174 protein-coding genes, 3 tRNA genes and 16 pseudogenes are annotated in these 200016 nt (G+C 61.1%); 76 read left to right on the forward strand and 117 right to left on the reverse strand.

Translation table 11 applies throughout. From position 1 onward, the window contains the following. Window positions 1–70 precede the first annotated feature (70 nt). The 7 genes and pseudogenes from X771_RS1000000167040 (at window position 71) to X771_RS143840 (ending at window position 6161) form a co-directional block, all read left to right on the forward strand. Window positions 71–437 (forward strand): annotated as a pseudogene (locus X771_RS1000000167040) (FixH family protein). Then, window positions 434–2798, forward strand: a pseudogene (locus X771_RS01000000165220) (cation-translocating P-type ATPase). Before X771_RS1000000167040 ends, X771_RS01000000165220 begins: the two co-directional pseudogenes overlap by 4 nt. Continuing rightward, window positions 2795–2947, forward strand: a complete 153-nt coding sequence (gene ccoS / locus X771_RS1000000169775; RefSeq protein WP_023689266.1) for a cbb3-type cytochrome oxidase assembly protein CcoS — start codon at window positions 2795–2797, stop codon at window positions 2945–2947. Before X771_RS01000000165220 ends, ccoS (X771_RS1000000169775) begins: the two are co-directional and overlap by 4 nt. Beyond that, a pseudogene (gene ccoS / locus X771_RS1000000169780) lies at window positions 2932–3039 on the forward strand (cbb3-type cytochrome oxidase assembly protein CcoS); the annotation flags it as partial. The gene ccoS (X771_RS1000000169775) and the pseudogene ccoS (X771_RS1000000169780), both read left to right, overlap by 16 nt. Before the next feature lie 66 nt (window positions 3040–3105). Continuing rightward, window positions 3106–3804 carry a CBS domain-containing protein gene (locus tag X771_RS143850; protein ID WP_023689267.1) on the forward strand — a complete coding sequence of 233 codons (699 nt, stop codon included), beginning with the start codon at window positions 3106–3108 and terminating at the stop codon, window positions 3802–3804. Window positions 3805–4132: 328 nt separating this feature from the next. Then, entirely contained in the window at window positions 4133–5239 is a 1107-nt protein-coding gene (gene nirK, locus X771_RS143845; RefSeq protein WP_023689268.1) for a copper-containing nitrite reductase, read from the forward strand. Window positions 5240–5291: 52 nt separating this feature from the next. Beyond that, window positions 5292–6161 (forward strand): SUMF1/EgtB/PvdO family nonheme iron enzyme, encoded by an 870-nt coding sequence (locus X771_RS143840; RefSeq protein ID WP_023689269.1) that lies wholly within the window; start codon window positions 5292–5294, stop codon window positions 6159–6161. A 49-nt stretch (window positions 6162–6210) separates the two neighbouring features. Here the strand turns inward: X771_RS143840 and X771_RS143835 are convergent, their stop codons facing one another. Beyond that, a complete protein-coding gene (locus X771_RS143835; RefSeq protein ID WP_023689270.1) occupies window positions 6211–7386 on the reverse strand; it encodes an NnrS family protein in 1176 nt (391 codons plus the stop codon). A gap of 101 nt (window positions 7387–7487) precedes the next feature. Then, complete coding sequence (locus X771_RS143830; RefSeq protein WP_023689271.1) at window positions 7488–7925, reverse strand: pseudoazurin; 438 nt, start codon at window positions 7923–7925, stop codon at window positions 7488–7490. A gap of 150 nt (window positions 7926–8075) precedes the next feature. On the opposite strand from X771_RS143830, the gene X771_RS143825 reads away from it, so the two are divergent. Next, window positions 8076–8777 (forward strand): Crp/Fnr family transcriptional regulator, encoded by a 702-nt coding sequence (locus X771_RS143825; protein WP_023689272.1) that lies wholly within the window; start codon window positions 8076–8078, stop codon window positions 8775–8777. 3 nt (window positions 8778–8780) lie between these two features. Here X771_RS143825 and X771_RS143820 read toward each other — a convergent pair whose 3' ends face one another. Further along, entirely contained in the window at window positions 8781–8996 is a 216-nt protein-coding gene (locus X771_RS143820) for a DUF1858 domain-containing protein (protein ID WP_023689273.1), read from the reverse strand. Window positions 8997–9144: 148 nt separating this feature from the next. Here X771_RS143820 and X771_RS143815 point away from each other — a divergent pair, with 148 nt between their 5' ends. After that, window positions 9145–9843: a CBS domain-containing protein gene (locus X771_RS143815; protein ID WP_023689274.1), complete on the forward strand. Its 699-nt coding sequence runs from the start codon at window positions 9145–9147 to the stop codon at window positions 9841–9843. A gap of 72 nt (window positions 9844–9915) precedes the next feature. Here X771_RS143815 and X771_RS143810 read toward each other — a convergent pair whose 3' ends face one another. From X771_RS143810 to X771_RS143800, 3 genes are all read right to left on the reverse strand, one after another. Continuing rightward, the gene (locus tag X771_RS143810) at window positions 9916–10464 is read right to left on the reverse strand and encodes a hypothetical protein (RefSeq protein ID WP_023689275.1); all 549 of its coding nucleotides are present in this window, start codon (window positions 10462–10464) and stop codon (window positions 9916–9918) included. A 112-nt stretch (window positions 10465–10576) separates the two neighbouring features. After that, a complete protein-coding gene (locus X771_RS143805; protein WP_023689276.1) occupies window positions 10577–10846 on the reverse strand; it encodes a DUF6455 family protein in 270 nt (89 codons plus the stop codon). A gap of 353 nt (window positions 10847–11199) precedes the next feature. Beyond that, window positions 11200–12012: a universal stress protein gene (locus tag X771_RS143800; protein WP_023689277.1), complete on the reverse strand. Its 813-nt coding sequence runs from the start codon at window positions 12010–12012 to the stop codon at window positions 11200–11202. Between the two features lie 199 nt (window positions 12013–12211). Between X771_RS143800 and X771_RS143795 the strand changes: the two genes are divergently transcribed. Then, window positions 12212–13765, forward strand: coding sequence for a PAS domain S-box protein (locus X771_RS143795; RefSeq protein WP_023689278.1), 1554 nt, complete (start codon window positions 12212–12214; stop codon window positions 13763–13765). Next, complete coding sequence (fixJ, locus tag X771_RS143790) at window positions 13755–14369, forward strand: response regulator FixJ (protein WP_023689279.1); 615 nt, start codon at window positions 13755–13757, stop codon at window positions 14367–14369. Before X771_RS143795 ends, fixJ begins: the two co-directional genes overlap by 11 nt. On the opposite strand, the gene X771_RS143785 is transcribed toward fixJ, so the two are convergent. Further along, complete coding sequence (locus tag X771_RS143785) at window positions 14366–14638, reverse strand: hypothetical protein (RefSeq protein ID WP_348524400.1); 273 nt, start codon at window positions 14636–14638, stop codon at window positions 14366–14368. The two genes, fixJ and X771_RS143785, sit on opposite strands and share 4 nt — an antisense overlap. A 135-nt stretch (window positions 14639–14773) precedes the next feature. On the opposite strand from X771_RS143785, the gene X771_RS143780 reads away from it, so the two are divergent. Further along, the gene (locus X771_RS143780; protein WP_023689281.1) at window positions 14774–15220 is read left to right on the forward strand and encodes a pyridoxamine 5'-phosphate oxidase family protein; all 447 of its coding nucleotides are present in this window, start codon (window positions 14774–14776) and stop codon (window positions 15218–15220) included. A gap of 147 nt (window positions 15221–15367) precedes the next feature. After that, window positions 15368–16015: a helix-turn-helix domain-containing protein gene (locus X771_RS143775; RefSeq protein ID WP_023689282.1), complete on the forward strand. Its 648-nt coding sequence runs from the start codon at window positions 15368–15370 to the stop codon at window positions 16013–16015. Here X771_RS143775 and X771_RS143770 read toward each other — a convergent pair. Further along, window positions 15997–16308 carry a TOBE domain-containing protein gene (locus X771_RS143770; RefSeq protein WP_156935593.1) on the reverse strand — a complete coding sequence of 104 codons (312 nt, stop codon included), beginning with the start codon at window positions 16306–16308 and terminating at the stop codon, window positions 15997–15999. The two genes, X771_RS143775 and X771_RS143770, sit on opposite strands and share 19 nt — an antisense overlap. Before the next feature lie 56 nt (window positions 16309–16364). Here X771_RS143770 and X771_RS1000000168265 point away from each other — a divergent pair. Then, window positions 16365–16472, forward strand: a pseudogene (locus X771_RS1000000168265) (SDR family NAD(P)-dependent oxidoreductase); the annotation flags it as partial. A gap of 97 nt (window positions 16473–16569) precedes the next feature. Here the strand turns inward: X771_RS1000000168265 and X771_RS143765 are convergent. From X771_RS143765 to X771_RS143740, 6 genes are all read right to left on the reverse strand, one after another. Continuing rightward, the gene (locus tag X771_RS143765) at window positions 16570–17328 is read right to left on the reverse strand and encodes an SDR family NAD(P)-dependent oxidoreductase (RefSeq protein ID WP_023689284.1); all 759 of its coding nucleotides are present in this window, start codon (window positions 17326–17328) and stop codon (window positions 16570–16572) included. A gap of 113 nt (window positions 17329–17441) precedes the next feature. After that, on the reverse strand, window positions 17442–19034 hold the full coding sequence (gene ggt, locus X771_RS143760; RefSeq protein WP_023689285.1) for a gamma-glutamyltransferase: 1593 nt from the start codon (window positions 19032–19034) through the stop codon (window positions 17442–17444). 43 nt (window positions 19035–19077) lie between these two features. Beyond that, the gene (locus tag X771_RS143755; protein WP_031202912.1) at window positions 19078–19791 is read right to left on the reverse strand and encodes an ABC transporter permease; all 714 of its coding nucleotides are present in this window, start codon (window positions 19789–19791) and stop codon (window positions 19078–19080) included. Then, a complete protein-coding gene (locus tag X771_RS143750; RefSeq protein ID WP_023689287.1) occupies window positions 19791–20504 on the reverse strand; it encodes an ABC transporter permease subunit in 714 nt (237 codons plus the stop codon). The genes X771_RS143755 and X771_RS143750 overlap by 1 nt, the downstream gene beginning before the upstream one ends. Before the next feature lie 29 nt (window positions 20505–20533). Beyond that, window positions 20534–21382 carry a transporter substrate-binding domain-containing protein gene (locus X771_RS143745; protein ID WP_023689288.1) on the reverse strand — a complete coding sequence of 283 codons (849 nt, stop codon included), beginning with the start codon at window positions 21380–21382 and terminating at the stop codon, window positions 20534–20536. A 73-nt stretch (window positions 21383–21455) separates the two neighbouring features. Continuing rightward, complete coding sequence (locus X771_RS143740) at window positions 21456–22130, reverse strand: GntR family transcriptional regulator (RefSeq protein WP_023689289.1); 675 nt, start codon at window positions 22128–22130, stop codon at window positions 21456–21458. 13 nt (window positions 22131–22143) lie between these two features. On the opposite strand from X771_RS143740, the gene X771_RS1000000168850 reads away from it, so the two are divergent. Then, window positions 22144–22431: a hypothetical protein gene (locus X771_RS1000000168850; protein ID WP_198025850.1), complete on the forward strand. Its 288-nt coding sequence runs from the start codon at window positions 22144–22146 to the stop codon at window positions 22429–22431. Here the strand turns inward: X771_RS1000000168850 and X771_RS143735 are convergent. The 9 genes and pseudogenes from X771_RS143735 to choX form a co-directional block, all read right to left on the reverse strand. Further along, entirely contained in the window at window positions 22428–24569 is a 2142-nt protein-coding gene (locus X771_RS143735; protein WP_023689291.1) for a beta-galactosidase, read from the reverse strand. The two genes, X771_RS1000000168850 and X771_RS143735, sit on opposite strands and share 4 nt — an antisense overlap. Before the next feature lie 24 nt (window positions 24570–24593). After that, complete coding sequence (locus X771_RS143730) at window positions 24594–25496, reverse strand: carbohydrate ABC transporter permease (RefSeq protein ID WP_023735739.1); 903 nt, start codon at window positions 25494–25496, stop codon at window positions 24594–24596. After that, entirely contained in the window at window positions 25496–26323 is an 828-nt protein-coding gene (locus X771_RS143725; RefSeq protein WP_050587467.1) for a sugar ABC transporter permease, read from the reverse strand. The genes X771_RS143730 and X771_RS143725 overlap by 1 nt, the downstream gene beginning before the upstream one ends. A gap of 170 nt (window positions 26324–26493) precedes the next feature. Beyond that, a complete protein-coding gene (locus tag X771_RS143720) occupies window positions 26494–27804 on the reverse strand; it encodes a substrate-binding domain-containing protein (RefSeq protein ID WP_023689294.1) in 1311 nt (436 codons plus the stop codon). A gap of 111 nt (window positions 27805–27915) precedes the next feature. Beyond that, on the reverse strand, window positions 27916–29100 hold the full coding sequence (locus tag X771_RS143715; protein ID WP_023689295.1) for an ROK family transcriptional regulator: 1185 nt from the start codon (window positions 29098–29100) through the stop codon (window positions 27916–27918). Between the two features lie 251 nt (window positions 29101–29351). Next, window positions 29352–29656: pseudogene (locus X771_RS1000000167050) on the reverse strand (IS30 family transposase); the annotation flags it as partial. Between the two features lie 621 nt (window positions 29657–30277). Next, the gene (locus tag X771_RS1000000169295) at window positions 30278–30427 is read right to left on the reverse strand and encodes a hypothetical protein (RefSeq protein WP_023669333.1); all 150 of its coding nucleotides are present in this window, start codon (window positions 30425–30427) and stop codon (window positions 30278–30280) included. 52 nt (window positions 30428–30479) lie between these two features. Continuing rightward, window positions 30480–31313, reverse strand: a complete 834-nt coding sequence (locus tag X771_RS143710) for an alpha/beta hydrolase (RefSeq protein ID WP_023713756.1) — start codon at window positions 31311–31313, stop codon at window positions 30480–30482. Next, window positions 31310–32248, reverse strand: a complete 939-nt coding sequence (choX, locus tag X771_RS143705) for a choline ABC transporter substrate-binding protein (protein WP_023689297.1) — start codon at window positions 32246–32248, stop codon at window positions 31310–31312. The genes X771_RS143710 and choX overlap by 4 nt, the downstream gene beginning before the upstream one ends. A gap of 80 nt (window positions 32249–32328) precedes the next feature. On the opposite strand from choX, the pseudogene X771_RS01000000165225 reads away from it, so the two are divergent. After that, window positions 32329–33023: pseudogene (locus X771_RS01000000165225) on the forward strand (TetR family transcriptional regulator C-terminal domain-containing protein). A 54-nt stretch (window positions 33024–33077) separates the two neighbouring features. Continuing rightward, the gene (locus X771_RS1000000168275; RefSeq protein WP_023689298.1) at window positions 33078–33374 is read left to right on the forward strand and encodes a hypothetical protein; all 297 of its coding nucleotides are present in this window, start codon (window positions 33078–33080) and stop codon (window positions 33372–33374) included. A gap of 1397 nt (window positions 33375–34771) precedes the next feature. On the opposite strand, the pseudogene X771_RS1000000169895 reads toward X771_RS1000000168275, so the two are convergent. Continuing rightward, a pseudogene (locus X771_RS1000000169895) lies at window positions 34772–35077 on the reverse strand (MobA/MobL family protein); the annotation flags it as partial. 154 nt (window positions 35078–35231) lie between these two features. Here X771_RS1000000169895 and X771_RS1000000167070 point away from each other — a divergent pair. The 4 genes and pseudogenes from X771_RS1000000167070 to X771_RS143690 all read left to right on the forward strand — a co-directional run bounded on the left by X771_RS1000000167070 (window position 35232) and on the right by X771_RS143690 (window position 37030). After that, window positions 35232–35556 (forward strand): annotated as a pseudogene (locus tag X771_RS1000000167070) (conjugal transfer protein TraD). A 1-nt stretch (window position 35557) separates the two neighbouring features. After that, window positions 35558–35805: pseudogene (locus X771_RS1000000167075) on the forward strand (conjugal transfer protein TraD). A gap of 327 nt (window positions 35806–36132) precedes the next feature. Further along, entirely contained in the window at window positions 36133–36369 is a 237-nt protein-coding gene (locus X771_RS143695) for a hypothetical protein (RefSeq protein WP_023689300.1), read from the forward strand. Window positions 36370–36490: 121 nt separating this feature from the next. Beyond that, on the forward strand, window positions 36491–37030 hold the full coding sequence (locus tag X771_RS143690; protein ID WP_023689301.1) for a hypothetical protein: 540 nt from the start codon (window positions 36491–36493) through the stop codon (window positions 37028–37030). Window positions 37031–37052: 22 nt separating this feature from the next. On the opposite strand, the gene X771_RS143685 is transcribed toward X771_RS143690, so the two are convergent. The 11 genes from X771_RS143685 to X771_RS143640 all read right to left on the reverse strand — a co-directional run bounded on the left by X771_RS143685 (window position 37053) and on the right by X771_RS143640 (window position 45475). Beyond that, window positions 37053–37646 (reverse strand): hypothetical protein, encoded by a 594-nt coding sequence (locus tag X771_RS143685; RefSeq protein ID WP_023689302.1) that lies wholly within the window; start codon window positions 37644–37646, stop codon window positions 37053–37055. Continuing rightward, window positions 37643–38230 carry a L,D-transpeptidase gene (locus X771_RS143680; RefSeq protein ID WP_023689303.1) on the reverse strand — a complete coding sequence of 196 codons (588 nt, stop codon included), beginning with the start codon at window positions 38228–38230 and terminating at the stop codon, window positions 37643–37645. The genes X771_RS143685 and X771_RS143680 overlap by 4 nt, the downstream gene beginning before the upstream one ends. Then, entirely contained in the window at window positions 38211–39377 is a 1167-nt protein-coding gene (locus X771_RS143675; protein WP_023689304.1) for an AAA family ATPase, read from the reverse strand. The genes X771_RS143680 and X771_RS143675 overlap by 20 nt, the downstream gene beginning before the upstream one ends. Beyond that, on the reverse strand, window positions 39374–40009 hold the full coding sequence (locus X771_RS143670) for a TadE/TadG family type IV pilus assembly protein (RefSeq protein WP_023689305.1): 636 nt from the start codon (window positions 40007–40009) through the stop codon (window positions 39374–39376). Before X771_RS143670 ends, X771_RS143675 begins: the two co-directional genes overlap by 4 nt. A 2-nt stretch (window positions 40010–40011) precedes the next feature. Next, window positions 40012–40536: a TadE/TadG family type IV pilus assembly protein gene (locus tag X771_RS143665; protein ID WP_245260226.1), complete on the reverse strand. Its 525-nt coding sequence runs from the start codon at window positions 40534–40536 to the stop codon at window positions 40012–40014. 5 nt (window positions 40537–40541) lie between these two features. Continuing rightward, on the reverse strand, window positions 40542–41996 hold the full coding sequence (locus X771_RS143660; RefSeq protein WP_023689306.1) for a pilus assembly protein TadG-related protein: 1455 nt from the start codon (window positions 41994–41996) through the stop codon (window positions 40542–40544). Between the two features lie 72 nt (window positions 41997–42068). Then, window positions 42069–42347, reverse strand: a complete 279-nt coding sequence (locus X771_RS143655; protein ID WP_245262707.1) for a hypothetical protein — start codon at window positions 42345–42347, stop codon at window positions 42069–42071. Between the two features lie 4 nt (window positions 42348–42351). Continuing rightward, window positions 42352–43797, reverse strand: coding sequence for a type II and III secretion system protein family protein (locus tag X771_RS143650; RefSeq protein ID WP_023689308.1), 1446 nt, complete (start codon window positions 43795–43797; stop codon window positions 42352–42354). Between the two features lie 55 nt (window positions 43798–43852). Then, complete coding sequence (gene cpaB, locus X771_RS143645; RefSeq protein ID WP_023689309.1) at window positions 43853–44908, reverse strand: Flp pilus assembly protein CpaB; 1056 nt, start codon at window positions 44906–44908, stop codon at window positions 43853–43855. Window positions 44909–44978: 70 nt separating this feature from the next. Then, entirely contained in the window at window positions 44979–45152 is a 174-nt protein-coding gene (locus X771_RS0134535) for a Flp family type IVb pilin (RefSeq protein WP_031202918.1), read from the reverse strand. Between the two features lie 143 nt (window positions 45153–45295). Next, window positions 45296–45475: a Flp family type IVb pilin gene (locus tag X771_RS143640; RefSeq protein WP_023689311.1), complete on the reverse strand. Its 180-nt coding sequence runs from the start codon at window positions 45473–45475 to the stop codon at window positions 45296–45298. A gap of 527 nt (window positions 45476–46002) precedes the next feature. On the opposite strand from X771_RS143640, the gene X771_RS143635 reads away from it, so the two are divergent. From X771_RS143635 to X771_RS143615, 5 genes are read left to right on the forward strand one after another with little or no spacing between them, the layout of a single operon-like run. Next, a complete protein-coding gene (locus X771_RS143635; RefSeq protein WP_023689312.1) occupies window positions 46003–47391 on the forward strand; it encodes a CpaF family protein in 1389 nt (462 codons plus the stop codon). Beyond that, window positions 47391–48362, forward strand: coding sequence for a type II secretion system F family protein (locus X771_RS143630; protein ID WP_023689313.1), 972 nt, complete (start codon window positions 47391–47393; stop codon window positions 48360–48362). Before X771_RS143635 ends, X771_RS143630 begins: the two co-directional genes overlap by 1 nt. A gap of 40 nt (window positions 48363–48402) precedes the next feature. After that, a complete protein-coding gene (locus X771_RS143625) occupies window positions 48403–49332 on the forward strand; it encodes a type II secretion system F family protein (RefSeq protein WP_023681000.1) in 930 nt (309 codons plus the stop codon). 52 nt (window positions 49333–49384) lie between these two features. Beyond that, window positions 49385–49939, forward strand: coding sequence for a tetratricopeptide repeat protein (locus X771_RS143620; RefSeq protein WP_023689314.1), 555 nt, complete (start codon window positions 49385–49387; stop codon window positions 49937–49939). A gap of 2 nt (window positions 49940–49941) precedes the next feature. Then, window positions 49942–50466, forward strand: a complete 525-nt coding sequence (locus X771_RS143615) for a prepilin peptidase (protein WP_023680998.1) — start codon at window positions 49942–49944, stop codon at window positions 50464–50466. 96 nt (window positions 50467–50562) lie between these two features. Here the strand turns inward: X771_RS143615 and X771_RS143610 are convergent, their stop codons facing one another. Then, window positions 50563–51378 carry a sterol desaturase family protein gene (locus X771_RS143610; RefSeq protein ID WP_023689315.1) on the reverse strand — a complete coding sequence of 272 codons (816 nt, stop codon included), beginning with the start codon at window positions 51376–51378 and terminating at the stop codon, window positions 50563–50565. 166 nt (window positions 51379–51544) lie between these two features. Here X771_RS143610 and X771_RS143605 point away from each other — a divergent pair, with 166 nt between their 5' ends. Then, window positions 51545–52213: an isoprenylcysteine carboxylmethyltransferase family protein gene (locus tag X771_RS143605; protein WP_023689316.1), complete on the forward strand. Its 669-nt coding sequence runs from the start codon at window positions 51545–51547 to the stop codon at window positions 52211–52213. 513 nt (window positions 52214–52726) lie between these two features. On the opposite strand, the gene X771_RS1000000169305 is transcribed toward X771_RS143605, so the two are convergent. The 5 genes and pseudogenes from X771_RS1000000169305 to X771_RS143595 form a co-directional block, all read right to left on the reverse strand. Continuing rightward, window positions 52727–53560 (reverse strand): hypothetical protein, encoded by an 834-nt coding sequence (locus X771_RS1000000169305; RefSeq protein WP_245262709.1) that lies wholly within the window; start codon window positions 53558–53560, stop codon window positions 52727–52729. A gap of 106 nt (window positions 53561–53666) precedes the next feature. Continuing rightward, complete coding sequence (locus X771_RS1000000169310; protein ID WP_245260229.1) at window positions 53667–53873, reverse strand: hypothetical protein; 207 nt, start codon at window positions 53871–53873, stop codon at window positions 53667–53669. Between the two features lie 60 nt (window positions 53874–53933). Then, window positions 53934–54008, reverse strand: a pseudogene (locus tag X771_RS1000000169900) (hypothetical protein); the annotation flags it as partial. Window positions 54009–54215: 207 nt separating this feature from the next. Beyond that, window positions 54216–54292: transfer RNA gene (locus X771_RS143600), tRNA-His, on the reverse strand. 347 nt (window positions 54293–54639) lie between these two features. Beyond that, window positions 54640–55098, reverse strand: a complete 459-nt coding sequence (locus X771_RS143595) for a phasin (RefSeq protein WP_023669330.1) — start codon at window positions 55096–55098, stop codon at window positions 54640–54642. A 323-nt stretch (window positions 55099–55421) separates the two neighbouring features. On the opposite strand from X771_RS143595, the gene X771_RS143590 reads away from it, so the two are divergent. Beyond that, window positions 55422–59426, forward strand: a complete 4005-nt coding sequence (locus tag X771_RS143590) for a PAS domain S-box protein (protein ID WP_023689317.1) — start codon at window positions 55422–55424, stop codon at window positions 59424–59426. Between the two features lie 263 nt (window positions 59427–59689). On the opposite strand, the gene X771_RS143585 is transcribed toward X771_RS143590, so the two are convergent. Further along, on the reverse strand, window positions 59690–61654 hold the full coding sequence (locus tag X771_RS143585) for an acetoacetate--CoA ligase (protein WP_023689318.1): 1965 nt from the start codon (window positions 61652–61654) through the stop codon (window positions 59690–59692). A 368-nt stretch (window positions 61655–62022) separates the two neighbouring features. Between X771_RS143585 and X771_RS143580 the strand changes: the two genes are divergently transcribed. Continuing rightward, window positions 62023–63876 carry an AsmA family protein gene (locus tag X771_RS143580; protein WP_023689319.1) on the forward strand — a complete coding sequence of 618 codons (1854 nt, stop codon included), beginning with the start codon at window positions 62023–62025 and terminating at the stop codon, window positions 63874–63876. Between the two features lie 42 nt (window positions 63877–63918). On the opposite strand, the gene X771_RS143575 is transcribed toward X771_RS143580, so the two are convergent. From X771_RS143575 to X771_RS143545, 7 genes are all read right to left on the reverse strand, one after another. Continuing rightward, on the reverse strand, window positions 63919–64737 hold the full coding sequence (locus tag X771_RS143575) for an ABC transporter permease subunit (RefSeq protein ID WP_023689320.1): 819 nt from the start codon (window positions 64735–64737) through the stop codon (window positions 63919–63921). Further along, complete coding sequence (locus tag X771_RS143570) at window positions 64734–65699, reverse strand: ABC transporter permease subunit (protein ID WP_031199416.1); 966 nt, start codon at window positions 65697–65699, stop codon at window positions 64734–64736. The genes X771_RS143575 and X771_RS143570 overlap by 4 nt, the downstream gene beginning before the upstream one ends. Window positions 65700–65708: 9 nt before the next feature. After that, window positions 65709–66848 (reverse strand): ABC transporter ATP-binding protein, encoded by a 1140-nt coding sequence (locus X771_RS143565; protein WP_023689322.1) that lies wholly within the window; start codon window positions 66846–66848, stop codon window positions 65709–65711. Window positions 66849–66931: 83 nt separating this feature from the next. Then, entirely contained in the window at window positions 66932–68029 is a 1098-nt protein-coding gene (locus X771_RS143560) for a polyamine ABC transporter substrate-binding protein (RefSeq protein WP_023689323.1), read from the reverse strand. A 426-nt stretch (window positions 68030–68455) separates the two neighbouring features. Then, the gene (locus tag X771_RS143555; RefSeq protein ID WP_023689324.1) at window positions 68456–69409 is read right to left on the reverse strand and encodes a DMT family transporter; all 954 of its coding nucleotides are present in this window, start codon (window positions 69407–69409) and stop codon (window positions 68456–68458) included. Between the two features lie 161 nt (window positions 69410–69570). Then, window positions 69571–70470, reverse strand: a complete 900-nt coding sequence (locus tag X771_RS143550; RefSeq protein ID WP_084566804.1) for a DUF2167 domain-containing protein — start codon at window positions 70468–70470, stop codon at window positions 69571–69573. Between the two features lie 149 nt (window positions 70471–70619). Continuing rightward, window positions 70620–72047, reverse strand: coding sequence for a short-chain fatty acyl-CoA regulator family protein (locus X771_RS143545; RefSeq protein WP_023689326.1), 1428 nt, complete (start codon window positions 72045–72047; stop codon window positions 70620–70622). 249 nt (window positions 72048–72296) lie between these two features. Between X771_RS143545 and aceA the strand changes: the two genes are divergently transcribed. From aceA to X771_RS143530, 3 genes are all read left to right on the forward strand, one after another. Further along, window positions 72297–73586, forward strand: coding sequence for an isocitrate lyase (gene aceA / locus X771_RS143540; protein WP_023689327.1), 1290 nt, complete (start codon window positions 72297–72299; stop codon window positions 73584–73586). 52 nt (window positions 73587–73638) lie between these two features. Beyond that, entirely contained in the window at window positions 73639–73881 is a 243-nt protein-coding gene (locus tag X771_RS143535; protein WP_023669318.1) for a hypothetical protein, read from the forward strand. 277 nt (window positions 73882–74158) lie between these two features. Further along, the gene (locus tag X771_RS143530) at window positions 74159–74620 is read left to right on the forward strand and encodes a response regulator (RefSeq protein ID WP_023669317.1); all 462 of its coding nucleotides are present in this window, start codon (window positions 74159–74161) and stop codon (window positions 74618–74620) included. 30 nt (window positions 74621–74650) lie between these two features. Here the strand turns inward: X771_RS143530 and X771_RS143525 are convergent, their stop codons facing one another. Further along, on the reverse strand, window positions 74651–75358 hold the full coding sequence (locus tag X771_RS143525; RefSeq protein WP_023689328.1) for an HAD family hydrolase: 708 nt from the start codon (window positions 75356–75358) through the stop codon (window positions 74651–74653). 147 nt (window positions 75359–75505) lie between these two features. On the opposite strand from X771_RS143525, the gene X771_RS143520 reads away from it, so the two are divergent. The 3 genes from X771_RS143520 (at window position 75506) to X771_RS143510 (ending at window position 79471) form a co-directional block, all read left to right on the forward strand. Continuing rightward, the gene (locus X771_RS143520) at window positions 75506–76942 is read left to right on the forward strand and encodes a glutamine synthetase family protein (RefSeq protein WP_023689329.1); all 1437 of its coding nucleotides are present in this window, start codon (window positions 75506–75508) and stop codon (window positions 76940–76942) included. Window positions 76943–77062: 120 nt separating this feature from the next. Then, complete coding sequence (locus tag X771_RS143515) at window positions 77063–78349, forward strand: FAD-binding oxidoreductase (RefSeq protein ID WP_023689330.1); 1287 nt, start codon at window positions 77063–77065, stop codon at window positions 78347–78349. Between the two features lie 276 nt (window positions 78350–78625). Further along, window positions 78626–79471 (forward strand): SH3 domain-containing protein, encoded by an 846-nt coding sequence (locus X771_RS143510; protein ID WP_023689331.1) that lies wholly within the window; start codon window positions 78626–78628, stop codon window positions 79469–79471. A gap of 21 nt (window positions 79472–79492) precedes the next feature. On the opposite strand, the gene X771_RS143505 is transcribed toward X771_RS143510, so the two are convergent. From X771_RS143505 to X771_RS143495, 3 genes are all read right to left on the reverse strand, one after another. Next, window positions 79493–80788 carry a Mur ligase family protein gene (locus X771_RS143505; protein WP_023689332.1) on the reverse strand — a complete coding sequence of 432 codons (1296 nt, stop codon included), beginning with the start codon at window positions 80786–80788 and terminating at the stop codon, window positions 79493–79495. An 85-nt stretch (window positions 80789–80873) separates the two neighbouring features. Next, the gene (locus X771_RS143500; protein ID WP_023689333.1) at window positions 80874–82169 is read right to left on the reverse strand and encodes a Mur ligase family protein; all 1296 of its coding nucleotides are present in this window, start codon (window positions 82167–82169) and stop codon (window positions 80874–80876) included. Window positions 82170–82349: 180 nt separating this feature from the next. Continuing rightward, the gene (locus X771_RS143495) at window positions 82350–83096 is read right to left on the reverse strand and encodes an SDR family oxidoreductase (RefSeq protein WP_031202922.1); all 747 of its coding nucleotides are present in this window, start codon (window positions 83094–83096) and stop codon (window positions 82350–82352) included. 321 nt (window positions 83097–83417) lie between these two features. On the opposite strand from X771_RS143495, the gene zwf reads away from it, so the two are divergent. From zwf to edd, 3 genes are all read left to right on the forward strand, one after another. Further along, window positions 83418–84887 (forward strand): glucose-6-phosphate dehydrogenase, encoded by a 1470-nt coding sequence (gene zwf / locus X771_RS143490; RefSeq protein ID WP_023669307.1) that lies wholly within the window; start codon window positions 83418–83420, stop codon window positions 84885–84887. Further along, window positions 84869–85585: a 6-phosphogluconolactonase gene (pgl, locus tag X771_RS143485; protein WP_023689334.1), complete on the forward strand. Its 717-nt coding sequence runs from the start codon at window positions 84869–84871 to the stop codon at window positions 85583–85585. The genes zwf and pgl overlap by 19 nt, the downstream gene beginning before the upstream one ends. A gap of 64 nt (window positions 85586–85649) precedes the next feature. Beyond that, complete coding sequence (edd, locus tag X771_RS143480) at window positions 85650–87473, forward strand: phosphogluconate dehydratase (RefSeq protein ID WP_023689335.1); 1824 nt, start codon at window positions 85650–85652, stop codon at window positions 87471–87473. A gap of 77 nt (window positions 87474–87550) precedes the next feature. On the opposite strand, the gene X771_RS143475 is transcribed toward edd, so the two are convergent. From X771_RS143475 to X771_RS143460, 4 genes are all read right to left on the reverse strand, one after another. Further along, a complete protein-coding gene (locus tag X771_RS143475; protein ID WP_023689336.1) occupies window positions 87551–89221 on the reverse strand; it encodes a VWA domain-containing protein in 1671 nt (556 codons plus the stop codon). A 149-nt stretch (window positions 89222–89370) separates the two neighbouring features. Further along, window positions 89371–90369 (reverse strand): GlxA family transcriptional regulator, encoded by a 999-nt coding sequence (locus X771_RS143470; protein WP_032891834.1) that lies wholly within the window; start codon window positions 90367–90369, stop codon window positions 89371–89373. 17 nt (window positions 90370–90386) lie between these two features. Then, window positions 90387–91286 carry a bifunctional methylenetetrahydrofolate dehydrogenase/methenyltetrahydrofolate cyclohydrolase FolD gene (gene folD / locus X771_RS143465; protein WP_023669302.1) on the reverse strand — a complete coding sequence of 300 codons (900 nt, stop codon included), beginning with the start codon at window positions 91284–91286 and terminating at the stop codon, window positions 90387–90389. 356 nt (window positions 91287–91642) lie between these two features. Further along, window positions 91643–93913 (reverse strand): GumC family protein, encoded by a 2271-nt coding sequence (locus X771_RS143460; protein WP_023689337.1) that lies wholly within the window; start codon window positions 93911–93913, stop codon window positions 91643–91645. A 199-nt stretch (window positions 93914–94112) separates the two neighbouring features. Between X771_RS143460 and X771_RS143455 the strand changes: the two genes are divergently transcribed. Continuing rightward, window positions 94113–95408 carry a lipopolysaccharide biosynthesis protein gene (locus tag X771_RS143455; protein WP_023689338.1) on the forward strand — a complete coding sequence of 432 codons (1296 nt, stop codon included), beginning with the start codon at window positions 94113–94115 and terminating at the stop codon, window positions 95406–95408. On the opposite strand, the gene X771_RS143450 is transcribed toward X771_RS143455, so the two are convergent. Genes X771_RS143450 through X771_RS143440 form a run of 3 tightly spaced genes read right to left on the reverse strand, consistent with a single transcriptional unit; the run spans window position 95405 to window position 98288 of the window. After that, entirely contained in the window at window positions 95405–96328 is a 924-nt protein-coding gene (locus X771_RS143450; RefSeq protein ID WP_023689339.1) for a DUF6492 family protein, read from the reverse strand. The genes X771_RS143455 and X771_RS143450 overlap by 4 nt on opposite strands. Continuing rightward, window positions 96325–97119, reverse strand: coding sequence for a WecB/TagA/CpsF family glycosyltransferase (locus tag X771_RS143445; protein WP_023669298.1), 795 nt, complete (start codon window positions 97117–97119; stop codon window positions 96325–96327). Before X771_RS143445 ends, X771_RS143450 begins: the two co-directional genes overlap by 4 nt. Next, window positions 97116–98288 carry a glycosyltransferase family 4 protein gene (locus X771_RS143440; RefSeq protein WP_023689340.1) on the reverse strand — a complete coding sequence of 391 codons (1173 nt, stop codon included), beginning with the start codon at window positions 98286–98288 and terminating at the stop codon, window positions 97116–97118. Before X771_RS143440 ends, X771_RS143445 begins: the two co-directional genes overlap by 4 nt. A gap of 172 nt (window positions 98289–98460) precedes the next feature. Here X771_RS143440 and X771_RS143435 point away from each other — a divergent pair, with 172 nt between their 5' ends. The 3 genes from X771_RS143435 (at window position 98461) to proC (ending at window position 101650) form a co-directional block, all read left to right on the forward strand. Further along, window positions 98461–99459, forward strand: coding sequence for a glycosyltransferase (locus tag X771_RS143435; protein WP_023689341.1), 999 nt, complete (start codon window positions 98461–98463; stop codon window positions 99457–99459). Continuing rightward, window positions 99428–100747, forward strand: coding sequence for an O-antigen ligase (locus X771_RS143430; protein WP_023689342.1), 1320 nt, complete (start codon window positions 99428–99430; stop codon window positions 100745–100747). The genes X771_RS143435 and X771_RS143430 overlap by 32 nt, the downstream gene beginning before the upstream one ends. Before the next feature lie 87 nt (window positions 100748–100834). Next, window positions 100835–101650, forward strand: a complete 816-nt coding sequence (gene proC, locus X771_RS143425) for a pyrroline-5-carboxylate reductase (RefSeq protein ID WP_023689343.1) — start codon at window positions 100835–100837, stop codon at window positions 101648–101650. 67 nt (window positions 101651–101717) lie between these two features. Here the strand turns inward: proC and X771_RS143420 are convergent, their stop codons facing one another. The 7 genes from X771_RS143420 to X771_RS143395 form a co-directional block, all read right to left on the reverse strand. After that, window positions 101718–102617 (reverse strand): MBL fold metallo-hydrolase, encoded by a 900-nt coding sequence (locus X771_RS143420; RefSeq protein ID WP_023689344.1) that lies wholly within the window; start codon window positions 102615–102617, stop codon window positions 101718–101720. Window positions 102618–102880: 263 nt separating this feature from the next. Beyond that, window positions 102881–103273 (reverse strand): type II toxin-antitoxin system VapC family toxin, encoded by a 393-nt coding sequence (locus X771_RS143415; RefSeq protein WP_023689346.1) that lies wholly within the window; start codon window positions 103271–103273, stop codon window positions 102881–102883. Then, on the reverse strand, window positions 103273–103515 hold the full coding sequence (locus X771_RS143410) for a type II toxin-antitoxin system VapB family antitoxin (protein WP_023689347.1): 243 nt from the start codon (window positions 103513–103515) through the stop codon (window positions 103273–103275). Before X771_RS143410 ends, X771_RS143415 begins: the two co-directional genes overlap by 1 nt. A 71-nt stretch (window positions 103516–103586) precedes the next feature. After that, the gene (locus X771_RS143405) at window positions 103587–104909 is read right to left on the reverse strand and encodes an NAD(P)H-dependent oxidoreductase (RefSeq protein ID WP_023689348.1); all 1323 of its coding nucleotides are present in this window, start codon (window positions 104907–104909) and stop codon (window positions 103587–103589) included. Window positions 104910–105061: 152 nt separating this feature from the next. Then, complete coding sequence (locus X771_RS143400; protein ID WP_023689349.1) at window positions 105062–106456, reverse strand: multicopper oxidase family protein; 1395 nt, start codon at window positions 106454–106456, stop codon at window positions 105062–105064. A 396-nt stretch (window positions 106457–106852) separates the two neighbouring features. Beyond that, window positions 106853–110692 (reverse strand): caspase family protein, encoded by a 3840-nt coding sequence (locus tag X771_RS0134545; protein WP_198025851.1) that lies wholly within the window; start codon window positions 110690–110692, stop codon window positions 106853–106855. Between the two features lie 400 nt (window positions 110693–111092). Beyond that, window positions 111093–111167 (reverse strand) — tRNA-Thr (locus tag X771_RS143395). A gap of 148 nt (window positions 111168–111315) precedes the next feature. Between X771_RS143395 and X771_RS143390 the strand changes: the two genes are divergently transcribed. The 11 genes and pseudogenes from X771_RS143390 (at window position 111316) to X771_RS143345 (ending at window position 119065) form a co-directional block, all read left to right on the forward strand. Continuing rightward, a complete protein-coding gene (locus tag X771_RS143390; RefSeq protein ID WP_023689351.1) occupies window positions 111316–111510 on the forward strand; it encodes a hypothetical protein in 195 nt (64 codons plus the stop codon). 681 nt (window positions 111511–112191) lie between these two features. Beyond that, a pseudogene (locus X771_RS1000000169790) lies at window positions 112192–113040 on the forward strand (UDP-N-acetylglucosamine 1-carboxyvinyltransferase); the annotation flags it as partial. Window positions 113041–113207: 167 nt separating this feature from the next. Beyond that, window positions 113208–113642 carry a DUF2948 family protein gene (locus X771_RS143385; RefSeq protein ID WP_023669285.1) on the forward strand — a complete coding sequence of 145 codons (435 nt, stop codon included), beginning with the start codon at window positions 113208–113210 and terminating at the stop codon, window positions 113640–113642. A gap of 134 nt (window positions 113643–113776) precedes the next feature. Next, complete coding sequence (gene hisD, locus X771_RS143380; protein ID WP_023689352.1) at window positions 113777–115069, forward strand: histidinol dehydrogenase; 1293 nt, start codon at window positions 113777–113779, stop codon at window positions 115067–115069. A 6-nt stretch (window positions 115070–115075) separates the two neighbouring features. Beyond that, on the forward strand, window positions 115076–115561 hold the full coding sequence (locus X771_RS143375) for a UPF0262 family protein (RefSeq protein WP_023669283.1): 486 nt from the start codon (window positions 115076–115078) through the stop codon (window positions 115559–115561). Further along, window positions 115549–116013 carry a low molecular weight phosphatase family protein gene (locus tag X771_RS143370; RefSeq protein ID WP_081725519.1) on the forward strand — a complete coding sequence of 155 codons (465 nt, stop codon included), beginning with the start codon at window positions 115549–115551 and terminating at the stop codon, window positions 116011–116013. Before X771_RS143375 ends, X771_RS143370 begins: the two co-directional genes overlap by 13 nt. Window positions 116014–116199: 186 nt before the next feature. Next, entirely contained in the window at window positions 116200–116418 is a 219-nt protein-coding gene (gene infA / locus X771_RS143365) for a translation initiation factor IF-1 (protein WP_006200926.1), read from the forward strand. 19 nt (window positions 116419–116437) lie between these two features. Continuing rightward, window positions 116438–117064 (forward strand): Maf-like protein, encoded by a 627-nt coding sequence (locus X771_RS143360; RefSeq protein ID WP_023681911.1) that lies wholly within the window; start codon window positions 116438–116440, stop codon window positions 117062–117064. Next, the gene (gene yacG / locus X771_RS143355; protein WP_023669280.1) at window positions 117061–117252 is read left to right on the forward strand and encodes a DNA gyrase inhibitor YacG; all 192 of its coding nucleotides are present in this window, start codon (window positions 117061–117063) and stop codon (window positions 117250–117252) included. Before X771_RS143360 ends, yacG begins: the two co-directional genes overlap by 4 nt. A 214-nt stretch (window positions 117253–117466) precedes the next feature. Continuing rightward, window positions 117467–117542: transfer RNA gene (locus X771_RS143350), tRNA-Phe, on the forward strand. Window positions 117543–117754: 212 nt separating this feature from the next. After that, window positions 117755–119065 carry an integrase arm-type DNA-binding domain-containing protein gene (locus tag X771_RS143345; RefSeq protein WP_023689353.1) on the forward strand — a complete coding sequence of 437 codons (1311 nt, stop codon included), beginning with the start codon at window positions 117755–117757 and terminating at the stop codon, window positions 119063–119065. 264 nt (window positions 119066–119329) lie between these two features. On the opposite strand, the gene X771_RS143340 is transcribed toward X771_RS143345, so the two are convergent. The 17 genes from X771_RS143340 to X771_RS143265 form a co-directional block, all read right to left on the reverse strand. Further along, window positions 119330–120652, reverse strand: a complete 1323-nt coding sequence (locus X771_RS143340; RefSeq protein WP_050587469.1) for a type II toxin-antitoxin system HipA family toxin — start codon at window positions 120650–120652, stop codon at window positions 119330–119332. Then, window positions 120653–120946, reverse strand: a complete 294-nt coding sequence (locus X771_RS0134560) for a helix-turn-helix domain-containing protein (protein ID WP_023689355.1) — start codon at window positions 120944–120946, stop codon at window positions 120653–120655. Window positions 120947–121626: 680 nt separating this feature from the next. After that, window positions 121627–121905, reverse strand: coding sequence for a DUF2274 domain-containing protein (locus X771_RS143335; RefSeq protein ID WP_023689356.1), 279 nt, complete (start codon window positions 121903–121905; stop codon window positions 121627–121629). Between the two features lie 13 nt (window positions 121906–121918). Continuing rightward, complete coding sequence (locus X771_RS143330; protein ID WP_023689357.1) at window positions 121919–123136, reverse strand: TrbI/VirB10 family protein; 1218 nt, start codon at window positions 123134–123136, stop codon at window positions 121919–121921. Window positions 123137–123146: 10 nt separating this feature from the next. Next, entirely contained in the window at window positions 123147–124175 is a 1029-nt protein-coding gene (trbG, locus tag X771_RS143325; RefSeq protein ID WP_031202932.1) for a P-type conjugative transfer protein TrbG, read from the reverse strand. Then, complete coding sequence (gene trbF, locus X771_RS143320) at window positions 124165–124896, reverse strand: conjugal transfer protein TrbF (RefSeq protein ID WP_023685994.1); 732 nt, start codon at window positions 124894–124896, stop codon at window positions 124165–124167. The genes trbG and trbF overlap by 11 nt, the downstream gene beginning before the upstream one ends. After that, entirely contained in the window at window positions 124897–126216 is a 1320-nt protein-coding gene (trbL, locus tag X771_RS143315) for a P-type conjugative transfer protein TrbL (RefSeq protein ID WP_023689359.1), read from the reverse strand. Window positions 126217–126252: 36 nt separating this feature from the next. Beyond that, a complete protein-coding gene (gene trbJ, locus X771_RS143310) occupies window positions 126253–126978 on the reverse strand; it encodes a P-type conjugative transfer protein TrbJ (protein ID WP_023669263.1) in 726 nt (241 codons plus the stop codon). Then, on the reverse strand, window positions 126975–129425 hold the full coding sequence (trbE, locus tag X771_RS143305) for a conjugal transfer protein TrbE (RefSeq protein ID WP_023689360.1): 2451 nt from the start codon (window positions 129423–129425) through the stop codon (window positions 126975–126977). The genes trbJ and trbE overlap by 4 nt, the downstream gene beginning before the upstream one ends. Continuing rightward, the gene (locus X771_RS143300; protein WP_023689361.1) at window positions 129419–129691 is read right to left on the reverse strand and encodes a VirB3 family type IV secretion system protein; all 273 of its coding nucleotides are present in this window, start codon (window positions 129689–129691) and stop codon (window positions 129419–129421) included. Before X771_RS143300 ends, trbE begins: the two co-directional genes overlap by 7 nt. Then, window positions 129691–129999, reverse strand: coding sequence for a TrbC/VirB2 family protein (locus X771_RS143295; protein ID WP_023689362.1), 309 nt, complete (start codon window positions 129997–129999; stop codon window positions 129691–129693). Before X771_RS143295 ends, X771_RS143300 begins: the two co-directional genes overlap by 1 nt. An 11-nt stretch (window positions 130000–130010) precedes the next feature. Further along, window positions 130011–130979 carry a P-type conjugative transfer ATPase TrbB gene (gene trbB, locus X771_RS143290; protein WP_023689363.1) on the reverse strand — a complete coding sequence of 323 codons (969 nt, stop codon included), beginning with the start codon at window positions 130977–130979 and terminating at the stop codon, window positions 130011–130013. Continuing rightward, a complete protein-coding gene (locus X771_RS143285) occupies window positions 130976–131389 on the reverse strand; it encodes a hypothetical protein (RefSeq protein WP_023689364.1) in 414 nt (137 codons plus the stop codon). Before X771_RS143285 ends, trbB begins: the two co-directional genes overlap by 4 nt. 120 nt (window positions 131390–131509) lie before the next feature. Beyond that, a complete protein-coding gene (locus tag X771_RS143280; protein ID WP_023689365.1) occupies window positions 131510–133540 on the reverse strand; it encodes a conjugal transfer protein TraG in 2031 nt (676 codons plus the stop codon). Between the two features lie 383 nt (window positions 133541–133923). Continuing rightward, window positions 133924–135084: an ImmA/IrrE family metallo-endopeptidase gene (locus tag X771_RS143275; protein WP_023689366.1), complete on the reverse strand. Its 1161-nt coding sequence runs from the start codon at window positions 135082–135084 to the stop codon at window positions 133924–133926. Between the two features lies 1 nt (window position 135085). Continuing rightward, the gene (locus X771_RS143270; protein WP_084566807.1) at window positions 135086–135739 is read right to left on the reverse strand and encodes a hypothetical protein; all 654 of its coding nucleotides are present in this window, start codon (window positions 135737–135739) and stop codon (window positions 135086–135088) included. A gap of 964 nt (window positions 135740–136703) precedes the next feature. Then, on the reverse strand, window positions 136704–138599 hold the full coding sequence (locus X771_RS143265; RefSeq protein WP_023689368.1) for a hypothetical protein: 1896 nt from the start codon (window positions 138597–138599) through the stop codon (window positions 136704–136706). Window positions 138600–139384: 785 nt separating this feature from the next. On the opposite strand from X771_RS143265, the gene yhhB reads away from it, so the two are divergent. The 3 genes from yhhB to X771_RS1000000167080 are packed head-to-tail and all read left to right on the forward strand — an operon-like array spanning window position 139385 to window position 142987. Next, window positions 139385–141526, forward strand: coding sequence for a cyclophane-forming radical SAM/SPASM peptide maturase YhhB (yhhB, locus tag X771_RS143260; RefSeq protein ID WP_031202935.1), 2142 nt, complete (start codon window positions 139385–139387; stop codon window positions 141524–141526). Window positions 141527–141534: 8 nt separating this feature from the next. Then, a complete protein-coding gene (locus X771_RS143255) occupies window positions 141535–142527 on the forward strand; it encodes a hypothetical protein (RefSeq protein ID WP_031202937.1) in 993 nt (330 codons plus the stop codon). Continuing rightward, a complete protein-coding gene (locus X771_RS1000000167080; protein WP_084566806.1) occupies window positions 142517–142987 on the forward strand; it encodes a GNAT family N-acetyltransferase in 471 nt (156 codons plus the stop codon). Before X771_RS143255 ends, X771_RS1000000167080 begins: the two co-directional genes overlap by 11 nt. A gap of 179 nt (window positions 142988–143166) precedes the next feature. Here the strand turns inward: X771_RS1000000167080 and X771_RS1000000168280 are convergent, their stop codons facing one another. Continuing rightward, complete coding sequence (locus X771_RS1000000168280; protein ID WP_156933880.1) at window positions 143167–143340, reverse strand: hypothetical protein; 174 nt, start codon at window positions 143338–143340, stop codon at window positions 143167–143169. 175 nt (window positions 143341–143515) lie between these two features. Here X771_RS1000000168280 and X771_RS143250 point away from each other — a divergent pair, with 175 nt between their 5' ends. Then, window positions 143516–144610, forward strand: a complete 1095-nt coding sequence (locus tag X771_RS143250; protein ID WP_023729041.1) for a glycosyltransferase — start codon at window positions 143516–143518, stop codon at window positions 144608–144610. A 467-nt stretch (window positions 144611–145077) separates the two neighbouring features. On the opposite strand, the gene X771_RS143245 is transcribed toward X771_RS143250, so the two are convergent. Further along, a complete protein-coding gene (locus X771_RS143245; RefSeq protein WP_023689374.1) occupies window positions 145078–146115 on the reverse strand; it encodes an IS110 family transposase in 1038 nt (345 codons plus the stop codon). A gap of 439 nt (window positions 146116–146554) precedes the next feature. On the opposite strand from X771_RS143245, the gene X771_RS143240 reads away from it, so the two are divergent. Genes X771_RS143240 through X771_RS1000000168285 form a run of 3 tightly spaced genes read left to right on the forward strand, consistent with a single transcriptional unit; the run spans window position 146555 to window position 148546 of the window. After that, window positions 146555–147577, forward strand: a complete 1023-nt coding sequence (locus tag X771_RS143240; protein WP_023689375.1) for a hypothetical protein — start codon at window positions 146555–146557, stop codon at window positions 147575–147577. Next, a complete protein-coding gene (locus X771_RS1000000165960) occupies window positions 147574–148182 on the forward strand; it encodes a RelA/SpoT domain-containing protein (protein ID WP_023689376.1) in 609 nt (202 codons plus the stop codon). The genes X771_RS143240 and X771_RS1000000165960 overlap by 4 nt, the downstream gene beginning before the upstream one ends. A gap of 34 nt (window positions 148183–148216) precedes the next feature. Then, window positions 148217–148546, forward strand: a complete 330-nt coding sequence (locus X771_RS1000000168285) for a hypothetical protein (RefSeq protein WP_156933879.1) — start codon at window positions 148217–148219, stop codon at window positions 148544–148546. Between the two features lie 81 nt (window positions 148547–148627). Here X771_RS1000000168285 and X771_RS143230 read toward each other — a convergent pair whose 3' ends face one another. Further along, a complete protein-coding gene (locus X771_RS143230; protein ID WP_023689378.1) occupies window positions 148628–149401 on the reverse strand; it encodes a hypothetical protein in 774 nt (257 codons plus the stop codon). Window positions 149402–149917: 516 nt separating this feature from the next. On the opposite strand from X771_RS143230, the gene X771_RS1000000168290 reads away from it, so the two are divergent. Then, a complete protein-coding gene (locus X771_RS1000000168290; RefSeq protein ID WP_156936020.1) occupies window positions 149918–150064 on the forward strand; it encodes a hypothetical protein in 147 nt (48 codons plus the stop codon). A 35-nt stretch (window positions 150065–150099) separates the two neighbouring features. Here X771_RS1000000168290 and X771_RS1000000168295 read toward each other — a convergent pair whose 3' ends face one another. After that, window positions 150100–150525, reverse strand: a complete 426-nt coding sequence (locus X771_RS1000000168295) for a hypothetical protein (protein WP_023689379.1) — start codon at window positions 150523–150525, stop codon at window positions 150100–150102. Between X771_RS1000000168295 and X771_RS1000000169320 the strand changes: the two genes are divergently transcribed. Then, a complete protein-coding gene (locus tag X771_RS1000000169320) occupies window positions 150425–150811 on the forward strand; it encodes a ThiF family adenylyltransferase (RefSeq protein WP_245262711.1) in 387 nt (128 codons plus the stop codon). The genes X771_RS1000000168295 and X771_RS1000000169320 overlap by 101 nt on opposite strands. Window positions 150812–150827: 16 nt before the next feature. After that, window positions 150828–151373: a hypothetical protein gene (locus X771_RS1000000169325; protein ID WP_023689380.1), complete on the forward strand. Its 546-nt coding sequence runs from the start codon at window positions 150828–150830 to the stop codon at window positions 151371–151373. A gap of 374 nt (window positions 151374–151747) precedes the next feature. Here X771_RS1000000169325 and X771_RS143225 read toward each other — a convergent pair whose 3' ends face one another. Beyond that, window positions 151748–153163 (reverse strand): mannose-1-phosphate guanylyltransferase/mannose-6-phosphate isomerase, encoded by a 1416-nt coding sequence (locus X771_RS143225; RefSeq protein WP_023689381.1) that lies wholly within the window; start codon window positions 153161–153163, stop codon window positions 151748–151750. Window positions 153164–153403: 240 nt separating this feature from the next. Beyond that, window positions 153404–154390: a nodulation protein NodZ gene (locus X771_RS143220; protein ID WP_023689382.1), complete on the reverse strand. Its 987-nt coding sequence runs from the start codon at window positions 154388–154390 to the stop codon at window positions 153404–153406. 971 nt (window positions 154391–155361) lie between these two features. Here X771_RS143220 and gmd point away from each other — a divergent pair. From gmd to X771_RS143205, 3 genes are all read left to right on the forward strand, one after another. Further along, a complete protein-coding gene (gmd, locus tag X771_RS143215; RefSeq protein ID WP_023689383.1) occupies window positions 155362–156432 on the forward strand; it encodes a GDP-mannose 4,6-dehydratase in 1071 nt (356 codons plus the stop codon). Then, window positions 156432–157376 (forward strand): GDP-L-fucose synthase, encoded by a 945-nt coding sequence (locus X771_RS143210; RefSeq protein ID WP_023689384.1) that lies wholly within the window; start codon window positions 156432–156434, stop codon window positions 157374–157376. The genes gmd and X771_RS143210 overlap by 1 nt, the downstream gene beginning before the upstream one ends. A gap of 352 nt (window positions 157377–157728) precedes the next feature. Beyond that, the gene (locus tag X771_RS143205) at window positions 157729–159150 is read left to right on the forward strand and encodes a phosphomannomutase (RefSeq protein WP_023689385.1); all 1422 of its coding nucleotides are present in this window, start codon (window positions 157729–157731) and stop codon (window positions 159148–159150) included. Window positions 159151–159318: 168 nt separating this feature from the next. Here X771_RS143205 and X771_RS143200 read toward each other — a convergent pair whose 3' ends face one another. From X771_RS143200 to X771_RS143185, 4 genes are all read right to left on the reverse strand, one after another. Next, window positions 159319–161715, reverse strand: coding sequence for a transketolase (locus tag X771_RS143200; protein WP_023689386.1), 2397 nt, complete (start codon window positions 161713–161715; stop codon window positions 159319–159321). 51 nt (window positions 161716–161766) lie between these two features. Then, complete coding sequence (locus X771_RS143195) at window positions 161767–162717, reverse strand: PDR/VanB family oxidoreductase (protein ID WP_023689387.1); 951 nt, start codon at window positions 162715–162717, stop codon at window positions 161767–161769. Between the two features lie 6 nt (window positions 162718–162723). Next, window positions 162724–163215: an MOSC domain-containing protein gene (locus tag X771_RS143190; protein ID WP_023689388.1), complete on the reverse strand. Its 492-nt coding sequence runs from the start codon at window positions 163213–163215 to the stop codon at window positions 162724–162726. 159 nt (window positions 163216–163374) lie between these two features. After that, on the reverse strand, window positions 163375–164880 hold the full coding sequence (locus tag X771_RS143185; protein WP_031237899.1) for a PLP-dependent aminotransferase family protein: 1506 nt from the start codon (window positions 164878–164880) through the stop codon (window positions 163375–163377). A 74-nt stretch (window positions 164881–164954) separates the two neighbouring features. Between X771_RS143185 and X771_RS143180 the strand changes: the two genes are divergently transcribed. Both X771_RS143180 and X771_RS143175 read left to right on the forward strand, forming a co-directional pair. Further along, a complete protein-coding gene (locus X771_RS143180; RefSeq protein WP_023689390.1) occupies window positions 164955–166187 on the forward strand; it encodes a PLP-dependent aspartate aminotransferase family protein in 1233 nt (410 codons plus the stop codon). 52 nt (window positions 166188–166239) lie between these two features. After that, complete coding sequence (locus tag X771_RS143175) at window positions 166240–167142, forward strand: dihydrodipicolinate synthase family protein (protein WP_023689391.1); 903 nt, start codon at window positions 166240–166242, stop codon at window positions 167140–167142. Window positions 167143–167395: 253 nt separating this feature from the next. Here X771_RS143175 and X771_RS1000000168300 read toward each other — a convergent pair whose 3' ends face one another. Next, entirely contained in the window at window positions 167396–167536 is a 141-nt protein-coding gene (locus X771_RS1000000168300; RefSeq protein ID WP_023689392.1) for a hypothetical protein, read from the reverse strand. 3 nt (window positions 167537–167539) lie between these two features. Next, window positions 167540–167920 (reverse strand): hypothetical protein, encoded by a 381-nt coding sequence (locus tag X771_RS1000000167090; RefSeq protein ID WP_023689393.1) that lies wholly within the window; start codon window positions 167918–167920, stop codon window positions 167540–167542. 392 nt (window positions 167921–168312) lie between these two features. On the opposite strand from X771_RS1000000167090, the gene X771_RS143170 reads away from it, so the two are divergent. From X771_RS143170 to X771_RS143160, 3 genes are all read left to right on the forward strand, one after another. After that, window positions 168313–168771: a (2Fe-2S)-binding protein gene (locus X771_RS143170; protein WP_023689394.1), complete on the forward strand. Its 459-nt coding sequence runs from the start codon at window positions 168313–168315 to the stop codon at window positions 168769–168771. A 3-nt stretch (window positions 168772–168774) separates the two neighbouring features. Continuing rightward, a complete protein-coding gene (locus X771_RS143165) occupies window positions 168775–170985 on the forward strand; it encodes a xanthine dehydrogenase family protein molybdopterin-binding subunit (protein WP_023689395.1) in 2211 nt (736 codons plus the stop codon). Window positions 170986–172126: 1141 nt separating this feature from the next. Further along, window positions 172127–174190: a carbamoyltransferase gene (locus X771_RS143160; RefSeq protein ID WP_023689396.1), complete on the forward strand. Its 2064-nt coding sequence runs from the start codon at window positions 172127–172129 to the stop codon at window positions 174188–174190. A gap of 158 nt (window positions 174191–174348) precedes the next feature. Here X771_RS143160 and X771_RS01000000165250 read toward each other — a convergent pair. The 3 genes and pseudogenes from X771_RS01000000165250 to X771_RS143150 all read right to left on the reverse strand — a co-directional run. After that, window positions 174349–175000 (reverse strand): annotated as a pseudogene (locus tag X771_RS01000000165250) (transposase); the annotation flags it as partial. An 812-nt stretch (window positions 175001–175812) separates the two neighbouring features. Beyond that, window positions 175813–176451 (reverse strand): FMN-binding negative transcriptional regulator, encoded by a 639-nt coding sequence (locus tag X771_RS143155; protein WP_023689401.1) that lies wholly within the window; start codon window positions 176449–176451, stop codon window positions 175813–175815. Between the two features lie 48 nt (window positions 176452–176499). Next, the gene (locus tag X771_RS143150; RefSeq protein WP_023689402.1) at window positions 176500–177144 is read right to left on the reverse strand and encodes an XRE family transcriptional regulator; all 645 of its coding nucleotides are present in this window, start codon (window positions 177142–177144) and stop codon (window positions 176500–176502) included. An 89-nt stretch (window positions 177145–177233) separates the two neighbouring features. Here X771_RS143150 and X771_RS1000000169795 point away from each other — a divergent pair, with 89 nt between their 5' ends. The 3 genes from X771_RS1000000169795 to X771_RS143145 all read left to right on the forward strand — a co-directional run bounded on the left by X771_RS1000000169795 (window position 177234) and on the right by X771_RS143145 (window position 180556). Further along, the gene (locus tag X771_RS1000000169795) at window positions 177234–177665 is read left to right on the forward strand and encodes a PLP-dependent transferase (protein WP_198025852.1); all 432 of its coding nucleotides are present in this window, start codon (window positions 177234–177236) and stop codon (window positions 177663–177665) included. Then, window positions 177662–178363 (forward strand): PLP-dependent transferase, encoded by a 702-nt coding sequence (locus X771_RS1000000168860; protein ID WP_198025853.1) that lies wholly within the window; start codon window positions 177662–177664, stop codon window positions 178361–178363. Before X771_RS1000000169795 ends, X771_RS1000000168860 begins: the two co-directional genes overlap by 4 nt. 546 nt (window positions 178364–178909) lie before the next feature. Then, window positions 178910–180556, forward strand: coding sequence for an MFS transporter (locus X771_RS143145; protein WP_023689403.1), 1647 nt, complete (start codon window positions 178910–178912; stop codon window positions 180554–180556). A 747-nt stretch (window positions 180557–181303) separates the two neighbouring features. Here the strand turns inward: X771_RS143145 and rlxS are convergent. The 5 genes from rlxS to X771_RS1000000165970 all read right to left on the reverse strand — a co-directional run bounded on the left by rlxS (window position 181304) and on the right by X771_RS1000000165970 (window position 185444). Next, window positions 181304–183274: a relaxase/mobilization nuclease RlxS gene (gene rlxS / locus X771_RS143140; protein WP_023689404.1), complete on the reverse strand. Its 1971-nt coding sequence runs from the start codon at window positions 183272–183274 to the stop codon at window positions 181304–181306. A 186-nt stretch (window positions 183275–183460) separates the two neighbouring features. After that, on the reverse strand, window positions 183461–184147 hold the full coding sequence (locus X771_RS143135; protein ID WP_023689405.1) for a lytic transglycosylase domain-containing protein: 687 nt from the start codon (window positions 184145–184147) through the stop codon (window positions 183461–183463). After that, the gene (gene lepB / locus X771_RS143130; protein ID WP_023689406.1) at window positions 184135–184683 is read right to left on the reverse strand and encodes a signal peptidase I; all 549 of its coding nucleotides are present in this window, start codon (window positions 184681–184683) and stop codon (window positions 184135–184137) included. The genes X771_RS143135 and lepB overlap by 13 nt, the downstream gene beginning before the upstream one ends. Then, window positions 184680–184949 carry a helix-turn-helix domain-containing protein gene (locus X771_RS143125; RefSeq protein ID WP_023672373.1) on the reverse strand — a complete coding sequence of 90 codons (270 nt, stop codon included), beginning with the start codon at window positions 184947–184949 and terminating at the stop codon, window positions 184680–184682. Before X771_RS143125 ends, lepB begins: the two co-directional genes overlap by 4 nt. Window positions 184950–185120: 171 nt before the next feature. Beyond that, entirely contained in the window at window positions 185121–185444 is a 324-nt protein-coding gene (locus tag X771_RS1000000165970) for a DUF736 domain-containing protein (RefSeq protein ID WP_023672372.1), read from the reverse strand. A 1399-nt stretch (window positions 185445–186843) separates the two neighbouring features. On the opposite strand from X771_RS1000000165970, the gene X771_RS1000000169330 reads away from it, so the two are divergent. After that, a complete protein-coding gene (locus tag X771_RS1000000169330; RefSeq protein ID WP_245262710.1) occupies window positions 186844–187461 on the forward strand; it encodes a hypothetical protein in 618 nt (205 codons plus the stop codon). A 127-nt stretch (window positions 187462–187588) separates the two neighbouring features. On the opposite strand, the pseudogene X771_RS1000000167100 reads toward X771_RS1000000169330, so the two are convergent. The 3 genes and pseudogenes from X771_RS1000000167100 to X771_RS1000000167105 all read right to left on the reverse strand — a co-directional run bounded on the left by X771_RS1000000167100 (window position 187589) and on the right by X771_RS1000000167105 (window position 189993). Further along, a pseudogene (locus X771_RS1000000167100) lies at window positions 187589–188009 on the reverse strand (DUF2958 domain-containing protein). A 247-nt stretch (window positions 188010–188256) separates the two neighbouring features. Further along, complete coding sequence (locus X771_RS143115; protein ID WP_023689409.1) at window positions 188257–189219, reverse strand: zincin-like metallopeptidase domain-containing protein; 963 nt, start codon at window positions 189217–189219, stop codon at window positions 188257–188259. Window positions 189220–189759: 540 nt separating this feature from the next. Next, complete coding sequence (locus X771_RS1000000167105) at window positions 189760–189993, reverse strand: helix-turn-helix transcriptional regulator (RefSeq protein ID WP_023708050.1); 234 nt, start codon at window positions 189991–189993, stop codon at window positions 189760–189762. Between the two features lie 104 nt (window positions 189994–190097). Here X771_RS1000000167105 and X771_RS143105 point away from each other — a divergent pair, with 104 nt between their 5' ends. Next, the gene (locus X771_RS143105; protein WP_081731646.1) at window positions 190098–190379 is read left to right on the forward strand and encodes a DUF2285 domain-containing protein; all 282 of its coding nucleotides are present in this window, start codon (window positions 190098–190100) and stop codon (window positions 190377–190379) included. A gap of 94 nt (window positions 190380–190473) precedes the next feature. Here X771_RS143105 and X771_RS143100 read toward each other — a convergent pair whose 3' ends face one another. The 10 genes and pseudogenes from X771_RS143100 to X771_RS1000000169905 form a co-directional block, all read right to left on the reverse strand. Further along, window positions 190474–192381: a bifunctional diguanylate cyclase/phosphodiesterase gene (locus tag X771_RS143100; protein WP_023689412.1), complete on the reverse strand. Its 1908-nt coding sequence runs from the start codon at window positions 192379–192381 to the stop codon at window positions 190474–190476. 291 nt (window positions 192382–192672) lie between these two features. Further along, entirely contained in the window at window positions 192673–193854 is a 1182-nt protein-coding gene (ubiM, locus tag X771_RS143095; protein WP_023689413.1) for a 5-demethoxyubiquinol-8 5-hydroxylase UbiM, read from the reverse strand. A gap of 631 nt (window positions 193855–194485) precedes the next feature. Continuing rightward, window positions 194486–195370, reverse strand: a complete 885-nt coding sequence (locus X771_RS07490; protein WP_023689416.1) for a CBS domain-containing protein — start codon at window positions 195368–195370, stop codon at window positions 194486–194488. Between the two features lie 66 nt (window positions 195371–195436). Next, window positions 195437–195607 carry a cbb3-type cytochrome oxidase assembly protein CcoS gene (gene ccoS, locus X771_RS143090; RefSeq protein ID WP_023689417.1) on the reverse strand — a complete coding sequence of 57 codons (171 nt, stop codon included), beginning with the start codon at window positions 195605–195607 and terminating at the stop codon, window positions 195437–195439. Next, window positions 195604–197968: pseudogene (locus tag X771_RS01000000165265) on the reverse strand (heavy metal translocating P-type ATPase). Before X771_RS01000000165265 ends, ccoS (X771_RS143090) begins: the two are co-directional and overlap by 4 nt. Then, window positions 197965–198198 (reverse strand): annotated as a pseudogene (locus tag X771_RS143085) (FixH family protein); the annotation flags it as partial. The pseudogenes X771_RS01000000165265 and X771_RS143085, both read right to left, overlap by 4 nt. Continuing rightward, window positions 198162–198653: a FixH family protein gene (locus X771_RS143080; protein ID WP_023689419.1), complete on the reverse strand. Its 492-nt coding sequence runs from the start codon at window positions 198651–198653 to the stop codon at window positions 198162–198164. The gene X771_RS143080 and the pseudogene X771_RS143085, both read right to left, overlap by 37 nt. Then, window positions 198650–199072 (reverse strand): FixG Ig-like domain-containing protein, encoded by a 423-nt coding sequence (locus X771_RS0134610; RefSeq protein ID WP_031202947.1) that lies wholly within the window; start codon window positions 199070–199072, stop codon window positions 198650–198652. The genes X771_RS143080 and X771_RS0134610 overlap by 4 nt, the downstream gene beginning before the upstream one ends. After that, window positions 199054–199365 (reverse strand): FixG Ig-like domain-containing protein, encoded by a 312-nt coding sequence (locus X771_RS1000000169335; RefSeq protein WP_348625476.1) that lies wholly within the window; start codon window positions 199363–199365, stop codon window positions 199054–199056. The genes X771_RS0134610 and X771_RS1000000169335 overlap by 19 nt, the downstream gene beginning before the upstream one ends. Before the next feature lie 292 nt (window positions 199366–199657). Then, window positions 199658–200011: pseudogene (locus X771_RS1000000169905) on the reverse strand (4Fe-4S dicluster domain-containing protein); the annotation flags it as partial. Between the last annotated feature and the right edge of the window lie 5 nt (window positions 200012–200016).

Raw genomic sequence — 200016 nt, forward strand, 5'->3', positions numbered from 1 at the left:
GCGTCGAAGACAAGGTCAGCTTCGAGTCCAACGAATACACCGCCACCTTCAATGCGCCGGAGATCGCCAGATGAACGCCACCACGCGAAAACCCCGCGAGTTCACCGGCAGGCACATGTTGGCCACCGTCCTTGCCTTTTTCGGCGTGGTCATCGCGGTCAATCTCACGATGGCGACGCTTGCCAACACAAGCTGGACCGGCCTTGTCGTCGAAAATACCTATGTGGCGAGCCAGCAATTCAACAAGAAGGCCGAGGAAGGCCGTGCGCAGGCAGCGCTTGGCTGGACCGGCCAGTTGACCATCGCATGGGGNGTTTGCAGCACAACACGTGCCAAGGGATGGTGTCTGGATCATCGAAATAGACGCCGATGCCGGCCTGGCAAAACCTTATCGCGACGTGCGCAGGGTCATGATTTCCCAAGGGGTGCTGAAATGAGCTGCTGCGCGCCGGGCGCTGAAATGGCGCTGGATCTGGTCAGCCCCGCTTCGGTCCTGCCGTCAAGCCAGGAGGTCAGGCTGGCGAGCCGGTCGCTGGGCGATGACCTTCATCAGACCGACCTGTCGGTACCGACGGTTCACTGCGGCGCCTGCATCCAGATGATCGAGACCGCGTTGGGAAAGCTCAATCACGTCCAGGCCGCCCGCGTCAACCTTTCAACGAAGCGGGTCTCGGTCCAGTGGCGCGGCGATGAGGTTCCACCATTGGTCGCAGTGCTCGGGCGCCTGGGCTACCAGGCACATCTGTTCGAAGCCGACACCGATGCGAAGGACAGGACGTTATCGGAGCTCATCCGCGCCGTCGCCGTTGCCGGCTTTGCGGCGGGCAACATCATGCTGCTCTCGGTGTCGGTCTGGTCCGGCGCCGAGGGCGCCACCCGCGACCTGNGGCTTTGCGGCGGGCAACATCATGCTGCTCTCGGTGTCGGTCTGGTCCGGCGCCGAGGGCGCCACCCGCGACCTGTTCCACTGGGTCTCCGCGCTGATCGCCATTCCCGCCCTTGCCTTCGCCGGCGGTATCTTCTTCAAGTCGGCGTGGACTGCGCTGCGCCACGGCCGCATGAATATGGACGTGCCGATCGCTGTCGGCGTGTCGCTGGCCTACGCCATGAGCCTCTATGAGACGATCACCCATGGCGACCACGCCTATTTCGACGCGTCGGTATCGCTGCTGTTCTTCCTGTTGATCGGCCGCACGCTCGATCACGTGATGCGCGAGCGCGCCCGCACCGCGGTGAAGAGTCTGTCGCAGTTGGCCGCGCGCGGCGCCATGGTGTTGCGCGGCGACGGCGCACGCGACTATTTGCCGGTTGGCGAGATCGAACCAGGGATGCAGTTGCTTATTGCAGCCGGCGAAAGAATCCCTGTCGACGGCAGGATTGCGCGCGGGACATCCGACGTCGACTGCTCCCTGGTCTCCGGCGAGAGCACGCCCAGAAGCGTGGCGCCAGAAGATACTGTGCAGGCCGGCGTGCTCAACCTTACCGGTCCGCTGACGATCGAGGCCACAGCCGCCGCGAAGGATTCGTTCCTGGCAGAAATGGTTCGGCTGATGGAAGCCGCGGAGGGCGGTCGCGCCCACTATCGCCGGATCGCCGATCGTGTTTCAGCGCTCTATGCCCCGGTGGTTCATCTCACCGCCTTCGCGACATTCCTAGGCTGGATGGCGGTGACTGGCGACTGGCACCGGGCGATCACCATCGCTATTGCCGTTCTGATCATCACATGCCCATGTGCGCTCGGCCTCGCCGTGCCGATCGTCCAGGTGGTCGCGGCGCGGCGCCTGTTCGACCACGGCATCATGGTCAAGGATGGGTCGGCCATGGAGCGCCTGGCTACGGTCGATACGGCTGTGTTCGACAAGACCGGCACGCTCACGCTCGGACAGCCCCGGCTCGTCAACGCGGCCTCGATCGATCCGGCAATGTTGATGATTGCGGCCACCATGGCCGCACATTCGCGTCATCCGTTTTCAAAGGCCATCTCCGGTTTTGCCACTTCTAGCGGGCAACTCACATTCGATACCGTCAGCGAGCATGCAGGGTTCGGAATCGAAGCCACCCACGCCGGGACCACCTGGCGACTGGGTCGGCGCGGATGGGCGGGATGGAAAGCCCGGACCGGTGGCGAAGGCAAGCATGGCTATGGCGGAACGGTTTTGACCAGGAATGGGCTGATTGTTGCTACCGTCGCCTTCGAGGATGCGCTGCGTGCCGACGCCAGGGCTGCCGTCCAGCAATTGAACGACGCTGGAATAGCGGTGGAAATGCTGTCAGGCGATACCGCCCATGCCTGCCAGGATGTTGCGAAAATGCTGGGTGTCGGCGACTTCGTTCCGTGTCTGCTGCCATCCGGCAAGGTTGAACGCATCGAGTCCCTTAGACGCGATGGACATAAGGTCTTGATGGTCGGCGATGGCCTCAATGACACGCCGGCGCTGAGCGCGGCCCATGTCTCGATCGCACCGGCCACCGCCGCCGACATTGGCCGCAATGCAGCCGACTTCGTTTTCCTGCGCGAAAGCCTCATGGCGGTTCCGCTGGCGCTGGACGTTTCGCGCAACGCGGGAAACCTGATCCGCCAGAACATCGCGATCGCCATCGTCTACAATGCTGTCGCCGTGCCGATCGCCATTCTCGGGCACGTCACGCCATTGATAGCGGCGATTGCCATGTCGGCGTCATCGCTGCTTGTCATTGGCAATGCAATGCGTTTGCGGCGTTCCATGCCAGGTTCGCCGGCGAAAGTGGTTCGGACCTCCAGAGGATCCGGCGTCAACGAATTCTCGCGATCCTCATGACGACCCTTGCCTACCTCATCCCGGTCGCCCTCTTCCTTGGCGCGCTAGGCCTGGGCGGGTTCCTGTGGGCGTTGAGAAGCGGCCAGTACGATGATCTCGATGGCGCTGCGGAGCGCATTCTAATCGACCGCNGTTCCTGTGGGCGTTGAGAAGCGGCCAGTACGATGATCTCGATGGCGCTGCGGAGCGCATTCTAATCGACCGCGACGACGGCGCGGAGAATGCTCCTCGCTCCAAGTGACTCAGATCAAAGCGCTGCGGGTCGGGATGTCCCATCGTCGGCCGACGTAAGATCAGGAGGGTAAGGATGCTAGCCGAAGCCATCATGACGAAAGCAGTCATCACGACGGATGCGAACGCGACGATCGCCGAAGCGGCCGAGCTCATGCTTTCAAACAAAGTCAGCTGCCTCCCGGTAACCGACAGCGACGGTGCCCTCGTTGGAATTGTAAGCAAAAGCGACTTCTTGCGCCGAGAAGAACTTGGGACCCAGCGTGTGCGTCCGCGCTGGCTGGAGTTTGATCTTGGCCCGGGCACAGTCGCCGAAGACTATGCGCGCTCGAACGGACGGATCATCCATGAGGTGATGACCACAGCCGTCATTTCGGCGTCTCCAGGCGCCTCAATTGCACAGATTGTCAACTTGATGATGCAACACCGCATCAACAATGTGCCGATTGTCGATCGGGACAGGGTCGTCGGCATCATCACGCGAACTGATTTGCTGCCTGTCCTGATCCGCGCCATGCCGAAACAGGGCACCACGCCACCCGATGACGACCTGATCCGCAAGGCCGTACTTGCCGAGCTGCAGGGACAATCGTGGGGCGGCGGTGACTTGATTGATGTAAGGGTCAGCGACGGCGTCGTCGAACTGACCGGGGCGATTGTCGACGAGCGTCAACGGAAAGCCGCGATCGTTGCGGCGGAGAACGTTGCCGGCGTCGGACAAGTCAAGGACAGCCTCTTCCTCCGTACAGATCCGCTCTCGGTGATGGTTTCATAGCTGCGGAAAAAAGCGGGGACGCCAAGCAGCGTCCCTTGGGGTTCTGCTCCCTTCCCACATCACTTAGACATGAGGCTGTCGGCGAGTTCCTCCAGCGTATAGCGCCCGTCATGGTTGGCGAGCACGCTGTCGGCAGCGAAGACGCCCGTCCATCGCCAAGCTCGAAACCGAGCGGGACTTGCTCGACCATTCTTGACGCACAAGATTGCCGCAGTCGAGGCTGTTTGTTGCTCCAATTAACACTCACCAATTTGCGCCAGCGCAAAGAAACGCTGCGTCAGGTCAGTTAGCTTCTGCTCATCCGCAACGGTTGAGATAGGAGATTGATATGATCACGCGACGCGAAGCCCTCTTCGGAGCAGCGATTGGCGCTGCCGCCGTGGCGGCACTGCCCGCACTGTCGGCAACGGTGACGAAAGCAGACATTCGAGGACTTCCCCGCGACAAGGTCAAGCTCGTGGCACCGCCTTTTGTGCATCCGCACGACCAGATCGCCAAAGGCGGTCCGAAGATCGTCGAATTCACCATCACGATCGAGGAGAAACCGATGGTCATCGACGCCGACGGGACGCAGCTCAATGCAATGACTTATAACGGCTCGATCCCGGGCCCGCTGATGGTCGTCCACCAGGACGATTATGTCGAGCTGACGCTCATCAATCCCGACACCAACTCGCTAGCCCACAACATCGATTTTCACGCAGCGACGGGTGCGCTGGGCGGCGGCGCCCTCACCTTGATCAATCCCGGCGAACAGGTGACGCTGCGCTTCAAGGCAACCCGAACGGGAACTTTCGTCTATCACTGTGCTCCCGGCGGACCGATGATCCCGTGGCACGTCGTCTCCGGCATGAATGGCGCCATCATGGTGCTGCCGCGCGACGGGCTCAGGAACGACAAGGGCGAGCCGGTCAAATACGACAAGATCTTCTATATCGGCGAGAGCGACTTCTATATTCCGCGCGATGAGAAGGGCAATTACAAGAGCTATGAATCGGCAGGCGACGGCTACGACGACATCGTCAAGGTCATGCGCGGGCTGATCCCGACGCATGTGGTGTTCAACGGCAGGGCCGGTTCGCTGACCGGCGACAACGCCATGAAGGCGAAGGTCGGCGAGACCGTGTTGATCGTCCATTCGCAGGCCAACCGCGATACGCGGCCGCATCTCATCGGTGGACACGGTGACTATGTCTGGGAACAAGGAAAATTCGCCAATCCGCCGGCCAAGGATCTGGAAACCTGGTTCATCCGCGGCGGCTCGGCAGGCTCGGCGCTCTATACGTTCCTGCAGCCCGGTGTCTACGCTTACGTCAACCACAATCTGATCGAAGCTGTGGAACTCGGGGCGACCGCTCACTTCATGGTGGAGGGCGAATGGGATGACGACCTGATGACGCAGGTCGAGGCGCCTAAACCCATCGCCACCAACTGACGGCACTCCAATTTGCCCGGACAGCGTCGCTGTCCGGGCATGGACAAAAGCCATGTCACCTCTCATCGTCAAGGTTGTCTCGGTCGCCATGGCGGCTGCATCGGTTCCGATGGGCTTGTCTGCCATCGGCCGGAACGGACATCGACAGTCCTACCCTGCCGCCACGACAGTTACCCTGGTCCCCGGTTCGATCACATATCCCCTGCCGGGCGAGTTCCTGAGGAATGGGCGCCCGCAAGCAAATCCGCGGCTCAGCCGACAGTTCAATAAACCTATCGAAATCATGACCTATCAGGTCAGCGCGTCAGACTATGCGAGCTGTGTGGCGGCTGGCGGCTGTCAGCCGGCACAGGAGACGCACGCGATCGCGCCCGATGCTCCCGCTACCGGAGTGAGCTATCTCGACGCCAATGCCTACGCCCAATGGTATTCGAAGGCGATAGGCGACGACTGGCGGCTGCCATCCGATGAGGAGTGGGCGTTTGCCGCGGCCGAGCGGTTTGCAGGGGAATTTGAGGGTGTCGAAAACGATACCAACAATCCCGCCAGGCGTTGGCTCACCAGCTACAAGGCCGAGGTGGACCTCAATCGCAAACCGGACCCCTTGCCCAGGAGCCGTGGCTCCTTTGGTGTGAATTCCTTAGGCCTCGCCGACTTTTCCGGCAACGTCTGGGAGTGGACTTCGACCTGCTATGTCCGCACCACGTTGGCTGCGGACGGGACCGATGTCGTGAGTTCGGTCGACAATTGCGGCGTCCACGTCCTTGAAGGGCTTCACAGGGCGTACATGTCGAACTTCGTCGGCGACGGGAAAAGCGGTGGCTGCGCCGTTGGCACACCTCCCGACAATCTTGGATTCAGGCTGGTCCGGGACCATCGAGGATGGGCGAACCGTTTCCTCGGCTACCTCGGCATTGCCTGAAAAAACAGCAGCGTCCGCTCCATCGTGTTTCGCCTGCACTCCCGTCGCCTCACTGTGCCTTTGGCGTCATCAACGCGGTTCCGTAGATCAGGATGAAGCTTGCGAATGCCGCCACCCATGCGGTGCCGGCCATGTCGATCACCACGCCATAGGGCACAAAGGCGGCCAGGATTCTCAATGATCCCGCCAAAAGGACGGTCACGAAGATGAACGAGGCGCCTTTCCCAGCCTTGAGCTTTTGCCCGGTATGCCCAAGCGTCGCGCGGGTCATCACGGCAAGCGTCATTGAGCCCACCGCGCCAGTCCCGAGCGCGTGAAGTCCTGCCGCCGCCGGCACGGCATCGGGAAAGAAGATCGACGCCGATACCAGGGCAAGACCGATCGGCACGAAGGCGTAGGCAAGATGCAGAACCAGCACCAGCGGATCCCGCAACGTGCGTTCGCCAGCCCAACGCGACAGACGCCATGCCTGGCAGACTGCCGCGACGGCCACGAGCGTTGCCGACACTTCGTGGTCGGGAGCGAGCGTCCAAGCAGCCAGCGCAATGGCTGAGATGGCTATCGAGGCGACGTCAAAACGATCGAACGGCGCAGGCAGCCGCCCAGGATTTTCGCGGACGAGCCAGTTGCGGGTGAAGCTTGGAATGATGCGCCCCCCGATCAGCGAGATGAACATGATCGCCGCAGCCATGCCGAGCCTGCGACTGATGTCAGATGTGCCTTGAAGGTGGGCCTCGATATGGAACGCACCGTTGGCGCACGCCAGGACGGCGAGCGGCAGCAGCACCTTGAGATTGCGCCAGTTCCGCCCTGCGATGATTTCGCGTGCCGCAGCGGCTGCGACAGCAAGCAGAAATGAACCGTCGATCACGGCTGCCGCTACCCAGCCGATATCCGCCGAGACGAAGACAGCGGCACGGCCGGCAAGCCACAGGACCACCAACGCCAGCAGGGGCAGGCCTTGCACGGGCAGCCGGCCGGTCCAGTTCGGGATGGCTGTCAGCAGGAACCCGGTAACGATCGCCGGCAGATAGCCGAACAGCATCTCGTGAATGTGCCAGTCGACGGGAACGAACGCACTGTGGGCATCGAGTTCGCCGGCATACATCGGCAGCCAAAGCAGAATGGAGAGCGCAGCATACAGCGACCCGAGGAGAAAGAAGGGCCTGAACCCGTAGGAAAGAAATGCAGGCCCGGCGTAGGCCTGCAGGCGTGGAATCCCCATGACTGTATCCTCAAATGAACAGGGCCGGATGAACCGCCGCCCTCGGTCCGTCCGGCCCGTGCCCGCCCTTTTTGCGGCAGGCATGCCTGTATCGATTGCTGTCAGTTCGCAGGAACCTGGGTGAACAGGTCGGCGAACACCGTTTTTGCCTTCCCGGGATGCTTTACCGCCTTGGCGGTATCGAGATTGACCGGCTTGCCGACAACGATCAGCGCGACCATCCCCATGCCGTAGTGAGGCGCGCATTTGACGCCGTAGACACCCTCCTTTGTCAGCGTGACGGTGATTTCCTCGCTGGGCTTTCCCTTGAAAGGCTCAGCGCCATCCGGAAGCATGCCCTTGATCGACTCGGCGTCGTGGGTCTTGTCGGTCGGCACGAACTTGACGGTGTCGCCGGGCGCCGCCTTGACGAAAGCTGGCTGGAAAACCATGGCGCCTTTTTCGCCCTTGTTGAGCATTTGCACCACGTGCTCTTCCGCGCTGGCACCGCCGGCGAGCGCGAGGATCGAGATTGCGGCAGCGAGGATGGAGAGTTTCATCGGTTTGTCCTTGTTTCGTCTTCCCGGCGTTGCGCCGTTCCATGCCATTTAGCCTGATGCGGCCCAGGACAATTTGCGCTGGCGCAAACTCGGGATAAGAAAGGTCTTCCGCAAGACTGATGCGGAACCATAGAGCCGTGAGGGATCCGCTTGGCCGCGCTGGACCGATCGCTGATTTCGCCGCTGCCGCTCTTTCAGGGGCTGGCGCCGGACGAGCAGAGCGAGATCCTGCGAAATGCACGATCGTCTCGCTATGCCAAAGACTCAACGATCTTCGCGCAGGAAGCCGAAGCCCATTCCTTCTTCGTGCTGATCGCCGGGCACATACGGGTGGTCCGCACCACGCCGGATGGACAGCAGGTCATCGCCAGGTACATCAGCGAAGGCGAGATCTTTGGCGTCGCCGCAGCCCTTGGCCGGACGACCTATCCCGCCAGCGCAATCGCGGCGGTGGACTGCGTGGTACTGGCTTGGCCCAACGCCCTATGGCCTGATCTGTCGAGACGCTTCCCCGTGTTTGGGGCAGCCACCTACAGGACGGTTGGAAGCAGGCTGCAGGAGACGCAGACGCGGGTGGTGGAGATGTCCACGGAACAGGTGGAGCAGCGGGTTGCGCATGCGCTGCTGCGACTGGCTAACCAGACCGGCCGAAAGACCGACAGTGGCATAGAGATCGACTTCCCGATTTCGAGGCAGGACATTGCGGAGATGACGGGAACGACGCTGCACACCGTCAGCCGGCTCCTCAGCAAATGGGAAGAGAACGGAATAATTGTCAGCGGGCGCCAGAGAGTCACGGTCAAAGATGCGCATCGCCTTGTGGTTCTGGCCGAGAACCGGGTAAAAGACTGATCGTCATCGTTCTCCTCGAATGGCCAATTCGAGTTCGACGAGAAAGTCGCCCTCATCGACTTGATGTTCACGGCATGCCTCAGTCACCGTATGGAAAGTGCCTATCGGACAGCCGACGCAGAGCATCTTGTGTCTCAGCACCACAGCGACCGTTGCCGGCCATTTCCTCATGATTTCGTCGACGACCGTATCGGGTTTGATCGAACTGCGCTGTTTCATGATGACGTCTCCGCGATTTGCGAAGCCCTCTTCATAAATCCGGCTCGGACTGCCTTCGTTGCGCTTACGCAATTTAGAAATGATTCAGATCAAGGCACAGCTCGCGCGGCCTCGATATGGATAGGAGTAACCATATGAGGAGGTTGGCATGCAAGCCGAAGCCATTATGAGCAAGCCGGTCGTCGGCATAGACCCGACCGCATCGATCGCCGACGCTGCCTGGTTGATGCTCACCAAAAAGATTAGCGGCTTTCCCGTCATTCGCGGCGACGGCACCCTGGTCGGGATCGTCAGCGAGGGCGATTTCCTGCGTCGCGGGGAACTGGGCACGCAGCGCAAGCGCTCACGCTGGCTGCAGTTTCTGGTCAGCCCCGGAACGGCCGCCGATGAATATGTCCACGCCAATGGGCGACGGGTTGAGGAGGTGATGTCACAAGATGTCGTCACGGCATTCCCCACCGCATCGCTCGACGAGGTCGTCGAGCTCATGACGCGTCACCATGTCAAACGCATCCCTGTCATCGACACCGGGAAAGTCGTCGGCATCATCACCCGCTCTGATCTTCTGCGGGCATTGATTAGCGCCCTTCCGGCTGCAGCCGCTGCAGCCATCGATGACGAACAGATCCGGCAGAACATCATGGCCGAGCTAGGGACACAGAAATGGGCTGGCAAGGACATGGTCAACGTGACTGTGAACAATGGCATGGTGAAACTGGGCGGGGCCATCTTCGACGAACGCGCGCGCCGGGCAGCCATTGTTGCGGCCGAAAACGTCGCCGGCGTCAAAGCTGTCGAGGATGGTCTCTTCTGCGCCGATCCAGTGTCCGTCCTCCTTGTTTCGTAGCAAGCGGCCGTGCCAGCTGATTTCAAGGTTGCATCCACGATAGGCCCGCTTTTCGCCCAGGCTTCGCCGCGTTCAGATCGTGACTAGAAGTATCAATGGCCGAAGGAGCAACAGGGCGAATGCAACGAGCGCCGCGCCCGCAATTCTTTCTGTCTTTTTGTTGCCTCCGCTGAAGCGCCGGCCAAGCAAAAGCCACACCGATCCGGTGGCAGCTGTTATCACCAGAAGCACAACCCAGAAGATCCCCAGAGCGCGCGGTTCGATGTTCATCGGCACGATAGCCAGGCAATAGATAAAGGCCTTCGGGTTCAGGGCACTGGTCACCGCAACAGAAATGGCGTCGCCATTTTTGGAAACGTTGATCCGCGCGCTGGTTATCAGATGCAGTCCAAGAACTACAAGCCATCCGGCTGCTACCAGCCTAAGTATTTGAATGGCCTCGGGTGACATGAAGGGGCGCAGGGAAAACCAGCACGCGGATGAGATCCCGTATCCGCATGCCTGAGCGGCCAAAAGCTTGACCACTTTCTCTCGCTTGACCGCCCCCGCCATCAAAAGAGCGTTGGTAGGCCCTGGTGCGACAAAGAGCACAAATGCTTCGAGAAAAAGTAAGTTGTCCAAGCTGCCTGGTCCTGTGGAATGCAGACTTATCAACCGCAAAAACTTGGTTTGCGTTGGCCCTCGTCAAAACACGGACGGCACGACCTCTCGTCGAGGCTGCCTGCTCGATGCCCTAGCGTTGCCCGGCCGCATGCTGCAGTCGAGCGATCAGGTCGCTGTTGCGGCAATAGTCTGGCGGGTTCTCGGATTGCTCATGTTCGTCGAGCCAGGTTGAGCATTCATCCTGGTGCCCGCAGGAACGGCAGCGGTCCACCGCCCGATTGGTGACTGCCGCATGGTCTGCCACGACTTTCCGATGTCTGTCGACCCCGAGCGACCGCATCATTCGACCCATTAGCGCCGTTCTGGCGTCGACCGAAATCAGGTAATCGAGAAAGGTCATGTTGATCACTCCTGCCTACCGGTCATCCTTGCCGCCGTTGGCGGCGGGTGGCGTTGATCTCGATCAACAGGCGGCATCATTGCCAACCCTGGGCCGTGACGGGGAGCATGAAGCCAAACGGAATGGCAGGTGGTCGAAGACGTCCGCTGACCGGCAGGCCGGTTGCTCGGGCCAGGTCTAGATCTGGCCGTTGTTCGCTTCGGAAAACAAATGAACGCAGCCGCTGCGTCGTGGGCACCCCCACCTTGAACATGTTGCTAGCACCGTCGCGGTGTCCCGAGGCTGAGGGTCTCCAGGCGCGCCGCAGGAGGTAACCTGCTCCGGCCGAGACAGGTTGCTGGTCAACTTCTCCTTCAATACGACATGAAACGGCTGATGCCGCTCTCTTCGATGAGCGTGCGAGTGACACCGCCAAATGCCCATTCCCGCAAGCGGCTATGGCCATAGGCGCCCGAGACGATCAGGTCCGCATGGATCGAGCGCGCGAAACTCAGCAACCGGTCGCCATCAGCCTTGCAGGCGATCAGCTCGGTTCGCGCCTTGATGCCATGGTGGTCAAGGAAAACGGCGACATCGTCGAGGCTGTCTCGACTGGTTTCGTTGCGGCTGGTGTCTATCGTGGCGACGATAACGTCGCTGGCCTTTTCCAGAAAAGGCAGTGCATCGGCTACCGCACGCCGTGCCTCCCTGGTGTCCTTCCAGGCAACCAGCACGGTTTTTGCGCGGATATGTTCCATATTACCTGCCGTGACCAAGACTGGCCGGCCGGCACCGAGCGTGAGGCTGCCGATATCAACAGCACGAAAGACATTGTCTCCATCGCCGCAGCCGGTGACGATAAGGTCGGCCGCCCTGGCCACAACGCTGAGGAACCGGGTCGGACTGCAGACGGACTGTGCCCATTCGCTTGTAACGGAAACCGGCACCATTCTTTCGAACACTGCACGCAATTCGGCGAGCCGCTTTTCGATCTCAGTTCGTTGGATCTGCATGATCTCACCTTCGTAGACCATCCCTTCGCCTGTCGCGACCAAAGGTGGGACATCGGCTGCCGCCAAGCCAACAAGATGCGCTCCAAATCGCTTGGCAAGTTCGATACCCACCTGAACAATGGGCGCAGGAGCCGCATCGATGGCGAGGTTCACGATGATTGACTTGTAGGCCATTGCGGGTGCCTTTCACTGGAGCGGCGCTATGCGTGATGGGTCGCATGCGCCAGCGCCCGATGCCTTGATGCACGTCAAAGACCCGCCAATTGCGCCCGCCAACTAAATCTCTTGCGGAAACGTGTCTCGATCTGTTTTGCCTGTGCGACGAGAAGTGATAGTTAGCCCGGTAGCACCATCTCGAACCTGGGAATTTGATTTGATCAAAGACGAAGCGCTCAGCTTATCGCCCGCTGGGACGACGCTGAAAGCCCTCTTGTCGCGGATGTTCGATCAGGCTCCGGGCTTCATCGCGCTCATGCGCGAGCCGGGTCACGTTTTCGAACTGACCAATGCCGCCTACCAGCGGTTGATCGGCAACAGGCAGGTGATTGGAAAGTCAGTCAGGGAAGCCTTTGCCGAGTTCGAAGGAGATGAGTTTTTCGGACATCTGGACCAGGTCTACACGACCGGCGAGCCATACAGAGGCCAGGGCGTAAAGGTCGGCCTTCGCAACAAGGCCGACGGGCCGCTCGAAGAGCGCATCCTTGATTTCGTCTATCAGCCCATCAAGTCCGACGATGGCCGTATCACCGCGATCTTCATCGAAGGCACGGATGTCAGCGAACTCTCCTTTGCAAACGCAGCTCTTCGGCTGCGTGAGGACCATTTGCGATCGATCCTGGCAACAGTGCCGGATGCAATGGTCGTCATCGATGAGCAAGGCGGGATCCAATCCTTCAGCACAGCCGCCGAAACATTGTTTGGCTATCAGTCAGGTGAGGTCATTGGCCAAAACGTGAAAATGCTGATGCCCCCGCCCTACCGCGACGAGCATGATGCCTATCTGCTTCGCTACCTGACCACCGGAGAGCGCCGGATTATCGGGCTCGGGCGCACCGTCACCGGGATGCGCAAGGATGGTTCGACCTTCCCGATGGAGCTTTCCGTCGGCGAGATGCATCCGGGAACCGGACGCTTCTTTACCGGCTTTTGCCGCGACCTGACCGAACGCCATCGGGCAGAAGCTAGAATCCAGGAGCAGCAGCAGGAGCTTCTCCATATGGCGCGGTTTACAGCACTTGGCGAAATGGCCTCGACCCTTGCTCACGAGATCAATCAGCCGCTGACGGCCATCACCAACTATCTGAAGGGCAGTCGTCGGCTGCTCGAGAAAAGCACCGAAGAGAATGCGCCCATCCTGCGGGATGCCGTGGAAAAGGCCGCTGAGCAGGCGCTGCGGGCTGGAAACGTCATTCGCCATCTCAGAGACTTCGTTGCAAGAGGCGAAAGCGAGCGTCAGGTCGAACGGCTGCCGGCGCTCATCGAAGAGGCCTCGTCGCTGGCCCTGGTCGGGGCAAGGGAGATAAATGTCCTTGTCAGCTACAAGCTCGATCCTGCTGCCGAACTGGTGTTAACCGATCGCATCCAGATCCAGCAGGTTATGCTGAACCTGATGCGCAATGCTGTCGAAGCCATGCAAGACGCGCCGCGACGCGAACTGCTGGTCACGACTATTGCGCGCGCCGACGGGATGGCGGAGGTGAGCGTCATCGACACCGGGGCCGGTCTCGCGCCGGAGATTTCCGCCCAACTGTTCCAGCCATTCGTCACCACCAAAAAGCAGGGCATGGGCGTCGGCCTGTCTATTTGCCGCACCATAGTTGAATCGCATGGCGGTCACATATGGGCCGAGGCAATGCCGGCCGGCGGGACCGCTTTCAGGTTTACATTGCGCATCGTCGATAAGGATGAGGTCACCAATGGCCGCTAATGATCTGGTGCACGTGGTCGACGATGACCTGGACGTCCGCAAGTCGCTTGGATTTCTGTTGGGCACGGCAGACTTTGCGGTCCGCCTGTATGATTCCGCCACGGCCTTCCTGTCGACGGCGTCTGGCAGTCTCGAGGGCTGCATCGTCACCGATGTGCGCATGCCGGGCATAGACGGCATCGAGTTTCTGCGCCAGCTCAGAGCAGGCGGGCATGGAATTCCGGTCATCGTCATGACGGGCCATGCGGATGTGGCGCTAGCCGTTCAGGCAATGAAGGAAGGCGCTTGCGATTTCATCGAGAAGCCATTCGACGATGAAATGTTGATCGAGGCGATCCGCTCAGCGTTGGCCAACCGCAACCAGGTCAATGCATCCCACCCTCAGTCCGCGGATATTCGCGGGCGTCTGTCGACGTTGACAGATCGTGAGCGCCAGGTGCTGGACGGGCTTGTGTCGGGTTTGCCGAACAAGACGATCGCCTATGACCTTGGAATCAGCCCACGCACTGTTGAGATCCATCGCGCCAATGTCATGAGCAAGATGGGCGCCGGCAGTCTGTCACATCTTGTGCGCATGGCGTTGATCGTTGAATCCAAGCCCTAGGGATGGTCTCCAAAGGGATTGCCGTCGCGAGTTGGCACCCGGTGAGGCTCCCAGTCGCGCCAGTGGGTCGGACGGATGTCGACCCATGCGCCGGTGGCGACGTTCCTCCAGCCGTCCAGCTGCTTCCTGCAGGGAAACACGAGCGCATGCTCACCGTCCTCGTCGAAGACGGCCAGTTTGAGGTTGCGCCCAAACGGAGCGGTGAGGATTGGTTTCCACATCTCCTCATGATCCGCAGAAGCGCCAGCTCGCGCCTTGATCTGAATCATTTTCCGCAATTGCCGAATGCGCGAATGTGCGCTTTGCCGCCGTGAGCCAAGGCGAAAGCACCCGCATGGTCATGGTTCAACGCGGCAAGGCAAACAACACCTTGCGCTGGCTGTGAGAAATAGGAGATGGCTCCGATGATGGTCCGCACACTTTCTGCCTTGGAATGTACGAGATTGCTGACGGCCAATCGCGTTGGCCGGCTCGCATGCGCAAAGAATGGGCGGCCCTACATCGTGCCCCTGTACTACGCGCATGCGGACAATCACCTCTATGTATTTTCCATGCCGGGCAAGAAGATCGAATGGATGCGAGCCAATCCGCTGGTATCCGTCCAGGTTGATGAGCGCGGCCAAGGGCGAGGATGGCGAAGCGTTGTTGTCGATGGCCGCTATGAGGAACTGCCGGACCAACTTGGCCACAAGCGCGAGCGCGACCACGCATGGTCGGTGTTGAGCAAGCACGCTGACTGGTGGGAGCCCGGCGCCCTCAAGCCGGTCACACCTCCGGTGTCGGACAGCGCGCCCCACGTTTTCTTCCGTATCTTGATCGAGCAGGTGTCGGGCCGCGAAGCAAGTGAATAGGTGTTTTTACTGCGGCGGCCTGCGAAAGCGATGGCTGGCCCGGTGTAGGAGCAGCGGTTCTAGGTAGTTTCCCGTAGGGACATAACCGAATTTCGGCGCCGGCCGATTCACGCCATGCTGTGTAACGGATCAACCGGGAAAACAGCCATGTACGCCTACACCGCCTCCAGAATTTCGCTGCCGTCACGATCTACCCTGCCCAACCTGCCTGAGGCTTTCGAGCGCGCACCGCTGCAACCACTCAGCTTCTATTCCGCAGGTGCGGAAATCTACGCCCAGGGCGAGAAGGCCGGAGCCTTCTACCAGGTGGAGTTCGGCGCTGTCCGCGTCTATCGCCTGCTTGCTGACGGCCGCCGGCAGATCAGTGCCTTTCACCTAGCCGGAGAGACATTCGGCTTCGAAGCCGACACGACGCACCATTTCTTTGCTGAAGCCATCAACTCCACCGGTGTCCGCGTCTTCCGCCTCACTGCTGGAGCGGACATGTCCCATCAGTTGCTGCCCCTAGCGCTCCAGGGGTTGACCAGAGCCCAGGAACACCTGCTGGTCCTCGGTCGCCAGAGCGCCATCGAACGCGTCGCCGCGTTCCTGGTTGACATGGCCGAACGGCAAGGGGGGTTGCGGCAGGTCGAACTTCCGATGTCGCGCATGGACATCGGCGACTATCTCGGCCTCACCATCGAGACGGTATCGCGGATCTTCACCCGGCTGAAGGAGAAAGGCGTCATCCGCCTGGCTAGTCTGCGGTGCGTGGAAATCGTCAGGCACGACGCGCTTCAGAACATGAGCGAGTGAATGACAACATGCTCCGGGCCACGCGGAATGTAGCGCCCGCCGTCTTCGCCAAATAGCCGCGCCGATGCAGGCGCGAAATGGAACGTGATCTGATCGCCAGTCTTGGGCCGAAATGATCGCCGCTCGGCGACGATGGTCTCGCCGGTTGTCAGCGTCGAATGTACATAGGACGTAGATCCCAGCGCCTCGACGAATTCCACACTGGCCTGCATGGCAATCCCATCGCCCGCGTCGCGGTGTTCTGGCCTCAATCCAAGCTGCAGTCTGCGTCCGACCTCAAGCGGGGTGCGCACCGGGCTGAAAGTCCTGCGTTTTTGTCCATATCTCGTCGTACCAACGACAGAGATACATTGATGCCGAAATTCTTATCACCGGTGCTTCGTCGGGTTTCGGTCTCGCCACGGCAGAACTCTTCCTTGCTCGGGGTTGGGAGGTCGTCGCGACCATGCGCACCCCCACGCACACACACTTCAGCCTCGGCGAATGCGTTGGCGATGCTATTTCCAACGCTTTCCATAACCCGCGACCTGATCGTGAACGACCTCGTTTCGGATTCAGCCCTTGCGCTCCTGAAGGCTGTTGCCGCCGTCGACCACCAGCAGGGCGCCGTTGACGTAGCTCGCACTTTCCGATGCCAGGAACACCACCGCTGCGGCAACCTCGTCCGGTCGCCCGGCCCGCGCCGGTGGCGTGTGCAGGGCAGCTTGCCGCTCCATTGCGCTAGACGAGCCCGTTTCGATCCAGCCGGGGGCCACGGCATTGGCCGTGATGCCGCTTTTTGCCACTTCGAGCGCCAGCGTGCGCGTCAGGCCGACCATGCCGGCCTTGGCGGCGGAATAGGCTGCTGTGCCTTCGAAAGATACCAGCGGCCCGGTAACCGACGCCACATTGACGATGCGCCCATTGCCTGCCTCTACCATCGCCGGCAAAAACGCGCGGGTGACCAGGAATACGGTCTTCAGGCTGACGTCGATCCCTTGGTCCCAGTCTGCCTCGGTCATGGCAAGAAACGCTTTATCGGACGAGGGCGATGCCAGCGAACCCATGCCGGCATTGTTGACCAGGATGTCGACAGCGCCGACATCAGCCCGCAGCCGCGCGACTTCGGCCGCGATGGTGAGATCGGCGACCGCAGCTTTGGCATTGATGCCCTCGGCGCAAAGTTCGGCGGCGCGATCGAGTACACGCGCGCTGGCACCGTTCAGGAAAACGGCATGACCGGCAAGACCGAGCTGCCGCGCTATGGCAAAGCCGATGCCGTCGGCAGCACCCGCCCCGGTGATCAGTGCTCGCTTGATGATAGAAGAAGGCATGGTCAAATCAGACTCCGCTGGTTGCTACGAGGATGAGCCCATAGGCCCAAGTATGCGAGATGGCCGGAGAGTGGCCTCGACCTTTGTTCCTCGTCCAACACCTGTGTAGCGTTCTAAATGCCGATTGCGCAGCCGTCCTTGCGTGGGTCTGAACCGCCCTGCAGCGTTCCATTCATCCAGTCGATCATGATCGCTTGGGCGCCCCCGATCGGCTCTTCCGCCGGGACGATGCGGAATCCGCGACCGGCCAGTTCCTCCTGAACCGCGACTGGAAGCGTGCTCTCGACCTCCACGTCCATCGTGCCAGGAATTGGAAAGACGCGGGGCAGATCAATGGCTTGCTGAAGGTCGAGGCCAAAATCAAGAACTTTTGACAGGAAGTGCGCGTGACCCATGGCCTGATACGCTCCACCCATCACACCGAAAGGCATAACAACGCGCCCATCCTTCACCAGCATGCCCGGAATGATCGTGTTCAGCGGGCGCTTGCCTGGTTCGATAACGTTTGGGTGGTTGGGATCCAGCGAAAAACTTATACCGCGATTGTTGAGTATCACGCCCGAGCGCGCCGCGACGATGCCGGAGCCAAAACCATAATAGATCGAGTTGATGAAACTGACGGCGTTGCGATCCTTGTCGACGACGGAAATATAGACCGTGTCGCGATGCACCGGCATATCGAATGAAGGAAGATCCGCGCGCGCGCGGCCAAGATCAATCATCCTCGCCAGACGATCCGCCGTTGCGCTTGAAAGCAGTTGCTCGACCGGCACCGCCACCTTCGCCGGGTCGGCGAGCAAAGCATCGCGCGCTGCATAAGCAAGTCGCGTCGCCTCGATCTCGATGTGCAGCCGGTCGGCGGATTGAGGGTCACCCTTGGCCTCGAAGCGCGACAGGACATTGAGGATCATGAGCGCTATGACGCCTTGGCCATTTGGCGGACATTCGTAGACGTCGTGGCCGCGGAAACCTGTCTTTATCGGCGCCACATACTCGCCCCTGGCGACCATGAAATCATCCAGTGTGTGCAAACCGCCGAGGCTTCGCAGGCGCGAAACCATGTCCTCGGCGACCTCCCCCATGTAGAAGGCGTTGCGTCCGTCCGTCGCGATCTTGCGGAATGTTGCGGCGAGTTCTGGTTGCCGGTGCACCTCGCCGATCCTCGGCGCCCGCCCCCCAGGGAGAAAGATGCTTCTCGCGGCAGGATCGGCGGAAAGCAGCGCCGCCTCCTGTTCCCAGTCGAAATGCACGCGGGGGGAGATGGCGTAGCCGCTTTCGGCGAACTCGATCGCAGGAGCGAAAAGCTTGCCCAGCGGCAATTTTCCATGATCGGCGTTGAGCTGTGTCCAGGCGTCCACCGCTCCGGGAACCGTTACCGCATGCGGTGAGTGACGCTCGATTTCTGTGATGCCCTGAGATGCATACCAATCGGCTGTTGCGGCCGCAGGGGCACGGCCGGATCCGTTGTAGGCGATGATCTCGCTGGACCCTTCTTTCGACATTAGGACGAAACAGTCTCCGCCAATGCCGGTAGACCCCGGTTCGACCACGCACTGTACGGCGCTGGCGGCGATGGCCGCATCGAGTGCGTTGCCCCCCGCCTCCAGAATCCGAACGGCTGCAAGCGTGGCCGACGGATGGGACGTCGCAGCCATGCCATGCCGTGCGACCACGACCGAACGGCTTGGTTTCTCGAAATCTCTCATACGCGAAAAACTCCCTAGAACGATTGCAGTGAGCGCCAGCCGATCATGCTGGGATGGTCGCAAGGCCCGATGCCGGGCGCAGATGCCGTGACAGATTGTATTCGAGCCGGCCCAGTGTCCGGGTGATGATGAAATTGAGGATCAGGTAGATAGCGCCGGCGCAGATGAAAACTTCCATGGCCCGGTAGGTTTGCGAGATGATGCCCTGGGCGATGCCGGTGATTTCCATCAGCGTAACGATGGACGCCAGCGAGGTTCCCTTCACCATCAAAATGATTTCGTTGCCGTAGCTTGGCAAAGCCTGGCGCAGTGCGATCGGCAGGACGATGCGGCGCAAGGTCATCAGTCGCGTCATGCCAAAGGCCTGCGCCGCCTCAATCTGGCCGGACGGGACCGACTGCATGGCGCCGCGGAGGATTTCACTGCCATAGGCTGCGGTGTTGAGGGTTAGCGCGAGGATGGCACACCAATAAGGTTCGCGGAAAAGGCCCCACAAACCAAGTTCCTGCAATGTCGGCCGAAACTGGCCAAGGCCGTAGTAAATCAGGAATATCTGGACCAACAGGGGCGTGCCGCGAAACACCGCGACGAAGCCCTTGATTGGCCAGTCAATCAAGGGCTGGCGGAGGCGCTGGGCGAGCGCCAAAGCCAAGGCGAGGATGGCGCCGAGCAGGATGGACGTGCCGGCCAGCTCAAGCGTCAGCGGCAGGCCGGCAACCAGCTTCGGTAGTATTTCGGCGAAAAAGGCGAAATCCATCACACTCTCCGAATGCCCCGAAGCGCGCGGCGTTCAGCGCGCTTGAACAGCAACCCTGTCGCTGAGGCGATGGCCAGGTAAAGCGCGGCGGCAGCTGTGTAGAAGAGAAACGGCTCGCGAGTCGATCCGGCCCCGATCTGTGCCTGACGCATTAGTTCGACAAGCCCGATTACCGAAATCAGCGCTGAATCCTTGAGCACCAGTTGCCACACATTCCCTAGGCCCGGGATGGCGTAGCGCATAAGCTGGGGTGCGATCACCCGGCGCAACATGAGCGCAGGCGGCATGCCATAGGCGCGCGCTGCTTCGATCTGGCCGCGGTCGATGGCGATGTAGGCACCGCGAAACACCTCCGCCTGATAGGCACCCGAAATTATGCCGATTGCCGTGGTGCCTGTGGCGAAAGCCGGCAATCCAAGGAATCCTTGGGCGCCAAACCAATGGCCGACCGCAGTCAGCGCCATGCTACCGCCGAAATACAGGAGATAGATGGTCAAGAGGTCGGGAACGCCCCTGAATACCGTCGAATAGGCATCGGCGAGCAGGCGGAGGGAGCGCGACCCGCTGACCCGGGCCGCAGCTGCCAAGGCGCCGATCACCGAGCCGACCATAAATCCGGCGACCGAAAGCAGAAGCGTTACGAACGCAGCGCTGAGCAGCGCCACCGCCCAGCCGCCGTCGCCAAACCCTAGCAGACGAACGCTATCCAGCATCGGCTAGTTCGCGCTCCGGGAAGGGCTTCTCACTTGGGCGGCGTGACGTCGGCCTTCAGCCATTTCAGCGAAAGCTTTTTGATGGTGCCGTCGGCAATGGCTTCATCGATCGCCTTGTTGAACATCGCCTTGAGCACGGTATCCTGCTTGCGCAGCCCTGCCCCAGTGCCCCGTCCGAAAACCCCGCCGAGAAAGCCGGGACCAGCGACCGTGTAGCCTGAGAATTCCGGCTTGGCCAAGGTTGCCGCCAAAGCGGTCTGCTGTGCAAACAGGGCATCCACACGGCCGGCCGCGAGATCGAGGTCGTGCTGTTCCGTGGTTTTGTACTCGCGGATTTCGACGGCGCCGTCGAAATACTTTTTCAGGAACTCCAAGTTCGCCGTCGCAGCCTGGACGCCGACGATCTTGCCGGCGATCAGCGGCTTGATCTTGTCGATTGCCGCCTTGGCAGGGGCCACGTCTTCCAGTTTTATCTTCTCGGTCGAACCGGCCAACGCACCGAGCGCGCTGTCCTTCGCCACGGCGAACCCGGAAGGATCGATCGCATAGGGTTGAGTGAAGTCTATGACTTCAAGTCGTTTGTCGGTGATAAACATGCTCGCCATGATGACGTCGAACTTGCCAACTGTCAGCGCCGGGATGAGCCCATCCCAGTCCTGCGTAATGATGGTGCATTCAATTTTCATACGCTCACAGAGATTGCGCGCGAGCTCGACCTCCATGCCGTCAGGCTTTCCATCAGCGGTGGTAAAGTTCCAGGGCGCATAGGCGCCCTCCGTCGCTATGGTGATCTTCTTTGGCGCATCCTCGGCCGAAGCCGACAAAGCGGCAGCTAAGCTCAATCCGGCCGCAAGACATGCAATGGGTAATAGTTTCATGGTTCTGTTCCCCTTTTTTTCGGCCCTGCGAGGGCACTTTGTAGAAATCGAATATCCCTCTTGCCCGACTACCTCAACGTCGGCTCGGGCTCGCGAACTCGGCCAGCAGCGGCGCCGTGTCGAGAATGTGTCTGCGCATCACGGCTTCGGCAGCTTCGGCATCGCCGCCGCGTAGCGAATCGATCACTGCCGAATGCTCCTCCGCGGCGCTGAGCGGTTTTTCGACATAGTCGAACCAGATGCGCAGATAGGGTTCGATGGTCACATGCAGTGATGCGATTTGCCGAATAAGCTTCGGGCGGCCGCTTTGATTGCAAATGTAGCCGTGGAATTCCTGGTGCCGTGTCACCCAATCGGCGCCGCCGGCAGCGCCACTGCGCTCCATACGGGCCAAAAGGCGCTCAAGTTCGGCAATGGTTTCGGCGTTCATCCGAGGCATTGCCAGGCGAACGGCAAGCCCCTCAAGCACCGAGCGGATCTCGAACGACTCGTAGATCTCGTCCAGCGTCAGACCAGCGACGATACAGCCACGATTGGGGCGGATCACCACCAGCCCGTCGACTGCCAGCCGCTGGAAGGCCTCCCGCACGGGCATCCGGCTCATGCCGATCTCGGCCGCGATCTCTTCCGGGATGAGCCGGTCGCCTGCACGGTAACGCCCGAGGCGTATTGCAGATTGCAGATGCAGAAAAGCTTCCTGCTCCGCAGTGGCCGGTGTCTGGGCGTAGGGAATTGCCGAATGGCTCATCTGGGGATCTTTTTTGCTGAATTTTCTGATCAACGCAAAATTGGATTTTTGTATTCACAAATACAATAGAATTCTGTCGCGCAGTCAAGGCAAATCGCCAAGAGCCCTTAGAGGCCGGCGCGGTCCCCTGATGCCGTCTCGTATCGCGCCCGAACTTGGCGCAAACGCGGCACGGCTTCTCATCGAAAGGATCAAGGGATGTACCAAAAGCGTGTTCGTGACGGTCGCGCTGAAAGCCGTGGCACGTGGCAACACAAAGATGCCTGGAGCGTTTCCCAAGGCCTCGCGCCAATATCCCTAGTCGAGTTCGATGATGCTGCAGCCATAGGCCGGGAGCGACAGCCTACCGCCGCGTACTTTGCCATCGCCGAGCAAATCCTTGCCCGCGGGGACATTGCCGATGCTTGCCGGCTCGCCCAGCGTGTTGAGGATGAACAGCAGGCGGCGGTCCTTGCTCTCGCGAATGGTCGCTTCGACGCCGGCCGGCATGTCTGCGATGAGCGGCACGATACCGGCGGGCGCCAGCACTTGATCGGCCAGCACCTCGACCAGAGCGTCGCTGAGGTACGTGCCGAGGTAGATCACCTTGCCCTTGCCGACTTTGCGCGAAGTCATCGCGGCTTGGCCCTCGGCGAAGCGGCTGGCCCAGCTGCCGATAACCTCCGTGCCGGGCGCGACGTTAAGCAGCTCATAAAGATGCGCCGCCGTCACCTGCGCATTCCCGATCTTGAGCTCGTATTGGCGGCTCGCCGACGTCGCCGGCAGCTTCTTGCGCACCGTATTGGCGCCGAAGCGGCCGCCATGCTCGAACAGGCCCTCGCCGCCGATCGGCGTCAGCAGCCCGAACTCCTCGACCGTGATCCCGGCCAGCGCCGAGAGCGTCTTGCCCGGCGAGGTGTCGCGGATGACGTGGTTGTTAACGTCGCGTGATCCGGTGCGGCCGCCCAGGATTACCGTTCCACCCGCCTTGGCGAAGGCCTCGATCCGCGCCGTCCACGCATCGGTCCATTTCAGCCAATGCGGCACGTAGAGCGCCTTGAGCTTGCTGAGATCATCCTCGGGATGGATGAAGCCGCAGGCGAAGTTGTGGCGGTAGCAATAGCGGTGCAGCAGCGTCGCATCGTCCTGCGGGCTCGGCATGCCGATGGGGCAGGAGCGGTGCATCTCTTGATTGTCGAAATCTGATCCGGCGATGCCCAAATCCATGCGCACATGCGTGCCGAGGATCTTGTCCTTGAGCGCCGTGACCTCGCCCGCAAACTGCTTGGCCTCGTCATAGCGCCGCCGCGGGATGTCGTCGTGATCGATGATGCCCATCCAATAGATCTCGGCGCCGAAATGCGCCGGCCGCCAGCGGAAGAACATCACGCCATCGGCGCCGCGCGCCACTGACGTATAGGCCATGCGGCGCATCTCGCCGGGTTCGGGCGTCAGCGTCGAGAAGTTCGGCTGCGCACCGAAACCCGATTGCTGCTCAGGCACGATGAAGTTGCCGGTGAAGCCGCGGCAGATGTCGAGACGCAGCGCCTGTACCTCGCCGACGCTGCCGACCCGCTGCATCTCGTCATCGAGATGCGGGTAGATGTCGAAGCCGAGAAAATCGAGATCGGTCGAGAACTCGCCGCGGAAGTCGATGTCGTCGATCCGCCCCAGATTGTGGAAGACGAACCAGTCTGGATTGGTCTCGCGCAGGATCAGCACCTGATCGTGCTGGAACCGCGCCGTGACGAAGGCGAGGAAGCGGTGATAGTCGACCACATGGGTCGGCCCGACCGGGGCAGGCGCGTAGTCGAGGGGCAGCACCACTTGATCGAAATCGTCGTAGGCGGTGGCCCAGAAATGCCCGCCCCACGCATCGTTGAGCGCGGCGATGGTCTCGTACTTGTCCTTGAGGAAGGCCTGAAACTCGGCCAGCGTCACCTGACCGTAGGACAGCGATCCAGAGGTATTGAGCTCATTGTCCGTCTGCCAGCCGATGATGTGCGAATTGCCGCGATAATGCTGGGCCATCGCTTTGGTGATGCGCTTCGAATGCTCGCGGAACACTCCGCTCGCAAGATTGCTGTGCTGGCGCGAGCCATGGCTCATGGCGCGGCCATTGGCATCGACGCGCAACACTTCGGGATAACGCGCCGTCAGCCAGCGCGGCGGCGTCGCCGTCGGCGTGCACATGATGGTCTTGATGCCAGCCTTGCCCAGCACATCTATGGCGCGGTCGAACAAAACGAAGTCGAACGTCCCCTCACGCGGCTCGATAATATGCCAGGCGAATTCCGCAAGTCGCACCGCGTTGAAGCCCGCGGCTGCCATGCGGTCGGCGTCGCGCTGCCAATAGCTCTCATCGACATGCTCCGGGTAATGCGGGGTACCGACGAGGAAAGTGTCGGTCGCGATCGGCCGCCAGACAGAGAGCGGCGCGGATTTCGAGGCAGTCGTCATAGTCGGAAAACTCCAGGCGATAGTCTACTTGATGGCGCCGGCGGTGAGGCCGCCCTGCCAGAACCGCTGCAGCAGCAGGAATACCACGATGACCGGGATGATGCTGACCAGAGCGCCGGTTATGATGATCGAGAACAGCACCTGTCCTCCGCCACCGCCCTGCTGCGCGAGCTGATACCAGGTCGCAAGGCCCACCGTGATCGGCTGATATTCCGGCGTGCGCAGCACGATGAGCGGCAGGAAGTAATTGTTCCAGGTCCCGACGAATGAGAGCAGCGCCACGGTCACCATGCCCGGTGCCACCAGCCGCAGCACGATGGCGCGGAAGATCACGAACTCGCCGGCGCCATCGAGACGCGCTGCGTCGAGCAGTTCGTCGTCGACGCCCTGCTCGATATAGACGCGCATCAGATAGACGCCGATCGGCGAGATCATCGAGGGCAGGATCACGCCCAGCGGATTGTCGCTAAGTCCCGAAAGCGCCAGCAGCAGGAAGGTCGGCACGACGAGGGCCGTCTGCGGGATCATCACAGCGCCCAAGACCAGCGCAAACAGCAGATTGCGGCCGACGAATTTGAATTTGGCTAACGCATAGCCTGCCGCGGTAGCCAAGATCGCGGCACCGAGCCCGGCGACGCTCGAATAGAGCACGCTGTTGAACATCCAGCGCATGAAGACGCCGTTGTCGCGCGCCAGAAGATCGCTCAGATTCCGCCAGAGGTTGAACTCCGTGCCGAAGCCGAAGCCGAACGTGGTGAACAGGTCGCCATTCGTCTTCGTTGCCGACAGGACCAGATAGGCCAGCGGCATGAAGCTGTAGAGGAGGAACAGTGACAGCAGCAGCGTGAGCATGATCCGCGAGCGCCGCCTTTCGCCGGGCCGGCGCTTGGCAGCCTCGAAAGTGGCGATGTCGGTGGTCGCAGTCATCATTGCTCCGACCGACGGCGGTTGGCGATCAGGGTGAAGATGTAGGAGGCACCGGCGATCACGATGCCAAGCACGAACGAAACGGCGGCCGCATAGCCATACTGCTGGTTCTTAGTCGCCAGAGAATAGGCATAGAGGTTCGGCGTGTAGCTCGAATTGATGGTGTTACTGGCGAGCGCGCGCATCAAATACGGCTCATTGAACAGCTGCAGTGTGCCGTTGATCGAAAAGATGATGGTGAGCAGGATCGCCGGCCACAGCAGCGGCAGCTGGATCAGCCGGGCAAATTGCCAGGGCGAGGCGCCGTCCATCCGCGCGGCCTCGGCGAGGTCCGACGGGATCGCCTTCAGCGCGGCGTAGTAGATCACCATATTGTAGCCGACATATTCCCACGTCACGATATTGGCCAATGAGAAGATCATCGCGCCCGGCGATAGGAAGTCCGGCGGCGGCAGGTTGAACGCCTTGGCAATCTGCGTGAACGGGCCGAAGGTGGGGCCGTAGAGATAACCCCAGATGATCGTCGCGATCACGCTCGGCACAGCGTAGGGGAGGAAGAAGCCGAGCCGGAAGACGCCCTTGGCATAGACCTGGCCACGATCGAGCACGATGGCGAACAACAACGCCAGGGCCAGCATGATCGGCACCTGCACGATGCCGAACAAAACGAGGTTCCACACGCCGCCCCAGAATTTGGCGTCGTCCGCGACCTTGATGTAGCTGGCTGCACCCGCGAACTGCCGTCCGCCCACCAGCGTGTCGCGGTAGAGGCTCATGTAGAACGCATAGATCAGCGGCGCGACGATGAAGGCGATAAACAGCAGCATGAAAGGCGCCAGGAACAGATAGGGCGCCAGCTTTCGTGACGTAAAACCGCCCGATCGCGCTGGGCGCGTCGCTGCGGCTGGCGAGTTCGACAATGCCCTGGTCCCCATCCTGCAAGATAAAGAGATCGGGCGCGCCGATCAAGGCGCGCCCGGCCGGTGCCCGGGAGGAGTTAGGCCACGGTGAAGCCTTGGTCCTTCGCGTAGGTGACCACGGCATCCTGGACACGGTCGAACGCATCCGACAGCGTGCCGTTGCCGCTGATCGAAGCGCCGAATTCATCGGACATCGACTGGTAGAGGAAGCCCTGGAACGGGCTCCACTCAAACGGCGCCACGGCACTCGCTGATTTGGCAAACACTTTGTTCACCTCCTGGCCGCCGAAGAATTCCGGCTTGGCGCTCGCCCATTCCGGGCTCGACAGCAGCGCGTTGGTGCAGGGGAAGAAGTTTTGCTTGGTGGTGTAGAGCTTTGTGGCTTCGGGATTCGTATTCAGCCAGATCGCGACTTCGGCGGCCTCGGGCAGATGCTGGGTCGCTTTCATCACGGCCAGCGCTGAGCCACCCCAAGCGCCAGTCACGAACTTGCTCGCGTCCCACTGCGGCAGATCGGCGGCACGCCACTTGCCCACGCTGGTCTTGGCGACCGAGGTCAGGAACAGCGGACCCCAGCCCGCAGCGAGCCAGGTGGCATAGCGACCCGAGTCGAGGCCGCTGTACCACTCATTGTTGAAGCCCGGCTTGGTCTCGATAACACCCGCGGTGATAAGGTCCTGCCAATAGGCGGCGAAGTCCTTAGCAATCTTGTCGTTGATCCTGATCACGAGCTTGTCGCCATCGCGGCTGACCGGCTTCCAGCCCATCGGCCACAACAGACCCAAGACCCAGTCGGCGTTGGCTCCGAACGGCGCGTCGGTCATGAACACATTCGGATCGGCCGCATGGATCTTCTTGCCCGCATCGGCAAACCCGGCCCAGGTGGTGGGCGGCGTGATCCCATGCTTGTCGAAGATGTCCTTGCGATAGAGCATCGCCATCGGACCGTAATCCTGCGGCGTGGCGTTGACCACATCGCCCATGGCGACCTGCGCCCATAGGCCTTCGGGGAACTCGCCCTGATGGGCATTGGCGTACTGGCCGATGTCTGCGAGGGCGTCGACCTGGCGGAAGCTCTCAAGGTGCTGGTATTCGATCTGGGCGACGTCCGGCAGGCCGCTGCCTGCCTGCAGGCCCGCGCGGAGCGCGTTATACAACGGGTCCCCCTGGCCGGGATTCACGAGTTCGATCTGGATGCCCGGATGCGCGGCGTTGAACATGTCTACCTCAAGCTGGAGATTCGGCACCCACGACCACACAAGCACCTTGACGGGCTCGGCACCGCGAACTGCCGCAGGCAGACCCGCTACCGCAACGCTTGCACCTGCAACTTTCAAGAAGTCACGACGCTGCATCATCCGCCCAAGCGGATTGAAAATCTTCGTCATTGAAGTCCTCCCACGAAAGATACGCTCCCACACGACGCAGGACGCGGTTTTTCTTTCAGTCAGAAACTTAATGCCGACATACAGTCGCTGTCAATCGCGATCGATTGATCTTTAATCGGCCATCACCAGGCTGTCAGCAGGGTTGAGCGTCGTCGAATCGAGCACAAGGCGCACCGCTCCAAGCACTATGTCGCGGTGCCCCAGCGCGCCTATCATGAGGCGCGGCGGGTCGTACACATTGCCCTTGAGGCGATGTCGCAGCACATCGAGCACCAGATCACCACCGCCGACGACCCGGCCCGCCAGTACGATGATTTCGGGGTTCATGAAGGCAGCAACACTGCCCACCGCCATCGTCGCATAGTCCAGCAACTCGGTGACAACCGGCGCGATTTTGTCCGCCTGCCGGTCGGTGACAGCGGCCAGGGTGAGCTTTCCCGCCGCATACTGGGTGTTGGCCTCTTCGAGCATCTTGGTCGCCTGTTCGGGGATGCCGAAAAAGCGCAGCGATTGCTTGTCGCCCAGATATTCGAACGGCCGCCCGGTAAGGAGGGGGTCGTCGAGATACCAGCCGAGCTCGCCCGCCGCATGCGAATGCCCGCCATAGAGCTTGCCGTCGATCACGACGCCCGCGCCCGCGCCGGGCCCGATCGAAAGGCTCACGACGCTGTCGGCGCCACGCCCGGCCCCGAATCCCCATTCGCCCACGGCGGCGAGGTTGCGCCCGTTTTCGACGACGATAGGTATCTGAATATGCTGGCTGAGCCGCGCCCGCAACGGCATGTCGCGCCAGCCGAGCCCGAGCGTCAGCACCACTTCGCCCTCCGGCTGCCTGACGATCGAGGGCACGCCAATGCCGATGCCGCGAATAGTCTGGCCGCGCGGGCGGGGGGCCGCCATAAGCCGGCGGATCAGGCCGACCAGCTTTTCGAAATTGCGCTCGCCATCATCGTCGGCGGTCTCGTGCATTTCTGTCTGCACGACGCCTTCGAGATTGGCCACGGCGCCGTAGAACTCGCCCTTGCCGGCCTCGATGCCAATGATCGCATGCGCCGCACCGCGGAACTTGATGCGCGCCCGCGGCCGGCCCCGGACATTGGCCTCGTCAAACCCGTCATACGCAACCAAATCCTCGGCAATCAGATCCTCGATCACCCGCATCACCGTCGGCAGGCTGATGTTCAGCCGCTCGGCGAGGCTCGATGGCGAAATCACTCCTTGGGTGCGGATCAAATCCACCACGGCCGAACGATTGAGTCGGCGTAACAGGCTCGACGTCGTGGGCTGGCGCTTCATTCATGGACCAGTTGCAAAAGGCCGGCGGACCGGCAACGAGCGTCGGCATAGACCAGAACCGTGCCAGAGTCCGCCTTTTTCTGATGACGCCGAACGTCAGTTGTCGCTCGGCAGGGAAAGCTACCGCGGTAGCCCGTTCGATGATTACGGCGCTCCGTGGCGGGCGCCCAAGCCCTCTGAAGTCACTGCGCTACTTGTGCAAATAACTGACGCCGGTCGCTTCAATCGGTTAAGAGCTCGTCCGCCCAACATCAATGACCGCTTTTGGCGGCGGGTTCAACTGATCGCTCCGCTAGGGTCTGATAGAGCAAGGTCTTTCTGGGGCGTTCGTTGAGTTGCCGCGCGATGGCGCTGAGCTTTGCCTGGCTGTGCAGGGACAGGTCGGTGCCACGTGGCAGATACAGGTCGGTGCCACGTGGCAGATATTGGCGCAGCAGTCGGTTGGTGTTTCATTCGAGCCGCGCTGCCAGGGTGATCTAGGATCGCAGAAGTAGACCTCGACGTCCGTGGCCAGTGTCAATCGCTGGTGCTCGGCAAGCTCTTTGCCTCGGTCCCAGCGCTGCCATGAAAGGCGCTGTCTTTGTCCCGTGCTTTATCGATGCGTTTTATCCAGGACGGCATTGCGACGCTCGAATTGCTGGAGCGCCTGAGTCTCGACGTGGACTATCTGAAGAGCAGACCTGCTGCGGTCAGCCGATGGCCAACAGGGGCGCGCACAAGGATGCGGCAGGGGCCGAGGCGGTCTTCGTCGCCAATTTTGCCGGCTACGATTATATCGTTGGACCTTCGGCGAGCTGCATCCACCATGTCCGCTCCCAGCCAGCGTTCTGGAATCGACAGATCAGGCTCTCGCTCGCCGGAAGATTGTCGGTCCCACACACGCGTGGTGGACACGAATCCGGCGAGCCCGGCGACGTCTTTCATGGCCTGTACGAAATGCACCCCTCGAGGTGTTCGATGAGGCGGAAGACGTCCCCCTTCCCGTCCGACAGCGGATCGAACCAACGCATCGCGCCGAAATTTCATCGCTCGCGCGTGCTCTCCTTGACGTCGAGCGCGAATCCGGCGCGCTCGAGCACCGCGGCGCAGTGCACCTTGTCCTTCAGCTCTTCCAGCTCTGCTTTTTTCATCTTGCCTGCGCCTCGTCGCGCTCCCTCCCTCGATTCCGCCCCGGATTTCAGTGCAGGAACCGGATGCCGCGAAGAGCAGGGCGGGCAAGGGCGCGGCCGGCAAGCCGGCGTTTGTGCCGGGTGGCGCGAACGATGCCCATGTCGGTCATCAAGCCGCGCCCCGCCGCTTCGCCGGCATGGCGGTTGCCCGCGACCATGATTGTCAGTCCCAAAAAGCTGGCACCTAGGGCGCGGTCGCTCTTGAGATAATCATCCCGCCGGCAACATCCCTGTTATCGCCTCGGCGACAAAGGCTGGATCTTCCCAATGCGGGTTGTGGCCGCAATCCTGCGCCCACACCAGACGCGATCCGACGAGTGCATCGGTCAGTGTGCGCTGGTGCGCCGCGCCGAAAAGCGGATCGAGCCCGCCGGCGATGATCAGCGTCGGGGCCTGCACCGCCCGCGCCGCGGCGGTCAGATCGGTGCGGCGGACTTCTTCGAGAATGGCGCGCCAGCGCGCAGCCGGGATCGCGGACGCGTCCTCCGCGAGGCCGGCGAGAAAAGCCCGCGGCACGCCCGGTCGACAGCCATGCCACCAGTCGTAGAACGGATCGGACGGCGAGATCGGGTCGCGCAAGGCTGCGACGCCGTCGATCAGCTGATGATCCGATCCGAAATCGGGCTTCAGCGTGCTGGCCAGGATCACCAGCCCACCGATCAGCTCCGGACGACGCGCGGCCAGCATGATCGACACCATGCCGCCCAGCGAATGGCCGACAACGATCGGCCGGCCGAGCCGCAGGCGTTGGATCAGCCCGGCCATATCCTCGGCAAAATCGGCGGCGCGATAACCCTCGCCCGCCTGCGAACCGCCGTGGCCACGCAGGTCCGGCATGATAAGCCGGCGCCCGGTAAAATGCGGCGCCAGCAGCAAAAAACTGCGGCTGGTGTCGGTGAAGCCATGAACCAAGAGCAACGGCGGCTCCGAACCGGCGATCTCGACATAGGTAAGCTCGAGACTGCCGACATCGACGATGCGCTTACGTCCGGCCCAAGACGCCTGTTCGGCTTCCTGATCCGTCAGCTCCAAAGCCGGCCTCACAGTCCGAGCTTTTCCTTGACCGCGGCAAGGCCGGATTTGCCATCGAAGGTGGCGACGCCGGCAAGCCAGGCATCGAGCCGATCCTTGTGCAGGGCGATCGACTTCAGAGCCCCGTCCTCCGGCTTCATGCCGTCGTTAATGAGGTAGCCCATGCCGACATTTTCCATGTCGATGTCGAAGGCGAGGTTTTTCAGGAACTGCGCCACATTCGGGCATTCCTGCAGAAAACCCTTGCGAACCTGCGTGGTCACGGTGGCGGCGCCGAAATTCGGACCGAAGAACTCGTCACCGCCAGTCAGGTACTTGAAGTCGTACATCGTGTTCATCGGGTGCGGCGCCCAGCCCTGGAAGACGATGAACTGCTTCTCCTTGATCTCGTAGCCGACCTCCGAGAGCATGCCGGCCTCGCTCGATTCGACCACCTGCCAGCCGTCGAGGCCGAAATTGGGATCGGCAATGGCGTCCATCATCAGCTGATTGGATCCGGGCTCGATGCCGTACATCTTCTTGCCGAACTTGTCGGCGAATTTGTGCAGGTCCGACAGGTCCTTGACGCCGGCGTCCCAGACATAGGTCGGCACGGCAAAGGTGTATTTGGCGCCGACCAGATTGACGCGCACATTCTCGATGGAGCCGTCCTTCTTGTAGGGCTCGTAATAGGTGACCATGGCCGGATCCCAGTAGCCGAGGAACAGGTCGAGGTCTTTGTTCTTCATCCCCTCGTAGATGACGTTGATGCCGAGCACCTCGCTCTGCGGCTCGTAGCCGAGCGCCTGAAGCAATACCTTGGCCACGCCGGTGGTGAAGGCGAGATCGTTCCAGCCGGGCTCGGCCATGCGGACCGTTTTGCAGCTTTCGACCTCTGCGGCCCGGGCCGCCTGGGAAGCCAGCGTCAGGGCCGCGACACAGACGCCATTCGCAAGCATGCGCAACATTCCGGTTCTCCTCTTTCCGACTTTGACCTATTGGTCACTTTATTGTCCTGTTGGTCAATTGTTGATCTGAACGGACGAAGATGTCAATATGGATTCGCAATGGATGGGTCGACCCAGTGAAGCTCACGCGTCTCAGCGACATACGCCGCAAGGAATTGCGCCAGGCGGCGTTCGCCGTTCTGGAGCGCGAAGGCATCGCCGGTGCGACGCTGGAAAAGGTCGCGGCCCAGGCCGGCGCCTCCAAGGGCATCGTGCTGCATTATTTCCGCAACAAGCAGGAGTTGTTCGAGCACGCCATGCGCGAGGCGAACGCCGTGCTCTGCCACGCCGTGGTCGCCNGGCCGACGCGCTGCTCGCGCTGCCGCAGGCTACCGAGGCGGACGCCGTGCTCTGCCACGCCGTGGTCGCCCGGCTGCAGCGGGCGCGCACGCCGATGGAACGGCTGGACGCGGTGATCGAGGGCAATTTCGAGGAGCATCTGTTCCTGCCGCCGCTCTGCAATGCCTGGCTGTCGCTCTGCGCCGAAGTGCCCCGCGACGAGCAGCTGGCGCGCATCCAGAAGGTCATCCATGCGCGCATGCGCTCGAACCTCTTGTCCGGCCTGCGCGGCCTCGCTTCGCCGGAACTGGCCGACGAAATCGTTGTCGGCATCACCGCTTTGATCGACGGGCTATGGCTCAGGCTCGGTCTGCAGCCGGGCAGCGTCACGCGCGAGCAGGCTGTGCGCCAGGTCAAGGATTTCGTCGCGGCGCGGCTTTGCCCCGCGCCAGCCTAGGCCCGTCGGCCTTGCCTCGGTCGGATAAAATTCATAGCCGGCGAGGTCGTACCCTTGACCGCCCAATTGCGGGAGCATGGCGATGCGACTCCAACGAAGCGGGCGCTGGTCACCCGTGGGTCGGACAGCATCGGCCTGGCAATTTTTCGGAAGCTTTCGCCCGCGAAGGCGCGGATGGCTGATCGTGGGGCGCGACCCCGGCAAGCTGGAAACCTTGTGCAACACGCCGCGGTCGAAACGCTGTCGACCGATCTCGCCACCAGCGAAAAGGAGATCAAGTTCACTTATCCCTATCTGCATTTGGACAAAGTTGGGGGCACGACCACGGTAGAGAATCCTCGTTACCACTAACAGCCAGATTTCGATCCGACGCTAGTTCCCTGACAGAGGAAGCTCCGCGACGCATCAGGTCCGGCGGTAACCAACCCGGACCGTCGTTTCGAGACCGTGCCTCCTACATTGTCCAACTACAGGCTCGATCGAATGATTTCTGACGGAATCGGCAGGATCGCGATCACTCCTTGAAGCGGCAACATGAGAGTGGAATAGTCGGGACTAAAGCGGCCTGTTTGGGATTCCCCGCGCTGTTAGAGCGTGCCACACTGCGTGATGTGTCGCTCTTCGAAACGTCGCGCGAAACGTCGGCTCGATCGCGGTCCAGGACTTGCTCGCCGAAGAGCTGTCCGAGATTCTCCTGCCGCTGCTTAGGCTCGGACCCGAGAAGCTAAACCCCGAGGCATGGTCGCGAACGGCCTTTTAATCGAGATCGCTCGCCGGCACGAGCTTATTATGCCCCTATTCCACGACGTGGAGGTGCCGTCTTCAAGAGCCAGCCCAAAGAGGCGATGACGCCGATAGTCTGCGGCAAAAGCTTGAGCCGCGGCTCCGTGTAATGCGTTTTGGCGGATTGCATGATCTTCCCGTTGTTCGGTCGAGCGCGTATCGACAACTGCGAAAGCTTTCTCCATCAATCCACGGCTCTAGGACCTGCCGCGACCCCCACGCGTCCGCGTACCTCTTCTGGATGGCGAAAGCTGCCATTCAGCATACAGCCCCGGTGTTTCCGAGCGCTCAGTGTCCTCTTGCCTCGACTTTTCATCGAAAGCAGACTGGTTGCATCCCCTTTATTCGTTAGTCCAGCAATCCGAAAATGTCCGCTTTTAGGATGGCGAGAAGGTCCTTCGGACGCCCGAAATGAGGCGGTGGGTTCAACCGGTCGCCGCAACACCTTTAATCTGGGAGGATTGGGAGGTGTCGCATGGTGACGTCACGTATTTGGTTTACCCCGGAGCAGAAGGCCGAGCTTTGGGAGCGGTGGAAGCAGGGTCAGAGCATTTCATCGATCTCGCGGGCACTAGACCACCGGACCAAGGGCGGCGTTCAGCGGATCGTATCCTTACACGGCGGCATTGCTCCGTCAGCAAGGCGTAGAGCGGCCTCGGCGCTCGAGCTGGGGGAGCGCGAAGAGATCTCTCGCGGGATTGCGGCAGGTCTTGCCATCCGCGCTATTGCACGAAGTCTGGGGCGATCCCCATCAACGATCAGTCGCGAGATCTCGCGCAATGGCGGTGCCCAAGCGTATCGAGCAACCCGAGCCGACAAGCAGGCTTGGCACCGCGCGCTTCGCCCGAAGCAATGTCGCCTGGCATGCTCTGGACGGCTAAGGTGGCGGGTGGCGCAAAAGCTGGCACTGCAATGGTCGCCGGAGCAGATTGCGGGTTGGCTGAAGCGAGCGTACCCAGGCGATCCATGCCCTGGCTGACAAACTCGACTTGTACAAAGTCGCGCGCCAGTTCGATGCCTTGCGGCTGGCTGAGTTCACGCGGGAGCGCAAACTCCACCTCGCGGGCGAGCTGGGCATCCTTGCGGACCTCGAACGTTTCGACATCGTTCCACAGCCTCTCGCGGTCGCGCCAGGCCTCCGGTGCATCCTGCGGCAAGCGTTCGATGCGCTCATCGCGCAATCGCGACGCTGAACGGTAGGCGGCCGACGCGACGGCGCTTGAGCCTGCCTTGCGACCAATGACCTTGACGTGAAGATGATAGATCGCCATCGCGACCAGATCATTTGCACGTCAAAGCCTACGTCGGCACGACGTATAAGCGCGCCCTCCCTCGAAAAATTCTCGGGATGGACCAGCCCATCCCGGGCTGTCTCGGCAACGCTGAAGCCTTCTGGCGGACGCTCCACAATCAATGGAGACAGCCATGCGCAAACCACGAGACTTCGACGCGGACTCAAGACCCTGGAAGACAAGGCGCGCGAGCTCAAAACGCGAAAGGTGCAGCAGCTTGGCGAGCTGATGATCGCCACGGGGCCGATGCACTCAGCACCGACGAATTGGCCGGCGCGCTCGTCGCAATCGCCGAAACCAAAGACGCCGCGAAGCGTGAGGCATGGGCCAAGCGTGGCGTGATGTTTTTCGAGAGCCGGTCCCGGCGAACTGATCCGGCATCTCAACGCAACCCTCGCAGCGCTCCAGCGCAATCGGGCGGCCCGCAATCGCCGGCAGGCGGCACAGGCTCGCAATGACATGCGCACCTGGCAGGTCGAGCGTCGCCAGCGCACACGGCACCTCATCGAACTTGCGGTCTCGCCGTCAAGGCAGGCATTGTCGAGCTCACCAATGACGATCGCGCCACCATCTACGGCGCGCTGCTTTGGATCGCCGCCAAGCTGCAGAGCCATGAAGGCGAGCATGCGCGAAACCTATGGACCGCGAAGGGTAGGCAGGCGTTCGATGGTGAACGGCGTGAGGAGCAGATGGACCGGCGAACATAGCGATGGTTGTAAACGGCGGGCGGCGCAACAACGCAGCATATCGTGATCCATTCGCGATGCACCAACTTTCGACGCGCATTGAAAGTCATCGAATGTTTCGACCGGGGCCGTTTGCCATAAGCTGGCGTCAACAATTCGGGCGAGCATCGGCACCTTTCGCGAGTACGCGTCGTATTCTGGAAACGCGGCCAAGGACAAGACGCGTACTTCGTTCAACATCCGCCGGTATTGAATGGCAAAATTCACTGCGAGGAGCCAAGAATCGCGATCGTGTTACCCGGTGGGCACGACATTGGAACCAGCTCGCGAGTTCGGCGTTGCGAGCGGATGATCAGAAGTTTCGCTTACGCTCTTATCATCGTCCAGGTATCCATGGCGACCGCGCTGCTTACACAGGTCTTCCTTACGGCCGGTGAGGAAGCCCGTAGCTCAAAACGCTGGATTGCCTTAACGCCAAAGGACGACGAGCGATGCGCCAAGGCGATGTGGCCCAATATTCCTGAAGGATGTTTGAAACGGGTCGAGCCGAAGGTGGTGACGCTCGTGCTTAGCCAAAGCAACTAATGGCGCATGGCTCTTTCTGCTGCCATTCGCGGCTGGCCGCGCTGCCGCAGGACCAGCAAAGGTCTGTTAAGCCTCGCTCAATCTCTGCAAGCTATCTTGTTGCCAGTTTGTCGAGGGTGACATGAAGCGCAAGTCGATAATGCTCTTTGCCTTCCCAGCTCTGATCCTGCTGATCCTGGCAGGGGAGCGCATGGCGACCTTCTTGCTGGGAGCTTATCCGGCCAGTCCTACAATGTGGCGGATCTGGCTTGAACTAAGGCCACTGTCGACGATGTTCTGGCAACAGGTCGATCTCTTTGTGGGCGCCTCGATGGTCCTCGATGCCTCCGTCCTGGCTGCCGCATCAATCGTTTGCTGGACGGCGTGCCGCACAAGAAAGTCGGCTGCCTTCTTCTTCCTTGCCAACCACATCGCCCTGCTTTTTGCCGGGTTGATGATCGCCGTCACCAGCCATTCCGAAACGGCGAGCACGATCGCTTCATTCGCCGTACCCGGGGGTCTTCCATTCTCGCTAATGGTTGATTTTACCTTGAAGAACACCCTTGTGCTGTTTTTGGGTGTGACAGCATGCGCCTACTGTCATGTTGTCTTTCTCAGCGAAACCCGGCAGCGGTCCGGAGCGCTGGCCGCGAGGCTTGTTGCTTTGCAGCGAGATCTCTAAGGGTGCCCTATTTTTTCCGGCGTTAGTTGATCTTCCGGTAGTAAACCTTGCCGTCGGCCTGCTCTATGCGCTGGTAGTTGGAGCTTGGGGCAGGCGATGCGGCCGCGATCCTGTTTTTCGCTGGACGCGGCGCATCGACAACGTTGTGGTCGGTCGCGTCTTCACCATCGAGAACAGCAGGCGCCTCCGCCATGCTGCTGGTCGTGTCGACGGAAGGTTCCGCTGCGCTCGACGTGATTTCGTCATGGACAATAGGCTGGTTCTGTTCCAGCCGGGCTATGCTCCGGTTGATTTCGCCAAAGCTGCTCTGCAGTTGAGTGTCCAGTTTTTCAAATCGGCTCTGAAAACCGTTGTTGACCGTGTCCAGCCGGCCCCCGATTCGTTGTTCAAACGTCCCGAGTTGTTCCAGGCGCCCTTCCAGAAAGCGCATATCGCTGATGCCGCGGTAGAGATAAACCGCGGCTACCATATTCACCAAAGTGAGCAGGGACGTGCCGATGATGACCGCGCCGATAATGCTTTTGTCGCTCGGTTTCACAACGGCAGCTTGCTCTCCGGTGCGGGCTGCTGTCCCAATCTCGATTGCCGGCATGTCCGGTTCGCTGATCATCGTCATTGAACCACCACCTTTGCGCCGATCGCGACGCGCTTGAAGAGATCGATCACATCGGTGTTGGTAAGGCGAAAACACCCCGATGTTCCGTCGAAGCCAACACCCTTGGGATCGTTGGTTCCGTGTATCCGATAGAGCGTGTCACGCCCGTCCCGAAGCAGATAGAGCGCCCTGGCGCCGAGTGGGTTGTAGGGACCGGCAGGCACCATTTGCGGCAGGTCCGGCTGGCGGGCGCGCATTTCGCGGGGTGGGCGCCATTCCGGCCATTCGGTCTTCGCCCCCACCTTGACGACCCCGGTCCAGCCAAATCCGTCGCGTCCGACGCTGATCTGATAGCGAAGCGCCTGGCCCTGTCGGGTCACCAGGTAAAGCGCTTTCTCGCCCTTGCGGATAACGATTGTTCCGGGCTGTTCTGTCGTCTCGAAGGCAACTGTCTTGCGCAGGCTGGGGCCCATTGCCGGCAGCGGCGGCCGATCCGAAAGTGCCGATCGCGCGCTGGCAAAATCCTGGACCGACATCGCCAGCGCCATGCCCATGGCGCAGACCAACCCAAGGACGATCCGATACCTATTTGGCAGCAGCGTCATCGAGCCGCTCTTTGAACATCCGCTTCAGGTCCTTGTTGAAGCGCGCACGCCCATCCACCTCGGCAGGCAGGATAGCACGGTTCAACGCATCGGTGAGGAGCGCATTGTCCAGCGCGACCGACTTGATGTGCGGCGCCTTGAAGATCTTTTCGAGTTCGCTGCGCGAAAAATGGTTGCCGAACCATTTGCGCTTGTGCTTGTTGGCGACCAGCGTGATGCTGACAGCATTGCCGCGCAACTCACGGATCTTCTTGTAGAGCCGTTTGCCTTGCCGCAGCGAGGCGACGTTGAGTTCGAAGACGATGAATATCTCATCGCTCGTCGACAGCACGGAATTGTGCCAAGGCGTCTCGATGTTCGGCAGGTCGATGACGATGTCGTCAAACCGGTAGGCGACGAGGTCCAGCAGCCGGAAGACAAAATCACTGCCCTGCGGTTCGAAAGGCAATTGCGGCCTCTCGAAGGAATAGAGCGTCAGCCCGGACGGGCGCGAGAGCTTGATGACATCCATCAGCTCGACGTCGAGCCTCTCCGGCTGGCCGATGATGCCGCCGAGGTCGAACTGGTTGAACTGGTTGAGATAGGCGCCGCAATTGGCGCTCTGGAAATCGAGGTCGACCAGACAAGTGGAAGCCGCCCGCTCTTTCGACTTCGATGACAGGAACTCGGCCGCCGAGAGAGCAAGCGTCGTCGCGCCGGCGCCGCCGCTCGCACTGATGAAGGTGATGATACGGCTTTTGGTTCCCTGGTTGCCGGTGTCGTGGAAGGTCACCGCATTGAGCAGTTCCTTGCCGTCGAGCGGCTTGTGCAGCCAGTCCGAAGCGTTCATGCGCACCAGCACACGCGTCTGCTCCGACGACAGTTCGTCCGAGACCGCGATAAGCGGCACGGTTGCCCAAAGGGCGCGCACTTCGACGATGCCCGGCCTGCCGAGCAACTCGCCATTGCCGAGGTCGAGGATGACGATGCCGGGGCGCGTGTCCGCGGGCGGCCCTTTAAGGAAGTCACCGGTCTCGGAAATCCGGACATCATAGATCGCCAGCGCGTCGAGCCGCGTCGCCACATCGCGCTTGAAATTCGCATCCGACGAGAACAGGGCGACCTGCTTGCGTTTGGTCGGTGTAACCTTGGTGTTGATGGCGTTCATGACGCGGTACTCTTCAAGTCTTCGCCCGTGACCGTGCTCAGCATGGAGGGCATGTTGATGTCTGCGAAACCCATCAGTCCTTTCAGGAAGAAGAACTGGAAGGTCCTGTTCTGCAGGCTGACGCTGATTGTCGGCACTGGTCCGCCCAGCCGCGTCTGGAAACCGAGGCCGGTGGCGGAATAGGTGATGACAACGTTGCTGCGCAGCAGGCCCGGAAAGAAATGACACATCCCTGGCCGCTGGTTGGCGGCCAGCACGGGACAGACGTCGTCATTGGTGACAGCCGTGTCACCCCGGAAAACTCGGCTGAAATTGGCAGCGCTGAAGATGCCGCTGTTGGTGCAGGCACCGGTGGTTCCGGTATACGAGCATGCAAACGGACCATACACGCCTGAGACGACCGGAGCACCGGGCGTTGTGGTCGGTGCGGCGGCCGTCAGGTTGGTCGCAACCGGATCGGAAATTGAAGCCAACCGTGCACCGACCTGGACTGCCTTGGTTGCAGCGTTCCATTGATAAAACGCATAGCCGAAATCGACGAAGCCCAGGACAAGCGAGAACAGCAAGGTAGATACGATGGTCATTTCCACCATCGCCGCGCCGTCTTCCGATGTTGTGAAACGCCTAATCATGTTCAAAACCGGAGCAATCGCTCGTCGTGATAGCCGCGAAGCGTAATCGGCCCGATGCCGATAAACGAGAGCATCCCGACATCAGGGTACAGGTAGGTGCCGGATACACGGACGGTGCAGACCTGTGCCGTGGTCGAACGATATTTGGTAATGCCGGATTGTACGGCGTCGTAGCAGGTCGTGCTGGTCACCGTCACATTCGACGCCTGCCAATTGGCGATTCGCGGAACATCCGTCTGTGTTGCCGTCGGCTTGCCGAACACTGCTATGTTGGCCGCGATCGCGGCGCAGTCGATCGCGGCAAGCCCGGCGTCGGTATACATCTGGCTGTTGCAGCGCGCTGCATAGCGAGCCCCGTCCGAAAGCCCGGCCTCCATCAACAACTTGTCATGGATCAGATTGCCGAATTCGAACACGCCGGCCGACAAGATCAGCATCAGCGGCGTGATCAGCGTCATCTCGACGAGCACCGCGCCGCGGTGGTCGCGCCGAAATCGGTCGAGATGGCGGAGCAGCGTTTTCAGCATGGCCATCACCGGTAAAGCTGCGCTTCATCGCGGAGGAAGTTATCGAGCGTTCCCCGTCCGCCTTTGCCTGTGATATCGATCAGTTCGACGTAGATATCCTTGCTATCTTTGATAGGCTCGGTGATGAAGAAGCTCCCAAAGGCGCGCACGGGGATATTGTTGGCGCGACCGTTGAATCCGCTTATCGCGTTGCAGTCTATGATGGCCCCGAAGAGGATGCGCCGGTCCACCGTCGTGACGGGTGTCTGGCCGCAGGACGGATTACCGGTTTCTCCGCTTATCGCTGCATCCCCAGCGATGCTGTCGTTGGTCGCGGGGTTCCCGTCGGGGTTAAGCTCGTAGCGATACATTTCGTAGCGGGTGGCACCTACCAGCGATGAAGGCAAAGCGCCGCGTGTCGGATGATTGACAGTCCAATAGCGGCTGGCATTCCAATCGCCGGCGCCCATACGACCGCCCATCAGGCTGCATGTGCCGGTGATCTGGCAGGAGTCCCGTTCAAGCCCCACACCCTTTGTTGGATCGGTCTCAAAGTCAGTTTGGCCGTTGTTGCAGTTGATGTTTTTGAGCCCCATGCGGACATTGGCCGCTGGACCGGTGGACGTTCCAATGTAACTTTTGCTGATACCGAAGCGGGCATTCAGCCCGTCTTGCACGGGGCCGGTGCTCTGTCCCGGTTCGGTGTCAACGCCATCTTGAGCATAGCAGCCCACCGGCTTCACGCGGGCGAGCGACGCTTCCAAGGCGTTCGCGCCGTTGCCCTCCGGCGAAGCAAGAAAGGCGAAGTTACCAGGTTGGTAGTAGCCATTATCTCGCAGAAGGATCTGGCGACGGCGATACTGCTGCGAGTTTGCCGCCTGTTCAAGCGTTACGCCGCCTGTGAGGCTCGTATCCTCGTACGGATTACACATAAAGACCGGGGTATAGTCGCAGACGCTTGACTTGAAGCCGGCCACTGCCACCGCGCCAACATTGAAGGAATTGCTCGCGGAGTTGCCTGTCAAGAACGATGCCGGGAAGATCGCGGCAAAACCGACTGGGGTCACCGTCACCTCGACAAAGCGGGCATTTTTCGCATCGGTCACCTCATCGGTGATTACATTCGCAGCGACGATCGGCAGATTGTCGGTGGCCGGCAGGGATCGGAGATATCGTCGCGTCACGCCGGCAGCTGCTAGATCCAGGGGACTTGGCGTGGTCGTGAAATTGTACTGGTTGCGAACCAGTGTCGCCAGTGCGTAATCACCTCGCGTGATTGCGTCGGACGTGCCGTCGAGTTCTGCAGCTGTTGCGAGAGCGAATGCGTCCGCCCCCTTCTGCAAATCATTGTGCAAATTGTTGACCCGGCTCATGTCGATCACCAACAGGGAAAAGCCGATGATGGCCGGCAGCATGACGCTGACGAGTATCAGCGCTATTCCCCTTTGATCGTGCCAGAACGCGCGAATGGTTCGCAGCATGGCTTTACTCTTTGCTCCCCTGACGCCAGGTTTCCTCGTCGTGCCTGGCGCACTGAAACCGCATCCTTCTGTTCATTCCCCCGTGTTGGTTGCCGGCGTGCCGACATTGACCGTGATGGCCGGCGGAGGCGGCGGTGGGGGCGGAAATTTGTAGTTGTTTGCGATAGCGGCGGCACGCACGCCGTCACCTTCGATCCTCGTGTTCTTGGAGGCCGGATTGAGTGGATCGACGGTCTGCAGCAGCGAATTGAACTTCTGCGTGTCGCCGGCGGCCAGCGTCACCGAATCGTAGTGGTTCAGGTAATCCGCGGCGCAGCCCGAGGGCGCGCCGGCGCACAGAATAAGGATCAAGGCGCTATTTCTTGACATAGAGCATCTTGTCCTTCGATTTGAAGTCCAGCATGTGGCCATAAGGGCCGGTCACGCCATCGCCCGTTTCATATTGTCGGATCATGTCTTTGTTCACCTCGAGCTGACCGAGCACGAAGAATTCCGGATCGTTGGCCGGCCTCGTCTTGTCGAACGGCGTGGCCAGCTGTTCGCCGGGCTTCACCGGCCGCACGAGGTGCGGCGTGACGATGACGACCAGCTCGGTCTCTTCCTTCTGGTTGCTCGAATTGCGGAAAAGCGTCCCGATAACCGGCACCTGGCCGAGCCACGGCACCTGGTTCTGTAGCTTGGTGGTCTTGCTGGACAGAAGTCCGCCTACCGCGAAGCTCTGGCCGTCGCGCAACTCCACAACGGTCGATAGTTTTCGGTTGGTAAAGATCGGGTCGCCGGCGGTGGTGAAGCCGGTCAGATCGCTGACTTCCGGTGCCAGCCTCATATGAATCTTGTCGTCTTCAAGCACAACAGGTGTGAACTTTAGATTCACGCCGAATTGCTTAAAGTCGATCTGAATCTGGCCATCCTTGTCGAGGCTGCGGATGGGAACCTCACCGCCGGCATTGAAGCTGGCTTCCTCACCGGAAAGCGTGGTGAGATTGGGATTCGCGAGCGTGCGTACCACGCCCTTGGCCTCGAGCGCCTCAATGTACAAGTCGACTTTGATGTTGCTGTCGATGACGCGTGTGAGCAACGCTCCAAAGGGCGTCGAGTTGGACAGGAGGTTGCTGAGAAAACCTCCGGCGCCAAGCACCACGTCATCTTTGTCGACGGCGGTGATGCCGGTTCCGACTTTGGTCGTGCCGTCGCTGTTGTTGCCCTTGATCGACACGCCGAGATCGCGACCGGCGTTGCGCTTGGCCTCCAGCACCCGCACTTCGAGATTGACCTGCTGGCTGTCGTCGACAGTGACGGAATTGATGATGTCGTCGGGACCATATTGCTTTGCCACCTCCAGGATGGCCGCCAGAGTGGCGCCGTCCTTGACGTGGCCGCCAAGCCTGACCCTCCCATTGACCGACCCGACTTCGATGCGCGACCTTGGCGCCACCTGGCGGATCGCCTGCGCCATGTCGCTGACGTCGACGCCGACCTCGATCTGAAGGGCGCCGAGCGAACGCTTGTCGGTGGAGAACAGATTGACCGTGGTGGTGCCGGCGCCCTTGCCGATGACATAGAGCGTGCGGTCGGTCATCGGCTGGGCATCGGCGATCTTCTCATCGCCGACGACGATATCGCCCAGATTGGCGCTCACCTGGATCGTTACCGATTGCGATGCCGGCAGGAAAATACGGTGCACGCGAGGGGTCGACACGTCGATGAAGCGGTCGGCCGCAAGGGCCGCCAGGCTAGACAGAAGCAGCGCGGCCAGACAGGGCAACGCGGCCGCCGCCATCCTTAACCAAGACCCTTGCATCCCCGTATCCCCCATCGCTGCCGGTGGCAGCCCCGTTCCGTTTCGCCGCTCTTGGCTATTGTTGTCGCGGCACGTCGTAAGTCTCGAGCTTCACACCTCGGAAAACACCGACCGTCGCTCGCGTTGGTTGCTCCGGTTCTACATACTTGACCACTTCCTTGACGACCTGCTGCGGCGCGGGTGCCGCCACGATGACCGGAGCCGGCTTGACCTTGCTCAACTGGTCGATCTGGCTTCCAACCCGGTCCACCGCCCGGGCCAAACCGGCGATCTTGTCGTCCGCGCGCTGGCGCTCCGCTGCGGCCGCGGCGTCGGCTGCCGCCTGCTTGGCGAGGTCGGCTTGCCTCTTGGCGACATCGTCCGGCGTCTCGCCGGTCAAATCGGACAGCGTGACTCGTTCGGTCATCTCGCCCTTGCTCGCCGCTGCCTGGCGAAGCGCCAGTGACAATTGGCCGGCGCCTGCGGCCAAGGTCAGCTTCTGCGCATCCTTGGTGCTGACCTCGAGCGTCACCGACTTCACAACTGTCGGGCTGTCCTTGCTCTCGTCGGCGACCTGGTCGACGGCGAGCACCTTCATGCTCTGAAGCAGCACGTCGACAAAACTCTGATCCCCGCCTTCGGCATTGCGAACGGTGCGCGTCAAAAGCACGTCAACCCGATCGCCGGGATAGACAAATCCGGCAACGCCGAGCACGTCATTGACCCTGATGGAAACGGCTTTCATGCCTTCGCCGAGCACCGCCGAAAGCGTAGCGCGCTGGCCGGGGCCAGTAATTTTGGTGGCAAGGACAGGTTCGTTGACGCCGATCGACTGCAACGCCTGCTTGGTGCCGCCGCCGGCCGGGAGGTCTTTGGTAAGAAGGTCTTGTGTCGTCTTGTACGCGCCGGCCGGAACCGCACCCGACGGCCATTCGACCTCGCGCAACTTGTCGGCCGACAGGATGTCGCCGAACTTCAGCGCCACCGCGGCCACGACGACCGTGTCGCGCTGGACGTCGTCCGTACGTGCTATGGCGCTCCGCTGCCCGGCCAGCCAAATATTAGCAAGCACCACCGCGAGCACGCCGAACACGCCGGCGAGAACGATCATGATGACAGTGTTGGCGCGCATTTGCCCCCCAGATTGCTAGGCAAATCGACGTCGGGGAAAGCCCCGGCGTCGACAAACTAGGTGTCGGCGATCAAGGCAGCGTCGATGCCAAGGATGACCACCTGCCGCTGACCCAGCCGCCTACCGTAATGACGGATGCGATCACGGCGATAGTGATGATCCCGAGCAGGATCGTATATTCGACCATAGCAGCGCCGTTCTCGTCGTCGCGGAACTGCCGGGCCATCGTCGTTAGCTTCTTCACGCCAATCTCTCCCTTTGGAGTTGAACCCAGCGAGGCGAGCCAAGGTTGAAATCCATACCCAAGCATCCCCCGCCGTCTTCCAGTCGAATGCCTTACCAATCATCGACGCCGAGGATGCCCGGCGTCGATGAGAAAGATGCCGGTTATGCAGCCGGCAAGGTCGATGCTAAGGATGACCACCTGCCGCTGACCCAGCCGCCGACAGTAATGACGGATGCGATCACCGCGATAGTGATGATCCCGAGCAGGATCGTATATTCGACCATAGCAGCGCCGTTTTCGTCGTCGCGGAACTGCCGGGTCATCGTCATGAGCTTCTTCATGCCAATTTCTCCCCTTGGAGTTTTGAACCCGACGAGACAGAGCCAAGGATGAACCCCATACCCAAGCATCCCCCGTCATCTCAATCCTAGGTCGCGCCAAAAAGCAGAGTCAAACGGATTAACAGATCCTTAACCTTCCAATACCTGATCGGAAGGCATTTAAATTTAAACAAGAGCTTGATTCCACTAATTTTTCAAGCGTCTTAACCATTCGTTAACATTTGTGCGGCTGAGCTCATTAAGCGCCACCTAATTTAGGCAGATAGCATATCCTTTTATATCTAAGGGTTTATAGCCAATTGTGGAGAACGTTCCTCGTCTCGGCACCCACAAGGGGCACCGGTCCCGTAAGCTTAATGCTTCAGTCATGTATGGGAGTGCGAACGCAGGAAATAAAAACGAGATTTTTCGGGCGAACTCTTTAACTATGTTGAAAGTATCGGACGGACGTGGTGCCTTTGGCGCTTGTGCGCCGCTTGGTTAACGTTTAGTTTCCGCTGATATGGGCTAAAGGGGCATAAGGGGCTATGCTGGGTCGGTTTATCAAGGGACCAAGCGAGCAGCAGGCCGCGACAAGGGTCGAGCCGCAGACTGTGCTCCCTGCTGCTCCGGCCCTTTCGCCGGCCGCTGATATTGAATCGCACGGCGACGATTTTCTGACACTCAAGGTCGAACTTCACCGGCACCTCATTGATCGGTTCAATCTGACCGCTCTTGAAAATGCCACCAAGGACGAGATCCTGAATGAGATCCGCCCGATCGTGCGCGAGTTCGTTCGAAATCGAACCGTGCCCCTGAACGCGCGCGAGCTCGATCAGCTGACCAGCGACACCGCCGACGAGATGCTGGGGCTTGGTCCGATCGAGCCACTGCTCAAGGATGACTCGATTTCCGACATTCTGATCAACACGCACAATCGCGTTTTCGTAGAACGGCGCGGTGTGATCGAGGAGACGGCAATTCGATTCCGCGACGAGGCACACCTGCTGCGCGTCATCAACAAGATCGTCTCGGCGATCGGTCGCCGCGTTGATGAATCGGCGCCCATGGTCGACGCTCGACTAGCAGACGGCTCGCGCGTCAACATCGCGGTGCGTCCGATTTCCGTGGATGGTCCGCTAGTGTCGATCCGCAAGTTTTCGAAACATCCCTACTCGCTCGAGCGCTTGATGGCCTTCAATTCGATCCGCCAGCCGATGGTCGATTTGCTCCGGATCGCTGTGCAGGCGCGCAAATCGATCCTGGTTTCAGGCGGCACCGGCAGCGGCAAGACGACCTTGCTCAACGCTTTGTCCAGCTACATTCCGTCCAAGGAGCGCTTGGTGACGATCGAGGATGCGGCGGAGCTGCAATTGCAGCAGCCGCATGTCGGCCGTCTCGAAACGCGCCCGCCCAATGTCGAAGGCAAGGGCGAGGTGCGTCAGCGCGAATTGCTGAAGAATGCGCTTCGCATGCGGCCAGACCGCATCATCGTCGGCGAGGTTCGCGGCGAGGAAGCTTTCGACATGCTGCAGGCCATGAACACCGGCCATGAGGGTTCGATGACCACCATCCATGCCAACACGCCGCGCGACGCGATCTCGCGGCTGGAGCAGATGGTCGGCATGGCGGGCATGCCGATGACCAATGATTCCATCCGCGCGCAGATCGCTTCCGCCATAAACATCATCGTCCAGACGCAGCGCCTTTCGGACGGTGGGCGGCGAGTCGTTTCCATATCCGAACTGACAGGCATGGAAGGCAATGTGGTCCAGCTTCAGGAACTTTACCACTTCGTGCGGCGTGAAGTGACGGCGGACGGCCAGATCGTCGGAGAATTTCGCGCCACCGGCATTCGTCCACGCTTTGCCCAGGAAGCCGCGACGCTTGGCTTTCTGTTCGGCAAGGACGCATTCAATCCGCAGGTCCCGCTCTGATGCCGACTGGCCAGACTTTGCTTTACTTCATCTATGTGCTGGCGGCGGCGTCGGCTATCCTTGCGATCGAGGCTCTCTTTGTCACCTATTCCAAACGCCGCTCGCGGGTCAGCGCGATAAATCGTCGGCTGAAAAGGCTGGCTGATGAAGCTCCTGCAGAACAGACTCTGCAAGGATTGCTGCGCGAGCGTGGGCTTACCAATTCTGGCGATTTTCTTTTCAGCATGGTCGGGCTGAACAGACTGTACACCCAATCTGGCATTACCGGGAATCCGCTGTCGTTTGTTGCGATGTTCTTTCTTGCGGGATTGGCGCTGGCGCTGGTGTTTGCGTTTCTGCTGCATTTTTCCGCTATATTCGCGCTATTCGTCTTTTTGTTGATCGCCTCTATCCTGCCGCTTCTGGTTCTTCGCCGCGCCCGAGCTAAACGTATCCAGAAATTCGCCAAGCAGCTGCCGGACGCACTCGACATGATCGTTCGGTCGTTGCGTGCCGGTCATCCGACTTCTGTGGCGATCGGGCTCGTCGCCCGGGAAATGCCCGATCCGCTGGGCACCGAATTCGGTATCGTCTCCGACGAAATTACTTTTGGTCTCAGCCTCGAAAACGCGGTACGAAAACTCTCCCAACGCGTTGGTTTCGAAGGCCTTCAACTGCTGTCGGTGTCGCTGTCGATTCAAACAAAGACGGGCGGTAATCTGACCGAAATTCTGTCCAACCTTTCAGCGGTGCTGCGTGAAAGGCAAAAGCTCAGGCTGAAGATAAAGGCACTTTCCGCCGAGGGTCGAATGTCCGGATGGATCATTTCCCTGTTTCCGCTGTTCATGCTGGTTATCCTCATGACCATCACTCCAAGCTACTATGGCGATATATGGAACGACCCACTGGTCATGCCTGTGTTTACGGTCTTCGGGGTATGGGCTCTGCTTGGCGACTTCATCATGTATCGCATGGTCAATTTCGATTTCTGACTGGGAGCGAACCATAAATCTCTTTTCGAATACTCACGATGTGAGCCTCCTGATCTCCATTGCCGTTTTCCTGGCAGCGGTGGCCATTTTTCTGTTGGCTGCACTCATATTCCTGCCGGCGCTGCAGACGCGGAAGCTGGTTGCGCAAACCTTGATGGCAGAGGGCACTCCGAACCGCCGCTCGCTTGTTGGGCAGGAGGAGTTGGCAAGAATCTCTGCGCAGCAACCTGTCCAAGCATATTTTCGATCAATCGAGAAGGAACGCGACGAACCCAGTGCCCTGGACGCGAAACTCTTTCGCGCAGGCTTCTATCAGCCAAGCGCGCCGCTGATCTACACAGTATCGCGTCTGGCGGCGGTCTGTGTCGGCTTTGCTGTGACCTACGGACTCCTCTCGCGCATCTTGCCACCACAATTGCCCGGTCTTTTCGTCTTTGGAGGCTCAGCCTTGCTTGGCTTGGCATGCATTGTCATTCCAAGCATAGCGCTCGATCGCTTCGAAAACGGGCAAAAGCAGATCTATCGGCGTGGCTTTCCCGATTTCATGGACATGATGATCACCTGTGCCGACGCCGGCATGAGCCTGGAGGCGGCGGTCGAGCGTGTTGGCGCCGAACTGGCCGGCACACATAAATGGCTAGGCATCCAGCTTTCGATCATGAATCTGCAATTGCGCGCCGGCAAGCCGCTGCGGGAAGCTTTGCGCGAACTCGCCGATCGAATCGGGCTCGAGGAGGCGCGCGCTTTGGCCGTGCTGTTCCGGCAATCAGAGGAACTTGGGACGAGTCTGACGGACGCCCTGCGCGTGTATAGCGACGAAATGCGGGGACAAAGAATCTTTCGTGCCGAAGAGCGTGCCAACACTCTTCCGGTCAAGATGATGATCCCATTGGGGCTTTGCATCTTTCCAGTCGTGATGATGGTGGTCATGCTGCCCGTGATAATCCGCATGAAAGGCATTTTCTTCTGAACAGTCATATGCTTTGGTTCTAAAATAGGTCCGGGGACTTTGGGGAGACAAGATGAGAAGGCCAATGCGCCTCGCAGCCGCTGCCAGTTTGCTGGCCGTGCTGCTTGCCGGCTGCCAGACCGGGGCTGACAACACCGATGGGATCGTTCGCACCAACGAACCATCGAAAGGCGACGTGACGGCCTTTGGCGATGCTTTTGATGGTCTGAAGACGGTCGGCGATGTCGAATACTATGCCTCCGACCAAGCGGTGGCCGAAGCCACGAACCAGTTCCGTGCGGAAAACTATGGCAATGCCGGCGCGCTGTTCTACAAGGCGACGCAACTGGCTCCCAATGATGGTGGCGCCTGGATGGGCCTGGCCGCCTGCAGCGACCGCATCCACCGCTTCGATCTCGCAGATCGGGCTTACGCCCGGGCCTTCAAGCTGGTTGGCGCGTCGCCCGAATATTACAACAATGTCGGCTACTCTTACCTGCTGCGCGGCAGGCTGCAGGATGCACGCGCGAACTTCCTCAAGGCCTACGAACTGGCGCCCAACGATCCGACCGTGGTCAACAATCTGAAGCTTCTGTCATCCAGTGTGCAGAACGTCGAGCGTCAGTAGTCATGCTGCTTGCCGCATCGCTGCTGCTGAAGGTATTTGCTGTCCCTTTGCTCGCAAGGATAGCCTGGCTCGACTTCACCACCCAAAAAATATCCAACCGTGATGTGCTTCTGCTGCTGTGCCTCGGGTTGGGATCACTGCAGGCTGTATCAATTCTGGTCGGATCATGGTGGGACATGGGCCTGAGCGCGATTGCAGGCATCGTGCTGTTTCTTGCGCTCTTCCCGTTCTGGGCTCTGCGCAAGGTCGGTGCCGGCGATGTCAAGCTGATGGCAGTAATGCCATTCCTGACCGGCGGAAGCAGTCTGGCGGTGTTTTCCCTGCTGCTGCTGGTTTTTGCTCTTACCACGGCGCTGATCGTGAAAAATCCCTTCATGCTGCCGGAAGGCGCCTTCCGCCTTTATGTTCAGCATCTGGATCGCAAGGGGGTTGTTCCGTTCGGCGTGCCGATATCGATCGCGGCGATCTGCACGCTGGCGTTTCAGATCTACGCCAGCTTGATGGTTTCTGGCGGGCTATCGATCTGATGGTCGCGGGCCGTTTAGGTCCAAAACGACAACGACATGCGAAGGTGAGTGGGTGGGCTCCGAGGTGCGGAGGGGTTTCACAAACCGAGATCAGGGCTAAACATCAGGCGTCTGCTTGACCGCGCCGATCTCGACATTCCCCCGTTCTTTGGGTTTGGGCATAAACGGATATCCGAACTGGCCGAGGTAGCTTGCCGGGATAGGCTCATCGACTCCGTATTTCTCGGGCATTGCCGAGCCTGGAACGTGAAAAGTACCGAACAGCAGATCGATGATCGATAGTTGACTGGCAAAGTTCTTGTCATAGGCATCGCGATGATCGGCGTGGTGCCAATGATGGAATTGCGGGCTCGCGATCAGCCATTTCAAGGGCCCAAAATTGATCCTGACGTTGGCGTGCAGCAGTAGCGCGTGCCCGGTATAAACAAGGAAATAGATGGCGATCGCCTCTGTCGAAAAGCCAAGAAAGAACACTGGCATGAGGGAGACCGCCTTGGTGATGATCTGATCGACCGGGTGCGCTCTGAACGAGGCCACCCAGTCCAACTCTTCTATACCGTGATGAATCGAGTGAAATCGCCACAGCGCCGGAACCGCATGAAACGCGCGGTGTGCGGCGTACACCCCGAGATCGGCTAATATGATGATTTCGATTACCTGGAGCCATGTGGGCTGGCCGCCGATGGTATCCGATACGCGCTCGGGCACCAGCAATGCGGCCACGCTCATGACAATCGCTGCCATCGAGAAAATGCAAGCTCTTACAAGCGTGCCATTCAAGATTGCGTAGATGGCATCAATAGCGAGACCCTTGCGAAGAATCTTTTGAGGCGGCCGCAGGGTCAGGATTCGCTCCAGCGGGACGAAGATCAGGGCACAAATGAGCAGAGATTTCAGACCAAAGAGGTCCATTGGCCTATCCAAAAGTGGCAGTTATGGGAGGAGTGAACCACTTGCTGACCTATCAGACAAGACGATCGTTTCCGAACAGGTGGAGTAGAAGTTAACTCTTCGGAAACCATTTTCTTGCCGAGGCGCGAATGCAGTGCTTCAATGCTCCCCGAAGCGGGGAACTACAATGCTAACTGAGGATTTCCTTGGCCGAATTGCGATCGTCCTTGTTCTGACGGTCTTGGCGACGTTTGGCGTGATTTCAATTTTCGGCCATTTCAATCAGGACACTTCGGCGAGTTCGCTGGCGGTCATCACTCAGGCGGCCGCGACTGTGTTGTTGCTATTGCAGGTCGTTATGACAGTCAGCCGTCTTCCGGCTAAGGGAACGGCCCGAGGAATTGAGCCAAGGATTACCGCGTTAGTCGGATCTTTCCTTATGTTGGTGGCGATGTTTCTGACCCCGGCACTGGAAAGCGAAGCTGCGCAAATAGCGGCTCTTTGCTCAATATTCATCGGCACCGTCACTTCGATTTTTTGCCTATATTGGCTTGGCCGTTCCTTTTCCATCATGGCCACGGCTCGGCAACTTGTCGCCTCAGGCCCATATTCGCTTGTCCGGCATCCGCTGTACGTCTGTGAAGCAGTATTCGTCCTCGGGATGATCCTCTCACATCTTTCGGTATTGATGGTGATCGTCGGTGCGTTTCAGTTTCTTTTGCAGTATCGACGCGCGAGGAATGAGGAAGCCATCTTGCGGCAAACCTTTCCCGAGTATGATGAATATGCTCGGCGCGTCCCTATGTTCATACCGCGAATTTTTAGGGCAGCTATACCGTCGGTAGACAAGCCATAGCCGGCAGCCGTTTTGTACGCTGGCCATCGGCGGCATTCTGTTCCGGCTCGAAAGCCGCCTGCCACATATTTTCCCAGTCCATCATTGCCGCCACGCCGCATGACGACGATAGCAAAAGCACGTCTCCTCGATAGTGGTCTAACGAAGTAGCGGTCTCCCGCTACCAACGCCCAACGGCCGGTCCGAAAAGGCTGACAACACCGCCTATTTTGCACGCCGGGACCGCCATTTTCCGCTAAAGCCGAATGCACCCCTTCTGCACTGAAGGCCCGATTACGGCCAACGCATGCTGAGGTATCGACTTGTAGGATTCAGAAGTCGTGAAGCGGTGTTCGTTGACGTCACGTCCGGTGACCGCCGAGCGCATCGAGCGAGCGCTCGATCGCGTCGCGGAGATCATGGTGGCGCGAGGGGACCAAGGCGAGGCCTGGCTGCCGTTATATGAACATCTGGAACGTGCTCTGCGAGACCACAAGGCGAGGGAAAAGCGTATGGCGGCTGTGCGCGAGCGCGTCACACGATCGAGGGGTCAAAGGGAAGCACGATCTTCATAAGCTCTTCCTGCCACATCTTCATGTCGCCACCCTCGCCATATTTTGGCCGGTCGATCGTGTGGCCCATAAGCATACGCCGAAGTTCCTCGTCCAGCCTGCCGTTCTTCATACGGTCTTCGAACGAATGGCGCAGCGAATAGACCGTATGATCCTCGGTGGGAAACAATCCGTGGCTCTTGAAGTGCTTGTTAAGCAGGGCTGACAACGATGCCTCGCGGTCCTTGTACCGTGGGAAGCCCTTTGAATATTTCTTGAACACCTCAAGCGCCACGCCGACCAGTGGTATCTTGCGCACTGACGAGGCGGTCTTGATTTCTCGCGGATCGTCAGGGTCGTCGCGCGGTTCGACCGAGATGTGCGGGACATCGTGGTCAAGATTGATGACGCCGGCATGTAAATTCGCAAGCTCGCTCGGTCTCGCGCCTGTCTCCGCAAACGCAAGGACGATACCCCGCGCCTCCTCGTTGAGCGTTGTGAGCGCGCCCGGCGCAAAAATCTTGTCCCGGATCCAGTCGGTCGGGAATGGCGGCCGGCTGCGCTTTGACTTGTCGCTAAATGAGAGATCGGCGAAGGGGTTTTTCTGTTCGGGGAAACCGAGATGCCGGTAGTAGTCGGCGTAGAGGGTTCGCAGGTTCCCCATGTTTCGGTTGCCAGTAGACGCCGAACGGTCTGCCCTCCCTGTCTGGGGCGCGATACGATTCAGCCAGTAGTTATGCACCACTCGTGCGTCGTCGCGCGTGATCTCACCCATCGCCTTGTCGCCGACCAGGCCGATAAACACATCGACGCTCATCTCGCGTTTTGCCTTCCAGCGCTTCTTCTGATCGGGGCTTTTGGTGCGGATTTCGTCGCGGGTGATCTCGTCGAAATAAAGCTCCAGAGCCTCTGATATCTTGTCGTCAGGACGGGCAACGGTGCCGCCGACTGCGTCCACCGATGGTGATGTGGCGGGTGCTCCGATCGTGCTCTCTACTCTGCAGGATCGTGTCGAGCGGCTCGGCGACCAGAATCTCGGCAAGCGGCCGATAAACGAACCCCAACGATTCGGCGCGCTTGATCGCTTGGCGGTATCGGGCGCGCGCCGCCTGTGGATTTTCGCCCAGCATTAGTGACGCCCACAATGCATTGTCGGCTGCCTCGTGAAGATCTCTGGCTGTGCGCGCCTTTATTCGCTCAGTGGTATCGAGGGCACGGCGCACGAACTCACCCCGTTCGTCGAGGTGCCTGACCTCTTGTGGCACCCGGCGTCGGTAATGGAAGTGATCGCCCCTGAGTTGCAGGAGGCGGTCGGGATCATGCTCTTCGCGTCCTCTGCCCGCGTGTTCAACACGGCGTTTGTGTCACGATACGTATCACATTATGTATCACAAACGGCGCGAAAGCGCAACCTAGGCGAACCCTTTCGCCGAAATTTGCCAATGAATTCAAATACTTATTCGGAGGGTCGATGGTACCGTTGGCTGGGATCGAACCAGCGACCTCCGGATCCACAATCCGGCGCTCTAACCATCTGAGCTACAACGGCACGTTCGCCTGAGCCAGATCGTGGTGAAAATTCATTCTCCGAGATCCGCTCTGTCGTTCGGCGATGCGTCCAATACGGTCTATCAGAGACTAATTCAAGGCCTTTGATAAGGCAAAGCCGGTTCTGCCAACAGGCGCCGGTTTTCTTCGGCAAAAGAAAAAGGCCGGCGGGAGGAGGTGCCGGCCTTTTCCTGTTACGAGCCAGCGGGAGGAGGTGCTGGCTGGTCACCCCGGAGAGCAGAGGGAGGAGGTTCCACTCGCCGGGTATTCATTTGGACAACTCTATCGCACACCTATTTGTCTGACGAAATGCGACGTTTTGATGCATCGCAGAGTTGTGCGCAATTATTAGGCGGCCTTGATGTCCTTCAGGGCCTTCTCGAAAGCGGTCTTGACCGGCTTGGAGACGTCTTCGGCAGCCTTCGAAGCAACAGCCTGGAAGTCCTTGGCCTGCTCGACGGTGGTCTCGACGCGCTTGCGCAGGAAGGCGGTCTGCAGTTCGACCACTTCCGACAGCGACTTGGCGCCGATGAGGGCCTCGAGATGCGAGAAGCCGGCTTCGGCATTGGCGCGCAGAGCGGCGATGGTCTTGAGCGACAGGTCGCTGGAAACGGTCTTGGCAGTCTCGAAGGTCGATTCCAGGACTTTCTGGGTCTCTTCGGCGCCGGTCTTCAGCTTGGAGTAGGCTTCCTTCGACTGCTCGACCCCCTTTTCGGCGAAAGCGCGGATCTGGTCGGTTGCCTTGGAAGCGTCGAAGCTCGGGAATTCGACGTTTTCGATGGTCTCAGCGGTCTTGGCCTTGGTCATTTTCCATCCTTTCGGGGTAGCGGCTTTGACAAAAAGCCGTCTCGTTCATGTATGATGGCAATATAGCGGTTTTTTTGTGCGATGCAATATCTTTGTTGCAGTGCACCATAAATTTCTTCCCATGCGTCACCCAAGAGGTTATCCAGGGACATTCCGAGAGCTGTTAACCAAGTGGCCAGAGATTCCACCTGCTTCCCGCCATGGCTTGTGGACCTTCGCCGCGCGGGCTTTTATTAACAAAGCGTTAACTGCAAATTGCCCGCCTTGTAGGTTCGCCAAGAGGGGTTCGCCAAGAGGTTTCACCGAAAGGGTCCGCCAAGCGCATGCCTTCCGAGAACTACTCTTTCCTCGATGTCGCCGTGCTTGATGCGGTTCGCCAGCGCTTCGCCGCCGGCGACGCGATCGCGATTCTGTCGGCCGACCTCGAACAGGTGATCTGGGCCAACGGCCCGGGCGCTGCGGTGTTCGGCTATCCCGATATCGAGGCCATCATCGGCGCCTCGGCTCAGCTGCCGCTGATCGCCAGGCGCCAGATCATGGCGACCGCGGGCTTCCCGCAGATCGGCAGCGACCGCGCCATTACGGTACGGCTGGCGACCGGCATCACCAGCCGCGCCGTCGGCTTCCTGGCCAGTGCGGTGACTATGCCGGACGGCGAAAGCGCCATCATGCTGGTGGTGCCGGCAGCGCAGGCCGGCTCGCGCAGTGCTGCCGACATTGGGACCCGCGCCATCAGCGGCTTTACCGAAGACGGCCATTTCATCGCCTTTGTCGACGCCGCCGGCACTGTCGAGGCGGCTTCGGATGGCTTTGGCGCGCTCGCCATCCGGCCTGAGACGCTGGCCGCGCTTGTCGCCGACGTGGCGAGCCAGGACGACCGCATCGTCAAGCGGCTGGTCCCCGGCGGCGCCACGTCCTATCCGGCCGGCTTCGCGCGCCTGACCGAGTCCAGGCATCTGCTGGTGGTCATCGACGAGGATCAGCTCGGTGAGGAAAATCCTGTCGGCGAGCTGGATGCCGAACCTGCTGCAGCGCAGGTCGACGATGGCCCGGCGCAAGCCGCCGCGGAGAACGCGGTAACGGTGGATGCGGTGGCTGACCACCCCACCGCAAGCGGGAATCAGGGCGCCCCACTCGCGGCCGCGCCTGATGTCGGGGAGACAGGTCCGGCTGCCACCGAGCATGATGCTTCGGCGTCAACCGATACAAAGGCGGACCATCGCGAGCAGACGACCGGCCGCGAGCAGGCGGCGAATGACAGCGCGCCGGCGCAACATGATCATTGGTACTTCCATGCCGGCGAAGAGCCGCAGGCGGGCGAGCCGGACAGCCCGGCGCAGGCCGAGCCGGACTCTGTTTCCCCGGCCGAGAGTGCGCAGTTGGACAGCAGTGCCGCTGCGCCCGCCCTGCCGTCTGACGCAGCCCCACCGGCTGCGCCTCCCGCCAAACGTGAGGTCGACCGCTCGGCGCCGCCGCTGCGCTTCGTCTGGCGCACCGACGCCGACGGCAAGTTCAGCGCGCTGTCGCCGGAATTCGGCGACATTGTCGGCAAAGCCGCCGCCGACGTGATCGGCCGCCGCTTCAAGGACGTCGCGACAACTTTCGGCCTCGACGCCTCGGGCGAGATCGCGGGCCTGCTTGAACGGCGCGACACCTGGTCGGGCCGCTCGGTACTGTGGCCGGTTGCCGGCTCCGACCTGAAGATACCGGTCGATCTGGCAGCACTGCCTGTCTATGGCCGCAGCCGCGCCTTCGAAGGTTTTCGTGGTTTCGGCGTCGCCCGCGCCGGCGATGCGGTGGTCGATCCGGAAGCAATCGGCATGGCGCTGGTCCCCAATGGCGCGCCAGCGGCAGCAGCCGAGCCGGCCCCGGAACAGCCCGTGGCGGAAGCTCCCAAGGCGGCCGATCCGTTCGAGGGCGAAGTGCCGGCACTGACCATCGTGCCGAAGCAGGAACGTCGTTTTGCCGACAAGGTCATCCGGCTGGCCGAGCATCGGCAGCCCGCCAACGACAAGCAGCCGACAAGCGAGAGGGGCCTGTCGACGCTGGAGCGCAGCGCTTTCCGCGAAATCGGCGAGCGGCTGAAGAAGGACAATCCCCCGCCGGAGCAGCCGGAGACTGCCAAGCAGGCCGAACCGGCCAATCCGGATCAGGTAACGCCAGACCAGGCCAAGGCAGATGAGCCCAAGCCGGATCATGTCGAGGCGGACCAGCCTGAAACAGCCGCGCCAGCCCGACAACCCGCCGAGGTCTCGAGTCCGGACGAAGCCGGCCCGGCTGCCGTGGCTGAACCATCGGCAGCCGCACCCGAAAGCGAAACGGCTGAGGCCGAACCGCCGGAAAGCGATGCCGAGGACGAAAAGGACCTGACGCGGCTTGACGGCGAGCAGCCGGACGACGGCCTTGCGGACAGCGAAGCAGGCGAGGCGAAGGCGCCGACAGTGTCGCGCTCCCTGCTCGACTATGCCGATCCCGAACCAGGCTCCGTCACCGAAGACAGTACGGAAGCAACGTCGTCCAACGACGAACTTGCGCCGGCTTCCGAACCGGATGATACGCAAGCCCAAGAGATCGTCGAGGCCGCAGAGCCACAGCCGGTTGTTGCCGAGACGCCGGCCAATGCCGGTGAAGACGACAGCATGACGTCGGCCGACTTCCGCGATGCCGAGGACAATGAGGATTGGGCGCCGTCCGACGAGGCGACCGATTCCGCCGTGGAAGACGGGGACAAGGCCGGCGATGCGGACACAGTGCCGGCAGAACCACAGCGCCTGAAAGTGCCGCCGCTCAAGCTTGAGGGGTTCATGCCTTCGGCATTCTCGGCCGGAGATGAACACAAGGCCCCTGACACGTCGATCCTCGGCAAGCTGCCGGTGCCGCTGCTCATCCATTCGGGCGACGAGCTTCATTACGCCAATGAGGAATTCCTCGGCCTGACCGGCTATGACACGCTTGAGGACCTGAGCGACGCCGGCGGGCTCGACGCGCTGTTTGCCGATCCCTATTCAGAAATGGCCGGCGAAAGCGACCACACACTCAAACTGAAGACGCGCGAGGGCCAGGAATTTCCGATCGAAGCCATTTTGCGTTCGGTGCCGTGGCGCGCCGGCAAGGCGCTGATGCTGGTGGTGCGACGTACCGGCGATAACGAGCCGCCGATGGTTGCGCATCTCGCAGCCGAGGAGCAGACGCAGCCCGATGTCTCCGAACTCAAAGCGCGCATTGCCGAGATGCGCACCATCATCGACACCGCGACCGATGGTGTGGTGTTGATCGGCCGCGACGGCGACATCCGCTCGATCAGCCGGCCGGCCGAGGCGCTGTTCGGCTTCGACAGCGACGACGTCACCGGTAAACCGTTCGCCTCGCTGTTTGCCATCGAAAGCCAGCGCGCGGCGCGCGACTATCTGAACGGCCTGTCCGAGCCCGGCGTGGCGAGTGTGATGAACGATGGCCGCGAGGTGATCGGGCGCGAGGCGCAAGGGCGCTTCATCCCGCTGTTCATGACCATCGGCAGGCTGCCCAATGACAGCGGCTTCTGCGCCGTGGTGCGCGACATCACGCAGTGGAAGCGGGCCGAAGAGGATCTGACCCAGGCGCGCGCGGTGGCCGAGCGCGCCTCCTCGCAGAAGACCGATTTCCTCGCCCGCATCAGCCACGAGATCCGCACGCCGCTCAACGCCATTATCGGCTTTTCCGAGCTGATGGTGGACGAGAAGTTCGGCCCGGTAGCCAATGACCGCTACCGCGACTATCTCAGAGACATCAACCGCTCGGGCAACCATGTGCTCGATCTCGTCAATGACCTCCTCGACATTTCGAAGATCGAGGCCGGCCAGCAGGAAATGGACTACGAGGCGGTGTCGCTCAACGATACGCTGGCCGAGACGGTGGCGATGATGCAGCCGCAGGCCAACCGCGAGCGTGTCATCATCCGCTCCAGCTTCGCCTCGCGACTGCCGGAAGTCGTCGCCGACCTCAGAAGCGTGCGCCAGATCGCGCTCAACATCCTGTCCAATGCCATTCGCTATACGCAAGCCGGCGGACAGGTGATCGTGTCGACCGCCTATGAAACCTCCGGCGACGTTGTCATGCGGGTGCGCGATACCGGCATTGGCATGAGCCATGCCGAGATCGAGCAGGCGCTGAAGCCGTTCAAGCAGATCAATGCGCTGAAGCGCGGGCGTGGCGACGGCACCGGTCTCGGCCTGCCGCTGACCAAGGCGATGGTGGAAGCCAACCGCGCCCGCTTCACCATCACCTCGACGCCGGGCGAAGGGACGCTGGTCGAGGTCGCCTTCCCGTCGACGCGGGTGCTGGCCGAATAGGCCGGCGATTTCCGGGCGAGAATCCCGGACAAAGAAAAGGCGTCCAACAGGACGCCTTAAATGGGATTTGCTGTCACAACGGGGCTTGAGCGAATCTGATCCTCAGGGGACGAGGAACGGGATTTCTCCCTCAAGTTACGTGCGACTATCGACGCCGGGCCTTAACAACTCCTTACCGGCCGTCCAAAAAATTTACGAATGTGTACCACTCATGAAATCTAGGTAAATTCGACCGACATATCTGGTTAACCATCCCGGCCGCGTCACTCAGCCAGCTGCGGCAGGTTCCTGAACAGCTCCAGCGCCTCTGGATTGGCCAACGCTTCCTTGTTCTTGATGGCGCGGCCATGCACCACGTCGCGCACTGCAAGCTCGGTGATCTTGCCCGATTTGGTGCGCGGAATGTCGCTGACGGCGACGATCCTTGCCGGCACGTGGCGCGGGCTGGCGCCGCTGCGGATCTTGGAACGAATGCGCTTTTCCAGATCCTCGTCCAGCGTCACGCCGGCGGCCAGCCGCACGAACAGCACGACGCGGACGTCATTGTCGAAATCCTGACCGATGCACAGCGCCTCAAGGATCTCCGGCATCTGTTCGACCTGATTGTAGATCTCCGCCGTGCCGATGCGCACACCGCCCGGATTGAGCGTCGCGTCAGAACGGCCGTGGATGATCATGCCGCCATGCGCGGTCCATTCGGCGAAGTCGCCGTGGCACCAAACATTGTCGAAGCGCTCGAAATAGGCGGCCTGGTATCTCTTGCCCTCAGGATCGTTCCAGAAGCCGATCGGCATCGACGGGAACGCTTTTGTGCAGACCAGCTCACCCTTTTGCTCGCGGATCGGCTTGCCGTCATCGTCCCATACATCGACGGCAAGGCCGAGGCCGGGACCCTGGATCTCGCCGGTCCAGACCGGTTGCGTCGGTACGCCGAGCACGAAACAGGAGACGATGTCGGTGCCGCCGGAAACCGAGGCGAGATGTACGTCCTTCTTGATGCCGTCATAGACGAAGCGGAAATCCTCCGGCGACAACGGTGAGCCGGTGGAGGAAATAGCCCGCACACTCGACAGATCATGGCTGCGGATCGGCTTGAGCCCGGCCTTGCGTACGGAATCGATGAATTTGGCCGAGGTGCCGAAAAAGGTCATCTTCTCGGCATCTGCGAAGCTGAACAGCACATTGCCGTCGGGGTGGAAGGGCGAGCCGTCATAGAGCAGCAGCGTGGCGCCCGAGGCCAGGCCCGACACCAGCCAGTTCCACATCATCCAGCCGCAGGTGGTGAAGTAGAAGAAGCGGTCGCCTTCGATGAGTCCGGCATGCAGCCGGTGTTCCTTGACGTGCTGGACCAGCGTGCCGCCGGCCGAATGGACGATGCATTTGGGAATGCCGGTGGTACCTGACGAGAACAGGATGTAGAGCGGATGCGCGAACGGCAGCCGCTCGAACGTGACCGCTTTGGCGGTAAAGGGTAACAGCGCCCCTTCGAGCGCCACGGCCTTGTCGATGATCGCTGCGATATCGCGCGACGTACCGAGATAGTCGACGATCAGGACCTTGGCTACTGTTTCGAGCTTCGCTGCAACGGCAGCGATCTTGTCGGCGACCTCGATTGCCTTGCCATTGTACCAATAGCCATCCGGCGCAATGAATATGACCGGCTCGATCTGGCCGAAACGGTCGAGCACGCCCTGCTCGCCGAAATCGGGGGAACAGGACGACCAGACCGCGCCGATGGAGGCGGCCGCCAGCATGGCGGCGACGGTTTCCGGCATGTTGGGCATCATCGCCGCGATGCGGTCGCCCTTTTTCACCTTGAGCGACAGGAAAAGCTGCTGAAAGCGCGAGGTCAGCTGGTGCAGTTCGCTCCACGACAGCCGCCGCTCGATCTTGTCCTCGCCGCGAAAGACGATCGCGTCACCGGAACCGGTCTTCTTCAGCAGGTTCTCGGCGAAGTTCAGCGTCGCTTCGGGAAAGAACGATGCGCCGGGCATCTTGTCGCCATCGACGAGCACCGGCCCATCGGTCCCTTTGTCGCCGACAATGCCGCAAAAGTCCCACAGCAGGCTCCAGAAGCCTTCGCGATCCTCGACCGACCAGCGGTGCAGGTCGGCGTAGGAGGCGAAGGATGTGCCGCTTTTGGCCGCTGCTGCCTTCATGAACGCGGTCAGTGGTGCTGCGTCGATCTGGTCTTGCGTCGGGGTCCAGAGCGGTGCTTCGGCAGCCATGATCGATCCTCCTTGAAGCCCGTCGCGTCGCAAGATAGATTTGCTTTTGTTTTGATGCACGTCGTTGTCCCGGAACCGCTGCACTCTTCCGGGCGACATGCACTAGCCTCAGCTTTACAGGCGCCGCTGTCCCAAAAACGCCGCGCCTCGTAGCAGGCTGAAGCTGCATCGCTTATGCCTACCACCGTGCGGCAGAGCAAGATTTTGTTCCGCTAAAACTCGGCCATATGTTCGCAATTGCCATCGCCGGGCCATAAAGACTTGAAATGCCTCAGCCCTAAGTCGTAGTGACGACTGGAAGGCGTGGTGACAACTGACGGTTACACCCGTCAGGCGATTTTTATCGGAATGAAAGCAACCGGGGCAATATGCCATCACCTTTGATCCGGCGCGGAATATGGGCGATCGGCGTTGCCGTGCTCGTCATCGCGCTGGTCGTCGCCGCTCTGCCGCTGATTGCCTCGACCCGGATCGTGCGCGATCGCATCGCCTGGGAGATGAGCGCGTGGAGCGGATTCAGGGTCACCATCGCCGGTTCGCCGCGCATCGAGGTGTGGCCGAAGTTCCGCGCCATATTGAGCGACGTCACGCTGTCGCAGTGGACCGAGACCGACGCGCCGCCGGTGATCGAGGCCGAACGGGTCGAGGTCGACCTTTCGGCCATGGCGGCGCTGCAGGGCGATGTGGTGTTTTCGACGGCGCGGCTGGTGCGGCCGACGATCCGGGTCCAGCGCGCCGCAAACGGCATATTCCTGCCCGCCATACCAACGGGCGGACGCATCACCCGCTCCATCGACACGGCGCGCAGCGTGGTCAACGCCGATCCGACGAAGCCGGATCTGAGCAAGCTGCCCGCCGATCCGTTCGGCACCGTGGAATTCAGGGACGGCCGTATGGTCGCCTCCGTCGGCGGCAAGGACGTCGAATTGCTGACCAGCCTGTCCGGCCAGGCGAGCTGGGCAGCGATGAACAGCAACGCGACCTTGTCGGCGACCGGAATCTGGCGCGGCGAGAGCGTCACCGTCGATGCCGCCTCGCCCAAGCCGCTGGTGCTGTTTGCCGGCGGCGCCGCACCGGTCACGTTTTCGTTCAAGGCAGCGCCGGCCAGCTTCTCGTTCGACGGCACGGCCAGCATGTCGCAAAACGCCTATTTCGATGGCCAGGCGAAATTCGCCGCGCCCTCGCTGCGGCGCGTGCTGGAATGGTCGCAGGCCGGCATTGCTCCTGGTACGGCGATCGGTTCGGTCTCGATTTCGAGCAAGATCACGGCGACCGCCGGCCGCGTCAAATTCGAAAACACCGCGGTGACGCTCGACAACAACCCGGGAATGGGGGCGCTGGATTTTTCGTTCGGCGACGCCTTGCCGGTGATATCAGGCACACTCGCCTTCGATACGCTCGACCTCAGGTCGCTGTTTTCGGCCTTCACGCCGCTGGCGCCGACCGGCGAGACCGGTCCCGGCGAAATCGACACCAGCTTCGCCGACCGGATCAATCTCGATCTGAGGCTGTCAGCGGCACATGCCTCGGCCGGCGCAATCCAGCTTGCCGACGTCGCCGCCACGGCGCAGGTGAAGAACGGGCTTGCCGTCTTCGATATCTCCGATGCGTCGGCCTTTGGCGGCAACGTGCAAAGCAGCCTGCGTTTCGACCGCAAACCGGAGGGCTCGCAGGTCGAGATCCGGCTGCTCGCCTCCGACATTGACGGCGCCGCTTTCGGCACCGCGGCCGGAATGACGCGGCTGGTGCCGGCCAGCACCGGCACTGTCTCGGTCATTCTCAAAGGGCCGGGCAAATCCTGGGACTCGATCTTCGAGAACGCGGACGGCTCGGTCTCTGCGACGTTCGGGCCTGGCGCGCTGAGCGGGCTCAATTTGCCGGCATTTCTGAAGCACACGGAACAGGGCGGCTTCTTCGCGCTCGACGACGTCTCGGACGGGACACTGCCGATGGACGGCGCCGAGCTCAAGGCCACCATCTCGAAGGGTGTGGCAAGGCTGGACAAGGCCGAGGCCAATTCGGCGAAATACAAGGTCTGGCTGTCCGGCATCGCCTCTTACGGCGGACGCGGGCTGGCGCTGTCGGGCGGTGTCACCCAGGCCGACCCGGCAGCGGCACCGGTCAATGGCCAGCAGGGATCCAACCAGTCGTCATTCTTCGTCGGCGGCACCTGGAGCACGCCGTTCATCTCGCCGATCAGCCGCGGCGTCTCAGGCGAATAGCCGGACCCTTACCGGGACCGCCCTATCCCTCGTTTGACGCAATCAACCGCGCTGCGCGGCCTGTTCGTCGAGCTGGCGCTGCACCTCACGCCGCTTGTTGGCGACCGAAGCGATGATGACGCCTACCGCCACGACGGCGATCAGGATGGTGCAGGCGGCGTTGATTTCCGGCGTCACGCCGAGACGCACCTGGCTGTAGATCTTCATCGGCAGCGTGGTGGCGCCAGGCCCGGAGGTGAAGGAGGCGATGACCAGGTCGTCAAGCGACAGGGTGAAGGCCAGCATCCAGCCGGAGACGATGGCCGGCATGATGACCGGCAGCGTGATCTGAAAGAAGGTCTTTACCGGCGTTGCGCCGAGGTCCAAGGCAGCTTCTTCCAGCGAACGATCGAACGACACCAGGCGCGACTGCACGACGACAGCCACGAAGCACATGGTCAAGGTGATGTGAGCAAGCGTCACGGTCAGGAAGCCACGGTCGAGACCGACGGCAACGAACAGCAGCAACAGCGACAGGCCGGTGATGACTTCCGGCATGACCAGCGGCGCAAACACCATGCCGGAAAACAGGATGCGGCCGCGGAAGCGGGTGTAGCGGGTCAAGGTCAGTGCCGCCAGCGTGCCGAGCACGGTTGCCACAGTGGCGGAGATGAGAGCCACACGCGCGGTCACCCAGGTGGCGTCCATCAGCCCCTGATTGTGGAACAGCGAGGCATACCATTTGGTCGAGAAGCCGCCCCAGACGGTGACCAGCTTCGACTCGTTGAAGGAGAAGATGACGAGCAGCACGATGGGCAGATAGAGGAAGGCAAAGCCCAGCACGACCGAGGTGACGTTGAAGCGGCTCCAGCTGGTGTTCATTTGTCTTGCTCCTGGGCGCGCGCCTGGGCTCGCTGGAATAGCATGATCGGCACGATCAGCAGCAATAGCAGGATCACCGCCACCGACGACGATACCGGCCAGTCGCGGTTGCTGTTGAATTCGTTCCAGAGCGTCTTGCCGATCATCAGCGTCTGCGATCCGCCGAGCAGGTCGGGAATGACGAACTCGCCGACCGCGGGAATGAACACCAACAGGCAGCCGGCAATGACACCGGGCAGCGACAGCGGGAAGGTGATTTTCCAGAAGGCTGATGTCGGCGGGCAGCCGAGATCCTTGGCCGCCTCGATCAGCGAATAATCCATTTTTTCCAGCGAGGAATAGAGCGGCAGCACCATGAATGGCAGGTAGGAATAGACGATGCCGATGAAGATCGCATAGTAGGTGTTGAGAATGATCAAGCGTTCGTCGATGATGCCGGTGGCGAGCAGCAGCTGGTTGAGCAGGCCTTCAGGTTTGAGGATGCCAATCCAGGCGTAGACGCGGATCAGGAACGACGTCCAAAACGGCAGGATCACCAGCATCATCAAGGTCGGGCGGATCGTTGCCGGCGCACGCGCCATGCCATAGGCGATCGGGTAGCCGACGAGCAGCGTAAGGACCGTCGATATCGCGGCGATGATGACGCTGGTCACATAGGCTTTGAAGTAAAGCGCGTCTTGCGCCAGCAAGGTATAATTGTCGAAGTTGAGTTCGCGGAAGCCGGCGAAGAAACCGGACATGCCGTCCCTGAAATCGAGCACGGGCGTGTAGGGAGGCATGGCGATCGCCGTCTGCGACAGCGAGATCTTGAAAACGATGATGAACGGGATGAGGAAGAAGAACAGCAGCCAGAGATAGGGCACGATGATGACGAGCCGGCTGACGAAGCCGGCGCCGAGCCGTGTCAGAAACGGTTTGGCCGCTGTCGATGGGCCGGTGCCGGTGATGGCGATGTTGGACATGCCCGCCCCCTACCGCGTCAGCACGACGCCGGCATCCGGCCGGAAGGAGACCCAGGCGCGGTCGTTCCAGGTCAGCGGGTCCTCGGTGACTCGCGCCGCGTTGAGCGCGCTTGCCCTGATGATCTGGCCGTCATCCAGCCGGATGTGGTAGACGGTCATGTCGCCGAGATAGGCAACGTCGTAGACCTCGCCCTCAAGCGCATTGACGGCGTCGGCCGGTTTCGTCGACGACACCTTGATCTTCTCCGGCCTGATGGCGAAGACGATGTCGGAACCGGCCTTTGTATCGGTGCTGTTTTCGACGACGATCTGGGCCCCTGTCGCGCCGGTAATGCGCGTGGTGTTTGCCGCACGCTCGGCGACCTTGCCTTCGAACATGTTCACATTGCCGACGAAGTGGGCAACGAAGCGTGAGCTCGGCGCCTCATAGACTTCCGCCGGCGTCGCCACCTGCATCACCTCGCCCTTGTCGATGATGGCGATGCGGTCGGCCATGGTCATCGCCTCTTCCTGGTCGTGGGTGACGACGACGAAGGTAAGGCCGAGATTTTGCTGCAGGTCCATCAGCTCGAACTGCGTTTCCTCGCGCAGCTTCTTGTCGAGCGCGCCGAGCGGCTCATCGAGCAGCAAGACTTTTGGCCGCTTGGCAACCGAGCGGGCGAGCGCGACGCGCTGGCGCTGGCCGCCCGACAATTGGTGCGGCTTGCGCTTGGCGAACTGCTCTAGCTTCACCAGCTTCAGCATCTCGGCGACGCGCTTTTCGATATCCGGTCCCGGCATGCCTTCCTGCTTGAGGCCGAAGGCAATGTTCTTTTCCACGCTCATATGCGGGAACAGCGCATAGGACTGGAACATCATGTTGACCGGGCGGCGGTAGGGCGGGATGCCGCGCAAGTCCTGGCCGTCGAGAAGGATACGGCCGGCGGTGGGCTCCTCGAAGCCGGCAAGCATCCGCAGCAACGTCGACTTTCCGCAGCCCGACGCGCCGAGCAGGGCGAAGAACTCGCGCTCGAAAATGGTCAGCGACAGATTGTTGACGGCGGTGAAGTCACCGAACTTCTTGGTGACGTTCTCGAATTGGATATATGGCTTGGCGTTCGGGTCGTTCCATGGCGCGAAATCCCTGCGGATGCTGCCAAGCGATTTCATGTCCCACTCCGTCCTATTTTTTTGCTTCTTGCCCCAGAGAAGAATGGTCCCGGCAGGTGGCTGCCGGGACCATGTCGCATTGCTTACTGGCCGGTGACGATCTTGGTCCAGCTGCGCGTGATCAGGCGCTGGGTCTTGGGATCGTAGGGCTGGACCGTATAGAGCTTTTTCAAGGTCTCGGCGTCCGGATAGACCGCCGGATCATCCAGCAGCGCCTTGTCGACGAACTGCTGCGAAGCCTTGTTGCCGTTGGCATACAGCACATAGTTGGACGACTTGGCGATCACTTCCGGCTTCATCATGTAGTTGAGAAATTCGAGTGCCTCGGCGGCATGCGGCGCATCGGCGGGAATCGCCATCTGGTCGAACCACATCTGGGCGCCTTCCTTGGGCACGGAATAGCCGATCTCGACGCCTTGCTTGGCCTCGACCGCGCGGTTGCGTGCCTGGAAGACGTCACCCGACCAGCCGACCGCCAGGCAGATGTCGCCGTTGGCGAGCGCGTTGATGTATTCGGACGAATGGAATTTGCGGATATACGGCCGCACCTTCAGCAACGTCTCCTCGGCCTTTGCGATGTCGTCAGGTGAGGTGCTGTTCGGATCGAGGCCGAGATATTTGAGCGCCGCCGGGATGATGTCGGCCGGCGAGTCCAGCACATAGACGCCGCAATCCTTCAGCTTGGCCAGGCTGTCGGGATTGAAGAAAATATCCCAGCTGTCGATCTTGTCGGTGCCGAGTGCAGCCTGCACCTTCTTGATGTTGTAGCCGATGCCGACCGTGCCCCACATGTAGTTGATCGAATATTCGTTGCCCGGATCGTATTTGGCGGTGCGCTCCGAAACCGTGTCCCACATGTTGGAAATGTTGGGCAGCTTCGACTTGTCGAGCTTCTGGAACACGCCGGCCTGGATCTGGCGGGCCAGGAAGTTGCCGCTGGGCACGACGACGTCATAGCCGCTGCCGCCGGCAAGCAGCTTGGTTTCGAGGATTTCATTGGAATCGAAGGTGTCGTAGACGACCTTGATGCCGGTCTCCTTGGTGAAGTCGTCAATGATCGAACTGTCGATGTAATCCGACCAGTTGAAGACGTTGACGACGCGATCCTCGGCATGGCCGCCGACGGCGAAAAGCGTCAGAAATGCCGAGGTTGCCGAAAGCCAGAGCGCTTTGCGGATCATGCTGTTCTCCTTTGATGAGTGTTCCTTCGCCAAGTCGTCGCTGTTCGAGCGCGATTGGGCATTTGCTTCAGAGTATTGAGCTTTCCGGGCAGCCACAAGCATGAACTGCCGGCGCCATCCGGGCGGTTCGACGAGCGGCAGATGATGGCTCTGTGTGCCCGCATGGCGGGCGCGCTGACGCCGTCAGAGGCTTTCGCCGCGGCGCGGGCAGGGATACGACGCTGTGGTCCGGTCTTGGTCCGACCGGCGGGGACACTTGGCAAGATAAGCCTGTCTTGTTGTTGCCGTGCCCCCAGCCTGCCCGTGCCGCAGCAAGGTTGTCAATGGCCCGCGCGGGGAAGCTCGGTCAATAGGGCGTGCGGCTTCGCTAATTGGGGAAAGACGGGCGTAATTAGGGAAGACGGGCTCAACCAAGGGAAAGGCGGGTCAATTAGGGGATGGCAGGCCGGTGGTCCCCGGCCGTGCAGGTCTCGCCTGGCGCTTGAATTCAAGCGCGATATGGACGAGCAGCGCGGCGACCACCACCGCGCCGCCGATGATGGTGCGCACCGAGGGCACCTCGCCATGAACGAGCCAGACCCAGATCGGTCCGAGGATCGGCTCGAACGTGCCGAGGAGTGCTGCGATCGCCGCCGGAACCAGCCTCGCGCCGGTGGCGAAGAAGGCAAGGCCCAGGCCGAGATTGATGACGCCGAAGGCAAACAGGAAAGCCATGTCGTGGGCCGACGTGGCAAACTGCGTGGCTTGCGATGCGGCGAAAGCCGCTGCCAGCATCGTGCCGAGGCACGTCGCCGGCGTCATGCGCACATGGGCGAAGCGCCGGGTGATGACGGTGGCAATCGAGAACATGACGGCGATCAGCAGCGACAGCCCGTCGCCGATGGGCGATACGGCGCCGTCGAGCGATTCCGACACCATGATGGCGACGCCGGCGATGACGGCGGCGATCGCCACCCAGGTCGCGACGGCGACGCGTTCGCGAAACAGCACCCAGGCAAGCAATGCCGCCAGCAGCGGCACACCGGCCTGCATCAACAGGATATTGGCAACGGTGGTGTAGGCGAGCGCGACAACGAAGCACGTCGACGCCGTGGCGAAACAGACGGCCACGGCAAGGCCGGGCAGGCCCATGTCGCGAAACAGCCGCAACATGCCGCGCCAGCCGTCGCGCCAGGCCATGAAGCAAATCAGGAACACAGCCGCCCACAGCGAGCGCCAGAACACCACCGTCCAACTGTCAGCGGTGTCGATGAAGCGGGCGATGGTGCCGCCAAAGCTCCACATCAGCGCCGACAGGAACACCAGCAGCAAGCCGACCCGCTCTTCGCGCGGCGAGACGATCGGCGATGCGGCGATTGGAGAAGATGCGGTATCGGTCATGGGGCGCGACTGTCGGCTATCTCGGGGCGGCATGATGCACAATGGACGACAGAAACGTGCCGTATTCGCCTAGCGCATAGGCTACAGCCGGACGTGATCCAGCCCGGCATTCCCTTTGGCGCACCGCCAACCGGCAGCCATACGGGCAAACACCGCCGTTTCTAGGACATGCCCTTGTTGCCGCGGATAAAGCGCCAGAGACCGGCCAACGGTACCAGCAGCAGAATGCCGAACTTTTTCAGGGCGATGAGCGCGACTGCAATCAGGCCGGCCTTTGCCGCGAGTTTTCCGGCGATGAGGCCGCCAATGCCAACCGCGGCGACCGTGTCGGTGCCTGGCAGAAAATCGGTGTATTTCTTGCCGGTGTTGAAGTCCGCCACGCCCAGCACTTCGTCCAAGCTCTGCTTGATCTCCGGCAATTGTTCGACCGTAGCGATGTAGCTCATCACGAAGACGCCTTCCCGGCCGAGGAAACGGACGTCGTAATTGAGCGTGTGGACGGTATCGTCTCCGAACTGCAGTTCCTTGGCCCAGTGCAGCCGCTTGTGGACGAAATCATAGACCGGCGGCGAGGCCCAGCCGATCAGCTTGATCGGGGGAAAGCCGTCCTTCACCCGCTGATCGTTGGCCGACAATGTGTCCGCCTGCATGCTGCTCAGCAATTCGGTGTAGTCGATGGATGCGGCGTCGGCGTCATCGACATGGCCGATCTTTTCATAGCGCAATTCGATGCCCCAACCGTTGCCGGCGATGGGCTCGTACTTGGCCGGGAAGATCATGCCGATTGCTTCGGACGCGGTATCAGGCGGATTGCCCCAGGCCTCGGTCAGGACGGACGTCGCGTCCTTCTTGCCCAGAAAATAGAACTTGTCCTTGAGATCGAGATGGATGCCTTCGGGAAGGTCGACCGCGCCGGTCTTTGGATCGATCTTGTCCAGGAATGCCTTGCCGTCGTCACTATACTGTCGATAGTCCTTGAAGAATTCCGAGGATTTTTCTGCCAGAACAGGCCCCGCCAAAAGGGCAAGCGCCACGCCAAGCCACAAAGCTTTCCTGTTCATAAGCCGTCCCCCCTTGGCTGCCCTGCAGCTCACCTTCGATAGCGCAGCGCCGATGCTTAATCAATATTTGGTTCGGGGATGGTTCGGGCCGCGCTCTATTGCTTAGCGCAAACAGCTGCGGTCTTCCGCGACCTCCAGCCCGAGAAGCATCACTGGAAATCGAAGGCGCTCAGGCCCGTCGCCATCTCGTCCAGGCCGAGCGGACGGGTCACCGGCGGCTCGGCGCGGGCGAGGCAGCCGATGCGTTCGCACAGCCGGCAAGCGGGACCGACCGGCGTGGCGGCGCCCTGTCCGGCCTTTGCCGGCAGCCCGGCGCCATAGACGATCTCGTCGCGAAAGCCGATATCGCAGCCCAACAGCAGCGCGGTGCGGCGCGGGCGCTCGGAGAACGAACCCTGCGGCCCCTCGAGCGTGCGTGCGATGCAGAGGAACTCGGCGCCGTCGGGCATTTCCACCGCCTCGACCAGTATCTGGCCAGGCGAAGCGAAAGCGGCATGGACCGGCAGTTTCGGGCAGCCGCCGCCAAAGCGGCTTTGCGGAAAGCCCTGGCCGCCGGCCTTGCGGAAGCGGTTGCCGGCATTGTCGACCTCGAGCATGAAGAACGGCACTCCGGACAAGCCAGGACGCTGCAGCATGGTCAGGCGGTTCGCCGCCTGTTCGAAGGAGACGCCGAAACGCGAGCGCAGCACATCGATGTCGTAACGAGCCCGCACGGCGGCGGCATGAAATGCCTGATAGGGCATCATCAAGGCATTGGCGGCGTAGCGGCCGAACTCGAAGCGGGCGAGCCGACGGGCTTCGTCCGTACCGAGCTTCAGCGTCTGAATTTCGCCGGCGACAGCGACCGTCATGCGGATCAGGCAGGCCTCCATGGCGACTTCGCGCAACTGGTCGAACGGCGACAGCCGCTCCGATAGAAAAAGACGCTGCGAATGACGGTCATAACGGCGGCGCCAGTTCGGCATGGTGGCGACCGGCAGCACCTTGACGACGATGCCATACTCGCGCTTCAGCCACGCCTTCAGCGCGCCGAACAGATCGTCGCCGGGGTCGAGCACCGAGGTGAAGGCCTCGGCCTCCTCCTCGAGTGCTGCAAAATGGTTCGGCCGGCGCTCGAAAATCTCGTGCACTTCGTCGATCGGCAGCCGCGCACCGGACAGCGCCGTGGCGCGGCCCTCGCGCGCCAGAAGCTCGTTGAGATCGGACAGCCGCTCGGCCTGCTCGCGGTAAGCGCGAAACAGTTTTATCATCGCAGCCGATGCGTTGGGGGCTGCCTCGGCCAGTTCGATCAGTTCCTGGTCGCCCGGCAGCTCACCGGCAAGCAGCGGGTCGCCGAACACTTCCTTCAAGGCCGAGATCGACCCTCTCGCCTCACCCTGCAATTCATGCGGGTCGACCTTGTAGACAGAGGCCAGCTTCAGGATCAGCTGCACCGTCAGCGGCCGCTGGTTGCGCTCGATCAGGTTGAGATAGGACGGCGAGATGCCGAGCCCCTCGGCCATCGCCGTCTGGGTCAGGCCTCTGGCGATGCGGATGCGGCGGATGCGCGGCCCGGCGAATATCTTCTGGTCGGCCATCGGCTTTCCTTGACAGGAATTTACACGACTTGCGAGCGATGAACGGCGCACCATCTTTTTACAATCATGACAGATTTACAGCGGCAAGCAGTCAAACACAACACAGGTTTTCTCTTATTTTCTACCGGAAATGGCGGTTTTCCTCGCTCTCGTCGCGGCGCAATGTAAATGATGTCACACACAGACGACGCACACCATCCCAGGGCGCGGCGTTTCAAGACACTGGCATCGATTGATCTGGAGTGACCAATGACTGATTTTTACAATCTTGTCCCATCCGCGCCCGAAGGCCGCTTCGACGGCATCGAACGAGCCTATTCGCCGGACGATGTGAAGCGGCTGCGCGGGTCGGTCCAGATACGCCAGAGTCTTGCCGAAATGGGCGCCAACCGGCTGTGGAAGCTCATCCACGAGGAAGACTTCGTCAATGCACTCGGCGCCATGTCGGGCAACCAGGCGATGCAGCAGGTGCGTGCCGGGCTGAAGGCAATCTATCTTTCGGGGTGGCAGGTCGCCGCCGACGCCAACACCGCGTCGGCCATGTATCCGGACCAGTCGCTCTATCCCGCCAATGCGGCGCCCGAACTGGTCAAGCGCATCAACCGCACGCTGCAGCGCGCCGATCAGATCGAGACCTCGGAAGGCAACGGCCTGTCGGTCGACACCTGGTTCGCGCCGATCGTCGCCGATGCCGAGGCCGGCTTCGGCGGACCGCTCAACGCCTTCGAGATCATGAAGGCGTTCATCGAGGCCGGCGCTGCCGGCGTCCACTATGAGGACCAGCTGGCCTCTGAGAAGAAGTGCGGCCATCTCGGCGGCAAAGTGCTGATCCCGACCGCCGCGCATATCCGCAACCTCAACGCGGCGCGTCTGGCGGCCGACGTGATGGGGACGCCGACGCTAGTCGTGGCACGCACCGATGCGGAAGCGGCAAAGCTTCTGACCTCCGACATTGACGAGCGCGACCAGCCTTTCGTCGACTACGATGCCGGCCGCACGGTTGAAGGCTTCTACCAGGTCAGGAACGGCATCGAACCGTGCATAGCGCGCGCCGTTGCCTATGCGCCGCATGCCGACCTGATCTGGTGCGAAACATCCAAGCCCGATCTGGCGCAGGCCAAGAAATTCGCCGAAGGCGTGCGCAGGCATCATCCGGGCAAGCTGCTCGCCTATAATTGCTCGCCGTCGTTCAACTGGAAGAAGAACCTCGACGACGCGACGATCGCCAAGTTCCAGCGCGAGCTCGGCGCCATGGGCTACAAGTTCCAGTTCATCACGTTGGCCGGGTTCCACCAGCTCAATTTCGGCATGTTCGAGCTGGCCCGCGGCTACAAGGCGCGGCAGATGGCGGCCTATTCCGAGTTGCAGGAAGCCGAGTTCGCGGCCGAAGTCCACGGCTACACCGCGACCAAGCACCAGCGCGAGGTCGGCACCGGCTATTTCGACGCCGTGTCGATGGCAATCAGCGGCGGCCAGTCGTCGACCACCGCCATGCATGAATCGACCGAGCACGTCCAGTTCAAGCCGGCAGCGGAATGAACCGATCGACATAACCAACAGAGGAAACGCCCGAAGGGCAAGGGAGAAGAAAATGGCATCGATAAGCCGCGTCAAGGAACGTGCAGAAGAGCAGTCCACCACGATGAGTGTTGACCAACAGGCGACCATCCGCATGCTGGCCAACGACCTCCACCGGCTCAATCAATCGGTGATGAAGGCAGTGGAGGCCGGCGTCTCGGTGGAACTGGTGCGCTCGGCCCGGCATCATGGCGGCGACGGCAATTGGGGCGACCTGCTGATCCCGGTGATCGTCACGCAGAAGAGTCACGGCTGATCTTTCCCTTACGGAAGCTTTGTGCTTGTGGAACTTATGGGCCCCGCCGCTCACTGGCCGATTTCAACGTCACCCGCGGGTTTTCAGCACGGGTGACTTTCGCTTTTGAGCGTAAACTTAACTACAGTTCGAAAACAGACCTTGTCTCCGGGGTTTAATATTTCCGGCTATATTTCGCAGGTCCGTCATTTCAGCTTGACATGGCGGGCGATCTCACGCCAATTGACTCTCGGATTTCAACCCTGCATTGAAGCAGCGCCGAGTGCCCGCCCCGCCCATGTGCCCTGTGAACCGCGAGACCGACACCGCCAAACATCTGAATTCGTCAAGCAGGGACGCGAACTCCGAGATATCAACGGATTTCTCCCACGTGCTGGTCGTTGGAAAATCGCCGATCAACCGGGTGGTGGTGTCGAAGATCGTCGAGAAGTCCGGACTGAAGCCGATCTCCGAGTCGCCCGAAATGGCGGCCAAGACATTGCGAACCCTCATTCCGGGCGCCGTCGTTCTCGATGGCGGCCCCGACAACGAGGACTGCCGCGCGCTGATGGCGGCCATCGACGCCTTGCGGCGGACATCTGGGCGGTCGCTCCCCAAGGTGATCCTGCTTTCAACCAAGACCGGCACGCCCGACAGCCTGGGCCTGTCGAGCGTGGTCGATGTGGTGGTAACCAAGCCGATCACCACCGAAAGGCTACAGCCGGTGGTCGACCGGCTGATCAGTCTCGGGCGCGGCTGATCGCAATCCGCCCGAACGCGTGCGGGGCGGTCAGCCTTCCTTGCCGATGCTCTCGATCAAAGCCGGCAGTTCGCCAAGATCGACAATCTGGCGGAAGCGCGGTGCTGCCACCGGCGGTTCGACATGTTCGAGCACCCAGGTCAGTTCGTGCGGGATGTACACACCCCAGCTCCCGGCCTCGAGGGCCGGCACCACGTCCGACTTGAGCGAATTGCCGACCATCATGCTGGTCTGCGGGCTGCCGTGACGGCCAAAGATCCTGGCATAGGTGGCGGCGCTCTTGTCGCTGACGATCTCGACGGCATCGAACAGGTCGCCAAGGCCGGACGCCGCCAGCTTGCGCTCCTGGTCGAACAGATCGCCCTTGGTGATCAGCACCAGATGGTAGGCGCCGGCGAGCCTTTCCACGGTCTCACGCGCATGCGGCAACGCCTCGACAGGATGGCCGAGCATATCGCGGCCGGCAGCCAGGATTTCGGCGATGGTCGAGGCCGGAACGCGGCCCTCGGTCAAGTCGATCGCAGTCTCGATCATCGACAAGGTAAAGCCCTTGATGCCGAAGCCGTAGACGGCGAGGTTGCGCTTCTCGGCCTCCAGCAGCCGCGCCGAGATGTGCTCGGCCTCGCCATGGTCGGCGAGCAGGGTTGCAAAATGCTTCTCGGTCAGGCGGAAGAACTGTTCGTTCTGCCATAGGGTATCGTCGGCGTCGAAGCCGATAGTGGTCAATTTGCCTGGCATACGGTGTCTTCTGCTGCTCGATCTGCGGGAGTTTGACCCTAATCTGCGTGGCGCGATTTTCAACCGGGAAGGCGAAGACAGGCAGCTCCCCTTCCCTTCCATCACCGGCAGCAGCTATACTGTGAAAATTGCAACCCAAACTGGTGAATGATGCCGCCTGCGAAAAAGGAAGTCCGTCCGTCGACCCGCGGAGGACGCGTCCGAACGCCTGCCTTCGTGAAAAATCAACGCGGCGTGAAGAACTGGAAGGAAGTCAGCGCTTGGCTGGAATGGCGCGGCATCGAAGACATAGAATGCATCACGCCTGATCAGGCTGGCGTCGCGCGCGGCAAGATGATGCCGTCGAAGAAATTCACTTCCAACACCTCGCTGGCGCTGCCATCGGCAGTGTTCATGACGACGATTTCGGGCGGCTATCCCGAGGATGGCAACGGTTTCCACTATCCGGAGGATGATGGCGACCTAAAGCTGATGCCGGATCTGTCGACGTTGACCGTCGTGCCGTGGGAAGAAGACCCGACGGCCGCCGTCATCTGCGACCTCGTCCATCAGGATGGCCGTTCGGTCGAGTTCACGCCGCGCAACGTCCTGAAGCGCGTGGTAGCAGCCTATGACAAGCGCGGGCTGAAGCCGGTGGTGGCGCCCGAGATCGAATTCTATCTGGTGCGCAAGAACCCCGACCCGGATTATCCGCTGACCCCACCCGTCGGGCGTTCCGGACGGGCAATCGGCGGCGGCGCCGGCTATTCGATCGCCGGCGTCAACGAGTTCGACGAACTGATCGACGACATCTACCATTTCTCCGAAAGCCAGGGCCTGGAGATCGACACGCTGATCCACGAGGAAGGCGCCGGCCAGCTCGAGATCAATCTGCGTCACGGCGATCCGGTCGAGCTCGCCGACCAGGTGTTCATGTTCAAACGCACCATCCGCGAGGCAGCGCTGAAGCATGAGATCTATGCCACCTTCATGGCCAAGCCGATCCAGGGCCAGCCAGGTTCTGCCATGCACATCCACCAGTCGATCATCGACAAGAAGACCGGGCTGAATATCTTTTCGGCGAAGGACGGCTCGGAAACCGACCACTTCTTCCATTTCATCGGCGGCATGCAGAAGCATGTGCCGAACGCGCTGGTGATGTTTGCCCCTTACGTCAATTCCTACCGCCGGCTGACGCAGTCGGCCTCGGCGCCGGTCAACAACAAATGGGGCTATGACAACCGCACCACGGCGTTCCGCGTGCCGCGCTCGGATCCGGCGGCGCGGCGTGTCGAAAACCGCATCCCGTCTTCCGACGCCAACCCCTATCTGGCGCTGGCGGCCTCACTTGCCTGCGGGCTGATCGGCATCACCAACAAGATCAAGGCCGAGCCTCCGGTGCTGACCACCGCAAACGCCGATGAGATCGACCTGCCACGAGGCCTGCTCGAAGCCGTCGATCTTTTCGAAGGCGACGAGGAACTATGCGCTCTTCTGGGCAAGTCCTTCGCCGCAACCTATGCAGCGATCAAGCGGGCGGAGTTCGAGACCTTCATGGAAGTGATCAGCCCGTGGGAGCGGGAGTATCTGTTGCTCAACGTGTGAGCGGCGACTTCGTCGTGTGAATGGTGAATAGTGAATGGTGAGTAGTTTCATATTGGATGGATGAGCGCAGACGTCGTGCGTCTCGCAGCCATTCACCATTCACCATTGGCTGGTGTCCCCATGCCTTACCAATCACCTATCTCCCCCGGTCGCTCCTGGTACGAAGACACAGCCGGACCACGCCCTGAGTACCCTGCCCTGGACGGCGACCGCAGCTGCGACGTCGTCGTCGTCGGCGGTGGCTTCACCGGGCTGTCGGCGGCCGCTCATTTGGCGAAGGCGGGAGCCCACGTCGTTCTGATCGAGGCGCATCGCTTCGGCGACGGCGCTTCAGGGCGCAATGGCGGCCAGCTCGGCACGGGCCAGCGCGCCTGGGCCGAAGAGATGGAGGCCGAATACGGCTTCTCCCGCGCCAAGGCGCTGTTCGACCTTGCCGAGGAGGCGAAAGCGCACCTGCTCGAATTCGCCGCCGTCAACCAGATCGACATCGACTATATGCCCGGCCAGTTGTCCGTGGCGCACAAGCCGCGTTATCTCGACGACTACAAGGCGCATGCCGAGATCATGGCGGGCCGCTTCAATTATCCGCACATCGCCTTCATGGATGCCAGGGAAACGGCCGAACGGCTGGGCTCCACACGCTACTTCGGCGGCACCCGCGACACCGGCACCGGACACATCCACCCGATGAAGCTGGTGATCGGCACGGCAAAGGTCGCGGCAGCGGCCGGCGCGCACCTGTTCGAGCAGACACTATCGACCGGTGTTACCTCCAGCGGCGGCAAGGTCAGGGTGACGACTTCGAGAGGAACCATCACCGCCCAGAAATGCCTGATCGGTGTAAATGCCTATGGCGGCACGCTCGAGCCGGTGAGTGCCGCGCACATCATGCCCATCGGTTCCTTCATCGGCGCGACGGTGCCGCTGGGCGTCGATTCGAAAGTGCTGCCGGGCGGCGAGGCGGTCGACGATTCGCGTTTCGTCGTGCGTTATTTCCGCAAATCCAGCGATGGAAGGCTGCTGTTCGGCGGGCGCGAGGTCTATGGCGTCAACGATCCGAAGGACATCCATGTCCATATCCGCCGGCAGATAGCCGAGCTTTATCCGGAACTGAGCGATGTCGAGATCACCCATGGCTGGGGCGGCTATGTCGGCATCACCATGCCCAGGAAACCGTTCGTGCGCGAGGTGATGCCCAATGTGATCTCGGCCGGAGGCTATTCCGGCCACGGCGTGATGCTGTCGAACTTCTTCGGCAAGCTCTATGCCCAGACCGTCGCCGGCAACCGCGACAGACTGAAGCTGATCGAGGACCTGAACATCCCGGCTTTTCCCGGCGGCCGGCGATTTAGAACGCCATTATTGTTCTTGGCACTGAACTGGTTTGCCCTGAGGGACCGAATATAGGGAAAGTATCTCATATCAGCCGTGGCTGGTACTGAGCTGATTCTATTGAGCTGTTGGTTGCCGCAGCGAGACGTTGCAGAATCCTTAACAAGAGCGCACAATTCCCCTTGAGGGCGCACTGATGCCACAATCAAGGGCAAAGGATGCCGGTTCTGGGCGATTGAACGGGGACTTCTGCGGGCCTGCCCGCTTTGTTGTTGGGACCGATGCCGATCGAATGCCGGGCTGCCGGCGCCGATCGAAAGAACACCGGCTCATCTTTTGGAGGTGGCAAGAGTGAACGAGCCCTTCAGTTTCGGCGCGCCGGAACGTCGGCGCTTCGCCATGCAATTCGGTTATGACATGCGGCCCTCCTTCTGGCAGGGGGTGCGCACGAATTCGCATCTGGTGATCGCCGCGGTCGGCACCGCAGCGCTGTTTGGCGTGGCGGGCATAGCGCTTTGGCTGGCGTTGCCGGCCAGCGACCGGCAAGCGATCGCCAGCACACAGCAGAACGTTCCGACTTTTCCGGTCAAGACGACCAAGATTGCCCCGGTCGCGGCGACGGCTACCGCGGTAGCGGCGCCACAAGCCGCGCGCAAGGGCGACGCGGTTTCATCGACGGTCGCTGTGCGTGGGCCTGCGATGCCGCCGCTGTCGGCCAACGATCCGCGCTGGACTGCGGCGCAATCCAACAGCGACCCTGCCGCGACGCCATCCGATCAGGCGCCTACCGAGCAGGCTGCCGCCAAACCGTCCGATGCCGCGGCATTCGAAGAACCGGCGGCCCAAGGCGACGCCACGACGCAGTTGTCAAAGGTCGCTGCTCCCGCCAATGACGACGACGCGGAAACCGCCGCCATACCGAGGCCAAAACCGCAACTTCCAGACGAGCAATCTTCCGCCGCAACGAACGATACCCAGGCCAAGGCCAAGCCACAGAAGGTGGCTGCTGCCGCCGGCACCGGACGCATCCTCAGGGCGGTGACAATGCGCAGCGGTCCGCAGAAAAACGCCGCCGCCATGGGGACCGTGCCCGCCAAGTCGTCGGTGCAGGTGGTGAGTTGCAAGAAATGGTGCCAGATCGTCTACAACGGCAAGCGCGGCTGGATCTACAAGAGCTACATCAAGACCGGGGCTTGAGACGCAAGCCGCCAGATCTGGTCAGCCGCCGAGCAACCACCTGAAACGGTGTCTCCTGCGAGCAAGTTTGCGCTTCGCCAGGAAATCCCGGTGTTCCTCGAACGGCACCTCATAGAGGCCGCACATTTGGCAGCTTTCCGACTTGCGGCATATCGGGACCCAGCATTTGACGTCGTGTGTCCAGGCGAGCGCGATCCTTTCCAGATGAAGGTTGGACGAACTTTTCAGCAGAATCAGTTCTCCTGGGACTGCCGTCCGTTTGATATGATCCGAAACTTCCTTGGCAGTGCGAAGCTCAATGAAACGGCCGCTGTCGCGGTCGGCCTGGCTGGCGCGCGAGCGATGCGCATTGTCGCCGGTATAAATGACCTCATCGGCGATTTCGCGCGCGATGTTGTAGGCGGCGCCGTATTTCCTCGACGAGCCGGCGTAGTCGGATATCTGCCCAAGCACAATGCGCTTGCGAGCGGCCTTGGCCTTTGCAATCATCTCCAGAGCAATGTTGAGCGAATGCCAGGGCGCTTTGGCCGTATCGACCAGGAATTTCGGACCCGCGGATACCTCTTGCACCGTAGAGCGGTTGGGCAGTGGTGCAAACGATGCCGTTCTTGCTACGACTTGCTCTGGCGGGACGCCAAGTTCCAAGGCGGCGGCCATGGCCGCTGCAGTCGGCAGCCAGAATTGCTCGCCGGGAAAAGGCGCTTGAATATTCAGGCTGCCACCGCGCCAATGAAGGGTGAACCGCAGCAATTCCGGATACGCGGCATGCACGTCACTCACGCGGTAGTCTGCCTCGCCGGACTGGCCGAAGGTCGCAATCCGGCATTTCGCGCCAGACGCCATGCCGATCACCAGTGGGTCATCGCAATTGAGAACCGCAAGTCCATCAGGTTGGAGTGCCCCGACCAGCGCCCGCTTCTCTCCCGCCACAGCTTCCAGAGTCTTGAACTTGCCGAAATGCTCCAGACGGATCATCGTAACCACCGCCACACTCGGCTTCAGCATCTGCGCCATGGCGCTGATCGTGCCGAAGTCGGAAGCGCCGGCTTCGAAAACGACGTAATCGACTTTGCCGGCCTTCCTCAGGCGCTTGTAAAGCGTTCGGATGAGCGCAGGCATTGTATTGGCCTGGGCCTGTAGATGCACCTTGCCTTGGGCGGCCAGTATGTGTGCAAGCAGGCTGGTGGATGTGGATTTGCCGGAGCTGCCGGTAATGCCGATGAACGTCGCTTTGTTACGCGCCCGCACCCAGCGCGCCTGCAGCCGTCGCAGCGCCCAGCCCAAGTCCTTGCGAATTTTCAGCAATTCCAGTTTCACACCCCGCCAGCTTTTAGCCCAGCCTAATATGCGTCGTGCCAAGTTCCAGAGTCAAACGGGCGCTGGCGTGCTTCAGCCAAAGATTCTAGCGGCCGAGGAGCCGCAGCAGTCTGTGCTTGCGGCGCTTCGATTTTCTCTGCGCCACAAACTCACGGTGCTGCTCAAACGGCACTTCATAGAGGCCGCATTGCTCGCATCCCTCGGTCTTGCCGCATACCGAAACCCAGCACTGGACGTCGTGAGTCCAGGCAAGAGCGACACGCTCGAGGTGCAGATTGGACGAGCTCTTGAGCAGGATCAACTCGTCAGGCTGCGCGGTTTGGGCGATGTAGTCCGACACTTCCCTGGCCGTGCGCAATTCGATGAAGCGGCCGCTGTCGCGATCTGCCTGGTTCGCCTTGGAGCGATGGGCATGATCGCCGGCATAAATCACCTGGTCTGCAATCTCGCGCGCGCTGCTGTAGGCTTGGGCATATCTGTTATTCGAGCCGGAAAAATCCGATAGCTGGCCAAGAACGATACGTTTTCGCCCGAATGTCGATCCGGCTACCATGTCGAAGGCAAGGCTCAGCGAATGCCAGGGCGCCTTTGCGGCATCCACGATGAAGTGGGGGCCGCCCGCGGGGACGAGCACCTGGCCGCGATTTTCCAGAGGCTGGAACGTCGCGGTTCTGTCCTTGACCATCTGCGCAGGCACGCCCAGCTCAAGAGCGGATGCAACCGCCGCTGACGTCGGCAGCCAGAAATGCTGGCCGGGGAACGACGTCTCGATATCGAGCACACCGCCGCGCCAGTGGAGCGAGAACCGCAACGGCTTGGGATAGGCTGCCTCGATATCGCTGACGCGATAATCCGCCTGCTCCGATGTGCCGAATGTGACGGAACGGCAATAGCTCGCCGAGGCCATGCCCATCACAAGAGGGTCATCGGCATTGAGCATCGCGAAGCCGCCCGGCTCCAGCGCCGCGACCAGGGCGCTCTTTTCTCGAGCGACGTTTTCCACAGTCTTGAAACTGGCCCGATGCTCCAGCCGGACCATTGTGACAACAGCCACGTCGGGGCGAAGCAATTCGGCCATGGGCTTCATTGTATCCGGGCCGAATGCAGCAGCCTCGAAGACGACGTAGTCGGTTTTGCCGCCCTTTCCCATTCGCCTGGATAGCGTCGAGACCAACAGTTTCATCGTGTTGGCCAGAACCTGTGTATGGACCGAACCATGACCGGCCAGGATGTGTCCAAGCAGGCTTCCCGCCGTGGTCTTGCCGGAGCTTCCGGTAATGCCGATGAAAATTGCCTTGCTTCGCGCCCGCGCACGGGTGGCCAGGTAAAGCCGCAGCCGCCATCCCAGATCATAGCGACTTTTCTGCTGCCTGATCTTCATCACCCGCCAACACTATCCACGATCCCGTTATGCCTTTCGGGTGATCGAGAAGTCAAACTGGGGTCCGGCGTGACGACGTCAACTGTTCGTTCCTCGGCCGGCCGGCGCATCGATGCGAACTCTTGCCGACATTGCTCTGTCTGCCGTGCATTGCGAACAGCGAGGTACTTCCCGAATTGCTCAAATGCAGCGGCCGCCGTCGACCTCCAGCGCCACACCGGTGATGAAGGCGGCTTCGTCCGACGCAAGCCAAAGCGCAGCGTTGGCGATATCGAGCGGCGTCGACAGACGGCCGAGCGGTATCGAGGCACGGAATTTCTCGCGGATCTCCGGCGTGTCAGTGCCCATGAATTTCTCCAGCATGCCGGTCTCGCCGGCGACCGGGCAAAGGCAGTTCACGCGGATGTTCTTGGGCGCGAGTTCGACCGCCATCGACTTGGTCGCGGTGATCGCCCAGCCCTTCGAGGCATTGTACCAGGTGAGCCCCGGCCGCGGCCGCAGACCGGCGGTCGAAGCCGTGGTCAGGATGACGCCGCCGCCCTGCCGCTCCATGATCGGCACCACGGCAAGTGCGGCGTGATAGATCGCCTTCATGTTGACTGAAGTGATCAGGTCGAAGGTCGCCTCGTCGACGTCGAGCATGTCGCCATTGCGGTGGGTGTAGCCGGCATTGTTGACCATGATATCGATGCGGCCGAAGGCGCTTTTTGCGGCATGGACCATCTCGTCGAATTCGGAACGCTGCGAAACGTCGGTCTGGGTCCAGATCGCGGCCTGGCCGATCTCTGCTGCAACGCGCTCCGCGCCCTTGGCGTTGAGGTCGGCGACGACGACCTTGGCGCCCTCTTCGGCAAAGCGCCTGGCCATGCCTTCGCCGAAACCTGACGCAGCACCCGTGATGACGGCAACCTTGTTTTCCAGACGCATGCTTTTTCCGCTCATTGAAGACCCACCTCGCAAGCGCATTTTCCTTTTTCTTTGATGCGTGTCTGTCTCCCAGAACCGCTTCGCACTTCTGGGCGACACGCATTAGCTTTCGTCACATTCCCGCTTTATGTTGCAGGCGCGAAAGCCCCGGGACCATCGCTTGACGAAAAGCCTCCGGGTGGCAGCCAGTGTCAAGGCACATTTGGAGCGAATCAATATGCAGTGATTTGGCCTCGATGTGACACCATGGCACTGGATAGTTTAAATCGATTAGATTATATCCTGCCGCGTCACAGCGAGCGGCGTCAAAGCGGACAGACCATGACCAGCCAGATCATTCCCGTCGAGCCTTTCGACTTCATCATTTTCGGTGGCACCGGCGACCTGTCGGAACGCAAGCTGCTGCCCTCGCTCTACCACCGCCAGCGCGACCACCAGTTTTCCGAGCCGACCCGCATCATCGGCACCTCGCGCTCCAAGATGAGCGACGAGGAATTCCAGGCTTTCGCCAAGCAGGCGATTTCCCAGCATGTTAAGCCGGCCGACATCGACGCCGAGGAACTCAAGACATTTCTTGCCCGGCTGTCCTACGTATCGGCCGACGCGACGACCGGTGCCGGCTTCGACAAGCTGAAAAAGGCGATCGGCGAAAGCGACCGCATCCGCGCTTTCTATCTGGCGGTGGCGCCGGCGCTGTTCGGCGACATCTCGCACCAGCTGAAAGCCCACAATCTCATCACGCCGAATTCACGCATCGTGCTGGAGAAGCCGATCGGCCGCGACCTCGATTCGGCGCGCAAGCTCAACGACGTGGTTGGAGACGACTTCCACGAAAGCCAGATCTTCCGCATCGACCACTATCTCGGAAAGGAGACGGTGCAGAACCTGATGGCGTTGCGCTTTGCCAACGCGCTCTATGAGCCGCTTTGGAATTCTGCCCATATCGACCATGTGCAGATCACGGTGGCCGAGACCGTCGGTCTTGAAGACCGCGTCACCTACTACGACAAGGCCGGCGCGCTGCGCGACATGGTGCAGAACCACATGCTGCAGCTGCTCTGCTTGGTTGCCATGGAGGCGCCATCGTCGATGGATGCCGATGCCGTGCGCGACGAGAAGCTGAAGGTGCTGCGGGCGCTGAAGCGCATCAACGGCAATGAGGCACCCAAGCACACCGTGCGCGGGCAGTACCGCGCCGGCGCCTCTGCAGGCGGCGCGGTGAAAGGCTATGTCGAGGAACTCGGCAAAGACAGCTCCACCGAGACCTTCGTCGCCATCAAGGCCGAGATCGGCAATTGGCGCTGGGCCGGCGTGCCGTTCTATCTCCGGACCGGCAAAAGGCTGGCGACCCGCGTTTCGGAAATCGTCATCGAGTTCAAGCCGATCCCGCATTCGATCTTCGGCGACAGCGCCGGGCCGATCTCAGCCAACCAACTGGTGATCCGGCTGCAGCCCGACGAAGGCGTCAAGCAGTTCATCATGATCAAGGATCCAGGCCCGGGCGGCATGCGGCTGCGCCAGATTCCGCTCGACATGAGCTTTGCAACATCTTTCGACGGTCGCGCGCCGGACGCCTATGAACGGCTGATCATGGATGTTATCCGCGGCAACCAGACGCTGTTCATGCGCCGCGACGAGGTCGAGGCGGCATGGAAGTGGATCGACCCGATCCAGAACGCCTGGGAAAGCGCCAGGCAGGAGGCGCAAGGCTATACGGCCGGCACATGGGGTCCCTCGGCCTCGATTGCGCTGATCGAACGCGACGGGCGGACATGGCACGAAAGCAATTGAGCGAGCCCGTCTATAACTGGAACGGCTTTGCCGGGCGCCAGGACCTGGCGGCAGCCCTTGCCGGCAATGTCGCGGCGCGCCTGACCAAGGCCATCGACGAGCGCGGCACGGCCCTGCTTGCCGTTTCCGGCGGCACCACGCCGGCAAAGTTCTTTGCAGCACTTTCGGCCATTCCGATCGCCTGGAACAAGGTGACGGTGACGCTGGTCGACGAACGGTTCGTGCCGGCCTCCTCGCCGCGCTCGAATGCGGGGCTGGTCGCGGCCAACCTGCTGCAGAACAAGGCGGCTGCCGCGCACTTCGTGCCGCTCTACCATGAGGCGGCAAGCATCGAGACCGCCGCGGCGGCCGACGATGCGGCGCTGAAGGCTCTGCCCTGGCCCCTCGATGTCGTCGTGCTCGGCATGGGCGGCGACGGCCACACCGCCTCGTTCTTTCCCGACGCCGAGAATCTCGGCGATTTGCTCGACCCGGCCTCATCAAGGATCGTGCTGCCGGTTCACGCGGCAAGCGCCGGCGAACCCCGGTTGACGCTGCCGCTGGCGCGGATCGTCGACGCCGGCTTCATCGCGCTGCATATAGAAGGCGAGGACAAGCGCACCGCCTTCGACGGTGCGATGGGACCGGGTGCGAAAAAGCCCATCCGCAAAGTGCTCGAAGCGGCACCCACCTCGGTAGAGGTGTTCTGGGCACCCTGATTTCACGCAAAGCAGTCCCGGCAGACGGTGGAGGACGTTCTTCCGGGGCTCGAAAGGACCGACCATGACAGCCAGACGCGACATCGAAGCCATCACGGAACGCATCCGCCAACGCTCGAAAGCCGGCCGCGAGCGCTATCTCGGCCGCATCGCCGAGGCCTCCAGCCGCACCGCCAACCGCAGCGTCCTGTCTTGCGGCAACCTCGCGCATGGCTTTGCCGTCTGCAGCCCGTCTGAAAAGCTGGCGCTCGGCGCCGACAAGGTGCCGAACCTCGGCATCATCACCTCCTACAATGACATGCTGTCGGCGCATCAGCCCTTCGAAACCTTCCCGGCGCTGATCAAGGAAGCCGCGAAGGAAGTTGGCGGCATCGCGCAAGTGGCCGGCGGCGTGCCCGCCATGTGCGACGGCGTGACCCAGGGACAGCCCGGCATGGAGCTGTCGCTGTTTTCGCGCGACGTCATCGCCATGTCGGCGGCGATCGGCCTGTCGCACAACATGTTCGACGCCGCCGTCTATCTCGGCGTCTGCGACAAGATCGTGCCGGGGCTGGTGATTGCAGCCCTCACCTTCGGCCATCTGCCGGCGGTGTTCGTGCCGGCCGGGCCGATGACGACGGGCCTGCCCAATGACGAGAAGGCCAAGGTTCGCCAGCTCTATGCCGAGGGCAAGGCCGGACGCGCAGAACTGCTCGAAGCGGAGTCCAAATCCTATCACGGGCCGGGCACCTGCACCTTCTATGGCACCGCCAATTCCAACCAGATGCTGATGGAGATCATGGGCCTGCATACGCCCGGCGCGTCCTTCGTCAATCCAGGCACGCCGCTGCGCGACGCGCTGACGCGCGAGGCGACCAGGCGAGCCCTGGCGATCACCGCGCTCGGCAACGCCTACACGCCGGTAGGCCGCATGATCGACGAGCGCTCTTTCGTCAATGGCGTCGTCGGCCTGCACGCCACCGGCGGCTCTACCAACCACACCATCCATCTCATCGCCATGGCCGCGGCGGCCGGCATCACGCTTACCTGGCAGGACATTTCCGACCTGTCGGAAGCGGTGCCGCTTCTCGCGCGCGTCTATCCGAACGGGCTTGCCGACGTGAACCATTTCCACGCCGCCGGCGGGCTTGGCTTCCTGATCCGCGAATTGCTCGACGAAGGCATCCTGCATGAGGATGTGCAGACGGTATGGGGCGAAGGCCTGAGGCCCTATGCGGTCGAGGCCCGGCTCGGCGAAGATGGCGGCGTCGTGCGTGAAGCCTCGCCGCTGCAGAGCGGCGACGAGAAGGTGCTGGCGCCGTTCAAGAAAGCCTTCCAGCCGACCGGTGGCCTGAAGGTGCTCGCCGGCAATCTCGGCCACGCCGTCATCAAGACGTCCGCCGTGAAGCCGGAACGCCGCGTCATCGAGGCGCCGGCCAAGGTGTTCGACAGCCAGCAGGGACTGAACGAAGCCTTCAAGGCCGGCACGCTGACCGGCGACTTCATCGCCGTCATCCGCTTCCAGGGCCCGAAGGCAAACGGCATGCCGGAACTGCACAAGCTGACCACCGTGCTCGGCATCCTGCAGGATCGTGGCCAGCGCGTCGCGCTGGTCACGGACGGGCGCATGTCTGGCGCTTCCGGCAAGGTGCCGGCGGCGATCCATGTAACGCCGGAAGCGGTCGAGGAAGGGCCGATCGCCAGGATCCATGACGGCGACATCATCCGGCTCGACGCCGATGCCGGCACGCTGGAAGTGCTGGTGCCGGGGCCCGAGCTCGCGCTGCGCCGCACGGCCGACATCGATCTCATCGGCAACGAGTTCGGTTTCGGCCGCGAGCTGTTCGCTGGTTTCCGCCAGTTGGTCGGCCGCGCCGACCACGGCGCCAGTGCTTTCGGCACGGCTTGAGGCATCATTGCCTATTTTGTAAAAAGGGCGGCTCGAGCTCGGTTTGAGGCCGCCCTTTGGTGAGGGATGGATGACGATTACGGCTGAACCGTAATCTCGCTCCGTTCGCCGGCCTTGACCGTCACCGGCATTTCCTTGTCATGGCCTTGATCGGACATGTGGCGGAGGACGACATAGTCGCCGGCTGGGATAGTCTGCTGCCAGGTGTCGCCATAGTTCAGGCCGAGCGCTTTGCGGTTGCCCTGGATATCCTTCTTCGACGACAGCACCTCGATCGAATAGGCGCCCGGCGCCGACATCACCAGCACGCCGGCATCGAGCGTCACCTTGACGTCCCTGACGTCGCCAACCTTGACGCTGAAAGGCTGCTCGACGGTTGCGAGCTCAAGCGAGGTGACCGCGACATAGTCGTCCGGCGGCAGCCAGAACTTGCTGTCGGGCCCATAGGAGTGAGCGACATCGTCACGCGAGCCGTCGATCTTTTTCTTGGCCTTGACGATCTGGACGCTGATGCCCGAGGAGTCGGCCTTGTCGCCACCTGCAGTGTAGTAGGCGTTGACGGCGGCATGGCCGACGCCGACGACTATGTCTTTTTCCACAGTCTGCCCGGCGGCGAGCTGGATGTTCTCGGTCACCGAGCCGCTGCCGATCGCAACCGTCACCTTCTGCTCACCAGCCGGCACGATGATCCTGGTGTCGCCATAGTGGGTGGTGCTGCCGCCCGGGAAGGCGAAGTCGACATGGGCTTCGTCACTGATCTCGGCGCCCTGGCTTGGCTTCGGATGGATGAGCATGGTGCCGGCGTTCAAGGTGAAGAGCGGCTTGTAGACCTGGCCCGCCTCGATCTTGACCTTCTGTTCCGCCCGAGCTTCGTCGGCGCGCGCGACGACGACATAGTCGCCCGGCTCGAGATTGGCCTCGTAGTTGTTGTACTGGGTGGTGACGGCCTCGCCGTGCGTGCCATCGGCCTTGGCCTTGTAGACCTCCCAGGCATTGCCGTCGGTGATCGGATCGCCGCCTTCGGCCATGACCATGCTCGGGATGAAATTGAATTCGGGCTTTGCCGGTTCAGGGGCTGGAGCTGGAGCTGGGGCTGGCGCCGGTGCGGGTTCAGGTGCCGGAGCCGGCGCGGCGACGGTTTCGACCAGTGCTTCCTGCAGCGCCTTCTCGTCCGAGGCCTGGATATATTTGCCGCCGGTGTTGTCGGCAAGGCAGGCGATCTGCTTGCCCTCGTCAGCGGTCAGGCCGAAGCCGACGACGTCGACGGTGAAATCGACGCCTGAGGCCTCCAGTTCCTTGCCCAGCGCGCACGGGTCACCTTCGCAGGTTTCAAGCCCATCGGTGATGAGGACCACGGTCGCCTTGTCCTCGGTGTATTTCAGGGCTTCGGCCGCCTGCTTGACGGCTGCGGTCAGCGGCGTCTTGCCGAGGAATTTCAGGCTGTCGGCAGCGGCCGAAATGGCGCTAGCCGAGCCGGCTTGCGGCGGCACGATCAGTTCGATGTCGTCGCAGCTGCCCTTTTCGCGGTGGCCATAGGCCATGAAGCCTATCTCGTCGTCGCCCGGGACCGACTGCAGCACGGTCCTCAGCGATTCGCGCGCGATCTCAAGCTTCGGCTTGCCGTCGATCTGGGCCCACATCGAGCCCGAAGCGTCAAGTATGATGATGACCTTGTTGGCGGCAAAGCCGAGCGAAGTCATCGACAAAAGGAGCAGCGCCGCAGCGACGCTCCGCAAAAGTCCCGCCATGGAAATCTCCTTGAGACCGCTCTCTGATCCGCGCCGGAAGCTATTTGACGGCGCGTCCGGGCACAAGCCCCGGAGCGGGTCACGAACGGTTGCCGTGTAACAGGATCGGCGCCGGCCGAGGCCTGTTCCGAGGCCGGCTCAGCACCGCGTCAGTACGTGGTGCGCCGCTCTTCGGAAGGCGGACGGCCGAACTGCAGCCGATAGCTCTGCGCGAAATAGGAGTGCGAGGTAAAGCCGGTGGCAATGGCCACGTCGAGGATCGGCATGTTGGTCTGGCGCAGCAGTTCGCGCGCCCGCTCAAGCCTGAGCCGCATGTAGTAACGACCGGGCGTGACGCTCAAATGGCGCAGGAACAAGCGCTCGACCTGGCGCACCGACAGGCCCGCCGATTTGGCAAGCTGCACGGCTGATAGCGGCTCGTCGAGATGGTCGGCCATCAGTTCGACGATGCGCCTTAGCTTCTCCGACTTGCCGGTCAGGTCGCGCTCCGGCCCGACGCGCTGGCGGTCGCCGGCGGAGCGGATGCGCTCATGCTGGAACTGGTTGGCAACGCCGTTGGCGAGGTTCGAGCCGAAGTCGCCACGCACGATCTCCAGCATCAGGTCGATCGAGGTCGTGCCACCGGCGCAGGTGTAGCGCTTGCGGTCGATCTCGAAGACGTTGCCGGTGCAGTTGATGTCGGGAAAGCGCTCGACGAAGCCGGCCCGGTTTTCCCAATGAATGGTGCAGCGATAGCCTTCGAGCTGGCCGGCTTCGGCCAGGAGGTAAGAGCCGACCGACAACGCGCCGAGCGCATTGCCGCGCCGCCCCCAGCTGCGCAGCGCCGCCAGCACCTTGCTCTTGCCGGGGAACTCGACCGACAGGCCCACCGACACGAATAGGATATCGACGGGCGGCAAATCGGCGACGGCATAGTCGATCTTGAGCGGCAGGCCGTTGGAGGCCATGACGGGATCGCCGTCGGCCGAGACCGTCGTCCAGCCATAGAAATCGCGGCCGAGCAGGCGGTTGGCCGAGCGGAAGGTATCGATCGCCGCTGCCAGCGAAAACATCGAAAACTTGTCGACCAGCAGGAACGCGAATTGCCGGCCCCCTTGAACGGGATCATCCACGACCGGCCGTTCAGAGGGTACAGTAAGGTTCGGCAAAGAAGCTGCTTTCTGGGTCAGAAGGAAGGCCGCTTCAAGCCGGCCGCAAGGTAGGCTGAGGCTAACGTATTGGCCATCAGCATGGCAATGGTCATCGGTCCGACACCGCCGGGCACGGGGGTGATGGCGCCGGCGGCCTTGGCCGCTTCGGCATAGGCTACATCGCCGACGAGGCGGGTTTTGCCTTCGCCCTTCTCGGGTGCGGCAATGCGGTTGATCCCGACATCGATCACGGTGGCGCCGGGCTTGACCCAGTCGCCCTTGATCATTTCGGGCCGGCCGACGGCGGCAACCAGAATGTCGGCTGTGCGGGCCAGTGCCGGCAGATCCTTGGTGCGGCTGTGGGCGATGGTGACGGTGCAGTTGGCGGCAAGCAACAGATTTGCCATCGGCTTGCCGACGATGTTGGAGCGGCCGACGACGACCGCGTTGAGGCCGGAAAGATCCTTGCCGCGCACGCGTTCGATCAAAAGCATGGAGCCGGCCGGCGTGCAGGGCACGAAGGCTGTTTCGAGTTCGCCGGTGCCGAGCTTGCCGACATTGATGAAATGAAAGCCGTCGACATCCTTTTGCGGTGCGATGGCCTGGATGATCTTGCCGGCATCGATATGGGCGGGAAGCGGCAGCTGCACCAGAATGCCGTTGATGGCCGGATCGGCGTTGAGTTCGCCGATGATCTTCAGCAATGCCGCTTCGGACGTGTCGGCCGGCAGCGTGTGCTGCAGCGAATGAAAGCCGCATTCCTTGGCGGTGCGCGACTTCGACGCGACATAGACCTGGCTTGCCGGATCCTCGCCGACGATGACCACCGCCAAGCCGGGCTGGGCCTTTCCCTTGGCGACCAGGTCCTCGGTCAAGGCCTTGACCTTCTGAACCACGTCTGCGGCGACGATCTTTCCGTCAATCACTTCGGCCATGAACCATCCTCGACATCATTCCAGCCAAGGCGCGGCGCGCGCCTTGAACGTTGCTTCGTGCATGTCGTTGTTCCAAACGTTCCGCCCATTCGGGTAAAGCCCGACGGCAGCGCTTTTTTGGGCGCCATGCTGCGCAGCATTTTCACGAAATTTGGCCTAAGCAATCCCGTCAAAGCGCCGTCACATGCCGTAAACTCGAAACCGGCAGCTTTTATTCTGTGCTGACGGGCTCAGAGCGACTCATCCTTTCACGGAAAGGCTGAACCGCTCTATTTCTTGTTTTGACGCAATTCCCAAGGGAAAGCGCGCTACGCGCTTTTCCCGGGAAAACCGTTTCACACTTTTCCTGGAATTGCTCAGAAATAGCGGCGGTGGGAACGGCTTTCGGTGAGTTCGCGCACCGCTTCGCGAAATTCGCGCAGGCTGGCGCGGATATCGTCGATTTGCGCCTGCTGGTCTTTCGGCGCCGCCCCAGCGGGCTGCGGAGAAGACCACGGCCCGGACGCCGCGGGCATCGGCTGAGCCTGCGAATAGGCATAGTCAGCCGGCTGACGAGGCTGCGCGTAGCCAGGCTGCTGCGCAGGGGAATTGGCGTGCGGAACCTCGTTCCGGAAGTCCGGCTGGCGATAGCCCACAGGCTGCTGTACCGGCCTTGTATATTCGGCGGCTGGTTGGGCGCGGTAGGTCTCGACGGGTTCGCCTGACGTCCCGCTACCCGGCGCGGCTTTGCGCATCGCCGAGAACAGTCCGTCGAACAGACCTGGGCTCCGGGCGGGTGCTGCCGGTGGCGGCGCCACAGGCAGCGGCGCGCGATCGACCTTGTCCTCGACCGGAGGGCGGCGCTCGTCCATTGTGCCGCGCGAACGCGAATTGGCACCGCCGCGCAGGCTGGCAAAGGCGCCGCGCATGGCGCCGACACCGATGCCCGAAGCAAGCCCGAGCAGCAGGCCGGCCATCGCTATTACAGCCCGCGACGGTCCGTTGGGTTCGAGCGGCGGTTGCGCGGGGGTCATCAGATTGATGTTGGTGGTGTTGATGTTTTGCTGTTCGCCGGTCTCCTTGGCGCGCAGAAGGTACTGTTCGTAGACGGAGCGTTTGGCCGTGGCATCACGCTCCAGTTCGCGCAGGCTGACCAGATCGCTGTTGACGTCGCCGCTCTGGACCTTTGCCTGAGCCAGGCGGGAAGCGAGATCCTGCTCAAGCTGGACCGAGCGCTTCAAGTCGACCTGCAGCGACGAGGCGATGCGGCGCAGTTCGCCTGCGATGCGCTCGCGCGAGCCGCCGAGCTGGGCGTTGAGCGCCTGGTATTCGGGATGACGCGGTCCCAGACGCACGGCGGCGCGGTCGGCCTCCTGCTTCAAAGCTGCATATTGCGCGCGCAGTTCGCTCATCGTGTTGGAATTGATTTCTTCCGGCAAGGTGCCGTTGATGACCGAATTGACGTCCAGCGAACGCGCCGACGCGGCCCGGGCATTGAGTTCCAGCGTACGGGCCCGGGTGACTGAGAGCTGCTCGTTGAGCTTCAGCATCTGGTCGTCGCTGATCAGATGGCCCTGCGCGTCGACGAGATCATGCGTGGCCCTGAAATCCTCGACCTTGCGCTCCGCTGTCTCGACATTCTTGCGCAGGTCATCGAGCTTGGCCGTCAGCTGGTCCGTCGCGCGCCCGGCCATCCCGAACTGGTATTGGGCCGCCTCCTGCTGGAAAACGTCCCTGGTCCTATTGGCTATCTCCGCCGATTTGTCGGCGCTTTGAGTGGTGGCGCTGATGGAAACGACAAAGCTCTTGCCGCTGCGCTCAACCGACAGGCTCTTGGCCAGATTGCCGACCGCCAGCGCCTGGCGGCGCACTTCACCGCCGCCGCCAGGGCCATCCTGGCGCGACAGTATCGAGCGAATGAGCGACAGGACGCCAAGGCCGCCAGAGCCCTGTCCGTTGAATTCCGGATCGTCGACGAGATTGAGATCGGCCACGACCTTGTCGAGGACCTTGCCGGATGTCACCATCTTGATGCGGGTTTCGACAACAGCCAGCGCCGCATCGGGCTGCCCGACCGGTTGGGTGAGATCGTTGTCGGAAAGCTTCAGGTCGCCTGGCTCGATGACCATCTGTGTGGTGGCTTCGTATTTCTTCGGTGTCGAAACGGCGACGGCGACGCCGAGCACCGTCCCCAATATCGTCGTCGAGACGATCAGCAACTTGGAACGACTAATGCCGCGGACGACCTGGAGCGGATCGATCAGCGGTTTCCATTCCTGCCCGTCATCGTCGTCGCGGTCCGGTCGCTGCTCGTGGAAAGAGCGGGGCTCATAGGCCGCGCGGGAGCGAGGCTCCTGACGCCGGCCGGAAACAGGCTCCTCACGCGCGCTGGCGGCCGAAACGGGTTCGCCGTCGGCCTGGAACTGCGGCGGCTCGGGCGGTGACGTTGGCGCCGGATTCGACCGCGCCTCGCGTTGCGATCGGGCTATGCGGTGACGCGTGGCGGCATCCTCGCGCCATGACGGATCCACCCGGTCACCGATCGAGACCGTCGACGCATCCGCCGCCTCATCGCCGCGCACAGCTTTGCCGAGCGCCAGGAGGGAGCGCTCGCGCCTCCAGTCTTCACGGTTTTCCCTGTCGACCATTGTCTCGAAACTTTACCTATCGACGGCGCGGGAGCGGCGGTCGGCCAATCGTTAAGTCACGCTAAACAGGCATGGGAAACAAAAGGTTAATTTCCGAAGTCTGCAAGTGAAAGTTTCTCGCTTCGCCACGCATTGCCGGGATCTGTAAAATGGGGTCAGAACCGCACGTTAAGCTTTCCGGCTTACGGCTTTCCTCGATATGACGCAGGCCAGCGACATACCGCAAAGGCGGACACTCGCCCGCATCGGCACCTTCCTTGCCGAAAGACGGGGGCTGGTTCGCGACTATCTTTCAGCCATCAGCGGCGCCGGCGGGCGGCTGGTGTTCTCGCTTGCCTATTTCATCGCACTTGCCAACACGCTGTCGATTGCCGAGTTCGGCATGTTCGCCACCGCCTCGGCGGCCGGCGTCATGCTGTCGCGCATCCTCGCTTTCGGCTTCATCTCGGCGCTTTACCGCACAGCCACCATCCGCCCCAATCTGATCGGCACCTTCACCGCCGGCTTCCTTTTGCTTGGCGCCGTGTCCTTACCACTGCTGGCGGCGGCCTCCTGGGGCGTCTACCTGATCTTCTTCGCCAGCACCGTGCCTCTGGCCGTCTTTGCCGCAATCGTCTTTGCCGAAGCGCTTTTGTGGCGGCCGGTCGAGGTGGTGCTGATCGTCAACAACGGGCTCGGCAAATTCGGCCGCGCCGCGGTGCTGTCGATCGTGACCACGGCGTTCCGTGCGCTGGGCGCCGTGCTGTTCATGCTGTCGGGGCAGCACAGCGTCTGGATCTGGTCATTGTTCTACATCGGCGCCAACGCCGCCTCGCTGCTGCTGGCCTTCGGCTTCTATTATCCACGCCAGCGGCTGAGGCTGCGCACCGAGCTGTATCTCAGGCGGCTTGCCGATTCGATCTATGTTGCCGGCGCCGAAGTGCTGTTCTACCTGCAGTCGGAATTCGACAAGCTGCTCGTGCTGGCGATCGGCGGGCCGCATCTGGCCGGCATCTATGCCATCATCATGCGGCTGGTCGACCTGACGGCAATCCCGATCCGCACCTTCTCGATGATGCTGGTGCAGAGGATGATGCGGGCGCCGGAGCTGTTGTCGCGACTGCGGGTCAAGAGCGGTATCGAAGCCGGCGTGTTCCTGGTGTCGACATTGGCACTGGCCGCACTCGGCATCGTGCTGCATTTCTTCCCCAATGCACTTGGCCGGAATGTCGCCGAGGCGGCGCCCTTGGTGGCGTTGGCAATCGGCGTGCCGGGACTGCGCAACCTGGTCGAATACCAGGCCGAGCTGCTGTTCGCGCGCGGCCAGACCGCGCTCAGGGCGCTCAACCTCGGCCTGCTGGCGGGGCTGAAGGCGGTGCTGTTGACCTATGTGCTGACCACGATTGCCGACACGCCCAGGCTTGTCGTATCGCTCAATGTCGTCTTCCTGCTGCTCTATCTCGCCTCGGCGCTGCTGACCTATTCGGCGCTGCGCAAGCCCGCCAAGGCAATCTAAGCCAATCCGATCAGGCGGCGGATGCGGCCGATATCGGTGCCGATGAAGGATTGCATGCCGATCGCCACCTGCCCCGGTGCCATAGCGGCGACGAAGCTGCGGAATTCGTCATCCGACAGCGCCTCCCCGGTCCAGTGCACGCGGCAGAATTCCTCCGAGCCGTGGAAATGGCCGGCGCCCCCCAGCACATCGTCGACATAGCGGCCATAGATCATGCATTCGGAGAACCGGCGCACTGAAGCGATGACCTCGACCCAGCCGCGCGCGTGCACCTTCTCGATCTCGGCGCACATCGCCGTCACGGTCTGACGGCGCCAGGCGATCAGCGTCGAAATATAGTCGTGGTTCGAAACCTCGGATGCATCGATACCAATCGCCGAGGCCGCATTGCGCGACCAGATGCGATGCTCGTCGTGACCGTCGCTCGACAGCACGCCGTCGCGCCGGAACAGCCGCACCTTGCCGTCGCGCCAGAAGGCGCTCAGATCGAATGGCTTGAGGAAGGCGACGTCGGAATCGCAGAAGACCAGCACGTCTTCTCCAGCATGCGCAGCGATGGCGATGCGGCGCAGCTGCTGCACATGCCAGCCGCGCAGCGGCTGGGTCTTGAGACTGAGCCAGATGCGACGGCGAAAGAGGCTCATCGGATCGTCGAACACACGCAGCCAGCGCGGTAGCAGGTCGCGCTCGTCGACAATGCTGCGGCGGTCGTTTTCCAACTGGCGAAACAGCGCCACGTCGCGGTGCTCGACCAGAATGTAATGATGCGCCACGCCGGAGACATGGCGGTCGAAGGTCTCGCACAACAGGCGGCAGCGTTCGAAATCCGGCGCATAGCTGGCGGTCACCACCGCCGCCGTCGGCGTTTGCGGCAGGGCACCGGTCTCGGCTGCAGGGCTCGGCACGACGCGGCTGTTCACCGCAACTCTCCGGCGGGCTCGGGCCGACGCGAGAATTTCTGCCTGACGACACGCAGCAGGAACACCGGATTGCCGACGACGTAGCGGCGCCACAGCCGGCCGGGCTCGATGCACAGACGGAACAACCATTCGAGCCTCAGCTGGCGCATCCACAGAGGCGCCCGCGGCACCGTGCCGGAGAGAAAATCGAGCAGCGCGCCGACGGCGATCGGCAGCGTGCAGTGGCGGGCATCGATATGACGGGCGATCCACAATTCCTGGCGCGGCACGCCCATGGCCACAAGCAGCACGTCGGGCCGCAATGCCTCGATGCGATCGACGATCGCCTGCTCTTCGGCGGGGGAGAAATAGCCGTCATGGATGACGACGAATTCGTGCTGCACCGCCAGAGCGGCCAGCCTGACCGACGCCGCCTCGGCGTTGGCGCGGGTGGCGCCAAGCAACCCGACGGTCAGCGGCCTCGCCGATGCCTGCAGAAAGGCCGGAATGAGATCAGTGCCGTTGAGATTGTCCGGGAACGGCGCGCCGTAGAGCAGCTTTGCCGCCAGATCGACGCCAACGCCGTCAGGCAGGATGAGGAAATCGTCGAGCGCCTCGGCAAAGACCGGATCGGTAGAGGCGATGTTGGCGTTGTGAGCGTTGAGAAAACTGACCTTGGTGAAGCGCCGCTCGGCAATCAGACGAGCGAGCAGCGCGATCGCGTCATCCCAGCCGATGGCAAGGACCGAAATGCCAAGGATCGTCTTCAGCGTATCGAGCCCGAAGGCGGCGCGGGCGGTGTGCATGTTCATGCAAACACCTCCTCCCCCACCGACCCGAGCTTTTCCAGGCCGAGCCTGATGGCGGCATCCAGTGCCTTGATCTGCCGGCGGTGAAAGGCGCTGCCATCGACATCCTTGACATCGGCCGCCGCTGCCTCCAGCGCGCCGGCGAAGGCGGCCGGATCGTCGGTGACGAAGCAATTTGCCGGGCGATGATCGATGCCGCGCAGCGAACGGCTGGTGGCGACCGACGGCAGGCCGAGCTCGAAGGTTTCGATGGTCTTGAGCTGAACGCCGCTGCCCGCGGTGCTGATCAGTGGAATGACGGCGGCGCCGCGCACGAAATCCTGGGCGTCGGACACGCGGCCGACAAATTCGACACCGGGATGGGCAGAGGTGATATCCGACGGCATGTTGCCGGCGACCCTGATGCGAAAGCTCCGGCGAAGATGCGGCACGACTTTTTCCAGGAACCAGTCGAGGCCGATGCGGTTCGGCTGCCAGGTCCAAGTGCCGATCAGCGCCGCGTCGCAATCGATGCGGCGCGGCTTGACCGGCTTTGGCGCCGTGGCAGTGGTCACCAGCGGCAGCACCGCCGAGCGGTCGTCGCTGGCAACGCCGAGTGCGGCGCGGTCTTCCTCGGCCAGCGTGAAGACGAAGCGAGCCCGGCGGCAGAGCCGCTCCTCCATGGTCTTGAGCAGGCTGGCCTCGCGGGCAAACAGCAGGCGCTGGAAGCGACTGTTTGCTGCTGCCGCATTCTCTTTGGCCGAACCATGTTCGACATTGTGGGCGACGAAAATCGAGGGACGGTCGGCGAACAGTTTTTCAAAGGCGCCGGCGAACTGCACCGAATTCAGGACATAGCCGTCGAAGGGACCGGCGCGCTCGATCGCGGCACGGACTTCGCTGTCGGAAACCGCGCGCAGCTTCACGGAAGCGAAGGTGAGCCCTGACAGCACCGCCTTGCCAAGCCAGGCGAGCTTCTGCCGCGCCGAGGCGCTTTCCGTGCGCACGTCGACGGCGCCGAGCACAATGGTGTTTTCGGGGTCGCTGGGCGCCTTGCCCGGCCAGATGAAGCCGATGACGGTGACGCGCACGCCGGCGCGCCGCAAGGCGGCGATGATCGCAGCATTGGCGATCTCATAGCCCGAAGCGAGAGCGCCGTCGGGCACGATCGATGTGGCGAACAGCAGATGCATCTCACCTATCCAGGCGTCAGCCACTAGCAAAGCTGGGTGAACCCTTGATTAAATCACGCAACGCAACGGCTGAAAGGCGCGGACCGGCAGGCGCCGCTGCGAAAGGTGATTAACGAAACGTTATCGTCGCGGTGTTATCGAAAGCCAGATTCAAAACATGCGGCTGGAGCGGATGATCCCTTTGCCATCGGACGGTTCGGTATCGATTGCGGGACGCTCTCCGGGGCTCGCCGCAGAGACGATGGAAGCCGTCGTCACGCTGCCGACCTTCAAGCGGCCGCAACTGCTGCTCGAAACGCTGGCGTCGCTCAAGGCACAGCGCACCAGCCGGCGCTTCGCCGTCATCGTCATCGAAAACGAGGCCGAGGCGCGTGAGGGCGCCCAGGCGGCCGTGCCGCTGTTCGAACGCGACGATATGAAGGGCATGGTCATCATCGCGCATGAGCGGGGCAATTGCAGTGCCTACAATGCTGGCTGGCAGACGGCGATCCTGCATTTTCCGGATTTCCGCCACCTGCTGGTCATCGACGATGACGAGATCGCCGACGCGGACTGGCTGGAGCGCATGTGCAGGACGGCGGAGACGCTTGGCGCCGACATTGTCGGTGGCCCGCAAGTGCCGGTGTTTACCGATCCTGCTCACGCCAAATGGGCCGAGCACCCGGTGTTTGCGCCGCCCTATCGCCAGACCGGGCGCGTGGCCGCACTCTATTCCTCGGGCAACCTTCTGGTCGGGCGCAATGTGCTCACCATCATGGGGCCACCCTTCCTCGACCTGCGGTTCAACTTCATGGGCGGCGGCGATTCCGACTTCCTCAGCCGCTCGGCGCAGAAAGGTTTCGTGCTTGGCTGGTGCGCCGAGGCAAAGGTGCGCGAAGGCGTTCCGGCCCGGCGCGTCGAGGCTGACTGGATCCGCGCCCGATCTTTACGCAACGGTGTAATCTCGACGCTGGTCGAAAAGAAGAAGCGCGCCGGCACGCCATTCGCCGGCGCCAAGGTGTTTGCAAAAAGCCTGGCGCTGCTGATAGCCTCGCCCGTGCGCGGCGCAATCAAATTGGCGCGGACAGGATCGCTGTCGACGGCGCTTTACCCCGTCTATGTCTCGCTCGGCCGCGTGCTTGCCGAATTCGGATACGCCAATGAGCAATACAGGCAGCCTGAGAAGAACTGACGAGCTGCTGCTGGGCGGCATCGTCACCCGCGACGGCGTGGCGACGGCGATTGCCGCGCTGTTGTTTGCCGTCGTCATCGTGTCGTTCCGGCCGTTTCAGCCGGCAGGCGCGGAACTGACCGGCGACGGCGGCGACATCGTCAACCAGCTCGGCTTCAGTTCGCTCGGCGCCATTTCGATCTTCTCACTGCTGACGTTCGCCGACCCCAAGGTGGTGCGCTCGCTGCTCAGCCCGTCCTGGATTCTGATGCTCGGCTTTTTCATGCTTTCGGTCATCAACGCGACCGACCCGTCCTCGGCCATGCGCGCGGCCTTCTTCACGCTGCTTGGCGTTCTGACGATAGCGACGGTCCTGGTGCTGCCGCGCGATGCCGACAGTTTTTCGAAAGTCATCATATTCTGCGCGATCGTCGTTATCGGCCTGTCCTATATCGGCCTCATCGTCTTTCCGCATGAGGCCCTGCATACGGCCGATTCGCAGGAGCCCGAACATGCCGGCCTGTGGCGTGGTGTGTTCGCCCACAAGAACATTGCCGGACCAATCATGGCCTGCTTCAGCTTCGCCGGCCTCTATCTCTTCCGGCGCGGCCAGAAATTCTGGGGCGTGGCGATCTTCGGCGCGGCGATGATCTTCATGCTGCACACCGGATCCAAGACGACGGCCGGCCTGGTGCCGTTCTCGATCCTCATCGTCGTGCTGCCGGGCCTGATCGGCATGCGGTTCGGCACGCCGATCCTGTTTGCACTGGCGATCATTGCGACGGCCATCGGTACCTTAGGCATCGTCTTCATCCCCCCGGTGAAAGAGCTGGCGGCCACCTATTTCCCCGACCTCACCTATACCGGGCGCACGACGCTGTGGGAGTTCTCCGGCGAGATGCTGGCGAAGAAGCCCTGGACCGGCTACGGGTATGAAAGCTTCTGGGGCACGCCGCTGCTGCTGAGCCAGGACCAGCCTTTCGACCGGGCCTGGGACATCCGGACCATCGTGCATGGCCATGACGGCTATCTCGACATTGCGGTGCTGATGGGCATCCCGGCGCTGTGCGTTGCCGTCTACACTTTCGTGATCGCGCCGCTGCGCGACTACATGCGCATCCCGCCGCGCAAGGAGAACATCTATCTCGGTGACTTCTTCATGATGGTGGTGCTGTTCACGGCGCTGAACGCGTTCCTGGAAAGCTTCTTCTTCCATCGCGGCGACCCGGTGTGGCTGTTCTTCGTGCTCGGCGTGCTTGGCTTGCGGCAAGTGTCGCTGCGGCCGATCGCGGTACGCCGGCGACCTTGACCGGCTGGCCTGATCCAGCACCCCTTGAGGGGCTTTCCCGTCTGCCCGCTAGCGTCTAAGGAGAACCCTTGTCTCGGAGGGCTCTCAATGACGATCAGGCTTGTTCTCGCCGGTTGCGGCAATATGGGTTACGCCATGCTTGCAGGCTGGCTGAAATCCGGCAAGCTTGCCCCGCAAGCCGTGTTCGTGGTCGAGCCCAATGCCGAATTGCGCAAGCGCGCCGAGCACCTCGGTTGCAGTGTCGCCGCGGGCGCGAACGGGATCCCCGCCGACGCAGAGCCCGACCTCGTCGTCATCGCCGTCAAGCCGCAGGTGATCCGCGACGTCACCGCCGCCTACAAGCGCTTCGGCGACGGCAGGACCACCTTCGTCAGCATCGCCGCGGGCACGCCGGTCGCCACCTTCGAGCACATCCTCGGCCATCTCGCGCCTGTTATCCGCTGCATGCCCAACACGCCGGCCGCGATCGGCAAGGGCATGATGGTGGTCTATTCCAACCCGCTGGTGACCGACGACATCAGGCGTTTCGTTGCCGAGCTGCTGTCGGCGAGCGGTGTGGTGACGACGATCGACGACGAAGGCCTGATGGACGCGGTGACGGCGGTTTCGGGGTCCGGTCCGGCCTACATCTTCCATTTCATCGAGGCGCTTACGGTTGCAGCCGAGAAGGCCGGGCTGCCGACCGAGACCGCCAGGCTGCTGGCCATGCAGACCGTCTATGGCGCTGCTGCACTCGCTGCCGAAAGCGGCGAGGAGCCCGGCTTCCTGCGCCAGCAGGTGACCAGCCCCAACGGAACCACGGCAGCCGCCCTTGCCGTGCTGATGGGCGAAGACCGGCTGACGAAGCTGCTGACCGAAGCAGTCGAAGCGGCACGGCTGCGGTCGGTGGAATTGGGGAAGTAAACCGTTCGCGATACGTCAGGGCTGTAGGTGGCCCGTGTGCTCCTGCCTTAGCCCCGGGCCAACCGTATCAGCCCCACTTCATTTCACCCTTGGCGACCTTTGCTCCCAGTTCCAGCGACGAGACGTCAAGAAGATCAGGATAGCGCCGCTTCATCGCCGCAATCAGTTCCACGCTGGATTTCGATTTCCCGGCTTCCTCGTTGAAGGCTTCGAGGTAGGCGCGGGTGAATTCCACGGCCGCAAGACCGTCCGGCGCGCCGGCTACCTGATGGGACGGCACCACGATTTTGGGTTTGCGCGCCGTGATTTCATCAAGCGCAGCAATCCATTTTTTACGGTCGTCTACGGTTGGCTCGTCGGCAACCCAGACATGCACGCCCGACGAGATCAGCACGCCGCCGAACACGGCTTCAAGGGTGGGCACCCAGAGATACCGCCGGTCTTTCAGATCGGCGACGGTGACGATCTCGATCTTGTTTCCTTCGATTTCAAGTGAGGTGATATCGGATGCCTCGGGAATGACGACATCCGCCAGGACCTTCGGTCCATTGTCCTTGAGCTGCGGGCCCCAGACATCCAGCTTGGCTTGCACATTGGCTTTGATGGCCGCCACCGTCGCAGCGGCCGCGATGATCTTGGCGCCGGGGAAAGCATCCGCGACGGGACGCAGGCCAAAATAATAGTCAGGGTCGCTGCAACTGACATAGATCGTCGTCAGGGTCTTGCCCGTCGGCTTGATCGCATCCGCGACCGCACGGCCATCGGACAGGGTAAATCCGCCGTCGAGGAGGATGGCTTCTTTTTCCCCGGTCAGCAGCACCGGCGTGCGGCGGAAACCATTCTCGTCAGCCTGAAAATAGGTCCATTCCAGCTTGGCGGCGGCCCTGGCTGCAAAAGCCAGAGGCTGAAGCATGGCAACCATGCCCGTTGCCAGAAGGGTTTTCATCGTCTCGCGTCTTGTCCAAATGGTTTGCAAGATTTCAATCCTCAATGGGGGTTCAGCTGATCGAGATTGGCATCTCGGCATCGTTTGAAAAACCCGGATCAAAAAGACAGACTGTATGAATCGATCATACAATGGCAGCCGATGGTCTGCGTCGTCAGCACGAGCGCAATGATCATGCGCGAGCAGGTCAACAGCCCCATGGCGCGAGCGCGGCAGCATTTGGCCTGCTGGGCGGGACCGGCTGACGAAGCTGCTGGCCGAATCGTAGAACTGGGGGAGTAGGATCAGGCCAGATCGGTGTGGGAAAAGTCTTTCCCTTTGTAGAGCAAGGGCATCCCACAGCTTTTTGCCGAGGCATATGACAGGCAGTCAGCGAGATTGAGCTGAGCCGGGTGGCCGCGACCTTTGCCATAGGTCGAAAAAGCCTGGATCGCGAGCTTGGCATCACCGATTTCGATCGGAACCACCTCGATCTCGGCCTCACGCAGGAAGTCCTCTATCGCCTTTTCGGCGAAGAGCGGCTCCACCACCAACTTCGATGAAAGCCGCATCGCCGCTTCGAGCACGACCAGCGGAGATGTGATCCGTACCGAGGCCTGCCCGATCCGGCGGCTCCAATCGGCGGCGTCTTCCTCTCCGGCGAGGACAGCGATCACCACCGAGGTGTCGATGAACATCAGGAATGTCCCCACATCTCGTCGATCTCATCCTTAGTCAAATCCCTGCCGCCGCTTCCCGCCTTGGCCTTCAGATCGTTCGATATGGCGGCCAGCCGCTCAGCCAGCGGAACTCGTTCACGTTCGCGCTGAAGCTCGGATTCGAGCGCTTCGATCACCGCTTCGGTCAAGGAAATCTTTCGCTTTTCGGCAAGCTGCCGGGCGAGGTCACGGGCGCGCGGGTCTCTGATCTGGAGATTCATTCTGGAAGCCTCCGTTCGCTGTCACTACAATATAGTGATCTTGTCATGACAAAGCCAGAGAGCTGGCCTGTTCATGCCATCTCAGCCCCGTAGAGCATATCATCCTGCAGCTTCCGCAAAGCGAACAGCCTCGTCGTGCGGTCGGGCGTAGCATTGTCGGCGGTGAGCAGTTCGCCCTTCCTCACCGGTTTCAGCACCTTGCCGCCTTCGAGCAGGCCGACCGGCACTGCGCGATTGGCGCGCGCCTCTTCGACGGTCATGGTCCATGAGCGGTAGCAAGTCTCGCCGATGGCATCGAAGGTCTCGCCCATGGCGAGATCGCGCTTGGCCACCGCGCAGACCTCGGCGACCGGCCTCGGCAGCGGCACCATGTCTGGCCGGCCATAGAGCATGATGCGCGCCGCGGTCAGCGGCACTTCCAGCGAGGTCAGGTGATACGGCCGGAAGAAGCTGTAGTAGGGGCCGTGGCCGATATGCAGATCGTCCATGCGCTCGACGATGCGCGGATGCGTCGCCTCGACGATGACGAAGACGCCCGGCGCCACACCCTTGCCGATCGTGTAGTCGACAACACCCTTCTTCGACAGGATGCCGCCATCGGCGCGCGGTATCAGCACCTTGGCCAGCTGGTCGCGGTCGGCCTTGGGCCCGTGCATGCCCGGCACATCGGGCACCAGCCCGGTGGCGTTGGCGATGGCGCACATCTCGACCATGGTTTTGGAACCGTCGACGAATTCGACCAGCATGCGCGGGTTCATGTTGCGGCGGATCGCTTCCTCGCGATAGTCGTCCGGAACGGCATCGTGGTTGAGCGGGTTGTTCTTGCCCTTGCCAGCCGAGACGATGGTGTAGCCGAGCGCTGAGGCAAACTCGATCAGCTCCATGCAGCTCGACGGCTCGTCGCCGGCGCCGACCGAATAGACGACGCCGAGCCGGTCTGCCTGCTGCTTGAGGTAGCAGCCGATCGTGACGTCGGCCTCGACATTCATCATCACCAGGTGCTTGCCGTGCTCCATCGCCTTCAAGTCGAAATCGGCGGCGACACCAGGCTTGCCGGTGGCGTCGATCACGACGTCGATCAGCGGATTGGTGACCAGCATCTCGTTCGAGGTGATGGCGATTTTCCCGGCCTCGATCGCCGCGGTGACTTTCGAACCCATGTCGGCCTCGACCGCCATCGCCTCGTCGCCATAGGCGATGCGGATGGCGTCGCGCGCCGTGTGCGGACGCCGCGTCGAGATGGCGCAGATCTCGATACCGGGCATCAGCATGCCTTGCGTGACCAGGTCGGTGCCCATTTCGCCGGAGCCGATGACGCCGATGCGCACCGGGCGGCCCTCGGCGGCGCGCCTGGCGAGATCGCGGGCCAGTCCGGTCAGGGCGACATTGGTCATGCAAGCGTGTCCACGGCTTCTTGCTTGCAGGCGGGAATAGCAGGGAACGGCCCCGCTTTGCCAACGAAACCAGCGGACGGCGGCAATTTCTCCGGCAACAGGCCCGGCAGGTGAGGCCAACCCCAGTAGAGGCTGATTGACCCGCCTCGGCGTCAAACCACCCTGATATAGCTCGTCATGCCGGTTTTCTGATGTTCGATGATGTGGCAGTGCAGCAGCCAGTCGCCGGGATTATCCGCGACGAAACCGAGCTGAACCTTCTCGTTGGGCTGCATGAGATAGGTGTCGGAGATGACCGGCTGAACCTGGCGTGTCGACGACGACAGCACCTTGAAGCTCATGCCGTGCAGATGCATCGGATGCGATTGCGGCGTCAAATTCTCCATGTCGATGACATAGCTTTTGCCGAGCTTCAGCTCGGCCAAAGGCGCGGTCGGGTCCGGCGTGTCGCCCGGCCACGGTACCTTGTTGATGGCCCAGAAGGAGTAGCCTAGCGTGCCGCATATGCTGTCGCTAGGCACGTTTTCCGCCGTGGCGCTGAGCGAGAGCGCGATGTGTTTCGCGCTGGCGAGATCCACCTCCGGCACCGGGTTGGCTTCCAGCGGTGCGAGGTCGCGCAAATCGCGCTTGAGCGAGCTGCCGGTGGCGCGCAAGGTGGCGAGGACCTTGGGTTTGGTGCCTCTGATGTCGCCCAGGCTGACGATCGCGCCCTCCTGGTCAGGCATGCGGATGGCGAGCTCCATGCGCTGCCCCGGTCCGAGCAGCAAAGCATCGGGCGCAAAACGCTGCGGCACCGGATTGCCGTCCAGCGCGATGACCGCGGCCTCCCCACGCTCGACGCGAAAGGCGTAGATGCGGGTGACATCGGTGATGGCGACCCGCAGCCGCACCAACCCGCCGGCCGGCGCGTCGAATTGCGGCTGGTCGAGCCAGTTGGCGGTGCGCACCGTGCCATAGGTTCCGGTTTTTGCGGCATCGCGCGGCCGGAATTGCTGGATGAACTGCGCGTCGTCGCCGAGGCGCCAGTCGCGCAGGTTGACGACGGCTTCGGCGTCGAATTTTGGATCGTTGGGGTTCTCGACCACGATCACGCCGGTGAGGCCATGGCCCATCTGCTCCAGCGTGTTGCAATGCGGGTGATACCAGAACGTGCCGGCGTCGGGCGGCGTGAAGGCGTAGTCGAAATGATCGCCGGTATAGACGTAAGGCTGAACCAGGAATGGAACACCGTCCATCTTGTTTGGAACGCGAATGCCGTGCCAATGGATGGTCGTCGGGTCGTCGATGCCGTTGACGAGACGCGCGGCGAAAGGCTCGCCCTTTTTCATCTTGAGCACCGGCGGCATTCCGGCCTCTCCATAAGTCAGCACATCGCGGGTCTGGCCGATATCCATGAACCTGGCCTGGATCTTTGCCGTCTTGAGAACCACCGGGTCCGGTGCGGCCGCGGCCCAGCCACCAAGCCTGGCCATCGCTGCAAGGCCAACACCGCCGACGCCGGCAACCGCGGCTGTTTTTAGAAGCCGGCGGCGGGTGAGTAGGGTCATGGAAAGCTCCGACGAAAATCCGGCTGTGTTGGCGCTCTGGATGGCGGCGGCTACCGGCGCGCTGCCGATACTGCCACATCGCCTCCCGATCATGCCATGGCGAGCCGATGACATTTGCTTGCGCACCAGCGTGAACGCTGGTGCCGCCGGTTAGCCCGCCAAGGTTTGCCCGGCACGTACCCCCTTAATCCCTCCCCACAAGGGGAGGGAAAGCTGCGGCGCGCCCTGTATCTCCGCCCTTGCATCTAGACCTCAGTAATTTGCCGAGATCAACGCTTACCAGGTCTCCCTCCCCCTTGTGGGGAGGGATTAAGGGTGGGGGTAGGTGCCGGGCAAACATCGAAGAATGGGGGGAGCGCCCTATGTGATTGCCCTGCATCAGCGTTGTCTGGAGCCTCAGTTCAAGCCGGCGAGCAGCGCCTGTGCCTCGGCGAGGTTTTGTTCCGAACCGGCGGCGAGTTCGTCCATCTTGCGCTCCTTGAAAATGACGAGCGCATCCTGGCAGGCGGCGATGGCTTCCTCGGCAAGCGCCTTGTCCTTGCGGGCAGCACCGAGGTCGACCAGCACGTCGCACAGGCTGTCCTGCGTGAAGGCTACGGCCGGCACCGAATTGATCTTCTTTTGCACGGCGATTGCCTCGCGCAGGATCGGCACCGCCTCCTCGAAGCGGGCGACGTTGTTTTCGGCGCGGCCGGCAAGCGTCAAGGCATAGCCGACCTCGTTCTGCACGGTCGCCCATCGGTCGGGGTCGCGGTCGCGGCCGACCTCATCGGCCAGTGCGCGGTTGGCGGCGATCTCTTCATCGAACACCGCCGACTCCGGCGCCTTGTCCCTAATCATGGCGAGCACCCGGGCGAAATCGCCCTGCGTGCGGACCCATTGCTCCGGCGCCCGCTCACGAGTGCGCACGCTCTGTATGCTGCGATAGATGGCGGCCGAGCGCTTCAGCAAGGCGACATCGTTGCGCCAGTAGCCCAGCGTCGACAGCGCGCTGGCCAGATTGGCCTGGTTGCGTAGCCACTCATCGGCGTCTGTGTCGCGGGCAATCACGCTGAGCGCCGCCTCGTAGGCCTGAACCGACTTCGCCATTGTGTCCGGGTCGGAGGTAGCGCTGGCTTGCATCATCCGCGCGTTGCCGAGATCGCCTTCAACGGAGGCCCACAGTGTGCGATCGGGCAACGCGGCATAGACGGCGAGCGCCGCCTCGTGCGCGGTCGCCGCCCTCTGGTAAAGAGACGGATCGTTGCTGCTACCGGCAAGGTAGTAGTAGGCGCTACCGAGATTGTTCTGCAGTTGTGCATGATCTTCCGGCGCCGTGGCGCGGTCATAGAAGGGCAAGGCCGCTTCGAGCGCAGTCACCGACTGGCTGAAGTCATCGGCGTTCCGTGTCCTGTCGCCGAGCACGAGCAGGACATGGCCCAGTCCCCATTGTGTTGCCGCAAAAGAGACCGGATCGCTGTCGCGAGTCTGCACCTCGAGCGCCGCGCGATAGGCTGTCACCGAGCGTTCGAGCGCCTCGACCGGGCCGCCATTGGCCTTGCCCAGCATGGACAGGGCGATGCCCAGCCGGTATTGCGTCGTCGCCCAGTCGGTCGGGGCGCCCTCTCTGGTTCGCACCGTGAGCGCGGAATCATAAGCGGCGACCGCCTGTTCGAGGATCGCCCTGTCGCCCGCACGGGCACCCCAGGTCGACAGCGTGGCGCCGAGATCGTACTCTGTCGAGGCGAAATCGAGGGGGGCAGAGGTGGCGGTGTAGACTTCCAATGCCTTGCTGTAGGAGGCCGCCGACTTCTGCAAATAGTCGGTTCCTGTGTCTCGATTTCCAAGCGTTGCATAAACGAAGCCGAGATTCTGTTGCAGCGAGGCCCAGTCGAGCGGCAGCTTTTCACGCGTATATTCAGATAGCGCCGCCTCGTAGGCTGAGACCGCCTTGAGCAACATGGCGTCGTCGTTCTGCCTGGCGCCAAGACGATGCAGTGCGTTGCCCAGCGTCAGCTGGCCGTTCGCCCAGTCGGCCGGCGCGCGCTCGCGCGTCCGAACCGAAAGCGCTGCCTCCGCCGCCTCCCGCGCGCGCTGCAACGCGGCGATATCGCCGTTGATCTCGCCGATCGACTCGAATGCGGTGCTCAAATTGTTCTGGATGGTCGCCCATTGCGCCGGCGCGCGTTCCCTGGTCATCTCCTCAGCCGCCGCCTGGAAGGCCGCGACCGATTGCTCAAGCGTCGGTACATCCTTTTCGCGCGCGCCGAGGCTCGCCAGAACGACACCCAGATTGATCTGGCTCAATGCCCAGTCGAGCGGTACGCGCTCTCTGTTGTATTCCGTCAATGCCGCACGATGCGCTTCGATTGCGGCGCGAAAACTGTCCGATGTGGTCTGGCGTTCGCCGATCTCGGACAGCACGATGCCGAGATTGTTCTGCGTCGCCGCCCATTCAAGCGGCAGTTTTTTCGACGACTGTACCTCGAGCGCCGAGCGGAAGGCCCCGACTGCCCGCTCAAGCAGTGCCGTCCCGTTCTCGCGCTGGCCGAGCCGCCAGTAGACCGTGCCCAGATTGCCATAGGTCGATGCCCACTCGTCAGGGTAGGCGTCATGCGTATAGACGGTCAGCGCCTGCTCATAAGCGGCAGCTGCCTTGTCGAGGTTTTCGCGGCCGGCTTCCCGTTCGCCCAACGTAGCAAGCGTGGCGCCCATATTGTTCTGGGTGGCCGCCCAAAGTAGCGGCAACTTTTCGCGGGTGACATAGGTCAATGCCTGTTCATAGGCTGTCTGGGCCTGGGCGAGATACGCATTGTCGCCGGAGAAGTCCCCTTGTTCCGACAGAGCGTTGGCCTCTGCCGCCTTGTAGTAGAACGCGTCTTCGTCGCTCCATTTGGCAGCCTGCTCGAAGGCCTTGGCGTAATCCTGCGCCGCCTCCTTGAAGTTGAAGGAGATTTCATAAGTCCTGGCACTGCTGGCGAAGACCTTTGCGAATTCCAGCCGCTTTGCCTTCAGCTCGGCCTCGGCCTGTTCGACCGTAGACGAAAGTTCGCCGATGCGGGCCTTGGCCTGTTCGTTGAATTTCTGCGCCGCTTCGAGCGCGCCTTCCTGAACCGCCTGTTCGGCTAGTTTCGATAGCCTGGCAATTTCGGGGTCCGGGTTTTTCAAAGTCTCGCGTTCAGCCAACACGTGTTTCAGCCGTTCGGTCTGGCCACGCAGCAGCTTGTCGAGCTCAGCCGGATCCTTGGGTATGTCGACCCCGAGCGCCTTCAGCATGGCGTAGAGCCCATCCATCGGCACCTTGCCGTCACGCGATATGGTTTCGATCTGGCGGCGCTCCGGATCGGGTAGCGTCGAGATGGTCAGCAGGAGCTGGCGTCGCTCCCTGAGGATTTCGCCCTCATCACCTTTCGGCGCCTCGGCGGGGGTGCCGAAATAGAGCAGCCGGCGCAGGCTCTCATTGACCCAGGGCCGCTGCTGGCCGTTGGTCTTGAGATAGACCTCCTCGCCGATCATGCGCAGAACGGTGCCGAATTCCTCGCCGCCCACCGTGTCGATGTGGCGCAGGATCGCTGCCGCATAGGGGCTGTTGCCATCGGCCGGACCGTCCAGCGCAACCTTGCCGGGCTCGGCGGCAAAGGCGATGACCTGGCCGAGGCTGTCGTCGACCGAGCCCTTGGCCTCGGCGCCACCTTTCAGGGAAACCACGCCGCGCGTTTCGCCGAGACCGCCGGCGCCGATCGGCTTGCCTTCGTCGCCCGGCGCCAGCTTCAAGAGCGTGCCCGGCGGGAACGGATCGTTGCGGCAGGCGTCCAGCAGAACGATGGTGACCGGCACCTTGGCCTTCAGTTCGGCGACGATGGACGACAGCGGCACCAACTTTTCGCCGGCATTGTCGAGTGCCGAAATATCGGCATCGACAGGGACCAGATAATTCTCGCCGCCGGCTTCGATGCCGTGGCCGGAATAGTAGATGATGGCGACATCGGCGCCCTCGGCATCGTCGACGAAGCCTTCGAGATCGCGCCGCAATTTGCGTGTGTCGCGATTGGTGGCGACATTTGTCTCGAAGCCGAGCTTGTCGAACATCTCCTCGATGGCGCGGGCGTCGTTTTCCGGATTGGGCAGTTTGCCGACATGCTGGTAGTCGGACTGACCGATGATGAGCGCGACGCCTTTCAGCGCCTTCGGCTCTTCAGCCAAAGCGGGGCCAAACGCGCATAGGCACACCAGTGCTGCGGCAAGTGCCGCGCACATGCGCCCTGTCGCACCTGCTGTTCGCCCAAAGAGCATTCTCTACCCAAAACCCAACGCTATCTTCCGCAAGCGAGATGGCATCATGATGGCCGGCCGATGGCAAGTCCTTGGGCGAGCTGTGTTCTTGTCATGGATATGCGTACGAGGCGGCTGGCTTTCAGCGTGCGAGCGGTAGTGTTCAGCATGCCGGATACGGCCAGTCCGGCCTGTTCATGAGTTGACAGGTCCGGACTTGTTGAGCAGTCGTCCGGCCCCGTAGAGCCTCTTTCTCTCAATGTTTCCGGGCGAGGGGGCCACGGTTGGATGCGCGGGATTGGCACTTTTGCGTCCGCCGGCTTTTTTGGTCCGCAACGAGACCCCGACTTCGCGACTGCATCTTTTTAAAATCAAAGGAATGAACTGGTGCTGCGAGAGAGGATTGAACTCTCGACCTCTCCCTTACCAAGGGAGTGCTCTACCACTGAGCTACCGCAGCCGCTGATGGCGGGGCTTCTGCCATATAGAACCGGCAAGCGCAAGGCGTCTGTGAAAGGCTTGCCAGACAAGTTTCGCTGACATGGCGGCGCCACAATGCTAGCTATCCCTTGAACGGCAGGCCTGCCAGTCGCGGGCGGGACGGAACGATGGACGACAAAACAAATCCACCGAAAAAGGCTGATCCGGCAAAGAAGGACGGGACTAACCGCAAGGACCGTCTGGCCGAGCAGCTGCGCGCCAATCTCATGAAGCGCAAGACGCAAGCGCGTTCGCGGCGCACCGGTGACGCTGACCAGCGCCCGGAAGGCCTGACGGCTGCTGAAAAAATGCACAAGGACTGACCGATATCGGCCACACTGGCCGGCCAACTTGGCTAACGGGCTCAGGAATCTTGAACCAAGCCGGCCAATGGTCTAGACGGGCCGATACGCAAACTGACGAAAACCGGCCTTTCGGGCCGAGGGGACATTCTCTCATGGATCGCATCAGAATTGTCGGCGGCAACAAGCTCGCCGGAAGCATTCCGATTTCGGGCGCGAAAAACGCCGCTTTGCCGCTGATGATCGCCTCGCTGCTCACCGACGACACGCTGACGCTGGAAAACGTGCCGCATCTGGCCGATGTAGAGCAGCTGATCCGCATTCTTGGCAATCACGGCGTCGACTATTCCGTCAACGGCCGCCGCGAGAAGCAGAATGAGGGCTATTCGCGCACCATCAACTTCTCGGCCCGAAACATCGTCGACACGACCGCGCCCTACGAGCTGGTGTCGAAGATGCGGGCGTCGTTCTGGGTGATCGGCCCGCTGCTGGCCCGCATGGGCGAGGCCAAAGTGTCGCTGCCGGGCGGTTGCGCCATCGGCACGCGCCCGGTCGACCTGTTCCTCGAGGGTTTGCAGGCGCTGGGCGCCGACATTGATGTCGACACTGGTTATGTGCTGGCCAAGACCAGGAACGGCCGCCTCGTCGGCAATCGCTATGTGTTCCCGAAAGAGATCGGAAGAGCACACGTCTGAACTCNATGTCGACACTGGTTATGTGCTGGCCAAGACCAGGAACGGCCGCCTCGTCGGCAATCGCTATGTGTTCCCGAAAGTCTCCGTCGGCGCCACCCATGTGCTGATGATGGCGGCGGCGCTGGCCAAGGGTGAGACGGTACTCGAAAACGCCGCCTGCGAGCCCGAGATCGTCAACCTCGCCGAATGCCTCAACGCCATGGGCGCAAAAATTTCCGGCGCCGGCACTCCAACCATCACCGTCGACGGCGTCGACTCGCTGTCGGGCGCGCGCGTGCGCGTCATCCCCGACCGCATCGAGACGGGCACCTATGCCATGGCTGTGGCCATGACCGGCGGCGATGTCGTGCTCGAAGGCGCCCGCCCCGAGCTGCTGCAGACCGCGTTGGACGTGATTGCCCAGACCGGTACCGAGATCACGCCGACCAATTCCGGCATTCGCGTCCGGCGCAACGGCGCCGGCATTTCGCCGGTCGACGTAACGACGGCGCCGTTCCCGGCCTTCCCGACCGATCTGCAGGCGCAGTTCATGGGCCTGATGACCATGGCCAAGGGCAAGTCGCGCATCACCGAGACCATCTTTGAAAACCGCTTCATGCATGTGCAGGAACTGGCCCGGCTCGGCGCCCACATCACGCTGTCCGGCCAAACTGCGATCGTCGACGGCGTCGCCAAGCTGAAGGGCGCGCCCGTGATGGCGACCGATCTGCGCGCCTCGGTGTCGCTGGTCATCGCCGGTCTGGCGGCCGAAGGCGAAACGACGGTCAACCGCGTCTACCACCTCGACCGCGGTTTTGAGCGGCTGGAAGAAAAGCTCTCCAATTGCGGCGCGGTGATCGAGCGGATTTCGGCTTGACCGCACGGCAGTTGCTTCAGACAGACAGGCGTCTGGTGCTGCCTTCATTCACCGCCAACACTTCAAACCCGAGGCGCTAGCCTCGGGTTGAATTTGTGTCGCGGTTGCACGGACCGGAAAGACCGCCTAACAGAAGGCTGAAACCAACTTTCAGGTGTGCATTCGGCATGGCAGCCCTCAAACTCATTGCGCTCGACGATCAGGATCTGAGCATCGTCTCGGCTCACGTCCAGGACGCCGTGATGAAAGTCTCGGATCTCGAATACCTGCCTTCGGCCAAGCGTTTCATATTGACCATGAACCGCTTCGTCTGGGAGGCGAAATCCGGATTGTTCAGCCCGCACAATGAGCGGCGCCAGGCGGTGTTGCATTTCGACCGCGTGCTCGGCGCCAAGACCAGCGGCATTGCCCGCGATCGGCCGGCCGAGGTGCTGTCGCTTCTGGCAATCAGCTTTATCGAAATCAGCAAGCCGGCCGGCATAGTCGAGTTGGTCTTTTCCGGCGGCGGCGCGATCATGCTCGACGTCGAATGCATCGAGGCGCGGCTTGCCGACATAGGCGGCGCCTGGGAAGCCACCTCGCGTCCGGTGCACAGGGTCTAGAGCATGATCCCAAAAAGTGGGTGCCGGTTTTTGTTGGACAAAACGGGAATCGTCTGTCCAGAGATCTTGCTCCAACAAAGGGTTAGATCGTGATGAGATTTCAACCAAGTCTCATCACGATCTAGACGCAGCCGATGGCCATTACGCTTATCCAGTCCGATGCCGGTTTCGCGCAGCGTTTCGCCGCCTTCCTGACCACCAAGCGGGAGGTATCGGAGGACGTCGACACTGCCGTGCGCGCCATCATTGCGCGGGTTCGTGCCGAGGGCGACGCTGCCCTGGTCGACTACACGCTGAAATTCGACAAGGCCGACCTCAATAGCCTCGGCATCGCCGTGTCGAAGGACGACATCGCGCAGGCCTACAAAGACGCCGATCCGCAGACGGTCGAGGCGCTGAAATTTGCCCGTGACCGCATCCGATCCCATCACGAGCGACAAATGCCCAAGGACGATCGCTATACCGATGCCGCCGGGGTCGAGTTGGGTTCGCGCTGGACGGCGATCGAGGCGGTCGGGCTCTATGTGCCGGGCGGCACGGCAAGCTATCCAAGCTCGGTGCTGATGAACGCCGTGCCGGCCAGGGTGGCGGGCGTCGAGCGCATCGTCATCGTCGTGCCGGCGCCGGGCGGCATCATCAATCCGCTGGTGCTGGTGGCCGCCGATATATCAGGCGTTTCAGAGATTTACCGCGTCGGCGGCGCGCAGGCGATTGCCGCCCTTGCCTATGGCACGCAGACGATCCGGCCGGTCGCCAAGATCGTCGGGCCCGGCAATGCCTATGTCGCCGCCGCCAAGCGCCAGGTGTTCGGCACGGTCGGCATCGACATGATTGCCGGACCGTCTGAAGTGCTGGTGGTGGCCGACGGCAGCAACGATCCCGACTGGATCGCCGCCGATCTTCTGGCGCAGGCCGAGCACGACGTGTCGGCGCAATCGATCCTGATCACCAACGATCCTGCGTTCGGAAAAGCAGTCGAACAGGCGGTCGAGCGCCAATTGCTGAGCCTGCCGCGCGCCGAGACGGCGGCTGCCAGCTGGCGCGATTTCGGCGCGGTGATCCTGGTGGAGACCATCGAAGCCGCGCTGCCGCTGGTCGACCGCATCGCCGCCGAACATGTGGAACTCGCCATCGACGATGCCGAGGGCTTCCTGGCCAGGATGCGCAATGCGGGTGCTGTGTTTCTGGGACGCCATACGCCCGAAGTCATCGGCGACTATGTCGGCGGCTCCAACCACGTGCTGCCGACGGCGCGTTCGGCGCGCTTCTCTTCGGGCCTGTCGGTGCTCGATTTCGTCAAGCGCACCTCGATCCTGAAGCTCGGGCCGGAGCAGCTGAGAGCACTTGCGCCGGCGGCGATTGCGCTGGCCAAGGCGGAAGGCCTCGACGCGCATGGCCGCTCCGTCGCCATCCGGCTGAACATGTAGGCGGCGATGGCGGACGGCGATCAAACCCGCGCAAGGCTGATCGATGTCGAGCTCGACGAGTCGATCGGCCGTTCGACGCCCGATGTCGAACATGAGCGCGCGGTGGCGATCTTCGACCTGATCGAAGAAAACAGCTTTCAGCCGGTCAATGATGACGGCGCCGGGCCTTATCGGCTGAAGCTCTCGCTGGCCGAATCCCGGCTGGTGTTTGCGGTCGCCCGCGAGGATGGTGCTGATGTCGTCACCCATATCCTGTCGCTGACGCCGCTCAGGCGCATCGTCAAGGACTACTACCTGATCTGCGAAAGCTATTACGACGCCATCCGCTCCTCGACGCCAAGCCATATCGAGGCGATCGACATGGGCCGGCGCGGCCTGCACAATGAAGGCTCGCAGACGTTGATGGACCGGCTGGCCGGCAAGATCGACATCGACTTCGACACGGCGCGGCGGCTGTTCACGCTGGTCTGCGTGCTGCACTGGCGGGGTTAGACCTGACTGGGGCGCCCCGCTCGATCCTGTTCTTGTGCGGCATGAACGCCGTGCGCTCACCGATGGCCGAGCAGCTGGCGCGGCGCATGCTGCCGCCGGCCACTTTCGTCGCCTCTGCCGGCGTGCACAGGGGCGAGCGCGATCCGTTCGTCGACGCGGTGCTGGCCGAAGAGGGCCTGACGCTGGGCGAGCGCCAGCCGCGCTCGATGGACGATCTCGAGGACGATTATTTCGACCTGATCGTCACCCTGGCGCCGGAAGCCCACCACGCCGCGCTCGAACTCACCCGCTCGCTTGCCGTCGACGTCGAATACTGGCCGATGCCGGATCCGACCGATGTCGGCGGCAGGCGCGAGCAGATCATGGCCAGCTATCGCGACGTGAGAGAACGGCTGAAAGCGCGCATCAGCCGACGTTTTCTGCTTCCGGAGGTAAAAAACGCGGCGGATTGATGCATGTCGCTCAAAAGCGGTCCCGGTTTTGAGACAACAACATTGCATAAAACGAAAGCTTGGAGCGCGTCGCATATGACGCGATCTAAGCGTGTTCACAAGCGCACGATTATCATATAGGTTCCGCCGAAATTCCGGCCTGGGCGCTCCAGGGCGCCGGAACTGCAATCCAAGCAAAGGTATCGAATGCCGAAGGAAGAAGTCCTCGAGTTTCCGGGTGTCGTGACGGAATTGTTGCCCAACGCGATGTTCCGGGTGAAGCTCGAAAACGAACACGAGATCATCGCCCATACGGCTGGCCGCATGCGCAAGAACCGCATCCGTGTGCTGACCGGCGACAAGGTCCTGGTCGAGATGACGCCCTATGACCTGACCAAGGGCCGCATCACCTACCGTTTCAAGTAACAGTCCGGCGCGAACCGCGATGAGCATCCTGCAGAAGCTCGTGCTTGCCTCTGGTTCGCCGCGCCGGATCGAACTGTTGCAACAGGCCGGCATTGAGCCGGACCGCGTGCTGCCAGCCGATGTCGACGAAACGCCGCTGCGCGCCGAACATCCGCGCTCGCTGGCCAAGCGGCTGTCGAAGGAAAAGGCCGAGAAGGCGCTGGCCTCGCTGAAAAGCGAGGAAGACTATGCGCCAAGTTTCGTGCTGGCCGCCGATACGGTGGTCGCGGTCGGACGCCGCATCCTGCCCAAGGCCGAGACGCTGGACGACGCCGCCAATTGCCTTGGACTGCTTTCGGGCCGTTCGCACCGGGTCTATTCCGGCATCTGCCTGATTACGCCGGGCGGCAAGCTGCGCCAAAGGCTGGTTGAATCCAGGGTACGCTTCAAGCGGCTTCCACGCGAGGAGATCGACGCCTATGTCGCCTCCGGCGAATGGCGCGGCAAGGCCGGCGGCTATGCCGTCCAGGGTCTCGCCGGTTCGTTCGTCGTCAAGCTGGTCGGCTCCTATACCAACATTGTCGGCCTGCCGCTCTACGAGACGGTGGCGCTGCTTTCGGGCGAAGGCTTCAAGGTCCACACCAGCTGGCATACCGCGCGGCCATGAGCCTGGACGATAAGGTCACACCACTGCGCCCGAAGCGCCCCTGCCCCGAATGCGGCAAGCCGTCGGCGCGCGAGACCTATCCGTTCTGCTCGAAGCGCTGCAAGGACATCGACCTCAACCGCTGGCTGAAGGGCGCCTATGTCATCACCGCGCGGGATGACGAGGACGAGAGCGACGAGCCGAAGTAGGGTTTGGGCGGTGCCGGCCGCGCAATTCCACTTCGCCGACCTTACGCAATTGCTGCTTTGCCGGCGTCGGTATTGTCTGCGACAATTGCCCCGGAAAATCGGCGCTTAGGCGCTGGACAGGCCGGATTCCCGTGCTATAACCCACGCGCTTTCAAGGGGTGCCCCACGGCGCTTTCCTGAAATCCGGTCAGGCGATGTCTCGTTTGCCGGCGAGGCCCAGATAGCTCAGTTGGTAGAGCAGCGGACTGAAAATCCGCGTGTCGGTGGTTCGAATCCGCCTCTGGGCACCATCCCCTCTTCTCCCGACACTCCGTTTAGCCGAACCGTCTACGCTGCAGCTTCTGCAAGCGACTGGAATTATTGATCTTTTGCTGTCGCATTGCGCAATTAGGCGTGACAGAGAGCGCTTCGGGCGCATTTGATCCAACGAGGCGGGGGGATGGTATTTCCGTTGGTATTCGACATCCTGATGGTATCGAAACAGCCAAGGGAGACCTGACGAATGGCCCTATCCGACGTGAAATGTCGAAACGCCCGCCCTGCTTCCAAACTCGCGAAATTGTCTGACGGGGGCGGGCTGCAGCTATGGGTACAGCCCACGGGCTCTCGCCTCTGGCGGCTCGCCTACCGCTTTGACGGCAAGCAGAAACTGCTCGCGCTGGGCAGCTATCCCCTTATCTCTCTCGCCGAGGCACGGGAGGCGCGCGATGATGCTAAAAGGCTCCTGCTAGCTGGCGTCGACCCTGGAAAGGAACGCAGCTTGCGGAAGGCCGATTCGGCAAAGGACTCCTTTCGCTCAATCGCGGACGAATATGTTGACAAGCTGAAGAAGGAGGGACGTGCCGACCGGACGATCAGCAAGGTCAAATGGCTGCTCGACTTTGCCTATCCGATAATCGGCGGCAAGTGCATTCGGGAGATCGAGCCGGCCAGCATCCTTACCGCCCTCCGTCGCGTGGAGGTTCGCGGTCGATATGAGTCGGCCAGGCGACTGCGCTCCACCATCGGCAGCGTGTTTCGATACGCGATCGCGACCGCACGCGCCGAGACAGATCCGACCTTCGCCCTCAGAGGCGCACTCATCAGTCCGAAGGTAACGTCTCGCGCCGCGATTACCGATCCGAAGGCCTTGGGCGGTTTGCTGAGGGCGATCCATGCATTTGACGGACAGCCTACAACGCGAGCCGGTCTGAAGCTGATAGCGCTGCTGTTTCCCCGCCCAGGCGAGCTTCGCGCCGCTGAATGGGAAGAGTTCGATTTTGAAAGCTCGGTGTGGACGATCCCTGAAGCACGCATGAAAATGCGACGGCCGCACCGCATACCCCTATCAAAGCAAGCGATCAGCGTCCTGACTTCACTGAGAGAAATCTCTGGTGATGGATCGCTGCTGTTTCCTAGTGTTCGATCGGCTTCGCGTCCGATTTCCGACAATACCCTTAACGCCGCACTGCGTCGTATGGGTTACAGCAAGGAAGAAGCTACCGCGCATGGTTTTCGAGCAACGGCATCAACTCTGCTGAACGAATGCGGCAAGTGGCATCCGGACGCGATAGAGCGGCAGCTGGCCCACATTGAGAACAACGACGTTCGGCGCGCCTACGCCCGGGCAGAGCACTGGGACGAGCGCGTCGAGATGATGCAGTGGTGGGCCGATTATCTGGATGAACTCAAGAGCAAAAACCTGCGGGTGATCTCAATCGAGGGACGCCGCAAGCCTGCTGTCCACACACCAACGCGACCATCCACTTTGAAACCAACAGAGGCCGTTCATCAAACGCCGATACAAATCTCCAACCGCCGGAAATCATACTGACCGTCGAAAAACGCCACAACTCGACGCCAAATCGTAGGCCCGCATTGTCAGATTTTCCGGAGAGAAAGTTGACCGCGTTCGGCGGGAAGCTGCCGTTCTGCAGCCGACCCCATTTCCGTCATTCAAGCTGCCGATGGCCGGTTCCGAAACCGGCCATCTACCCGGCCCGGGGCCGCGCGCTATTAGAGCGAGAATCCCGTGGGCAGTGTGCGGTCCGTCCGTTTCGCCGGCATTAGTCCGTGGATCCGCTATCCCCGCCCGACTTTAACCTCCACAACCTTCCTCTCCATAGATCCGGGACAAGCCCTTGATGCGCGTCGCGATCGCGTCGACGAGGCGACCAACGATCTCATGGATGATCCCCTCCTGGCGAAGCTCTTGGGCGCACTCCGACGCCATATCGGGCATCACCGCGAGCTGATGGCGGATCGTCCGCACCGTGTACTCGCCGCCAACCTTTGCTGAGGACGCACAGCGCCCCCAGTGGCGCGGCATGATCTCCTCGATGGGATAGACTCTGTCGATCTTCATCGCCAGTTTAAGGTCGCGCATCTCAGATTGGATCTCTCCCCCGAGGTGCGGCAGAATGGAGGAGATGTCGTAGAGCGGAGCTAGGCGGGCCTCGCCCTGGGCTCCGAGCAGCATCGAGTAGTTCTTTGCATGCGCGTCCGTGCCGGCGATGATCCAGTTGAAGACGTTCGCGGCCATGAAGATCTGACGGTCTTGGACGGGGTCGAGGGAGGCCGACAGCACCTTTCTGGAGATCGTCGTGATACCTGGCCCACCCTGGTTCTCGTACTTGAGCGTCGGCATCACCGACAGGGCCTGGCACATGTCCTCCTGATGGATGCGGATGGTCTTGCCCTCGTTGTTGCGGCGGTCGTAGCGCTCGATAACGATTGCCTTTTCGCCTGCGAAGTCGAGAACCTGGCTATGTGCAGCGTCCATGCCGAGCTTGGATGCAAGCTGCAGGCAGAAATGCTCGTTCTCGGTATGCCCGTGCAAGTGCGGCAAAGGCGGCTTGAAGATGTGTGTCGTGGGCGTGTCGCCTAGAGGGATCCCCCAGCGATTGTTGCCCTTATCGAAATGGAACGCCGTCTTTGCCTGCGCACCAGCGAGACTGAACTGACCAGGATCGCCGATTCGCCGGGTCGCTGCACCATCTTTGCGCAGATCGCGCAGGCGGTCGCCGATCTGCGCCTCGGTGAGCAACTCCACGTTCTCGCCGCGGGAAATCTGGTCGCCACGCGAAAGGAACTGGACGGCGCCGGCGCAGTCGCGGCCGACATTCTTGAGCAGGGCAAACGGGTTTCGGGCGGAGACCTGGAACCTCTGCGCCCATCTGGCGAGGGTCTGCTCATTATCCGGCAGTAGGCCCCAGAGGAATGCCTCGACGACCTTGCCCTCGTAGGTCCTGGTGATCGTCGGCATGGACAGGGAGAGCGGGATCGCCACCGGGCCTTCCATCCATGCCTCGTGATAGGAGAACGAAAGCTTGCCGCCCTGCAGGTGGTGGAGCCCCCCAACCGGTCTGCCAGCGATATAGACGTCGAGGGTGTCGATCGGGTTCATCATGATCATCGTCATCTAGAGCTTGTAGGGAATCTCGTCGTCGTCATCGTCGACATGCCGTTCATCGGCATTATGATGATGATCAGCCGACGTCGGCGCCGGCGGGATCTGAAAGTCCATCTCCACACCAAGCGTGGTCAGCGCCAGCAGCACGTTGCCGATCTCGGCGCTGGGCTTGCCGTTCTCGATCCACGACACCCACGTCTGCGTCGTGGTGATCATTTTGGCCAAGGCAGCCTGTGACAGGCCGCGCCGGGTGCGGGCCTCCTTGATCAGGATTCCAATGTCGCGAGCTGTTCTGATCTTCATGGCGTATACGATTTCTGTATGAGCTAATATAGGCTCGTATATGACGGGTGTCAATATACGTTACTATATCAATTTAACGCTATATAGGTTCACATATCGGCAACCTTCATATACCAACCTATATAAAATCATTGCGCCACGCAACAATGTGCGATCGACCTTTCGCCACGGTACCATCGAGAATGACCGCTGGTCGAGAACTCAACAACTTGTCGGGGCCGGGAGCGGTCCGGTCCGCTATTCAATTACTGTTGGCGAGAAGCTGTCATTCAGCATCCGGTCTGGCGGCATCGTGACAAGATCGATTTTTGTCCGAAGAGAACGAGGCCGGCCGCAAGAAAAAGCCACGGCTTTTATGCACTTAATGTCTAGCAGGCTTAGTTGTTCCCCTGAAACTTGAATCTCCCTCAGACTCAGTGTCTTCTCAAGGTAGCCGCTGGGAATTAGACATGCCTTCAGGCTCGTTTCAACACCGCGTGTGGCAATGGATTGTCGCGTGCTTTCCGACGCCGGCTCACCTCGATGTACAGGAGCGCAATCATCGCTTCCTTGAAGAGGCGCTCGAACTCGCTCAGGCGAATTCCTGCACAAAGGAGGAGGCACTCGAACTGGTGGAGTACGGACCGGCGGCAACGCGGTCAGGATCAAGAACCTAGCGTGCTCCACAACGACACCAAGCGCTAACCGTTGTCCAGTGTGGAAGATGATTGCCTTCGTGGTTTCTCCGACGCGCCGGCGCCCGGCAGACCTTCCTTTCTGGCCTTGGCAAACGCCCGGTCGCCTTCCAGGAACCCGACCAGCATAAAGGGGATCAGTTCCGCCACCGTTTCGGACTCGCCATAGGTCTCACGGTAAAGTGCGGCATAGTCGTTGAGTGCTTGGCTCAAGTCGGCGCCAACGGTGATGGTGATCTTCGAAGGTGTCCGGTCCGGAAGTTTTCCGAGTTTCAGGTTAGCCATGAAGTCCTCCTGTTCACCCCGTGTATGGCCGCAACACGAGGTCCTTGTGCACGATGACGCGCAACGGCCAACCAGGGCGCACGGTGATCGTGGGTTGGACGTTCAGGTTCTTTTCAGTGATCCGTTGGCCCGCTTGACTGACGTTCTGCTGGGTGGATTCACGAATTGCCTTGACCAAGTCGCTTTCATTTTCCCCAAAGCTCAACTCGGTACCAACCCCCAGCAATGTGGCTACCGCGACGCCCTTGATCAACTGCCAAGTATGGAAATCCACCTTGTCCTCGAGCCCGGCATAGCCGGCCGCGTCGGTCACGGGCAGATTGTCGATTTCGGTAGAGGAGCCGTCCGGCATCACGATGCGTTGCCACACCAACAGAGCGCGCCTTTGCCCAAAGGCTACAACGCTGTCGTAGGTGCCGATCAGCCGTGAGCCCTGCGGGATGAGCAGGATGCTGCCGGTGACGCTGTCGTGCACATTCTCGGTGATCTGGGCGACGACAAGGCCGGGCAGATCGGAATTGATGCCGGTGATCAGGCTTGCAGCGATCACGCTACCGGCCATGATCTGATAGGGCGAAGCCGGCGTCTGCAGTGCATGCGGGTTGTAGATCCCGCCGGTGTTCCGTTGATCGATGAAATCGAGCTTGCGCTGTTGATTGTTCTGGTCGCCCTCGGCCGGCGCGACGGAAGCTCGCTGGCCTTCGGTATCTGGCTGCGGAGACGCCGTCTCGAAAGGCGAACGTCCGCCCTGCCCATTGCCAAAAGCTTCCGTCTGCTGGGGCCGGTTTTCGATGCGGAAGAGGACTTGCGACTCGCGCGCCTCAATCGCTTGTTGTGCAAGCCGCTGCGCCTCGGCGGAAACGTCTTGCCCAGGTGCGATGCCAAGCTGGCGCTGGTGCTCGAGAATAGGACGGCCGAGATCCCCGGGCAGCGGCGGTCCAAGCACCGGAGCCTTCGGCTTGCTCCCGGAATAGTCCTTGGGCAGCGATTCAAGTCCCTCGGCGGTCGGGTTGCGGTCGGTGCTGTAAAGCTCTTCAGCCTGCTGCTTCAGGCGCAGTGCCGGCCCCTGCAGCGCCATCATCGTGACGCCAAAGATGGTGGCGGAGCCAACAGCTGCGATCGCGACGATTATGCCGCGCTTGAAGCGCACGGCCCGGCGCGGTGAGGCCCGCAGCTGCAGCTGTTCGGGATCGAGTTTGGGCGGAACATTGGGGTGGGACGTGTCGGTCATGAGCCTCCCCTCACCTGCCAAAACGCGAAAAGAGCGATATCCGCCGCGGCAGTTGCCGTCCGTCGGTCCTGGTGATGCGCACCACCTGGTGCTGCTTGGCGCCGAGACGGAGTTCAGCCGCGGCAAAGAGGCGCTCGACGATGTAGTAGTTGCCGCGCATCCGATAGTTGACGAGCTGGTTGTCCCCGTCAGCACCGACGATGAAGAGCGGTGGCGCCTCGCCCTGATCAATGCGCTTCGGGAACTCTATGTAGACCTTGCTGCCATCATCGAAGGCGCGCGTCGGTCTCCACGGCGGCGTGTCGCCGGTGATCGAATAGCGGAAGCGGATGTTTTCGAGTGCTACGTTCGAGGCCGCGGGCATTTCAGCCTCTGCCTGAGCGTTGCGCCGCCGAAGCGCCACGAGTTGGTCTTCGCTGTAAATCCAGGAGAGCGCCGCCATGGCAGTTTTCTCAGTGCTTTGAAGCTGCAGGTGATAGGATCGCCTGTCGGTCGTGATGACCAGATTGGTGGCAAGCCCCGGCGCGAATGGCTTCACCAGCACATGAGTGCGCTGGTCATCGCCTGAGCCACTAACGGTGTCACCGATCACCCAACGGACCGTATCGCCGGCTGAGACCGAGGTCAGCTTCTCGCCCCGCTGCAATGAGATATCGGTGACGCGCTCCGGCGCGGCGTAGAGCTGGTAGAGCGCGCCGTCGGCAAAGGGGTAAACCTGCACCGCATTGACATAGCCAAACTTGGTGGGTTGTTGCGTCGCCGCCTTGTTGGCATCGGCGACCTGTTCTTCCGGCGAGCGCTTATCTGGGGCGGGCTTGCCGGGTGCGGGCATCAACTGACCAGGCAACGGTAACGGTTTCGGCACTTCCACGACCTTGACCGGCTTCTCCGGCGCCTTCTCGATCGCGGCTGGTTTGAAGTCCTCGTGGTCATAGGAAATCTGAGGCGGCGGCACTGGCTTCGAGGCACAGGCCGAAAGAACCGCAACAGACGCCGACAGGATCAAGGCAGCACGAAGCAATGGGGCTCTATTTGTCATTGGCGGGCTCCTTAGGGGAAACGGGGGTTGGCGCGGCGCTGTCGAGCTCGCGCGACCAGTCGATGGCGTTGATGAAGACGCCGAGCGGGTTCTTGCGCAGCTGCTCGGTTGTCCTAGGCGGGCGGATGAGGATGGTGAGGATCCCGATCCAGCGCGTCGTGCTGGCGAGGCTGCCGCGCTCGAACACCTGCTCGGTCCATTTGACCTGGAACGAGCTGTCGGAAGCCCTGACCACGCTGGTCACCTGTACTGACACGCTGCGCGTGCCGATTTGGCCGAAAGGGTCGTTCGCCTTGGCATATTCGTTGAGGAAGAGCGCCGCTCGGTCGGTGGCAAAGTCGTAGGCCGACAGCCAATTCTGCCGCACCAGAACCGCATCGGTGGAAACCGAACGAACATTCTGGATGAAGCGGCTGAGATGCCAGGCGATCTGGGCATCGTCGGGCTGGTAGTTTTGGACTGCCGGCCCGACCGCGTGCGCCTCGCCAAAGCGGTCGACCTCGACGACATAAGGCACGACGCGGCCCTGCATCGACTGCCACAGAAGCCCACCGGAAAGCCCCGTCGTCAGAGCCAGGCAGCCAAAGGCCATGAAGCGCCAGTTCTTGGCCTGGACGCGCGCCGTGCCGATGCGCTCATCCCAGAGTTGGCTGGCCTTCTGGTAGGGTGTTACGGGTTCGGGCGTCTTTCCATAACGCTGAACGGGTCGCTTGAAGAGCATCTAGTCTTCCTTGTCATTGAGGGAGGGATTGGCGCCGCTTCCGCCCCGATCTCCATCGCGCACCGCCTGCGTGGCAGCATTGCGATGGGCGCGTGCGGTCTGTTCGGAACGCAGACGCCTTGCCCAGGCAGGCGCGGCCGCGGGAGCTACAACTGGAGAGCTTCCGCTCATCGAGCTGGTCGGCATGCCGCCGGTCATCCAGCCGGCATCGCGACCGGCGTCGGCACTACGGCGGAATGGTTCTGCTGCGGATCGCATTCCCCGCATCGCGGCGCCGCTAGCGGCACTCGCAACCCCCTGCAGCCCAGCAGCTACCCCGGACAGCCCGGACTCGGGCGATGTCGCGCGCCCCGTTTGCCAGGCGACGGTGGCAGCGGACCCCATGGCGGCGCCGGCACGGACTGCGGCGAGGCCGCCGCCTGTTGCCATGCGCGCGCCGGCAAACGCAGCGCCTCCGGCAACGAGCGTTGATCCAGCTGCGGCCGCCGTTGTTCCAAGTGCCGCGCCGGCGCCAAGCTGCGGCGCGCCGGAAACGAGACCCGAGGCAATCCCGGGGCCGAAAATGCCGAGCCCAAGCAGCGCCAGCGCACCCAGCACCTGAGACATGGCCGCCGCCAGGTCCGGCTCCTGGCCCTGCAGGGCGGAAGCGAACTCGCCAAAGAGCGTGGAGCCGATGCCGACGATGACGGCAAGCACCATCACCTTGATGCCCGACGAAATCACATTGCCGAGCACGCGCTCGGCCAGAAACGCCGAACGGTTCCAGAGCGCGAAGGGCACCAGGACGAAGCCGGCCAGCGTGGTGAGCTTGAACTCGAGGATGGTGATGAAGAGCTGGATGGAAAGAATGAAGAAGGCGATGAGGACCAGGAACCAGGCCAGAAGCAGCACGAAGATGGTGAGCGCGTTACCGAAGATCTCGGGGAAGCCTACTAGCTGGCTCGCTTGATTGAGGAGCGGCCAGGCGCCCTCGAAGCCGGCCGCGGCAATGCGGCCTGGCCGCAGGAGACTGTCGGCGGACAGGTTGCCGGCCGATGCGTTGATGCCGAGACCGGCAAAGGAGCGGTAAATTATGTCGGCGAGGTTCTTGAAATTGTTCAGGACGAAGGCGAAGGCGCCGACATAGAGCACTTTGCGAACAAGCCGGCCGAGAATGTTGGGCTCGCCGCCGAACGCCCAGACCAAGCCCGCGAGCGTGATGTCAATGCCGATCAGAATGGTGGTGAGAAAGGCGACGTCGCCCGAAAGCAGACCGAACCCACTGTCAATGTAGCGGGTAAAGGTCTCCATGAAGCGATCGATGACTCCGAGGTCGTTCATGTCGCCGCCTTCCTCGTTGTCTTGAAGAACTGCCGCTCAGTTGCCGGGATAAGCCGTGCCGGTGCCCAGGAAACGCTTCGTCGTCTCGCGAGCGGCTTCCTCAGACTGCGCTTTGCGCGCCGCATCCTCGGCTTCGGCCCGGAACTGGGTCGCAAGCAGCGTCTGGATCTGCATCTGCTGCTTGGTCGAAAGCGCGATCAGCTGATTGGTAGCCTGGCTTGCCTCGAGGGCACCTGCCGCGCCCTGACTGCGATTGACGAGATCGGTAAGCAGGTCGCCATCGGCCTGCACGTTCTCGACGATCTGCGACTGCGCGCTCATGGTCTGGCGGAACGCCTGCATGGCGCTCTGCCAGCGCTCGCGCGCGGCGCTCGCCACATCGCTGACCTTGATGGTGGCGTCGTAGCTTTCCGGATATTGCTGGCGCCACTGGTCCTGCAGCTTGTCGAGATCGAAGCTCAGGCCGCTCGCCTGGGTCATCAGACCGTCAATCCGTTGGAGCGAGCCGGTAAGCTGGCCCACGGAAGAGAAATCCAGGCGCTGAAGGTTGCGCGCCATGTTCTGCAGCATGGTCGCCTGGTTCTGAAGCGACTGGATTTGGTTGTTGATCTGCTCCAATGCGCGTGCTGCCGACAGCACATTCTGCGTATAGTTGGACGGGTCAAACACGATGAGCGCATAGGCCGGCTGGACGTAGTCAGCCATCGGTTTGGCAATCAGGGAAACGGTGACCAGGCTAGTAAAAAGGCGGCGTCCGATCATGACGATTGCTCCTTGTTAGGTTGAGGAAATTGCTGGAGAAGCTCGGCAGCCCAATCCAGGCCGCGCGCACTGAAGAAACGGGCGGCAAAGCTGCCCTGCCCTTCTTCGGAAAGAATATTGTCGATCAGGGTCTGCGCGGCCGGGTCGGAGGCGCCGCAAAGCGCAAGAGCGATCGGGCCTAGCCCGAGCTCGAAGAGGCGATTGCCGCGGCGCGACTGCAGATAGTAGTGGCGCTTCGGCGTGGCGCGGGCGACCAATTCGATCTGTCGCTCATTAAGACCGAAGCGCTCATAGGCTGCCCGTGCCTGCGGCTCCACCGCACGATCATTGGGGAGAAAAATGCGCTGCGGGCAGCTCTCGATGATTGCGGGTGCGATAGAAGAGCCGGCGATGTCGGCAAGCGACTGCGTCGCGAAGATGACGGAGACGTTTTTCTTACGCAGCACCTTAAGCCATTCGCGGATGCGGGCGGCAAAGAGCGGGTTGTCGAGATAGACCCAGGCCTCGTCGAGCATGAGCAGCGTCGGCCGCCCGTCAAACCGGTCCTCAAGACGATGGAACAGATAGGTGAGCACAGGCAGCACAGCGCCTTGGCTGTGCATCAGCTCCTGGGTTTCGAAACACTGCACATCCGAGATGGCCAGCCGGTCGTCATCGGCATCGAGCAGTCGGCCGAATGGTCCGTCGAGCGTGTAGGGCATCAATGCCGATTTGAGCGCATTGGACTGAAGCAGGACCGACAGGCCAGTCAGCGTGCGTTCCTGCGCCGGCGCGGTGGCGAGGCTGGTGAGCGCCGACCAGATTGCCTCCTTCACCTCCGGGGTGACGGTGACATTCTCGTGGGCAATGAGGCCGGCGATCCATTCGGCCGCCCAGCTCTGTGTGGCCGGGTCGTCGATGTGGCGCAGCGGCTGGAAACCAAGCGCACCATTCGCACCCAACGCATGGTGGTCGCCGCCCATGGCAAGCGCGGCGGCGCGGGCCGAATTGCCTTTGTCGAAGACATAGATTTGCGCGCCAGCGTAGCGCCGGAACTGCAAAGCGATCAGGGCAAGCAGAACCGACTTGCCGGCACCGGTCGGCCCGACAATCAGCATGTGGCCGACATCGCCGATATGGGTCGAAAGCCGAAACGGCGTCGAGCCGCTGGTTTCGGCGAAAAGAAGCGGCGGAGCGTGATCGCCGGTGACCTCGGCAAGGTGCTCGTTCTCCGCTGGACCTGCCCACACGGACGACAGCGGCACGAGATGGGCAAGGTTAAGCGTGTGAACGAGCGGCTGGCGAACGTTGGCGTAGACATGACCCGGCAATGAACCAAGCCACGCTTCGACGGCATTGATGCTTTCGCGAATGGTGGTGAAGCCGAGCCCGTTGACGATCCTCTCGACGGCGCGAAGCTTTTCCGCGGCGGCTTTACGGTTCTGATCCCACACCGTCACCGTTGTGGTGAGATAGCCGAAGCCGACATGATCGCCGCCCAATGCCTGCAGTGCTGCATCGGCATCGAGCGCCTTGTTGTCGGCGTCGCTGTCGACGAGAGGCACAGGTTCGTTGGTCACCACCTCGCGCAGAATAGCCGCGATCGATTTGCGCTTGGCAAACCACTGCCGGCGGAGCCGAGTCAGCGTCTTCGTGGCTTCCGCCTTGTCGAGTGGAATGAAGCGCGTCACCCAGCGATAGGCGAAATCCTGGTTATTGAGCGCATCAAGGATTCCTGGCCGGGTGACGTTCGGAAAACCGAGGATTGTGAGCGTGCGCAGATGCTGGTCACCCAGCATCGGCTCTAGGCCGCCGGTCAGCGGCGCGTCAACCAGGACGCCGTCGAGATACATTGGCGTTTCCGGCACGGCGACCGGATGACGGCGTGTCGAGATCGTGCCGTGCAGGTACGTCAGGGTCTCGGCATCGTCGAGCGCGCGCACCTCGGGCACGAAGCCCGAAAGAAGATCGAGAACACGGTCAGTCTCGTCTCGGAACCGGGCAAGCTCCTGGCGCCAGTCTCTTTCCCCTCCCAAGTCATGCGAGTCGACGAGAGCACTTTCCGCGCGCGCTTGGCCATCGGGCCCAGGCATGAAGACCAAGGTCAGATGATAGATGCTCTCGAAATGCGCGACCTTGCCCTCGAAGGCCGCGCGCCGTTCCTCATCGATCAGCCATGAGGCAGCATCGGGAAGCGCCGAGCTCGGATAGCCCAGCGCTTCGCTGCGCTCGGCCTCGAAGAATAATGCCCAGCCGGAGCCGAGCCTTTTCAGCGCATTGTTTGCCCGCGCGCATATGCCGATAAGTTCGGCCTCCGTCGCGCTTTCAAGGTCGGGGCCACGAAACCGCAATGTCCGCTGGGAGCTGCCATCCTTGTTGAGCACGATGCCGGGCGCGACGAGTGCTGCCCACGGCAGATGGTCGGCAAGCCGGTCGGCTTTGCCGCGGTATTCGGAAAGCTTCAGCATGCAAGCCAGCCCTTTTGACGAAGATGACGGACAAGCACGCTGGCAAAATCCGGATCACGCCGTGCGGCAAAGACCGCGAGCGTGTGGCCGGCGATCCAGAGGATCAGACCGGCAATCCACTGCTGCAGGCCTAGGCCGATGGCCGCGGCCACCGTGCCATTGAGGATCGCCACCGCTCGCGGCGCGCCGCCGAGCAGGATCGGCTCGGTGAGCGCCCGATGGACCAGAACCTCGAAGCCTTCGATATGCTGCTCTCCGGTGCTCATCAGACGACTGCCCCGCCGCCAAAGGAGAAGAAGGAAAGAAAGAAGCTCGAGGCCGCGAAGGCGATCGACAGGCCGAAGACGATCTGGATCAGCCGGCGGAAACCGCCCGCCGTGTCGCCGAAGGCAAGGGTCAGGCCGGTGGTGATGATGATGATCACCGCGATGATTTTGGCGACCGGCCCCTGCACCGATTCCAGAATCTGCTGCAGCGGCTGTTCCCACGGCATGCCGGAGCCGGCAGCGTGGGCCTGGGCCGTGAGAAGAAGCGCGACGGCGGCGAACGAAAGAAAGCGAAGCTTCTTGCGCATGAGGTAACCTTTCAGAGCTGCTGGAGTTGCGGAAGTGTGAGCGGGGTGACGGCGTAATCGCCGCTGCCGTCGAGACCCGTGACCTCGGCGATCGCGTCAACGCGGCGCGCGGGTCCTCTTCCGGCAATAAAGATGACCAAGTCGACGGCATCGGCGATCAGCCGGCGGGGAACGGTGACAACGGCTTCCTGGGCGAGCTGCTCAATACGATAGAGTGCGGAGCGTGCCGAATTGGCGTGAACCGTGGCAATGCCGCCGGGATGTCCGGTGTTCCATGCCTTCAGCATATCGAGCGCTTCCGCGCCTCTGACTTCGCCGACGATGATGCGGTCGGGCCTCAGCCGTAAGGTCGAGCGTACGAGATCGGCGAGTGTGATGGAGCCCCGCCTCGTCCTCATGGCAACGCAGTCCTTGGCCGCGCATTGCAGCTCGCGGGTGTCCTCAATCAGGATCACCCGCTCATCGCATTCGGCGACTTCTGCCAGTAGAGCATTGGTAAGTGTCGTTTTGCCCGACGATGTGCCGCCGGCGACCAGGATGTTGCGCCGCTCGCGCACTGCCTTCCTCAGGGCATCAGCCTGCAGCGGGAGCATGACGCGATCGGCGACGTAGTTGGCCAGCGTGTAGAGTTTTGCCGCCGGTTTGCGGATGGCGAAGCATGGCGCCAGCACGACCGGCGGTAGCAGACCCTCGAAGCGCTCGCCTGATGGCAATTCGGCACTGACAATCGGACTATCTGCATGCGCCTCGGCGCGTACATGGGAGGCGACGAGCCGGATGATGCGTTCCGCCTCGGAAGGATGCATATGCACGCCTGTATCGACCCGGCCTTCTCCCAACCGGTCGAGCCTCAGCGTGCCGTCGGGATTGACCATCACCTCGATAACGGTCGAATCGGAAAGGGCCTCGGTGATCGCGGCGCCCATGGCTGTGCGCAGCATGGCTCGGCGGCGGTGGTCCGCTGCGGGATGAGAGTTCATCCTTCGCCTCCGTTGCCATTGCCGTAACCAAGCGAGCGCTTCCCGGAGGCTATCTGGCGACCGACCTGCTCGACGAATTTGTCAAAGCGCTCTTGGGCGATCGCCTGTGTCGCCCGATCCGGAATTGGCGTGTGGGCATGAAGCGTGATTGAAAAGCGGATTAAGAGCGCCAGGCTCTCCAGAGTTATTTCGGCGTCCCGCCTGACATGGTCGAGATCGCGGGAAAGACGGTCCAGCCGCCTGCCGTAGCGCTGGTCGAGCTCGTTTTCACCACGCCGTTCGATGAAGGCCTCGACCGCTTTCGCGACGATTGCCGATTTCGTGGTCGACGGGTTGCGGCTGAGCGTTTCCAGCTTCTCGCTTAACGCGGGTTCGAGCAGAAACTGGTGGCGAATGCGATGGGGCTTCATACGTCTCGTTCCGACTGGCCGGCGCTGATGCGCCGGCGGTGCGAACGAACATCGCCGAAATCCGCAAAATCGCTTATGGGCGTTATCTACGCCGAGATACGCCTCAGTTGCGGAAAGCGTTCAGAAGCCGGGGATGATGTGCTTGTCGTCGCCCCTTCCCTCGTTGAGGCCGTAGGCGCTGGCGGCGGTGGAAACCCGGTCCAGGACGCGCTTGTCTGCGAGTGCCTCGGCGTCATCGTCCGCCAGATTGAAGAGGTCGTCTTGATCAGGCTCCCGAGAGACGACGACGTGTTCTTCAGGCAGGCCGGGATGACGCTGCTGTTGCGCGCCGCTCCCTTCTTCGATTGCCGCGCCGGCGTGTTCGTCATCGGCAGCGAGACGGCGGTCAACACTGCGGACTTGTCCGCTCCAATCGTCGGGGCGCGACGCAGGACAGTCCGCGTACAGACCGTCGCGCAACACCGGCGCCGGCAGCACCCGTTCGGTGAAATTCGGATCCTGGTAATAGCGCAACTTCTGGGCGCGGATCGGCGGCAACCCGGAAACAAGGATTAATTCGTCAGCTTGCGGCAACTGCATCACTTCGCCAGGCGTCAGCAGCGGGCGAGCGGTCTCCTGGCGACTGACCATGACGTGCGAAAGCCAGGGCGCCAGCCGGTGGCCGGCGTAGTTGCGCATGGACCTGAGTTCCGTCGCCGTACCGAGCGCATCCGATATGCGTTTGGCCGTGCGCTCGTCGTTGGAGGAAAAGGCAATGCGCACATGGCAATTGTCGAGAATGGCGTTGTTCTCGCCATAGGCTTTGGAGATCTGGTTCAAGGATTGCGCGATCAGATAGGCGCGGATGCCGTAACCCGCCATGAAGGCGAGCGCGGTCTCGAAGAAGTCGAGGCGACCAAGAGCCGGAAATTCGTCCAGCATCATGAGCAGTTGGTACTTGCGGCTTTTCTTCGGGTCACCTTCCAGCCGCTCCGTCAGTCGCCTGCCGATCTGATTGAGCACCAGTCGCACCAGTGGCTTGGTGCGCGAAATATCCGATGGCGGCACCACTAGATAGAGCGACATCGGTCGTTCCGCATCCATGAGGTCGGCAATGCGCCAGTCGCAGGCCGATGTTGCCGAGGCAACCGTCGGATCACGATAGAGCCCGAGAAACGACATTGCGGTCGAGAGAACGCCAGAACGCTCGTTCTCTGACTTGTTCAGCACCTCGCGAGCCGCCGAGGCCACGACGGGATGGACCCGAGGTGTGTCCGCCGTGCCGAGGTGGTTGGTGGTCATCATCCGCAGCAGTGTCGCGGCAAATGAGCGTTGCGGATCCGACAGGAAAGTGGCGACGCGCGCGAGCGTCTTTTCTTCTTCCGCGTAGAGCACGTGCAAGATGGCCCCGACCAAGAGTGAATGACTAGTCTTCTCCCAATGATTCCGCCGCTCCAGCGCGCCTTCCGGATCGACGAGAATGTCCGCGATGTTCTGAACGTCGCGGACCTCATCTGAACCCCTGCGCACTTCCAGCAGCGGGTTATAGCGCGCCGATCTCGAGTCGGTCGGATTGAACAGGAGGCAGAAAGAGAACTTCGACCGCCAGCCGGAAGTCAGCTGCCAGTTCTCGCCTTTGATGTCGTGAATGACGGCCGAGCCGGTCCAGGAAAGAAGCGTTGGAACGACCAATCCCACGCCCTTGCCCGAACGTGTCGGCGCAAAGGCCATGACATGTTCCGGCCCGTCATGTCGCAGATAGTGATCCTTCAGTTTGCCGAGGAAAACGCCGGCCGGCTCAAACAGGCCTGCCTTCTCGATTTCCCGAGCCGCGGCCCATCGTGAGGAACCGTAGGTGGTGACCAACCCCCTCTGCCGCGCGCGCCAGAGGGAGCCAGCTATTGCGGCCGCACACCCCAAGAATCCGCTGGCTCCGGCAAGCATGCCGGCCTTGTCGAAGACCTCAGGCGCATAGGCGTCGAAGTGAAACCACCATTCGAACAGTTTCCACGGCTTGTAGATCGGCCGGGCCGCCGCGGCAAACCATGGCGCGCCAAGCTGCGGCTGATATTCCAGCATGTGGGCGCACCATTGCGTTGCCGCCCATACGCCAACGATGACGATGGCGAACACAACTACGATCTGGCCGACAAGGAGCTTCGTCGGTGTCACGGGCACAGCCTCCACTGTTTGGTCGTAGATGGAAGCAGCATAACGTGACGTTTCAGAATATCGAAGATACCCAATATACGCGCCCGTGCGATGCAGTGAACGTTGCAGGCTTGGAAGACTGGGGCGCCAAGAAGTGTCATCGCGAAGGGCGACGAGCGAATGACTTGTATGGGGCCGGAAACGGACTGGCAGGTTTGAAGTGTCTATTCGGGACTAGCTACCGTTCAGCATCCGACCTCAATGTCGAACGTCTGGGGACAAATTTCGCCATACTCAAAGCCGTTCGAACTGCGGCTGGAAGTTAACTTCCATCGCGCCGGGCGCGTACGATTTGCGTTCCGCACAGTAGATGGTGCACCAAAATAATCGTGGTCCACCTTGGATTACTTCACCAGCCTTAGCTGGCCACGAGGAGGCGTAATTGGTTCTCTCCGCGGGGCCGACGGCACACCAACGGTCACGAGACCAAACAACAGTTTCGCTAGCTCCGCCTCAGGCAACGAAAGAAGCTGGGACAACCCGACTAATCCCAACTGTTCATCCCGGCGAACCTCGCTTAGCACCTTCTGCCAGATCTGGGATTGCTCGCGTCGAATTGGCGAAGGCTCTGCAGTCCGCCAGCCCCGCCTAGAGATCTCGACGAAAATCTGCTGGTAATTCCATTTGGTAAGGAGGCCGATCTCGTGCAGTCGGTAAGCCATAGCAGCAACCGATACTGACCACTCTTGCTTCAATTGCACGACTTTTGGAAGCCCGGAAACTCGCCCCACAGCCCGGAGCGGCGCCTCTGGCATCAAGAAGGCTGCGGCAAACTCATTAGCCTGCTTCTCAGCCTCCAGGCCATTTGGCGAAGCATGCTTGTGCAACACGAGGTGCCCGAGCTCATGCGCCGCGTCGAATCGGCTTCGTTCTGCCGATTTTTGGGTGTTTAAAAACACATAAGGCCGCGCCCCCCGCCACAGCGAGTACGCATCGACCTCTTTGCCATCTTCCCCAAGGGAGAAGACTCTAACACCTTTCAGCTCTAGCAAATGAACCGTGTTCTTAATGGGTCTGTTGCCCAAGCCCCAATAGTCTCGCAGCCCGGCTGCCGCAGTCTGAGGTAACTCTTCTCGCATGTCCGGTAGGTCAGCGTCCGGCAGGTCAAACTCTCCGTCCAGCCAGTCCGAAAGAAGGAAGGCTACAGCGCCAGCGGCGATCGCACCGTCTCGCTGCCGAGCCGTCATCTTGCTCATAGAGCGAAAGCTCACACCTTCCACCAGTGGAATGTCCAGGTCGTCAGCCATGAAGAATTCGAGAGGGAAGCCGAGTACCCGCGCGAATTTTCGAGCTACGTCGTCGCTAGGCAGGTATTCCCCAGCCTCATAACCGGTCACNAAGCCGAGTACCCGCGCGAATTTTCGAGCTACGTCGTCGCTAGGCAGGTATTCCCCAGCCTCATAACCGGTCACAGTACGAGGTTCGATACCAACTCTGGACGCAAGTTCTCGCATCGTCAGCCCGGCGCGCTGACGAGCTACTTTCAGCCGCGATTTGTTGAACATTCTATGCGGCCTTGCGCTTCACCGGCACGTCGATATCGGGCGTGTTATCTATCTTCTGCGGCACGCCGCCGTCCACACCAGGTATGGGGATGAAAATGCGTTCAGCCCAATCTGTCACCATTTGGTCGTCGAAGTCTGACGGCAAGGACAGCTCGGCCCGGCATTGTTCATCATCAATGTTTATTAGCAGCATATAAGTCTTGTAGTTAAGGACCGTCACAGCCCGGAGCAGATCAGCTTTCACTGTATCGGGAAAGAGATCGCCCTCCACACTGTTCTTCAAGACGGCCGCCTCCGTAAAGAGACCCTTGAGTGACTTTGTTCTTGGTATGCCAGGCCATCTGCAAGTGAGGTGGTCGGCACTTGCTACGACAATGTTGATCTTACTCGAATCGTTGATCACCAACGAGTAGTTGCTCGGATCGTCCTTGCGCCAACCAAGCGGCACCAACTCATCTCGCAGAGTGCGCACTACCATTCTCCAGGCTTCGGTACCGGGTATGAACGGCGGGTCATTGTCAGTGCAATTCAACCGGGCCAAGTGCCCAGCCTGTACAGCCTTGATCAAGGCCTCAACAGAGATGCCCAGTTCCATTAGACGGCGGCGAGCGTCAAAAGGATGCTGGTAGAGTGAGGCGCTTGCTACAGTGCTCATTGACCGATCCAACTTCATTTTTTTCACCTTCTAGCAGGTAAAGAAAATGAAGTCCAGTGGGGCGGCAGTGTTTTAAAAGCAGTCCCGATGCCGATGGAGAAACGGCGCCGCGGGCTTTCCGCGAGCGACCGACGGCTTTCGAACATGAGAGCTCGCCGGCTGCCGTAAGTGCAGGGTGCCTAGGACTGAAGGAGAAATGGGAAGCGCGTCATCCGATCACGCTTGTAGAAGCTTTCGCCTTTCTCGACGTGTGTGAGCGAGTTCCTATTTCGGAAACAGGCCCGCGCGCCCTGCGGCCGCTTGCCGGTGAAATGCGTTACATGGGGTTGCCCCTCCAACAGCGCTGGAACATCGACATTTTCCAGAGTGATCAACTAAAGGTTGGCCAGCATTTCCGAGAACGCCTTGAATGCGCGATCCTTCAAGGGTGTGCTTGCGATCGCACTATCGCTCGTAACGCGCCTGTCCCACGTCGCTATGACCTCAGCCTTGAATTTGCCAGGACGAAGCAATAGGTCACGCAACTCTGTGCTTGGCCCGCGAGGCGCGACGAACGAGCATCTTCGAGGAGGAGGTGAATGCGCCGGAAGATGATCTTGCCAGCGTCCTCACACGCCGTGGGCGTCGAAAGCGGGACTTCATAGTGTTTTGCATTGGTAATTGTCCCACACGCCTTGGCAGCCGGCGGGATGAGCACAACCCGATGACATCGCGTCCCTGGTCACCCGATCGACCAAGTCGCTTGACGGACGTATAGCCGCTCAGACCTTTCTGCCATTCCGAGATGAAAATCTCCCATTCGGTGGCATCATAAGCGCGCACGAGCTTCACAATAGGCGCTAGATTCACGTCTTCCTCCGCCACCCACTGTTTCTAGCGGCCTCTTTCCAACCCTAAAGCCTATTCCGCGCCAGATTGAACAGTTCGCCATGGTGTGGGCACCGTCGCGAACTGACTGACGCGGTTATTTTTCAAGCTCGGCGCGGATGCGACGCAATTCTCCTTCGATCAGAACCGCGGCATCGGCGTCTTTGAGAACTAAGTAGAGTTTCTCCGCCTCTTCGTAAGCCCACATGGCAGCCTGAAGTGCCTCGCCTTCATCTATATCCCGAAGGCCACCGAGATAAAGTCTGGCAGATTCCTGATATAGATCTGCGGCACGACGGTAACTGTCCTTCGCCTCGTCCGGCGCGTCGTGTTGGATCAATTCGGCCAACCCACGGAAAGCCACAGCCAGATTCCTCACGACACCCGCGGACCAGGATTCAGGAGCGACTGCCCGCTGCGAAACGTCCTCCAGGATATCTATCGCTCTGTGATAATCGGCCTCCGACTTGCTTTGCCGGGCACGCATGCACAGCAGGATCCCCAGCCTCTCTTCGGCCGCCAATTTTTGACGCGATTGTGAGCCTCCGGTCAAAACCGTGAGCGCTCTGTCCAGAATTTCGATAGCGGCGGTGAGGTCATTAACCGCTGCACCTTCGTCTCCCTGCTCAGCAACCGACTCCGCAAACCCCAACGCAGATTCAATCCAGTCCGATCGCGAAAGTGTTGGATTAATCTCCTCTGTCGCAGCGCGGAATGTTTCCATGGCCCGGCGGAAGGCTTCTTTCGACTGGACCCCATTTTGATTCCCAGGAGCTTCTGCAAGATCAAAGAGGGTCTGTGCCAAGATTGTACGTGCCTTGCCGTCATCGGCCCCGCCAGCTTCGAAGAATGCCGCCCAAGCCTTCACACTCGCTGCCAACAGGTCAGATGCCTTTGCGGTGCTGCCTAAGCGGCCAAGACTGATCGCACGTAATCTGGCAGCATCGGGGTCGCTCGATGCCATAGCTTCCGTCACACCTAGTACAACGCTGCTATCCCGTCCGCCGAGGCTGTCAATCGTTGCCTGTTCGAGGATCATGTCCTCAGCGCTTGGAGCTGACGCGCTACGCAGACGCCCGATCCCAAGGCCGAAGTCGCGTTTGAGACGTGCAATGACCGGATCTGTCGGATCAGCGATAAGTTTTTTTCGGCTGTCGAGCACAGCTAGCGGGTCGGTCATCCAACCAGGCGCGCCAAATCCAAGACCTCGGACCAGCTGTGCAAAGAACTTGTCAGCGTCCTGATTCAGAATCGCGAACTTGTTTCGGCCTGCCAACATTTTCCTCACGCGGGGATTCAACGCTTCAATTGAATCCTCAAACAGGACCCAAAACACCATCAGATTGGGTATCGCTGCGCAGGCTCGTTCGAGGAGGGTGACAACACCGCCCTCCTCGCTGCCTGAATAACCAACCACAACCAATAGCTCAGCGTCTTTCAGGCCAAACATTGTTCCCTGCATGGACAGGTCGTCTTGAGTAGCGAACGTATCCCCCACGCTATTTCTAAGCTCATAGGTATACATCGATCCGTGCAGATGGACGACTTGGGGATGGTCTGGGAGTGAGGCAACACGGCTCAGTGCCGACAGACCATCAGCCACCACAGGTATCATCCCCGCCAAGATGATACCCTGGAGTACGAGCTGATCAAAGTTGGTGGTCAGGACCGTGTGCGCATAGTGGCAACGCACCAGCTCACCAAGGCAAATGTGAGCCCAATTCACCTTGCCATCACTGCGATCGATCGCTGCCTTGATGATTGCACGCTGTTTGTTATCTGATCGAAAAAATTGCTCGAACAGATAGCCGTATAGCCGTCCCCAATTGGGGTCTCCCACATCAAAGTTGGGTAACAGCCTAGCTATATCCGTAAGATATTCTCGCTCATCGAGCCAAATCAGAGCGCGTGACGGGTCCAGCGTCTCCGTTTCAGGCGCACTCTGAAGTTTCGCCAACTCGCGCGTCAGATCCTTCGCTATTTCGCTGGCCATGGGTATGCCCGCAGATCGCGAACATCCGGCGCCTATCAAAAAGACCGCTCCCGTGCAGCGCTGTCCGTCTCCCCACTCGCATCCTGATTTTGCGATCTTGAGCTGAATACTCAGCTCTCTGACGCTGACGGGAACGGGGCCGTCGAGTGGTGCAGACACCGAATCCATCCTTGGTATCACCTAGGTTGACCGCCAATGTTGAATACACTTGAGTTGTACAAAAAATTTCGACGATGTCTCTAATGCATTGGAAAAAACTTAAGCGGACCAGCTAAGATCGCAGCATGTGAAGCAAGGTTTATCTTTTACGAAGTTATCGCCGGATATGTATGTCGATAGCCAAAAAGAAACTAGCGATGATTTTTTGACACAATTTACAGGACAATCCCAACGAAAGCGCTCGCCTAGGACGCTTTCGGTCATCCTGCCCCGCTAGATCGCCAACATTATTGGATTTTCTATTGAGAGGGTCGATTTCAATACATTTCTTGGCTCGCGGATTCGAACCAATGGGCCCCAGAAGCCAAATTGAAATCTAGTAGCGTATGTGCTTTCGCATGCTATAATCGGGTGGTCAAAAATCTGGAGCTACAAATGCCAAATCCAAATCAGCAACAGGCGTCCACCCCTTCAGCCGTGCCGAATCGTGACGTACGTACGGCGCTTTTGAAGGGCCGTCTGGCCAACCCCGCCCTGCAACGACTGCAGGGGCGCGTCTTGTCCCAGGCTGAACCAAGCGACGTCATCACAAGCTATGACAGGATGCATCATCGCCATAGCCGGTCATGACAGTTAGCGAGGCGCCACCCCGGATTACCTCGTTCCTGGTTAAGGTCGCCTCGCGCTGCAACCTCGACTGCGACTATTGCTACGTATACCACCATGCGGATCAGTCTTGGCGCTCGATGCCGAAGCTGCTTTCGGCTGGCGATCGTAGCGCTTTTGTAGAAAGGCTTGCGACTTACTTGGCTGAAGAATCGATCAAGCGCTGCACGGTCATCTTCCACGGCGGCGAGCCTTTGCTAGCCGGCGTCGAGACAATCGTAGCCTTCGCGGGCCAGATCCGTGCCGCGACCCCATCTGCGGTCGATATCGGGCTGCAGACAAACGGCCTCTTATTGACCGAAGCGGCACTTGAAGCGTTTGAGGCCGCCGATATCAGCATTTCGCTCAGCCTAGATGGGCCGAAATACGCCAACGACAAGCATCGGAATTCAAAGAGGGGCCGTTCAAGTTTCGAGCGGGTCCAAGATGCGCTGGTGCGTCTCAAAAGCCATCCCAAGATCTTTGCAGGCGTCATCGCCGTCGTTGATCCAACAACGCCCGCGGACGACCTGCTTGCGTTTTTCGCCTCGCATGCGGTTCCCAAGCTGGATTTTCTGTTGCCGGATGCACACCATTTGCGTCAGCCGGTTGGCCGCAGCGAACGACCTGATTTGTATGAAGCCTGGCTTTGCCATGCCTTTGATGTCTGGCTTGATCGCTACCCGCACCTGTCCGTGCGAACGTTCGAGGCGCTGCTTGACGCGGTCGCGGGTCTGCCGTCCACCACCGACGCTTTTGGCCTTGGCGACGTAAGCCTCATCGGCATCGAGACCGATGGCAGTTACCACGACCTGGATGTGTTGAAGGTTACGAAGGACGGTGCGACGAAAATCGGCGGGACCGTTGCTGACACTGAGATTTCATCAATTGCTTCATCCGATCACTTGGCCGTGCACAGACAGTTGCTCAGCAAGCCGGGTCTCAGCGTGACTTGTCAAGAATGTGCGATCGTCGACATTTGCGGTGGCGGCTCGCTACCTCACCGCTACGGCGCGAACGGCTTCGACAACCCAACCGTCTATTGCGGGGAAATGACCGCACTTGTCGCCCATATCAAGGGGCGACTCCAAGGTCTGTTGGAGGGCGGAGCGCGACCGGTCGAGACGCTACCGGACACCTTCCGGTTTGAACACTACGAAGCGGCCGAGCTTGGCGGTGCGGAGATGGAACTCCTGTGCGAAGCAGCGCGCAATGCTCTGAGAAGTGAGTTTCTGGAAGCCGCCAGCTTTTTGCCTGCCGAAGAATTTCAAAAGGTCGCCGATCTCGGCGAAACCGAGCCGGAGCGAATGGCCGAGCTTTGCCAGCAGCCAGGAGCGGTTGCCTGGCAAAGGACGCTTGCCTCGCAGAATTTGGGGCGGCTGGTGCATACGGTCGACGGACAACCGTTGTCGGCCGACCCGGCTTACCTTGACGACTTGCTAGGCCGGTCCGAAGGCGACATGACGTCCTTGGCCGTCGCCAGCGAGGATTTTTGGCTGCGCAAACCGTTCGGCGATGCCATCTATTTCGAATCAGAGGCTTTTGCTACGCAGGCACGGTCGGTCGTCGAGGAGGCGTTGCGGATTATCGAAACGTGGCGCCCAGCTTTGGCAAACGAGATACGCATGGCCTGTCGCGCCGTGCAATTCGTTCGCGACCCGTTGGCCCACCCTGAGAAGATCGTGTCTTTCAGTGACAACACCGTACCTGGGGCGCTTTATGTGTCTGTATGGCAAGGCGAGCGGTTGATTGATCCCTATGATCTGGCCGATTCCTTGATTCACGAGCATCGCCACCAGAAGCTATACCTGCTCGAACGCATCTCGCCCACAGTCGAACCGACCGACATGCGCGTGGTTTCTCCCTGGCGGGAAGATTTGCGGCCACCTTCCGGACTGCTGCATGCAGTCTTTGTGTTTGTGGAACTGCGCCGATTTTGGCAGTTCGTGCGGCACAATGGGCCGTCGCGCCTGCACAATCGCGCGGTCAACCAGATCAGGGACACCGACGAGCACCTTGCAGAGGCCTTTGCGACGCTTTTGAGCTGCCCGCTTACCAAGACAGGCCGCTCTTTGACCGAAGTCCTCAAGAAAGCCTCGGAGTCGGTGCTAGAAGCGGCGTGAGAACATTGATGCTCCCGGTCGATCGCCTGCCGGCATCCAAGTCCAGGCGACACGCGGTTCTTCGCGACTATTTCTGTGACAAGGATGCAGATGCCATTCTGGGAGCGGCAGGATGGCATTTGAACCTATCCTGGCCGGATGGTCTCGAAAGGCATGTCGATCCACGGCTGCAAGAGGGGTTGGCATGGTGGAATGGCAACGTCACCCTACCGACGATGGCCCTGGCCCGCACCCGTAAGCGACACGTGCTGAGCGTTTTATATGATTCCTGGACCCTTCAAAGCTGGAGTGAATGGGTGGATGCCGCCGGCGTCCGTGCAGACGAGCATGTGCTAATCCTACACGTAGACGACCACCGGGATCTGGCGAGTCCTCGCCTATTCGAGGAAAACGGGAGGTGGAAAGACGCCATCACCGGGGAGTTTTGCGATCTTGGCAATCCCGCGTCTGTGCGCGCGGCCATAGAAAGCGGAGCCATCGGGATGGGTAGTTTTCTAACGCCTTTTCTACACGGTTTTCCGAAGGCTGAGGTACGCCAGCTGTGTCAACCGCCAAAGGTCACCAAGACCCAAGATTTCGCAATTGGACTGACCAGACAGGCTGACGATTTGCTGGATCCAAGCCAATTCCGGCCCGCAGTACATTTGACGCCAACTTCAAGGCAGACCGGCCCTGGGCTGTATCGTTCGACCCCCGACATCGATGATTGGCTCGAAGACCTACCAGCCCAGCCAACGGTCCTTCATATCGATATGGATTTCTTTAACAATCGCTATGACGGGGATACAGATTGGAAGAGCCGTGAGAAGCCCTTCGATCCAGCTTTGGACCATATCTTGGGAAAGATTGACGACATGACCGCCGCCCTTAACTGGTCCGGTCTTGGCTCGCAGCTTGTCGATATCGTGGTCGCCTATTCACCAGGGTTTTTCCCGGCCGAATATTGGCAAGAGGCCACAGCTCGAATTGTGCCGGCGTTGGAGCGGATCTATGAGCGCTAAGCCTTCCCCAACAGCAGCGCCTCGCCGCAGCCCTAAGCACCCAACGCCGAAACCCAAAGCCGTGCGGGCAAAACCGAGCCTCGAGTTTGTTCAACCTGATCTTGTCGTCCTCACGCCCACCAAAGGGACAGCTGAACGTGGCGGCGGGCCCGGCGGTGAGGCCTGGAAAATTGAAACTAATGGCAGACGGGCAGGCGTTGTCTTCATCAATGTCATCGATGAGCCTCCGGTGGGCCGCCACGCGTCTATTCAGATCTATCTCAATAAACCAAGTCAGGGTCGGCGGATCGGTAGAGTTGCTTACCGCAAGGCATGCGAGGCGAGCCGATACGACGTGATCTATGCCCACATGCGCAAGTCAAATCTTGCCTCGCGACGGGCAGCGGAGGAAGCTGGGTTCAAAGAAGACGCGCGACCGGGGGCGACGCAGCTTCTTATGGTCTGGCGACGCGCGGCGTGATGATGCGACCAAACTGGCTAAAGCCGTCATCAATGGTGGATCTGTACCAAGTGACGCTGAATGTGCGACCCGCGTTTCGGACCGAAGTGCAGGGCGAGGTCCGCGATGCTGAGATCGGACGATGGGCGAGGCTCAAAGGGCTCTATTTTTGCCGCGATCGGGATAATTTTGTCGTCTTCTCAAAACGTTCTGTGCTCGTTCGGCGGCTTCTCGCCATCGACCAGACCGTCGGTGATCACACGGTCTGGCTGGGACAGTGGCTTGGCTATCCGCGATGCTGTGCCCGCATAGCGCGGCGTGTCGGTGAAATGCACCTGGACGATTGGTCGGAGCAAATCTCTATGCGGCGTCACGTGGGGAATTTCTCGTTGACATCGGTCTCACATTACACAGCAGGCCGCGCCCTCATCAGCCATGTCCCTTGTTCCGCGCATTGTCGGGCGTCGCTCCACATGGCAACGCAGGTGCTAAAGCGATCGCACCGGTTCCAACAGCGCTTGGCCAACGTTCTCTCTTCACGAGGCTTCCGTGTACACAGCCGTCGTTGTTCCCTGCCTGAATGAAGCGGCCTCGCTTCTTGAGACCTGCATTTCGCTCGGTTTCAGCAGGGGTGCCACTCCTCCCGATACAGTGTTGATCCTGGTCGACAACGGCTCGACTGACGGCACTCTTGATGTGATGGATCACATCAAGAATGCCAATGTGGGAACAGTGCTGTTGGGGCAGACGCTCGAGCGCGGCTACGTGCCGCCGCGTCACCTGGGAGTGTCGATGGCGGAGACCTTCGCCGCTGAACTTAGTATTCCCAACAATGAGTTCTTGATCCTTCAAGCCGACGCCGACACCATCTATGGTGGGGGTTTCATCGCCTCTATGACGGCTTCCGCACTATCGGCGCCGCAAGATCTGATCGAAGGCATCGCTCGAACGACAAAAAGTTTTCTTGCAGAATATCCCGGCTATCACGCTTGCTGCGCATGCGCCGACGAAGCGGTATCGTGCATTTTTGTGCCTGAAGCCGACGAAGTTATCATCGACGACAAAGTCGCCGGATATCGCCTGTCCGAGTATTTGAAATGGGGAGGACACCGCCGAGAGTTTGATGCTAGAGGCGACGAGATACACGCGGAAACGTCGCGGCTTTTTATTCGCGCGAAAATGGTTGGGGCCAGGCGCACACGCGCTCCAGAAGCGGTGGCCTATCCATCACGACGCAAGACCGAGGCTAACCCGCTGGGGACATTCGCCACTGCAGGATTTCCGCGGGAAAGCCGCTGGTGGCACCGTTGGACCAGTTTGCATCCCAACCACCACTCACTGCGGGAATTCGACAGGTCCGATGCTTTGGAAGCGTTCGCCAATGCCGTGTTTGTCCGACAGGTTCACACGCTGATCCTGTTCGCTTTAGTTCCCACTCATGTTCGGTTGGCGCTTGATGGCCGAACAATCAAATCCTTAACGGGGTCGCCCCTCGTTCCCCTGCTGGAGAGAGTCGCCGTTGCGCCCGAGTCTCTGAGGACGACTCCTGGGCAACTGCTGGAGGGATATTTCGACCTGGCTGAACGCCAACCAGGGCTCTTCGCCGATTGCATAGAAAAGGCCCGCGACTACTCCCTGCCTTAATCGCCGTCGGCATTCCGAATATGACGCCTATCTACGTCAGCCACCCGATCCGCTCGGTCCGCAGTCCTGCCAAACAATAAGCGCTGGGAAGGGAATAGGCGCCGCTCGGGTGCATAGTTCGCCAGTGTTTCGCTTCTGGCGCAGCCGCGACCCCAGCGATCGCGGGATTGTCTTCTGTGGATGGCTCCCGCGATGCAAGAGGTAATTCGACATTATGGCGCGTTGGTCGGGTGCAGTCTTCTGTCCGGCCTGTTGATGCAGCCATTCGAGACTGCTGGCCCTGATGGGGTCGGCGAACTGGGTCCCAATCTGCTTATCAGGCTATGATGCCTCGGACATTCGACGGGTTGTCCCTGTTCCCGGCCTGACCGGTCTCGCCATCACATCGCGTCGCTCTCACAACCTCATGGAGCCGATCGATCGGCTCGAACTGTTCTCTGCCCTTAAAATTTCATCCTCTTCGAACCTTACGCCGCAAGGCTCGCGGCATGGCGAGCTTGATAGGTTTCGCCGCGCGCCATGATCGCCCACACCACGCGGGCCATCTTGTTTGCCATGGCTAGGCTTGCCACGCGCGCTGGCTTCCTGGCGAGCAACGCGAGGAGGCGCGGATCCGCTGTCTCCGGTTTGTATCTCGCCCGACGAATCAACGATGTAGCGCCGACCACCAGGAGCTTTCTCAGATACCGGTCGCCCATCTTGGTGATGCGGCCGAGCCGATCCTTGCCGCCGCTCGAGTTTTGCGAAGGTGTCAGCCCAAGCCAGGCGGCGAACTCTCGACCCGAGCGGAACTGACCCGGATCGGCAACCGAGGCCGCCAACGCTGTAGCCCCTACCGGACCGATACCGGGGATCGTCGACAAGCGTCGTGCGACGTCGTCGGTTCGTTGGAGGGCACTGATCGAACGGTCGATCGCCTGGAGACGAACATGGGTGTCGAGCACCTGCCCGCACAGGAGACCGAGAACCTGCGTTGCCATTGCCGGCACTTCCGGCGTCGCTTCCTTCGCGGCGATCTGGTGCGCCAGCCTGAGCGCCCGCTCCAAACCTTGGGGAATGTCGATGCCGAACTCAGCCAACAAGCCGCGGATCATGTTCACGAGTTGCGTGCGCTGCTTGACCAGAAGATTGCGTGTGCGGTGAAGCGACAGGGCCGCCTGTTGCTCGGCCGACTTCATCGCCACGAAGCGCATGGTCGGGCGTGTCACCGCTTCGCAGATCGCTTCCGCGTCCACCGCATCATTCTTGCCGCGCTTCACATAAGGCTTCACGTAGCTCGGCGGCATCAAGCGGACCTCATGGCCGAGCTCCGTCAGTTCTCGAGCCCAGTGATGTGACGTCCCGCAGGCCTCGATCCCGATCAGGCAGCGCGGTAGCTTGACGAAGAACGGCAGAACTTGCGATCGGCGCAGTGCCTTGCGCACAACAACGTCTCCAGACGCGTCGACGGCGTGAACTTGAAAAATGCGCTTGGCCAGATCGAGGCCCACGGTGGTAATCTGCATGGCGGATGGCTCCTTTGCTCGGGTTGCCTGACAGCAAACCCACTGTGGCACTCAGATGCCGGGAGCGGGAGCCATCCACCTCATCTGCTTTGGGCAACCGCAAAACTGAACTCTGCGATCGACATTGAGGCGCATTGCCGCCCGCAGCGTTTGGGCCGGTAGCGAACCGGCAGATGTCGTTATCGCTCATCAGCGATAGCCGGCCTTCTGTCCCGTATAGCGAAGGCTGAGAATGGCCCGATGAGAGATTCCCGTTGACGGAGATCGCATCGTGGCGAGGTCAGTTTCCTTTCGGCAGCGCATTCTAGCGCCTGCCGTTTGACAATCTTCAAGCGAATGCTTGAGATACATTTCGTGCTAGAAGCTTCTACGTGGCGGAGCAAGCCGCAGCGAAGGGGCGATTTTTCGATTTTTCTGCACTTACTTCAGGGGGAATAGCGTGCCCATTCAAAGCATTTATACATACCTTGTCTATCCTGGCAAAGGTGCCGACGAGATCGACGTTATCAATGGCTCTGTTGTTCCACTACAGGGTAAGCTCTTCGACCTGTTGGAAGAGGTATATCTGCGCTCAGACAACGAGTATACAATCGACATTGCGTTCAGCCTGGGAGCAGACGGCACCCAGAGGAACCCATGCCGAGCGCTTCTGATCAATCACCTCACCAACGGGACGATCGACACCGGCCGTCTATTGGCCGAGCGGCTGGCGCAGCACACCACCAAACGGTCAGGCCTGGGACTGCTGTTTCTCGTAGCGGGTCAGGACGGCCAAAACCGTAAGATCGTGGTGTCGCGCTTCCCAGCTCACAGTGCAGTGTTGGCGGAGACAGAAGCGGCAACCCTGACACTCGCCTTTCTTGAGCGCGTCTTTATGAGAAACGCTTACTCATACAAAGCGGTCGTCTACCAGCATACTTCGCTGACCAATGGCTTCTGGACGGGCCGCGCCATCGACAAACAGATCGAGAGTCGAGAGCGTGAGGTCTCTCAATACTGGATCAACGATTTCCTCGATTCCGCCCTTCGCACGACCCCTACCCGCGGAACGCGCCGGCTTGCGCTCGCGCTCAAAGCAGCGGTCAGCAAAGCCAAGGACGTAACCGTCAAAAGTGAGATCGCGTCGGCGGTCACTCTCGGCCCACGTATGCAGGGACAGACCACGAGCGTGAACGGCTTTCTTGACCACTTCCACTTCTCTGAGCCCACCCGCAACGCAATCCTCGCCGAGATAAAGGATCCGACAATCCAGGCTGAGAATTTCGTTTTCGACGCTCCTGTCTTCACTGAGCAGGTGCCGTACCGCACCGTGGAGCTGAGCTCCGGAGCGGTGCTTACCGCGCCGTCGGCCGACTTTGATGAGGTCTTCACGAAGGAGCCGGTCCACGCTGAAGTTGACGGAGAATACAAGTACTCCACTATAGGTTCTGTCGTGACCGAGAAGATAGCGAGGTCAAAATGACGGACCTTCGAACTGACTATACGAACCGGTACACCAAAGCGCTGACACCGGTAGCGACAGCGTTGATCGGCAATCTGACCGAAATCATTGCGGGCACCCCTCGCGTTGACCGCGTGACCGCACGTCCAAAGTCAATCGATCGCTTCATGAGCAAGGCGGAGAAGGCGGACGGTGATAAGCTGAAATACGATGATCCGCTCAACCAGATTCAAGATCAGATCGGCGCGAGGATAGTTGCCTTCTATTCGAGCGACGTTCCGGTGATCGAAGAGGTCATCCTTCGGGAGTTTCGACCAATCGAATCGAAACACGTCGTTCCTCAGCACCAATGGGAGTTTGGATACTTTGGTAGGCACCACATCCTCCTAATGCCGAGCGACCTGTATGGCGCTGCTGAGGACAAGGCACTCGTCCCGGATGTCTTTGAGTTGCAGATCAAGACCCTTTTTCAGCACGCATGGTCCGAAGCAGAGCACGATCTCGGCTATAAGCCAGGAGAGCAACCGCTTAACCCTGAGGATGAACGCTTGCTTGCCTTCACATCCGCCCAGGCATGGGGTGCCGATCGCATTTTTGACGACCTATTTAAAAAGCGGTCTTGCTAGTGGCGCACGCGACTCACGCGGGAAGTACGTTGGGGTGAAAATTCTCCCGTTGCTAAGTTCGAGAGAGGCGACGAGCAAAAAGCTGCTCAAACACATACGTGCCGCAGCCAAAATATGCGGCCATGCTAATTATGAACTTACGGCAGGTTTCGAGATCAGCGGATTCGATCCGGAGCGGCTTAGATTGGGCGCTTTGCGGTCCGTCAGGAATGTCGCGCACGCCCTGCGCCTGGCACCACTCGAGGAACTGGCCGACATCCCTGCTGTAAGCGCGGCGGGTGTTCGGATTGCGGATATGCGCGGTGAAGAATTACAGAAACCGCCAGCGGGCGCGCTCGCCGGCGGCGTCGACCACGGGAACTGATGGAGCAGAAGAGCAGAAAACCCGACGAGCTGGTTCATGGCTTACCCCACGCGTCAAATCGTCGAAGCAGGAGGGCGGCGGTCAAGAGCACGACGTGTAGCCGAAATGTGCTGTCGTCGGGTTCCGAAAGCCCCGGATGCGACCCCGCCGGAGCCAGCCGCTTGAAAAGGCCATTGAGGAACCCTCGGCCGTCATTGTCCATTCGTTAAGCGGTATGCTCAGAAAACCTGCGGCTGCGAGCTTGGTCCGTCGTGGCTGGCCGCTAGCGAGTCCCGCTGCAGATGAATCGATCTTCTCCGACATCCCGTCGAGCACCGAATCGAGAAAATTGCGAAGCTGCCCATTGGCGCTGGCCCATTGGCCTCGCGCGTGAGCGTCGAGCGCCTGGTCTAGATGTCCCTGCGCGGTAGTGAAACCATGTCGGTCGAGCAGCACCGTCATCTCGGACTGAACCTGTGGCATGCCTATATCCTCTGGCAACGTGCGGCGCAGCTTGCCTGCCACAACTGCGTAGTCGTCCTGCGCTAAGGCATGCTTGAGCGGCACATACACCGGGTGAAGAGTGACAGGCTCAGACCAAGGGTATTCCGGCTCCTCGGACGGCATGTGCTGGACAGCCAGTTCAACCAAAACATTTTCCAGCAGACCACCGTCAACCGGCTGCTCGGGGTTCGCATCCACAAACGCCTTGAGGTCATTCATGCGTTTTCTGACGCTGAAGCCGTCGCTACGAAGATGCCGATATATGTCCGGTCCGAATTCGATGAACAGTGCGCTGGTTTCGGCCTGGCTCGAAACCGATTCCAGAACGTCGATCGCCGCAAGGACGGTTCGACGAGAAAAAAGCACCCCCATTGGCGGCTCCCACAAGCTTATGATAAAAATAGGTTCTCATAAGCTAGTGGCATCGACCACCGAAAATGTGGCGGGCTCGGGGCACCTTCTATCGCCGGCGCATCGCAGTTCGTCGAGAAGTGGAAGCGCGCGAAGGCGTGCGTCATCCTTAATTGGGGTGGCGGCATTCTCTATCCGGCGGGCGAAGGACCTCCCGGCGTTCGTGCGGCCCCTTTCTCAACGGTGAGAGTTTGCCCTAGCAGCTTGACCCACGAGGAGTTTCTGCGCGCGTTATGCTGGGAGGATGCAGCGAGCAGCCTCCGAGGAACGATCGCCATGCCAATGCCAATCAGGGCTGCGTGGGGAACATATCGTCGATCCATCGCGCGCGCAGGCGGCCACGACCTCAAGCGCCATGCTGGGCGTGTGTGTCTCGGAATTGCCATGAGACAGCCAGCGCCACTCCTGTCGCACCCGCGAGGAGTGTGGTGATCGACTTGTTTGCGTTGCGCCCGCCGGATTTTCAGGAGGGACAAATTGACTGAAGGCGGCACGGTCAGTATCACCAACGTGATTGAGGCGCTGGAACGCCTTGTCGCCATTGTACACAGTGACACCGTACGGGCGCGCCGAGTGGCCGATTTCCTCGTCGCGTGCTGGAATGCGTACGCATTCGCAGACTAAGATTTCACGCACCTGTCAAAGCATCGCGGATGACATTATGTCTGCAATCGATCAAGGACGTTTCTGCGGCGCGTCCACAAAGGAAATAGGCCTGGGCTATCAGCGCGACCAGCACCAAATCTAAGCTTACCATTCTGGAGACCGTCTATCCGCCGATTTCCAATCAGGAGGTGGTATGGCTTCAGAACGAGTCGGAAGCCGTCGAGCAATTTCGCCAGAGCGACTTTTATATGATCGCGGGGCGAGCCGAGGCGACCTACCAACAACTGGAACTCGACGAGGACCGACAGATCCTGAGCTTCAATTTCGCGATCGGCGACAGCTTCGCCGATCGCGCCATTCTCAACCTCCGCGAATTGCCTGGCGTATGGAGCCGGCGCCGCAAGCTGCTTTGCCGCCGCCAACGTCTTTCGAACCGTCTTTGCTTCCCAGCTGACCGGCGCGGAGCTGGACGAGAACATCGACCTCTGTTTATATACCTACAACAAGAGCAACGCTGGCGATTCCATCCCCTTAGACTTCCCTGTCGACCTCGGTGAAACGCACCTCGTTGGGCTCGGCGCGATGGGCCATAGCTCGCTCTGGGCGCTGGCGAGGCAATCCGGTCTGTCCGGGCGCCTGCATGTAGTTGATCACGAAGCTATCGAACTCTCAAACCTGCAGCGCTACGTGTTGGCAGGTCAGGCGGAGGTCGGCCTCTCTAAGGCGGCCCCTAGCAACCCACGCCCTTCGGTCCACCGCCCTTGAGGTCGAGGCGCACCCTATGAAGTGGGCAGAATATGTTGCGCGCCGGGGCGACCGGGTATTCGACCGAGTGGGTGTGGCGCTTGACACCGCCGCCGACCGTCTAGCTGTCCAAGGTGCTCTGCCCAGATGGATCGCGAACGCCTGGACTCAGGAGCAAGATCTAGGCATCTCGCGGCATGGTTTCGATGACGGCCAGGCTTGCCTTTGCTGCATGTACATGCAGACCGGGAAATCCAAGGACGAACACCAATTGGTCGCGGAGGAACTCGGAATGCCGGAAGCACACGAGGAGGTAAAAACGCTCCTGCAGACCAATACCGGAGTCCCCAATGAGTTCGTAGCTCGGGTGGCTACGGCGATGGCCCGTTTGAGCCGCTCGCCGCGTTTGTTGGCCAGCCCCTCCGTTCCTTTTATCAGCAGGTTATCTGCGGCGGCCTGGTGTTCCAGCTTAGCGATGGAAGTCGTCTCCTTCGAACCGTGGTTCCGATGGCCTTTCAATCAGCGATTGCCGGGATCATGCTTGCCGCAGACCTGGTCAAGCATAGTGCGGGTTTTCCGATGAGTCCGACGACCAGCACTCGCGTGAATCTACTGCGCCCCCTTGGTTCTTACCTCCATGATCCGAAAGCCAAAGATTCCAGCGGCCGCTGCATCTGCAGCGATGAGGATTTCATTGCCGCCTACAGGCTGAAATACGGCTGTGCCGTTGGACAGCTGAGCAACGGGTCCGCCTAAGAAATATCTGAAGTCTTCGTTCCCGCGGACGGCGAGCTGTCAAGCGCTCACCGATGTTTTCGACCACGATCGAGTGCCTGATGAGAGTGCGGGGCGGATACTATGACACGCTCGGCCCGCTGCTTGCCAATGTCAGGCCCAGAACCCACGACAGAGATCCTTGAGCGACGGCTCGCCGTTTAACGTTTTTTGTACTGTTATCTACGTTCGACCATATTCGTCGTCGAAGCGAACGATATCATCCTCGGCGAGATAATCGCCGCTCTGCACTTCAATGATAACCAGGTCAATTCTGCCTGGGTTCTCGAGCCGATGCTTATGGCCGCAGGGGATGTAAGTAGATTCGTTTGTCCCCAGGAACAACTCCTGCTCGCCATTGACGATTTTGGCGGAGCCGCTGACCACGACCCAGTGCTCCGAACGATGATAGTGCATCTGCAGGCTCAACTGGCGACCGGGCTTTACCTCGATGCGTTTGATCTTGAAGCGCTCGCCTTCCTCCAGAACCGTATAGGTACCCCAGGGCCGGTGTACCGTGCTATGGACCAGATGAGCTTCATGTCCCGAAGCCTTGAGGCCCTCGAAGAGCTTCTTAACGTCCTGAACGCGGTCGCGGGATGTGACAAGCAAAGCGTCCGGGGAATCCACGATCACCAGATCGCTTACGCCCACCGTGCCGATGACGCGCTTGTCGGAGCTCACATAGGTGCCGGTCGTGTCGACCATATGCACATCGCCGCGTATCCTGTTCCCGCTTTCGTCGGGGGCGATCAAATCGGCCATTGCGTTCCAGGATCCGATGTCGTTCCAATCCATGTCGCAGGGAACCACGGCAAGTCTGTTAGTCTTCTCCATGATAGCGTGGTCGAGCGAGATTCGCGGCGCGGAACCGAAATGCTCAGGCGCGAGTTCGATTTTGGCAAAGCCTTGGCATTGACTGGCGCGGCCGTTCTCGTAGCTGTCGGCGACGGCCTGGAGCACCTCGGGACAATGCAAAACCATCTCGTCGAGCATGGTTTGCGCACTGAAGCAGAAGATGCCGGCGTTCCAGAAGAAGCATTCGGACGCGACATAGGCTTTGGCTGTCTCCAGATCCGGTTTTTCGACGAAACGGACGACGTTCTCACCATCTGCTTCGATGTAGCCGAATGCTGTGTCCGGTCTGGTTGGGGTGATGCCCAATGTGGCGATCCGCCCGAGCTTCGCATGTTTCATGGCCAGGCCCATGACGTCTAGAAACGCAGGCAGGTTGCCAATCAGGTGATCGGCCGGGAAGACGCACAGGATCGCGTCAGGGCCTTGCGTTGCCCTCGCATGGATCGCGGCTGCAGCCACGGCGGCGGCCGTATCCCGGCCTTCGGGCTCGAGCAGAAAGGTGCGTGGCAGGACCACGGAATCCAGTTCGTCAAATTCGTCCTTGGTCAGGAAGAGGTGGTCCCCGGATGTCACAGCGACGAGTTCCACGACACCTTCTATCGAAGCGGCGCGCAGCACAGTGTGCTGAATGAGAGAATATCCATCCGCCATTTTGAGGAAAGGTTTGGGGTGCGATTGCCTTGAGGCGGGCCATAGCCGCGATCCGGCTCCGCCGCTGATGATCACGGGAATGACTTTCATAACCAACCTCAATTTCGTCTCTGGAGTGATCGCCCGCGTTCTTTCGAGCGTCAGCGTCACGATCGCCGTCGCTCTGGCTTGTCTGCGGCCCCCGCGTAACAGCGAAGTTCTGGCACGTTGCAGGCGGCGTCAGATGACGACGGTATCGGTAATGTACGACGCCTCCACTGGCGTCGGTGAGAAATGCGCATTCAACTATGCCTGTTGGTTGCGTCTGCCGAATTGCGCAGGTGGCGGGTCTTAACTGAGATCAGAGACTTGGCTGCCTTCTATCAAAGTCAAACGACTTGGCTCTTTCAGATCGAATTCAATTACCCGTGGTGCGAAAAGGCGTGCATATCGTGTAAAGGCGCTCGTCGGGGGAAACCGAATTACGGTATCGCAGCGCCCGAGAAGATACATCTCAACGAGGGCGGAAATTCCGCCGTCAATCCCGAGTGCTGCAGTGTGTAAAGGGCCACCTTGATTGGATCCGAAGTGCTTCGGGACAGTGAGCAGATCGGGAAACCTGGCCGACAGAAGATCCAGTATCCGCGCGCTGTCCGTGCATAAGAACAGCCGCACAGGCCTGGGGTGCGGTAACGCCTTAGCCTTGTCAATTGCAGCGCACACTTGCCGAACGGCGAGCTCCGGATCGGCCCAGTAGGGCGCATGCTCCATGATGTCTTCACCGTTACCGTGCCGAACATGAATCCCGATGATGCTGTGCCCGTCAAAACATTCCTGATAAATGGCATCTATGCGGGCTTGAATTTCTGGCCGAGGCTGGACACTCTGGAACACCTGCCGCTCTGCATCCTCATCGCACCGCCACATCAGACAAGCGTCACACACTACTGTGTTCGCTTCGACATCGTGTTCGGCCTGAAAGAGCTCGCCCAACTCATCGCGCTCTTGGAAAATCTGCTCATCTGGCCGGTAAAGGCACTCGATCGCCGGCCTGTTCCACCACTCCGGGAAGAATGGACCAGGGAAGGAAACGTCGTTGATCCGGTCGTCGGAAATAGCCGGCACGCCAGCGATGTCATTGATCGGCTGGAAGAACACCGGAAACGCATTTGTGAAGGGTTGGTCGAGGTAGCAGGCCCCCCGCCAGTCGATGACTAGAGTTCGTCCCGACCGCTGCGCGTAGCGCCAAGCGGCCGCCAATGACCACAGACAATCACCGAACCCCGTACGCCTCCGAGAGACGACGAACCGGCGCTTTTCCAATCCACTAACATGCATTTTCGGAAATCTCGTTCAGAGAGGAGGTTGCCCGGTTTGGTATCCTTAGTCGACACGTAGACCCTGACGCCGGGCGCTTGGCAGAGGCCGGGCCATAGGGCAGAAGAGCTCACTCAGCACTGCCCACTAATCCCGTGACGCTCGCACAGCTTGAAGCCGATGCCCTCGCTTCCGGTTCAGCCTTCTCTACTGGGCTTCCGCGGCATATGTAAAATCTATTGAGTGGATGCCGGCCATCCATGTGTTGGATGCCATGATGAAGGGCTCGGCTGACGCGGGCCCGGCCAATAGAGCCGAAACAGCCGGGAAACGCTGCGACACTGCCTGCCGAAGCAAATCATTCCGTCGACGCCCCACGCCAAGGTGCAAGGCTGCATACAGCAACCGGTACCGGGCGAGATGAGGTCGACAGCTCGACGCGCCTGGAACCAGCTGATCGACAGAATCTGCAGTCTGCTCCCAAAGTTCTGCACGACCTGTGCCGGATGCTGTGGTGAGGGCTCGCGGCCACGAACTTTGTCCTCGCCCCGAACGGAAGCTCGGGACCTACGACTCCGGGCCGGCGATGCGCCCCGGCTGCTCGGTCAGACCATCCATTCTGTGGATGCACTTTATCCAAACAATCGATTTCACTGATCCAAACAATTCCCATTAGAAGACGCTGAAGCAAGAAAGAAGGGCGTCCTCACTCGCTGATAGATGAGCAAATCAGCTGCAAGGTGCTCGGAGTACAGTCGCTCGCGGCGTGAGCTGATCGGCACTCTAACCGCATGTACGAATCCCAGTTAGCGGCGCAACTCTATTTTGCGTGACTCCAAGCAAGAGCAGGTGTGCTCGGCTGGCAGACTGTCAATGACGAGCTTCGCGCCGCATTTGTCGAAGTGCTCCATAGGGCACGGGGCGGGCCGCACATTGTGTCGGCGTGGCGAGCCGGAGCCGAAACTTTAAACTTTAGATAGAGCAGGAATAGAATGGGCGATAGCAGAAAAGTTGCTCTTATTACGGGCATAACTGGACAGGATGGTGCCTATCTTGCCCGTCTTCTTCTCAAAAAAGGCTACATCGTTCATGGGATTAAGCGACGTTCCTCTTCCTTCAACACGGGTCGTGTCGAAGACCTCTACCAAGACCCGCACGAATCCGATCCGCGCCTGATCTTGCATTACGGTGACCTCACTGATTCGACTAACCTCATCCGCGTGGTTCAGGAATCTCAGCCAGACGAAATTTACAACTTGGCTGCTCAGAGCCATGTGCAGGTGTCGTTCGAAACACCTGAATACACAGCAAACGCGGACGGTATCGGTACATTGCGACTTCTTGAGGCGATTCGCCTCCTCGGTCTGACGGACAAGACCCGCTTCTATCAAGCCTCGACTTCGGAGCTATACGGCCTCGTGCAGTCCGTACCGCAGAACGAAACGACGCCCTTTTATCCGCGCAGCCCTTACGCCGCCGCCAAGCTCTACGCCTACTGGATGGTCGTCAATTATCGCGAGGGCTATGGTATGCACGCTTCCAACGGCATTCTTTTTAATCACGAAAGCCCCCTTCGTGGCGAAACTTTTGTGACGCGCAAGATCAGCCGCGCTGCCGCTGCTATCTACCTGGGCAAGCAGGACAAGCTTTATCTCGGCAATCTCGATGCTCAACGCGATTGGGGCCATGCGCGTGAGTACGTGCGAGGTATGTGGATGATGATACAGCAGGATCAACCGGGTGATTACGTGCTGGCTACGGGCAAAACGACTCCTGTCCGCCAATTCGTCGAGTGGGCTTTCGAAGATATCGGCGTCGAGATCGAATGGCGTGGCAAGGGTGTCGGCGAAAAGGGCTATGATGTAGCGAGCGGCAGATGCCTAGTCCAAGTGGACCCACGCTACTTCCGCCCCACGGAAGTCGATCTTCTCCTGGGTGACGCTACCAAGGCGAAGGAGAAGCTCGGCTGGGTGCATGAGACATCCGTGCGCGAGCTTGCTGCGGAAATGGTGCGCGAAGACCTGAAGGTCATGCAGACATCTGTAGTCATGAAGGAAGCGTAATGTATGATCTGAACGGAAAAACCGTGTGGGTCGCTGGCCACAAAGGTATGGTGGGCAGCGCTGTTGTACGCCGACTCGCGTCTGAAGACTGCAAAGTTGTGGCCGCCCCTCGGGGAGAGCTAGACCTCAAGCGACAGACCGAGGTTGAAAACTTCGTGGCAGTGATGAAACCGGACGCTATCATTATGGCGGCGGCAAAGGTAGGTGGTATTCTCGCGAACGCCACCTATCCGGTCGACTTTCTTTACGACAATCTGATGATCGAGGCCAATATCTTCGCGGCAGCCCACGAAAACAATGTCGACCGCGTCCTCTTCCTCGGCTCGTCTTGCATCTATCCGAAGATGGCACCACAGCCCATTCCTGAAAGCGCGCTTTTGACCGGGCCACTAGAGCGCACCAACGAATGCTACGCCGTCGCCAAGATCACCGGCATCAAAATGGCTCAAGCCTATCGCCAGCAATACGGCCGCGACTACATCTCCGCTATGCCGACGAATCTCTACGGGCCAGGCGACAATTATGACTTGCAGTCAAGCCACGTCATCCCAGCGCTGATCCGGAAAGCGCATGAAGCTAAGCTCATAAGTGATAAGCAAATCACCATCTGGGGCACGGGCACACCACGTCGGGAATTCATGCACGTCGACGACTGCGCCGACGCATTAGTCTTCCTTCTGAAGAACTACTCTGACCATGATCACGTCAATCTCGGCTGCGGACAGGACATCACGATCCTAGAGCTGACTAGAATGATCTGCCGTGTAGTCGGATTTACTGGGGAGATCGCGCATGATCACTCTAGACCTGACGGTACACCGCGAAAGCTGATGAGCGTCGACAAGCTGCGCACTTTGGGATGGGCGGCAAAGATCACTCTCATGGAAGGCATCGAGAGTGTCTATCATGCATTTCTAAACGGGAGCTACACCGAACGGCGGTAGATAAGAGGATTTGCTGCGTCTCAGGCCTGTACGCGCTTTCGGGACCCAGAGCTAATGTAGACTGAGACAATCACTCGATGGCGATAGCGCTCATGTGAGCCAGCCGCGAGGAGCCCCGCCGGACCCGGACCCCATCCGCTCCAACCTCGTCGCCGTGAAGGTCACGGTGCGCTGCCCACGCCGACGCCGACTGCGTCAATCCTCACAAGGGTAACCGTCGATAACCGAACGCGTCTACGGTAACCGAATGTACTTCTTGTTCTCGTCCGAGGGATCTGTCGATGGGCATTCCGGACGAGCCAAAGTTTGAGCATGTTACCTTCAAAACCCGGTTAGCAACGTCGGATTTGGTATGAAATTCGGAACAAGTGGATTACGGGGCCTGGCGACAGAATTGGCAGGAGCCGCCTCTGCCCTATATGCAACGGCATTCGCGACATTCCTGCTGGAATCCGGCCTGGCCAGAATTGGCGACGAGATACTCATAGGGCGCGACTTTCGCGCCTCGAGTCCGGCCATCGCCGCCGTCTGTGCGGCGGCACTGTCCGCGCTCGGCTTCATCGTAGTCGATTGCGGCGCAGTCCCCACCCCTGCCCTGGCACTGTATGCTCAGGCGCGTAAGAGTGGTTGTTTGATGATCACAGGCTCGCACATTCCGGCCGACCGTAATGGAATAAAATTCTATCGACCCGACGGTGAGATCGACAAGGATGATGAGCGGGAGATAACGCGCATCGCCTTGCAGCTGGAGAAGCGCGGATACGTCCTTGAAGGTGCTGTTGCACGTCGGCAGCACCGGGAGGCCGAATGCAAGGCCTTGTTCATGGCGCGCAATCGAAAGCTTATGGAGATTAATGCTCTAAAGGGCTTAACGGTGGGCGTATATCAGCACAGCACAGTCGCGCGCGATCTCTTGGTTGACATTCTCTCATATCACTGTGCGACGGTCGTAACCCTGGGACGTTCGGAAGTTTTCATTCCTGTCGACACTGAAGCGGTCTCTGACGAGACTGCTCAACAGTTCAAGCTCTGGGCCAAAGAGCATCGGCTTGATGCGGTCGTCTCGGCAGATGGCGATGGTGACCGCCCACTGGTAGCTGACGACCATGGAGACCCCCTTCGCGGTGATTTGTTAGGCCTGATTACGGCGAACTTCCTGCAAGCGAAGGCAGTCGTCACGCCGGTCACATCAAACTCTGGTATCGAGACCGCAGGTTCTTTTAAAGTCGTGCGTACCAAGGTTGGATCGCCATTTGTTATTGCTGCCATGCTCGATTTGGTTGCGTCGGGTCACGAGCGCGTGGTTGGTTTCGAAGCAAACGGTGGTTTGTTGACCGGCACGGACTTTGACCCGAACGGAACTAAACTGCCAGCGCTACCTACACGCGACAGTTTTCTCCCCATCCTGGCGGCACTTTCCCTTGTCAGTACAAGTGGGCAGCCACTGTCGGAGATTGGCAGTTCCTTTCAATTGCCGGCGGCGGCGGCGGATCGCTTGGAAAATTTTTCCGTCGAAAGCAGCACTCGCCTCATGACATACCTTCGTTCAGCGGAAACTAACATCGCCGCCTTCGTCGGGTCGATTGGAGTGGTAAGCAAGGTTAGCGATGTTGACGGACTTCGTATCACTCTCGCGGATAAGCGTGTCTTGCATTTGCGTCCATCCGGAAATGCCCCGGAAATGCGGTGCTACGTCGAAGCCGAAAATCGGGAGGACGCGGAGCTTTTGCTCCGGACTGGATTGGATCGAATTCGTAATTGGACGCAAGGCTAAATAAAAGCCGCCTCCCTGCGTATTCCCAGGTGACCCTGGGGTCGCACAAGCTACTCAAGCGCGATCAGAACGTCCACAGTGTCCCGGCCCTGTCCGCTTTGAAGCGAACCGGAACGCCCGTGGAAACAGCCGATCCGTACCAGCCACGGAGCATCCGGTCGCTCATGGTCAAGGCAGCGCCTTCCGGTAGCGAACAGCCGGTCCCGCACTGACCGCCTGCGCCGCATGTACGATGGCGTTGGTGTCCAGGCCGTGGTGACGGTATAGGTCCGCAATAGTCCCCGTCTGGCCGAACTGCTCGACCCCGAGCGCCTTCACGCGATGCCCGTTAACCCCACCGAGCCACGCGAGCGTCGCCGGGTGGCCGTCGATCACGGTGACGATGCCGCAGTCACGCGATAGCGGCGCGAGCAGCCGCTCGATATGACTCAGGGCGCCAATCGCGCCACGCTGCCGGGCACGTTCCGCCGCCTGCCAGCCCGCATTAAGCCGGTCCGCGGAGGTGATCGCGAGCAGCCCGACATCGCGCCGGTCCTCCGCCAGAAGACCCGTCGCGGCAATCGCCTCCGGCGCGACGACGCCTTGATAAGCAATGACGACACTCGCGTTGGGCCCAGGCGGACGCAGCCAATAGGCGCCATTGACGATGTCCCGCGCGAGCGCCGGGTTCATGTCGCGCGGCGGCTGCTCGAGCGGCCGGGTTGACAGGCGAAGATAGACCGATCCTCCGGTCTGATCACGCAGCCACGTCGTCTCATCCGGATCCCCCTCGCCATTACGTTGCATGTAATCGAAGGCAAAGCGCATGATCACGGACAGTTCGTCGACGAAGGCCGGTTCGAAGGCGCAAAGCCCATCCTGCGCCATGCCGATCAATGGGGTGCCGATCGACTGGTGTGCTCCGCCCTCGGGCGCTAGCGTCACGCCCGAGGGCGTTGCGACCAGCATGAAGCGCGCATCCTGATAGCAGGCGTAGTTTAGCTGGTCGGCCGATCGGTAGATGAAGGGATCATAGACTGTCCCGATCGGCAGCAGGCGCACGCCATTGATCGAGTGCGAGAGACCGAGCGCCCCGAGCATGATCATCAGGTTCGACTCGGCGATCCCGAGCTCGAGGTGCTGCCCCTTCGGCCCAAATTCCCAGGTAAAGGTCGACGGAATGCGTTCGGCCTTGAAGGTGTCCGCCATGGTCTCCCGGGCGAAAAGGCCGCGCCGGTTGACCCAGCCACCGAGATTGGTCGAGACCGTCACATCGGGCGAGGTGGTGACAATGCGGTCGGCAAGCAGACTGCGCTCGCGTGCGATGTCGTTCAGGATCTGGCCGAACCCCATCTGGGTCGAGAGCGGCTTGCCGGGCTGCCCCGGTGACGGAAGGGTTTCAGGCACCGGCACCGACGGCGCAGACAGCCTCCTACGCCCCTCACTGAAGAACGGCGCCTTTGCGAAGAAGGCGTCAAGTTCCGCTTCCGGCAAGGTGGCGGCCGCCCATTTGTTCCACTCCTCACCCCGCTTTACGCCCATTTGCAGGCGGTAGTCTTCCATCTGCGTGGGCGTCATCTGCCCCGCGTGGTTGTCCTTGTGTCCGGCAAGCGGCAGACCGTAGCCCTTGATGGTGTAACAGATGAAGCAGACGGGACGGTCATGCCTGGACGCCGCCTCGAAGGCTTCGAGGAGGCTCGGCATGTCATGCCCGCCAAGGTTCGTCATCAACGCCTGCAACTCGTCGTCGGAGCGGCGTTCGATCAGAGTGGTGACCGGCCCTTGGTCTCCGATCTCGTCGAGCAGCCGCTTGCGCCAGGCAGCACCCCCTTGGAAGGTCAGCGCCGAATAGAGCTGGTTCGGACAGCGCTCTATCCACTCGAGCAGCTTCTCGCCCCCCGGCTCGGCAAAGGCAGCCTCTTGCAGAGCCCCGTGGCGCAGGACCATCACGTCCCAGCCGAAGTTGCGAAAAATCTGCTCGAAACGCTGCCAGAGGCCCTCCCGGATCACGGCGTCGAGCGACTGGCGATTGTAGTCGACCACCCACCAGCAGTTCCTGAGCCCGTGCTTCCAGCCTTCGATCAGGGCCTCGTAGATGTTGCCCTCATCCATCTCGGCGTCGCCGATCAGGCTGACCATTCGGCCCTCGGCACGCTCCTTCATCCAGCCGTGACCCGAGACGTAGTCCTGCACCAGCGACGAGAACAGCGTCTGAGCAACGCCGAGACCCACCGACCCGGTCGAGAAGTCGACATCGTCGACATCCTTCGTCCGCGAAGGGTAGCTCTGCGCGCCCTTGTAGCCGCGGAAGTTCATGAGCTTTTCGTGGGTCTGGTTGCCCGCCAGATACTGAAGTGCATGGAAGATCGGCGCCGCATGGGGTTTGACCGCCACCCGATCCTGCGGGCGCAGGACCGAACCGTAGAGCGCGGTCATGATGGTACTCAGCGACGCGGACGAGGCCTGATGCCCCCCGACCTTGATCTCATCGCCCTCGCGGACGTGGTTGGCGTGGTGGATCGTCCAGGCTGCGAGCCAGGAGACGCAGCGCTCGATCTCGTGCAGATATTCCAGTTTCCTCGTCATTCAGTTTCCCGCAAATCAGCTGCCGGTCTCACAGGACCCCCGCCCAAATGGTCAAAGATCGAGTTTCAACACACCTGTCGCGCGCGATACGCAGGGGATGAAGCGGTGGCCGCGTGCCTCCTTGGACAGGACGGCATCCCGATGGATCGGCTGTCCCGCCAGCATTGCGCATTCGCAGGTCCCGCACACCCCGTTCTCACACGAGGCCATCAACGGCACACCGGCCGCACGCAAGGCGGCCAGTGCCGTGGTCTCAGCCGAAACCTCAACCACCCTGCCCTCAGCCAGTTCTATGACGAATGGTTCCGGTGGCGCGCCATCAAACTCGGGAGGCTGGAAAGTTTCGAAATGAACAGTACCCTCGGGCCAGTGTTGAGCCGCGCGCCCCACAACCGCCATGAAGCCAGGCGGTCCGCAGTAGTATGTCTGCGCGTCGTCCGAACGGTTCGCCAGCAGCGCGGCGATGTTCTGCCGGGTCTGAGGCTCGTTGTCGAAATGGATCCGCACATTGCCGCCAGGAAGATCGCTCCCGATCGCCGCCAAGAGTGGCGTGAGCGCCCGGCTGCGGGTGAAATAGTGCAACTCGAAGGGCTTGGCCTGCCGGGTCAGCGCGCGCGCCATGGCCAGAATCGGGGTGATCCCGATTCCCCCTGCCAGCAGCAAAGTCGGCCCCTCGCCTGGCTTGAGCGCAAAATGGTTGCGTGGCGCGGAGACAGGCAGTGTGGAGCCGACGGCAATGGTTTCGTGGATCCACGCCGAGCCGCCACGGCCGTCATTCTCGCGCTTCACCGCGATGGTGTAGCGGCCAAGCTCGGTCGGGTCGCCGCAAAGTGAATACTGACGCACCTTCCCTTCAGGCAGATGGACGTCGACGTGAGAACCCGCTTCGAACGCCGGCAGCACAGGTTTACGTGGGTGTTTCAGGTCGATGACCAGCACGTCGCCCGGCTCCTTGCGGGCGGCGGTCACGGTCAGCTTCATGATGATGCGCGGCGACGCCATGGCGTTTCACTCGTCGATGGGCAAAATCAGATCACCGGGGCGGATCACGCCCCCGACCTCGATTGTGCAGTTCAGGCCGGAGCGGTTCAGAAGCCCCTCGTAGAGACCCGGAAGCCCGAGCAACTCCTCGATATACTTGCACGGCACATTCATCCGGGCGGCCCTGAGAATCGTTTCCCCGACCCGGAAGCGTTTGCCGACAAGATGGCTAAGCGGAACGCCTCGTGTCGTCAGATTGCGCCGGTGATCTTCGGGTCCGAGCTTGGCCTTGAAGCCCGGAATCCTGGGCTCGCCCTTCGCGATGGCGTCCAGAACTTCAGCTTCGATCAATGTCACCTCCCGAACGTCGGGACGCGCCGAATAGGTCCCCGTCCCCAGGTAGTAGCGGTCTCCGACAATGCCTTGGCCGGCAATAAGCTGCGCCTGCGCCAGCTCCTCCATTTCATAGGAGCCGGCAGGCGCGATATGGACGTGAAGCAGCTTTCCTCGCCAGGTCATCATCGCTCTCGGAAATTCGTCTCGTGGAAACCTGCTGCAAAACTGGCCTGATCAACAGCGCCAGTTGCATGGCATTTTCCCGGTCCAGTTGGCTGTTTGGAAAGAAATACGGCGGGCCCTCGGACCGTTTTCAGCGCCAGCTTTCGGCGTCGCCCCGTCTCAGTTGTTCCGCGCCGGCATCGCGTCTTGCACCTGCTTGACAACCTCTCGCAGGACCTCAACGCCCTTCCCGATCTGCCGAATGCTCAAGGCGGCATAGCCCATGACAAGTCCGACGCGATCGGTGCGGCCTTGGTCCGATGGCCGTTCGTAGAGCGGCGAGATCAGGTGTAGCCCCAGGCCAGCGTCGCGGGCGGATTCGACCAAGGCCGTTTCCCGCGATCGTGGCAGGTCATTGAACCAAACCGCGACGTGCAGTCCCGCATCTGCTCCCTGGACAGTGATGCGATCCCCGAAGCTGTGCTGCAAGGCACCCAACAACGTTTCCCGACGCTCGCCGTTCAGCCTGCGCACACGGCGCACATGGCTTTCGTAGCCGCCGCTCTCGATCAACGATGCCAGCGCTTCCTGTTCAGCGACCGGCGAATGCCGGTCTGCGAATTGTTTGGCGGTTGCGAAGACCTCCTGCAATTCGGGCGGGAGGACGAGGTAGCCGATGCGCAGCATCGGCGAGAGCGTTTTGGAGATCGTGCCGAGGTAGATGACAGCCCCGTGGTCCTCGAGACTGTGCAGCGGAGGGACCGGATTGATGTCGTAGCGATATTCGCTGTCGTAGTCGTCCTCGATCACATAGGCGTTGTTGTGCCGCGCCCATTTCAGAAGCTGATGGCGGCGCGCGATCGGCATGACGCCGCCAAGCGGAAACTGATGCGATGGCGTCACATACGCCAGTCGTGCTCCGATCCCCGCCAGCAACTCGGTCCTCATCCCGTCTTCGTCGACGATGACCGGGATGGGTGAGGCACCCGTACTGGCAAAGACCTGACGCGCCATCCTGTAGCACGGATCCTCGATGACGAAACGGTCGGCGGGATCGAGAAGCAGGCGCGCGCACAGATCAAGACCCTGCTGCGAACCGTTCACAACTATGATCTGGTCGAGGTCGCAGCTCAGGGTCCGGGCGCGCCAGAGATAGCCCTGAAGCGCCTGGCGAAGCCGGCGCGAGCCGCGAGGATCGTCATAGGCAAGACGCAGCGGGCGCTGCCCCATCGCCTCGTTCATCGCGCGTTTCCAGACCAATGAAGGGAAATCCGACGGCGCGAGGTCGCCATAGCGGAACTCGACCTTCAGCCCAGTCGGCAGATAATCTGGCCAGGGTGACGTCGCGCGCAGCCGCTCGCCATATGCGGACAGGTGGATCGGGCCGACCCGTTGCGCGTGAGTGCGCCCCGTCCCAGGGCCCATCAACGAAGACGCAACGCGAGGTCGTGCGCCTTGACGGACTTCGATGAAACCCTCCGCAGCCAGTTGCTCATAGGCGACCGTCACCGTGGTTCGCGAAACGCCGAGGTCATTTGCCAGGGCTCGGGAGGATGGCAACTGACTGCCGGTTTCGTAGACGCCGCCGAGGATTTGCTCGCGAAGGGCTTCGTATATCTGGCGTGCACCCATCGCGTGCGAGCGCGCTGCAGACCCGGCACTTGAAGACTGGACCATCTCTTTCATCGCCAACTGGATATTTCACATTGGCCAGGTTGCCGTCAATCTTTCGGAACCCCAAGAGAGATCGCAGAGGCCGAATGACCAGCTCCCATCAATCCGAAACCGATGCTCCCACGGGGTCGCTCAACCGCACCAGCCCCGGATTTGCCACCCGGGCGATCCATCATGGCTACGATCCGGCCGGCTTTTCCAATGCCGTCCAGCCGCCAGTGTTCCTGACGTCAACCTATGGGTTCGAAAGCGTGGCAGCAAACGATGCCGCCGCCGCCCTTGGTGGACGGCTCTATGCGCGCGAATACAATCCCACGACCGAGATCCTCGAGCAGCGGCTCGCGAATCTGGAAGGAGCCGAGGCGGGGCTGGTTGTTGCCTCGGGGATGGCGGCCTTCGGCACTCTGATCCTGTCGCTCCTGTCCCAGGGCGATGAACTCATCGTCCACAAGACGCTTTATGCGAACACGCTTGCCATGGTCGAACAGGCGGTCCCCCGCTTCGGCATCAAGGTCGTCGCGGTCGATCTGTCAAATCCCCACAATCTCGATGCTGCGATCACCGAGCGGACGCGGCTGGTTTTCTTCGAGACGCCGGTGAATCCGCTGAGCCGCATCCTCGACATAGCGGCAATTGCCGAGCGCGCTCACGCGCGCGGTGTGAAGGTTGCCGTGGACAGCACCTTCGCCTCGCCCGCGCTCCAGCGACCGCTTGAGCACGGGGCGGACATCGTGCTCCATTCGATGACCAAGTACATCAATGGTCATGGCGATGCCCTTGGCGGGGCGCTTCTCGGCGACGCCCAAACGCTCCGTACGCTGCATGAAACGGGCCTGCGCTACATCACCGGCGCAGCGCTCTCGCCCCTGTCAGCTTTCCTAATCCTGCGCGGTCTAAAGACGCTGACGCTGCGTATGGAACGGCACAGCGCCACGGCCCTTGCGGTGGCTCGGGCGCTGGAAGCGCACCCGGCGGTGGCATTTGTGAGTTATCCGTTCCTCGACTCGCACCCTGATCAGGTGACGGCGCGAAAACAGATGTCCAACGGATCGGGCATGTTGGCCTTTGGCCTCCACGCTGGATACGAAGGAGCGCGCCGGATGATGGACCGGCTCAACCTGATCATTCGCGCCGTCAGCCTCGGCGATGCCGACAGCCTCATCTATCATCCAGCAAGCCTCACCCGTGCTCGGCAGCCGATCCGCAAGGATGCCCATTTGGCGGATGGAGTCGGCGAGGATCTCATGCGTCTCTCGGTGGGGCTTGAAGACGCTGATGACCTGATCGCCGATCTGCGGCGGGCTTTGGACGTCTTGTAATGACCTGGCGTGCGGCCACCTCTGCGCTCACACAAAGATCTGGAGCCTTGCCATGGCATTCCTGAGCGGTCTTTCCGCGTTCCCCATCACCCCGACCAATCGTGACGGCCGCGTCGATAGCGTTGCCCTGCGCAGGCTGATTGCTCGGCTTGGCATTGCTCAGGTCGATTCCATCGGTCTTCTCGGCAGCACCGGCACATACATCTATCTGTCGCGCGAGCAACGGCGGCGGGCGCTCTCCGAGACCTTGGACCAAACGGCGGGGCAAATGCCGGTCGTGGTGGGTGTGGGCGCGCTGCGCACCGATGAAGCCGTGGGGCTCGCGCAAGACGCCAAGGCCCTTGGAGCAGCTGCGGGTTTGCTTGCCGCCGCCTCCTACACCCCGCTTACTGATGACGAGGTGTTCGAACATTTCTCCACGGTGGCGCGCGAAAGTGGCCTGCCGATCGTCGTCTACGACAATCCAGGAACGACGCATTTCCATTTCAGTCCACCCCTTGTCAGCCGCCTGGCAAAGGTGGCTGGGATTGTCGCCATCAAGAATCCGACAGACAAAAGCGATGCGATCAAGAACCACCTGACCGCCCAGAGGCGCACACTGCCGGAAGGGTTCTCGATTGGCTACAGCGGCGACTGGAACGCCGCCGAGGCCATGATCGCCGGCGCCGACACATGGTACAGCGTCCTTGCGGGCATCCTGCCCGAGGTCTGCATGACGATCGTCACAGCGGCGCAACAGGGCGATGCGGCCGAAGCGCGACGGATCAATGCCGCGCTGGTCCCGATCTGGAGCCTCTTCAAGGAGTTCTCGAGCCTTCGCGTCGTCTATGCACTCGCTGAATTGCTCGACGTTTGCAGTGCCGAACCCCCGCGTCCCATCCTGCCTCTGCCCCCAGCAGCGAAGCGCCAGATCGCCGCCGCGTTGAAAGGTTTGCCATCGGATGCCAGCCGGTGAACAGCAAACCCCGTTCGGCAAGTGAAAGGAAGTGCATGTATTTACCCGCTCATTTCGAGAATTGATCGAAAACAACGCACTCGGCGTGCTGATAGCCATGGCTGGAGCGGTCTCGACGCCAATCACACCCCTTCGAACTCGACAATCGACTGCGGAGGTACAGACTGCGCAGGGCACTCCGCCCATGCCGCACCGTTCGCCTTCAAACTAGGAATCGGTGGTTTGTCCATTTGAATGGCATCGAGCCGGCGCTTTACTCCGGCCCGGTGCGCGCATTGAAGCCGGTGCCAATGCCGCCGGCGAACACCAGATTTCCGTCCTCGACATTCGCCAGAGCACGCTTCCCGACCGCCGTAACTGTTGCCGGGTTCGCAGCCGATGACGATGAACTCATCACTCAGCACGCATTTTGTCTCACCCATTCTTGGCGCCGGCCGGATCGATATGGACTGACACGCAGCTTGGAGACGATGCCGTCGAGGCCGAACTGGCAGACTTGCGCGAGAATGTCGCTGCCGCCGCTGATCTCGTCGCTCAGAACGATGCCGTTTGGGCGGCGTCTCAGCAGGTTAACTAGCGCTTTGCGCCGATCGACGAGTGGCCGATCGCGAAGACCCTCGCCGTCGATCTTGAGCAGGTCGAAGCCGGCAAGCATGGTCCTGACGTCTCCCGCCGCGGCCAAGAACCCGCTGAAGACTGGGAATGCGCGACAAGCCTTCTGGTCAACGACGAACGCCTCACCGTCTATTATCGCGTCCGAGGCGCCGAGCTCGGCCACCGCCCGGGACGATAGTCGGAAACCTGAGGGTCCAGTCGTGGAGGTTGCGGGTCGAGGTAGGCCCCCATCGATAGTCGTCCCATTTCATTTCGTGTAGCCAATCAGGGCCCTGCCGGACGCGGCCGACCAGCGGTCGATGTTCGCGACGACCCGAATGTCCAGTCTCGTGTAACTCAGCCTAAAGCGGCCTGTCCGCCCAAAAAATGACATTCAGTTGCCTCCAGCCTTTCGACACGACCCACTTCACGATCTCGTAACTCGCCAACCTAGCGGCTTGTTGCTTGAGCTGCGCGTTCCTAGGGTGTGGTCGCTAGGCCTCAGCAACAAGAGCTCGGTTGCCAGGCGGGCGGAGGCTCAACGAGATAGCCAGCTCAGGACAAGGAGAGCAAGCAATGGTCGCTTTTACCCTCAATGGCGAGGCGCGAACACTCGACGTCGATCCAGAGATGCCGCTGCTCTGGGCGGTCCGTGACGTCATCGGACTCACGGGAACGAAATTCGGTTGCGGGCTTGCCCAGTGCGGCGCTTGCACGGTTCACGTTAACGGCATGCCGACGCGCTCGTGCCAGACCGCAGTCGGCGACATCGAAGGAGCCTCGATCACCACCATTGAGGGTGTGTCGGGCAAGATAGGCGAAACGGTCCAGGCCGTGTGGGCCGAGTTCGACGTACCTCAATGCGGCTATTGCCAGTCTGGCCAGATCATGTCGGCCGTGGCCCTCCTTACAGAAACGCCTAAGCCGACGGACGATGATATTGATTCGGCGATGAGCGGCAATCTCTGCCGCTGCGCCACCTATCATCGCATCCGCGCGGCCATCCACGAGACCGCCAACCGGCTGGAGACTTGAGGCATGTCGCAGTTTCTCTCGAAGCATAACTCCGTGCGGCCCACGCGCCGCCGGTTCCTCGTCGGCGCGGGCGTCACCACCGCTGGCCTCGCCGTGGGCTACCGGCCAGTGCTGGCGGCGTCCGACATCGCACAAACGACTACTGCAAAGGTTCAGGCGAACCCCTTCCAGACCTATGTCGAGATCACAAAGGAGAACCGAATCATCATCTACTCCTCGCAGTTCGAGATGGGACAAGGCTCCTATTTCGGCATCGCCACCCTGGTTATGGAAGAGCTCGACGGCGACTGGGCGCAGGTGGACGTGGTCGGCGGATATGGCAATACCGCGCTCTACGGCAATGTCGCCTGGGGCGGGGCCGCACAGGTAACTGGTGGCTCCACGTCGATGAGTTCGTCGTGGGAACGCTACCGCAAGGCGGGTGCTGCCGCACGGGCCTTGCTGGTGGCGGCCGCGGCGCAGCGGTGGGATGTGCCAGCCGGCGAGATCAAAGTCGCTTCCGGGGTCGTGTCGCACGCCTCAGGGATGCAGGCGCGCTACGGTGACCTGGCTGAAGCCGCAGCGGGAATGCCGGTTCCCGACGACGTGCCGCTAAAGCCGCGCGACAAGTGGGCCCAGATCGGATCGGACAGCCTCAAGCGCTACGATTCCGCCGGCAAGACCAACGGCGCGCAGACCTACACGATCGACCTCATGATGGAGGGACTCCAGACGGCCGTTATGATCCATCCGCCGAAGTTCGGCGCCGAGATCGAGAGCTTCGACGCAACCAAGGCCAAGGCACTCGACGGCATTGTCGATGTCGTCCAGACGCCGCGAGGCATTGCCGTGGTTGGCAGGGACACCTGGACGGCGCTGAAGGGCCGCGACCTCGTGGAGGTGACCTGGAACGAGGAGAAGGCCGAAGAGCGCGGCACGGCCGAGATCATGGCCGAATACAACAAGGCAGCAGACGATCTGGGCGCGGCCACCGCGCGCGACGACGGTAACACTCCCGCAGCGTTCGCCAGTGCTGAGAAAATCATCGAGGGGCACTACGAATTCCCCTATCTTGTTCATGCTTCGATCGAGCCACTCAACGCGGCCGCCCGAATCAACGAAGACGGCACCATCGACGTCTGGGGCGGACACCAGATGCCCGACCTTTATCAGGCGGCTGCCGCTCAGGTAGGCGGCACCACGCCGGACAAGGTGAGGCTGCACGTGATGAAGACCGGCGGCAGTTTCGGCCGCCGCGCGGTCTTGGATGCAGATGTCATCATCGAAGCTGTTTCCACAGCGCGTGCACTGGGACGCGGCAAGCCAGTGAAGGTGCAGTGGACCCGCGAGAATGACATGCGGGGTGGGCGGTACCGGCCGGCCTATGTGCACGCAGTCAAGGCGGGGCTCGACAAGAAAGGCAATGTCGTCGCTCTCCATGACCACATCGTGGGCCAATCGGTCTTGGGCGGTTCGACCTCTGCGGCGATGATCAAGAACGGCATCGATCCAACCTCCGTAGAGGGCGCCACCAACCTGCCCTATGCGATCCCGAACCTGAAGGTCGAGCTGACCACCACGGACGTGAACATCCCGGTGCTGTGGTGGCGTTCGGTAGGCTCCACCCACACCGCTTACGCGGTGGAAACCCTGATCGATGAGCTCGCCGCCGCTGCGAACCGTGATCCGGTCGACTTCCGCTTGTCAATGCTCGGTCACCATCCACGGCATGCCGCCGTGCTTAAAGTGGCTGCTGAGAAGGCAGGCTGGGACAAGCCTCTGCCGGAAGGCCGTTTCCGCGGCGTGGCCATGCATGAAAGCCTCTCGACCTATGTCGCCGATGTGGTGGAGATCACCCTCAACGATGAAAATGGTTTCAAGGTCGACCGCGTCGTCTGCGCGGTAGATTGCGGCACCGCGATAAATCCTGACCAGATTCGCGCTCAGATGGAGGGCGGTATCGGATTCGGGCTAGGCGCGATCCTCCAGGAGGAGCTGACCCTGAAGGGCGGTGTCGTAGACCAAGAGAACTACGATACCTATACACCGCTCAGGATCGAGCAGATGCCGCGAGTCGAGGTGCACATTGTGCCGTCCGAGGAGCCGCCCACGGGAGTTGGTGAGCCAGGTGTGCCGCCGATCGGCCCGGCCGTCGCCAACGCGCTACGGGCGGCGACGGGCAAGACTATCCGCAAGCTGCCGATTATAAAGAACATGTCAGGAATGACACCATGAAACAGCCGCGATGAAGATCGCGCCGTTTTCGAACGCCTCCTGACAGGCGCTCATTTCCATGGGTCAAATTCCGGCGGCTGCCCGCTCCAATAGCCGGTTTGGAGACGGCACCCCGTGTTCTGAACGACCACAGACGGGCCTTGGCGCCGGTTCCACTGAAGAACCGCTTTCGAGACGCAAATGCGTCCACTCCATTGAAGAGCACAACCGTATAGCACCAGGAAGGCTAGCTACCTCCATCGCTTCGGAGACCCAGGAACCCTCAGAAAACCGAACCTCCCGAGCTCAGAGGCGCTCGTGATCACAATCGCGCTGGTGCGTGGATCATTGTTCAAGGGTTTGCCGATAGGCAGGCGAGATGGCCGATCGACATGATCTTCGCCCGATGCCCTACAAACACAATGCCAGCCGCTGTCACGGAGTCGCGAAGACGAAGGCAATGAGGGTCGACGCCGATACTCGTCGTTTGGTTGACAGAGCGCTTGGAATGCCATGCGCTTCACATCGGAGTAGCCATCCGGGAAGCCTGAAGCGCTTTGAAAACGCATGTGCTGCGGCTGTTATTTATAGCGTGGATGACTTTGATCAAAACAATCGATTTCATCACTCTTCCGGAATCGTGCATGGACAAAAAAGAGCCTCACGCACCAATCACACGCTGCTCTATCGCGTGACGAAAGCTGCCTTAGGAATAATCCAAAGGAGAAAATCTTCGATGCGCCCTGACGTGCAGTGGAGGTCGTGCCGAGAAAGTGAGTTGCAACTGGCCGACAAAGTCGGGCGGTGCGACCATGGTCGCTTCGGAGAATGAAATCGGGCCAGTTCACGGGGGCGGTACTGTTATTCGTCGACGGCCGCCCTTCCCAAGAACAGGCGGCATCGCAAGTTGGTTCTGCCGATGAAAACGACATCGCCGGATACATGTCAGCAGCCGCTCAGGATTGGATGATCCAGCCAAGCTCTCGGCGTGATGGCACTGTAGGCGTCACAGTCGAAGCATCTCATTGATCGTTTATGAGGCTTTCTTCGATGCCGCTGATGCCTGACGGGCGGTCGCAGCTGCAGGCGACAACACGGCCTATTTAGTTGGAAACAGTCGAGGTAAGCCAATTTGGCTTCCCGTTACTATCTGGAGAAAGAAATGCTGTGCCTAGGAATCAGCGGCGGACTTGACCAAGTCCATGAAAACCGATTCGAACGTCCGAACGCCTTTATGCACGACGGCGCCGCGGTGCTCGTCCGAGACGGAAAGGTGATAGCCGCCGTAGAAGAGGAACGCCTCAATCGAATCAAGCACTCGAACAAGCTGCCAAGTGGTTCGATTCAATACTGTCTCTCGACGGCCGGGGTTCAGCTCAGCGACATTGATCGTGTCGCGGTCTACGCCAGCGAGCCCTATGCCAACGCCATGCTTGAAGGTATGTCCGCTTCCCAACCGGACATTCTCTCCACTCCGTTGGATGCTAAAATGTTGGTGCAGAACCTGTTAGCGCGTGAGTTCGGCACTAAGTTGGACAGTTCGCGTATTTCATTCGTAGGTCATCATCAGGCGCACGCCGTGAGCGCCTTTGCAATGTCGGGCTTCGAACAAAGTCTCATTCTAGCGATTGATGGCTGTGGTGATTTCCTGTCGGGCCTTGTGGCGGTAGGGTCTGGCACAGAAATTACGCAAATCGAGGCTTTCCCGGAGGACAATTCTCTTGGGCTGTTTTATCTCGAGACGATCCGCTGTCTCGGCTACGGCATGTTCGACGAGTATAAGGTAATGGGACTCGCGCCCTATGGCGACCCCGCTCCCTATCGCGAGCTCTTCGAGCAGTTCTACGAGCTCTCCGCCAACGGTGGCTACCGTGTTCACCTCGACCGCATCGGTCCGGCGTTGCTCCGCAACATCGAGATCAGGCGAAAGGGAATGCCTTTCACCCAGCAGCATCGAGATGTGAGTGCGTCACTGCAGGAAGCGCTTGAGCGGATCGTGTTCCACATTCTCCGGCACCACCGTGAGGCCACCGGCATGAAGCGGTTGTGTCTGGCGGGAGGGGTAGCCCACAACTGCACGATGAACGGCAAGCTGCTGTATTCAGGGCTTTTCGAAGACATCTTCGTGCAACCCGCGTCTCACGACGCTGGCTGCGCATTGGGAGCTGCGCTGATAGTCTCTAACGAGATGGGCCGCCCCGCGCCGCGTGAGCGACTGCAGGAGGTCTATTGGGGTCCTGATCTCGGGAGCGACCGCGCCGTGGAACAGGAACTGAATGCATGGTCCGGACATCTCGAGGTTGAACGCTCTTATGACGTAGCGAGCAGTGCAGCCCACTGGATCACCAACGGCGCCGTGATCGGCTGGGTGCAGGGTCGTTCGGAGTTTGGGCCACGTGCGCTGGGCAACCGCAGCATTCTTGCCGACCCTCGGCCCGCTGCAAACAAGGACCGGATCAATGCCATGGTCAAGAAGCGCGAAGGCTATAGGCCTTTCGCACCATCTGTGCTGGAAGAGGATGCGAGCGAATTTTTCGACCTCCCGGACGGTAAGCACGAATTTCCATTCATGAATTTCGTCGTTCGCGTGCGTGACTCAAAGCGCGCCTTGTTGGGTGCCATTACGCACGTCGACGGTACGGCTCGGCTGCAAACAGTATCGCGCGATGCCAACCCCGCTTACTGGGAGGTCATCAATGCGTTCAAGAAGCGGACAGGCACTCCAATTCTGCTCAATACGTCCTTTAACAACAATGCTGAACCGATCGTGGATACGGTTGCAGACGCGATTGCCACATTTTTGACGACAGAGCTGGATGGACTTGTGGTCGGGCCCTTCCTGGTAAAAAAACGGGCTGCAACGCTGCAGGATTGGACTGCGCTTGCGATTTCATTGCCTCCCTCAGTCTCCCTCCATCAAACCCGTGCTTACACAGCGCGAGATCATCAGGAGACTGTCTGCGAGATTATTCCGAACCACTCCAGCATTGACAGTGTGCGAATTTCAAACGACCTGTTTAATCTGCTGATGCGGATTGAGGGCGAAGCCGTGTTAAGCGATCACCTCAATATAATTGCGCCGGATAAGGCTAAGCATGAAGCTCTGCTGGAGGACCTGCGAAGACTGTGGGAGCAGCGCCTGGTTCGGCTGCATCCCTCACAAGCTGCTCGGATGGATCATGGGTCCGATAAAACGCCGGACCAGCCTAACAGGCTATCAATGTGATAGAGATGCCGCTCAAGCTCGGCCAATCAATAGTGTTCATCGACCCCGCCTGCGAGCTCACCGCTGTGATTAGGGGGGTCGAGGTCGCCCTGGTCAGTATGCTTAGGAATGCTATTGAATGGGTCGTGTGCCTGGGTTGGAAAGGCGGGTCTGGCCTCACCGGACTTCTGTGTCGAGAGGTCCAGCCCGCAAAACTTTAGAAACTGGCGATGATGACCTAAGCGGCGAAGATCGCCGGCTTCGGCAACGACGGTCAATGCCTCGATCGGTCCGATGCCCGGGATTTGTCGCAGGAGCTGATAATCCTGGCTGTGCCGCAGCAGATCGTCGGCCTGTGCTTCGATCTCATTGCGGTGCCGGATCAGGCTGCGTGCTTCGTCAATGACCATCTGGAACATGCGAATGGCAGGCGCATCAAGTCATCCAGTGGCAGCGGCAATCCGATCGATGGGCGCGCCGTCTCGAAAACATCGTCAGAATCTGTGTCTTGCTGACCTTGCGGCCGACGGCATCCCAAGCTGCTGCCACAAACTCCTCCTTCGTCAGCGCCGTGAAGCTTGCTGGGGTCGGAAAGGCATGGAGGAAGGCAAAGAACCGATCGCTGCGGCTGTTCCCCCGGAAGCGATCGATCTCGGGAAAATACAGCGGCTGGTAGTGTGTCAGCATGCGGTGCTGGATCTCGGTCTAGGCCCTGGCGATCGCTTCATGTGTCTTCGACAGTTCATGCACTTCGTTGATGCCGGCTCGCAGCGGATCATGGTAGACCTGCGTCGCCTGTATCCTGAGCATGTGTAGGATCACCTGGGCATCGATCTTCTTGCCGAATATGACGCCGAAGGCCTAAGGAAGCCCAGGCATCTGTTCTCGATTTTGCCTACTAGGCTGACGAGAAGGTCGCGTGCCGACAGCAGCACCCGCACGACACAGGTGCCGTGGCTCTTGATGCGAACCTGCTTAAACCATCCGGTCCGTCCGATCTGAGCAAGGCCCGCCGCTCGCGGCGGCCCGATTTGTCCGGCATCATCGAGAGGGCGGCGCTTGACACGATCGGAAGTCCGCGCTTCGTTAACTCGTTCCAGAGCCAGATCGCAAGCGGTCACGGCTCCATGCCGATCCGCTCCGTCTCCGCAGCTCCACAGTCCCGCCCGCATCTCCCGGTCGCGCCCGGGTAGCCATTGCGCTGCAAGGCGGGTCTGATCGCTACGGCGGCGCCGCCACCATCAGTCGGTTCGGCGACAAAGCCAATCATCTCCCGTAAGAGAAGTGCTTTCGGGCAAGTTCCGCAGGTTCAAGGAGATCGTTGACGGCGCCGCCACTTGGGAGCTGCGTCGAGTGCATGGTCGAGCTTGCCGCCCAAGGTACGTGGCTTCGAAATGCGTGCGATTGCGCCTCATTCAAGACCGGTAGCGGGTGGTCGCCGACATACAACGGGGCGCCGGCGACTGAAACGAACCCGTCGGCCACGACGGAGCAATCCTGCCGCCTGACCAGGCGCGTGGAAAAGTATCACAACGGTGACCACAGCGTCGCTTCAGGCCGTCAAAAGCTATTGCCGTGCGTCAAGGCGGGCTAGGTGACCCGTCGGAGGCCGGCACCAGCGGCTTTGTCGGGACAAGACCATGCTATTGGGATTTGGCCGCCGCAGCCGCGAGCATCGCTTCTCCCATCGCAATGGCCCCTTGGGCACGCAGCATTTCACCAGGGTTCTGAATGTCGCGCACCTCTTTGTTCTGGCTGAGTTTTGATTTTCCAACCAGGCCGGTGATCTCGATCTCCAGGGCGACGATTGCCTTGACCATCGTGTCGATGAAGTCCCTCGGCGCGTCGCCCATCTTCCATGGGACCGGCTGGGAGGTTTCTTGCATATGAGTGAGCTTCGCCACGTTGCGGCGCACATACCGCTCATCATCCCGGACAGTGATGCGTCCGTGGGCATGGACGACGAGATAGTTCCACGTCGGCACCTGCTTGTGGAATTCATGCTTGCTTGGATACCAGTTCGGCGAGATGTAAGCGTCGGCCGCACGGAAGATTACGAGAACCTCATCGCCATTGGCGACTTCCTCCCAGACTGGATTCTTGCGGGCAACATGGCAATTGAGGACGCCCTTGTCTCCCTTCGAGCGGTCGAGCTCAAAGGGGACGTGGTTCGCGTCGAGGACGCCTTTGCTGTGGGTGACCAGGATACCGAGCGGGTGTCTCTCGATAAGCTCGAACAGGGCGTTCTGATCGGGGACGGCAAAATGTGGCGGAACGTACAACGCTAAATCTCCTGTCGTGAATGGCGGCTGTTAGTGATCGGCGAAATCTTACGGAACGGGCCCCTGAATCTTCGCTGCCGTCGACGAGTGCCCCGGATCTCGGTGTCCACTACGCTCAAGCACCGCCATCGTGAAGTGGGCGGGCACATCAGATGCCGCCGCGTATGCGTGCGGTTGATCAGTGACAAGCCGCGCACTCTCGCCTTCGCTTAATATTACCACATGGGCACCTACCACAACGCTCAGGGCACCCTGACTGACCGAGATCAGCTCGCGCGTATCCGGACTATGAGCGTCCGCGGAAAACACGTCGCCCGGCATAATGACCCAGCTCCACAATTCGAACATCGTGCGCCCCGAGGTCGATGAATGAAGTTGTGCAAAGCTTCCCTTGGCGCTTGTCCAAAGTGTCCTTGTCTCTATCCGCTCAATAGGAAGGCGAACTGTGGAAGCCTCGTCATTCAGCAAATCGGCCACGGAGAGCGAAAACGCCGCCGCCAGTCGGCAAAGTATGCCGATACTAGGGTTCGCCTTGCCTTGCTCCAGCGAGACGACGGTTCCTTTGGACAAGCCGCTCAGTTTTGCCAGTCGATCCAGGGTCAGATTTTTGTCGCGCCTCAAGTCTCGGATTCGAACCGCTATAGCTTTGCCAAGCACCTGCTCGGAACCCATCGCTGTCGCAACATCGGTCATTATATTGACTTAGGACCTCGGCTCACCTATTGTGGTCAGTATAATGACCAGGCCGAAATTGCAACTGCCCGTTAGGAAGGAAATGACCGATGCGTTTTGAGACGAAGGCGATCCACTGCGGCCGAGGGGTCGACGCGTCCACGGGGGCCGTATCCATGCCGCTGCACACCAGCACGACGTTCGAACGCGGTGTCAACGGGTCATTTCCGTCCGGCTTCGAATACACAAGGGATGGAAATCCTACACGCAATGCGTTCGAGGCGGCCATGGCGACGCTTGAGGGAGGGGAAGACGGCATCGCCTTCGCTTCGGGCATGGCCGCAATCGCTGCAGTATTCGAGAGCCATCCGTCGGCGGGTCGGATCGTTCTGCCGGATGACATGTATTTCGGCATTCGTTCGCTGATCGAAGAGACCGACATTGGGTCTCGCTTCGACTTTGCCCCAGTCGACATGCGCGATTTGGACGCTTTGCGCGCCGCGGTGACATCGAAGCGGACTGGCCGCCGTCAAACCCGATGATCCGCGTTGTCGACATTGCGGCCATCTGCGCAATCGCGCACGAGGCAAACGCCTTGGCGGTGGTGGACAATACGTGGGCCACCCCAGTGCTTCAACTGCCACTCGAAATCGGGGCAGACGCGGTGATGCACTCGGCGACAAAGTACATTGGCGGCCACTCGGATTTGATGGCCGGTGTCGTCATTGTCCCAAACGCGTCACCCCTCGGTCGCCCATTGCGGATGGTCCAGAAACACAAGGGCAGCGTCGCAGCGCCCTTCGACTGTTGGCTGGCGTTGCGGGGTCTGCAGACATTGCCGGTCCGCATGCGCGCCCATTGCGAAGGCGCCCAGAAAGTGGCCGAGGCCCTGGCGTCTCATCCCCGCGTCGAAAAAGTGCTCTTTCCTGGTCTGCAAACTGATCCGGGACACGATCTTGCTACGCGGCAAATGAGCCATTACGGAGCGATGCTATCTTTTATCGTCGAGGGCGGAGCCGATGCTGCAATGGCCGTGGCCGGCCGCCTGAAGATTGTTGTCCGGGCGACAAGCCTTGGCGGGACGCATTCTCTGATTGAGCATCGCGCATCCGTTGAAGGTGCGAAGTCCAAAGCGCCAGGTGGATTGCTGCGAATTTCTGTAGGGCTTGAACATCCTCAGGACATTATCGATGACCTGATGCAGGCCCTAGGCGAAACCTGCAAAGCGGGAGTCCAATGACGGGTGCAAGACTCTGGCGCCGCTTTATGTGGCGGCTGGCGCAGCCGACGATCGGCAGAACAATGTTCCTGCTGAGTAGAACGCACGTCCTCTGGTGAACCGCTATCGCCGTGTCGCATCGTCTCGGGCGCGTGGTCGCATGGGTGATGAACGTCTTCGGGTTTCTGGACGATGGCCACGCGCTCGACCGGAAGCGGAAATACCCAGATTTGCCGTTGACCTACTGCTGCTCGACCTCGTCGGAGATCGCGTTCAACAGATGGGATGGATGTGCTGGCACTACGGCAGTTTGACAAGCCGGCCATCGGGGCGCTAGCACCGTCCAAAGCCAAGAGTCGCAGGGCAGAACTGACCGCACCAAGCGGGCTGCGGGACCCATCAGCTAACGGCCAGGTTGGTACCTCAACGCGCATCAGCACCGTGGATGCCACATTGTCCTTGTTGCGAGCGCGATCTCGGAACTTCGTTGTGACGCAGTCAGTGCACAGAGCCGCACCGCTGCAAGCAAATGAGCGGAAGAACGACACCCAGTGGAGGCGAGAAGTGATGCGGCGTCAAGATCCTCCGCGCTTTGCGGCAAACACACTGATCCCTCTTCACAACCCGGTCTTTCGTTCTATCTGGACAGCCACGCAGATATCCAGCCTTGGCTGGCTGGTGCAGAGCGTGGCTATAAGCTGGCTCATGGCCACGATTTCAGCCTCCGATCTGATGGTTGCGCTCGTACAGGCTGCATCGACACTGCCCGCGTTCTTCCTGTCGATCCTTGCTGGAGCCATTGCAGACAGCTTCAGCCGCCGTGGCGTGATGCTTGCCGGACACTGCCTGATCGCACTGGCATCCACGGCGCTGGCACTCTCTGTGGGACTGGGCTTTGCTAGTCCATGGCTGATCCTGGGACTGAGTTTCTTGGCCGGATGCGGCTTTGCCTTGAACGATCCAGCCTGGCACGCCTCGGTCGGCGATATCCTGGAAAAGCGCGACATACCCGCTGCAGTGACGCTGATGTCGGTGGGGTACAACGTGGTTCGGAGCATAGGACCGGCGCTGGGCGGTGTAATCTTAGCTTTGCTGGGCCCCCTTACGGCTTTCGCCCTCGCTGCGCTAAGTGACCTGGTCCCGTTGAGCGCTGTTTTGCGCTCACAGTGGCAAGTTCGCTCTTCGCCTCTTCCGCGCGAGCGGATGACTACGGCCATTCATGATGGCATGCGATTCACGGCGATATCCTCAGAGATCAGAGTGGCGATCGTGCGTGCAACCCTGTTCGGGCTATCAAGCATCTCGATCCTTGCTTTGCTCCCCCTCCTGGTTCGCGACCAACTGGCGGGAGGGCCAATTGTGTACGGCGTGCTATTGGCCGGCTTCGGCACAGGCGCCTTCATCGCCGGCATTGGCAGCAGCTACTTGAGACGCATCACGTCCCAGAACCGATTGATCACGCTCGCATCCGTTGCTTGCGCAACGTGCTGCCTTTTGATGGCCCTCACATCGTCGGTGGCTGTGGCGGCGATCGCGCTTGCAATCGGTGGCGCTGGCTGGGTTGTCACCTGGACCGGAACCGACGTGTGTGTGCAGTTGGCAAGCCCAAGGTGGGTCGTTGGTCGCACCCTGTCCATTTATTACGCCCTGACCTACGGCGGCATGGCAGCGGGTAGCTGGATCTGGGGTGCTGTCGCGCAGTACTATTCTCTGACGTGGGCTTTGGAAGGTGCTGCAGCGGCACTGTTGCTGGGCGCGGCTGTGGGAAAGCTATTGCCGGTGCGGCTATGGGAGGAATCGGATCAAGCGGCCGTCGACTTCAGGCCACCAGAACTGGCCCTCCCTTTGAAGCCCAGGAGCGGTCCGATCGTGATCAAGGTGGAGTACTCGATACTCGAGGAGAGTATCGATGAATTTCTGAGCTGCATGCGCGAAAGGCGGCGCGTTCAGAGCCGCGCCGGTGCGCGGGACTGGACCCTCCAGCGAGACCTTCAGAAGTCGACGCTTTGGACCGAGACATTCCGCACGCCGACATGGACGGACTATCTTCGTCTAAACCATCGACTAACGGTGAATGACAGGGACATAGGCGAGCGCCTTGCCGCTCTGCACATGGGTGATTCTCCGCCTCGCATCTCACTTTCAATCGAGCGGTCGACAAGCCCCGCCCCCGGCAGCCAAGTCCAGCCTGTGCCTTTTGTATCGCGCCCGTGAGAAAACCAAGACTTGTCTGGGCTTGCAAACGGAACGAGCTACTCCTTAATTTGCCTGCCCGGATTGCAAATCGTTCCGGCCGGTTAGGCGAACATGAGGATTCGCGTGGCAATTATGTCCATCACGGGTCCCATGTTCAGCCCGAGACCCCCCTCTCTGCCGCCAGATCGGCTTGAGCACGGATTCAGGTCGCCTGTCCTTTGCATAGCGGCGGGCAACGAATAGCGAGGGGGCGGAGGGTATCCCCGTCTGTGAAGCGGGCAGAGGAGGATCCGCAAGGCGGGTTGCTGGGGAGACGGGCCGCGCGCCTCTTTCCGCCTAGTTTTCTCCGTTACAAAGTCCCCCGGGACGGACTGCCAGTTCACGCCAGGGCCAACAGCATGCTCGCACGGGCGACCGCCGCGTCTGCCGGTCCTGCGAGTAGAATAAGATCGGGAAGTGCGGCTTCATCCTCGATGCCAGAACTCGCGTCGCCGTACCGCGGCCGCCAGAGCCCCTTGCGCTGTCACGAGTCAGCCCACCTTTCTAGCTGGCAGCGCATCGGGAGCCGATCCGCAGCACCTGTCGGCGCGCCTTCCGTGTCAACGCAGAACATGGTGCATATTCCCAGCGCTTTTTGACAGAGCGAACTACAAAATGCAGAACACTGACTCTCCGCCAAATGAATGCTGCGAGCAAGCAGCAGGCGGAGGAACTCCGTCTGGGCTGAGTATGTGTTTCAACGCAGACAAATAAATTATAGCCAGTTCACGAAACGCCGGGCCCGCTCCTCTGGCGTCCGATCATCCAGGAAATCCCCTCGGCGCGCACCACGCCAGACACCTCCTTGCCGATATGATGCTCAAGCACCGGCCGCCAAGGCACCAGCGTGAACTCGCGCGATTTCTCGATGACACCGTATTTTCCGCCGGCGAGCTCGACGCAGCAGCGCAGCGTTCCGTCTATTCGATTGCCATGCTGCGCTTCAGAATACGAGAGCCCGAGTTCGTCCGAGAGCTGACTGGCAACACGGTTCAGCTCTCGTTGGCGCAGCATTGAAAGCATGTTGGCGCGATAGATGACCCGATCCTGCGCATCATGGGCAAGACCTTGCGCGATCAGCCACTGCTGTCGGCGGGCCTGGATCTGACGTACTTCGCGACCGAAGCCAGAGTCGCGCAAGGACTCAGGGTGGGCTGATACCAGCTCCTGGTCGATCCAGGTGGCGCCGTCGAAGCCTACTTGGCTCTCCAGCGGCATTGATGAGAGCTTGTCGACGACAACAGGCTGGGCCCTCGCTCGCTGACGCTCGTAATCCGCAACGCGGTTGAGATGGTCGGGCGCGACTGTCCATGTGCCGTCCGGCTCGCGCTCGACGCCACCGGTCGCACGGCGGATCGCCTCCAGTCGCCGCACGTGCGTTTCGGCAAAGCGTTCGGTGGCCGAGGGGTCATGCTTGAGATGGATATCGATGCTGTAGCGCCCGTCGTTGACCGTGGCGATGCCGGCAATTGTGCGGTCGACTTTTCTTGGCCCGGTGTCCCTCGGCCTGACCCGCACTATGCAGCCCTCTGGTGTCGGTTGGGTGGCCTCGCCTTTGCCGATATCAAAATAGTGGCTTTTGCCGTCCACGCCGTCGACGACGAGGTAATGGCGGTCAGTGATTTCGTCGGCCAGCCCGCGCCCGACGACACGTCCGACCACGGTTTGAGCCGACCCGTCGGATCGATCGTGGATAAGATGGTCGGCGGCACTGCGGACGAGCCCCTTGCCGGTCAGCTCGCGATGGATGGTCTTGACGATATCGCCGCGCGCGCCGATGCGGCGTAGCGTGGCTTCGAGCTCATCCTCCAGGCGCCAGCGACCGGCAGGCATCTCCCCGGCGAGGCCCATCCGCTCGAGCTTGCGCAGGCGGCCCTGGTGCAGCGTCTGGCGAAAGGTGTGTCGGCTGGCCAGTGAGACACACCCCTCATCGTCGCGCATGCGCATCAGCTGCCGGTCGATGCTGGTGAAGCGTTCCTGATCCATCTCCTGGCGCAAGCGCTGCTCGATCTCGCGGTCGGTGCGCGGGCCAAGGTCGAGGCTAACCAGTTCGGCTGCGCGCTCGCGCAAGCCAGAGGAGATGTAGTCACGCGCTATGACAAGGTTTTCGCCGTGATCATCCCTGCCGCGCACGATGATGTGGGTGTGGGGATGGCCGGTGTTGAAATGGTCGACGGCCACCCAGTCTAGCGTGGTGCCGAGGTCTTCTTCCATTTGCGCCATGAGGCGCCGGGTGAGCGGCTTCAGGTCATCATACTCGATACCGTCTTCAGGGGCGACGATGAAGCGGAACTGATGACGGTCACCGTTCGCGCGATCGAGAAAGGCCCTGCCGTCCGCGCGGTCATTGTCGGCAGCGTAGAGCTCGCCACGCTCGCCTTCCCGGGTGACGCCGTCGCGCTGGAGGTAGCGGAGGTGCGCACGAGCCCCGTCGGCTCCCTTGCCGGCCAGCTTGACGATGCGTGCCTTGACGACTGCGCGCCGCTGCCGAAACGCCGCGTCGCGGTCGCGCGCTCTAAGAACGGCGGCAGCGGCCCCGCCGCGCCCCACCCGGCTTCCGATGAAGCGGCTGCCGCGTCCGCTCCTGCCGCCTGCTCGGTTGATCGCGGCCTGCACCTGGCCAGCGTAGCGTTTGCCCGCCTTCGAGCCGCGCGAGCCAATTTTGCCGAGCTTCGGCGTGAATTCGTCATCCTGCAAGCGGCCTCCGATGAACCAGCAGCAAAATCAGAAGCTTGCCCGCCAGACCCTCCTGGACCCGGAGGCAACCTCCTGGAAAAACGATGTGCAGACAAACACTTCGCCGCCTCCAGGAGGCGCTGCCTTTATCTTGCCTTCCGCGGACCTGCCTCCCTGCCCCCGCCCGAACCACGGTAGCCGCTGCCCTCACCTGCGATCCGGCCGGCCTGATCTTGCTCGCTCCGATCCGAGCGGCACCAGGAGTTGGCCATTCGGGCCGGTCACGGAAACACCGTTTCGGAGAAAAAACAGCGACTGCCCGGACGGGATTCCCGGCGCGCTTTTGGAACGGGATTTGCCGGTGAGCGCGTCCATATCGCCGGCCGAAATGCCCGCCGCCTTGATCTCTTCCAGATACGAAACCGTCTCGCTAGGCAGCGGTCGCCCGCGCTGCAAATGCTGTTCGTAGCGCTCCGGCCCAGCGTTATAGGCTGCAAACAGGCCTGGAAATCCGAAGCGGTCATACATGGCGCGCAGATAGGCAGTGCCTGCCAGAATGTTGTCGCGAGGGTCGTGCGGGGCGGCTCCCAGGCCAAGCTCTGCGCGCAACTCCTCGTAGGTGCCTGGCATCACCTGCATGAGGCCAATGGCGCCGGCGCTCGACGTGACCGGCCGCCCATTGAGCTTCGTCTGCCCCCGGCTTTCGGCATCCATGACGGCATAAATCCAGGTTTGTGGAATGCTGAAACGCCGGCTTGCTTCGGCTACGAAGGGCTGCCATCTTGCAAGCTGCGGACTATGGGAGATGACGACCGGCTTCGTGTTGGTCGCGGCGGAACAGGAGCATGGTGCGAGACACGCCATGCTCAGCATAAGGAGGGTCACTCGGTCCATAGCGGCACGAGCCTCCCGATGATGTTTTCGGTCGGCACCGGCCCGAAATAGCGGCTGTCGAACGAGCGATCTTTATCGCTGCCGAGCAGGAAAACCTCGTCGGCGGCGAGTTTTCGGCATGCATTCCACCAAGGCAGCGGACGGTGCTGCGTGTCGGTTGCAAGCCGGCGCGCGGCTATCTCGCCGCCGATGATGATGGCGTCGCCGAAGGTGCAGACATGCTCGCCGGGCAGCGCCGCAAGGCGCTTGATCAGCGGCACGTTGCTGGGCAGATAGAAGCGTTCGGCGGCGAGATCGGCGACCGGTCTTGGTGGGCGGACGAGTACGAGATCACCACGAGCGGGCGATCCGGACGCGACGCGATAGAGGCCGACCGGCGCACTCGCCGAGGCGTTCCAGACCAGCCAGGGCGATGGTTTGCCGAAGGCGGCGAAGCCGATCAGGCCAAGGCCGATTGTGGCAACGACGATCGTCTTGCGGGCTCGAATGCGCCGCAGATGGCGGCCGATCAGACGGATGGTGGGACGCCGGCTCATGAGCGGCCTCCCTCGCCGGCCGAGCCGGAATCGTGCCCGCCGTCCTCGGGCCCGGTCTCCTGCGCGTGCCCCTTCGACCAATCGTCGAGTTCGTCGATGTGATAGCGGACATAGCGGCCGTGCTTCCGGAATTGCGGGCCGCCGCCTTTGAGGCGCATCTTCTCCAGCGTGCGCTGGGACAGCCCGATATAGAAGGCCGCCTGCGCGGTATTGAGAAACGGACTGCCCTTCTTGGCGCGGGCTGCGCGTTCGTTTTCGTCGTCCATGATGATCCTCGTTTCGCTACGGACAAGCCAAGGCGAGGATCGGCGAGCGAGATCGTTTTGGGGACGGGCGAAGAGTGGGGGGCGAGTTTTCGCCGCCCCCTTCGGCGGCCTCACGGGTCCTGAGAGAGGACCCCGCGCCGGTGGCGGCGCGGGGCTTTCCGGATCGGCCGGTTAGTCGACCGGGTTCCAGATGATGGCGTAAGTGTCGTCGTCATCCTGGCCGGCGGCGCGGCCGAGATTGGCGTAGAGCTTGCGGGGGCCAAACTCGGGGGCGGCAATCGACAGGCTCACATAGTCCTTGCCGGAGGTCTCGCCGGTGCGGATCCAGCCCGCACCCACTTCGACCCCTTGCGTCAGCACCCGGAAGTCGGGATGGGTGTCGGCGCTCTTTGCCTGATTGGGCACGATATCGATGTCGGCGCGGACGCTGAGCGTCTTGAGCTGGCCCTTGTAGCCGCCGTTTTCCTGTTTGGTGACGTATCCGATCGCGGTCATTTCCAGTCTCCTCTTGGTGCTCGCAAGGGACCATTCCCCTGCGATGGCGGACCGTGATGGGCGCGTCCGGACCGCCGGAACCGGGACGGCCGCAGCGATAGCGGAGGACCCGCGCGGGCAGCTTTTTTGAAGCGAAGCGGCGCGAGGAAGCCGCCGCAGGCGGCGGGGAAAAAAGCTGCCGGCGAGGGTTTCGGGCGGGCCTGATCCGCCCATAGGTCGACAAGCCAGCCGCAGGGAATGGTCCCCGAGACACAATGGAGACAGGTGGCGCGATCGGTGACACAAGAAGCCGGCCGCAATGCAGAGCGCCGGCTGCGCGGGCTCTGTCGGCAACCGGATCGGACAATTGGCCCCATGGGCCTTTGGCGCCTCAGCAAGCAACCCGGCGCGGTGCGGGGCTGCCGAAATGGGGCGAACTGGCGTCGGAATTTCTCGCGCGCGGCACTGGCTCGACAAGACGCCCAATCGGCAGCCGGCGTGGCCCCGTAGCGGCGCGCGCGACCTGAGCGGCGGTAATCGAGAGAACCGCCGCTCGGGCCCTGATCGACTATTCGCGCACGAACAGCGGCTGCACTTGTGTCCACTGATCGGCGGTGCGGAGCCGCTGCGGCTGGTGTAGCTTTCGGCCGGGAATTTCATCCAGCGCGGCAGCCAGGTCTCGACCCAGGGGCGGCCATTCTCGCCCGCCAGGAAGTCGCGGATGATGTTCTTTTGCGTCTTGACCTTCTCGGCGACATTGCCGTCCGCGACCAGCTTGCCGCCGACGTCGGCCAGCATCGAATTGGCGATTTCCTTGTCGCGCAAGAGGTCGAAGAAGGCATCGTCCGGTTGCCACCATATGCCCATGTCGACGTTCAGGTGGTTGCCGAGCGCCTCGACGACGGCGCTGCCGGCTGCAAGCGTCTCGGCCATGACAAGGGTGAGAACGCGCATGACATCGTCGTCGCAGAGCGCCAAGAGGCGCGCGAACACGCCAGCGATAGCAACGGCGTCGCCATTGCCGCCGGCGACCAAGCTATCCTCATCCGGTGATCCGAGCAGGGCCAATACCTCGCGCCGCTTTTTGCCGAATGCGGCTTCAGCCTTGCAGCCGGCAAGGCTGGCAGTCACCGTCTCGTTGGCTGCGCGCTGCGGCTCAGGCCGCACCTGCCACAGGCCCGAACCGGTGATGGCGTGCGCCACCACGAGGCGCAGCGCCACGGCGGGATGGTCGAGCATGGCCGCGCGCACGGCGGCATGGCGATGCAGATCGACATAGTTGTGCATCGGGCCGGTGACTTCGGGGCGCGGCAGCTTGGCGGCTGTTTCTTCTTGCTCGCCGCCCTCGCGGGCGCGGCGGGCTTCCTTGCGTGACAGCCAGCCCTCGTGACACTCGACCTCGCCGCGATGCGAGACAGTGATGATGATCTTGCCGCCCTTCTTCTTCGGGGTCTTCTCGTGGTCCATGCGTGGAAATACTGGCCCGGTTCCAGCGCACAACCTCGCTCCAGCCCTCGTTGAGATAGGTGTCGCGTTTGGTGGCAATCGCTTCGTTCTGCTTTTGCCAGAACAGGTCGGCATCGGCGAAATAGCTGTCGTCGCCGAACAGGTCCGAGGTGATCAGGCCGGGATACTCCTCGATGGCAAACAGTGCCACCTTGGTGGAAATCGACTGGCCGCCGAACAGCCATTGCTTCAATTGATAGCCACGCGGCGCGTATTGATCGGGATCGGCACAGAGTGCCAGCCAGTCCTTCTGCTGCGCCTTGGAAGACATGGTGAGATGGCGCACCGGCTCGGTGTCGATCTCCTCGCGCCGATAGGCTTCGCGGATTTTGGGCAAGAGGTCGCCAAGCGCCAGAATGCGTTTGACCTTGAGATCAGTGATGCCGAAGGTCACAGCGATGTCGAGAACGGTGCGGCCTTGCCTGACAAGCCGCGAAACGTCTCCCATTGCCATACTTCGTCAGGATCGAGGCGGGCGAGGTTTTCGATCAGGAAGCTTCGAGCGCATCGGCGTCGTCACCGTCCTCCATGATGGCGCAGGGCAAGGGATCGCCTTCACCGCGCTCGTCGGCAAGCGATTTCGCGGCGAAATAGCACCGCCTGCCGGGTTGTCCCCGCCGCGGAGGCCGAAGGCCGACGCGGCGGGACGGTTTTTGCGCCTATCGGCGCTGCTGTTCCGCCGTGTCGGGCGGAAGCTCGGAATGGGGCTTTGATAGGGCGTCTGCTGCCTGCCGCAGCAGTCGCTCGGCCTCGGTGACGTGGCCGCAAAGTGCGGGCGGCTTCGGCATGGACGGAGATCGGAAAGCGCGCCTGGAAATGCAGGTCGCGCTCTATGCCGAGGCCAAGCGGCCCTTTTACGGATGCAAGCTCGGCCAGACTGACGCTGCCAAGTTCGGGGAAGCCGAAGCCGAGATCGCAAAGACCGAACAGCGTGTCGCCATCGGCTTCGAGTTCGCTCAGAAGCGAGGTCGCGGCACCTGTCGGATCAAACAGTTTCACAACGGGAAAATGGTCGATGTCGGCGCCGGCGGCGCCATGGGCGAGCAGTCGTGCGCGCAGTGGATTGGTGATCAGGATCATGGAAAGACTCCTTGTCAGAACGGGTCGCGTTGACTTCTTGCGTCCGGCGGGAGAAAGGTTCACCGGACCTTCCTCTGATCCGCCTCCCCATTAGAGACCGACCTCGAGCAGCTTTGCGCCGCGCGCGGACACATCGGCGCGTCCATCAGGAGGGTTTGCCCGCGTGGTGATCGGCTGGACGCCGGGAATGAGCGTCTGCTCCTTTGCGGCGTCGGCTCGGTCGCGGTCAGTTGAGGATCGCGCATCGTCATGCCGCAATCCCTTCTTGCGCCTCGCCTTCCGCATCGGCCGGAAGGCCAAACAGGAAATCAGCGGCCTTCGAAGCTAGGCTGGCGGCACGGAATATAGCGCGGTTGTCCTCGCGCAGCACCTTCAGCCATGAGCCGATGTAATCGGCGTGACGCACGGTCGGCTCGATGCCGAGATTGCTGCAGACGAAGGCGGCAGTGATTTCGGCGACCAATTCTTCACGCGCGTAGGCCTTGGAGCCGAACGAGCCGGAGAGGTCGCGAGCAAGCCGCGTCGGGTGGCCGGTCCAGTGGCCTAGCTCGTGAAAGCAGGTCCGGTAATAGTCGATCTGCTGATGGAACGCTGGCTGCGGCGGCACCTGAATGTGGTCGCTGCCCGGCATGTAGAAAGCGCGATCGCCGCCGACCCTGAAATCCGCACCGCTGGCGAGAATGAGCGTCTCGGCCTGCGGCACGATCTCGCACTGTGGCAGCGGCTCGGCAGGGGCATGGAGGTGTTCCGGAAGATTGTCGCATTGCGCGACATTGAAGACGGTAAAGCGCTTCAGAAAAGGCACGGCCTGTGGTGCATCGCCCTCGTGGCGTGCGCGCTCCTTCTCGTTCTTTGGGACAAAGCGGTCGGCATGCACGATAGTCGTGCCGCGCTCGCCCTTCCTGACATTGCCGCCCAGGACAAGCGCCTGCCGGAAGGTCAGCCAATTCTGGCTGGGATAGCTGCGCTCGATGACGGCGCCCCACAGGATGAGGATATTGATGCCGGAATAGGTGCGCCCCGTGGACGCATTCCTCGGCAGGCCGAGGCCTGCTTTTGCGCTGCCCCATGGCTTGACCCATGGCACGGTGCCGCGCTCCAGCTCGGCAATGATGCGGTCGGTGATCTCCTGATAGAGGCTTGCGCCTGGGCGCCTGCCCTTGCCTGCGCCAGCCTCTCCGCTGGTGGTACGCTTGCTGTTTGCACGCATGTGTTATCCTCCGCTCGCCAATCGCCGCGCCTTTCCCCGGAAGCGGGGTGGGCGGCGAGTCGCGACCGGAAAGGCCCGCCGTGGTAGGCGGACCGCATCCGAAGGACCGGAACGAAGAGGAGGACCCTGAGCGGCACGCGAAGGGTTGCGGGCTGCCGCGGCGGGTCTAGAAGGGAGTGCCGCCCGCCCCGCGCCACCGGGAAAGGCCAACAGACAAACCGCGCCGCCCGCAAGGGCGGCGGCCGTCACAGCCCGAAGGGCTGCCCACGCCAAGGGGCGAAGCCGAATGGCCGAGACCGCCTGAGCTTGCCGAAGAAAAGCGGGCTCGGTTCACGAGCACCTGGTGCGCGTCGTCAGGCGCGCGGGCGCCCGCCAAGTTTTTTCGCACATGGTCAGGCGCCGCAGTTACGTCGAGAACCAAAAGGCATCGGCGCCGTGCACGCGGCTTCCTCCGAAAACCAGCGCTCGCCTTTCAACAAAATTGAGGCGTTGTCCCACTCAATATTCCTGTCCGTGATCATGATAGATGCGGCGCGCCCGCTAGGACCGGAGGCTGGAGAGAATCTCGCACGGATCAGCGTCAAGGGCCGCAGTTATGTCGAGAAACTCGATGACATCGAGACGCCGCTCTGCGCCCTCGTACTTGGCCACGAAGGATTGGGGACGACCAAGCTTGTCAGCCAGCTGCTTCTGGGTCAGGCCTTTGGCCTTGCGCAGCAAAACCAGCCGGGCCAGGAACCGCTGGTGGCGGGGCGATCGAAGGGATTTGGGCATGGAGGCGAACCGGTCGGGTAAAGACCGGATCAGCGACTAATCCCGGTTTCGGATTATCCCATTTTGGGATATACTGCCTGCGCTCACAGGCGAGGTTCGCAGGCATGAATGGACCAATGGGAACAGATGAGACTCGAAGCTCAAGTTTGAGTGATGAAGTCCCCTGGTCGGAGAACCTCACGAGCTACGACAGGGAGCATTTCACGATCTACCTGCGGATCCTGGATGCCTGCGCCGAGAATGCCAGCGAAAAGGAGATGGCCGAGCGCATCCTCGGCATCGACCCGTCCATTGACCCGGTCCGCGCCCGCAAAGCTCTTCGCAGCCATATCGACCGTGCGAACTGGATGGTGACGACCGGCTACAAGGAACTGTTCGCCGGCTGATGCACAGCGCCCAATGCCACGTGTTTCGAGTAGGCAAGTCTCTGTAGCCAAATTCGGCAGCGCACGGCCGCGACAGCGGGCGCTGCGGGAGCGGTCACAACTGGTTCGCGTACTGTTTGACTGCCATTTCCAGTGCTTGCATCAAAGGCACAGCCTTGGAGAAGAGGAAGCCTTGGGCGGTTCGGCAACCAAGCTTGTGCAGGGTTTGCCGATCCGCCTCTGTTTCGACGCCCTCGGCCATGACCTCGATCCCGAGCATGTCACCGAGTTCGATGACGGATTTGACAAGCAGTCGGTCCTCTCGGGACTTGGCCAAGCCGCGAATGAAGCCTTGGTCTATTTTCACCTTGCGTATCCGACGGTCCTTGAGAGATGCCAAGGTAGAAAAGCCGGTGCCGAAGTCGTCGAGCGCGATGGAAATACCGGCATGCGAAAGCCGTCCGAGCTTTTCATCCACTCTGTCCGGATCCACCGGCGATTCTTCGGTAATCTCGATTTCGAACATCGTCGCAGGCAGGCCTCTTGCGGCCAGACCATCCAGAACCATGTCGTCGATATCGCCGGCTTCCAGTTCGCGCGGGGAAACATTCATCGCCACACGAATGTTACGACAGTCAGCTTTCACCAAGCCGTCGATAAAAGCACAACAGTCGGCGAATACGGTTTGCGTCAGCAGCTGAAGCATTCCGGTTTCGCGTGCGGCTGTGATGATTTCGGGTGGAGAGATGGCACCATGTGTCGGATGGGACCATCTCAGCAAGGCTTCAAAACCGACCACGGCCTCGGTGTCGAGTTTCACGATCGGCTGGAACCAAGGTTGCAATCTTCCCGTCTTTATCGCCGAATGAAGGTCCCGTTCGATGGACTGGCGGCGTTGGAGTTCCCGGTCGAGTTCGGCATCGAACAGGCAAAATTCGTTCCTGCCATGGCGCTTGGCCGTATAAAGGGCGATATCGGCCCGCAACAGCATTTCAGTCAGGCTCGACGTCTGCGCCAAGTATATCCCTATCGATGCCCCGACGCGCACGGACGCGACCCCGATATAGGGGCGAGCAATTTTGGCTATGATATTGGAGGCGAGATCACTGGCAGAAAGCGAAGCTCTCGTTGAGGGAAAAACCAGCACGAATTCATCGCCGCCGATACGAGCTAGCGTTGAGCCTTCCGGTGCTTCCTGCTCTATGCGGCGGGCGATCATGACAAGCAGTTCATCACCGGTCCTGTGACCGTAGGTGTCGTTGACAGATTTAAAGCCGTCCAGATCAATCAGCATTGCCACGAAGGGGCCATCCGCGGTCTTGAACCGACCGATGGCGTGTTCAAGGCCCCGCCTGTTGAGAAGGGCGGTCAAATGGTCCTCCCTGGAGTTGCGCTCCATTTCCGACGCAAGTCGCTCTGCCTCATGTCTCAGGCGGCTTGCTTCGCGGAAGCGCGCCTGCCCAACAAACGAAGCTCGGACCAAGCCGCCCATGAAGAGCAGAACGGTGAAAGCCAGAATGTAGCGTTCAAAATTGCCTTTCGCCAAAAGGCACGCCACCGTGATGAGGAGTGGAGGTGTGATGAAGCTGGTCGCCGCCGCGGCATACGAACTGCCATATGTAACCGCACCAGCTGAAATGCCCGCCAGTATGACCAGATGCATCGGTGCTTGAGGTGTTGTGTATCCAACAGTCAGCACGGCCGGGAAGGACCAGGCAAACCCTGCCAGAAGGGCAAGGACGCCAAACATGCGAAGGCGCGGCAAAACGCCAAGCGAATCCTGATGGCGCCCCGTTTCCTTCTGAAAACGGGCGAGTGCAAGCCGGGCGGCATTTAGCGCATTGACGACCAGGAACCAGCTTGCAGCGGCAAAGCCGCCGCCAGAAAGGGCCTGCACCCCGCAAATCAGGCCTGACAGGATCGCGCTTATCGGCATCGACACGAAGAGCCCGGCCCTCAGGTCAGCAAGCTGATCCTGACGGATTTTGGCCTCCAGCGATTCTTCTTTCTTTAGGGGTGCCATGAATGGACCAGCTTGCTTCCGTCATTGTTCGCGAGGACCAAACCTATGCAAGCCCACTGAAGGACGGGTTAACTACCCAGCGAGGGTAACCGGTGCGCTCACCATGCTTCGGGTCACACCTTTGGCTTAGCATTGCCGAATCATCAAGGTTTCGCCCGCGCGCGTGCCTTGATCCGAATCATGCCATGATCGGCAACGTCACCAGGAAGCAGCCTTGCCCGCGACGCTGCGAGCCAGCAAGACAAAGAAGCCGCCGAGACAGCGCTCCAGAGCGGTAGCGCTCTGTGCGATTCACCGCCTGAGCATGGCCGAAATGCCATGGCGGACAAAGGGAAGATGTTGGGCAAAGCGGAGCCCAGCATGTCTTGCAAGCCGTGCCGCCGGGTGCTCGCTTGAGTAAAGACCGACAAGCATGTTGGTGGCATGATAGAGCGGCGCCGCCGACAGCCGCAGCCGGCTTTCATATCTGCCGAGCATGTCGGGATCGGCAATGTCGCGGCGTGCGCGACATGCTGTCAGTATTTTATGAGCGAGTTGCTCCTGGCCGCTGAGGCCGATGTTGAAGCCATGCGCGGTCACCGGGTGCATGCCGATGGCAGCGTCTCCTATAAGTGCCGCACTCGGTGCCGAGAACTTGTGCGCCCAGGTCGTGACCAGCGGATAGGCATGGCGGGTGCTTGCCAGGGTCAACTGCCCGAGGCGTCCTCGACACCGGTTCATCAATTCCATGAGGAACAATTCGTCATCGAGAACAGACAGTCTATCGGCCTCGATTGAGCGCAAAGTCAGAAGCAGCGACGACACGCCTTCCATGAGCGGCAACATCGCTATGGTCTGATGGTGGTCGAACCATTCGACCGCGATCTGGCGATGGAAGCGCTCGTGCCTCACTCGGCAAATCAGCATGGAGTGGCCAAGCGGATGGATGTTGGCGCCAATGCCGAGCAGGTCGCGCATCGCGGACAAACGCGAATCCGCTGCTACGAGCAGCCGAGCGGCCAATTGCCTGCCATCAGAAAGCGTTATGACCGCCTCGTCGTCGCTGGTTGTTGCATTCACGACCGAGTTGCCGCACAGCAGCCGGGCATGATCCTGGAAGTAGACAATTTTGAACAGGGCATCGCGGATCCGACAATTTGGGACCAGAAATCCGAGTGGTTCCCCAGATCCGCTGCGAGTATCGAAGCACAGGGCGAAAGGGCTCGATCCGTTGAGCACGCGCGCGCCATGAAGCGGTGATTTGTCAGATGCGGGCATGGCGTCCCAGGCGCCGAGCTCGCGAAGGATTCTCACCGAAGCGTGCGTCAGCGCGATCTCGCGACCGTCGAAAGCCGGATTCGCCAGGCTGTCGAGCGACTGCCGTTCAACCACTGCCACCTTGAGTCGGCTCAGGGCGAGCGATGCTGCGAAGGCAAGTCCGACCGGCCCAGCTCCGACGACAATGATGTCGAATGTGTCGACAGAGCCGGCCATCAGCGTGCCGCCATAGCGGCTATCTGCGATACGAAGCGCTCTTGAAGCATCGCAATCACCCACGGTTTGCCGCTCATCTCCCCATCGTCGATAGACATGCGTTCTCCGTTGGAAGCCTGGTCAATGAAACCACGCCGACGAAGAGATAACGCTGATCTGGATCAACCAGGCTCGATAACCCGGCAACGGCGGGTTCACGGTCGAGTGGTCGATTGCCGTGAAAACGTTTGCATGTCTAGGCATTCTGAATGGTCGGCTTCCCAATCGCGTGCCCCTACTGGCCAAAGGTTCGGCAACGTATTGTGGCTGATCCGTTCTTCGCACGCGCGCCGATATCATCATGACGAGGCAATCCAGCAAAGACTCGGTCGACTGACGACCAGCATCCGCACAGTCGTTGGGCGCCGCCAACCGGTTCAGCCTCGCGGCTCTTCCCGATCGATAAGGATGCGCTGGGCGGAGCCGTCGAGATCTTCGTATTGGCCGCTCTTCAGATCCACAGGAAGCGCCGGTCCAAGCCCACCAAAACAGGCAGCGGCCATCGCATTCCGTCAGGACGGGCATCTTGCTGCCGACAGCGTACTCTCCGCCCATGACGGGCGCTAGACGCCGAAGGAACTCGCCGACGGCCTCATGTCCAAGTGATGTGGGAAGGGAGCAGAACCAAAGGGACTCTGCTCCGCGTCCCCGCCTTTTCCGCAGCTATGAAACCTTCACCGAACGGATCCGTACTGAGGAGGAGGCCGTCCTTGACTTGCCCGACGCCGGCAACCTTCTCAGCCGCAACGATCGCTGCCTTCCGCTGACGCTCGTCGACAATCGCCCCCTTCAGTTCGACAAGGCCGTCGCTGACCCTCACATCGATCAAGTCACCACCGCTCCAGGTTTGTGACTGCAGTTCGGCAAGGATAGCCTTGCGGATCAGGTCGTCATCGGGTGGCGTGGTTCCCTGTTTCGGCATGGCGCGGATCAGGACAAGCAGCAAATCAGTTCGCGTGATGATGCCGATGACCCTGTCCCGATCGACAATCGGAAGATTGTTGATGCGATGTTGCATCATCAGGTCGACAATATCTGCAATCGAGGCGCCAGGAGGCGCCGAGATGACGGGTGTGGTCATCACCTGATGGATGATCCGTCCGTTCGAGCGCGCATAGTCATTGGCGACTGTGCCCGGGCCAAGATCAAACTCCAGCCAGCGCGGACGCACACGCTGGGTCCCAAGTTCTTCTCGGCGCAAGAAGTCGCTTTTGCTTACAATTCCAACGAGGGCACCGTCGCTGTCGGTTACCGGGAGGCAGCTGNACTCCAGCCAGCGCGGACGCACACGCTGGGTCCCAAGTTCTTCTCGGCGCAAGAAGTCGCTTTTGCTTACAATACCAATCAGGGTGCCGTCGCTGTCTGCTACCGGCAGGCAGCTGACCTTGTTTGAAAGCATGAGCTCGACCGCTTGCGCGATCGTCGCGTTCGCATCCGTCGTGATGACTGGCTTTGTCATTATGGATTCGGCTTGCATCCTCACCCTCCTGATCTTTCGTCGGACGACGATAGGACATCCCGACCCGCGGCGCGTTGATCTGAGTCACTTGGAACGAGGAGGATTCTCCGCGCAGTCGTCGCGGTCGATTAGAATGCGCTCCGCAGCGCCATCGAGATCATCGTACTGGCCGCTTCTCAACGCCCACAGGAAGCCGGACAGGCCGAGTGCGCCAAGGAACAACGCCACCGGAATGAGATAGGCGAGCGTCGTCATGAGGATCGGGCCAAGGTGCCGGCCCGCGCGGGCCTGTCCTGCCGCGCAGTTTCGGACGACGCACCCGTTGCGAAGCCTTGCAGACGCATTGCGTTTCCAATCACAAGCAATGACGAGGCAGACATCGCGACCGCCGCGATCAGAGGCGTAACATGACCCAGAATGGCGATCGGCACGGCCACAGCATTGTAAACGATAGCAATTGTTATGTTCTGTCGGATCAGGCTTCCCGCCTTGCGCGACACGTCCAGCGCCAGCGGGATCGCCAAGAGGCTTTCGCGCAGAAAAACGAAGTCGGCTGCATTGCGGCCAATGTCGGCCGCCGTGGCGGGTGCGATCGAGACATGCGCGGCGCTCAGCGCCGGTGCGTCGTTGAGCCCGTCGCCAACCATCAGAACCTTGTGCCCGTCTCTCGCCAGACTCTCGATGCGTTCAACCTTGCCGGACGGGAGCAGGCAGGGAACGAAGTCATCGACACCGAGCACGTCCGCAATCTCGGCGCAGGCTTTCGCGGTATCGCCCGACAGCATTTCCACGCACATACCAGCGTTGCGCAGTTGATCGATCGCTGCCCTGGTGTCGAGGCGTAGCGCATCTTCGAAAACGAAGGATGCGACAATCATGCCGTTTTTCGTCAGCACTGTTCCGCCGTAGCCATGTTTGCCTTCGCCGCCGGTTCGCGCCTTCCAACCAGCCCATCCGCGTCGACCCAGCCGCCAGGTGATACCGGCGGCGGTGGCTTCGATCCCGAAACCCGGGTGCTCGGTCACCGCGTCGAATTTGTGCTGGCTGCTGCTGACGGCAAAGCCGGCAATGGCCTTTGAATATGGATGACGCGAATGCGCGGCCAGGTCGGCAGCGATTGCCAGCATGGCGGGATCGATCGACGACGTGTTGACGAGCCTGGGCTGGCCAAGCGTGAGCGTGCCGGTCTTGTCGAACACGGCTGTATCGATCGCTGCCAGGCGCTCCATGGCCGAGCCGTCCTTGACCATGATGCCATTCTCAAACAGGCGCCGCGCGGCGACCACCTGAACGATTGGGACGGCGAGGCCAAGCGCGCAGGGGCATGTGATGATGAGAACAGCGATGGCAATCGTCATCGCCCGATGCCAGTCGCCGGTCGCCGCCATCCAGCCCGTGAATGTTACCAATGCGGTGAGATGAACCACGGGCGCGTAGAGTGCCGACACGCGGTCGGCGATACGGCGATACCGGGCGCGACCACCTTCGGCGGCCTCCATCAGCCGAACCATTTCCGCCAAGAACGAATCCTTCGCGGCGGCTGTGGCCTCTACCGTCAGCGGACCGGTAAGGTTGAGGACGCCGGCCTGCACGGTGTCTTCCGGCGCCACGCTACTGGGCGTGCTCTCGCCGGAGACCAGGGAGCAGTCGACGTCCGATGTCCCGCGCACAATTTTGCCATCGACAGGGATTCTTTCGCCGGCGGCGATCAGCAACAGCATGCCCGGTTCGATCTCGCCCACCGGCAGATAGTCCCGAGCGCCATCGCCGCGCAGCACCATGGCACCGCGTGCGGCCAATTGTGACAGGCTCTTCACAGCGGTGCGGGCGCGTTCCCGCATCCCGTGATCGAGCGTGCGACCGATCAGGAGAAAGAACAGCAGGGATACCGATGCGTCGAAATAGGCGTGGTCGCCATGGGTGATCGTCTCATAGAGGCTCATGGCGTAGGCCAGCGACACGCCGACGGCTNTCGAAATAGGCGTGGTCGCCATGGGTGATCGTCTCATAGAGGCTCATGGCGTAGGCCAGCGACACGCCGACGGCTATCGGCACGTCCATGTTCATGTGGCCGTGGCGCAGCGCATTCCACGCCGACTTGAAGAAGATCCCGCCGGCGAAGGCCAGCGCAGGAATGGCGATCAGAGCCGAGACCCAGTGGAACAGGTCGCGGGTGGCGCCCTCGGCGCCGGACCAGACCGACACCGAGAGCAGCATGATGTTGCCCGCAGCAAAGCCGGCAACAGCGACGGCGCGGATAAGCTCCGAAAGCATCTTGTCCTTTGCATCAATCTCGGCTTCGAACAAATGCGCCTGATAGCCGAGCCGGCCGAGCACAGCGACCAAAGGTGGAGCCTCGTCGCCGCGCCAGCGGACTGAGACCCGCTTGGTTGACAGGTTCACGCGAGCTGCCTCGACGTGACCGAGTTTTCCCAAGGCCGTCTCGATCGTCTGGATGCAGGCGCCGCAATGAACGGTCGGCACCGAAAGGTCGGTCTGATGAAGGTCGTCGCCAAGCGATCGGCTGGCCAGCCTGACCTCCTGGCTGGACGGCAGAACTGAAGTGGCGCTGACAAGATCCAGCGCGACTTCCGCGCCCGGTGCACAGCAGCTCATTTTAGCGCTCCATTGGAAATCATGACCCTGCGCACGTCGCGATAAGGTCTTGCCAGGCCGGCATCGGCGTCTATTTCGATGATCCAGACACCATCCCTTGGCACGTGTTGTGCTGCAAACTCCTGGCCAGAGACCAGGGCGAGCGTTACGGACTCATCCTCTTTCTCGTAAGCCGGATGGCGAAACAGCACCTTCACGCCATGCAGGGAAACCGGTTTGCCCGCGGCGTCGATGATGCNTTTGCCAGGCCGGCATCGGCGTCTATTTCGATGATCCAGACACCATCCCTTGGCACGTGTTGTGCTGCAAACTCCTGGCCAGAGACCAGGGCGAGCGTGACGGACTCATCCTCTTTCTCGTAAGCCGGATGGCGAAACAGCACCTTCACGCCATGCAGGGAAACCGGTTTGCCCGCGGCGTCGATGATGCAATAGCGGACTTCGCCCCATGCGATGGTCAACTGGCCGGTCCAGCCAAGCGCTGCCTGCGCACGGCCTTCCTCGGCCTTCTTGTTGAATTGTTGGCTCGCCACATAGGTATTTTCGACGACAAGGCCGGTCCAGCTTGTGTTGGCAAGCGTCGCCATCGTCAGATTGACCGCGATGACCACGCCGAAAAAGGCAAGGATGGTGGCCAACATGTGCCTGCCGGTGAATTCGCGGGGTCTTCGCGTGGTGGCGGTCATCTGGCGATCTCCGGCGCATTGAAGGTGGCGGTGTATTCGTTGGACTCGAAGCTGACCTTGTCTTCGACGCGGAATGTGAAGGTCTGCGCCTGGCGATTAATCTGATCGGCGGGCAGGCGCACGAAAACCTTCAGCATCTTCAGCCGGTCGGGTTCGACCTGGACCGCAAAGGAGCGATCGGCGGGGAGGTCGACGCCAACGATGCTCATCTCCGCGCCTGGCAAACCCCCGAGGGTGACGATAATCGTTCTCGGTTCGGGGATCATGTTCAAGAGCTTGACGGTATAGCCATTGCGGATCGAGCCGTCCGAGAGCGTCACGAATTGCGGGTTGCGGTCGTGCAGGACATTGATTTCGAGCCGGTCGCGCGTCAGCAGCGAAAAGAGCAGGCCCAGCCCGATCAGCGACCACATGGCCATGTAGACATAGNCTTCAGCCGGTCGGGTTCGACCTGGACCGCAAAGGAGCGATCGGCGGGGAGGTCGACGCCAACGATGCTCATCTCTGCGCCTGGCAAACCCCCGAGGGTGACGATAATCGTTCTCGGTTCGGGGATCATGTTCAGCAGCTTGACGGTATAGCCATTGCGGATCGAGCCGTCGGAGAGCGTCACGAATTGCGGGTTGCGGTCGTGCAGGACATTGATCTCGAGCCGGTCGCGCGTCAGCAGCGAAAAGAGCAGGCCCAGCCCGATCAGCGACCACATGGCCATGTAGACATNTCTCGAGCCGGTCGCGCGTCAGCAGCGAAAAGAGCAGGCCCAGCCCGATCAGCGACCACATGGCCATGTAGACATAGGTTCGTGGCCGAAAGATCTTGTGGATATGGAAATGCGCCACCCTGTCCGAAAACAGGCCGTCATCCGGCCTGACCAGTGATGGATTGACCGAGCTGGCGCCGCCGGCGGTGGCCAGGATCATGTTGGCGTTGTAGTCGGAGAGCGTCGCGTAGGAGATCAGTCCTCGCGCTTTGCCGAGCTTGTCCATGACGCCGTCACAGGCATCGATGCAGAGCGCGCAGGTGATGCATTCGAGTTGCTGACCGTCGCGTATGTCGATCCCCATCGGACAGNACATGGCCATGTAGACATAGGTTCGTGGCCGAAAGATCTTGTGGATATGGAAATGCGCCACCCTGTCCGAAAACACGCCGTCATCCGTCCTGACCAGCGACGGATCGACCGAGCTGGCGCCGCCGGCGGTGGCCAGCATCATGTTGGCGTTGTAGTCGGAGAGCGTCGCGTAGGAGATCAGTCCTCGCTCCTTGCCGAGTTTATCCATGACGCCGTCGCAGGCATCGATGCAGAGCGCGCAGGTGATGCATTCGAGTTGCTGACCGTCGCGTATGTCGATCCCCATCGGAC

It is taken from the genome of Mesorhizobium sp. LSJC269B00 (genome assembly GCF_000502815.1).
Taxonomy (GTDB): Bacteria; Pseudomonadota; Alphaproteobacteria; order Rhizobiales; family Rhizobiaceae; genus Mesorhizobium.

Excerpts from the sequence above, each read along its gene's own strand:
- pgl (WP_023689334.1), top strand. The coding sequence starts at position 84,869 with ATGGCACGAAAGCAATTGAGCGAGCCCGTCTATAACTGGAACGGCTTT.
- X771_RS1000000169325 (WP_023689380.1), top strand. The coding sequence starts at position 150,828 with ATGAAGTGGGCAGAATATGTTGCGCGCCGGGGCGACCGGGTATTCGAC.
- X771_RS143390 (WP_023689351.1), top strand. The coding sequence starts at position 111,316 with ATGGACGACAAAACAAATCCACCGAAAAAGGCTGATCCGGCAAAGAAG.
- X771_RS143755 (WP_031202912.1), bottom strand. The coding sequence starts at position 19,791 with ATGGATTTCGCCTTTTTCGCCGAAATACTACCGAAGCTGGTTGCCGGC.
- trbL (WP_023689359.1), bottom strand. The coding sequence starts at position 126,216 with ATGAACGACCTCGGAGTCATCGATCGCTTCATGGAGACCTTTACCCGC.
- X771_RS143105 (WP_081731646.1), top strand. The coding sequence starts at position 190,098 with ATGAATGGACCAATGGGAACAGATGAGACTCGAAGCTCAAGTTTGAGT.
- X771_RS143730 (WP_023735739.1), bottom strand. The coding sequence starts at position 25,496 with ATGACTGCGACCACCGACATCGCCACTTTCGAGGCTGCCAAGCGCCGG.
- X771_RS143560 (WP_023689323.1), bottom strand. The coding sequence starts at position 68,029 with ATGATCCGCAAAGCGCTCTGGCTTTCGGCAACCTCGGCATTTCTGACG.
- X771_RS1000000168300 (WP_023689392.1), bottom strand. The coding sequence starts at position 167,536 with ATGAGTTCATCGTCATCGGCTGCGAACCCGGCAACAGTTACGGCGGTC.
- X771_RS1000000169330 (WP_245262710.1), top strand. The coding sequence starts at position 186,844 with ATGATGATCTTGCCGCCCTTCTTCTTCGGGGTCTTCTCGTGGTCCATG.
- X771_RS143220 (WP_023689382.1), bottom strand. The coding sequence starts at position 154,390 with ATGCATGTTAGTGGATTGGAAAAGCGCCGGTTCGTCGTCTCTCGGAGG.
- X771_RS1000000165960 (WP_023689376.1), top strand. The coding sequence starts at position 147,574 with ATGACGGACCTTCGAACTGACTATACGAACCGGTACACCAAAGCGCTG.
- X771_RS143300 (WP_023689361.1), bottom strand. The coding sequence starts at position 129,691 with ATGAGCACCGGAGAGCAGCATATCGAAGGCTTCGAGGTTCTGGTCCAT.
- X771_RS0134560 (WP_023689355.1), bottom strand. The coding sequence starts at position 120,946 with ATGAAGATCAGAACAGCTCGCGACATTGGAATCCTGATCAAGGAGGCC.
- X771_RS143740 (WP_023689289.1), bottom strand. The coding sequence starts at position 22,130 with ATGAGCCATTCGGCAATTCCCTACGCCCAGACACCGGCCACTGCGGAG.
- X771_RS143190 (WP_023689388.1), bottom strand. The coding sequence starts at position 163,215 with ATGACCTGGCGAGGAAAGCTGCTTCACGTCCATATCGCGCCTGCCGGC.
- X771_RS143170 (WP_023689394.1), top strand. The coding sequence starts at position 168,313 with ATGGTCGCTTTTACCCTCAATGGCGAGGCGCGAACACTCGACGTCGAT.
- X771_RS143615 (WP_023680998.1), top strand. The coding sequence starts at position 49,942 with ATGCTGCTTGCCGCATCGCTGCTGCTGAAGGTATTTGCTGTCCCTTTG.
- X771_RS143535 (WP_023669318.1), top strand. The coding sequence starts at position 73,639 with ATGGCATCGATAAGCCGCGTCAAGGAACGTGCAGAAGAGCAGTCCACC.
- X771_RS143680 (WP_023689303.1), bottom strand. The coding sequence starts at position 38,230 with ATGACGCTGCTGCCAAATAGGTATCGGATCGTCCTTGGGTTGGTCTGC.
- X771_RS143745 (WP_023689288.1), bottom strand. The coding sequence starts at position 21,382 with ATGAAACTATTACCCATTGCATGTCTTGCGGCCGGATTGAGCTTAGCT.
- X771_RS143145 (WP_023689403.1), top strand. The coding sequence starts at position 178,910 with ATGCGGCGTCAAGATCCTCCGCGCTTTGCGGCAAACACACTGATCCCT.
- X771_RS143675 (WP_023689304.1), bottom strand. The coding sequence starts at position 39,377 with ATGAACGCCATCAACACCAAGGTTACACCGACCAAACGCAAGCAGGTC.
- X771_RS143150 (WP_023689402.1), bottom strand. The coding sequence starts at position 177,144 with ATGACCGATGTTGCGACAGCGATGGGTTCCGAGCAGGTGCTTGGCAAA.
- X771_RS143660 (WP_023689306.1), bottom strand. The coding sequence starts at position 41,996 with ATGCTGCGAACCATTCGCGCGTTCTGGCACGATCAAAGGGGAATAGCG.
- hisD (WP_023689352.1), top strand. The coding sequence starts at position 113,777 with ATGGCCATTACGCTTATCCAGTCCGATGCCGGTTTCGCGCAGCGTTTC.
- X771_RS1000000168295 (WP_023689379.1), bottom strand. The coding sequence starts at position 150,525 with ATGTTCTCGTCCAGCTCCGCGCCGGTCAGCTGGGAAGCAAAGACGGTT.
- X771_RS143360 (WP_023681911.1), top strand. The coding sequence starts at position 116,438 with ATGAGCATCCTGCAGAAGCTCGTGCTTGCCTCTGGTTCGCCGCGCCGG.
- folD (WP_023669302.1), bottom strand. The coding sequence starts at position 91,286 with ATGGCCGAAGTGATTGACGGAAAGATCGTCGCCGCAGACGTGGTTCAG.
- X771_RS143330 (WP_023689357.1), bottom strand. The coding sequence starts at position 123,136 with ATGACCGACACGTCCCACCCCAATGTTCCGCCCAAACTCGATCCCGAA.
- X771_RS143830 (WP_023689271.1), bottom strand. The coding sequence starts at position 7,925 with ATGAAACTCTCCATCCTCGCTGCCGCAATCTCGATCCTCGCGCTCGCC.
- X771_RS143125 (WP_023672373.1), bottom strand. The coding sequence starts at position 184,949 with ATGGACGACGAAAACGAACGCGCAGCCCGCGCCAAGAAGGGCAGTCCG.
- X771_RS143690 (WP_023689301.1), top strand. The coding sequence starts at position 36,491 with ATGAAGCGCAAGTCGATAATGCTCTTTGCCTTCCCAGCTCTGATCCTG.
- X771_RS143545 (WP_023689326.1), bottom strand. The coding sequence starts at position 72,047 with ATGGCCGACCAGAAGATATTCGCCGGGCCGCGCATCCGCCGCATCCGC.
- trbF (WP_023685994.1), bottom strand. The coding sequence starts at position 124,896 with ATGCTCTTCAAGCGACCCGTTCAGCGTTATGGAAAGACGCCCGAACCC.
- X771_RS143595 (WP_023669330.1), bottom strand. The coding sequence starts at position 55,098 with ATGACCAAGGCCAAGACCGCTGAGACCATCGAAAACGTCGAATTCCCG.
- X771_RS143495 (WP_031202922.1), bottom strand. The coding sequence starts at position 83,096 with ATGCGTCTGGAAAACAAGGTTGCCGTCATCACGGGTGCTGCGTCAGGT.
- zwf (WP_023669307.1), top strand. The coding sequence starts at position 83,418 with ATGACCAGCCAGATCATTCCCGTCGAGCCTTTCGACTTCATCATTTTC.
- X771_RS143650 (WP_023689308.1), bottom strand. The coding sequence starts at position 43,797 with ATGCAAGGGTCTTGGTTAAGGATGGCGGCGGCCGCGTTGCCCTGTCTG.
- X771_RS143180 (WP_023689390.1), top strand. The coding sequence starts at position 164,955 with ATGACCAGCTCCCATCAATCCGAAACCGATGCTCCCACGGGGTCGCTC.
- yacG (WP_023669280.1), top strand. The coding sequence starts at position 117,061 with ATGAGCCTGGACGATAAGGTCACACCACTGCGCCCGAAGCGCCCCTGC.
- X771_RS143850 (WP_023689267.1), top strand. The coding sequence starts at position 3,106 with ATGCTAGCCGAAGCCATCATGACGAAAGCAGTCATCACGACGGATGCG.
- X771_RS143565 (WP_023689322.1), bottom strand. The coding sequence starts at position 66,848 with ATGAAATCGCTTGGCAGCATCCGCAGGGATTTCGCGCCATGGAACGAC.
- X771_RS143340 (WP_050587469.1), bottom strand. The coding sequence starts at position 120,652 with ATGACGATGATCATGATGAACCCGATCGACACCCTCGACGTCTATATC.
- X771_RS143585 (WP_023689318.1), bottom strand. The coding sequence starts at position 61,654 with ATGGCTGCCGAAGCACCGCTCTGGACCCCGACGCAAGACCAGATCGAC.
- X771_RS143400 (WP_023689349.1), bottom strand. The coding sequence starts at position 106,456 with ATGACCCTACTCACCCGCCGCCGGCTTCTAAAAACAGCCGCGGTTGCC.
- X771_RS143230 (WP_023689378.1), bottom strand. The coding sequence starts at position 149,401 with ATGGGGGTGCTTTTTTCTCGTCGAACCGTCCTTGCGGCGATCGACGTT.
- X771_RS143435 (WP_023689341.1), top strand. The coding sequence starts at position 98,461 with ATGATCCCTTTGCCATCGGACGGTTCGGTATCGATTGCGGGACGCTCT.
- X771_RS143580 (WP_023689319.1), top strand. The coding sequence starts at position 62,023 with ATGCCATCACCTTTGATCCGGCGCGGAATATGGGCGATCGGCGTTGCC.
- X771_RS143245 (WP_023689374.1), bottom strand. The coding sequence starts at position 146,115 with ATGCAGATTACCACCGTGGGCCTCGATCTGGCCAAGCGCATTTTTCAA.
- ggt (WP_023689285.1), bottom strand. The coding sequence starts at position 19,034 with ATGAGAGATTTCGAGAAACCAAGCCGTTCGGTCGTGGTCGCACGGCAT.
- X771_RS143835 (WP_023689270.1), bottom strand. The coding sequence starts at position 7,386 with ATGGGGATTCCACGCCTGCAGGCCTACGCCGGGCCTGCATTTCTTTCC.
- X771_RS143620 (WP_023689314.1), top strand. The coding sequence starts at position 49,385 with ATGAGAAGGCCAATGCGCCTCGCAGCCGCTGCCAGTTTGCTGGCCGTG.
- X771_RS1000000168860 (WP_198025853.1), top strand. The coding sequence starts at position 177,662 with ATGATCCGCGTTGTCGACATTGCGGCCATCTGCGCAATCGCGCACGAG.
- X771_RS143590 (WP_023689317.1), top strand. The coding sequence starts at position 55,422 with ATGCCTTCCGAGAACTACTCTTTCCTCGATGTCGCCGTGCTTGATGCG.
- X771_RS143605 (WP_023689316.1), top strand. The coding sequence starts at position 51,545 with ATGCTAACTGAGGATTTCCTTGGCCGAATTGCGATCGTCCTTGTTCTG.
- X771_RS143715 (WP_023689295.1), bottom strand. The coding sequence starts at position 29,100 with ATGAAGCGCCAGCCCACGACGTCGAGCCTGTTACGCCGACTCAATCGT.
- lepB (WP_023689406.1), bottom strand. The coding sequence starts at position 184,683 with ATGAGCCGGCGTCCCACCATCCGTCTGATCGGCCGCCATCTGCGGCGC.
- X771_RS143165 (WP_023689395.1), top strand. The coding sequence starts at position 168,775 with ATGTCGCAGTTTCTCTCGAAGCATAACTCCGTGCGGCCCACGCGCCGC.
- X771_RS143195 (WP_023689387.1), bottom strand. The coding sequence starts at position 162,717 with ATGGCGTCGCCGCGCATCATCATGAAGCTGACCGTGACCGCCGCCCGC.
- trbJ (WP_023669263.1), bottom strand. The coding sequence starts at position 126,978 with ATGATCGGACGCCGCCTTTTTACTAGCCTGGTCACCGTTTCCCTGATT.
- X771_RS143175 (WP_023689391.1), top strand. The coding sequence starts at position 166,240 with ATGGCATTCCTGAGCGGTCTTTCCGCGTTCCCCATCACCCCGACCAAT.
- choX (WP_023689297.1), bottom strand. The coding sequence starts at position 32,248 with ATGTTGCGCATGCTTGCGAATGGCGTCTGTGTCGCGGCCCTGACGCTG.
- X771_RS143610 (WP_023689315.1), bottom strand. The coding sequence starts at position 51,378 with ATGGACCTCTTTGGTCTGAAATCTCTGCTCATTTGTGCCCTGATCTTC.
- X771_RS143415 (WP_023689346.1), bottom strand. The coding sequence starts at position 103,273 with ATGTTCATCGACACCTCGGTGGTGATCGCTGTCCTCGCCGGAGAGGAA.
- X771_RS1000000165970 (WP_023672372.1), bottom strand. The coding sequence starts at position 185,444 with ATGACCGCGATCGGATACGTCACCAAACAGGAAAACGGCGGCTACAAG.
- X771_RS143640 (WP_023689311.1), bottom strand. The coding sequence starts at position 45,475 with ATGAAGAAGCTCATGACGATGACCCGGCAGTTCCGCGACGACGAAAAC.
- X771_RS143440 (WP_023689340.1), bottom strand. The coding sequence starts at position 98,288 with ATGCATCTGCTGTTCGCCACATCGATCGTGCCCGACGGCGCTCTCGCT.
- X771_RS143100 (WP_023689412.1), bottom strand. The coding sequence starts at position 192,381 with ATGGCACCCCTAAAGAAAGAAGAATCGCTGGAGGCCAAAATCCGTCAG.
- X771_RS143530 (WP_023669317.1), top strand. The coding sequence starts at position 74,159 with ATGTGCCCTGTGAACCGCGAGACCGACACCGCCAAACATCTGAATTCG.
- X771_RS1000000167105 (WP_023708050.1), bottom strand. The coding sequence starts at position 189,993 with ATGCCCAAATCCCTTCGATCGCCCCGCCACCAGCGGTTCCTGGCCCGG.
- trbB (WP_023689363.1), bottom strand. The coding sequence starts at position 130,979 with ATGAACTCTCATCCCGCAGCGGACCACCGCCGCCGAGCCATGCTGCGC.
- X771_RS1000000169295 (WP_023669333.1), bottom strand. The coding sequence starts at position 30,427 with ATGGTCGCGGGCAACCGCCATGCCGGCGAAGCGGCGGGGCGCGGCTTG.
- X771_RS143285 (WP_023689364.1), bottom strand. The coding sequence starts at position 131,389 with ATGAAGCCCCATCGCATTCGCCACCAGTTTCTGCTCGAACCCGCGTTA.
- X771_RS143410 (WP_023689347.1), bottom strand. The coding sequence starts at position 103,515 with ATGAATCTCCAGATCAGAGACCCGCGCGCCCGTGACCTCGCCCGGCAG.
- X771_RS143635 (WP_023689312.1), top strand. The coding sequence starts at position 46,003 with ATGCTGGGTCGGTTTATCAAGGGACCAAGCGAGCAGCAGGCCGCGACA.
- X771_RS143335 (WP_023689356.1), bottom strand. The coding sequence starts at position 121,905 with ATGGCTAACCTGAAACTCGGAAAACTTCCGGACCGGACACCTTCGAAG.
- X771_RS143430 (WP_023689342.1), top strand. The coding sequence starts at position 99,428 with ATGAGCAATACAGGCAGCCTGAGAAGAACTGACGAGCTGCTGCTGGGC.
- X771_RS143670 (WP_023689305.1), bottom strand. The coding sequence starts at position 40,009 with ATGATTAGGCGTTTCACAACATCGGAAGACGGCGCGGCGATGGTGGAA.
- X771_RS1000000169310 (WP_245260229.1), bottom strand. The coding sequence starts at position 53,873 with ATGCTGGGCGAAAATCCACAGGCGGCGCGCGCCCGATACCGCCAAGCG.
- X771_RS143115 (WP_023689409.1), bottom strand. The coding sequence starts at position 189,219 with ATGCGTGCAAACAGCAAGCGTACCACCAGCGGAGAGGCTGGCGCAGGC.
- X771_RS143765 (WP_023689284.1), bottom strand. The coding sequence starts at position 17,328 with ATGCCTTCTTCTATCATCAAGCGAGCACTGATCACCGGGGCGGGTGCT.
- X771_RS143515 (WP_023689330.1), top strand. The coding sequence starts at position 77,063 with ATGCCTTACCAATCACCTATCTCCCCCGGTCGCTCCTGGTACGAAGAC.
- edd (WP_023689335.1), top strand. The coding sequence starts at position 85,650 with ATGACAGCCAGACGCGACATCGAAGCCATCACGGAACGCATCCGCCAA.
- X771_RS143265 (WP_023689368.1), bottom strand. The coding sequence starts at position 138,599 with ATGGCCAGCGAAATAGCGAAGGATCTGACGCGCGAGTTGGCGAAACTT.
- X771_RS1000000169305 (WP_245262709.1), bottom strand. The coding sequence starts at position 53,560 with ATGAGCGTCGATGTGTTTATCGGCCTGGTCGGCGACAAGGCGATGGGT.
- X771_RS143820 (WP_023689273.1), bottom strand. The coding sequence starts at position 8,996 with ATGAAACAGCGCAGTTCGATCAAACCCGATACGGTCGTCGACGAAATC.
- X771_RS143695 (WP_023689300.1), top strand. The coding sequence starts at position 36,133 with ATGATCAGAAGTTTCGCTTACGCTCTTATCATCGTCCAGGTATCCATG.
- X771_RS143735 (WP_023689291.1), bottom strand. The coding sequence starts at position 24,569 with ATGACGACTGCCTCGAAATCCGCGCCGCTCTCTGTCTGGCGGCCGATC.
- X771_RS143570 (WP_031199416.1), bottom strand. The coding sequence starts at position 65,699 with ATGTCCAACATCGCCATCACCGGCACCGGCCCATCGACAGCGGCCAAA.
- X771_RS143460 (WP_023689337.1), bottom strand. The coding sequence starts at position 93,913 with ATGGTCGACAGGGAAAACCGTGAAGACTGGAGGCGCGAGCGCTCCCTC.
- X771_RS0134610 (WP_031202947.1), bottom strand. The coding sequence starts at position 199,072 with ATGGCCATGTGGTCGCTGATCGGGCTGGGCCTGCTCTTTTCGCTGCTG.
- trbE (WP_023689360.1), bottom strand. The coding sequence starts at position 129,425 with ATGCTGAAGCTTTCCGAATACCGCGGCAAAGCCGACCGGCTTGCCGAC.
- X771_RS143575 (WP_023689320.1), bottom strand. The coding sequence starts at position 64,737 with ATGAACACCAGCTGGAGCCGCTTCAACGTCACCTCGGTCGTGCTGGGC.
- gmd (WP_023689383.1), top strand. The coding sequence starts at position 155,362 with ATGGGCGATAGCAGAAAAGTTGCTCTTATTACGGGCATAACTGGACAG.
- X771_RS143160 (WP_023689396.1), top strand. The coding sequence starts at position 172,127 with ATGCTGTGCCTAGGAATCAGCGGCGGACTTGACCAAGTCCATGAAAAC.
- X771_RS143665 (WP_245260226.1), bottom strand. The coding sequence starts at position 40,536 with ATGCTGAAAACGCTGCTCCGCCATCTCGACCGATTTCGGCGCGACCAC.
- X771_RS143375 (WP_023669283.1), top strand. The coding sequence starts at position 115,076 with ATGGCGGACGGCGATCAAACCCGCGCAAGGCTGATCGATGTCGAGCTC.
- X771_RS0134545 (WP_198025851.1), bottom strand. The coding sequence starts at position 110,692 with ATGTGCGCGGCACTTGCCGCAGCACTGGTGTGCCTATGCGCGTTTGGC.
- X771_RS143455 (WP_023689338.1), top strand. The coding sequence starts at position 94,113 with ATGACGCAGGCCAGCGACATACCGCAAAGGCGGACACTCGCCCGCATC.
- X771_RS143685 (WP_023689302.1), bottom strand. The coding sequence starts at position 37,646 with ATGACGATGATCAGCGAACCGGACATGCCGGCAATCGAGATTGGGACA.
- X771_RS143525 (WP_023689328.1), bottom strand. The coding sequence starts at position 75,358 with ATGCCAGGCAAATTGACCACTATCGGCTTCGACGCCGACGATACCCTA.
- X771_RS143295 (WP_023689362.1), bottom strand. The coding sequence starts at position 129,999 with ATGCGCAAGAAGCTTCGCTTTCTTTCGTTCGCCGCCGTCGCGCTTCTT.
- cpaB (WP_023689309.1), bottom strand. The coding sequence starts at position 44,908 with ATGCGCGCCAACACTGTCATCATGATCGTTCTCGCCGGCGTGTTCGGC.
- X771_RS143800 (WP_023689277.1), bottom strand. The coding sequence starts at position 12,012 with ATGGCCTACAAGTCAATCATCGTGAACCTCGCCATCGATGCGGCTCCT.
- X771_RS143785 (WP_348524400.1), bottom strand. The coding sequence starts at position 14,638 with ATGATTCAGATCAAGGCGCGAGCTGGCGCTTCTGCGGATCATGAGGAG.
- X771_RS143200 (WP_023689386.1), bottom strand. The coding sequence starts at position 161,715 with ATGACGAGGAAACTGGAATATCTGCACGAGATCGAGCGCTGCGTCTCC.
- aceA (WP_023689327.1), top strand. The coding sequence starts at position 72,297 with ATGACTGATTTTTACAATCTTGTCCCATCCGCGCCCGAAGGCCGCTTC.
- X771_RS143185 (WP_031237899.1), bottom strand. The coding sequence starts at position 164,880 with ATGAAAGAGATGGTCCAGTCTTCAAGTGCCGGGTCTGCAGCGCGCTCG.
- X771_RS143805 (WP_023689276.1), bottom strand. The coding sequence starts at position 10,846 with ATGACCTTTCTCGATTACCTGATTTCGGTCGACGCCAGAACGGCGCTA.
- X771_RS143345 (WP_023689353.1), top strand. The coding sequence starts at position 117,755 with ATGGCCCTATCCGACGTGAAATGTCGAAACGCCCGCCCTGCTTCCAAA.
- ubiM (WP_023689413.1), bottom strand. The coding sequence starts at position 193,854 with ATGGCCGGCTCTGTCGACACATTCGACATCATTGTCGTCGGAGCTGGG.
- fixJ (WP_023689279.1), top strand. The coding sequence starts at position 13,755 with ATGGCCGCTAATGATCTGGTGCACGTGGTCGACGATGACCTGGACGTC.
- X771_RS143720 (WP_023689294.1), bottom strand. The coding sequence starts at position 27,804 with ATGACGAAGATTTTCAATCCGCTTGGGCGGATGATGCAGCGTCGTGAC.
- X771_RS1000000167080 (WP_084566806.1), top strand. The coding sequence starts at position 142,517 with ATGAGCGCTAAGCCTTCCCCAACAGCAGCGCCTCGCCGCAGCCCTAAG.
- X771_RS143775 (WP_023689282.1), top strand. The coding sequence starts at position 15,368 with ATGTACGCCTACACCGCCTCCAGAATTTCGCTGCCGTCACGATCTACC.
- X771_RS143520 (WP_023689329.1), top strand. The coding sequence starts at position 75,506 with ATGATGCCGCCTGCGAAAAAGGAAGTCCGTCCGTCGACCCGCGGAGGA.
- X771_RS143475 (WP_023689336.1), bottom strand. The coding sequence starts at position 89,221 with ATGGCGGGACTTTTGCGGAGCGTCGCTGCGGCGCTGCTCCTTTTGTCG.
- X771_RS143780 (WP_023689281.1), top strand. The coding sequence starts at position 14,774 with ATGATGGTCCGCACACTTTCTGCCTTGGAATGTACGAGATTGCTGACG.
- nirK (WP_023689268.1), top strand. The coding sequence starts at position 4,133 with ATGATCACGCGACGCGAAGCCCTCTTCGGAGCAGCGATTGGCGCTGCC.
- X771_RS143725 (WP_050587467.1), bottom strand. The coding sequence starts at position 26,323 with ATGCTGCTGTTTATCGCCTTCATCGTCGCGCCGCTGATCTATGCGTTC.
- proC (WP_023689343.1), top strand. The coding sequence starts at position 100,835 with ATGACGATCAGGCTTGTTCTCGCCGGTTGCGGCAATATGGGTTACGCC.
- ccoS (WP_023689417.1), bottom strand. The coding sequence starts at position 195,607 with ATGACGACGCTCGCCTATCTCATTCCGGTGGCGTTGTTCCTTGGCGCA.
- X771_RS143405 (WP_023689348.1), bottom strand. The coding sequence starts at position 104,909 with ATGACCAATGTCGCCCTGACCGGACTGGCCCGCGATCTCGCCAGGCGC.
- X771_RS143385 (WP_023669285.1), top strand. The coding sequence starts at position 113,208 with ATGGCAGCCCTCAAACTCATTGCGCTCGACGATCAGGATCTGAGCATC.
- X771_RS143225 (WP_023689381.1), bottom strand. The coding sequence starts at position 153,163 with ATGAAAGTCATTCCCGTGATCATCAGCGGCGGAGCCGGATCGCGGCTA.
- X771_RS143210 (WP_023689384.1), top strand. The coding sequence starts at position 156,432 with ATGTATGATCTGAACGGAAAAACCGTGTGGGTCGCTGGCCACAAAGGT.
- X771_RS143205 (WP_023689385.1), top strand. The coding sequence starts at position 157,729 with ATGAAATTCGGAACAAGTGGATTACGGGGCCTGGCGACAGAATTGGCA.
- infA (WP_006200926.1), top strand. The coding sequence starts at position 116,200 with ATGCCGAAGGAAGAAGTCCTCGAGTTTCCGGGTGTCGTGACGGAATTG.
- X771_RS143550 (WP_084566804.1), bottom strand. The coding sequence starts at position 70,470 with ATGAACAGGAAAGCTTTGTGGCTTGGCGTGGCGCTTGCCCTTTTGGCG.
- X771_RS143630 (WP_023689313.1), top strand. The coding sequence starts at position 47,391 with ATGCCGACTGGCCAGACTTTGCTTTACTTCATCTATGTGCTGGCGGCG.
- X771_RS143750 (WP_023689287.1), bottom strand. The coding sequence starts at position 20,504 with ATGCTGGATAGCGTTCGTCTGCTAGGGTTTGGCGACGGCGGCTGGGCG.
- X771_RS1000000169795 (WP_198025852.1), top strand. The coding sequence starts at position 177,234 with ATGCGTTTTGAGACGAAGGCGATCCACTGCGGCCGAGGGGTCGACGCG.
- X771_RS143135 (WP_023689405.1), bottom strand. The coding sequence starts at position 184,147 with ATGGACCGAGTGACCCTCCTTATGCTGAGCATGGCGTGTCTCGCACCA.
- trbG (WP_031202932.1), bottom strand. The coding sequence starts at position 124,175 with ATGACAAATAGAGCCCCATTGCTTCGTGCTGCCTTGATCCTGTCGGCG.
- X771_RS143255 (WP_031202937.1), top strand. The coding sequence starts at position 141,535 with ATGCTCCCGGTCGATCGCCTGCCGGCATCCAAGTCCAGGCGACACGCG.
- X771_RS143840 (WP_023689269.1), top strand. The coding sequence starts at position 5,292 with ATGTCACCTCTCATCGTCAAGGTTGTCTCGGTCGCCATGGCGGCTGCA.
- X771_RS143445 (WP_023669298.1), bottom strand. The coding sequence starts at position 97,119 with ATGAACATGCACACCGCCCGCGCCGCCTTCGGGCTCGATACGCTGAAG.
- X771_RS143270 (WP_084566807.1), bottom strand. The coding sequence starts at position 135,739 with ATGAGCACTGTAGCAAGCGCCTCACTCTACCAGCATCCTTTTGACGCT.
- X771_RS143555 (WP_023689324.1), bottom strand. The coding sequence starts at position 69,409 with ATGACCGATACCGCATCTTCTCCAATCGCCGCATCGCCGATCGTCTCG.
- X771_RS143500 (WP_023689333.1), bottom strand. The coding sequence starts at position 82,169 with ATGAAGATCAGGCAGCAGAAAAGTCGCTATGATCTGGGATGGCGGCTG.
- X771_RS143815 (WP_023689274.1), top strand. The coding sequence starts at position 9,145 with ATGCAAGCCGAAGCCATTATGAGCAAGCCGGTCGTCGGCATAGACCCG.
- yhhB (WP_031202935.1), top strand. The coding sequence starts at position 139,385 with ATGACAGTTAGCGAGGCGCCACCCCGGATTACCTCGTTCCTGGTTAAG.